The 230,686-nt window shown below is 43.1% G+C and carries 218 protein-coding genes, 6 pseudogenes and 2 riboswitches (1 of these 226 cut by a window edge); of the genes and pseudogenes, 48 read left to right on the plus strand and 176 right to left on the minus strand.

Annotation, left to right across the window (positions count from 1 at the left end; all coding sequences use genetic code 11):
• Window positions 1-195: 195 nt before the first annotated feature.
• The 4 genes from FJR71_RS05000 to FJR71_RS05015 form a co-directional block, all read right to left on the minus strand.
• On the minus strand, window positions 196-1,455 hold the full coding sequence (locus FJR71_RS05000; RefSeq protein ID WP_140814248.1) for a hypothetical protein: 1,260 nt from the start codon (window positions 1,453-1,455) through the stop codon (window positions 196-198).
• Window positions 1,456-1,568: 113 nt separating this feature from the next.
• The gene (locus tag FJR71_RS05005) at window positions 1,569-2,918 is read right to left on the minus strand and encodes a hemolysin family protein (RefSeq protein WP_048689757.1); all 1,350 of its coding nucleotides are present in this window, start codon (window positions 2,916-2,918) and stop codon (window positions 1,569-1,571) included.
• A 103-nt stretch (window positions 2,919-3,021) separates the two neighbouring features.
• Entirely contained in the window at window positions 3,022-4,503 is a 1,482-nt protein-coding gene (locus FJR71_RS05010; RefSeq protein ID WP_048689760.1) for an AcpB/EbpR/MafR family transcriptional regulator, read from the minus strand.
• Window positions 4,504-4,934: 431 nt separating this feature from the next.
• Window positions 4,935-6,062 (minus strand): AI-2E family transporter, encoded by a 1,128-nt coding sequence (locus FJR71_RS05015; RefSeq protein WP_048688254.1) that lies wholly within the window; start codon window positions 6,060-6,062, stop codon window positions 4,935-4,937.
• Window positions 6,063-6,118: 56 nt separating this feature from the next.
• Between FJR71_RS05015 and FJR71_RS05020 the strand changes: the two genes are divergently transcribed.
• Window positions 6,119-6,922: an ABC transporter ATP-binding protein gene (locus FJR71_RS05020; protein ID WP_061564238.1), complete on the plus strand. Its 804-nt coding sequence runs from the start codon at window positions 6,119-6,121 to the stop codon at window positions 6,920-6,922.
• Between the two features lie 83 nt (window positions 6,923-7,005).
• On the opposite strand, the gene FJR71_RS05025 is transcribed toward FJR71_RS05020, so the two are convergent.
• The 8 genes from FJR71_RS05025 to FJR71_RS05060 form a co-directional block, all read right to left on the minus strand.
• The gene (locus tag FJR71_RS05025) at window positions 7,006-9,060 is read right to left on the minus strand and encodes a cation:proton antiporter (RefSeq protein WP_048688260.1); all 2,055 of its coding nucleotides are present in this window, start codon (window positions 9,058-9,060) and stop codon (window positions 7,006-7,008) included.
• A 3-nt stretch (window positions 9,061-9,063) separates the two neighbouring features.
• Window positions 9,064-9,327, minus strand: coding sequence for a hypothetical protein (locus FJR71_RS05030; protein ID WP_006595800.1), 264 nt, complete (start codon window positions 9,325-9,327; stop codon window positions 9,064-9,066).
• Window positions 9,320-9,877 carry a tRNA 5-(aminomethyl)-2-thiouridylate-methyltransferase MnmM gene (mnmM, locus tag FJR71_RS05035; RefSeq protein WP_048688264.1) on the minus strand — a complete coding sequence of 186 codons (558 nt, stop codon included), beginning with the start codon at window positions 9,875-9,877 and terminating at the stop codon, window positions 9,320-9,322. Before mnmM ends, FJR71_RS05030 begins: the two co-directional genes overlap by 8 nt.
• A 10-nt stretch (window positions 9,878-9,887) precedes the next feature.
• Complete coding sequence (gene mnmL / locus FJR71_RS05040; protein ID WP_140814450.1) at window positions 9,888-10,820, minus strand: tRNA modification radical SAM protein MnmL/YtqA; 933 nt, start codon at window positions 10,818-10,820, stop codon at window positions 9,888-9,890.
• A 23-nt stretch (window positions 10,821-10,843) separates the two neighbouring features.
• Complete coding sequence (locus tag FJR71_RS05045; protein WP_048688271.1) at window positions 10,844-11,155, minus strand: MGMT family protein; 312 nt, start codon at window positions 11,153-11,155, stop codon at window positions 10,844-10,846.
• Between the two features lie 3 nt (window positions 11,156-11,158).
• Entirely contained in the window at window positions 11,159-11,809 is a 651-nt protein-coding gene (locus FJR71_RS05050) for a phosphatase PAP2 family protein (RefSeq protein ID WP_048688274.1), read from the minus strand.
• Entirely contained in the window at window positions 11,799-12,356 is a 558-nt protein-coding gene (locus FJR71_RS05055; protein ID WP_048688279.1) for an ECF transporter S component, read from the minus strand. The genes FJR71_RS05050 and FJR71_RS05055 overlap by 11 nt, the downstream gene beginning before the upstream one ends.
• A 216-nt stretch (window positions 12,357-12,572) precedes the next feature.
• Window positions 12,573-12,807: riboswitch (FMN riboswitch) on the minus strand.
• Window positions 12,808-12,892: 85 nt separating this feature from the next.
• Window positions 12,893-13,435, minus strand: a complete 543-nt coding sequence (locus FJR71_RS05060) for a tRNA (cytidine(34)-2'-O)-methyltransferase (protein WP_048688281.1) — start codon at window positions 13,433-13,435, stop codon at window positions 12,893-12,895.
• Between the two features lie 300 nt (window positions 13,436-13,735).
• Here FJR71_RS05060 and trkA point away from each other — a divergent pair, with 300 nt between their 5' ends.
• The gene (gene trkA / locus FJR71_RS05065) at window positions 13,736-15,091 is read left to right on the plus strand and encodes a Trk system potassium transporter TrkA (protein ID WP_048688284.1); all 1,356 of its coding nucleotides are present in this window, start codon (window positions 13,736-13,738) and stop codon (window positions 15,089-15,091) included.
• A 3-nt stretch (window positions 15,092-15,094) separates the two neighbouring features.
• Window positions 15,095-16,555: a TrkH family potassium uptake protein gene (locus FJR71_RS05070; RefSeq protein WP_048688288.1), complete on the plus strand. Its 1,461-nt coding sequence runs from the start codon at window positions 15,095-15,097 to the stop codon at window positions 16,553-16,555.
• A 77-nt stretch (window positions 16,556-16,632) separates the two neighbouring features.
• Here the strand turns inward: FJR71_RS05070 and yidD are convergent, their stop codons facing one another.
• From yidD to FJR71_RS05140, 14 genes are all read right to left on the minus strand, one after another.
• Window positions 16,633-16,887: a membrane protein insertion efficiency factor YidD gene (gene yidD, locus FJR71_RS05075; protein WP_048688293.1), complete on the minus strand. Its 255-nt coding sequence runs from the start codon at window positions 16,885-16,887 to the stop codon at window positions 16,633-16,635.
• Window positions 16,887-17,615 (minus strand): pseudouridine synthase, encoded by a 729-nt coding sequence (locus tag FJR71_RS05080; protein ID WP_023024093.1) that lies wholly within the window; start codon window positions 17,613-17,615, stop codon window positions 16,887-16,889. The genes yidD and FJR71_RS05080 overlap by 1 nt, the downstream gene beginning before the upstream one ends.
• Window positions 17,605-18,174: an SMC-Scp complex subunit ScpB gene (gene scpB, locus FJR71_RS05085; protein WP_023024095.1), complete on the minus strand. Its 570-nt coding sequence runs from the start codon at window positions 18,172-18,174 to the stop codon at window positions 17,605-17,607. Before scpB ends, FJR71_RS05080 begins: the two co-directional genes overlap by 11 nt.
• Window positions 18,167-18,877: a segregation/condensation protein A gene (locus FJR71_RS05090; RefSeq protein ID WP_048688298.1), complete on the minus strand. Its 711-nt coding sequence runs from the start codon at window positions 18,875-18,877 to the stop codon at window positions 18,167-18,169. The genes scpB and FJR71_RS05090 overlap by 8 nt, the downstream gene beginning before the upstream one ends.
• Window positions 18,877-19,608, minus strand: coding sequence for a site-specific tyrosine recombinase XerD (gene xerD / locus FJR71_RS05095; RefSeq protein ID WP_048688302.1), 732 nt, complete (start codon window positions 19,606-19,608; stop codon window positions 18,877-18,879). The genes FJR71_RS05090 and xerD overlap by 1 nt, the downstream gene beginning before the upstream one ends.
• Window positions 19,605-20,066, minus strand: a complete 462-nt coding sequence (cbpB, locus tag FJR71_RS05100; RefSeq protein ID WP_048688305.1) for a cyclic-di-AMP-binding protein CbpB — start codon at window positions 20,064-20,066, stop codon at window positions 19,605-19,607. Before cbpB ends, xerD begins: the two co-directional genes overlap by 4 nt.
• Complete coding sequence (locus FJR71_RS05105; RefSeq protein WP_140814249.1) at window positions 20,063-20,584, minus strand: metallophosphoesterase; 522 nt, start codon at window positions 20,582-20,584, stop codon at window positions 20,063-20,065. The genes cbpB and FJR71_RS05105 overlap by 4 nt, the downstream gene beginning before the upstream one ends.
• Complete coding sequence (locus FJR71_RS05110; protein ID WP_048688311.1) at window positions 20,569-21,537, minus strand: nucleoside-triphosphate diphosphatase; 969 nt, start codon at window positions 21,535-21,537, stop codon at window positions 20,569-20,571. Before FJR71_RS05110 ends, FJR71_RS05105 begins: the two co-directional genes overlap by 16 nt.
• Window positions 21,534-22,328, minus strand: coding sequence for a glutamate racemase (gene racE, locus FJR71_RS05115; protein ID WP_048688314.1), 795 nt, complete (start codon window positions 22,326-22,328; stop codon window positions 21,534-21,536). Before racE ends, FJR71_RS05110 begins: the two co-directional genes overlap by 4 nt.
• A 79-nt stretch (window positions 22,329-22,407) precedes the next feature.
• The gene (locus FJR71_RS05120; RefSeq protein ID WP_006595782.1) at window positions 22,408-22,650 is read right to left on the minus strand and encodes a YneF family protein; all 243 of its coding nucleotides are present in this window, start codon (window positions 22,648-22,650) and stop codon (window positions 22,408-22,410) included.
• Between the two features lie 56 nt (window positions 22,651-22,706).
• A complete protein-coding gene (locus FJR71_RS05125) occupies window positions 22,707-23,957 on the minus strand; it encodes a diaminopimelate decarboxylase (protein ID WP_140814250.1) in 1,251 nt (416 codons plus the stop codon).
• Between the two features lie 82 nt (window positions 23,958-24,039).
• Window positions 24,040-24,726, minus strand: a complete 687-nt coding sequence (locus FJR71_RS05130) for a Bax inhibitor-1/YccA family protein (protein WP_006595780.1) — start codon at window positions 24,724-24,726, stop codon at window positions 24,040-24,042.
• A gap of 29 nt (window positions 24,727-24,755) precedes the next feature.
• Window positions 24,756-25,244, minus strand: coding sequence for an HDIG domain-containing metalloprotein (locus FJR71_RS05135; protein WP_140814251.1), 489 nt, complete (start codon window positions 25,242-25,244; stop codon window positions 24,756-24,758).
• Between the two features lie 30 nt (window positions 25,245-25,274).
• On the minus strand, window positions 25,275-26,021 hold the full coding sequence (locus FJR71_RS05140) for a TrmH family RNA methyltransferase (protein WP_140814252.1): 747 nt from the start codon (window positions 26,019-26,021) through the stop codon (window positions 25,275-25,277).
• Between the two features lie 73 nt (window positions 26,022-26,094).
• Between FJR71_RS05140 and FJR71_RS05145 the strand changes: the two genes are divergently transcribed.
• Both FJR71_RS05145 and yidC read left to right on the plus strand, forming a co-directional pair.
• Window positions 26,095-26,373 carry an acylphosphatase gene (locus tag FJR71_RS05145; RefSeq protein ID WP_023024118.1) on the plus strand — a complete coding sequence of 93 codons (279 nt, stop codon included), beginning with the start codon at window positions 26,095-26,097 and terminating at the stop codon, window positions 26,371-26,373.
• A 78-nt stretch (window positions 26,374-26,451) separates the two neighbouring features.
• The gene (gene yidC / locus FJR71_RS05150; RefSeq protein ID WP_048688323.1) at window positions 26,452-27,390 is read left to right on the plus strand and encodes a membrane protein insertase YidC; all 939 of its coding nucleotides are present in this window, start codon (window positions 26,452-26,454) and stop codon (window positions 27,388-27,390) included.
• 235 nt (window positions 27,391-27,625) lie between these two features.
• On the opposite strand, the gene greA is transcribed toward yidC, so the two are convergent.
• The 18 genes from greA to FJR71_RS05245 all read right to left on the minus strand — a co-directional run bounded on the left by greA (window position 27,626) and on the right by FJR71_RS05245 (window position 47,858).
• Window positions 27,626-28,108 (minus strand): transcription elongation factor GreA, encoded by a 483-nt coding sequence (greA, locus tag FJR71_RS05160; RefSeq protein WP_048688326.1) that lies wholly within the window; start codon window positions 28,106-28,108, stop codon window positions 27,626-27,628.
• A gap of 60 nt (window positions 28,109-28,168) precedes the next feature.
• On the minus strand, window positions 28,169-29,779 hold the full coding sequence (gene mltG, locus FJR71_RS05165; RefSeq protein WP_462217799.1) for an endolytic transglycosylase MltG: 1,611 nt from the start codon (window positions 29,777-29,779) through the stop codon (window positions 28,169-28,171).
• Window positions 29,780-29,841: 62 nt separating this feature from the next.
• Window positions 29,842-30,342, minus strand: a complete 501-nt coding sequence (locus FJR71_RS05170; RefSeq protein WP_125329107.1) for a GNAT family N-acetyltransferase — start codon at window positions 30,340-30,342, stop codon at window positions 29,842-29,844.
• 12 nt (window positions 30,343-30,354) lie between these two features.
• On the minus strand, window positions 30,355-30,783 hold the full coding sequence (locus FJR71_RS05175; protein ID WP_125329108.1) for a GNAT family N-acetyltransferase: 429 nt from the start codon (window positions 30,781-30,783) through the stop codon (window positions 30,355-30,357).
• Between the two features lie 9 nt (window positions 30,784-30,792).
• Complete coding sequence (gene murC / locus FJR71_RS05180; RefSeq protein ID WP_048789526.1) at window positions 30,793-32,127, minus strand: UDP-N-acetylmuramate--L-alanine ligase; 1,335 nt, start codon at window positions 32,125-32,127, stop codon at window positions 30,793-30,795.
• Window positions 32,128-32,141: 14 nt separating this feature from the next.
• A complete protein-coding gene (zapJ, locus tag FJR71_RS05185; RefSeq protein WP_048789525.1) occupies window positions 32,142-32,810 on the minus strand; it encodes a divisome accessory protein ZapJ in 669 nt (222 codons plus the stop codon).
• A gap of 57 nt (window positions 32,811-32,867) precedes the next feature.
• Window positions 32,868-35,963: a pilus expression-regulating Snf2 family helicase gene (locus FJR71_RS05190; RefSeq protein ID WP_140814253.1), complete on the minus strand. Its 3,096-nt coding sequence runs from the start codon at window positions 35,961-35,963 to the stop codon at window positions 32,868-32,870.
• A 397-nt stretch (window positions 35,964-36,360) separates the two neighbouring features.
• The gene (locus FJR71_RS05195) at window positions 36,361-36,807 is read right to left on the minus strand and encodes a hypothetical protein (RefSeq protein WP_140814254.1); all 447 of its coding nucleotides are present in this window, start codon (window positions 36,805-36,807) and stop codon (window positions 36,361-36,363) included.
• 6 nt (window positions 36,808-36,813) lie between these two features.
• A complete protein-coding gene (gene der, locus FJR71_RS05200; protein WP_006595767.1) occupies window positions 36,814-38,124 on the minus strand; it encodes a ribosome biogenesis GTPase Der in 1,311 nt (436 codons plus the stop codon).
• Window positions 38,125-38,140: 16 nt separating this feature from the next.
• The gene (locus FJR71_RS05205; RefSeq protein ID WP_140814255.1) at window positions 38,141-38,857 is read right to left on the minus strand and encodes an NADPH-dependent oxidoreductase; all 717 of its coding nucleotides are present in this window, start codon (window positions 38,855-38,857) and stop codon (window positions 38,141-38,143) included.
• Window positions 38,854-39,753, minus strand: a complete 900-nt coding sequence (gene dnaI, locus FJR71_RS05210; RefSeq protein ID WP_048789522.1) for a primosomal protein DnaI — start codon at window positions 39,751-39,753, stop codon at window positions 38,854-38,856. Before dnaI ends, FJR71_RS05205 begins: the two co-directional genes overlap by 4 nt.
• The gene (locus FJR71_RS05215; protein ID WP_125329113.1) at window positions 39,754-40,926 is read right to left on the minus strand and encodes a replication initiation and membrane attachment family protein; all 1,173 of its coding nucleotides are present in this window, start codon (window positions 40,924-40,926) and stop codon (window positions 39,754-39,756) included. It abuts the gene before it with no gap.
• A complete protein-coding gene (nrdR, locus tag FJR71_RS05220; RefSeq protein ID WP_006595763.1) occupies window positions 40,927-41,400 on the minus strand; it encodes a transcriptional regulator NrdR in 474 nt (157 codons plus the stop codon).
• Window positions 41,401-41,513: 113 nt separating this feature from the next.
• A complete protein-coding gene (locus FJR71_RS05225; RefSeq protein ID WP_140814256.1) occupies window positions 41,514-42,329 on the minus strand; it encodes an endonuclease/exonuclease/phosphatase family protein in 816 nt (271 codons plus the stop codon).
• A gap of 63 nt (window positions 42,330-42,392) precedes the next feature.
• Complete coding sequence (locus FJR71_RS05230; RefSeq protein ID WP_140814257.1) at window positions 42,393-44,576, minus strand: PTS transporter subunit IIBC; 2,184 nt, start codon at window positions 44,574-44,576, stop codon at window positions 42,393-42,395.
• Between the two features lie 290 nt (window positions 44,577-44,866).
• Complete coding sequence (locus tag FJR71_RS05235; RefSeq protein ID WP_048688364.1) at window positions 44,867-45,556, minus strand: response regulator transcription factor; 690 nt, start codon at window positions 45,554-45,556, stop codon at window positions 44,867-44,869.
• A gap of 9 nt (window positions 45,557-45,565) precedes the next feature.
• Window positions 45,566-46,990 (minus strand): NADP-dependent phosphogluconate dehydrogenase, encoded by a 1,425-nt coding sequence (gndA, locus tag FJR71_RS05240; protein WP_140814258.1) that lies wholly within the window; start codon window positions 46,988-46,990, stop codon window positions 45,566-45,568.
• Between the two features lie 325 nt (window positions 46,991-47,315).
• Window positions 47,316-47,858, minus strand: coding sequence for a YceD family protein (locus FJR71_RS05245; protein ID WP_048688370.1), 543 nt, complete (start codon window positions 47,856-47,858; stop codon window positions 47,316-47,318).
• Between the two features lie 203 nt (window positions 47,859-48,061).
• Between FJR71_RS05245 and FJR71_RS05250 the strand changes: the two genes are divergently transcribed.
• The 3 genes from FJR71_RS05250 (at window position 48,062) to FJR71_RS05255 (ending at window position 50,423) form a co-directional block, all read left to right on the plus strand.
• Window positions 48,062-48,922, plus strand: coding sequence for a helix-turn-helix domain-containing protein (locus FJR71_RS05250; RefSeq protein ID WP_048688373.1), 861 nt, complete (start codon window positions 48,062-48,064; stop codon window positions 48,920-48,922).
• Between the two features lie 110 nt (window positions 48,923-49,032).
• Entirely contained in the window at window positions 49,033-49,209 is a 177-nt protein-coding gene (locus FJR71_RS09980; protein ID WP_172605101.1) for a hypothetical protein, read from the plus strand.
• The gene (locus FJR71_RS05255; RefSeq protein WP_048688376.1) at window positions 49,206-50,423 is read left to right on the plus strand and encodes an MFS transporter; all 1,218 of its coding nucleotides are present in this window, start codon (window positions 49,206-49,208) and stop codon (window positions 50,421-50,423) included. Before FJR71_RS09980 ends, FJR71_RS05255 begins: the two co-directional genes overlap by 4 nt.
• Before the next feature lie 297 nt (window positions 50,424-50,720).
• Here FJR71_RS05255 and htpX read toward each other — a convergent pair whose 3' ends face one another.
• Window positions 50,721-51,617 (minus strand): zinc metalloprotease HtpX, encoded by an 897-nt coding sequence (htpX, locus tag FJR71_RS05260; protein ID WP_048691643.1) that lies wholly within the window; start codon window positions 51,615-51,617, stop codon window positions 50,721-50,723.
• Window position 51,618: 1 nt separating this feature from the next.
• Entirely contained in the window at window positions 51,619-52,179 is a 561-nt protein-coding gene (locus tag FJR71_RS05265) for a LemA family protein (RefSeq protein WP_003004967.1), read from the minus strand.
• 71 nt (window positions 52,180-52,250) lie between these two features.
• Here FJR71_RS05265 and rsmG point away from each other — a divergent pair, with 71 nt between their 5' ends.
• On the plus strand, window positions 52,251-52,964 hold the full coding sequence (gene rsmG / locus FJR71_RS05270) for a 16S rRNA (guanine(527)-N(7))-methyltransferase RsmG (protein ID WP_048691646.1): 714 nt from the start codon (window positions 52,251-52,253) through the stop codon (window positions 52,962-52,964).
• 29 nt (window positions 52,965-52,993) lie between these two features.
• On the opposite strand, the gene FJR71_RS05275 is transcribed toward rsmG, so the two are convergent.
• From FJR71_RS05275 to FJR71_RS05295, 6 genes and pseudogenes are all read right to left on the minus strand, one after another.
• Entirely contained in the window at window positions 52,994-53,914 is a 921-nt protein-coding gene (locus tag FJR71_RS05275) for a carbohydrate kinase family protein (RefSeq protein ID WP_125329118.1), read from the minus strand.
• Between the two features lie 72 nt (window positions 53,915-53,986).
• On the minus strand, window positions 53,987-54,742 hold the full coding sequence (locus FJR71_RS05280; protein WP_048691652.1) for an SDR family oxidoreductase: 756 nt from the start codon (window positions 54,740-54,742) through the stop codon (window positions 53,987-53,989).
• Window positions 54,743-54,746: 4 nt separating this feature from the next.
• Entirely contained in the window at window positions 54,747-55,577 is an 831-nt protein-coding gene (locus tag FJR71_RS05285; RefSeq protein ID WP_140814259.1) for an energy-coupling factor transporter transmembrane component T family protein, read from the minus strand.
• Window positions 55,570-56,373: pseudogene (locus FJR71_RS10220) on the minus strand (energy-coupling factor ABC transporter ATP-binding protein); the annotation flags it as partial. The pseudogene FJR71_RS10220 and the gene FJR71_RS05285, both read right to left, overlap by 8 nt.
• 27 nt (window positions 56,374-56,400) lie before the next feature.
• Window positions 56,401-57,252: pseudogene (locus FJR71_RS10225) on the minus strand (ATP-binding cassette domain-containing protein); the annotation flags it as partial.
• On the minus strand, window positions 57,253-58,026 hold the full coding sequence (locus FJR71_RS05295; RefSeq protein ID WP_125329334.1) for a nucleoside phosphorylase: 774 nt from the start codon (window positions 58,024-58,026) through the stop codon (window positions 57,253-57,255).
• A gap of 617 nt (window positions 58,027-58,643) precedes the next feature.
• Between FJR71_RS05295 and FJR71_RS05300 the strand changes: the two genes are divergently transcribed.
• Window positions 58,644-59,924: a uracil-xanthine permease family protein gene (locus FJR71_RS05300; protein WP_172605102.1), complete on the plus strand. Its 1,281-nt coding sequence runs from the start codon at window positions 58,644-58,646 to the stop codon at window positions 59,922-59,924.
• Between the two features lie 34 nt (window positions 59,925-59,958).
• On the opposite strand, the gene FJR71_RS05305 is transcribed toward FJR71_RS05300, so the two are convergent.
• From FJR71_RS05305 to FJR71_RS05425, 25 genes are all read right to left on the minus strand, one after another.
• Window positions 59,959-60,855 carry a DUF4299 family protein gene (locus FJR71_RS05305; RefSeq protein WP_140814262.1) on the minus strand — a complete coding sequence of 299 codons (897 nt, stop codon included), beginning with the start codon at window positions 60,853-60,855 and terminating at the stop codon, window positions 59,959-59,961.
• 361 nt (window positions 60,856-61,216) lie between these two features.
• Entirely contained in the window at window positions 61,217-62,200 is a 984-nt protein-coding gene (trhO, locus tag FJR71_RS05310; RefSeq protein WP_140814263.1) for an oxygen-dependent tRNA uridine(34) hydroxylase TrhO, read from the minus strand.
• A gap of 437 nt (window positions 62,201-62,637) precedes the next feature.
• Window positions 62,638-63,114 carry a DUF6773 family protein gene (locus FJR71_RS05315; protein WP_140814264.1) on the minus strand — a complete coding sequence of 159 codons (477 nt, stop codon included), beginning with the start codon at window positions 63,112-63,114 and terminating at the stop codon, window positions 62,638-62,640.
• 28 nt (window positions 63,115-63,142) lie between these two features.
• On the minus strand, window positions 63,143-63,337 hold the full coding sequence (locus FJR71_RS05320; protein WP_003005328.1) for a helix-turn-helix transcriptional regulator: 195 nt from the start codon (window positions 63,335-63,337) through the stop codon (window positions 63,143-63,145).
• A 138-nt stretch (window positions 63,338-63,475) separates the two neighbouring features.
• Complete coding sequence (locus FJR71_RS05325; protein WP_140814265.1) at window positions 63,476-64,027, minus strand: ECF-type riboflavin transporter substrate-binding protein; 552 nt, start codon at window positions 64,025-64,027, stop codon at window positions 63,476-63,478.
• Window positions 64,028-64,040: 13 nt separating this feature from the next.
• A complete protein-coding gene (locus FJR71_RS05330) occupies window positions 64,041-64,889 on the minus strand; it encodes an SAM hydrolase/SAM-dependent halogenase family protein (RefSeq protein ID WP_061564274.1) in 849 nt (282 codons plus the stop codon).
• Between the two features lie 17 nt (window positions 64,890-64,906).
• On the minus strand, window positions 64,907-65,485 hold the full coding sequence (locus FJR71_RS05335) for an MptD family putative ECF transporter S component (RefSeq protein WP_140814266.1): 579 nt from the start codon (window positions 65,483-65,485) through the stop codon (window positions 64,907-64,909).
• Window positions 65,486-65,500: 15 nt separating this feature from the next.
• On the minus strand, window positions 65,501-66,193 hold the full coding sequence (locus FJR71_RS05340; RefSeq protein WP_006595735.1) for a methionine ABC transporter permease: 693 nt from the start codon (window positions 66,191-66,193) through the stop codon (window positions 65,501-65,503).
• The gene (locus FJR71_RS05345; RefSeq protein WP_140814267.1) at window positions 66,190-67,257 is read right to left on the minus strand and encodes a methionine ABC transporter ATP-binding protein; all 1,068 of its coding nucleotides are present in this window, start codon (window positions 67,255-67,257) and stop codon (window positions 66,190-66,192) included. The genes FJR71_RS05340 and FJR71_RS05345 overlap by 4 nt, the downstream gene beginning before the upstream one ends.
• Window positions 67,250-68,623 (minus strand): M20/M25/M40 family metallo-hydrolase, encoded by a 1,374-nt coding sequence (locus tag FJR71_RS05350; protein ID WP_140814268.1) that lies wholly within the window; start codon window positions 68,621-68,623, stop codon window positions 67,250-67,252. The genes FJR71_RS05345 and FJR71_RS05350 overlap by 8 nt, the downstream gene beginning before the upstream one ends.
• Before the next feature lie 68 nt (window positions 68,624-68,691).
• Window positions 68,692-69,564, minus strand: a complete 873-nt coding sequence (locus FJR71_RS05355; RefSeq protein WP_140814269.1) for a MetQ/NlpA family ABC transporter substrate-binding protein — start codon at window positions 69,562-69,564, stop codon at window positions 68,692-68,694.
• A gap of 33 nt (window positions 69,565-69,597) precedes the next feature.
• Window positions 69,598-70,425 (minus strand): amino acid ABC transporter substrate-binding protein, encoded by an 828-nt coding sequence (locus tag FJR71_RS05360; RefSeq protein WP_140814270.1) that lies wholly within the window; start codon window positions 70,423-70,425, stop codon window positions 69,598-69,600.
• 128 nt (window positions 70,426-70,553) lie between these two features.
• A complete protein-coding gene (locus FJR71_RS05365; protein WP_140814271.1) occupies window positions 70,554-71,696 on the minus strand; it encodes an amidohydrolase in 1,143 nt (380 codons plus the stop codon).
• A 187-nt stretch (window positions 71,697-71,883) separates the two neighbouring features.
• Window positions 71,884-72,600, minus strand: coding sequence for a YebC/PmpR family DNA-binding transcriptional regulator (locus FJR71_RS05370; RefSeq protein WP_006146163.1), 717 nt, complete (start codon window positions 72,598-72,600; stop codon window positions 71,884-71,886).
• Between the two features lie 174 nt (window positions 72,601-72,774).
• Complete coding sequence (locus FJR71_RS05375) at window positions 72,775-73,029, minus strand: Txe/YoeB family addiction module toxin (RefSeq protein WP_048691696.1); 255 nt, start codon at window positions 73,027-73,029, stop codon at window positions 72,775-72,777.
• Window positions 73,030-73,032: 3 nt separating this feature from the next.
• A complete protein-coding gene (locus FJR71_RS05380) occupies window positions 73,033-73,287 on the minus strand; it encodes a type II toxin-antitoxin system Phd/YefM family antitoxin (RefSeq protein ID WP_172605103.1) in 255 nt (84 codons plus the stop codon).
• A 237-nt stretch (window positions 73,288-73,524) separates the two neighbouring features.
• Window positions 73,525-74,619, minus strand: a complete 1,095-nt coding sequence (locus tag FJR71_RS05385) for a nucleotidyltransferase (RefSeq protein ID WP_048691699.1) — start codon at window positions 74,617-74,619, stop codon at window positions 73,525-73,527.
• A gap of 6 nt (window positions 74,620-74,625) precedes the next feature.
• On the minus strand, window positions 74,626-75,366 hold the full coding sequence (locus FJR71_RS05390) for a class I SAM-dependent DNA methyltransferase (protein ID WP_048691701.1): 741 nt from the start codon (window positions 75,364-75,366) through the stop codon (window positions 74,626-74,628).
• Window positions 75,367-75,536: 170 nt separating this feature from the next.
• Window positions 75,537-75,890 (minus strand): ribosome silencing factor, encoded by a 354-nt coding sequence (rsfS, locus tag FJR71_RS05395; protein ID WP_048691704.1) that lies wholly within the window; start codon window positions 75,888-75,890, stop codon window positions 75,537-75,539.
• Between the two features lie 14 nt (window positions 75,891-75,904).
• Window positions 75,905-76,405, minus strand: coding sequence for a cysteine hydrolase family protein (locus tag FJR71_RS05400; protein WP_048691706.1), 501 nt, complete (start codon window positions 76,403-76,405; stop codon window positions 75,905-75,907).
• Entirely contained in the window at window positions 76,406-77,002 is a 597-nt protein-coding gene (yqeK, locus tag FJR71_RS05405) for a bis(5'-nucleosyl)-tetraphosphatase (symmetrical) YqeK (RefSeq protein WP_140814272.1), read from the minus strand.
• Entirely contained in the window at window positions 76,999-77,631 is a 633-nt protein-coding gene (locus FJR71_RS05410; RefSeq protein ID WP_048691710.1) for a nicotinate-nucleotide adenylyltransferase, read from the minus strand. Before FJR71_RS05410 ends, yqeK begins: the two co-directional genes overlap by 4 nt.
• Window positions 77,632-77,652: 21 nt before the next feature.
• Window positions 77,653-77,964, minus strand: coding sequence for a ribosome assembly RNA-binding protein YhbY (yhbY, locus tag FJR71_RS05415; RefSeq protein ID WP_006595720.1), 312 nt, complete (start codon window positions 77,962-77,964; stop codon window positions 77,653-77,655).
• 224 nt (window positions 77,965-78,188) lie between these two features.
• Window positions 78,189-79,295: a ribosome biogenesis GTPase YqeH gene (gene yqeH, locus FJR71_RS05420; protein WP_048691712.1), complete on the minus strand. Its 1,107-nt coding sequence runs from the start codon at window positions 79,293-79,295 to the stop codon at window positions 78,189-78,191.
• Between the two features lie 2 nt (window positions 79,296-79,297).
• The gene (locus FJR71_RS05425) at window positions 79,298-79,825 is read right to left on the minus strand and encodes a YqeG family HAD IIIA-type phosphatase (RefSeq protein ID WP_125329136.1); all 528 of its coding nucleotides are present in this window, start codon (window positions 79,823-79,825) and stop codon (window positions 79,298-79,300) included.
• Between the two features lie 183 nt (window positions 79,826-80,008).
• Here FJR71_RS05425 and FJR71_RS05430 point away from each other — a divergent pair, with 183 nt between their 5' ends.
• The gene (locus tag FJR71_RS05430; protein WP_048691717.1) at window positions 80,009-80,629 is read left to right on the plus strand and encodes a TVP38/TMEM64 family protein; all 621 of its coding nucleotides are present in this window, start codon (window positions 80,009-80,011) and stop codon (window positions 80,627-80,629) included.
• Between the two features lie 32 nt (window positions 80,630-80,661).
• Here FJR71_RS05430 and FJR71_RS05435 read toward each other — a convergent pair whose 3' ends face one another.
• The 9 genes from FJR71_RS05435 to FJR71_RS05475 all read right to left on the minus strand — a co-directional run bounded on the left by FJR71_RS05435 (window position 80,662) and on the right by FJR71_RS05475 (window position 89,394).
• Complete coding sequence (locus tag FJR71_RS05435) at window positions 80,662-81,573, minus strand: DMT family transporter (protein ID WP_048691720.1); 912 nt, start codon at window positions 81,571-81,573, stop codon at window positions 80,662-80,664.
• Between the two features lie 86 nt (window positions 81,574-81,659).
• Window positions 81,660-82,700: a 2,3-butanediol dehydrogenase gene (locus FJR71_RS05440; RefSeq protein ID WP_048691722.1), complete on the minus strand. Its 1,041-nt coding sequence runs from the start codon at window positions 82,698-82,700 to the stop codon at window positions 81,660-81,662.
• A 108-nt stretch (window positions 82,701-82,808) separates the two neighbouring features.
• The gene (locus FJR71_RS05445) at window positions 82,809-83,189 is read right to left on the minus strand and encodes a hypothetical protein (RefSeq protein ID WP_140814273.1); all 381 of its coding nucleotides are present in this window, start codon (window positions 83,187-83,189) and stop codon (window positions 82,809-82,811) included.
• Window positions 83,190-83,289: 100 nt separating this feature from the next.
• Window positions 83,290-84,732, minus strand: a complete 1,443-nt coding sequence (gatB, locus tag FJR71_RS05450; protein WP_125329138.1) for an Asp-tRNA(Asn)/Glu-tRNA(Gln) amidotransferase subunit GatB — start codon at window positions 84,730-84,732, stop codon at window positions 83,290-83,292.
• On the minus strand, window positions 84,732-86,198 hold the full coding sequence (gatA, locus tag FJR71_RS05455) for an Asp-tRNA(Asn)/Glu-tRNA(Gln) amidotransferase subunit GatA (protein WP_125329139.1): 1,467 nt from the start codon (window positions 86,196-86,198) through the stop codon (window positions 84,732-84,734). Before gatA ends, gatB begins: the two co-directional genes overlap by 1 nt.
• Window positions 86,198-86,500, minus strand: a complete 303-nt coding sequence (gene gatC, locus FJR71_RS05460; RefSeq protein ID WP_002884769.1) for an Asp-tRNA(Asn)/Glu-tRNA(Gln) amidotransferase subunit GatC — start codon at window positions 86,498-86,500, stop codon at window positions 86,198-86,200. Before gatC ends, gatA begins: the two co-directional genes overlap by 1 nt.
• 136 nt (window positions 86,501-86,636) lie before the next feature.
• On the minus strand, window positions 86,637-87,206 hold the full coding sequence (locus FJR71_RS05465; protein ID WP_048691730.1) for a cysteine hydrolase family protein: 570 nt from the start codon (window positions 87,204-87,206) through the stop codon (window positions 86,637-86,639).
• Window positions 87,206-87,994, minus strand: coding sequence for a GTP-sensing pleiotropic transcriptional regulator CodY (gene codY / locus FJR71_RS05470; protein ID WP_048691732.1), 789 nt, complete (start codon window positions 87,992-87,994; stop codon window positions 87,206-87,208). Before codY ends, FJR71_RS05465 begins: the two co-directional genes overlap by 1 nt.
• 185 nt (window positions 87,995-88,179) lie before the next feature.
• Entirely contained in the window at window positions 88,180-89,394 is a 1,215-nt protein-coding gene (locus tag FJR71_RS05475; protein WP_140814274.1) for a pyridoxal phosphate-dependent aminotransferase, read from the minus strand.
• A gap of 212 nt (window positions 89,395-89,606) precedes the next feature.
• Here FJR71_RS05475 and FJR71_RS05480 point away from each other — a divergent pair, with 212 nt between their 5' ends.
• Window positions 89,607-90,059, plus strand: a complete 453-nt coding sequence (locus FJR71_RS05480; RefSeq protein ID WP_048789814.1) for a universal stress protein — start codon at window positions 89,607-89,609, stop codon at window positions 90,057-90,059.
• 41 nt (window positions 90,060-90,100) lie between these two features.
• On the opposite strand, the gene FJR71_RS05485 is transcribed toward FJR71_RS05480, so the two are convergent.
• Window positions 90,101-91,513, minus strand: coding sequence for a Cof-type HAD-IIB family hydrolase (locus tag FJR71_RS05485; RefSeq protein WP_140814275.1), 1,413 nt, complete (start codon window positions 91,511-91,513; stop codon window positions 90,101-90,103).
• 64 nt (window positions 91,514-91,577) lie between these two features.
• Here FJR71_RS05485 and FJR71_RS05490 point away from each other — a divergent pair, with 64 nt between their 5' ends.
• Window positions 91,578-92,540 carry an asparaginase gene (locus tag FJR71_RS05490; protein WP_048691740.1) on the plus strand — a complete coding sequence of 321 codons (963 nt, stop codon included), beginning with the start codon at window positions 91,578-91,580 and terminating at the stop codon, window positions 92,538-92,540.
• Window positions 92,541-92,898: 358 nt separating this feature from the next.
• Here FJR71_RS05490 and recG read toward each other — a convergent pair whose 3' ends face one another.
• From recG to manA, 8 genes are all read right to left on the minus strand, one after another.
• The gene (gene recG, locus FJR71_RS05500; RefSeq protein WP_048691097.1) at window positions 92,899-94,914 is read right to left on the minus strand and encodes an ATP-dependent DNA helicase RecG; all 2,016 of its coding nucleotides are present in this window, start codon (window positions 94,912-94,914) and stop codon (window positions 92,899-92,901) included.
• A gap of 97 nt (window positions 94,915-95,011) precedes the next feature.
• Window positions 95,012-96,139, minus strand: a complete 1,128-nt coding sequence (gene alr, locus FJR71_RS05505; RefSeq protein WP_140814276.1) for an alanine racemase — start codon at window positions 96,137-96,139, stop codon at window positions 95,012-95,014.
• Window positions 96,129-96,491 carry a holo-ACP synthase gene (gene acpS / locus FJR71_RS05510; protein ID WP_006595699.1) on the minus strand — a complete coding sequence of 121 codons (363 nt, stop codon included), beginning with the start codon at window positions 96,489-96,491 and terminating at the stop codon, window positions 96,129-96,131. The genes alr and acpS overlap by 11 nt, the downstream gene beginning before the upstream one ends.
• 83 nt (window positions 96,492-96,574) lie before the next feature.
• Entirely contained in the window at window positions 96,575-97,606 is a 1,032-nt protein-coding gene (locus tag FJR71_RS05515; RefSeq protein ID WP_048691103.1) for a 3-deoxy-7-phosphoheptulonate synthase, read from the minus strand.
• A 20-nt stretch (window positions 97,607-97,626) separates the two neighbouring features.
• Complete coding sequence (gene secA, locus FJR71_RS05520) at window positions 97,627-100,146, minus strand: preprotein translocase subunit SecA (RefSeq protein ID WP_048691105.1); 2,520 nt, start codon at window positions 100,144-100,146, stop codon at window positions 97,627-97,629.
• Window positions 100,147-100,447: 301 nt separating this feature from the next.
• Window positions 100,448-102,292 (minus strand): APC family permease, encoded by a 1,845-nt coding sequence (locus FJR71_RS05525; protein WP_140814277.1) that lies wholly within the window; start codon window positions 102,290-102,292, stop codon window positions 100,448-100,450.
• A gap of 374 nt (window positions 102,293-102,666) precedes the next feature.
• A complete protein-coding gene (locus FJR71_RS05535; RefSeq protein WP_048691111.1) occupies window positions 102,667-103,407 on the minus strand; it encodes a MerR family transcriptional regulator in 741 nt (246 codons plus the stop codon).
• A gap of 126 nt (window positions 103,408-103,533) precedes the next feature.
• Window positions 103,534-104,478 carry a mannose-6-phosphate isomerase, class I gene (gene manA / locus FJR71_RS05540; RefSeq protein ID WP_140814278.1) on the minus strand — a complete coding sequence of 315 codons (945 nt, stop codon included), beginning with the start codon at window positions 104,476-104,478 and terminating at the stop codon, window positions 103,534-103,536.
• 143 nt (window positions 104,479-104,621) lie between these two features.
• Here manA and queG point away from each other — a divergent pair, with 143 nt between their 5' ends.
• Window positions 104,622-105,755: a tRNA epoxyqueuosine(34) reductase QueG gene (queG, locus tag FJR71_RS05545; RefSeq protein WP_048789804.1), complete on the plus strand. Its 1,134-nt coding sequence runs from the start codon at window positions 104,622-104,624 to the stop codon at window positions 105,753-105,755.
• 61 nt (window positions 105,756-105,816) lie between these two features.
• On the opposite strand, the gene FJR71_RS05550 is transcribed toward queG, so the two are convergent.
• The 4 genes from FJR71_RS05550 to FJR71_RS05565 all read right to left on the minus strand — a co-directional run bounded on the left by FJR71_RS05550 (window position 105,817) and on the right by FJR71_RS05565 (window position 109,881).
• Window positions 105,817-106,332, minus strand: coding sequence for a phosphatase PAP2 family protein (locus tag FJR71_RS05550; RefSeq protein WP_140814279.1), 516 nt, complete (start codon window positions 106,330-106,332; stop codon window positions 105,817-105,819).
• A 45-nt stretch (window positions 106,333-106,377) separates the two neighbouring features.
• Window positions 106,378-106,788: a peptide deformylase gene (locus tag FJR71_RS05555; RefSeq protein WP_140814280.1), complete on the minus strand. Its 411-nt coding sequence runs from the start codon at window positions 106,786-106,788 to the stop codon at window positions 106,378-106,380.
• Between the two features lie 107 nt (window positions 106,789-106,895).
• On the minus strand, window positions 106,896-107,789 hold the full coding sequence (scrK, locus tag FJR71_RS05560) for a fructokinase ScrK (RefSeq protein ID WP_140814281.1): 894 nt from the start codon (window positions 107,787-107,789) through the stop codon (window positions 106,896-106,898).
• A 199-nt stretch (window positions 107,790-107,988) separates the two neighbouring features.
• A complete protein-coding gene (locus FJR71_RS05565; RefSeq protein ID WP_140814282.1) occupies window positions 107,989-109,881 on the minus strand; it encodes a sucrose-specific PTS transporter subunit IIBC in 1,893 nt (630 codons plus the stop codon).
• A gap of 380 nt (window positions 109,882-110,261) precedes the next feature.
• Between FJR71_RS05565 and FJR71_RS05570 the strand changes: the two genes are divergently transcribed.
• Together FJR71_RS05570 and FJR71_RS05575 are read left to right on the plus strand one after the other, a co-directional pair.
• The gene (locus tag FJR71_RS05570) at window positions 110,262-111,716 is read left to right on the plus strand and encodes a sucrose-6-phosphate hydrolase (RefSeq protein WP_140814283.1); all 1,455 of its coding nucleotides are present in this window, start codon (window positions 110,262-110,264) and stop codon (window positions 111,714-111,716) included.
• Complete coding sequence (locus FJR71_RS05575; protein ID WP_140814284.1) at window positions 111,697-112,662, plus strand: LacI family DNA-binding transcriptional regulator; 966 nt, start codon at window positions 111,697-111,699, stop codon at window positions 112,660-112,662. The genes FJR71_RS05570 and FJR71_RS05575 overlap by 20 nt, the downstream gene beginning before the upstream one ends.
• Before the next feature lie 248 nt (window positions 112,663-112,910).
• Here the strand turns inward: FJR71_RS05575 and nusB are convergent, their stop codons facing one another.
• The 5 genes from nusB to uvrA form a co-directional block, all read right to left on the minus strand.
• Entirely contained in the window at window positions 112,911-113,339 is a 429-nt protein-coding gene (gene nusB / locus FJR71_RS05585; protein WP_172605104.1) for a transcription antitermination factor NusB, read from the minus strand.
• Window positions 113,332-113,721, minus strand: coding sequence for an Asp23/Gls24 family envelope stress response protein (locus tag FJR71_RS05590; protein WP_006595687.1), 390 nt, complete (start codon window positions 113,719-113,721; stop codon window positions 113,332-113,334). The genes nusB and FJR71_RS05590 overlap by 8 nt, the downstream gene beginning before the upstream one ends.
• A gap of 36 nt (window positions 113,722-113,757) precedes the next feature.
• A complete protein-coding gene (gene efp / locus FJR71_RS05595; RefSeq protein ID WP_006595686.1) occupies window positions 113,758-114,318 on the minus strand; it encodes an elongation factor P in 561 nt (186 codons plus the stop codon).
• A gap of 85 nt (window positions 114,319-114,403) precedes the next feature.
• A complete protein-coding gene (locus FJR71_RS05600; protein ID WP_140814285.1) occupies window positions 114,404-115,471 on the minus strand; it encodes a M24 family metallopeptidase in 1,068 nt (355 codons plus the stop codon).
• Window positions 115,468-118,293: an excinuclease ABC subunit UvrA gene (gene uvrA / locus FJR71_RS05605; protein WP_125329150.1), complete on the minus strand. Its 2,826-nt coding sequence runs from the start codon at window positions 118,291-118,293 to the stop codon at window positions 115,468-115,470. Before uvrA ends, FJR71_RS05600 begins: the two co-directional genes overlap by 4 nt.
• 121 nt (window positions 118,294-118,414) lie before the next feature.
• Here uvrA and FJR71_RS05610 point away from each other — a divergent pair, with 121 nt between their 5' ends.
• Entirely contained in the window at window positions 118,415-119,359 is a 945-nt protein-coding gene (locus tag FJR71_RS05610) for a magnesium transporter CorA family protein (RefSeq protein ID WP_006597173.1), read from the plus strand.
• Window positions 119,360-119,387: 28 nt separating this feature from the next.
• On the plus strand, window positions 119,388-120,062 hold the full coding sequence (locus tag FJR71_RS05615; RefSeq protein ID WP_129270089.1) for a DUF1129 family protein: 675 nt from the start codon (window positions 119,388-119,390) through the stop codon (window positions 120,060-120,062).
• 34 nt (window positions 120,063-120,096) lie between these two features.
• On the opposite strand, the gene FJR71_RS05620 is transcribed toward FJR71_RS05615, so the two are convergent.
• The 4 genes from FJR71_RS05620 to rpsF form a co-directional block, all read right to left on the minus strand.
• Window positions 120,097-120,618, minus strand: a complete 522-nt coding sequence (locus FJR71_RS05620; RefSeq protein ID WP_140814286.1) for a GNAT family N-acetyltransferase — start codon at window positions 120,616-120,618, stop codon at window positions 120,097-120,099.
• Between the two features lie 151 nt (window positions 120,619-120,769).
• A complete protein-coding gene (gene rpsR / locus FJR71_RS05625; RefSeq protein ID WP_000068664.1) occupies window positions 120,770-121,009 on the minus strand; it encodes a 30S ribosomal protein S18 in 240 nt (79 codons plus the stop codon).
• A gap of 41 nt (window positions 121,010-121,050) precedes the next feature.
• The gene (locus tag FJR71_RS05630; RefSeq protein WP_006595680.1) at window positions 121,051-121,545 is read right to left on the minus strand and encodes a single-stranded DNA-binding protein; all 495 of its coding nucleotides are present in this window, start codon (window positions 121,543-121,545) and stop codon (window positions 121,051-121,053) included.
• 26 nt (window positions 121,546-121,571) lie between these two features.
• Window positions 121,572-121,862 carry a 30S ribosomal protein S6 gene (gene rpsF, locus FJR71_RS05635; protein WP_006595679.1) on the minus strand — a complete coding sequence of 97 codons (291 nt, stop codon included), beginning with the start codon at window positions 121,860-121,862 and terminating at the stop codon, window positions 121,572-121,574.
• Between the two features lie 277 nt (window positions 121,863-122,139).
• Here rpsF and FJR71_RS05640 point away from each other — a divergent pair, with 277 nt between their 5' ends.
• Genes FJR71_RS05640 through FJR71_RS05650 form a run of 3 tightly spaced genes read left to right on the plus strand, consistent with a single transcriptional unit; the run spans window position 122,140 to window position 124,478 of the window.
• Window positions 122,140-123,192: a bifunctional glycosyltransferase family 2/GtrA family protein gene (locus FJR71_RS05640; protein WP_140814287.1), complete on the plus strand. Its 1,053-nt coding sequence runs from the start codon at window positions 122,140-122,142 to the stop codon at window positions 123,190-123,192.
• Window positions 123,179-124,081, plus strand: a complete 903-nt coding sequence (locus FJR71_RS05645) for a phosphodiester glycosidase family protein (RefSeq protein ID WP_140814288.1) — start codon at window positions 123,179-123,181, stop codon at window positions 124,079-124,081. Before FJR71_RS05640 ends, FJR71_RS05645 begins: the two co-directional genes overlap by 14 nt.
• Window positions 124,062-124,478, plus strand: a complete 417-nt coding sequence (locus FJR71_RS05650) for a hypothetical protein (RefSeq protein ID WP_140814451.1) — start codon at window positions 124,062-124,064, stop codon at window positions 124,476-124,478. The genes FJR71_RS05645 and FJR71_RS05650 overlap by 20 nt, the downstream gene beginning before the upstream one ends.
• Window positions 124,479-124,586: 108 nt before the next feature.
• Here the strand turns inward: FJR71_RS05650 and FJR71_RS05655 are convergent, their stop codons facing one another.
• Entirely contained in the window at window positions 124,587-126,971 is a 2,385-nt protein-coding gene (locus FJR71_RS05655) for a phosphoketolase family protein (RefSeq protein WP_140814289.1), read from the minus strand.
• A gap of 360 nt (window positions 126,972-127,331) precedes the next feature.
• Between FJR71_RS05655 and FJR71_RS05660 the strand changes: the two genes are divergently transcribed.
• Window positions 127,332-128,303 (plus strand): hypothetical protein, encoded by a 972-nt coding sequence (locus FJR71_RS05660; protein WP_048691157.1) that lies wholly within the window; start codon window positions 127,332-127,334, stop codon window positions 128,301-128,303.
• Between the two features lie 365 nt (window positions 128,304-128,668).
• Here the strand turns inward: FJR71_RS05660 and metF are convergent, their stop codons facing one another.
• From metF to FJR71_RS05685, 4 genes are all read right to left on the minus strand, one after another.
• Window positions 128,669-129,544 (minus strand): methylenetetrahydrofolate reductase [NAD(P)H], encoded by an 876-nt coding sequence (gene metF / locus FJR71_RS05670; protein ID WP_140814290.1) that lies wholly within the window; start codon window positions 129,542-129,544, stop codon window positions 128,669-128,671.
• 62 nt (window positions 129,545-129,606) lie between these two features.
• Window positions 129,607-131,856, minus strand: a complete 2,250-nt coding sequence (metE, locus tag FJR71_RS05675) for a 5-methyltetrahydropteroyltriglutamate--homocysteine S-methyltransferase (RefSeq protein ID WP_140814291.1) — start codon at window positions 131,854-131,856, stop codon at window positions 129,607-129,609.
• 273 nt (window positions 131,857-132,129) lie between these two features.
• The gene (locus FJR71_RS05680) at window positions 132,130-133,737 is read right to left on the minus strand and encodes a glycoside hydrolase family 13 protein (protein ID WP_140814292.1); all 1,608 of its coding nucleotides are present in this window, start codon (window positions 133,735-133,737) and stop codon (window positions 132,130-132,132) included.
• A gap of 113 nt (window positions 133,738-133,850) precedes the next feature.
• Window positions 133,851-134,891, minus strand: a complete 1,041-nt coding sequence (locus FJR71_RS05685) for an acyltransferase family protein (protein WP_140814293.1) — start codon at window positions 134,889-134,891, stop codon at window positions 133,851-133,853.
• A 120-nt stretch (window positions 134,892-135,011) separates the two neighbouring features.
• Between FJR71_RS05685 and pabB the strand changes: the two genes are divergently transcribed.
• The 4 genes from pabB to FJR71_RS05710 all read left to right on the plus strand — a co-directional run bounded on the left by pabB (window position 135,012) and on the right by FJR71_RS05710 (window position 139,402).
• Entirely contained in the window at window positions 135,012-136,742 is a 1,731-nt protein-coding gene (pabB, locus tag FJR71_RS05690) for an aminodeoxychorismate synthase component I (RefSeq protein WP_140814294.1), read from the plus strand.
• Window positions 136,739-137,353, plus strand: a complete 615-nt coding sequence (locus FJR71_RS05695) for an alpha/beta fold hydrolase (RefSeq protein WP_140814295.1) — start codon at window positions 136,739-136,741, stop codon at window positions 137,351-137,353. The genes pabB and FJR71_RS05695 overlap by 4 nt, the downstream gene beginning before the upstream one ends.
• Before the next feature lie 333 nt (window positions 137,354-137,686).
• On the plus strand, window positions 137,687-138,595 hold the full coding sequence (locus FJR71_RS05705) for an ABC transporter ATP-binding protein (protein WP_140814296.1): 909 nt from the start codon (window positions 137,687-137,689) through the stop codon (window positions 138,593-138,595).
• Window positions 138,596-138,649: 54 nt separating this feature from the next.
• Window positions 138,650-139,402 (plus strand): ABC transporter permease, encoded by a 753-nt coding sequence (locus FJR71_RS05710; RefSeq protein WP_140814297.1) that lies wholly within the window; start codon window positions 138,650-138,652, stop codon window positions 139,400-139,402.
• A gap of 20 nt (window positions 139,403-139,422) precedes the next feature.
• Here FJR71_RS05710 and FJR71_RS05715 read toward each other — a convergent pair whose 3' ends face one another.
• Both FJR71_RS05715 and FJR71_RS05720 read right to left on the minus strand, forming a co-directional pair.
• Complete coding sequence (locus FJR71_RS05715; RefSeq protein WP_140814298.1) at window positions 139,423-140,310, minus strand: sensor histidine kinase; 888 nt, start codon at window positions 140,308-140,310, stop codon at window positions 139,423-139,425.
• On the minus strand, window positions 140,310-140,999 hold the full coding sequence (locus tag FJR71_RS05720; protein ID WP_172605117.1) for a response regulator transcription factor: 690 nt from the start codon (window positions 140,997-140,999) through the stop codon (window positions 140,310-140,312). Before FJR71_RS05720 ends, FJR71_RS05715 begins: the two co-directional genes overlap by 1 nt.
• Window positions 141,000-141,202: 203 nt before the next feature.
• On the opposite strand from FJR71_RS05720, the gene FJR71_RS05725 reads away from it, so the two are divergent.
• Complete coding sequence (locus tag FJR71_RS05725) at window positions 141,203-141,727, plus strand: hypothetical protein (protein ID WP_140814300.1); 525 nt, start codon at window positions 141,203-141,205, stop codon at window positions 141,725-141,727.
• Between the two features lie 114 nt (window positions 141,728-141,841).
• Here the strand turns inward: FJR71_RS05725 and FJR71_RS05730 are convergent.
• The 5 genes and pseudogenes from FJR71_RS05730 to FJR71_RS05750 form a co-directional block, all read right to left on the minus strand.
• Window positions 141,842-143,280 (minus strand): annotated as a pseudogene (locus FJR71_RS05730) (6-phospho-beta-glucosidase).
• Window positions 143,281-143,805: 525 nt separating this feature from the next.
• Entirely contained in the window at window positions 143,806-144,153 is a 348-nt protein-coding gene (locus tag FJR71_RS05735) for a VOC family protein (protein ID WP_061564324.1), read from the minus strand.
• A gap of 154 nt (window positions 144,154-144,307) precedes the next feature.
• Entirely contained in the window at window positions 144,308-146,083 is a 1,776-nt protein-coding gene (spxB, locus tag FJR71_RS05740) for a pyruvate oxidase (RefSeq protein ID WP_048688661.1), read from the minus strand.
• Between the two features lie 335 nt (window positions 146,084-146,418).
• Window positions 146,419-147,051, minus strand: a complete 633-nt coding sequence (locus FJR71_RS05745; protein WP_048688657.1) for an SGNH/GDSL hydrolase family protein — start codon at window positions 147,049-147,051, stop codon at window positions 146,419-146,421.
• A gap of 52 nt (window positions 147,052-147,103) precedes the next feature.
• Window positions 147,104-147,937, minus strand: a complete 834-nt coding sequence (locus FJR71_RS05750; RefSeq protein WP_140814301.1) for an HAD family hydrolase — start codon at window positions 147,935-147,937, stop codon at window positions 147,104-147,106.
• A gap of 249 nt (window positions 147,938-148,186) precedes the next feature.
• On the opposite strand from FJR71_RS05750, the gene FJR71_RS05755 reads away from it, so the two are divergent.
• Window positions 148,187-149,062 carry an AraC family transcriptional regulator gene (locus FJR71_RS05755; protein ID WP_048688652.1) on the plus strand — a complete coding sequence of 292 codons (876 nt, stop codon included), beginning with the start codon at window positions 148,187-148,189 and terminating at the stop codon, window positions 149,060-149,062.
• Window positions 149,063-149,154: 92 nt separating this feature from the next.
• Here FJR71_RS05755 and FJR71_RS05760 read toward each other — a convergent pair whose 3' ends face one another.
• The 5 genes from FJR71_RS05760 to FJR71_RS05780 all read right to left on the minus strand — a co-directional run bounded on the left by FJR71_RS05760 (window position 149,155) and on the right by FJR71_RS05780 (window position 155,018).
• Window positions 149,155-150,837 (minus strand): MutS-related protein, encoded by a 1,683-nt coding sequence (locus tag FJR71_RS05760; RefSeq protein ID WP_048688649.1) that lies wholly within the window; start codon window positions 150,835-150,837, stop codon window positions 149,155-149,157.
• Window positions 150,838-150,855: 18 nt separating this feature from the next.
• Window positions 150,856-152,133: a CapA family protein gene (locus tag FJR71_RS05765; RefSeq protein WP_246040126.1), complete on the minus strand. Its 1,278-nt coding sequence runs from the start codon at window positions 152,131-152,133 to the stop codon at window positions 150,856-150,858.
• 248 nt (window positions 152,134-152,381) lie between these two features.
• Window positions 152,382-153,317, minus strand: coding sequence for a peptide-methionine (R)-S-oxide reductase MsrB (msrB, locus tag FJR71_RS05770; protein WP_140814303.1), 936 nt, complete (start codon window positions 153,315-153,317; stop codon window positions 152,382-152,384).
• A 284-nt stretch (window positions 153,318-153,601) separates the two neighbouring features.
• Window positions 153,602-153,931, minus strand: coding sequence for a helicase BlpT (locus FJR71_RS05775; RefSeq protein ID WP_246040110.1), 330 nt, complete (start codon window positions 153,929-153,931; stop codon window positions 153,602-153,604).
• A gap of 151 nt (window positions 153,932-154,082) precedes the next feature.
• Window positions 154,083-155,018, minus strand: coding sequence for a dihydroorotate oxidase (locus FJR71_RS05780; protein ID WP_140814305.1), 936 nt, complete (start codon window positions 155,016-155,018; stop codon window positions 154,083-154,085).
• Window positions 155,019-155,392: 374 nt separating this feature from the next.
• On the opposite strand from FJR71_RS05780, the gene gdhA reads away from it, so the two are divergent.
• Window positions 155,393-156,739 (plus strand): NADP-specific glutamate dehydrogenase, encoded by a 1,347-nt coding sequence (gene gdhA, locus FJR71_RS05785; protein ID WP_140814306.1) that lies wholly within the window; start codon window positions 155,393-155,395, stop codon window positions 156,737-156,739.
• A gap of 245 nt (window positions 156,740-156,984) precedes the next feature.
• Here the strand turns inward: gdhA and dnaJ are convergent, their stop codons facing one another.
• The 13 genes from dnaJ to FJR71_RS05860 form a co-directional block, all read right to left on the minus strand.
• Window positions 156,985-158,130, minus strand: a complete 1,146-nt coding sequence (gene dnaJ, locus FJR71_RS05795) for a molecular chaperone DnaJ (RefSeq protein ID WP_140814307.1) — start codon at window positions 158,128-158,130, stop codon at window positions 156,985-156,987.
• Window positions 158,131-158,347: 217 nt separating this feature from the next.
• Entirely contained in the window at window positions 158,348-158,980 is a 633-nt protein-coding gene (locus FJR71_RS05800; RefSeq protein ID WP_140814308.1) for a DJ-1/PfpI family protein, read from the minus strand.
• A gap of 66 nt (window positions 158,981-159,046) precedes the next feature.
• Window positions 159,047-159,502 carry a hypothetical protein gene (locus FJR71_RS05805; protein ID WP_140814309.1) on the minus strand — a complete coding sequence of 152 codons (456 nt, stop codon included), beginning with the start codon at window positions 159,500-159,502 and terminating at the stop codon, window positions 159,047-159,049.
• 9 nt (window positions 159,503-159,511) lie between these two features.
• Complete coding sequence (gene dnaK, locus FJR71_RS05810) at window positions 159,512-161,335, minus strand: molecular chaperone DnaK (RefSeq protein ID WP_140814310.1); 1,824 nt, start codon at window positions 161,333-161,335, stop codon at window positions 159,512-159,514.
• Between the two features lie 124 nt (window positions 161,336-161,459).
• Window positions 161,460-161,984, minus strand: coding sequence for a nucleotide exchange factor GrpE (gene grpE / locus FJR71_RS05815; protein ID WP_342777603.1), 525 nt, complete (start codon window positions 161,982-161,984; stop codon window positions 161,460-161,462).
• Window positions 161,985-162,008: 24 nt separating this feature from the next.
• Window positions 162,009-163,043: a heat-inducible transcriptional repressor HrcA gene (hrcA, locus tag FJR71_RS05820; protein WP_140814312.1), complete on the minus strand. Its 1,035-nt coding sequence runs from the start codon at window positions 163,041-163,043 to the stop codon at window positions 162,009-162,011.
• A 166-nt stretch (window positions 163,044-163,209) separates the two neighbouring features.
• The gene (locus FJR71_RS05825) at window positions 163,210-163,983 is read right to left on the minus strand and encodes a M15 family metallopeptidase (protein WP_140814313.1); all 774 of its coding nucleotides are present in this window, start codon (window positions 163,981-163,983) and stop codon (window positions 163,210-163,212) included.
• Window positions 163,976-164,674, minus strand: a complete 699-nt coding sequence (locus tag FJR71_RS05830) for a histidine phosphatase family protein (protein WP_140814314.1) — start codon at window positions 164,672-164,674, stop codon at window positions 163,976-163,978. Before FJR71_RS05830 ends, FJR71_RS05825 begins: the two co-directional genes overlap by 8 nt.
• Before the next feature lie 41 nt (window positions 164,675-164,715).
• Window positions 164,716-165,432, minus strand: coding sequence for a histidine phosphatase family protein (locus FJR71_RS05835; RefSeq protein WP_140814315.1), 717 nt, complete (start codon window positions 165,430-165,432; stop codon window positions 164,716-164,718).
• 133 nt (window positions 165,433-165,565) lie between these two features.
• On the minus strand, window positions 165,566-166,903 hold the full coding sequence (locus FJR71_RS05840; RefSeq protein ID WP_140814316.1) for a PFL family protein: 1,338 nt from the start codon (window positions 166,901-166,903) through the stop codon (window positions 165,566-165,568).
• 18 nt (window positions 166,904-166,921) lie between these two features.
• Window positions 166,922-167,188, minus strand: coding sequence for an ACT domain-containing protein (locus FJR71_RS05845; RefSeq protein WP_003004214.1), 267 nt, complete (start codon window positions 167,186-167,188; stop codon window positions 166,922-166,924).
• Between the two features lie 282 nt (window positions 167,189-167,470).
• Window positions 167,471-168,592: a VanZ family protein gene (locus tag FJR71_RS05855; RefSeq protein ID WP_140814317.1), complete on the minus strand. Its 1,122-nt coding sequence runs from the start codon at window positions 168,590-168,592 to the stop codon at window positions 167,471-167,473.
• Between the two features lie 177 nt (window positions 168,593-168,769).
• Window positions 168,770-169,480 (minus strand): CPBP family intramembrane glutamic endopeptidase, encoded by a 711-nt coding sequence (locus FJR71_RS05860; RefSeq protein WP_140814318.1) that lies wholly within the window; start codon window positions 169,478-169,480, stop codon window positions 168,770-168,772.
• Between the two features lie 458 nt (window positions 169,481-169,938).
• Between FJR71_RS05860 and FJR71_RS05865 the strand changes: the two genes are divergently transcribed.
• Both FJR71_RS05865 and FJR71_RS05870 read left to right on the plus strand, forming a co-directional pair.
• Window positions 169,939-170,142, plus strand: a complete 204-nt coding sequence (locus FJR71_RS05865) for a CsbD family protein (protein WP_129822474.1) — start codon at window positions 169,939-169,941, stop codon at window positions 170,140-170,142.
• Window positions 170,143-171,081: 939 nt separating this feature from the next.
• Complete coding sequence (locus FJR71_RS05870) at window positions 171,082-171,780, plus strand: ADP-ribosyltransferase (RefSeq protein ID WP_140814319.1); 699 nt, start codon at window positions 171,082-171,084, stop codon at window positions 171,778-171,780.
• An 889-nt stretch (window positions 171,781-172,669) separates the two neighbouring features.
• Here the strand turns inward: FJR71_RS05870 and FJR71_RS05880 are convergent.
• The 9 genes and pseudogenes from FJR71_RS05880 to rlmB form a co-directional block, all read right to left on the minus strand.
• Window positions 172,670-173,719, minus strand: a pseudogene (locus FJR71_RS05880) (DUF389 domain-containing protein).
• Complete coding sequence (locus tag FJR71_RS05885; RefSeq protein ID WP_001253404.1) at window positions 173,716-174,039, minus strand: potassium channel family protein; 324 nt, start codon at window positions 174,037-174,039, stop codon at window positions 173,716-173,718. The pseudogene FJR71_RS05880 and the gene FJR71_RS05885 overlap by 4 nt, the downstream one beginning before the upstream one ends.
• Before the next feature lie 13 nt (window positions 174,040-174,052).
• Window positions 174,053-174,394 carry a hypothetical protein gene (locus tag FJR71_RS05890; RefSeq protein ID WP_000397556.1) on the minus strand — a complete coding sequence of 114 codons (342 nt, stop codon included), beginning with the start codon at window positions 174,392-174,394 and terminating at the stop codon, window positions 174,053-174,055.
• Entirely contained in the window at window positions 174,319-174,621 is a 303-nt protein-coding gene (locus FJR71_RS05895; protein WP_004240734.1) for a TMEM175 family protein, read from the minus strand. The genes FJR71_RS05890 and FJR71_RS05895 overlap by 76 nt, the downstream gene beginning before the upstream one ends.
• Window positions 174,622-174,974: 353 nt before the next feature.
• Entirely contained in the window at window positions 174,975-175,367 is a 393-nt protein-coding gene (rpsI, locus tag FJR71_RS05900) for a 30S ribosomal protein S9 (RefSeq protein ID WP_000075969.1), read from the minus strand.
• Window positions 175,368-175,385: 18 nt separating this feature from the next.
• Entirely contained in the window at window positions 175,386-175,832 is a 447-nt protein-coding gene (gene rplM, locus FJR71_RS05905; protein WP_002876943.1) for a 50S ribosomal protein L13, read from the minus strand.
• A 153-nt stretch (window positions 175,833-175,985) separates the two neighbouring features.
• Window positions 175,986-176,849 (minus strand): DegV family protein, encoded by an 864-nt coding sequence (locus FJR71_RS05910; protein ID WP_140814320.1) that lies wholly within the window; start codon window positions 176,847-176,849, stop codon window positions 175,986-175,988.
• On the minus strand, window positions 176,846-177,361 hold the full coding sequence (locus FJR71_RS05915) for an NYN domain-containing protein (protein WP_006595602.1): 516 nt from the start codon (window positions 177,359-177,361) through the stop codon (window positions 176,846-176,848). Before FJR71_RS05915 ends, FJR71_RS05910 begins: the two co-directional genes overlap by 4 nt.
• A 29-nt stretch (window positions 177,362-177,390) precedes the next feature.
• Window positions 177,391-178,119 (minus strand): 23S rRNA (guanosine(2251)-2'-O)-methyltransferase RlmB, encoded by a 729-nt coding sequence (gene rlmB / locus FJR71_RS05920; RefSeq protein WP_048688495.1) that lies wholly within the window; start codon window positions 178,117-178,119, stop codon window positions 177,391-177,393.
• Between the two features lie 104 nt (window positions 178,120-178,223).
• Here rlmB and FJR71_RS05925 point away from each other — a divergent pair, with 104 nt between their 5' ends.
• Entirely contained in the window at window positions 178,224-179,189 is a 966-nt protein-coding gene (locus FJR71_RS05925; protein WP_140814321.1) for an aromatic acid exporter family protein, read from the plus strand.
• Between the two features lie 170 nt (window positions 179,190-179,359).
• Window positions 179,360-182,599, plus strand: a complete 3,240-nt coding sequence (locus FJR71_RS05930; protein ID WP_140814322.1) for an LPXTG-anchored zinc carboxypeptidase — start codon at window positions 179,360-179,362, stop codon at window positions 182,597-182,599.
• 327 nt (window positions 182,600-182,926) lie between these two features.
• Here FJR71_RS05930 and FJR71_RS05935 read toward each other — a convergent pair whose 3' ends face one another.
• From FJR71_RS05935 to FJR71_RS05985, 11 genes and pseudogenes are all read right to left on the minus strand, one after another.
• Window positions 182,927-184,594: an alpha-glucosidase gene (locus tag FJR71_RS05935; RefSeq protein ID WP_140814323.1), complete on the minus strand. Its 1,668-nt coding sequence runs from the start codon at window positions 184,592-184,594 to the stop codon at window positions 182,927-182,929.
• Window positions 184,595-184,660: 66 nt separating this feature from the next.
• Window positions 184,661-185,791, minus strand: coding sequence for an ABC transporter ATP-binding protein (locus FJR71_RS05940; protein ID WP_140814324.1), 1,131 nt, complete (start codon window positions 185,789-185,791; stop codon window positions 184,661-184,663).
• Window positions 185,792-185,914: 123 nt separating this feature from the next.
• Window positions 185,915-186,775 carry a helix-turn-helix domain-containing protein gene (locus FJR71_RS05945; protein WP_129270009.1) on the minus strand — a complete coding sequence of 287 codons (861 nt, stop codon included), beginning with the start codon at window positions 186,773-186,775 and terminating at the stop codon, window positions 185,915-185,917.
• Window positions 186,775-187,170, minus strand: coding sequence for a Mini-ribonuclease 3 (locus FJR71_RS05950; RefSeq protein ID WP_129270007.1), 396 nt, complete (start codon window positions 187,168-187,170; stop codon window positions 186,775-186,777). The genes FJR71_RS05945 and FJR71_RS05950 overlap by 1 nt, the downstream gene beginning before the upstream one ends.
• Window positions 187,163-188,506 (minus strand): cysteine--tRNA ligase, encoded by a 1,344-nt coding sequence (cysS, locus tag FJR71_RS05955; protein WP_129270005.1) that lies wholly within the window; start codon window positions 188,504-188,506, stop codon window positions 187,163-187,165. The genes FJR71_RS05950 and cysS overlap by 8 nt, the downstream gene beginning before the upstream one ends.
• A 17-nt stretch (window positions 188,507-188,523) precedes the next feature.
• Window positions 188,524-189,045 carry a dihydrofolate reductase family protein gene (locus FJR71_RS05960; RefSeq protein WP_129270003.1) on the minus strand — a complete coding sequence of 174 codons (522 nt, stop codon included), beginning with the start codon at window positions 189,043-189,045 and terminating at the stop codon, window positions 188,524-188,526.
• An 8-nt stretch (window positions 189,046-189,053) separates the two neighbouring features.
• A pseudogene (locus FJR71_RS05965) lies at window positions 189,054-189,218 on the minus strand (nucleoside phosphorylase); the annotation flags it as partial.
• Window positions 189,196-189,291, minus strand: a pseudogene (locus FJR71_RS10190) (YdeI/OmpD-associated family protein); the annotation flags it as partial. The pseudogenes FJR71_RS05965 and FJR71_RS10190, both read right to left, overlap by 23 nt.
• Window positions 189,292-189,321: 30 nt before the next feature.
• On the minus strand, window positions 189,322-189,939 hold the full coding sequence (gene cysE / locus FJR71_RS05975; protein WP_129270001.1) for a serine O-acetyltransferase: 618 nt from the start codon (window positions 189,937-189,939) through the stop codon (window positions 189,322-189,324).
• 24 nt (window positions 189,940-189,963) lie between these two features.
• On the minus strand, window positions 189,964-192,180 hold the full coding sequence (gene pnp, locus FJR71_RS05980; protein ID WP_324250047.1) for a polyribonucleotide nucleotidyltransferase: 2,217 nt from the start codon (window positions 192,178-192,180) through the stop codon (window positions 189,964-189,966).
• Between the two features lie 363 nt (window positions 192,181-192,543).
• Window positions 192,544-194,040, minus strand: a complete 1,497-nt coding sequence (locus tag FJR71_RS05985; protein WP_048790004.1) for a hypothetical protein — start codon at window positions 194,038-194,040, stop codon at window positions 192,544-192,546.
• Between the two features lie 174 nt (window positions 194,041-194,214).
• Between FJR71_RS05985 and pepF the strand changes: the two genes are divergently transcribed.
• Window positions 194,215-196,011 (plus strand): oligoendopeptidase F, encoded by a 1,797-nt coding sequence (gene pepF / locus FJR71_RS05990; protein ID WP_140814326.1) that lies wholly within the window; start codon window positions 194,215-194,217, stop codon window positions 196,009-196,011.
• A gap of 53 nt (window positions 196,012-196,064) precedes the next feature.
• Window positions 196,065-196,856 carry a DUF2785 domain-containing protein gene (locus tag FJR71_RS05995; protein WP_140814327.1) on the plus strand — a complete coding sequence of 264 codons (792 nt, stop codon included), beginning with the start codon at window positions 196,065-196,067 and terminating at the stop codon, window positions 196,854-196,856.
• A gap of 72 nt (window positions 196,857-196,928) precedes the next feature.
• Here FJR71_RS05995 and trxA read toward each other — a convergent pair whose 3' ends face one another.
• From trxA to FJR71_RS06015, 4 genes are all read right to left on the minus strand, one after another.
• A complete protein-coding gene (gene trxA, locus FJR71_RS06000; RefSeq protein WP_006595584.1) occupies window positions 196,929-197,243 on the minus strand; it encodes a thioredoxin in 315 nt (104 codons plus the stop codon).
• Between the two features lie 12 nt (window positions 197,244-197,255).
• On the minus strand, window positions 197,256-197,480 hold the full coding sequence (locus FJR71_RS06005; protein ID WP_125329207.1) for a DUF4649 family protein: 225 nt from the start codon (window positions 197,478-197,480) through the stop codon (window positions 197,256-197,258).
• A gap of 515 nt (window positions 197,481-197,995) precedes the next feature.
• Window positions 197,996-198,265: a 30S ribosomal protein S15 gene (gene rpsO, locus FJR71_RS06010; protein WP_004193424.1), complete on the minus strand. Its 270-nt coding sequence runs from the start codon at window positions 198,263-198,265 to the stop codon at window positions 197,996-197,998.
• A gap of 175 nt (window positions 198,266-198,440) precedes the next feature.
• Entirely contained in the window at window positions 198,441-199,169 is a 729-nt protein-coding gene (locus FJR71_RS06015; protein WP_140814328.1) for a pseudouridine synthase, read from the minus strand.
• A 171-nt stretch (window positions 199,170-199,340) separates the two neighbouring features.
• On the opposite strand from FJR71_RS06015, the gene def reads away from it, so the two are divergent.
• A complete protein-coding gene (def, locus tag FJR71_RS06020) occupies window positions 199,341-199,955 on the plus strand; it encodes a peptide deformylase (protein ID WP_048688441.1) in 615 nt (204 codons plus the stop codon).
• A gap of 27 nt (window positions 199,956-199,982) precedes the next feature.
• On the opposite strand, the gene FJR71_RS06025 is transcribed toward def, so the two are convergent.
• Window positions 199,983-200,834, minus strand: coding sequence for a mechanosensitive ion channel family protein (locus tag FJR71_RS06025; protein WP_140814329.1), 852 nt, complete (start codon window positions 200,832-200,834; stop codon window positions 199,983-199,985).
• Window positions 200,835-200,983: 149 nt separating this feature from the next.
• Here FJR71_RS06025 and sstT point away from each other — a divergent pair, with 149 nt between their 5' ends.
• Window positions 200,984-202,201 (plus strand): serine/threonine transporter SstT, encoded by a 1,218-nt coding sequence (gene sstT, locus FJR71_RS06030; RefSeq protein ID WP_048688436.1) that lies wholly within the window; start codon window positions 200,984-200,986, stop codon window positions 202,199-202,201.
• Between the two features lie 29 nt (window positions 202,202-202,230).
• Here sstT and FJR71_RS06035 read toward each other — a convergent pair whose 3' ends face one another.
• The 5 genes from FJR71_RS06035 to FJR71_RS06055 all read right to left on the minus strand — a co-directional run bounded on the left by FJR71_RS06035 (window position 202,231) and on the right by FJR71_RS06055 (window position 208,742).
• A complete protein-coding gene (locus FJR71_RS06035) occupies window positions 202,231-203,571 on the minus strand; it encodes an alanine/glycine:cation symporter family protein (protein ID WP_125334946.1) in 1,341 nt (446 codons plus the stop codon).
• Between the two features lie 156 nt (window positions 203,572-203,727).
• A riboswitch (glycine riboswitch) is annotated at window positions 203,728-203,818 on the minus strand.
• A gap of 136 nt (window positions 203,819-203,954) precedes the next feature.
• Window positions 203,955-205,373, minus strand: a complete 1,419-nt coding sequence (locus FJR71_RS06040; protein ID WP_048688430.1) for a C69 family dipeptidase — start codon at window positions 205,371-205,373, stop codon at window positions 203,955-203,957.
• Between the two features lie 80 nt (window positions 205,374-205,453).
• A complete protein-coding gene (locus FJR71_RS06045; RefSeq protein ID WP_140814330.1) occupies window positions 205,454-207,790 on the minus strand; it encodes an endonuclease MutS2 in 2,337 nt (778 codons plus the stop codon).
• Window positions 207,791-207,886: 96 nt separating this feature from the next.
• Window positions 207,887-208,441: a CvpA family protein gene (locus FJR71_RS06050; protein WP_048688423.1), complete on the minus strand. Its 555-nt coding sequence runs from the start codon at window positions 208,439-208,441 to the stop codon at window positions 207,887-207,889.
• A 10-nt stretch (window positions 208,442-208,451) separates the two neighbouring features.
• On the minus strand, window positions 208,452-208,742 hold the full coding sequence (locus tag FJR71_RS06055) for a cell division protein ZapA (protein ID WP_023024429.1): 291 nt from the start codon (window positions 208,740-208,742) through the stop codon (window positions 208,452-208,454).
• A gap of 152 nt (window positions 208,743-208,894) precedes the next feature.
• Between FJR71_RS06055 and FJR71_RS06060 the strand changes: the two genes are divergently transcribed.
• The 4 genes from FJR71_RS06060 (at window position 208,895) to recD2 (ending at window position 213,491) form a co-directional block, all read left to right on the plus strand.
• On the plus strand, window positions 208,895-209,374 hold the full coding sequence (locus tag FJR71_RS06060) for a glutathione peroxidase (RefSeq protein WP_048688419.1): 480 nt from the start codon (window positions 208,895-208,897) through the stop codon (window positions 209,372-209,374).
• A gap of 55 nt (window positions 209,375-209,429) precedes the next feature.
• Window positions 209,430-210,320 carry a ribonuclease HIII gene (gene rnhC / locus FJR71_RS06065; protein WP_048688416.1) on the plus strand — a complete coding sequence of 297 codons (891 nt, stop codon included), beginning with the start codon at window positions 209,430-209,432 and terminating at the stop codon, window positions 210,318-210,320.
• A 3-nt stretch (window positions 210,321-210,323) separates the two neighbouring features.
• On the plus strand, window positions 210,324-210,962 hold the full coding sequence (gene lepB / locus FJR71_RS06070; RefSeq protein ID WP_048688413.1) for a signal peptidase I: 639 nt from the start codon (window positions 210,324-210,326) through the stop codon (window positions 210,960-210,962).
• 93 nt (window positions 210,963-211,055) lie between these two features.
• Complete coding sequence (recD2, locus tag FJR71_RS06075) at window positions 211,056-213,491, plus strand: SF1B family DNA helicase RecD2 (protein WP_140814331.1); 2,436 nt, start codon at window positions 211,056-211,058, stop codon at window positions 213,489-213,491.
• Window positions 213,492-213,519: 28 nt separating this feature from the next.
• Here recD2 and dinB read toward each other — a convergent pair whose 3' ends face one another.
• Window positions 213,520-214,632 (minus strand): DNA polymerase IV, encoded by a 1,113-nt coding sequence (dinB, locus tag FJR71_RS06080; RefSeq protein ID WP_048688406.1) that lies wholly within the window; start codon window positions 214,630-214,632, stop codon window positions 213,520-213,522.
• Between the two features lie 225 nt (window positions 214,633-214,857).
• Here dinB and pflB point away from each other — a divergent pair, with 225 nt between their 5' ends.
• The 6 genes from pflB to FJR71_RS06115 all read left to right on the plus strand — a co-directional run bounded on the left by pflB (window position 214,858) and on the right by FJR71_RS06115 (window position 221,665).
• Window positions 214,858-217,173: a formate C-acetyltransferase gene (gene pflB, locus FJR71_RS06085; protein WP_048688403.1), complete on the plus strand. Its 2,316-nt coding sequence runs from the start codon at window positions 214,858-214,860 to the stop codon at window positions 217,171-217,173.
• A 140-nt stretch (window positions 217,174-217,313) separates the two neighbouring features.
• Complete coding sequence (locus FJR71_RS06090) at window positions 217,314-218,072, plus strand: threonine/serine exporter family protein (protein WP_125329214.1); 759 nt, start codon at window positions 217,314-217,316, stop codon at window positions 218,070-218,072.
• Between the two features lie 4 nt (window positions 218,073-218,076).
• A complete protein-coding gene (locus FJR71_RS06095) occupies window positions 218,077-218,544 on the plus strand; it encodes a threonine/serine exporter family protein (RefSeq protein ID WP_048688397.1) in 468 nt (155 codons plus the stop codon).
• 106 nt (window positions 218,545-218,650) lie between these two features.
• Complete coding sequence (locus tag FJR71_RS06100; RefSeq protein ID WP_048688394.1) at window positions 218,651-218,881, plus strand: hypothetical protein; 231 nt, start codon at window positions 218,651-218,653, stop codon at window positions 218,879-218,881.
• A gap of 344 nt (window positions 218,882-219,225) precedes the next feature.
• Entirely contained in the window at window positions 219,226-220,404 is a 1,179-nt protein-coding gene (locus FJR71_RS06110) for a hydroxymethylglutaryl-CoA synthase (RefSeq protein ID WP_140814332.1), read from the plus strand.
• On the plus strand, window positions 220,397-221,665 hold the full coding sequence (locus tag FJR71_RS06115; protein WP_140814333.1) for a hydroxymethylglutaryl-CoA reductase, degradative: 1,269 nt from the start codon (window positions 220,397-220,399) through the stop codon (window positions 221,663-221,665). Before FJR71_RS06110 ends, FJR71_RS06115 begins: the two co-directional genes overlap by 8 nt.
• A gap of 46 nt (window positions 221,666-221,711) precedes the next feature.
• Here FJR71_RS06115 and fni read toward each other — a convergent pair whose 3' ends face one another.
• The 7 genes from fni to FJR71_RS06150 form a co-directional block, all read right to left on the minus strand.
• Window positions 221,712-222,728 carry a type 2 isopentenyl-diphosphate Delta-isomerase gene (fni, locus tag FJR71_RS06120; protein ID WP_140814334.1) on the minus strand — a complete coding sequence of 339 codons (1,017 nt, stop codon included), beginning with the start codon at window positions 222,726-222,728 and terminating at the stop codon, window positions 221,712-221,714.
• Complete coding sequence (locus FJR71_RS06125) at window positions 222,706-223,731, minus strand: phosphomevalonate kinase (protein ID WP_140814335.1); 1,026 nt, start codon at window positions 223,729-223,731, stop codon at window positions 222,706-222,708. Before FJR71_RS06125 ends, fni begins: the two co-directional genes overlap by 23 nt.
• Window positions 223,721-224,671, minus strand: a complete 951-nt coding sequence (gene mvaD / locus FJR71_RS06130; RefSeq protein ID WP_140814336.1) for a diphosphomevalonate decarboxylase — start codon at window positions 224,669-224,671, stop codon at window positions 223,721-223,723. Before mvaD ends, FJR71_RS06125 begins: the two co-directional genes overlap by 11 nt.
• Window positions 224,653-225,531: a mevalonate kinase gene (gene mvk, locus FJR71_RS06135; protein ID WP_125334968.1), complete on the minus strand. Its 879-nt coding sequence runs from the start codon at window positions 225,529-225,531 to the stop codon at window positions 224,653-224,655. The genes mvaD and mvk overlap by 19 nt, the downstream gene beginning before the upstream one ends.
• Window positions 225,532-225,651: 120 nt before the next feature.
• Window positions 225,652-226,605, minus strand: coding sequence for a serine hydrolase domain-containing protein (locus FJR71_RS06140; protein WP_140814337.1), 954 nt, complete (start codon window positions 226,603-226,605; stop codon window positions 225,652-225,654).
• A gap of 35 nt (window positions 226,606-226,640) precedes the next feature.
• Window positions 226,641-227,375 carry a CppA N-terminal domain-containing protein gene (locus FJR71_RS06145; protein WP_140814338.1) on the minus strand — a complete coding sequence of 245 codons (735 nt, stop codon included), beginning with the start codon at window positions 227,373-227,375 and terminating at the stop codon, window positions 226,641-226,643.
• Between the two features lie 105 nt (window positions 227,376-227,480).
• Window positions 227,481-228,761, minus strand: a complete 1,281-nt coding sequence (locus FJR71_RS06150; RefSeq protein WP_140814339.1) for a DUF308 domain-containing protein — start codon at window positions 228,759-228,761, stop codon at window positions 227,481-227,483.
• 101 nt (window positions 228,762-228,862) lie between these two features.
• Between FJR71_RS06150 and FJR71_RS06155 the strand changes: the two genes are divergently transcribed.
• Window positions 228,863-230,686: the 5' portion of a Xaa-Pro dipeptidyl-peptidase gene (locus tag FJR71_RS06155; protein ID WP_140814340.1), read on the plus strand. The gene runs 456 nt beyond the window's last position; 1,824 of the gene's 2,280 nt are visible here — the first part of the coding sequence; it begins with the start codon at window positions 228,863-228,865; its stop codon lies off the right edge, out of view.

Below are 230,686 nucleotides of genomic sequence, written 5' to 3' on the forward strand. Positions count from 1 at the left end.
GTAAAAGTTTTGATTCAACAATGTGGAGTTCGTGTTTTTCATAAGTTTCTGCTTTCGTTTTTTTTATGTTGACTATCTTACCGAAAATTTTTCAAGCTGTCAAGCCTAAATTCAGAATTTTTTTAATTATCTTATTTTTTTCTACGTGTATCAACAAAAAAAGCGCCCGATTAGGGCACTAAATAAGCGAATATCTTATTTTTTAAAGGAGTATTCAATTCCATAATCATTTCCATCCACGGAAACTTTCAGCGTTCCATTTTCAATTTTATACTTGAGATCGTATTGAAGGAAATGACTCGCATCTTCATCCTGAATGAATCGGTGATCTTTTTCATCCACCTCACCTTCAAAGGCTACCATTTTAAGAGTGCCTTTTTTCACATCGATTTCGAGTCCCATATCCTCTAAATAGGAATTCTCACTGTTTTCCTGGATATAGTCTAAGGCATCCTCAACAGAGTAAAAATCATTGTCCCCATCATCATAGAGTTCCTTTGCAGCTCCCTTGAAATCAATCTTACCAATCACACTGATGGTTACTTTTTTCCCCTTTACCTCTACGATCATATCCACATCTTTTACAAATTCACTAGAAATATCTGATGTAGTAGAGAAAGTACCTGAAAAAGCAGACTTCATTGTCTTTTTCATCTCAGGAGTAGCTGACCATTTCCCTTGAATACTATTAGGATTTTTAGCAAATAAGAAAAATGCAAGCACAGATAAAACTGCAACGGCGACAAGACTAAATAATCCAATAATCAGCCCTTTCTTAGACTTCTTACCGGGTATTGGGGCTTGTCCCATATATGGGGAATTAGTCTGGTAATTCAGTTGCCCATTGTTTGGATAACCTCCCTGCATCTGAGCATTGTTATAGGATGTGAAGGGCGCTCCTGCTTGAGCCGACTCCTGAACAGGAGCTTGTGGCTGAGTTCCACCTTGCCCAAAAGCTTGTCCTTGATGTTGAAACGGACTTGTTCCACCTTGGTATTGATTTGGAGCTGGGCTTGCACCTCCAACTGGGGCTTGGGCCGGATCTGAACCTCCGAACTGTGCTTGTTCTGGTGATGGCGTCGCACCTCCAAATAGTGTTTGCTTTGGGGCTGGCGCTGCTCCTCCAAATGGTGTTTGCTCTAGAGTTGGCGCTGCTCCTCCAGACTGTGTTTGTTCTGGGGCTGGTGTTGCACCTCCAAATGGCATTTTCTCTGGTACTGGCGCTGCTCCTCCAAATTTGGCTTGTTCTGGAAACGGTAAGTGACCTCCAAATTGTCCTTGATTGGAAACAGGTGCTACACCTTCAAATGGAGATTGAATTGGGTTTACGGGCGTATTCGGTGTCACTTGTGTTTCAGGACTTCCAAACGTACCAAAAACCTGTTGGATCTCCTCTTGATTAGCTGGTCGACCATGGGCTCTCTCAAACTCTGCTAACCATTCTTCTTGTTTCATTGCTATCTCCTTATAACCACTAATTATTTTATTATAAATTAATTTGGTTAAAGATGCAAACTCAACTAAAATGAATATAAAAAAATCAGGGAAACTCCCTGATTTAATGTTCTTTATTCTTGAACTTTTGTCGCTTGCTCGTCTTCATCGACTAGATCACTGACCTCAACCTTCACCTTGGTGACACGACCATTTTTCACCTTATCGTTTGTAAGGATCAAATGCTTCTTCATGCTGTCTACTTCAAAACTCAATCGTTCCTTGTGACCTGGAATCCGTCCGACACCGGTCAGGTAGTAACCTGCAATGGTATCCACATCATCACTTTCCAGCTTCACATCAAAATACTCATTGAAGTCATTTAAGGTCACAATCCCCTGCACAATATAGAGATTTGGTTCAATTTCAAATACGTCGTTTTCAGCCTTATCGGTCTCATCATCAATTTCACCGACGATTTCCTCCAGAAGGTCCTCCAAGGTTACCAGACCAGCCATTCCTCCATACTCATCGAGCAAAATGGCCATCTGATTTTGTGTATTCCGGAGCTCCTTTAAAAGATCATCCACAAAGATTGTTTCCGGTACAAAGAGCGGTTCCTGAAGAATCTTGCGAAGAGCGATGTTATCAAATCCATTCACAAAACCTTCATTAAGCAAACGTTTGGTATGAATCAGACCAATGACATTGTCCTTGTCATCATCATAGACAGGAATACGAGAAAAATTCTGTTTTAAGATACTTTCGATGATTTCTCTGGTATCATCTTGGATATCCACCATAAAGGCATCCGTACGAGGAACCATTAGCTCACGCGCCATCAGCTCATCTAGTGAAAAGACTCCTTGCAACATTTCAATCTCGTCAGCATCCAGACTCGTTTCACTCTTAGCCAGCATATAGGCAATCTCATCCCGTGACATCTCTTCGTCTGCATCATCGAATTGCATAGGGGTCAGACGACTGACCAGATTGGTTGATGCCGATAAGAGCCAGACAAAGGGGCTAACGATTTTTCCTAGTAAAATAACAATTGGAGCCGTTCGAATAGCCAAGCTATCTTTCAGATTCATGGCAATACGCTTCGGATATAACTCACCAAATACAATCGAAATATAGGTCAAAAAAGCCAGTGAGAGGAAGCTAGCTATCGCACGTGCTGTCTCCGTATTTCCCATCCAAGAAGCGATTACTTTCCCAAGATTATCTGCTAGGCTTGCCCCAGACAAGATGGTAATCAAGGTAATACCAACCTGAATCGTAGATAAAAAGTGGTTGGGATTTTCCAATACCTTTAAGAGACGAATATATTTCTTATCACCTTCCTCAGCCTTTTGCTCTACGCGAGAACGGTTCAGCGATACCATCGACATCTCCGTTGCAGAGAAAAATGCATTTAATAAGGTCAATACAAATAGTAAAACAAATTGCAGTATTAAATCCTGACTGCCAGGGTCTTCCATGGATATTCTCCTCAATGTATAGTAATAATGCCCATTATATCATATTTTTTAAAATGGTGCATAGTCGCAAAAATTTCCCTCCTAAAAGAGGAGGGAAGGCCAGTTATACTCCATAACGTGTAAAATCATAAAAGAGTACATTCAGTTTTTCTACAAGTTCCAAAAGGGTCAAACTACTTGTACAAATAAATTTTTTCCCTTTTATATCCGGAATCATAAAGTTGGCAACAATGACATCATACTCAGTGTGCTCTAATTCATGAAGTTTAAAGTCATGCTTGATGACCTGTGAAAACTCAAAGTTATCCGTACAATAAAATTTTAAGAAATCAATCATGGACTTAGCATGGTGGTCATCGTATCGGCTAATGATTAAGACCTTGACAGCTGTCCGTCTCCTTAATAGTTGAGGCAATAGATTTTCCCAATGTGAAAATACGGTATAAATCTGATGCTTGAGGTTTTCAGGATTTTCATGAAAGCCCATCTCTTTGAGATAGTGATACAAACCAGTTTCAACATCCTGATAAAATTTAGGGAAGAGGGTTCGATAATCCTCATTGGTATAGCTCTTAGTATCATAGAGAAGAAATTCACCAAAGATTTCACGTCGCTCCAAATAGGCAGTGTTGTGAATATGCATGATCATCTCTTCATAATTCTCAAGTTCTAAACCATAAGATTCACTCAGGTGATCAAGAAATTGAGAGGCTAAAATATAGGATTTTTTTGTAACAGCGTCTTCCTCTGTAGCGTCAATCAGACCCTGTGGAGTAAAATAGAAGCGTTTCTGCAAGAAGATAATAAAGAGTTGTTCAATGGTTTCTTCATTAAATTCTACCCCCAGCTGCAAACCAAAATAACGAAGCATCTCATTGATTTTTGGGAGCTCTTGATAGAGATAGGCGTATTGTTCAAAATTATTGGCCCCTTCAATTCGATAACCTTGCTTAATCCGGTATAGGTAGACCGTCAGCATAATTTTATAGGAATGGAAGATCGAATAAGTCAGTGGTATTTCTGTCAATTTATAGAAGAAGGTGATGAAATCAATAATGACTTGCTCTCTGATATCTGGAAATGGCCACTCTAAATAATAATACCGCTCTGCAAAATACTGGGAATAGAAAAATCGAATATCGACCTCGTCCCCCACAACATTCAGAGGATTCAAGGTGATTCGGATATTGTACTTTTCCTGAATAATTTGGTTGATATTTCGAATCAAGCGATAAAATGATTGCTGGCTGAGATTATACCGTCTACAAATTAAGTCACTGGAAACATCCTTATGGAAGAACAAGTATTCCAAGAGGGAGAAAGCTGTAGATTCTTTAAAGAAGTGATGGTACACCACCTCAATCCCAATCGAATCGTCATAGCTAATCTTAATACCATTTGTCGAAGATTCAATCAAAAATTCATTAAAGACCGTCCGTAAATTTGAAAGATCCTCCTTTAATGACCGCTCTGTACAATCTAACATTTCAGCGAGTTCCTTCAAATGAAACCAGCGCTTTTCACGAATTAATGTTTCTAGCAAACGCATTTGGCGTCGCTGCTTTTTGGCAAGCAATTCTATCATCTTATAGAAACTCCTTGATTTTGTATCATTACTAATTCATTATAACATATTTTCTTAAAGGAAAGCTAAAACTTTAAGATTCAAGTACTTAGCCTATCCTTTCTAAGTCCATACTCAAAAAGGAATGGTCACCCATTCCTTTTTTAATGTAGACATACTATTGTTTTACATAAAACAGCTAGATAATTTTCAAAAAATGACTCTTATTTTTTGAGTCATTCAAGTAGAGCTAAAACTTTCCGCTGTGAGAAAAGTGCCTGAAACAATTATGTTTCAGGCACTCGGAATTATTGAGACCTTAGGCTCAATAATTAGTCATGGAACTTCGACGAAGTTCGCTGACGTCCCTACTCACCTAAGGAAAGTTTTTTTAGAAGACTTTATCTTCAATTTGAAAGGAATGGTCACCCATTCCCTTCTAATTTATTCTGTTAGGATTTATTGATGATTCCAAACTCTTCTTGCTTGCGCTGTTCCTTTGTCTTTTTATGATTTTCATACAAGGCCGCGAGGAATTTCACGATCTCTTTACCGATCGAATAAACCGGAATCGCCACAACCATCCCAATCACACCATAGATGTTACTGGATAAGAGCAAGAGGACCATGATGGTAATGGGATGCACCTTCATCACTCCTCCCACAATCCGAGGGTAGAGGATATTTCCGTCAATCTGTTGGACGATGAGCATGAAGATAACCGCTTTGATCATCATATTGAAATCCGTGAAGGCATAGGTAACCACCATAGGAATCAAGCCAATCGTCGGTCCAATATAGGGAATGAGGTTGGCCAAGGCTGAGAAAATGGCAAAGACCAAGGCATACTTCAAACCGATAAAACTGTAGCCAATAAAGGCTAAAGTCCCGATGATTAAAGCATCGATAGAAATCCCACTAATATAGCGAGAAACTGTTTGGTTGAGACTCACTAAGAGAGAGGTAATATTACGCCGGTCATTTTTTAGGATAGTCCGCTCTAACATCGGTAGCAGTTTTTTCCCATCAATCAAGAAGTATACCAAGAATATCGGTGTCATCACCAAAATGAAGAGTGTATTGACAATCGTTGACACCACACTACCTAAACTATTGGTCACACTGTTTAAGATATTTTGTAGAATATCCACATAAGACAGGTTTAACTGCTGAATGGTTGATTGAATATTGATACTCTGAAAGGCCGGATTTTTCGATAACTTCGTCACAAAACTTTGCACTTCCCAATACAAACCTTGGGTTGAATTAATCAAGCTTGTCAACTGGTTGATCAAAATAGGCAGGATATAAACAATCCCATAAATAATCAATCCAAAAAGGGTTACCAGAGTTAATAGAATGCCCCAAATTCGATTCAGATGAAATTTCTTTTCCAAAAACTCTACGATTGGATTGGTGATATAGTACAAGAAACCAGCAATCAAAAATGGAAGAATAATGGTATTCAGAACGGATACAAAGGGAGAGATCAGACTTCCCATACTTCCCCAAATATAGAATATAATCGTTAATAATAGGACTTCACACGTCCAGAAAAATAATTTACTTTTATGAAACATCCCTTTCCTCCTATCTGCTATTTTATCATATTTATGGTAAAATAGAGAATATTTTTATGAAGGTTAAAAAGATGAAAGAAAGCTTAATTGAACTGAAAGACGTCACTCTCAGAAAAGAAGGAAAAAATCTCCTTTCCCGTTTGAATTGGACCGTCAATAAGGAGGAAACCTGGGCCATCCTTGGACTGAATGGTGCTGGCAAATCGACCCTACTCCGTCTCCTAATGGCGGAATATTGGAAAACGGAAGGGGAGGTTTCTGTCCTTGGAACACAATTTGGACAAGGGGGCATTCCGGAGCTCCGCAAGCGAATCGGGGTGGTCAGTTCCTTTATTTCTGAGCGCATCCCTGAATCTCTATCCCCAGAAGAAATCGTCCTCACAGGGAAATACAAGAGTAGCATTCTCTATACAGCTTATGGAGAAAAAGAACTCGAGGAAGCACGATCCATGCTGCGTCGCATCGGTGCTGCTTCTTTGATTGGGCGAAAATACCGGACCCTCTCTCAAGGGGAAAAACAGACGATTCTTATTGCCCGAAGTCTCATGGAAGAACCCGATCTTCTCATCTTTGACGAAGCCTCCAGTGGGCTTGACTTATTTGCTCGGGAAGCGATCTTTCAGCTGATCCAACAGATCAAGCAGATGGAAAAGGCGCCGACCATTCTCTTTGTCACCCACCATGCAGAGGAAATCACCAAGTCCTTTAGCCATGTCCTTCTCCTCAAGGAGGGACAAAGTTTTGCCCAAGGGCCTAAGGAGGAAATTCTCACTCAAGAAACGCTATCAGCTTTCTATGGAGGAAAGGTCCAGCTGATTCCAATCGGGGAAGAACGCTATTATATCCAGCCAGAGCATTAAAAAGAACCTACTAAGATACAAAACAAAGAGATTGGGACAAGCGTCGCCAATCTCTTTTCTTTTATTAAGGCGGAAACTCACTTTTACCGATTCCGAGCATAATTGATCATGTCATAAGGAAGAGTATTGGCACTTTCTCTTAAGGAATAGTTTTCCAATTCGTTGACATTTTGGCGCATGCGACGCGCATACTTGGCCGAAATCAAGTGCTGCTCCTCATATTCGAAAATCAATTTTCTTTCTAAGTAATAGCCTCTTAGCATCTCGTCAATATTATTAGGCTTGATGCGATTGATAACCCGCTCTACAAAAGCACCACTGGTAATCAACGATGTTTCTCGCAGACGAGATTCTTGAAGGAAGGAAATCAAGGTACTCCGATAAATCCCTTTTAGGTTTTCCAAACTCTCGATAATGATTTCCGTATTGGCCAGATACAAGGCAGCAATCTGGTCATAGTCGATGGCTTCAAGCTTGTAATTCTCTCCATTTTTCCATGCCCGAATACCGGAACCAAAGGTCACAAGCTCGTGCAACAGCAGGCGGAGCAGGCGGAAGAGCACCAAGAAATAATAGGTCAGGCGCGATGATAGATTGCGGTTGACCTTCTGCTCCATGGCCCGAAGATAACGTTGATAGACATGGTAACTTCTATCTCGAATCTTTCCTTCTTCATAAGCCTGTTCCAAACCATCATTCTCAATACTGAGTATAAGGAGTTTTAGTTGTTCCCAGTCTCTTTGGGTCGCTTTATCCTCCTGACTGAGAATCATATTTTCTATCCGCCCATGATAATTATCAATCGCAGCATAGAGAGGTCCCTTCTGCTTGGTCACCGTCAAGTCTTTCTCCAATAGCATGACGACATCATTCAAGATAGCAATATGCATCAAATGATCATTGGATTCCTCTTTGTCCTCGGATAGTTTTGGTAGGACGAGAAGTCCGATTAAGAAACTACACAAGGTGACCCCTGCTACTAAAAACAAGAGAACTGGATATTCTGCTTCTAGATGCGTCGGTATCAAGAGAATGGTCGCGATGGACACTGTTCCTTTGACCCCTGAAAAGGTCAACAAGAGGGCATCTTTTAGATACTTATCAATGGATTTTTTCAATCGGAAACCCCTATACCAGTAAAATCCATACACCATCAAAAAGCGAATCAGGAACAAGAGCCCCGTCAATAAGAGAACAGTCACAATCAAGAGCAGATTGTTGTAAAAGGGAGTCCTCAAAATTGGCTCAGAAATCATCTCCAGCTCCATCCCCAAGAGGACAAAGACAGACCCATTGAGGACAAAATTGACTGTATTCCATACCGTATGCGTGACCGTATCCACCTTGGCTTCTAGTAGGGTAATTTTCTTAAAACGACTAGCCTTTAGGATCCCAGCCACGACAACCGCAATAATCCCTGATACATGGATCTCTTCTGCGATAAAGAAGGTCAGTAAGGGGAGACTCAATTCTAAAATGAGTTCACTGGCAATATCCGTTGCCCGAACACTGAGCAGTAATTTTTGAAGCCCACGGTTGACAGCAGCTGTCACAATCCCGACCGCAAACCCTCCTAAAATAGAGATGACCAAGTCCCAACTAGCTTGGCCCAAGGAAAAGACTCCAGTGGTCCATGCAGCTAGGGCCACACGAAAGGCCACCAAGCCTGAAGCATCGTTGAGCAAGCCCTCTCCTTTTAGAATATTGGAGATTCGTTTTGGAAAGGTAAAGCGTTCCGAAAGGGAGGCAAAAGCCACCAAATCAGTCGGCCCGAGCGCTGCCCCTACTGCCATACAGGCTGCTAGTGGAATTCCTAACCACAAGAGATGGGCCAACCACCCCAAGCTAAGGGTCGAAATAAAAATAACCGGGAAGATTAAAAAGGCGATAATGCGCCAGTGCTTCAGAATCGAGGTAATGTCTGCTTCTTCTGCTTCTCGAAAGAGCAATGGTCCAATAACCAAGGCCAAAAATAGCTCGGTATCTAAGTGGTACTCCGAATTGGGTAAGAGAAAGCCAATCCCAATCCCCAATAATATCTGGATCAAAGGGAGGGGTAAAGTCGGAATCAACTTATTGGTCGCATTGGAGACAATCAGGATCAAGGAAAAGACAATGGCGTATACAAGAATCTCCATCCCTTATCCTCCTGATCGTTGGTTACAACAGTCCTCAAAGAGTTGCTTTTGTTCTTGGATCTTTTGATCAATCTTTGTCAGATCCTTGTGCTCAATTTTCTTCTGGCAACGTTCCATTTCAAGAGAAACCAGCTTCTTCTTGATTTTGATCATCTTTTTGCTCATCCGTGCTTCATCTAAAAAACCAACGGCACGTTCATGAGAGGTGGACTCCACAAAATCGTGGCGAAGAGCATCAATTTTATTTTTTAAAAATTCTTTATCCATGACGGTAACTTTCTAATTTTTCGATCATGACCAAAAATGGGGGATGGTTGATCTGGTTCAGGGTCCGGTAAGTAGTGACCGTAAATTCTTGTTGAGGAAGTTGGGAGACAAACTCCAAGACAGCATCTTTTTCTAGGTCCCCACCCTCATGACCATAATAGATCATAATGGCTATTCGCCCTCCCTTGATCAAGCGGTGACAGAGTTTATCAATGGCTTGAATCGTTGTTTTAGGCTGGGTAATAATCGACTTGTCTGCTGAAGGAAGATAGCCTAAGTTGAAGATAGCCGCCTTGACCTGGTTTACATAGTGATCTACTTCTTCATGCCCCTTTAAAAGAAGATGGGCATTGGAAAGTCCTGCTTCTTCCAAGCGCTTTTGCGTATGGACCAAGGCCTGTTCTTGAATATCAAATGCATAGACTTCTTTGGCTAATTTCGCCAAGAAAAGGGTATCATGCCCATTTCCCATGGTCGCATCAACCACAGTATCTTGATCTGTAATGATCTCCCTAAGAAAATCATGGGCCATCTCTAATGGTCGCAACATGCTACTCCTCCTATTTTCCTACTTTACAGCCTTGAACACTTCCACGACGACGCATCTCAGCTTCAATGGCATTCAGTACTTCCCACTTATTGAGACTCCACATCGGTCCTATCAACATTTCGCGTGGAGCATCTCCTGTAATCCGGTGGATGACGATCTCCTTGGGAATGATCTCTAGTTGGTCACAGATGACCGACACGTATTCTTCCTGACTCATCAATTGCAATCGCCCTTCATGGTAGTCTCGTTGCATCCGGGTATTGGTCATGAGATGGAGCAGATGCAATTTAATGCCCTGGATATCGTTGTCTGTTACACAACGGCGGACATTCTCCACCATCATCTCATGCGTCTCCCCAGGAAGACCGTTGATTAAGTGTAAAACAATCTCTGCCTTAGGGACCTGTTGGCGAATCCGCTTCACCGTTTCCACATAGAGTTCATAGCTATGGGCTCGGTTGATCAATTCAGATGTCGTTTCATAGGTCGTCTGCAAACCCAGCTCAATAGTCACATGCATGCGCTCTGTCAATTCTGCTAGATAGGCCAACGTTTCATCCGGCAAGCAGTCTGGTCGTGTCCCGATGTTAATCCCTACGACACCCGGTTCATTGATGGCTTGCTCATAGCGCTCCCGAATGACATCGACGGATTCATGCGTATTAGTGAAATTTTGAAAATAGACCAAATACTTTTTGACATCGGGCCATTTGCGGTGCATAAAATCAATTTCTTTGTAAAACTGATCCCGAATAGGGGCGTCTGGTGCTACGATGGCGTCCCCAGAGCCAGAAACTGTACAAAAAGTACAGCCCCCACGAGCAACAGTTCCATCACGATTGGGACAGTCAAAGCCCGCATCGATTGGGACTTTAAAGGTCTTTTCTCCAAATAAGGTTCGGTAATAATCATTTAAGGTCGTATAGGATTTCATACCCCTCATTATAGCAAAAAAGCAGAGTGAACTCAAAGTTGAGTCTCCTCTGCTTTCCATTTGTATTTCTTAAGATCCACACAACCGTTGGATTTGCATTCCACCCCTTCTGCCCAGAGAAGCGTGCCTTGCTCTTCCCAATCAGGAGCCAGGCGACCAGTAGAGGTCACGACCCGATGACAGGGATAGGTCACAGCTTTAGTAGAAGTGGCCAAGACCTTGCCGACCTGGCGAGCATGGCGAGGATAGCCAATGAGTTGGGCAATTTGACCATAGGTGGCCACACATCCCAGGGGAATCTGAGCAACGACTTTTAGGACCTTTTCTTCAAATAAATCGTTCATGCTTTACTTCTGCTTACTCTTAAAGCGCCATTCAAAACGCAAACGGTCGTAATAAGGAAAGACCATTTGCAAAAGACCAAATCCCAAAAGCATACTTCCTGTGACGTCTGTCGGGTAATGAACCCCAACATAGACACGAGATACAACGATGGTCGCCATACAAAGGAAGAGGGCAAGCTGAGCTAGGACTTTCCCAACTTGAGAGGTCATCCGTTGCCCTACCACAATGATCAAACTACCGAAGACCAGGGTGGCTGCCAAGGAGTGGCCACTTGGAAAAGAATAGCCCCCTTCTTGGACCAAATGTTGAAGTGCTGGTCGTGGGCGTAAATAGATGTGTTTCAGGATTACCACGAGTAATCCAGTTGTAACCAAACTCCCGGTGAGGAGGAGGGCCTCCGTATACCATTTCTTCCAGACAAAGAAGAGGACAATGACGCCAACCCAGGATGCAACAACGGGTGTGTTCATCAGCACTGTTACACGGGTAAAGAAGGCTGTCAAATAGGCTGGTAAATCCCCGCGAATAGCCGATTGAATCGGTTGATCGATTCCGACTAAATTTTCCGGATAAAATTTGACTACATAGCCCAGAATCATAAATAACAAAAGGGCAAAAGAGCCCTTTAAAAAATGAGATTGTTTATTTTTCATAGATTTTAAGTAGGGGCTGTACGACGGTATATACCATCCAGAAGGTTACAGCCCAAATCAGTCCTTCTATTAGATTAAAGGGAACAACCATACTGAGAAGATACTTTTCAACTCCGACCATCTTTGCGATGTCAAAACCAACAAATTTGGCATAGAGAGGGATGGCATAATAGTAATTGACCAGCAGCATGGAAATGGTTAAACCAATGGTCCCAACTAGACTAGCAATTACAAACCGAACCTGGCTTTTCTTCTTATTCCAAATGACTGCAAATGCTAAGACAAAGACTAAGACACCAATGATATTAATCGGTAAGCCAACCAAGGTCTCAGCTCCTCGACCATTCAAAACCAACTTGAGAACAGATCGAATCAAAACCACCACAACTGAGCTCTTCAAATCTAATAGAACTAAGGCGAGTAAGATTGGGATCGTACTAAAGTCAACCTTTAAAAAATCAATCCCTATTGATAGTTGATAAAACATCAATAGAAAAGAAAGTGCAGATAAAACAGCCACTAGGGTCAGTTTACGAGTATTTGTCATCACAGGTTCCTCCAATTTTTACTAAAATTAGAAGAAGTTGGAAAGATTCCCTTAACCTTATTCTATTTCAATCGTTTTAAAGAAAACTTAAACAGTTCCTTGGTACTTGATTAAAAAAGCCCTGATGCTACAAGAAAAAAGCACAAAGACTGATTTCTTATAAAATCAACAAAATTTCCATCAAGTCCATCGTCAAAAAGAACAGGTTTGTTCCTCTCTCGTCTTCTCCCATCCAGACTATACTGTCGGTTGTGGAATCACACCACATCAGCTTGCGCTCGCGGACTTCTTTTAGAGTATGGAAATGGATATTTTTCTTTTAGACGAGGCGACAAGCTCTAGGCATAACTTCTAGTTAGGCAAAGCTTGGCAACAAAGTAGAAAAGGAAAAGAACGTTTCCTAGTAAAAGTCACCGCCGGTCGGGAATTACACCCTGCCCTGAAGACTCCTTAATCATAACAAAAAACACCTGCTATTGCAAGTGTTTTGTAATATCAAAAGTTACAACGAAACTCCTTTTGCAAAGAGCCTCTTCCTACTTCAACTTATCTCCCTCATACTGATGGACCAGCTCTAAGCCTGCAAACTCCTGTTGTCTGAGGGCTTCGTAGACAATCATACAAACTGTATTGGAGACATTCAAGCTTCGAACATGCTCATCATTCATCGGAATCCGAATCGCCTTTTCAGCATGAAGCCGCATAAAATCCTCCGGTAAGCCTTTGTCCTCACGACCAAAAATGAAATAATGTTCTGCATCATCATTGTAATCTACATCTGAATAGGTCTGGTCAGCAAATTTTGAAACCAGGTGGACCTTTCCTCCAGCTGCAGCCTCCATAAATTCATCCAAGCTGTCGTAAAAGCGAACATCTAACTTATCCCAATAATCCAGTCCCGCACGTTTCATCTTCCGATCATCGATAGGAAAAGCCATGGGCCGAATGATGTGAAGGGGAGCATTGGTAGCTGCACAAGTACGAGCGATGTTCCCTGTGTTTTGGGGAATTTGAGGTTGATAGAGAACTACATGGTTTTTCGATTTGGTTTCTGTATAAGCTAATTCTTCAATATTCATCACGATCTCATTTCTGGCAAAAAAATAGCCACACTGCCCGGAGTCAAGCTCAGCAAACAGCGTGGTTACGACTTCATTAACTTAACTCACAACAGGTTTGAGGTAAATCAATGAGGTTACTGTATCAGTATACCACTTTCATGCCTCCTGTCAACTATTTCGACAAAAAAATTTCACTTTTTTACATTCTCTTTCATGTAGTTTAGAGAATCTGGCTCTTTATGCCCTATTTCCACCATTAAGAGGTGATTTTTTTTTGAAAATAGAGTAAGATAGAATCATACTTTGGAGGAAATATTCATGAAAATTATTGTAGTTGGAGGCGGTAAAGTCGGAACAGCGCTCTGTCGTTCCCTCGTCGCAGAAAATCACGATGTCATCTTGATTGAACAAGATGAAGCCGTCGTTAATCATATTACCAAACGCTACGATATCATTGGTATTGTTGGAAATGGTGCCAACTTTAAGATTCTCGAACAAGCAGATGTAGCCGACTGTGACATCTTTGTCGCCCTAACAGAGCAAGACGAAGTCAATATGGTATCTGCCGTCTTAGCCAAAAAAATGGGAGCCAAAGAAACCATTGTCCGGGTCCGCAATCCGGAATACTCAAATTCCTATTTTAAAGAGAAAAATATTCTCGGCTTCTCTCTAGTTGTCAATCCTGAGCTTCTTGCTGCCCGCTACATTGCTAATAGCATTGACTTCCCAAATGCCTTATCTGTTGAGCACTTCGCTGGTGGGCGAGTGGCCTTCATGGAGTTCAAAATCAAGGAGGAAAGCCCGCTCTGCCAGATGACTCTTTCTCAATTCAGAAAGAAATACGGAAACATCATTATCTGTGCTATCGAACGGCAAGGTCAGTTAACGATTCCAGATGGCGACTTCACTTTACAAGCCTTTGATAAGATTTTTATGACTGGAAATCGAGTGGAGATCGTAGACTTCCACAATAGCATTCGACCGCAAGTTGTTAAAAGCCTGCTTCTGATCGGAGCTGGCAAGATTTCCTACTATCTCCTAAATATTTTGGAAAATAGCAAACGGAAGATCGACTTAAAAGTCATTGAAATCGATCAAAAACGGGCAGAATGGTTTAGTCAAGAATTCCCTGATCTATATGTTATCCAGGGAGATGGGACATCAAAAGATATTCTAATGGAAGAGCGCGCCGGTAACTTTGATGCTGTGGCGACTCTAACAGGGGTCGATGAAGAAAACATTATCGCTTCTATGTTCCTAAATAGTGTAGGTGTTCAAAAGAATATTACCAAGGTCAACCGAACCAGCCTACTGGAAATTATTGATCGGCAAGATTTTTCAAGTATTGTGACACCCAAAGGAATTGCGGTGGATACCATCATGCACTTCATTCGTGGTCGCTATAATGCCCGCTATTCAAATCTTGAAGCCTTGCACCACGTCGCCAACGGTCAAATCGAGACCCTTCAATTCCAGATTCGCGAAGAAAACAAAATGACGGGCAAACCTTTGGCACAACTGAAATTGAAAAAAGGTGTTCTCATCGCAGCCATTATTCGAAACGGGAAAGCTATTTTCCCAACTGGGGATGACCATCTTTTGATAGGGGATCGCATTATCGTTACTACCCTAATCAGCAACATCACTAAAATCTATGATTTGTTAGAGGGGTAAGCCATGAACAAAAGTATGATTCGCTACCTTTTAGCAAAACTCCTTTTGATTGAAGCCATGTTGCTCTGTGTGCCGATTGTGGTTGCACTTCTCAATCTAAAGAACGATTTTGTTGTCAAGGATAGCCCGACTGTCTTTATCTCCCTATTTGCAACCATTGCCATCCTCCTTGTATTGGGAGGGATTGGTTCCTTTTTCAAACCCAAAGATTTTCACATCTATGCCAAGGAAGGCGTTCTGATTGTGGCTTTGTGTTGGATCCTCTGGTCCTTCTTTGGTGCTCTTCCTTTTGTCTTTTCAGGACAAATCCCAAACATCATTGATGCATTTTTCGAAGTTAGCTCTGGTTTTACGACTACAGGGGCAACCATTTTAAATGACGTCTCCGTCCTCAGTCCTTCCCTTCTTTTCTGGCGTAGTTTCACTCACTTAATCGGAGGGATGGGGGTGCTGGTCTTTGCCCTAGCTATTATGGACAATAACAAGAACAGCCACCTCGAAGTGATGAAAGCAGAAGTGCCTGGTCCCGTATTTGGTAAAATTGTATCCAAATTGAAGAACACAGCTCAAATCCTTTATTACCTCTATTTGGCCCTCTTCTTCCTCTTCGTCGTGATCTACTTCTGTGCTGGCATGCCTCTTTATGATAGCTTTATCATTGCTATGGGGACTGCTGGTACTGGTGGGTTCACCGTCTTCAATGACGGGATTGCTCACTACCATTCGACCCTCATCACCTATTTGGTCAGCTTTGGAGTCTTGGTCTTTGGGGTCAATTTTAACCTTTATTACTACATCATGCTTCGCAAGTTCAAAGCCTTCTTCGGTGATGAAGAACTTCGCACCTACCTGATGATTGTCGGGGTTTCTTCCCTTCTGATTGCCTGCAACATTTTCCATCTCTATCATAATTTTGCAGATAGTTTTGAAATGTCCTTTTTCCAAGTCTCCAATGTCATTACCACGACTGGATTTGGTTTTGGCAATACTGTTGATTGGCCGCTCTTTTCTCAGTTCCTCCTTCTCATGCTCATGGTGGTTGGTGGATCCGCAGGATCAACGGCCGGTGGACTAAAAGTGATTCGCTGCTTAATTCTAGCTCGGATCGGGAAGAATCAAATTCGTTCGACTCTCTCACCCAACCGGGTGATGACCCTACATGTGAATGGCACTGCCTTGGATAAGGACACCCAGCACAAAATCTTAAAATATTTCGTAGTCTATACCTTGATTACGATCGCCCTCATTGCGGTTGTCAGCTTTGACAGCAACAATTTTATGACGGTTGTCAGTGCAGTCTTTAGTTGCTTTAACAATATCGGACCGATGATTGGGACAACGGATACCTTCGCTATCTTTAGCCCCATCTCTAAATTCTTACTATCAATTGCCATGATTGCAGGACGGTTAGAGATCTACCCGATGTTACTACTCTTTATGCCTCGCACCTGGTCAGATCGCTAAAAACAAAAAGTTTTGGAGAATTTCCAAAACTTTTTTCTTTGCTCTGAGTATGACTTCTTATAGAAGTTTGCTCTAACTTAATTTTCGCTTTTCTCTTCTTCTAGGTGGCTTCTCAGACTGAAATGATCTGGAACTGGATCTACTCCAGTCTTGCTCCAGGGATGGCAACGAAGAATCCGGGCAAGCCCCATCAGAATCCCTTTTAAACCATGCCGTTCAATTGCCTGGATCATATAGTTGGAACAGGTAGGACTATAGCGACAGGAAGGTGGAAAGAGGGGAGAAAGAAGGCGTTGATAGAGACGAACAAGGCCAATCGCACATTTCTTCATTATTTTTTCGTCTTTGTCACTGCAAGGGTATGCAATTGGCTAATTTCTTTTTTATTGAGACGGCGGTATTCACCAGGACGAAGTCCAGAAACGTCTAGATTTCCAAATTGGGTCCGGGACAATTTATCCACCAAGAGGCCAACGGCTTCAAACATCTTTTTGACTTGGTGATTGCGTCCTTCATGGATGGTCAATTGGACAACTGAGCGATTCTTTTCTGGGTCAACTTTAAGAATCTCATAGGTTGCTGGCTTGGTCTTTTTGCCATCGATGGTCACACCACGAGTCAAGGGACGCAAGTTTTCTTTGTTCGCCAATCCCTTCACGCGCGCAACATAAACCTTATCAATCTCATTACGCGGGTGGATCATTTCATCCGTAAAATCACCATCATTGGTCAAAATCAGGACACCAGAAGTATCCCAGTCCAAACGACCGACAGGATAAATCCGTTCCTTGACTTGCGGTAACAAATCAATAACAGTTGGTCTCCCTTTATCGTCTGATACACTGGAGATGACCCCTCTTGGTTTATTTAAGAGGTAGTATACCTTCTCCTCGTTGTATATTGGTTGACCTTCTACTTCTACCTTGTCTCCAGACTTGATCGTCGTCGCCAATTCACGGACCACTTGGCCATTTACAGTGACAAGGCCTTGCTTAATCAATTCCTCTGCTTTGCGGCGGCTTGCGACACCAGCATGAGCAATATATTTGTTAATTCTCATCAATTTCCTCAGTTCTTTCTGTAAATAATTGGCTTTCTTGACCGATTAACTCAGTCTCTTCAACAATTGGTAGCTCGTCTAGATGGTTTATCCCCATGTAATCCAAAAAGTAATCTGTCGTCACATAGAGATTGGGTCTCCCAATGACTTCTTTCTTCCCATCTTCTCGAATCAACTCAAAAGAAAGTAATTTTGAAATAGCCCCACTAGAGTTCACCCCTCGAATATCATCGACTTCAATCCGAGTAATCGGCTGTTTATAGGCAATGATGGAGAGAGTTTCCAAGGCGGCACGAGAGAGGCTTTGATTCATTGGTGACTTTGAATACTCACGTAACAGCTCTGCATATTGGGACTTGGTCACTAATTTATAGGTTGACGCTGTCTCTAATAAGGCCATACTAGAATCTTGATCCTGCTCATATTTCTGGGCCAATTTTTCTAAACTTTGAATCACCCCTGTGGGAGGAAGGGATAAGAGATCGGCAATCTGTCTCACCGTCAAACCATCTTCTCCTGCAACAAACAAGAGGGCCTCCATCTCTGCAATTTTACTCATTCTTTAATCCTACTAAAATAATATCTCCAAATGGTTCTTCCTGAAGAGCCTCAACTTCTTGTACTTTAATTAATTCCAATGTCGCCAAAAAGACTGTAATTAGTTCATTCACATCCTTGGCTTCCTCAAAAATATCTTGTAGCAAGATTCTCTTACCAGGTTGACACAACTGACGAACAACATTCATCAAGTCTTCAATTTTATACTCGTCTCGAACAATGGTCGTATGATTTTGTCGAAATTCTTCCTTCTTTTTCGTTAGCAATTTTGAAAAGGCCAAGAAAAGATCTATCGTGGTCTTGTCATGGACCAATTCAGCATCATCATAGACTAATTCCGTTTTGGGTTTTGAAAAGTACTGGGCTCTCTCCTCGTGTTGAAGGGCCATCTTTTCACCCAATAGTTTAAACTTCCGGTACTCTTCGATTTGAGATAGGAGATCCTGCTCCAAATCTTCTTCATCCGTTGCTTGCTCCGCAATTTTTGGAAGGAGACGCCGACTCTTAATTAAGGTCAACTGACTGGCCATCAGCATGTATTCACCAGCAACCTCAAGCCGCATGGCTTGAAGGGTCGTTAGATAGGCCAAGTACTGCTCGATCACCTCAATCAGAGGAACCTCATAAATATCCATTTGGTATTTTGAAACGAGGTGTAAGAGAAGATCCAAGGGACCTTCAAAATCCTTTATTTTAATATCCATTACTTATACTTTTCTAAGGTAACAAGAGTTTTTAAACCGAGCTCGCGGGCGATGCTAAACAGATCCATCCCCTGTTCTCTTTGTTTTAAAATGTATTGTTCCCGTAAGGATTGTGCCGAAAGATTCTCAAACCCTTTTTCCAATAGGAAGGACTCTAATTGACGGAAGCCCCACTGACGCGAGTAGGCCTTGCCCTTGTTATCAAATAAATAAGTCCCCGTCATCAAATCCGTCAACTCTCCTAGAAGAGCATCCGGAATACGCAAGACCCGTTTTTGTCCTTCTTTTCCTACGCGTAAAACCTGAAAATCGAGCTCGATATCAACGATTTTCAACTGAAGAATTTCACTAGGCAACAAGCCCATCTCGACAATCAATAGAGCAATCAAGCGACCTTGGGATAGCTCTGACCCTTCCCACAAGAGGGATAAGTCCAATAGTTCTTGATCGTGGCTTTTCGGCACAGAGACTTTTGGAAGAACTAAGCGATGGTAATCCTCAATAACTTGATGTTGATAAAGATAAAACAAAAATTGGTTGACGGCTGAAAGCTTCCGTTTTTGAACAGCTGGTTTAAAATCTTTAATCGAAGCTTGATAAATTCGAAGATTGGTATCTGAGACATGGTTATGAACAGTATCCACGAACTGATCCAAATCATAAGAATAAGCCGTCTGTGAATTTTCACTTAAGTCTTTTTCTTTGATAAAACTAGCTATGTATTCTTTCATTTTTTCCTCATCTCATATTCGTGTGAGAAATTGTGCATGAGGGAGTTGATGGCTTTTAAAATGGATTTTCGAGTGATGATTCCTTCAAAGACTCCATCCTCTGAAACAACCGGTAGAAAGGATTCCTCTACCAATTTATGCAAGACTTCCGTCACAGTATAGTCTTTTCCAAGGCTCTCCCCATCCGTTTTTGTCATATGAACGATGTCCATGGATGAAAAGACTTCATCAGAATAATCATGTTTCATTTGGTAAGAAAGAATATCTGTTAAAGAAATCGTCCCTACGTATTTCATTTGATCGGTCACAACAGGAACGCGAGTGTAGCTAATTTGACTCAGCACCAAGATGGCATGATCCACATTATGCGTATCAATCAAGACAGCCAAATTGCGCGCTGGAGTCAAAAAAGTCTTTTCTTCTCGGAGAATAAACTCCTCAAATTCCTTGGCGATCATCGATCAAACTCCTTTGTAAGAGGTTCATAGACCTCATGTTTCCGATTTAAAAATTCAACTCGATAGGAATCTGCATCAATTTCCACTTTAGCATAGAGGCACTCTTGAATGGGCCCCCTCGGTAAACTGACTGACCCAGGGTTCAGAAAAAGGGTACTCCCTTCCTTCCAAGCATCCGGAATATGCAGATGGCCATAGAGGCAGATATCTGCATCTTCTTCCTGGGCCCACAAATCTAACTTTTGAAAACTAAAATTAATTTGGAAAAGATGACCATGGGTTTGAATAATCCGAGTAGGACCCAATTGCGTCACCAGACGTTCAGGGTACTCCCCATAAAAGTCCATGTTCCCTTTGACAACATGAATGCCTTCCCATACAGGGTCGGTACTTTCTAACTCAGAATCCCCGTTGTGAAAAATGGCATCGACCTTTCCTTTATAGTGGTTTTTGATCTCTTCTACGATCTGACGATCTCCATGAGAATCGCTCATGACGATAATTACTTGTTCTGCCATGCTGGGAATACCTCCACTAATTTCTTCACGGCTAAAGCACGATGCGATTGTTGATTTTTCTCCTCTAGAGTTAGTTGAGCAGATGTCTTACCTGTTTCTCCTACTAAAAAGAGGGGATCATAGCCAAACCCGTTCTCACCTTTTGGTTCAAAATTGATATATCCTGGCCAATCTGCCTCCACAACAAGGCTCTCCTTACCAGGACTGGCAACCACTAAGGTTGTATGAAATTTTGCTGACCGATCCTTCAATTCAAAGACCATCGCCAACTCATGTAAGAGCTTGGCATTGTTCTCTAAGTCGGTCGCTCCCACACCTGCAAAGCGAGCAGACCAGACACCTGGTAAGCCCCCAAGGATATCGACCATGAGTCCTGAATCATCTGCCAACACCATTTTCCCTGTTAGCTGTGAAATTGTCTCAGCTTTTAGGCGAGCATTTTCTTCGAAAGTCATTCCTGTTTCAGCGACTTCTGGAAGATCTGGATAGTCATTGAGATTCTCGACTTCAAAACCCATTTGTTCAAAGATCTGACGAAACTCTTTGGTTTTTCCTTCATTCCGAGTAGCGATTAGCAAGCGATCCTTAAGACCTTCCTGGCCCAAAAAATCTGCAAGTGGAAGACCATTTTTTGGTAGATAAACAGAGAGCAATTGCTCTCCTTCTACAATGAGAAGAGCTCCTTGACGCTGCACGATTTCAATTTTGCGACCTAGTGTTTCCTCAACGATTTGAAAGAGGAAGGTCAAAAACTGCAAACTAGAGGCGTAACGAACAACCGTTACATTTAGGGGAAAGCCCAAGTCTGTGTCTCCAACTAGTGATTCTACTAAGTCAACAAGCTCAGAAGCTTCTGAAGAGACTTCACTATATTCGTTATAGTCACTCCGATCTCCCCATTCAGCTAGAAACCAATTTAAGGCATCTTTGTATTCATATATCTTTTGGTTCATAATTCTACATGCTCCACATGAACAACTTGATGCAACCAAGTCTTGGCAATCGCTGCAAAACTGGCTGCATTGGCCGTTGTATAAAACTGATGGTGGCAGTCCTCCAGTTGACGACTGCGATTAATCTCAAAGTAGTTGAGCAAGACCGAGATATCCCGGACACACTCAGCACCGCTATCAATTAATTGAACCTCTGGTCCCATGACATTTTGAATAATGGGGCGAAGGAGAGGATAATGGGTACATCCCAATACCAGTGTATCCACTTTTCCAGCCAAAGGTTTCAATGTTTCATAGACAACTTTTTTTGTAACACTGGACTGCAACTCGTTGGATTCAACCAGAGGGACAAATTTCGGACATGCTAAACTCTCTACTGCCATTTCTGGTGACAGGCTTTGAATTTTTTTCCGATAAATATCTGAGGCGACCGTCATTGGGGTCCCAATGACTCCAATTCGTTTGCTTTTTGTCGCCTTGATCGCTGCGGAAGCTCCTGGCAAAATCACTCCTAAAACAGGGATATCCAAGGTTTCTTTCACCTCTTCCCATACAACAGCTGTCGCCGTATTACAGGCCAAAACAATCATCTTCACATTTTTCGTTAGGAGAAAACGAACCATCTCCCAAGTATAGTCACGAATTTGATCTGCTGGTCTCGGGCCATAAGGTGCTCTAGCGGAATCACCAATATAGACCACCTCTTCATGGGGAAGTTGCCGCATCAATTCGCGAACAACGGTTAACCCTCCGACACCCGAATCCAAAAAACCAATTGGTCGATTGTCCATCTGCCTTCCTTTCAAAACAAGGGACCAAGAAAAATCTTAAAGTCCCCCTACTTATTTTATTGTGTCATCTGTTTTGCTTTTATTTCTTCTTCGTATTCAAAGATGCTTTTTGTTGATTCAGAATTTGACGGTAAACTTGTTGCACCTTCGCTTCACTTGGACGTTGACCACTAGCTCCCAATAATGTACGAACCGCTTCAACATTCAAACGTGGGTTTGATGCAAATTCTTTTTCAAACTGCTTGCGAAGTAGGTACATACCAGCCAACATTCCACCAAAGAAAGCAAGGATAATCAATAAAATTGTCAAAAATGTAGACATAAGTGTTTTTCTCCTAAATTCAATATTTACACATTTTCTATTATACCAAAAAGGCCCTATTTTTCAAAGTCAAAGCCATACAATGTTGCAAAGTAATCCTCTGGTTTTTCGGCCCGTCGAATGAGACGAGTTTGGCCCGATTCTTCTAATAAAATCTCCGCAGAGCGGAGCTTGGCATTGTACTGATAGCCCATGGAATAACCATGCGCTCCCGTATCATGGATGACCAAAAGATCCCCAATCTCAGAAACAGGAAATTCCCGGTTCTTGGCAAACTTGTCATTATTTTCACACAAACTACCAACAATATCTACTACTTCTGTCTCTCCATCTGGACGATCGAGATTAGTAATATGGTGGTAGGCCCCGTACATAGCGGGACGGAGGAGGTTGACAGCCGAAGCATCTACTCCTAGATAGGTCCGATAAGTCTGTTTCTTATGGGTGACATGGGTGATCAATAGGCCATGTGGTGCTAGCATAAAGCGGCCTAATTCTGTATAGATTTTCACTTGATCCAAGCCTGCTGGAACTAAAATGTCCTCGTAAGCCTTACGAACACCCTCCCCAATCACGGCAATATCATTTGGTTGGTCTTCTGGTTTGTAGTTCACTCCAACCCCACCAGAGAGATTGACAAAGTCCAAGGTAACCCCTGTCTTTTCAACCACTTCTACTGCCAACTGGAATAATTGCTTAGCCAATTCTGGATAGTAATCATTGGAGACGGTATTCGAAGCTAAGAGGGCATGGATCCCAAATCGTTTGACTCCTAAATCTTTCAACTCCGTAAATGCTTGGATTAATTGCTCCTTGGTCATGCCGAACTTAGCCTCTTCAGGATGGTCCATGATATCCGTTCCCAGTTCAAACACCCCTCCTGGATTATAGCGGCAAGAGATGACCTCCGGTAGTGTCGCAACAGATTGTAGAAAGGCTACATCTTCGTAAGCATCCAAGTTGATAGTCGCTCCTAGCTGACGGGCAAAGACCATCTCTTCAGCCGGTGTATTGTTGGAAGAAAACATAATTTCTTGGCCTGTAAACCCTAATTTTTGTGCCATCAGCAATTCTACATAACTGGCACAGTCCACGCCACAGCCTTCCTCTTTGAGGATTTTTAGGATGGCTGGATTAGGGGTCGCTTTGATAGCAAAATACTCCTTAAAGCCTGGATTCCAAGAAAAGGCTTGATGGAGAGCACGAGCTGTCTGCCGGATCCCAGCTTCATCATATAGGTGAAAGGGAGTTGGATAGGTTTCCATAATTTGTTTTAATTTTTCTCTACTAATAAATGGACGTTTCATGTGAAGATTCTCTTTTCTATCAATTTTCTTTAGTATATCACAAGTTTTCCAACAAAAAAAGCCGGTTTCCCAGCTCTTTCTATTAATCGTTGCGTCCAAAAATACGTAAGATATTGATGAATAAGTTGATGAAATCAAGATAGAGTTCCAAAGCCAAAGCAACAACCCAACCATTGGTTGGCTGACCATTGGATTGTTCATAGACATAACGAATCTTTTGGTTATCCCAAGCAGTCAAACCTGCAAAGATGATAACACAAAGAATGCTAAGGACATAATCCATACCAGAGCTTTGTAAGAAGATGTTTGCAATCGAAGCAATGATAATACCAATCAAGGCCCCCATAAATGCTCGTCCCATTCCAGACAAGTCTTTTTTGGTCACACGACCAATGGCAGACATGATGAAGAACATCAAGGCACTAACGACGAAGGCTTTATAAACTGTCGCTTGAGCATAGCGTGCAATGATAAAACTCAAGGTAAAGCCATTCAGAGCTGAATAAGTTAAAAAGAGAGGCAAGGCCATGGGATTGTTTTTCACAGATTGTCTCGAAGCGACCAGGACCAAAATCAATTCAACAGCAATGGCAATATAGTAGACCCATGGAGCCTGAGTTAGAATATATATGAAGGTTTCTTGGAAAAGTGTCATCATCAAAGCTGATACAACAGCTGAGATTCCAACTCCAACTCCAACTAGAGAATAAATTTTGCTATAAAAGCTATTAAGACCACTTTGTTCGTGGATAACGGTTTGTTGATTCATCATCAATTATTCCTTTCAAACTTAAATTATTATGATTTTAACATTTTTCGATGGAAAAGTCTCCTCTTTGACCACTTTTTTCTCATTGGTTCTGAGACTTCTTTGATCGCCCAGTATTTATCGACCATGGTCACGAGGAAAGATTCTTTGTAGCGAGGTAGAGCAAGCGTCAAGCCCCACATATGTTTGAGGATGATGTCCTCTTCTTTTTTATTGAGGCTTGTTATCTTTTTGGCATTTCGGACAGCTATCCGAGGATGTACCCAGGCATGGCTCTTGTTAAATTTGACCTGCCGCCAGTCGTAGTAAAAAAGATCGTGTAAGAGAGCTCCCCTTGCTGTACTTTTGGTATCCCAGCCCATCTTCTTAGAAATGCGGTAGCTAGTGTAGCTAACGTGAATAGAATGCTCCAAACGGTTGGAATGAATATGGTGGGGAATTTCCTTTAATTTTTGAAGTTTGGGATGCTGGATCAAATGTCCGACTTCAGCCATATATTCTTTGTCTTGTCGATACATGCGTATCACCTCCTCTATCTGACTAACGCACTATTCTTCGATCATAGAAAAAATCAAAATCCCTGCAGCAACAGCGACATTCAGACTCTCTGCCTGACCTGGCATGGTGATATGAACCAGCTGATCTGCCTTCTCAGCCATCTGATCACTAATACCTTGTCCTTCATTTCCCATGACCAGCACAAAAGCAGGGACTTTCTCCACTTGCTTATAGTCGATAGAATCCTGAGACAAGGTGGTCGCATAGATGGGTAGCTGACTTTCTTCAATGGCTGTTAAAAGTTGCTCTTTTGGCAGACGGATAACAGGAAGATGAAAATGACTCCCCTGCATAGAGCGCAAGGTTTTCATATTATACAAATCTGCTGATTGATCGGTTAGAAGCACCCCGTCAAAGTTTGCTGCGTCAGCAGTCCGAATCATGGTTCCGACATTTCCTGGATCTTGAACATCCTCTAACAATAAATACCGTCCTTGAGCCAGCTGAAGATGCTGGATTGGCTGTATCTTAATTTCAGCCACGATTCCTTGAGGGCTTTTGGAATCAGCAATTTCCGCTAAAACCTCAGGACTTACGATGGTCACCTTCGTATCTTTTTTGATCTTATCTACAAACTCTTCTAAAACAAAGACTTGTTCAATCGGAGCCTGATGATTGATAGCTTCTTCATAAAGATGCCAGCCTTCGATCAGGTAGGAGTCGATTCGGTATTTTTTTTGATGAAGTTTTTTAACTTTTTTGATCCCATTATTGGACTTAGAGGTTATAATATTCATAAGACTATTATACCACATTCACAGGAGGAGCTTCTCCGTCCTGAGTAGGAATTCAAGCACAAGGAGAACAAGCATGCAAAAAGTTGAAATGACGGCCCAAGGTCGAGTTCAAGGTGTTGGCTTCCGTTGGGGAGTTTATAGCTTAGCACTAGAAATTGGAGGCATTACAGGTCGGGTCTGGAACAATGATGATGGAACGGTCACTATCCTTGCCGCCTGTGAAGACAATGCCCTCATGGCCAAATTTATCCAAGAAATACGAAAAGGTCCTACTCCTTTTTCAAAGGTTTCTTATCTGGACGTCCATCTGGCAAACTTCGAACCCTACAAAGATTTTAAAATTTCAAATTAAGTCCAGAGAACTATTGTTAATTTGATAAAAAAACAGTAGAATAGAAAGGTATTATTTAAAATTAAAGGATTATAACTCGTGAAAAAATATAAACGTTATCTACTTGCTGCTCTCAGCTTGTCTGCCCTCCTCCTCTTAACAGGATGTGTCAGCATCGACAAGACAACCAAACAACCAACTGGTTTCGTCTGGAACCTCATTGGAAAACCGATGGGGGAAGCCATCAATTTCTTTGCGACAGATCTTGGCCTTGGCTTTGGACTGGGGATTATCTTAGTAACCGTAATCGTTCGAATCATCATCTTCCCTCTAGGTATTTATCAATCTTGGAAAGCAACCTACCAGTCTGAGAAGATGAACTACCTCAAACCAATCTTTGCGCCGATCCAAGAACGCATCAAAAATGCGGAGACTCAAGAAGAGAAATTATTGGCCAACTCTGAATTGATGGATGCTCAAAAAGCAAATGGTGTCAGCCCATTCGGCGGCATTGGCTGTTTGCCTTTGTTAATTCAAATGCCTTTCTTCTCTGCCCTTTATTTTGCAGCTCAATACACTCCTGGTATTAGCAAGGACTCTTTTCTTGGCATTGGTCTCGGTTCAAAAAGTCTTGCTTTAACCTTAGTTGTTGCTGTTCTTTACTACATTCAAAGTATGCTCTCTCTCCATGGTATCGAAGATGAAAACCAAAGAGAAACTATGAAGAAAACAGCTCTCGTAAGTCCTATTATGATTGCAGTCTTCTCTTTGATGGCACCAGCTGGTGTCACTCTCTACTGGGTAGTCGGTGGTTTCGTACAGATTATTCAACAATTTGTCATCAACTACCTCATCCGTCCAAGATTGCGCAAACAAGTTGCTGAGGAATATAAAAACAATCCTCCAAAAGCTCCAGCATCCAATGGACGTCGTGTAAAAAAAGATATCACACCTACTAATCCAACCAACGCTAAACGTTCCCTTCCAACTAACGGAAACAAAAAACGAAACGCTGGAAAACAACGCAACCGTAACTAACACTAGCAAAAAGGCCGAGATATCATCTCGGCTTTTCCATTACTATAAAAAAAATGAGAGTGGGACAGAAATCGGTAATTCGTTAGAATTCGATTTCGTCGTCCCACCTCCGCACAGTTGAGTAGGGCTGTAAAAGCTGATGAAATCAGCGTAGTATAGCCCACTCAACCACTGCGTCTTGCTCGACAATCCGAAGACAATTGAGAGGCTAGGACTTTTGTCCCAGCCTCATTTTTTATTCTGTTTTTTCAACGTTTAAGATTTTCACTTGGTAGCTTCCTGCTGGAGTTTCAATCGTCACAGTGTCCCCTGTTTTGTTACCAATTAAGGCATGACCGATTGGACTTTCATTTGAGATCTTACCAGCAAAAGCATCCGCTCCAGCTGAACCAACAATAATGTAAACATCTTCTTCGTCTTCGCCAATTTCTTGCACGGTAACTGTTTTTCCGATCGCTACTTCATCAACAGCGACAGCATCGCTGTCGACAATTTCAGCATAACGAATCTTTGTTTCTAGGCTGGAGATTTGCCCTTCAACAAAAGCCTGTTCGTCTTTAGCTGCTTCGTATTCACTGTTTTCCGAAAGGTCTCCGTAAGAACGAGCAATTTTAATCCGCTCTACAACTTCTGGACGACGAACTAATTTCAATTCTTCTAATTCTAGTTCTAACTTTTGCTTTTCAGCTAGGGTCATTGGATAGGTTTTTTCTGCCATATTTCATTCTCTTTTCTATTATTTTTTCGAACTAAAAAGGTGTGGCATGCCACATCCTCCTTAGTTTGAGCTGCTTTCTGTTAATTTGCTATTCACGTGTTCTTCCACGTTTTTAGTGTGTTCCTCATAAGTTTTTGCAAAATAGACTTCCCCAGTCTCTACATTTGCTACAAAGTAGAGGTAGTCTGTCTTGCTTGGGTTAACGGCTGCTTCAATTGCAGATACTCCTGGACTATCTACAGGACCAGGCATCAAACCAGTATTCTTGTAGATATTATAAGGTGAATCGATATTGGTGTCAATCGTTGCGTCTTCTTTTAGTGTCGTCTTCTTGCCTAATTGGCCTTGTGCGTACAAGATGGCAATATTACTTTGAAGAGGCATATCTTGATTCAAACGGTTATAAAAGACGCTTGCAATATCCTTGCGGTCTTTATCTGTAGCACCTTCTTTTTCAATCAAAGAAGCCAGCGTCAATGCCTCATTGACATCAATATTTTTAGCTTCCATAGTGTCATAGTAGGCTGAAAGATTTTGGTCCATTGCAGCTAACATCTGGTCTACAAGATCTTCCATTTTACTATCTTTTCCATAGCCATAAGTAGCTGGGAAGAGATATCCCTCCAAGCGGTAGCGTACGCCACTTTCTTTGGACGGCAAGGTTGCTAGTAACTTAGGATATTTGGCTACCATCTTTTCAATAAAAGCATCATCTTGGATGACTTTTAAGAATTCTTCTTGCGTATATGGAGTCTTGGCACCAGATTTGGAGCTTGCATCCACAGAGACAACTTTCGCGATTTGATCAATCGTGTAACCCTCAGGAATCGTAATTTTTCCTAAAACTGGTGGTTCTGGGGTTTTAGTCCCTTGCTCTTGCAATTTTTGAATAATGGTATCGAGATCCATACTCTTTTGTAGATTGAAATAACCGGATTGGAAGTTCCCATAATTCTTGAACTTGGTGTAATAGTTGAAGAACTGACCATTCTTAATCAAGCCTTTTTTCTCCAAAATAGTTCCAATTTCACGATTGCTAGAACCAGCAGGTATTTCAACGGTTACAAACTCTGTAGCCTTGGCATCCATGGCATTTAAGTTAGATTGAACATAGGTCACTGCAAAAATTCCAGTTGCAATTATTAAAACTAAAAGAATTCCTAAAACCGTCAAGACAATCCGCTTCGCAATAGTATTCTGTTTTTTCTTTTTCTGAACGCGTTGGTCACGATCCTTGCGCGAAACACTAGATACCGGTTTTTCTTTTCTCGAAACAGCTACAGGCTGACTTGAACTTTCTGCTTCTCGAGTTGGCTCTTCGATTGGTAGAAGGGTTTCTTCTTGGTTCTCTTCGGCTACTTCCTGAATTGCAGGGACCTCTGTAACCTCTGGCACTTCTACTCTTTCTACTTCCACTGGAATCTCTACGGTTTCCTGAACCTCAGACTCTTCTGACACAAGCTCTGGAAGCGTTCCTTCCATCTCGCCTTCTTTTTTTTCTGGAATAGAGATTTCTTGAACAGGTAAGTCATATTCTTTTTCAACCTGTAAAATCTGCTTATTGGCTTCTTCAAGATCACGGAGAATTCGCTCTTTAAAGCTTAATAATTTTTCATTCTCTTGTTGGTTATCAGTCAAATACTTGACCTCCCTTGTCATAATCCTTAATATTATATCTTAAAAGGGATAGAAAAGCAATAGGAACGAGGCTTGAGCGCCTCAAATCCTATTGATCAGTTACTTGATGGGACCTCCAATACTAAATCGTACCAAACTTCTCCAGCATAGTTAGAGTCCGAGCGTCCTTCGTTTACAAAGCCGTTCCTTTCATAATACTCAATCAAGTAATCATGACAGGTCAAACTAACCCCTTCCCGTCCTTCTTCTAAGGCAAGATTCTTCATGGCTTCAAGTAGGGCTTTCCCGACCCCTAAGCCTTGGGCAGACGGGGAAATCGAAAGACTCGTAAGGGTAATATAACCTCCTGGTAGATGGGACTCGTCTTTTACGTCCGCTGTAAAAGAGCGGTCCTCGACATATCTAGTTTGTGTCACTGGGCCTTCTAAATAGCCTAGGAGTTGGCCATCCTTGTCAGCGACTAAAAAGCTATTATTAAACGTTTCAATATGTTTTGCAAGCACCGTCTTATCTATTGCCTCTTCTGGACTAAAATTTTCCAGTTCTATGGCAACGATGGCTTCTAAATCCTTCATAGTTGCACGACGAATGTTCATTTTTCTTCCTTTCTATAGGGATAGGTGCCACATTAGGTGATAGCCCTCCACTCCTTCTTCCTTATCCACTATCTCTAGTTGGAAATCATTCATTTCAAAATACGGAATCAACTCCTCCTGGCAGGTCACATGAATCTCTAACAAGGATTCTTGAGCTACAAGAGACTTGAGTGTGGCGAGTAGCAAGGTGCCAAACCCTTGTTTTCTAAAGTCTGGAAGAATTTCCAACCACAATAATTTTAAAGAGGGATTTTCGAACTGCTCCTCCATCTGAATCAGGCAACTTCCAATCACTTGCCCTTCAAATTCCAAGACCAGAGTTCTAAATCCATTCAGTTCTTGCTGATTCGCTCTTTGAAAAGAAAAATTTTGGGACGTGATCTGTTCGATCTCATCCCAATCATTTTCTTTAGCAAACCGAATCCTAACGCTTGGTTGCATGGTATCTCCTTATTGAACGTTATTGGTCAAGTTCCCAAGCAAACGTTCAAATGAATATTCATAGGTCTGGATATCTCCTGCTCCCATGAAGACATAAACGGCATTGTCATGATCCAATAGTGGAGAAACATTTTCAGCTGTAATCACACCGGATTTCTTAATAATTTTCGCTTCTAGATCTTCTACTTTGACATCCCCATGATCCACTTCACGAGCTGATCCATAAATCTGTGCCAAGTACACCGCATCTGCCTGATTCAAGGCATCCGCAAACTCATCCAAGAGGGCAATCGTCCGAGTAAAGGTATGAGGTTGGAAGACCGCTACGATTTCCTTACTTGGATATTTTTGACGGGCCGCATCCAAAGTGGCAATAATCTCAGTTGGATGGTGGGCAAAGTCATCAATGATGACGGTATCGTTGACAATCTTTTCTGTAAAGCGACGTTTGACCCCGCCAAATGTTTTTAAGTGTTCCCGAACCAAACCAAGATCGAATCCAGCGATATAAAGCAAACCAACGACCGCTGTTGCATTCATGATATTGTGACGTCCAAAGGATGGGATTTGGAATTGTCCCAAATCTTCTCCACGGAAGTGAACACTAAAGATTGATCCCGTAGTAGAACGCAAGAGATCACTGGCTACAAAATCATTACCTTCTTTTTCAAATCCATAGTAGTAAATCGGAGCCTTGGCTGTGATCCGACGAAGTTCAGGATCTTCACCATAGATGAACAAGGCTTTGGAAATTTGTTTGGCATAATCATTGAAGGCATTAAAGACATCTTCTAAGCCAGTAAAGTAATCAGGATGGTCAAAGTCAATATTGGTGATAATCGAATACTCTGGGTGGTAAGGCATAAAGTGACGTTCGTACTCGTCTGATTCAAAGACAAAGTACTTAGCACCTTTCGAACCACGACCAGTTCCATCCCCAATCAAATAGCTAGTATCTGTGATATTAGACAGAACATGAGACAAAATTCCTGTAGTAGAGGTTTTCCCATGAGCTCCTGCTACTCCCATGCTGACAAAATCACGCATAAATTCACCCAAGAATTCATGGTAGCGTTGATAGGTATAGCCTTGAGCATCTGCATAAGCAATCTCTACGTTGTTCTCAGGTTTAAAGGCATTCCCAGCGATTAAGATTTGATCTCCAGTAAGATTTTCTTCGCTGAATGGTAGGATAGTAATCCCTGCTTGCTCCAGACCTCTTTGGGTAAAGTAATATTTCTCTACATCAGATCCTTGTACAGTGTGTCCCATCTGATGGAGCATGAGTGCCAAGGCACTCATACCAGCTCCTTTTATTCCGATAAAATGAAATGTTTTTGACATAGTTTCTCCTCTCGCTAGTCCAGATTGGTCACATTGAGTTCTTGTTTAATAAGTCTCGTTGGAATGTTTTGTTGATCCTTGTTATAGATTTGACTCTTTTTCAAGAAATCATAATTATTTTTTTGGGGTTTCTCTTTTTGGTGGGATTCTTGAACTGGATGTTCCTCAGCACCTTCTAAAAGGATTAATTGCTCTTGTTTCAGTCTCTCGCCGTATTTGATCAATTCACCTGGGGTTTCTTTTCGAAATGGAGCTGTTGGCTTCCCTTTTGGCATGAAAGAAGCGGTGAATTTCTTACGATTAGACTTAGATGCAATATCCGCCGTCAAATACGGAGCCGTCCGCTTCTTTTTCAAATCCGCACGCGCTGCTTCACGAGCTTCTTCTGCGTAGCGATTCGCCGGGCTCTTTTTATCAACAGGCTCCTTGAAATCAGGAGTCATTGGCTGCCTTCTTGACTTAGGCACTTCAAATGGTTTTTGAAGGGATTTTTGTAGATTTTTTTGATAAGGTTGCTCTGCTACCTTTTTAGTTGCAATTGGCTCCCATTCTAAATAGTTTTTATCTGTATACTCCCCAAGAATATTACTAATGAAGTCCCCATCATCATATAAATTCATATGGGGCATTTGAGTTAGCATCAATTCATCATCTGCTACTTGAGGAAAATGCTTATCCGTCATCCTATTTCTTCCTTTCGACACTCCATTAATTATAAACTATTCATTTTATTTTTCAAGTTATTCTACCGAAATACCCAAAATTTCCCGAATTTCTTCAATAGAAAGGCTGGAGCGCGTTTCGGTGCCATCTAATATGGTAGAAACTAAATGACGTTTGCTAGTCTGGAGCTCTTGAATTTTTTCTTCGATGGTCCCTCGAGTAATCATCCGGTAGACCTCAACATTCTTATCTTGTCCCATTCGATGGGCACGGCCAATGGCTTGATCTTCTACCGCAGGGTTCCACCATAGGTCAACCAAAATAACCGTGTCAGCACCTGTCAAATTCAAGCCAACTCCACCTGCTTTCAAGGAAATGAGAAAAGCATCTCCTTGACCGGAGTTAAAGGCGTTGGTCATATCTTGGCGCTCATTAGCTGGCGTAGATCCTGTGATTTTAAACGAAGTCATCTTCAGAGCATCCAACTCTTTTTCAATGATATCCAGCATGCCCCTAAATTGTGAGAAGATCAACACTCGTTGGTTTCCATCTTTGATCTGCTCTAGCAATTCTCGAAGGCTATCTAACTTCCCACTATCTCCAGTATAGTCCTCTAAAAAGAGGGATGGAGTATCACAAATCTGACGAAGACGCATCAAACCAGATAAGATTTCCATCTTACTGCGATTGAGTTCCTCTTCAGAAGAGCTTAGAATGCGGTCTTGCATTTGTTTCAACTGGGCTAAATAGATCGTTTTTTGATCGTCAGCCAATTCATTCTTATAGGTCATCTCAATCAAATCTGGAAGTTCCTGCAAGACTTCACTTTTTTTCCGTCTCATGATAAAGGGCTTGACGTATTGAGAAATAGTCGCTGGACTCAATTGTTTAAATTCTTTTTTACCCGGAAACAAACCAGGAAGAACAATTTGGAAAATCGACCAGAGTTCCTCTACATGGTTTTCTATTGGCGTTCCCGACAAAGCAAAGGTATGAGGAACATCGAATTTCCGTAAGTATTGAGCAATCTTGGTTTGGGAATTTTTCATGACCTGGGCTTCATCCAAGATTAAGTATTGGTACTGATTTTTTTCGTATTGCTCTACGTCCTGGCGGAAAGAAGCGTAACTGGTAATCGCTACCTGAGGGTTGCTTGCAATCACCTCGTCGCGACTTGCTTTGAGGCCATAGATAACCTCCACTTTCATTTGTGGAGCAAACTTTTCGAACTCCTCTTTCCAATTATAGATTAGACTAGATGGGGCTAAAATCAAAATCTTAGAATCCGACGTCGCAACACTTGAGAGAAAGGCAATGGTCTGGAGGGTCTTTCCAAGCCCCATATCATCTGCCAAAATCCCCCCAAAACCATAGTGATTGAGCATGGATAGCCAGCGGACTCCGACTTCCTGATAATCTCGAAGTTTAGCATTTACTTGTAGCTTACCTAATGGAAATTGCTCTGGATGAATCAAATCATGAGCCAAGTGACGAAACTCTTCAGAAAATTGGACATTGTCAGCTGACTCAAATAACTCGGAGAGCTGGAAGGCTGCAATGCGATTGGTTTGTAACTGACCTGTTTTTGTCTTCTTTGCACGAAGATTCAATAAAGTCTGACTGATCCGCTTGGTTTCTTCATCAAAGATTAGAACCTTTCCTGATTGACTGATATAATAGTCATTCTTCTCAACCAAGGCACTCATCACTTGCTCAACCTCAGAGGGATCAATGGAGTCAAATTCAAAACCAATCTCAAGGAGACGACCACTGGTTTGAATGGCAATCTTTGGCTTTTCAACCTGATACAGATCTAACAACTTATCCGAAACTTCGACCTCTCCCAGTTCTTCAAACAAGGGAAGGGTCTGCTGAAAGAAGGGATAGATCTGCTTGGGAAGGAGAGGAGCTCGTTTTGTTTGAAATTGATTGGTAAAGCCAGCTGTCAAGATGGTTTCAAAAACCAAACGTTCCTTATCAAAATTACTGGAATAAGGCAGATCCTTAAGTTCTTTCTCAGAGCGAACGATACGGTCCTCGTAGACAAAAACTAGATCCAGCAGCACTTCTCCTTTCTCCGATAAATCAAAAGCAAAGTGAGGTTGAAAATCGTGAATATAGAAATTACTTGGTGCTTTCACCTCACCAATTTTCCTAAATTGCTCTAAGCTATAAGTTAATTTGGTCTGATCAGACAAATCAAATTGAACATGTCTTTTCTGATCACTGGAGAGGGGTAAACTCTGCACAGCCTCAATCAAAATCTTTTGAAGCGGTGATATTTGATAAAAATGGCCATTTGCCAAAAGAAAGCGACCTTCCACCAATTTATAGGAAGCCACTTGGACCTGTAGTTCGATAAACTCCTTCATTTCCACTACTTGGAAAGAAAACAAGCCTGAATCTTCCTGGAGTTCTTGAAAGAATACTTCCTGATAGGTATCCAGTCCAACTTCAAGGGTAAAGGACGGTAGGTCCATCAATAATTGCACAGCTTCTTCAAAGAAGCTCATTGGAAAGTAAAGATGACGTCCACCATTTGGAAAGAAGAGGGCATCATGCACCGTATCTCCCGATAACAAGCCTTCTAAGAATCGAATCAAGGAACGACTTTCAGGATCAAAGGCTGCGTAGGAAATCGGCTCGTAATAACTTTTTCCAATCGCAAAATGGGACTGTTTTCTGATGGCTTGCAAAAAAGCTACAACATCCCGCACCACATAAGTTCTCTCATCCGGTCTGCGATAGATACGAAGGGTCCACAAAAACTGACCGGAATAGTCGTCTACATGACCGGTTGCTGAGAGACCAAAACGGACTTCTTTGCTTTCAATTTTTGGTAGGACTTGATCTAAAAACAAACTTCCAAAAGATACTTTTTCCTTTGTTTCTTGACTTTCTGTTGCATCTTGCTCCAAACCAAGCAAGAGTTCCTTCCCTTCTTCATCATTTTTTAAAAAGGCTTCTCCTGCGGCTAAATGCACACAGAATTTTTTCTTCTGGAAAAACTCACAACTACAAAAAATTGCTTGATCATCTAGACTATAGCGGAGGGACTCATTGTCAATTCTGAAATAGAGGTACTGATTCTTCATTTCCTGTAGGGATACTTTCCCGTTTTCATAGAGAAGGATTCCTTCTGAACGGATTTTCCCAGGAATTAATTTTGCCATATTTACCACCTTATGTTTATCCCTTTATTATATCATATCCCCTCTAAAATAGAAAAAAAGACAAAGAATTGTAAAGAATTCAATGCCTGATTTTACTATCACCTACTCTGCTTTTTTTCCATTCAAATTAAAGAAGAGGTATTCTTAGAAACTTCCCGTAGGTGAGTACGGACGTCAGCGAACTTCTATGAAGTTCCATGACTTAGTTTTGGACCCAAGGTTCCAAAACTCCCGAGTGCTAGAAACAATCTTGTTTCTAGCACTTTTCTCACGGCGGAAAGTTTCAGATCTACTTGAATGACTCCAAAAATAAAAGTCATTATTTGAAATATAGCTAGCTATTTTATGTTTAAAATGGTTTGTTTACATTCTAAAAGGAACACCAAGTGTGTTCCTTTTATTTTATTCTCTTATAGCCTTCTTTTTTGAAATTTTTGATATGTTCTGAATAGTTGGCCAGTTCTCCAAACGTTTTTTTCTCATCGTTGGCTTTATTTAAGGCTTCAACATCTAAGTCTTGGTAGACAATCTTGGTATGAATCATCAGTCCACCCTCTTTCGTCCGACTCACATCTGTTGTATAGCCCGAAATTCCTTTTTTAGGTTCAACAATTTCTTTTTTAATATATTCGAATTCAGAATCATCTTCAATATTTAAATTAAAATTATCAGCCCAAAACTCTTCAGAGATCATTTGATTGGATCTATGTCGAATCGTCACTCGAACAAGACTATCTGTATATTTTTTCTCGTAGGTCTCTTCTCTTTCAACACTACAAGCTGTTAGTCCCAGAAATACAAAGAATGAGACAAGCAGCATGAGTCCTTGTTTCAAAATTTTCATAAACACCTACTTCCGTTTCCGAGCGATCAAATGGATTGGGGTCCCTTCAAAGACAAAGGCTTTCCGAATTTGATTTTCCAAGAAACGTAGGTAAGAGAAATGCATGAGCTCTTCTTCATTGACAAAGACCACAAAGGTTGGTGGCTTGGTAGCAACCTGAGTCGCATAGAAGATTTTTAGACGTTTTCCTTTATCTGTCGGGGTCGGATTAATGGCGATGGCATCCATAATAACATCGTTTAAGACAGCTGAAGGAATCCGTGTATTTTGGCTTTCACTGATCTGCTTGATCATATCTGGTAACTTGTGCAAGCGTTGTTTGGTCAAAGCAGAGACAAAGATAATAGGTGCATAAGATAAGTATTGGAATTGATCTCGAATATCATCTTCCCATTGCTTCATGGTGTGGTTATCCTTTTCAAGGGTATCCCACTTATTGACCACGATGATCATCCCTTTCCCAGCTTCATGGGCAAATCCGGCAATCCGCTTATCGTACTCGCGGATTCCTTCTTCTGCGTTCAAGACCATCAAGACCACATCCGAGCGATCGATAGCCCGCATAGCCCTCATCACAGAATATTTCTCTGTATTTTCATATACTTTACCAGATTTTCGCATTCCGGCTGTATCAATCATGGTGTACTCTTGGCCTTCTGCATCGGTGAAATGGGTGTCAATCGCATCCCGCGTAGTCCCTGCTACAGGACTGGCAATGACGCGGTCTTCCCCAAGGATGGCATTGATCAGACTAGATTTTCCGACATTTGGGCGGCCAATCAAGCTGAACTTAATGACATCTGGATTTTCTGGCTCCCGATCCGTCGGAAGGTTTTCAACAATAGCATCCAAGACATCCCCTGTACCAATCCCGTGCACAGATGACACTGGCAAGGGTTCTCCCAAGCCAAGAGCATAGAAATCATAGATGTCAGTTCGCATCTCTGGATTATCGACTTTATTGACTGCTAAAATGACTGGTTTATGGGTCTTGTAGAGCATCCGAGCCACATACTCATCTGCATCGGTAATCCCTTCTTTTCCAGATACGACAAAGACAATGACGTCTGCTTCATCCATGGCAATCTCCGCTTGGTGCTTGATTTGCTCCATGAAAGGTGCGTCCACGTCATCAATCCCGCCAGTATCAATAATACTAAATTGATGGTTGAGCCACTCAGCCGTTGCATAAATACGGTCCCGAGTAACCCCTTCGACATCCTCGACAATGGAAATCCGCTCACCGGCAATCCGGTTAAAGAGCGTTGACTTCCCGACATTTGGACGTCCTACAATGGCAACAGTAGGTAAAGCCATGGTGTCCTCTTTTCTCTTATTTTTCTAGTTGGTGTTTCTTTAATAATTCTGCCGTAGCAGCTGGTTCTTCCTGTCCAAATTGGGCAGCCAAACGTTGGCTCCAAGTATCCGTTGCCCGTGCCCCAGCATAGGCGGTCTGTACTCGATCAAAGGCTTCAATCACTTCAGGAGTCTGCTCCTGGTAACTTTCTTCGAAGACAACAGCTTCCAAAGGAAGGCGGGGCTTCACAGGATGGTTCTGATTTGGCACTCCTAAAGCCATCCCAAAGACAGGATAGGTGTAGTCTGGTAAGTTAAATAGTTTCGCCACTTCAGCTGCTTCATACCGAACCAAACCAATAACGACTCCTCCGTAGCCTAGACTTTCAGCAGCCAGCAAGGTATTCTGACCTGCCAAGGCAGCATCTACAGAAGTAATCAATAAATTATCTGGTCCTTCTGGATGGAATTGATCCGTATGCATCCGAACCCCTTTTTCAGCTCGGTTGAGATCTCCTACAAACAGTAAGAAAACAGAGCATTGACGAATCGCCTCCTGAGGGACGAATTGGTAAAGCGCCTCTTTCTTTTCCTGGCTTCTCACTAAGATAATGGAATAAGACTGGAAGTTCTTCCAAGAGGAAGCCATCTGTCCTGCTGTTAGGATCGCTTGAAGGTCATCCTCTTTGATGTCCTCCTCCTTAAAGCGACGGACAGAAGAATGAGATTTCATCAAATCAATTATAGTATTCATCGGCGATTTTCTCCCTCTAGGCGGACTTCTTTAGCAAGGAACTTAATTCGCTCCATGACACGTTTGGCTTGCCAAGTCTCATCTCCATTCCGTGATGTAGCAAAATGACGTTCTAAATCTTCAAAATTGAAATTCGAAGTAAAGAAGGTTGGAAGAATCTCCTGCATCCGGTGTTGCAAAATCACTTGCAAGACTTCATCCCGGACCCAAGGCGACATCTGCTCCGCCCCAATATCGTCTAGAATCAAGATTTCAGCCTTCTTGACCTGATCCAACATCTCTTTAACTTGCCCTGTGTTGATGGCATTTTTGACATCGATGACAAAGCTTGGAAAATGCAAGAGGGTTGAAGAAGCCTGCCGTTTTTCAGACAAGTCATGAGCAAGAGCTGCCATCATATAGCTTTTCCCAACTCCGAAATCTCCGTATAGAAAAATTCCTTTACGAGCTTGAGGATAGGAAGCAACAAAATTGGCCAACTCTTCAAAGGCTCCAAAACGTCCCCGATCATCCAAGTCGACTTTCGCTAAGGAAGCTTCCTTCAAGGTACTTGGCAAGTTAATCAACTGCAAGCGTTTATTGATAGCAGCTTGTTTTTGTGCCTCAATCAACTCAGGTGTCTCTTCATAGGAAACATCCGCATAGCCCTCATTCATGACCAATACAGGCTTATACCCTCTTGCAATATAATCTTCATCCCCTAGGACAAAACGATTCCGTTCACTGATGTATTGGTTAAATTTGGAAATGCTGCGACGGATTTCTGCTTCCGACAAGGCTTCCTTTTGAATAAAGTTTGCAATCTCAGGTTCGGCGAGAATTTGAGCTACCAATTCTTCATAATTGAACTGCTGTGATCGATTCATCTGGGATATGGTTTTCCCTACGCTCTCCATTTACTCCCCTCCTTGATTTAATTTCTCGAGCAAGGCCCGTTTTTGTTGTTCCAAATCAGCCTGTTCTTCCTGGCTGGTCTGATTGGTATAGTTAGGCTGACTCCACTTAGGAACATTGGTTTTTCCAGTCGCTTGTCCACTCTTAGTTGCTTTCTCTTTTGCTTTTTGTGTATGAGAGTCTTGGCGCTGGCGGATCTTCAGGACAGCCTCCTCGGCCGTTTTAATCCCCTCATACGCAAAATCATTCCCAACCTTTAAAGCATATTTTTCATTGAGATTGGCAGAAGCAACCTTATTAAAGGTCAACAACAAGATTACGTTTATGACTTCATCTAATAGGCCTAACTGGGCCAAATCAGAAATCACTTGACGCTCAGATTGGGTAACGACAGCCTTACGCGCTTTTTTAATTCCTGCTAAAAATTGGAGACTGGACTTATTTTTAGCTTCCCGGATAATGGCTCTTTCCTGTGGAGTGAACTCATCCTTACCTTTTTCCTGTGGTTGTTGGGTTAGTTTCTGTCTCATCCGCTTGGTCGAAATGATCAAATTAGCCGCTGTCTCCTTGGCCAAGAGATAGGTCTCATACCAAGTCCAATTCTTCTCTTCTGTGATGGCATAGAGAACCAAGAGGTCTTCTTGTTCGTTCTCAAAACGGAGACCATCTCGCGCCATTAATTGTTTAAAGTGCTCCAAACTGAAGGAAGATGTTTTCTTCTGATGGGTCGAAACTCCATCAATCCCAAAGACAGAGGCAAAGTTCACCTTCCGTTTTTCGCCCTCTGGTTTTTCAGGAAGCAAGTCACGAACTGCCGCTTCTCCTATTTTTTTCTCCAGCAATTTCTGATAAGCAACATTGGCAAAAAATTGATTTGCTTCTAGCGGAGGCACAAATCGGAACTGAAGTCCTTCTTCTGTTTCATAAACCTCTAATAAATTCATGGCAATCAAGCGGTCTAGACTTTCGAGAAAATGAGCGAAACCTAGATCCAGATGATTTAAAATGACAGCAATCAGCCGTTTTTCTTTCCCCTGATCATAGAGACTCAGCAGAAAAGTATATAATTGACTTGCTTGAACACCTAATATTGGTCCATACAGATGCGTAAAGGAGGCTCCTGTAGGCGCCAAATAATTATTCTTCAAGAAAGAAAATGAAGTATTGGGCTTCATCTATTTTTCCTTTTTCTTCTTCGTTCCTTTGGTAATCTGTTTTAAGAGACTTTCCAATTCACCAACATCCTTAAAACTACGATAGACACTCGCAAAGCGGACATAGGTAATTTCGTCCAACTCTGCTAACTCGTCCATGACCAGTGATCCAATATAGTCACTCTGGATCTCATTTTCACTCTGGCTTCGAATCTTTTGTTCGATGCGACCCACAATTTCCTCAATTTCGTCACTCGATACGGGACGTTTCTGAGCTGATCGAATAATCCCATTAAATATTTTATCTCTAGAAAACTGTTCTCGGGTGCCATCTTTTTTCACCACAACAAGAGTCCGCTCTTCTACTCGTTCATAAGTGGTGAAGCGATGATGACATTCATCACATTCTCTTCTTCTACGAATCGTTTTCCCATCTTCTGCCTGGCGACTATCTACAACACTAGACTTGTTTCCGCCACATTTTGGACACCGCATGTACACCCTCCTTATCGTTTCTTAATACTTTATTCTATCATATTTAGGGCTAAAGTGAAAGCAAGCGAAACAAAGAAAATCCCTAGCCTCCTAAAGGCGTAGGGATTTGAATCTTATGGTAAATACAAGTCAGCTGACAAACCATAATGGTCGCTGACGAGAGGTTGGTTGGAACCATCAAATACAACTTCTAGTCGTTCGATAACCCATTCTTTTGAAGTGAAAACATAATCAATCCGCAAAGGTACCTGATTATCATCCCATCCATCAATTCCAGGACCTACTGTGTAAGTCCCCTTGGTCTGACGGGCTTCAATAAAGCTATCTTGAAGAGCTAGCGGACTCGCTAAAATGGCCTCATAGCCTTCTTGCCCAGCAGGATTATTAAAGTCTCCAGCTAAAATCAAGGGTTTTTGCAATTGGCTAAAGCGCTCTTCTAAACGTGTCCACTCTTGTTGGAAACCTTTATTCCACCAAGAGAAGTGGACACTGGCAACAGCAATTTCTTTCCCATCAACTTGGGTTTCTGCAATGGCAATCCGTCGTGTATGATAATCTGTTGGATCATTCACATCTGAAACCAAGAGTTCGCTTGCCTGGATTGGGGTACGTGATAGAACCGCCACGCCTTCATGATAACGGTCATAGCCGATATGGTTGTAAGCCCAGGTCCAGTGATAGCTCAATCCTTCTTCTTCTAATTTTTCAACTAAACAACGAACATAGTGATCCTGATGGATCGGCTCCGCAGAAGGAGTTGGATGATATAAGTCATTAACTGGAACAACTGGACTTTCGATGGCCTGATTGATTTCTTGGAAACAAATCAGATCGTATTGCTTTTCAATAATGTCTGTTAATAAGTCCTCAAATTTTTGTTGGGGATTTTCTTCCATCCAACTATGAGTGTTCAAAGTCAAAAATTTCATGATCCTACTCTCCTAATAGAGAATTCCCTGTATCCGATGGATACAAGGAATGACTCTCATAGATTATAATTCAACCTTGGCAACCACAGCATCTGCTGGAAGTTGACCAGTTTGTGTAAGAGTGACAGATTGAATAGCTGCAGCATTTGTGAAGACTACAACTGTTGACGTTGCACGTCCAGCTTCACGAATAGCATCCAAATCTGCTTCTACTAATAAATCTCCCGCTGCCACTGTTTGGCCTTCTTCTACCTTCACTGTGAAAGGTTTTCCTTCCAAACTTACAGTATCAAGACCGATATGAACGAGAACTTCAAGACCAGATTCTGTTACCAAACCAAGTGCGTGTTTGGTAGGGAAGACGCTTGTCACCTTACCAGCTACTGGTGAAACAATCTGACCATTTGCTGGTTCAACTGCAAATCCGTCACCCATCATTTTTTGTGAGAAGACTGGATCTTGAACTTTTTCTAATTCAATGACTTGTCCTTCAGCAACTGAGTGAACTTCTTCTGTCACTCCTTTAAAGCTGACTTCTGCTTGTTGAGAAGATGCTTTTTGACTTGGGAGAGTTTCAGGAATCACTTCACCTGAGTCTAACAAATCTTGGATATCTGATTTCAATACGTCCGCTTTTGGACCGTAAATCGCTTGAACCCCTTGTCCTTTCATGACAAGTCCCATCGCACCTTCAGCCTTCCACTGTTCTTCTGTTCCAACTTTAGTTTCGTCTTTAACAGTCACACGAAGGCGAGTCATACATGCATCCACATCTACGATGTTGGCACGTCCACCAAGAAGGTTGATAACGTTAACTGCTTGTGAAGCAGCGGCTACTTTACCTGAAGTTTCAGATGCTTCTGAATCTCCTTCAGCTTGTTCGTAGTTTCCGTTACGTCCAGGAGTTGCGTAGTTAAATTTCTGGATCATGAAGTTTGCAATGAAGTACATGATCACTGCAAAGAGAACAGTTACCCAGATGAAGTTAATGATATCCATACCAATACCCGCTTTAATGGTCATTGGTGTACGAGTTAAGAACTCAATTGATCCAAATGAATGGACACGTAGATTGACGATATCTGCCATCGCGAAGGCTGCACCTTGTACCACTGCATATACGAGGTAAAGAGGCATAGCTACAAACATAAACATGTACTCGATTGGTTCTGTAACCCCTGTAAGGAAGGTTGCAAGAGCAGTCGCTATCATCATCCCTTTGTATTTGTGTTTCTTATCAGGGTCTACATTACGATAGATGGCAAGGGCAACCCCCATCAAGATACCAAATGAACCGATCATTTGTCCCACTTTGAAACGAGCAGGTGTGAAGGTATCTAACAAGTGTTGGTAAGTAGCAGGATCAGAAACTTTTGTATTTCCTAAGTCAGTCACCCAAGCTAACCAAAGTGGGTCTTGACCGAATACAGTCGAACCTTTTGAGATACCAGAAAGCACTTCATAAGTACCACCCAATTGTGTATAGTTGATTGGGATGGTCAACATGTGGTGAAGACCAAATGGAAGCAAAAGACGTTCTAGAGTACCAAAGGCAAATGGTGCAATAATTGGTGCTGACTCTTTTGAGTTAGCGATCCAGATACCAAAGTTGTTAATTCCTGTTTGGACTACTGGCCATAAGAATGACAAGACAAGAGCCACAATTACAGAACGAAGGATAACGACAAATGGAACAAACCGTTTCCCATTAAAGAATGATAGGGCATCTGGTAACTTGCGGTAGTTGTAGTATTTATTAAAGGCTGTTGCTCCTACAAAACCGGCAATAATACCAACGAAAACTCCCATATTCAAGGCAGGTGATTCTAAAACACTCGTAAAGTAATCAGCAACCTTGATAGATCCACCAAGAAGAGTATGAACTTGTGCTTTTGGATCTTTAAGCATATCTCCTGTTACACCGAACATCACACCAGTGATACGGTTAATCAGGATAAAGGATAGACCTGCTGCAAAGGCACCACCAGCACGTTCTTTTGCCCAGCTACCACCGATAGCCAATGCAAAGAGAATGTGAAGGTTAACGATAACTCCCCAACCGATTTGTTCAAGAACACCACCGGTAGTTACCAAGAAACCAAGTTCTGGATTAATCATTGCAATCGTTTTACCAAGACTGATCATCAGACCTGCCGCCGGCATAACTGCAACGACCACCATCAACGCTTTACCGAATTTTTGCCAAAATTCAAAGCTAAATAGACTTTTGAATGATTGTTTATTCATCATTCGACCTCCTTATAAAATTGAAATGCCCGAATATAAGAAAACGTTTGCATATCACGATTACTATTATACCACTTTTTTTTCATTTGTAAAGCCCTTACATCTATATTTTTAATTCACAATCTTTATAGATAAAGGCCTTGAAAAGCCTATAATATAAGCAAACGTTTGCTTCTTTCACAATTTTTTAAAAATTTTTTTAAAAAAATTTTTAAAAATTTCTTCTTCCTTCCTTTTCCTTTTTGACAAACAAAAAATCCCTTTGAGATTTCTCATCAAAGGGAATGTTGTTATTCTTGCATTTGGTAGCCGACACCTCGGACAGTTTTGATATAGCTCTTTTGTCCTGGGAGATCTATTTTTCCACGAAGATAGCGAATATAGACATCAACGATATTGGTTTCTGCTGTACTCTCATACTTCCAGACACGCTCCAGCAATTGCTCCCGACTAAGGACATGCTTACTTCCCATCAAAGTCGCTAACAAATCATACTCACGACGTGTCAAGTCAATTACTTCCTCTCCCCGATACACCATATGATTCTCGAAATCAATTCGTAAATTCCGATAAGAAGTAGGAACTTTCATCTGATTACAATGTTGGTCAATAAAATCACGGCCTCTAAAAATAGCGATGATTTTCTCAACTAAATCACTGATCACGAATGGTTTGATAACATAAGACACTGCAAATCGTTGGATACTCTCCATATGCTCAGAAATTTTCTCACGACTATCTAAGACAATCAAGACTGCTGCAGGACGAATCTTACTCAGGCGTTGAGCAAAATCTTCCCCACTCATATCTTCTAGTTCGTAATTGAGAAGAATTAAATCATATTCTGTAGCCTGCAGGAGTTTCAAGGCGATTTCCCCTTGTTCTACCAAATCAACTACATATCCTGCTTTTTGAAGTTCTAAATCAATAAAGCGCGCTAAATTCTTTTCATTTTCTACTAGTAATATCCGCTTTGTCATAACCTACAATTATTTTTCGTCGTACCAAGAATAGTGGAAGGTACCTTCTTTGTCCTTACGTTGGTATGTGTGAGCACCAAAGTAGTCACGTTGCGCTTGGATCAAGTTCGCTGGAAGATCCGCTGAACGGTAGCTATCAAAGTAAGTGATGGCTGCTGAGAAGGTTGGTACTGGTACACCTGCTTGTACAGCAAGAGCTACAATGTCACGAACAGACTGTTGGTACTTAGCTGTTACATCCAAGAAGTACTCGTCCAAAAGAAGGTTAGCAAGATCTGCATCACGGTTGTATGCATCTGTGATCTTTTGCAAGAAACGAGAACGGATGATACAGCCATCGCGCCAGATAGATGCGATGTCTGCAAATGGCAAGTTCCAGTTGTTTTCTTTAGAAGCGACACGCAACTGCGCAAAACCTTGTGCGTATGAGATGATTTTTGAGAAGTAAAGGGCTTGGCGGATCTTTTCGATCAACTCAGCCTTGTCTCCTTCAAATTTGAAAGCAGCTGGTTTTGGAAGCACCTTGCTAGCGTGTACACGTTCTTCTTTGTAAGTGGAGATGTAACGTGCAAATACTGACTCAGTAATGAGTGACAATGGCACACCAAGATCAAGCGCTGATTGGCTAGTCCATTTACCAGTTCCTTTATTTCCTGCAACATCCAAGATGTAGTCAACGATTGGGCCATCTTGACCTTCGTCGTCTTTGCGTCCAAGGATATCCGCAGTGATTTCGATCAAGTAGCTGTCCAATTCACCCTTGTTCCACTCAGTGAAGATTTCAGCCATGTCTTGAGCTGAAAGGCCAAGCAAGTGTTGCATCAAATCATAGCTTTCTGCGATCAATTGCATGTCCCCATACTCGATACCGTTGTGGACCATTTTCACGTAGTGACCAGCTCCATCAGGACCGATGTAAGTCACACATGGTTTACCATCTTCTGGTGCTTTTGCAGAGATTTCTTCAAGAACATCTGCTACCAATTCATAAGCTTCTTTTTGTCCACCAGGCATGATAGAAGGACCTTCAAGGGCACCTTTTTCACCACCAGAAACACCTGTACCGATAAAGTTGATACCTGAGTTCGCCAACTCTTCATTACGACGGATTGTATCTTTGTAGAACGTATTTCCTCCGTCGATCAAGATATCGCCTTTGTCCAAATGTGGAAGAAGGGCTTGGATAGTTGCGTCAGTACCAGGTCCTGCTTGAACCATGAGCATGATCCGACGTGGTTTTTCGATTGAGTTTACGAAACTCTCGATATCATAGCTTGGCACGAAGTTCTTTTCAGGATGGCAAGCAACAACATCTTCTGTTTTTTCTTTACTACGGTTATAGATAGCAACTGTGTATCCACGAGATTCAATATTAAGGGCAAGGTTACGACCCATTACGGCCATACCAACAACACCAAAGTTTGCTTTTGTCATGTGACACTCCTCTTTATAGTTTGCCTATATTCTACCATTTTTTGACATCAAATGAAAGTAGAAAATCATCTCCTGCCCCTTCATGTAGAAAGATAGCTCCTATCTACTTTGAAGCAAAAAACAAAAAGTGCCTGAGTTACAATCCTCAGACACTTTCCAATCGATTCTACTCATCTGCTTTAGAAGTTCATTCATTGGCTTCAAGAATTTTCACTACTTGTTGATCTGCATCATTTCTACCTTTGACTTACTGCCAGAAAAGGACATTCAATTTCTGTTCCAGAACCCTATCTTCACCTTCCTTCAGCGAGCCTCTTGTCAAAGATTACTTTTCTTCATCAAATAAACCTTGGAGACCAGCAAAGGGACTGTTTTCTTCTTTCTTGATCGCTTGAGCTTCTTGGTACTCTTCCTCTGTCATGATTTTCCAATCATTGCCCTCGATAAAGCCTTTACCAGCCTCTTCTTCTGGAGTGAGAACCTTGAGAGGAATATTGAGCAGGATATTGTCTGCCACACTCTCACTTAGGTCAATCTTGCCCCCTTCAATGGGAAGAATCAGATCTTCCTCAAGAGCTTCGATATCTGCATCAGACTGTACATCCTCAGCGAACACCTCTGTCACAGGGTAGCTTTCTTGGAGTTCAACAGGTTCCATGCTTCGACTAGATGCCAAAACGATGGTGTAGTTCAACTGGTAATCCAAGACATAAAGACCTGTATCATGAGCTACTCGACCTGTCGCTGTCACATGTTTCAAATCAAGAATTTCTGGATTACGCTTTTGCAATTCTTTTAACAAATCCAACTCTTGATCAAATGCAAGTCCTTCAGGATTTTTACGGATTTCTTGTGTAAATAAGTTCATTCTGTTGTCCTCAAATCTTCTAGATATTACTAGTATATCATGAAGCTGTCCCTTCAACCAAGATGTCTCCTCAAAAATTTGTTATAATCATAAAAAAATACAGAGACTAGGCAAATTGGTGTTGTACACAATGGTCCCACATCTCTTGAACAAAAGATGGTCACTTGCTAGTGCATTGATCAATGTTAGATAGAGGAGAATTCATGAAAGAAATCGGAACAGTTTTTCGGCAAATACGTGAAAGTCGCCACATCTCTTTAGAGGAGGCTACGGGTGGCGAATTTTCGCGCTCCATGCTATCTCGATTTGAAAGAGGGGAAAATGACCTGACGACGCAACGGTTTTTTCAGGCCCTTCAACAAATCAAAACCAGCCTCAGTGAGTTTTCCCATCTAGCTGGAATCGATCAGCACTCTTTTATTCCCAAATTGTTGAAAGAGCACTATGAAAACATGAGCTTGGAACATGATCAAGCCTTGTACCAAAGCTACCAGCTAGCCTATCAGAAAGATCACAAAAAAGAAGACTTATTAGCCAGCATTATTCTCAAGGCCCAAATGCTTGGCAACTATCCTGAGGTAGAGTTTGCTGCTAGCCAAGAGGAACTAGAATTCCTCTATGACTACCTCTTCTCTGTCATGGTCTGGGGAAATTTTGAGTTAAGCCTATTTTCACTGACCTCTCCTCTTTTCTCTAGTCAGCTCTATCGACAATACACAGAGGAGTTGGTCCAACGGGAGGACTTCAAGCTTCTCCTAGATTCCTCTCGTCCTGCCATCAATTCTATTTTCCTTAATGGCTTTTTTCTCGCCATTAGTTCAAATGAATTTGAAGATGCAACCTATTTTGATCACCTGATTAACAACCACTTTTACTCTGAGAACGAAGCCTACCTTCGGACGGTTTATCTCTACGCCAAAGGAGAATTTCTCTATCGAAAGGGAGAAAAAGAAATCGGTCTTGAAAAGATGGAACAGGCCATCCAGGTTCTCTCTATTCTGGATTGTAAGGACAGTGCCAACTACTACAAACAGGGCCTGCAAGAACTGATCAATAAATCCTAAAAACTCACAGATCTACTCCGTGAGTTTTTGTTGAAAATATGCAACATTAATTTTTTCTTGCTTTTTAGGTTTACAATAGGATCATCAAGCAAAGAAAGAAGGTTCTTCCCATGATGACCAAACTAAAAAACTACTTCCTCCGCTTTCTTCTCTCACATACCAGCGTTTATCTGAAGGATCAGGAACTTCTTCTCTCTGATGATGAGAAACTAGACCTCTTCAAACAGATCGTTCGATCTATCAAACAAGTCCTAGCAACTGATCACGTGAAGGAGGAAGGCTTATGAAACTCTTAGCTCGTAATAAAATTTTTGCCTTACTCAGTCTTTCTCGCTTTTTGAATACCCTTGGTGCCGCCATCTACAATCTGGTCTTTGTGGTCTTTGCTGCCAGCATGCCTCAGCCTAGTCTGGCTGTTGGCATTGCCAATCTCATTGTATTTATTCCCAGCCTCTTTACCATTTTTGTCGGCATGAAGGCTGACCACACGAAGAAAAAAGCTAACTGGTTGATTCGCATCGGCTATCTCCAAGCGATGCTCTTCATCCTTATTGCTCTCATGACCAAGATTCCGGGTTACCTAGCCTTTTCGATTGTTTGCTTCTTAAACATTGTTTCAGATTGTTTGAGCGATTATCGCGGGGGCCTACAACTCCCCATCATGAAAAAGAACATCCCCGACGAGGATTTGATGGAGGCCTATTCCTTCAACCAACTACTTAGTATGGTCTGTTCGATTTCTGGACAAGCCCTAGGAGTTTGGTTACTAGCCATCAGCCATCAACATTTTGCTCTGGTCGCTTCGATCAATGCCGTGACTTTTCTCCTGTCTTCTACCTGTCTCCTGATGAGAAACAAACAGCTGACACATGATCCCGTTATTGAGCCCAAAAGTAAGAATTCTTTGGTACACGAATGCCAAGAGATGTACCAGAACGCCAAAAGTATTTTTGCAGATGAGGAGGTCCACCACTTTGGCAAGTTGCTCTTCTCATTGGTTCTCATCAATGCTTTAGGGGGATCCATCTCTGGTATCTACAATTTGCAACTGCTTCACTCCCCCTTCTTTCAGTTGAGCTTTAGCCAGTCGCTCTTGATCTTAGAGGCTGTGACTATTTTAAGCATGGTCTGGGCTAGCCTGACACCCCATGATTATTTTTCCAAGCAATCACTCCACCATATCCTCCTGTGGATAGCAGGTGGGCTGACCATGCTTGGGCTCACAAATATTCTGGTGCACTGGGATTTCCTTTCCCTTCTACTCATCACTTTCCTTGGTTATCTTGTTGCAAAAATCAACCCAAAAGTTTCCAGTCTCTTAATGAGTAAATTACCCGCTGAAAAATTAGCGTCTACCTCTAGCTTTTTGGGACTGATGGTCAGCTTTGCCATGCCCATTGGAACAGCTCTCTTTTCTAGTCTAGCTATCTGGAGCCTTCCCCTAGCTTGGGGGATCTATGCCATCCTTGGTTTCACTACCCTCCTCTTAACAACTAAATAAAAAAACCACCATTGGGTGGATTGAGCGTAAAGACAAAGTTATCTTTTATACAATTCTATTAACTTCTATAAAGATAAATACTTTTTTATCTTTATAGTTATTCAATCATCTACTGAAACTTTCCGCCGTGAGAAAAGTGCTAGAAACAAGGTTGTTTCTAGCACTCGGGAGTTTTGGAACCTTAGGTCCAAAACTAAGTCATGGAACTTCTTCGAAGTTCGCTGACGTCCGTACTCACCTAAGGAAAGGTTCTAGATGATTGTGTCTTCAATCTGAATCCACTATTTGGTGGATTTTTTACATGTTTCTTAATCTTTCAACCCGCTCAGCAATGGGTGGGTGGGTATAAAAGAGCTTTTGAAAGCCGGATTCTTTTTTGGGATCGTTGATAAAGAGAGCACTACTTGCACTATCAACTTCTCGCTGCATGGGTGCACTATGATCCAGTTTCAAAAGAGCATTGATCATTCCTTGAGGATTCCGTGTCAATTCAACACTTGAGGCATCCGCTAGGAACTCTCGTTGACGAGAAATGGCTAACTGAACCAAAGTCGCCGCTAATGGAGCTAAAACGATGGCAATCAAGGAAAGGATCAGAATAATAATTTCTAAACCACTGCCTCCTTCTCGATCATCATCTCGTCTACGACCACCGCCCCACCACATCATCCGTCCTCCAATACTAGAGAGCATGGTGATGGCACTGGCAAGGGCAACCGCAATCGTGGAGATGCGGATATCGTAATTTCGAATATGGCTGACTTCGTGTCCGATGACTCCCTCCAATTCCTCACGGTTCATCACAGCCAGAAGACCTGTTGTCGCTGCAACGGCTGCATTTTGAGGATTGGATCCTGTCGCAAATGCATTCATCGAAGGATCATCTACAATATAAACTCGAGGCATAGGGATTTGAGCTACCATAGCCATATCTTGTACAATATGGTAGAGTTGAGGGGCTTGCTCTTCCGTTACCTCACGAGCCCCGTTCATCCGCATGACGACCTCGGTTGATTGGAAAATCATGCTAAAGGCATAAATCCCACCAATAATCAAAGCTAGGATGACGCCACCAAGTGAGGAGCCTAACCAGAGGTAGCCAACGGCCGCTCCGATGAGAGCCAAGAGTATGAAAAAAGCAATAAGGAGAATCCAGGTTCTCCTTTTATTGCTTGCAATTTGGTCAAAGAGCATATTAGTCTCCTAATCCGCTAAAGTCCACCTTTGGTACTGCTTTTTCTTCTTCAGGTACTTGAAGGAATTCGGCTTGTTTGAAGCCAAACATTCCAGCAATCACATTTGTTGGGAAAGTTTCCAACTTGACATTGTAGTTGCTAGTTACACTATTGTACAATTGACGAGCATAAGAAATTTTGTTTTCTGTGTTAGTCAATTCTTCTTGCAATTGCATGAAGTTGGTGTTAGCCTTCAAGTCTGGGTAGTTTTCAGCCACCGCAAAGATACCTGCCACTTGACGTGAAAGAGCATCACTGGCTGCCATTGCTTCTGCAGGTGAAGATGCTTGAGCTACTTGTTGGCGAAGTTGAGTTACTTTTGCTAGTGTATCTCCTTCGTACTTAGCATACCCTTTAACGGTTTCGATCAAGTTTGGAATCAAGTCATTCCGACGTTTCAATTGCACATCGATTTGACTCCAAGCTTCGCGAGTCTGCATCCGACTTTTTACCAAGCCGTTGTATACTCCAACAACTAATAATGCGAGGACCACTAGGACCCCAAGAATAATCCAAATCATTTTATTGAATTCCTTTCATTTCTTTAGTACCAGTATATCAAATTTCCCTTATTTTGTGGTAAAATTATCTTATGAAACCAGAAGAATTTTATGACCGTTTAGCCGACCTCGGCTTCCCACTAACTGATCGACAAAAAGAGCAATACGAACGCTATTTCGAGCTCCTCGTGGAATGGAATGAGAAAATTAATCTCACCGCTATCACCGATAAAGATGAAGTCTATCTCAAGCATTTTTATGATTCTATCGCACCCATTTTACAAGGTTTGATTGAAAACCAACCCATCCGTCTCTTGGATATCGGCGCTGGTGCTGGCTTTCCGAGTCTACCAATGAAGATCCTATTCCCTGAGCTAGATGTGACCATTATTGATTCCCTCAATAAGCGAATCAATTTCCTTCACTTGCTAGCTGAAGAGTTAGGCTTGAGCGGAGTTCATTTCTACCATGGACGAGCTGAGGACTTTGCACAAGACAAGGCCTTTCGTGCCCAATTTGATATCGTAACTGCCCGCGCCGTTGCCCGCATGCAAGTCTTGTCTGAACTGACCATTCCCTATCTGAAAGTAGGGGGACAGCTTCTTGCTCTCAAGGCTAGCAATGCTCCAGAAGAGTTGGATGAAGCCAAAAACGCCCTCAATCTGCTCTTTAGCAAGGTTGAAGACAATCTACAGTATGAATTGCCAAATGGGGATCCACGCTATATCACTCTTGTAGAAAAGAAAAAAGAAACCCCAAATAAATATCCAAGAAAAGCAGGCATGCCAAATAAGCGTCCGTTATAAGATGATACTAAAAAGAAGCTGACAGTTTGTCAGCTTCTTTTTGAATAAACTAATTTTTTTAACTCTTGCTCTAGGGTATGGTAGTAATGGCGCTCTAAATGAACTCCCTTGGTCGCCACAACCATACTTGCTAGATGGTTAGCAAAGGTTAGCGCTTCTTTCACATCTAGCCCTTGCAAAGATGCCACTAAAAAAGCCCCCAGATGACTGTCTCCTGCTCCTACGGTATCACGAACTTCTGTCGGAAATCCGACCACCTCGTAGAACCTACCATCGTATGCGATCGCTCCTTTTTCTCCCAAGGTGACGATGACTAACTGTCCCGTTCTTTGGTAGAGCTTCTTAGCTGCGTCAGCAATCTCTTCACAAGCTGAAAAAGCCTTGGCTTCTGCCTCATTGACATGAAGGATTGGATGCAAATCATAGATAGCTTCCAAACGCTCCTTAGGAATCAAGAGACCTCGAGGTCCTGGCGCAAAAATGACTTGGCCTTTGACTTTTGACACAGATTGAATCAGTTCCAATCCAGTCGGCTCTTCTACTTCAAGGCCACAGAGATAAATAAATTCGTAGCTTTCCTGCTCCAGAGACTGGAGCCATTCCTTCTGAAAACTATATTCTACTCCATGATCTGATAAAAAGGTTCGTTCACCATCCGACTCGATAAAGCAATAACAACAACCATTTGCCCCGGTTACTGAGATTGGAGTATGTATACCCAGCCTCTCGAGTTCTGCCTTGACAAAGTCCCCGTAGACACCCGTCCCCACTGGCGAGATGAAGTCAACATTTTGATCCAAAGCATGAAGTACGGAGACCACATTAAAGGCACACCCTCCAAGAGACCAAGTCTGCTCATGGATATGGGCGTCTCCTTCCCGACTCGGTAGTCGATCCAGATAGACCATAACATCACAAACAGTAGATCCAATCACTAAAGCTTTTGACATGGGTTTCCCCCTCCTATTCTCTATTCTCAACATGGAAAAATAACCAGCACCGGATCGTGCTGGTTAGTAAAACTAATCACCCCGATAGATCGGTTGCGGACCAAAGGTTTGGGAAACCGGCATGATTTCAATCCGGTTGACATTGAAATGCTTGGGTTGTTGGATGAGCCAAGCTACAGTGTTGGCAATGTCTTCAGACTGAATGGCTTGGGCGTCTCGATAGAGAGCCTCTACCCGTTTTTCATCCCCTTTAAAGCGAACCATCGAAAACTCGGTCCCTTCACAGAGACCTGGCTCAATGTTGGTCACCCGAATCTGTTTTCCAGCCAAGTCCGCACGCAGATTTAATGAAAACTGTTTAACGAAGGCCTTGGAAGCACCATAAACATTGGCCCCTGGATAAGGCACTGTCCCAGCAGTTGACCCCATATTGATGACATAACCATCATTTCGTTCCACCATCTGAGGCAAGATTTTCCTTGTCAGATAGGTCAAGCCGATAATATTGGTCTGAATCATGGTCAACCAATCTGCAACCTCTGCTTCATGAGCTGGAGCGAGGCCTAGGGCCAAGCCAGCATTATTGACCAAAACATCCACTCTCTCCCAAGCTTTTGGCAAACTAGCAAGTGCAAGATCCACCTGAGAAAGATCCGTCACATCCATTTGAAGGGGATAAAAAGCTTCTCCCAGCTCTTCTTGAAGAGCCTGTAATTTTTCAATGCGTCTAGCAGCACCAATCACGCGATGCCCATCGGTAACTAAGCGGCGGCAAATCGCTTGACCAAAGCCAGCAGATGCTCCCGTTACTAAAATTGTTTCTGCCATTTTCTTACCTCCAAGGATTATAGAAGCGACCTTTGTTTACCCAAATCAGGACGATACTCAAGACTACCATGAAGATTGACCCCAGGATAATCAAGCGATCACGAGTGGTCATCTCCTGATAGGTGTACCAAGTTCGTTTTTTATTTTTACCAAAGCGGCGCAGTTCCATGGCCGTAGAGATCGTTTCAATCCGCTCCAAAGAACTAAAAATCAAGGGAGAAATCATCTGAAGATTTCCCTTCACCCGTTGGACAAAGTTGGCCTTTTTGGACAACTCCAAGCCTCTTGCTTCTTGCGAGAGCTTGATAATCTGGTATTCCTCCTGCACATCTGGAATATAGCGCAAGGTTAAGCTCACTGAGTAAGCAATCTTGTAGGACACCCCAATCTGGTTGAGACTCGAAGCAAACTGACTGGGATGGGTGGTCATCAAGAAAATGAGAGCTAAGGGAATGGTACACACATACTTCAAAGCTAGGTTGAAGAGATAAAATAACTCTTGGGCTGTAATACTATATGCCCCTAAACCATCTAGAAGAACTGTCTTTGCTCCATAGATTTCTACCCCATATTGAGGGGCAAAAAGATAGACCATCAAGACATTTAGCAGGGCAAAAGCTAAGGCAAAACTCAGAACAAAGGAGATGTCTTTCAAACGAATGCCTGAGGTTGCAAATAAGGAGAGGGCACCTAGACCAATGACCAACAATAAGCGAGTATCGTAACTCAACATGGCAGCTAATGATACCAACAATAAGAAAAGAAGCTTGCTAGCGCCTGATAGGCGATGCAGAAAACTGGTTCCGGCATGGTAGCCGACTAAGCGATTATTCATGACCTTCCCCCTTCTGATTCATATAAAACTGGGTCAAGGCAAGAGGATCGACACCAAGTCGATTTGCCAAGGCGAAAATAGATGTTTCTTTCAAATTAGCCCGTCTCAAAATTTCTGGTTGGGTCAAGAGCTCTGCCGGTGTCAAATCAGCCAAAACCTGCCCATCCATGACCACGACTGCCCGGTCCGAATAATCCAGCATGAGCTGCATATCATGGGTAATCATGACAATGGTATGGCCTTTTTGATGGAGTTCATCAAGGAAATCCATAATTTCCGTATAGTTTCGTTGGTCCTGACCAGCCGTCGGCTCATCGAGGACCAGAACATCTGGTCCCAAGACAAGGATAGAGGCAATGGTCACCCGCTTTTTCTGGCCATAAGACAGAGCAGAGATCGGCCACTTACGAAATTCGTAGAGACCACAGGTTTTCAAGGCTTGATGGACACGACTTTCGATCTGGTCCTCTGGAACATTTCTCAAGCGAAGACCCAGGGCCACCTCATCAAAAATCATGTTGGTCGAGATCATCTGGTTAGGGTTTTGCAGGACATAGCCCACGCGCTCTGCCCGCTCCTTGACACTATCCCCCTTGATATCCTCTCCCTTTGAGAAATAGGTTCCTTCCGTCTGGATGAAGCCACAAATCGCCTTAGCAAGGGTTGATTTTCCAGCCCCATTTTTACCAACAATAGCCAACCGTTGGCCTTTTGGAATGGTTAGAGAAAGATCTTTTAGAATGGGCTGGCTTTCTCGATAGGCAAAGTTCAAATGACCAAGTTCTAGGATTGTCTCTGCCTCTGCTCCTTTTTCAAAATGAGGAGTTGGGATATCCACTGATAAATCCCCAAGTGGTAATTTTTCTACCTTGTCCAAATGCGGTAGCTTGCTGATATCCTGGCCTAACTGGCGAAGAGTCGTTAAATAGAGGGGTTCACGAATCCCATTTTCAGCCAGCAGTGTGGTCCTCAACAACTCATCTGGGCTCCCATTAAAGAGAACTTGCCCTTGATTGATCAAGATGACCCGATCAATGGGACGGTAGAGTACATCCTCCAAACGGTGTTCGATAATAATGGTTGTCGTTCCCTGCTCTTCATGAATCTGATCAATCAGATCTATGATATCCTGACCCGATTTGGGATCTAGATTAGCCAGTGGCTCATCAAAAAGCAGGATCGGACTTTCGTCAATCAGGACACCCGCCAAGCTGACCCGTTGTTTTTGCCCACCGGATAAATCTTGAGGCCGATGGTCCAAGAGCTTGCTCAAATCTAAGCGCTCAGCCCAGGTATGAACCCGAGTTTTCATCCTTTCCAGCTCCACCATATCGTTTTCAAGGGAAAAAGCTAAGTCTTCTGCAACACTGAGACCAATAAACTGACCATCTGTATCCTGCAAGACCGTACTGACCAAGTGAGATTTCTCATAAATACTGAGATCAAAGGCTTCTTTCCCCTGAATGAGGAATTGCCCACTACTGGTTCCCTTATAAATATTAGGGATAATCCCATTTAAGCACTGGCCAATGGTTGACTTCCCAGAGCCAGATGGCCCGGCAATCAGGACCTTTTCCCCCTTATAAATGGTTAAGTTGAGATTTTTTAAAGTTGGCTCAGACTGTGCCTTGTATTGGAAGGAAAAATCCTTCAATTCAATCATTGCTTCTTTCATTTAGTTCGCCTTTTCCCATAAGAGCGCAAATTGGATGGCTAAATCCGCGATTCGATCCTTGCTATCTAAATCCTCATGACTAGATAAGGTTCGGATATCCCATTTTTCTTCCGAGAGGTGGTCTGCTGCGTAGAAGAAATGGCAGAGCTCAAAGTCCCGAAAAGCTGCTAAGGCAGCTACTGCAGAACACTCCATATCTACACAGATGGCTCCTGCTTCCATTCGTCGCTTCATCTTGTCGATAGTTTCCCGGTAGGGAGCATCTGTCGTCCACACTTTTCCTTTCTGATAGGAAACCTTGTGACTATCCAGAAAAGCTTGGAAGAGAGGAAGAGTTTCCTTATTTACTTCCACTTCATCACTAGCCGGAAGATAGTGGTAGCTGGTCCCTTCGTCTCGAAGAGCTGCTGTTGGAATGATGATGGAGGTCGCCTCAATATCTTGGTCCAAAACCCCACAGGTCCCAAAGAGCACCAGTTTTTCCATCCCAAATTGAATCAAATCCTCTATAATCCCTACACAGGAAGCAGCCCCAACTGGTGCATTAAAGACAGCAATCTGTTGGTCTTCAATCGAAATCCCATAGACAATGACTTCAAAGTTGGCCATGGAAGTTCTTGTAATGACCTCATGTTCATAATTTTCAAGGAGGCGCGCAAAAGTTACTCTTGAAAAGCAAGAGATGACTACTTTGGGAAATCCTTCAATGGGACCATGTAGGTCTTGTGGGTTGATAATCGCCTGTCGATTGGCATCAAATTCTTCTAACAGCATCTCTGACTTCTCTTTCATTCATTCTACTTCTAGTCCTCTATTATACCACAAAATCGGCCTCTTTCCTTCTAACAAAGGGAAAAGCAGGCTCACTTGTTCGCCTTTTGTAGTAGAAAATGATACCGAATCTCTCAAAAAGTAAAAGAAAATGGACCACTCAACCACTGCGTCTACCGTTGACCTCTTTCCTAATACAAAAATGAAAACTTTAATGATTTCCTCCTCGCTCTCTTGTTTCTTAGCTCGGGAAAAGGGAGAGGGACAGAAATCGATTACCATTTAAAACGACGGTTTCGTCGTCCCTCCCCCGCAAAGTTGAGTAGGCCCGTCCAAGCGAGAATTAGAGCGTGGGAGGGGCCACTCAACCACTGCGTCGATCGTTAACCTCTTTCCTGATACAAAAATGAGAACTTCAACGATTCCCTCCTCGCTCTCTCGTTACTTGGCTTGGGAAAAATTCGTTTACAAAACGAATTTTTTCTGCTATACTTCTTAGAAGCAAAGGTTTTTAATGTCATCCTGTGAGGTGACAAAGACACAGAATATGAATAATCTGAGGGCCCTTGCTATGCAAAAAAATCATGGGCTCTTTTTTGGTGCCCAAAAGTGAGGTTATTATGAAAGAAGAATCAAGTGTTGATTTGCTCCTGGATGTCGACCAAAGTCCGGCACCCCTGAAAGGAATCTTATTAAGTTTCCAACACGTTTTCGCCATGTTTGGGGCTACCATTTTGGTACCACTCATCTTGGGCATGCCCGTATCCGTTGCCCTCTTTGCATCAGGTGTTGGGACACTGATCTATATGACTTGTACCGGCTTTAAAGTCCCTGTCTACCTCGGATCTTCCTTCGCCTTCATCACAGCCATGGCTTTGGCGATGAAGGAAATGGGAGGAAAAGTCGATGCAGCCCAAACAGGGGTTATCCTGACCGGTCTGATCTACGTGCTAGTCGCTGCAGGGGTTAAAGTAGCAGGCACTCGCTGGATTGACAAATTGCTTCCTGCCGTTGTTATTGGACCTATGATCATCGTCATTGGTCTAGGACTTGCAGGATCCGCTGTTAAAAACGCTGGTTTTGTCGAAGGGGGAGATTGGAAAAATGCCCTTGTCGCTGTCGTAACCTTCCTGATTGCCGCCTTCATCAACACCAAAGGAAAAGGTTTCTTCAAAATTATTCCTTTCCTCTTTGCCATTATCGGTGGTTATGTCTTCGCAGTTTGCTTGGGCTTGGTGAACTTTGATCCGGTCCTCAAGGCTAACTGGTTTGAAATCCCTGGTTTCTATCTTCCTTTCAATACGGGTGGGGCCTTCAAACAATACAACTTATATTTCGGTCCTGAAACCATCGCCATCTTGCCAATCGCTATCGTAACTATTTCAGAACATATCGGTGACCATACCGTGCTTAGTCAAATCTGTGGCCGTCAATTCTTGAAACAACCGGGACTTCATCGTACCCTTCTTGGTGACGGGATTGCAACATCTGTATCAGCCTTCCTTGGTGGTCCAGCCAATACCACTTACGGTGAAAATACAGGCGTTATTGGGATGACTCGCATCGCTTCTGTTTCCGTTATCCGAAATGCAGCCTTGATTGCTATTTCCTTGAGCTTCCTTGGTAAATTTACTGCTCTCATTTCTACCATTCCAAACTCTGTTCTCGGTGGGATGTCCATCTTGCTCTATGGGGTAATCGCAAGTAATGGTTTGAAAGTCTTGATCAAAGAACGCGTTGACTTCAGCTTGATGCGCAACTTGATTATTGCAAGTGCCATGTTGGTTCTTGGACTTGGTGGAGCAATTCTGAAACTCGGTCCAGTGACCCTTTCAGGAACAGCCCTCTCAGCTATGACAGGAATCATACTTAACTTGATCTTGCCACATGAATCAAACTAAAAGAAAAAGTTCTCAACACTGAGAACTTTTTCTATTAGAGTTGGGCTAATTGCAACAAGCGTTCTTTGGACAATTTTTTAATTTCAATTTGATTAGCATCCAACAATTCAAATTCACTCGAGTCCAAAGCATCCAGTAGGGCTTCTAAATTCACAGCAGCCACCGGCTTATAACTCTCTGGCATATCAGGATTTCCAGTGATTTCCACTAGGTTCACTTTCCAGTCGATGACCTCATCCATATTGACCTTCTCTACAAACTCAGCAGGTACAAAAGGCACACGTGGCAAGACAGTATCCGTATCTTCTGTTAGACTGTAACTGCCAATAATGCCTCCCGTTTCGTTCTGACAGTAGAAACGAACTTGACTAAAGAAGGCGGAGCTGTATTGAACCTTTTTAACCACTTGACTGAACTCCTCTAAAGGTTGAGCGGAGTCTAAAATTTTACGAAGGAGCTCACGATCCAAGATCACAGAATGAGCAAATCCCTGAAGTTGATATTGATGAAGGTCTGGATCTTTTTCTAGATTCTGTAGATTCTTCAGCAAATAGTTCTCATAGTCAAAAGAGAAAATAGAATCTGCGTCATAGCTGGTTCCTAAATTATCGTGAATCTCATTCCCCAACTGACGAGCTAGGGCACTGAGCCATTCCAAGATGAGTCGCCAATCTTCAAGGGTGGCAAAATCTGCAAGGATGAACTGATAAGCATGCTCTTGATCCAGATAACGAAGGATGATCGGCAAGCAGCTCTTGCCATAGCGGATACACATCATGGCTGGAAAATCTTTGAGAGAGCGACCAAGCATGGCTTCCTCAAAACTGTAGGTAAGAACTCCCTCTACCAAATTCAATACATCTTTAGCTGGCATCACTTTTTGATAGCCAAACATACTCTTTTTATTTCGAATTGAAAACACAACTGACATTTGTTTTCTCCTTTTTGTAATCGCTTACCAAATTATAGCACAAATTTTCACGACTTTCCATAGAAAAAACAGCCGAAAGTCTGTTTTTGAATGTAGACAAACTATTGTGCTACATTAAACAGCTAGATGACTTTCAAAACATGACTTATATTTTTTTGTCATTAAAGAAGATGAAAAACTTTCCGCTGTGAGAAAAAGTGCTTGAACCACAGTGGTTCAAGCACTCGGGAGTTTTGAAACCTTAGGTTCAAAACTAAGTCATGGAACTTCGTAGAAGTTCGCTGACGTCCGTACTCACCTAAGGGAAGTTTTTCAAAAGACTTTGTCTTCAATCTGAAACAGCCAAAAGGCTGCTTTTAACTTATGCAAGAGTTCCATCAAGCGTCTCACCGATAACGGCCAAACGTTCAGCAACTTCTGTCTGTGACAAGTTGTGTTCTTCTACATAGCGATTGCGTGGATGAACACGACACTCATGGGAGCAGCCACGGAGGTACTTGTCTTCGTTTTCTTCTGAAGTCAAGATGCGACGGTTACAGAAAGGATTTCCACAGTTGACATAGCGTTCACATGGTGTTCCATCAAACCAGTCTTTTCCAACAACGCTTGGATCGACATGGTTGACATCGACAGCAATTCGCTCGTCAAAGACGTACATTTTCCCATCCCATAGTTCTCCTTGAACTTCTGGATCTTTTCCGTAGGTTGCAATTCCGCCGTGCAATTGACCGACATCTTTGTAGCCTTCACGCACCATCCAGCCTGAGAATTTCTCACAACGGACTCCACCTGTACAGTAAACTACGACACGTTTGTCCATGAATTTTTCTTTATTATCACGGACCCATTGTGGCAACTCACGGAAATTGCGGATATCTGGACGAATAGCACCACGGAAGTGTCCAAGGTCGTACTCATAGTCGTTACGAGTATCAAGGACAACTGTATCTTCATCTAGGAGGGCTTCTTTAAATTCTTTTGGAGACAAGTAAGCACCTGTCGTTTCAAGGGGATTGATGTCGTTATCGAAGTTATCATCCTCTAATCCAAGGTGGACAATCTCTTTCTTATAACGTACAAACATCTTCTTGAAAGCTTGCTCTTCTTCCTCATCAATCTTGAACCAGAGGTCTTCCATACCTGGAAGGCTGTGAACATAGTCCATGTATTTTTGCGTCGTTTCGTAATCACCAGAAACGGTTCCGTTGATTCCTTCATCAGCAACTAGGATACGTCCTTTGAGGCCAATTGATTTACAAAAAGCCAAGTGATCAGCCGCAAATTGTTCTGCGTTTTCGATGGGAACATATTTATAGTAAAGTAAAACACGAATAGGTTTTGCCATAAGATTCTCTTTTCTAAGATTAAATTATCAGAATTTTTCATTCAACTATACCAGTATACTCTCCCGAGAAAACGAATGCAATTTATTTGACTGAAAAATAAAAGCCTGGGGGCCAGACTTTAGAATATAGACAAACTATTTTAAAGTAAGATAAGTTAAGCGATTCTGCAAAGAAATAAAAATGAGTTCCAATTTTTAAATCGATTCAAAAAAATACCAAAACTTTCCGCTGTGAGAAAAGTGCCTGAAACAATAACGTTTCAGACACTCGGAATTATTGAGACCTTAGGCTCAATAATTAGTCTTGGAACTTTGAAGAAGTTCGCTGACGTCCGTACTCACCTAAGGAAAGTTTTTAATATGACTTTGTCTTCAATCTGAAGCCTGGAATTCCAGTCTTTTATACAAATTCTTAAATAACTTTTTAAGCTCTCCCCTTAGTCCTCTAACTCTGCCTCGATCTTCTTTTGTTTTTTCCGATTGATAAGAGCAAGTGGTTTCTCTAACAGATAAGTCAAAAGGGCAAAGACTAAAATGGCAAGAACGATTTTGAGCAGATACTTGGGGCTGAACATAAAGCTCATCGTTTCGCGCTTCCCAATCACATCTGTTGCGATCACAAATAAGGCAAATAAGACGCCTGCCCCGATGCGGCTGAACCAGCTATCTTTTTCTAACATATCTCGAATGTCGATCCCTGAGCTGATCCTTCTCACAAAGGCATAAACTCCCATGACAATCAAGAGAATAAGTTCGGGCATGTAGGCTACTAGGGCTAAGTCCAAGATACTAGCTTTCACAAAGGCTGATAAGGCGATAAAGCAGGTCATTCCTAGAACAAGTTCCCCTGCAATTTTTCCATCAAGCAACATGGTCCGTTCATCTTTTACAATTGATTCTTTCTTTTGTTTCATATGTTTCCTCTTTCTATTGTTAAAACTGTTACTCCCAGAACAGTTGATCCAGTGTCTTATCCAAGGTCTTACAAATAGCAAGGCAGAGGCTGAGGGTCGGGTTGTACTTCCCCGCCTCAATCAGGCCAATGGTCTGGCGTGTCACCCCGATGGCATCTGCAAGATCCCCCTGGGTCATATCATGCTCGACCCGGGCCATTTTTAATTTGAGATTTTTCGCCACATGCTTTTCCTTTCTTGTTTTTATAACTCTATTATACACTATATTTTCTATTTTGCAACATATATCTTACATTTTGTAAAAAATATTTTTTCTCACAAAAAAAGCCTGGTTTCCCAGGCTTTATCTTCTTAGTTATGATTAATCTTTAGACAAACTTCCGTCTTTTGTTTGGGTACGAGCATAGGCAATCAAGAGGAGTGAACCTGCAATAGCTACCACTAAAGCATTGACAGAACCTGCTACAACACCTTGTAGGAAGACCTTGTTGGCACTTTCTTTGTAGATCATCACATCTCCAACCGGTGCAATCAGTCCCCAGATGACAAGATTAGCTACGATTTGAACGACGTTAAAGACGAGCAATTCTTTCTTGGTCACTTCTCCTTTTAGGTTACCGATTTGTTTGCGGAAGATACCAACAAAGAGTCCAAACAAGCCACTAGAAATAATCCAAGTCCACCAGAGGCCATAAGTCATCGCATCTTTAATGGCATGACCGATAAAGCCCATTAAGAAACCAACAATCGGACCAAAGATCACACTAAAGAGGGCTTGAAGAGCGTATTGCAACTGAATGTTGGTATTTGGAGCTGGCGCTGGAATTGGGATCATCGCAATGACCACAAAGAGGGCCGCTCCAACCCCGATGGCTACAACATCCTTAATTGTAAAAGCTTGTTTTTGTTTCATATTTTATCTCCTATTAAATTTCCATTTTTCTAATTTCGATATGCCAAGAAGCCCCAACTCCTACATTATAGGCCTTGGCAAAGGATCCCTGGTTGATAGCAAGACCAACACGGTAGAGGGAATTGATATACAAAATCGGCTGTCCAATCCGCACATCGGCGAAAGACTTGCCGTAGGTTACTTGGTTTTGGTAAACCAGCATGTCATTGTTGTAGATGGTCACTTCAAAGCGTTCCCCAAATTCAGGTTCCAAATGATTGAACTCTTCTCGGGTAATCGAAGTCCAGAGAGAACCAAAGCGTACATCCAAGATGTCAACGGCTCCTTTGACAAGATTGTCCTCCATAACAGTTTCAACCACAGGGATTTCTACAATGTGTTCGACACTGAGTTCTGGTCCCACTTCCTCAAAGCTGATATGGCCACTGGCTAACTTAGCTCCTGTATAGGCATAGACATCACGCCCATGGAAGGTATAAGAAAACTCTGTATTGGCCCGGCGGTTCTTCACCTCTGAAATCTCACGGATAGCAACAATCCCTACATGTTTTTTGATGAAAGAGAGGGTTCCATTATCTGGAGTAACAATGTATTGATTCTTCGCCGTTTTAGCTACGACGCTCTTTCGTTTGGAGCCGACACCCGGATCGACCACCGAAACAAAGGTTGTCCCTTCTGGCCAGTAGTCTACCGTCTGAAAGAGGCGGTAACTTCCTTCAAAGATATTGTAAGGGGTAATGTCATGGGTCAAGTGGTGAATCTTAAGGGTGGGTGATTCCTCTAAAGCAACCCCGATCATAGCAGAGACAGCCCCATCTACCAGACCGAAGTCTGACTGAAGGACTAGTAAATTATTGTGCATATTTCTTCTCCATCATATCATTTTCTATCTAGCTTTTGATAGACCAATTGTCCCAGAAGATAACCTAGTAGAGCTCCAAGAAGAAGGGTCAGTAAAAACCAGCTCACCGTCTCCATATTTGACGGTACCATAACGCGTTCAATATAATCCATCGATTTCCCACGGGCTAGTAAAGAAGCACGGTAACTAGCTGGTTGGAACCACATCATAAGGATAGGCCCTGTCGTCGTAAAGGAAAAGAGGAGGAAAGACACCGCATTGCCTAACTTCGACTGGTAGTGGCCACGGCCTGCGACCAATTCGGCCAAAAGCCCCCCAACAAGAGCAGGAAGAAAGGCTCCAGCTCCATGACGAGTGAAAAGGAAAAAAGCACCAATCACAAGAGCAACTATTAGAATAGCTCCTGTCCGTTGAATTTTCCCAACATAGACGCGATAGATCCCTCCACCAACTAGGGCAGAGAAGGCTGGAGCATAAAACATATTCCCTCGATGGTCAACCAGACTTCCAAGTAGGACACCTAATCCAATGGCAAGAAAATACAAGCCTGCAAAGGCTGCAACCTGCTTAAATTGATGTTTCTGTATCATGTTCATATACTTCACCCATCCTTACCGGTGACTAATTTTCTTGGTCAAGAAATCACCGATAAACTGAATAAAGAAGATCAAAAGCAGAATCAAGAAGGTTGCTAGCAAGGTGACATCATTATTAAAGCGTTGGTAACCATAGGAAATAGCCACGTTTCCGAGACCACCGGCTCCAATCGCACCCGCCATGGCTGTTTCACCAACCAAGGAAATAAGAGTAACAGTTGTGACACGAATCAAATCTGGAAGACCTTCACGAAGATAGACACCTACAATATCCCAGAAGGTCGCTCCACTTGCCTGTGCTGCTTCAATCACACCTCGGTCAAGCTCAGATAAAACGACTTGAACTTGGCGGGCAAAGAAAGGAAAGACGGCTAAGGATAGGGGAACTAAGGCTGCTGTAGGACCGATCCCAGTTCCGACAATCATACGAGTGAAGGGATTGATCAAGGCTAGCAAGATGATAAATGGAATCGCACGGAAGATGGAAGTGATTTTATCCAAGATATGGAAAACCAATTTATTCTCGATAATCCCGCCTGGTGCTGTCAAGACTAATAATAATCCTGCAATGAGTCCCAACAAACCACCAATCACAAAAGAGATAAAGGTCATGTAAAGGGTCAGATAAATTGCTGTTCCCCATCCAGCTTGGCCACTCCAGCCCATCCGGTAAACATTTGGTAGATAGGTTTGAATAAAGTCAATCATGCATTACTCCCTTCTTTTAAGACACGAACAGAAACACCTGCCGCTTGTAAATCCCGTTGGGCAGCAGATAGATTCGCTGCTTCTCCAGTCAGGATAACAACCAACTCTCCAACAGGGGTATGATCCAAAATTTCAATATTCCCGTGTAGAATATTTGCAGACACTTGGTACTGTTTATAAATATCGTTGATAATCGCCGTGTCTGTCACCGAACCAGAATATTTCAAATGAGCTAAAACAGAATCCGCTGGCAATTTCTGAACAATTTGTTGCTGGTTGATTTTCACCATAGCTTCATCGATTCCTGTTGCTGTTGTGATGAAGTCTTGCGTCAATTCATTCTTAGGATTAGAGAAGATATCTAAAACAGAACCTTCTTCAATCAATTCACCATTTTGCATGACCGCAACCCGATTGGCAATGTCTTTGACAATTTGCATTTCGTGGGTAATCAAGACTACTGTCAAGCCCAACTTCTGATTCAGCTCTTGTAGAAGAGCAAGGATTTGTTTGGTCGTTTTTGGATCTAGGGCAGATGTTGATTCGTCAGAAATCAAAATCTTTGGATCGTTGGCGAGCGCACGCGCAATCGCCACTCGTTGTTTTTGTCCACCTGACAATTGAGCAGGATAGTTGTCCGCCCGATCTGATAGTCCCACTAGTTCCAACAACTTGGCTACTTTTTCAGCCTTTTGCTCTTTAGACAAATTTGAATGTTTGAGGGCGAAAGCCACATTTTCAGCTGCAGTCATTTGGGCCATTAGATTGAAGTGTTGGGAAATCATACCAATGTCTCGGCGTTTTTGACGTAAAGCCGCAGCATTCAAGGTCACCCGATCTTGATAGATGACATCACCATCTACGGTGATAGTACCTGCTGACGGTACTTGCAAGAGATTGATGACCCGTACAAGAGTTGATTTCCCTGCACCAGAATATCCAACAATCCCGTAAATATCCCCTTCATTGATATGAATGGTCACATCCTTCACGGCTGCAATTTCACGTTTTTTCTGATGAAAGGTAACATCGATATGGTCAAGTTTGATAATTTCTTTACTCATAACTTGTGATTAACTCCTTAATTAATTCAATATGGGTATAGTAGTCTGCAATTTTCACATTCTCATCCCCACCATGATCTCGACTATTGGCATTTCCGATACCAAAGGCAGCCATTGGAGCTTGCAAGGCCTCAAAGACCGTATGCATGGGACCAGTACCTGCAGTTGTCGGAAGGACACAGACTCCTTCTGGATAAAAGCGTTTGGCCAGATCAATCACATTGAGAATAGACAGCGCACTCATATCACTCCGATAGCTCATTTCCCCTAGTGTGAAAACAAGTTCAATCTTCTCATAGCCATTCTGATCCAATTGTTTACGGATCAACTCCAAGACTTGTTCAGGCTCCAAGCCTGGCACCAATCGAACTTCCATCTTGGCTCGAGCTTCCGCAGGGAGAATCGTCTTGACTCCTTGTCCCTGATACCCCGTTACCAAGCCTTCAATGTTCATAGCTGGCTCAAAATAAAAACGTTTTAAGAACTCACTTCGTTCCTCTTTTAAGATAGGCAATTGGAGATTGTAGATTTCTGTCACATCGTCCGCCGTTTTATTGGCATACCGATCAATCAGGGCCAGTTCCCGCTCGTTAGGTTCCTCAATCAAATCATAGAGGCCATCCACCAGGATGCGACCGTCTTTATCTCGAAGACTGGACAAACCATTGAGCAGATACCAAGATGCTGATTCCACCACTCCACCATAGCTAGAATGGATATCTACATCTGCACTTTTGACCACCATGTCAAAGGTCACAATCCCCTTGTTTCCACCTGAGATTTCCAGTTCTCCTTGTTGGTTGCGGGTCCCTTGTTCCCAAACTAAGAGATCTGCTCCACGCAAGTGTTTTTTGTGCTTGGCTAGATACTTGTCCAGATCCGTTGAGGCAGATTCTTCTGCCCCTTCGATAATGAAGGTAATGTTAACCGGAAGGTCGCCATTTTCACGGATATATTTTCGAATAGCCGTTAACCGTGCAGTAATATGACCCTTGTCGTCATCTACCCCTCGGCCATACATGGTCCCGTAATGGACCGAAAGGGTAAAGGGATCACTCGTCCAAGGTTGGTCACCATCTGCTGGAACTGTATCGTAATGGTTGTAGAAAATGATGGTCTTCGCATCCGGATTAGGTGAAACAAATTTAGCAATGACAAATGGTGCTGTGTAGCTGTCATCCACAGCTACCTTAGCCCCCGCAGCTGTGAAGATTTCTCCCAGGTAGGTTGCTACTTCTTTTAAACCAATCTGCTGGGCAAAGATAGACCGCTTGGAGATGAGGGTCCTCAGGACTTCAAAATAATGCTGAGCCACCTCATCATTTTCAAATTTGCGTATTTGTTCTGTCTCTCTTGGATTGGACATCATTTCCTCCTACTATACACGATAAGAGGTAGAGAAAACCTTCTCCACCTCTCTATTCATCCTCTTGATTACCAAACTGGTTGGTCCATACCGTCTGAAGATTCTTCAATGACTTTCTTCACGTTGTCAGTATGGTAGGCTTTAATAATGGCTTCGATTGCTTTTGCTTTATCAGATGATTTCCAATCTTTCTTAGCTGCAATCAAGTTGTACCATTGTTTAGAGTTGCTGTTTGCTTTTTCTACAAAGAGAGCTTTCTTGTAATCAATACCTGCTTCACGAACAAAGGTGTTATTGATGATTGCTGCATCAACTGATGGAAGTGAAGAAGCTGTTTGAGAAGCGTCCAACTCAGAAATTGTCAAGTTCTTTGGATTGTCTTTGATGTTGCTGATGGTAGCCAATTCCCCATCTTTTGTATCCAACTTGATCAAACCAGCTGATTCCAATACATACAAAGCACGGCTTTCGTTTGTTGGGTCGTTTGGTACTGCAATGGTACCTTTTTCAGGAATGTCTTTCACATCTGTGTATTTGTTCTTTCCATCTTTTGTACCAGAGTAAAGACGGATTGGCGCAATATAAGTATCTGCTACAGAAACTAGGTCTGCACTGTTTTCTTTGTTCCAGTTTTCAAGGTAGTTGTAATGTTGGAAAGCGTTGATATCCACATCCCCATCACGAACAGCTTGGTTTGGTTGAGAATAGTCTGTAAACTCAGTGAATTCCAATTTGATGTTTGCTTTTGCATCATCTAAGTTCTTTTGCACTTCTTTCCAACGTGCTTCTTCGGTATCGCTTAAGCTTATCACTCCAACTTTAACAGTTGTCACACCATCTTTATCAGATGATTTTGATGAGTTTGAAGAACCGCATGCTGCTAAGGCAAAGGTTGCAACGGTAGCAAGAGCTGCTACACCAAAAAGTTTTGTTAATTTCATATTCTTTTCTCCTTATGATGTTTTTAAATAACCTTATTTAATATCAGAAGCTTCTGGAAGGTAAGTTCCACCGAAGTACTTCTTAGACAATTTTTCCAGTGTCCCATCTTCGTACAACTCTTTGATCCGTTTGTTGACGAAGGTTTCCAATTCTTTCTCACCTTTGGCAAGGATTGGGTATACGTATGGTTGTTGATCACTTGGAAGTTCAATCACTTCCAAATTGTCCAAGCCTTGGTCCTTGATCAAGGCCTCAACTGTCAAACGTTCAAAAATCTTATAATCTGAACGGCCATCGCTCAAATTAGCCAGAATGGATTGGATGGTCCCATCTGTATATTTGAGCTCTGTTGGATTATCCTTATGTTCTTCATTATAGGCTTCCAATTGTTTCGCTGTAGAAGTTCCTTGGATGACTTCTGTAGACTTGCCACCGATATCGTCTAGTGATTTGATGCCTGAATCTTTACGGACTACTAAGACCACTGGGTTCTTAGCGTAAGGATTTGGGTACAAGTATTTCTCCGCACGTTTTTTATCGTAGCTAAGGTTGCTGACACCGATTTGGTAACGATCTCCGTCTAAACCAGCAAAGATAGAAGACCACTCTGTCTTATTAAAGTTGACTTCATACTTATCTGATCCTTTGAAGATTTCACGCATGACTTCGATTTCGTAACCAGTCAATTCCCCATCCTTATCATAGGTGAAGGGTTTGGTTGTCCCAACTGTTGCGACTTCAATGGTCCGTTTTCCGCTTGATTTACTTGATGACTTGGATGAGCAGGCAACCAAAGTCCCAACTGCAGCTAAGCCCACAAGGCTCAAAGCAACATATTTGATGAATTTATTCAATTTCATTTGTTCTCCTTTTTCACTAAAATTGTTTATTCCTCTGTAAAAAAACAGCTTTTTCCATCATATCAAAATTCCTAACTCTTGGGTATTATATTTTCTTTATAGAGGTGATAGGTTTTATCTATCACCTCTCATTTGGTTGAGAATTTTTCCAGCAAAGCGAGGGCATTTTCAACGTAATATGGAACCGATACCGCAAAAGCCGCGTCATCTATGACCATGCTATCATGGTGAAGATCCGGTGCATCCGCTGCACCATTGGATCCTATAAAAGCAAAGACTCCCGGGATCTTCTCTTGATAGAAGGCAAAATCTTCACCCGCTGTCGACGGCTGAGCCTCCACAACTTCTGCGAAAGACTTGGACCAGCGAAAGACTTTTTTAGCCAAGACCTTATCATTATAGGTAACCGGTGGTGTCTTGCCCCAATCAAATTGGACCATGACTCCGGTACTGTTAGAGATCTGTTCGATCACGCGAATGAAATCCGCCTTGAGACGTTTCTGGAGATCCGGATTAAAGGTTCGAATGGTTCCTTCAAAGTAACCCGACTTGGGAAGAACATTCCAGGTTGAACCAGCTTCGATATGGGTCACCGATAGGACAGCTGTCTCAAATGGCGAAACCGTACGAGAGACCAAGGTCTGCAACTGCTGGACCATACTAGTAATCGCTACAACAGTATCCAAACCGAGATCCGGTCGAGCCGCATGACTGCTCACTCCAGTGACAGTCACCTTAAACTTTTCAACTCCTGCCATCATGGCGCCTGGACGCAGGGCCAACTGACCCGCAGGCAATGACGGCATGTTGTGAAATCCAAGGATGGCTCGGACATCTTCGAGGAGTCCGGTTGCTAATACCGCAGATGCTCCCTCAGAAGTCTCTTCAGCCGGCTGAAAGATCAACCGAACCGTTCCCTTTAAATCAGCCTCCATACCCTTTAGGACTTCTGCAGCCCCTAAGAGGCTGACCTGGTGGAAATCATGGCCACAGGCATGCATGACACCAGGGTTTTGGCTTTGGTAATCGAGATCCGTGTTCTCCTGAATCGGGAGGGCATCAATATCTGCGCGCAGGGCAATAACCGGTTTGCCGCTTCCGATTTCAGCAATCAGACCAGTTTTTAATCCACTGTTTAAAATGCGTACACCTAGCTTTTCCAAATAGGCTTTGAGATAAGCTGTGGTTTGGTATTCTTGTCCAGACAACTCTGGATGCTGATGCACATAATGCCGAACGGGCACTAGATGTTCATAGGAAAATGATACCATTTCTCGTCCCCTTTCTAGCATAGTTCTATTCTATCACTGCCTCCCCTATTCGTCTAATTCCTATTTTTTTCTCTCAGTTATAGCCAGGAACTATATCATTATTTTTTGGACCTCTGCCTTCCTTCCTAAAAATGCAAACCTAAAGAAAAAAACCTTTGAAGAAATTATCTTCAAAGGTCTATTTCTATTAGAATCCATCTACGTTAGTGTAGATCTTTTGCACGTCCTCATCATCTTCAAGAACGCTGTAAAGTTTTTCAAATGTTTCCAAATCTTCACCTGACAACTCAACTTCTGATTGAGGAATCATTTCCAATTCGGTTACTTGGAATTCTTCGATACCAGATTCACGCAAAGCAACGATCGCCTTGTGAAGGTCAGTTGGAGCAGTGTAAACAGTGATTGTTCCTTCTTCTGCTTCAACATCATCTACATCCACATCTGCTTCCAACAAAAGCTCAAAGATGGCATCCGCATCATCACCTGCAAAGACGATGACCCCCTTGTTGTCAAAGAGGTAAGATACAGAACCAGAAGCTCCCATGTTCCCGCCGTTTTTACCAAAGGCAGCACGCACATTGGCCGCTGTACGGTTAACATTTGAAGTCAAGGTATCAACGATCAACATGGAACCATTTGGCCCAAATCCTTCGTAACGTCCTTCTGTAAAGGTTTCGTCTGTGTTTCCTTTTGCCTTATCGATCGCTTTATCAATTACGTGTTTTGGCACTTGCGCTTGTTTGGCACGGTCGATAACGAATTTCAAAGCAGTATTCAATTCTGGATCTGGCTCACCTTTTTTAGCGGCTACATAGATTTCTACTCCGAATTTCGCATATACTTTTGAGTTAGCGCCATCTTTGGCAGTTTTCTTGGCTACAATATTGGCCCATTTACGTCCCATGAGGATTCTCCTTGTGTTTGATTCATATTATTTTCAATCTTTAACATTATATCACAAATCGTCCACATTAGACTAGATTTTTCTATTTTTAACGGGGGAATTCATGCGAATTTTCTATGAGTTGGAAACTTTAAATAGCTAGTCTAACTATAAAAAAGACTCTCTTTTAGAAACTTAGTAATGGTCTTTAAAAGAGAGAAAAGCGACACCTGACTCATCTAGCATATAAATCAGGCGATTCTCTGCATCAATCCGTCTTGACCATGCTCCTTGAAAGTCATATTTCAAGGGCTCAGGCTTACCAATCCCAGTAAATAGATCCCTTTGGATCTCTTTAATAAGGCTATTAATCCGCTTCAGTGTTTTTTTGTCCTGACTTTGCCAGTAACAATAATCCTTCCAGGCCTCTTCTGTAAATTTGAGTAACATCCGTTACCCCTCAATCTCATGGAGTTGAACCTGACCAGCTCGGACTTCTGCCATACCCCGCAAGACCTTATCTGACAAGTCCTTGTTATGAGCTAGTCTCAGGGTTTCTTGTAGGCTGTCCCACTCGCTCTTAGAGATGACCACAATATCTTCATCAGGATTCTTATTCACGACTGTCAAAGGCTCAAACTCATCGTTCACCTTCTTCATATAATCCTTCAAATGATTGCGGAATGTTGAATAAACGACTGCTTTCATGACCATACCTCATTCTACCTCTTTTCTATTATTATACATGAAAAAGAAAAACTTGTCAGGAACTTGTACAAGTTTTTCCCTCTCTACCTAATTATTCGAAAAAAATTTTAAATTTGGCAAAAACAAAAAAATCCATTGTCTAAAAAAATTTTTAGTCAATGGATAAACACTATTTTCGTGCATCATAACGTTCTTGCCTTACGTGAATGTGGGCAGAAAAAATTTACGTGAAACTTTCTATTCTTCCACTCTCACTGGCACCCGGCCCCAGATTTGTTCAGGCAATTGGGGGTGACCTAGCTGATACACCTGATCCGCTTGCTGGCTCAAAGCATCCCAAGGTTCCTTACCGATTCGGGTCACGATTTCTACTGATTTTTTCAAGCCTTTGAGGTGGGCTTGTCCCTTTGCGGAAAATCCTAAGACATGAATGGCATCGGGAAGAGCTTGATCCATCACCCCTACCAAGATGTAGGTCAAAATGCGGCGCACGCGCGCCTTGGTATAGCGCTTGGTTGCGACTTTCTCCACCAGGTCTTCCACAGAACTAGCACTTCGAACCGCATCTTTTATCCGATTGGCCAGTTCTTCATTGACTTGAAAAATCTGTGTCAAATCCGGATGGGTTAGGATTTGATAACGGAGCAGTTGGTCATAATCCTCCCAAGACACCTGCGGAGCCGACTGAAAGAGCTGGCTATTGGGCATGAATTTAGCGACAAAGTCCTGATCTTCCTTGTGCAGGCGTAGACTAGTCGCAGAAGCATAGTCCCCTTCTTTTTCTTCTGAATGGTAGCCTGCTCCCTGGCGTTGAATAGGCTTGAGCGCAATCCCCTTCCCAGCACAGGCCTTGGCATAGGCCAAGCCCAGAATATGGTTAGGAGTATCTCCTGTGAACTCCACTCCGGCAAAGGTTTCCCACATTTTTTGGGTCTTTTGTGGATAGGATAAATCATCAGGAAGGCTTCGCAGGAAAGCTTCCATTTCCGATGATTTCTCCGAGTAAACTGTCGCAATTGCTTGGTAATCCAAGACTTCTTCTGTCCCAAAGGTCAAATGGTCGATTCCCAGACGGGACAAAATCTCTACCGCTCCCTTGGCAAAATGATCAGCAGACTGAACAGCCACGAGAAAGGGGAGCTCGACCACCAGATCCGCTCCATTTTCCAAAGCCATCTGAGCCCGTGTCCACTTGTCTACAATGGCAGGCTCGCCACGTTGAACAAAATTTCCAGACATGGCGACGATTTTCACCCCTTCTGCCTGTTCCAGCAGGTACTTGTGTCCATTGTGAAAGGGATTAAATTCAGCAATAATACCTGTAACTATCATGCCGTCCTACTTCTGCGCTACGAAGAACCAACGTTTGCTGGTCTTTGTTGGCTCCTTATCTTCAAAGTCTGCGTACAATTTGAAAGATTTAAAGCCAGCCTGCTCCAATAAGATGTCATAGGTTAAAACTTCATAGGTGCGTTCCTCATGAACTTCATCGAGCCGACTAAAGGAGCCATCTTCTTCTTGGACAAAAAAGGTCAGCTCATGGACGATGGAGTGGGGGGCTTCATCCTCATAGGTATCCCAGAGCATTGCAAAATCTTCCGCATTTTCGTGGTAAGAATAGCCTGGGAAGACCTCATCTGTCTGGTAGGTCGAATGGACATCAAAGATAAAGACTCCGTCCTCATTGAGGGCATTATAGACTTCTCTGAAGACATCCCCTACTTCTACCTCGTCCTGCATATAGCAGATAGAATCCGAGTAGCAGGTCACGAAATCATAAGTGCCTGCTTGCGACAGGTCCAGCATATTTCCCTCGATAAAATCAATCTTCTGTTTGGCTGAAGCAGCTCTTTTTTCAGCAATTTTCAGCATGTCAGCACTCAGGTCTAATCCTGTCACATCAAACCCAGCTTGAGAAAAGCGAACAGATTGAATCCCTGTCCCACAAGCCAATTCCAGTAATTTTTTCCGATCCTTGCTTTTAGGAAGGTGCCGGAGAGAAAAATCCGTCCACAAATCATACAGACTGTCATCCATGACCGCATCATAGACCGCCGCAAACGTTTCATAAGTCGCCATAAATCAAGATACAAAGAGCGTTAAAAGCAAAGAGAAAATTTTTCTCTTTCTTAAAGCTTTTAGCTCGTGTTCAGTTAGAAACCTAACCAAGCACAAGGCTCCATCCTTTCTTTCCATAGAATTTCAATTTAACCAACAAAACTCAGTTGATACCAACTGAGTTTACCTGCTTATGCTAGGGCTGCTGAAAGATCGACAACACTTGCTTCGTGCCATAGCTTTTCTAGGTTATAGTGGGTACGCATTTCTTCTGAGAAGACATGGACTACTACACCACCTAAGTCAAGAAGGACCCAACCTCCAGCTGAGTCACCTTCGACGTGACTGGCATTGCCACCAGCTTCAACGACTTTCTCACGAATATTCTCTGCGATAGCTTCCAACTGACGGCTATTCATAGAGCTTGCGATGACAAAGTAATCTGTCACGCTGGTCAAGCTTTGAACATCCAAAGCCACAATGTCTTCCGCGCGCTTTTCATCGGCAGCTTTAACAACAAGTTCAAGTAGTTCTTTTTCTTTCATATAATCCTCTTTCCTTAAAAAATTGATTTGTAATCTAAGACATCCGCAAAACGTCCTGCCCAAATATTTTCATAAAATTCATTAAGCGTTTCTGCCGGAATATCCTCTCCATCAAAGGTTGTGACAGCTCCTTCTGGAACAACCAACTTATAGCCGTATTCAAACCCCACTTTGACGGATGTATCGACACAATATTCTGTCTGCATGCCACACAGGACCAGTTGTTGAATTCCTTGTTGATCCAAGTATTCTTTTAATCCTGTCTCCTTAAACATGCTATTGTATCGCTTCTGAAATACCTTTTCATTCTCCTGTCTTTTCAACAGAGGAGACAATTGCCAATCTTCCGAAGTTAAAGCCTCTGGCGTTTCAATATGCTGAATGTAGATGATTTCAATCTGCTGTTTTCTAGCCTGATCTTGCAAATAAGCAATCTTCTCTAGGAGCTTTTCTGTCTCAAAACCTGATTCCACTAAGATATTTTGTACATCAATAATGATAAAAGCTGTCTTCACTTACTGCTCCTCTTTCAAATACTTCACAAATGCGTTATAGGTTTCAAGGGTTTGGGGATAAATGGGCAATCCTTGGTGGGCCAGGTGTTCGACTGTGCGAGCCGTCTCATAGGCCACGGCACGATCCAAGGAGACTTGGGCGATGTCACGTGCTTGCTCTACCCCCGGAAAGGCCCGGTTGTGTTCAATATAATCTGCCACATAGACAATCTTATCTAAGGTTGACATCTGTCCACTCCCCACGGTGTGAATCTCAATACTACGAAGAATGGCTGGATCTATCAGTCCGAGATCTTCCTGAATCTTATAAATGCCGACCATTCCATGCCAGACGTTATTGCCCCAGTTTTTTAATTCTGGATCAAGACTATAGCGATCAATCAAGTCTAGAAATTCCTGATCCGATAATTTCTTGGCATAGTCATGCAAGAGACCTGCTAGTCCAGCCTGTTCTTCATCTGCTTCATAGCGTTTGGCCAAGTCACTCGCAGCTTTCTCAACCCCTAAACAGTGGGTTAGGCGTTTTTCTGGCAAGATTTGACCCATTTTTTCAAGCAAGACTTCACGAGAAAAGCCGAGATAGTTTTCATAGGTCATTGATACAAACCTTCTTTCTTGATGTAGTCCAAGACTGGCTTTGGCAACATAAAATTCGGCGTCCGACCTTGGGCGATAAACTCTCGCACCATGCTAGAAGAGATGTCCATAAGAGGAACATCAACCCAAATCACAGGATAGGAGGTTCCTGCCTTGTAACGGGGACGTTGAACACCGACAAACTGCACCATCTCCACTAATTCGTCAATCCGATACCATTTTGGCAGGTAGTCTACCATATCCGCTCCAATGATGAAGTAATAGTCTGTATCTGGGTCTCGCTCATTGAGCAACTTCATCGTATCGTAGGTATAGGAAATCCCTTTACGCTCTAGCTCAATCGTCTCGATTTCCAGACCTTCAATGCCCTCAATGGCTAGTTCCAGCATTTTCAAGCGATGGCCTTCATCAATGGTTTCTTTTTTATCCACATGCGGAGGCTCATATTCTGGCATGAGAAGGACCTTATCCAAGCCTAGTTGCTGGCGGACTTGATCTGCAACTACAAGATGGGCATTATGGACGGGATTAAAATTCCCTCCGAGGATTCCCACTTGTTTGCGTTTCTTATCTTTGATCTCTGGCTCTAACTCCACCTTGGTAAAGGGGGTTAATAGTTCAATGGCCATATACCTGCTCTCCTGTGTCTCTTAGATTTCTTTTACTTTGACTGAAATCTTCCGGTTTTCTTTTTTGCTTGATTGTTTGTATAAGATGAGGATGCGTCCAATTTTTTGAACTGTATCCACACCGATTTCTTCTTCTAAGATTTCCGCTACTTCATGGATATTCTCATCCGTATTTTGAAGAAGGGTCACCTTGATCAGTTCGCGTGCATCTAGCGCTTGGCGCACACTGGTTTTGATTTGGTCATTGAGCCCGTTTTTCCCGATTTGGATAATGGGTTTGAGGCTGTGGGCTTGGCTGTTGAGGAAAGCCCGTTGTTTAGATGTTAATGTCATATTTTTACTTCCTTTTTTTTGATCGTTATTTTAAGTGGTGGGGACGGCCGGAACTAATTTTTCAAAGATCTCATCTTTGAAAAATGGATTTCCTCACCTCAAAATGGAGCCTTGGTCTCCATTTTGCCCTTGCCAATCTCACGATTGGCAACTACACCACGGCAATAACGATCTCTTTATGAGCTCACTTTGTTCGCTCTTTAGATATATTTTTTCCTGTTTTTTTAAATAATAGCTTTGCGGGTGACGACGGCAACGCCTTCTGGTGCCCAGACGGCTACTTTGGCTTCCCCATTGACGCGGATCCAGCCGAGTCCAGAGATGACGAGGTCTGTCTTGTCCTTGATGGTAAACTCATGAGAAACCAAGGGTGGGAACTCTTCTTTTTCTTTGCTATTAGGTGGAGTTAGCAAGCCACCAACATGCTTGTCATAAAAAGCGGTCGCTCCTTCTAGCTTGGTTCGATGAAGCTTGAGTTCGTTATCAAAGAAGGCAGTAAAACCTTGCTTTTCCCCCTTGATAAAGTCAAAGCGTCCCAAGCCACCCAAGAAGAGAGTCTGCTCTGGATTGAGCTGATAAGTCTTGGGTTTGATTTCCTTTTTAGGGCTGACATACTTGAGGTTTTTCGCAGTCAAGTAGTGAGCCATCTGGTGGCGATGAATAATCCCCGGTGTATCGTAGATGTAGGATCCATCGTCCAATGGGATTTCAATCTTGTCCAGTGTCGTTCCTGGGAAGCGAGAGGTCGTGATGATATCCTTGTCACCAGTGATTTCCTGGATAATCGCATTGATGAGGGTCGATTTCCCTACATTGGTTACCCCCACCACATAGACATCACGACCCTTACGGTACTGTTCAATCTTTTCCATCAAATCCTTGATGGCACTCTTGTTTTGGGCAGAGGTGAGGACCACATCGACAGGACGCATGCCTTCTTCGTGGGCCCGCTCCATCAACCAATGCGTCACTTTGCTATCCTTGACAGACTTGGGCAAGATGTCTTTTTTATTTCCGACCAAGAGGACATCATTACCTGCTACAAAGCGCGGTAAGCCAGGAATGACAGAGCCATTAAAGTCAAAAATATCGACTACATTGACCACGAGAGCATCACTATCTCCTACTTCGTGAAGGAGTTTTAGGAAATCATCATCTGTCAGATGCACATCTGTGATTTCATTGTAGTGACGTAGACGGAAACAGCGTTGGCAATAGACTTCGCCTATTTCCAAGCCCTTTTCAAGAGCTGATTGGGGAGTATAGCCTATCCCCTCTTTGGTTTCTGTCTGAATGGGCGCTCCACAGCCAATACAGAATAATTCTTCCATTCTTAAATTCCTTTTTTGTATACAATCGGACCATATTTTTCGGCCATTTGCTTCATGACACGGCGTTCACGCGCCCGGTTGATCTTGGTCTTGATGGAGTCATGCTCAACCAAAGGCTTGACCAAAATCGAGCGAATGCCTGCACGATGGGCAGCCCGGATATCCGTCATCAGTTGATCCCCGACCATGACCACTTCATTTTTCTCATAGTGGAAACGTTTAAGGGCCCGATCAATCCCAAAAGTAAAGGGCTTGAGCGACCAAGCTTCATAGTCAATATCAAATTTCTCAACAGCGCGCTTGACCCGTTTGGGGCTATTATTGGACACCACGATAACCCGAATTCCGCCATCACGAAGGTCGTGCAACCACTGGCGCATCTCAGGAGTACCATCCGGATTATTCCAAGCAATCAAGGTGTTATCCAAATCCACAAGGACCGCCTTAATGCCTTGTTTTTTCAAGTCTGCAACGGTGAGATCATAGGCTGCTTCCACCGCAAAATCTGGTTTGTAATTTTCGATTGACACGTTTTTCTCCATTTTTTATATTCTCTTCATTGTAGCATAAATAGACGCATTTTGCACTTGCTTCGTTGTCTCCCCTTTGTAAGAGGATCCATTCTATCTCTTTGATATTCCCTAAAATAGACAAAAACGTTACAAAGTTCCAAAAACGTGGTATAGTAGAAGAAAAAAATACGCGGAAGAGTTATGATAACAAAAGAAAAAAAATTGAGGGAGGTCTCCCCTCTCCTCCAAAAAATCATTAATTGGTCCTCCATCATTGGGGCCCTGGCAACCCTTGCTTTCTGTATCTGGGCCTACTTTGCTGGCATCCTCCAATCCAAGGAAACCTTGTCGGCTTTTATTCTCCAAGCAGGTATCTTCGGTCCACCTCTCTTTATCTTTCTTCAGATCCTTCAAACAGTGGTGCCTATTATTCCTGGCGCTCTTACGTCTGTCGCTGGTGTCTTTATCTATGGCCACATCATTGGGACCATCTACAACTACATCGGCATCGTCATTGGCTGTGCCATCATCTTCCACCTCGCAAGAATGTACGGGCCTAAATTTGTCCAGTCTATGGTTAGCCAGAAGACTTACGACAAGTATATTAACTGGCTCAACGAAGGTAAGCGGTTTGATCGTTTCTTTATCTTCATGATGATCTGGCCCATCAGTCCAGCGGACTTTCTCTGCATGCTAGCTGGATTAACCAATATGACCTTTAAGCGCTATATGACCATTATTATTCTCTGTAAACCGATTACTCTGGTCATCTACACTTATGGTCTCACCTATATCATCGACTATTTCTGGCAAATGATGTAAAAAAGATGTTGGGAAAACACCCAGCATCTTTTTTATAGAATTCCTTTTTCTTTTTGAATAATGAAGTCCTTTAGAGTGATCAGGAGGACCGCTAACAGAATCATGCCCATACCCAAGAAGTCAATCATAAAGAAATGCTCCTTCATAATGATAAAGGCAAAGAAAACTGCCGAAATTGGCTCAATAGAGGCTAATAAGCTTCCCTTTACAGCTCCGACCAAAGAGGTCCCTTTAAGAAAGGCTGTGTAGGCAAAAATCGTTCCAATAACAACCAAACCAAAAAAAGCCATCAAGGTATCCAGTCTGTAGTTTCCAGAAAAAGAAAGAAGACCACTAAAAGGAATCATCAGAATTCCTGGAATGACCATCCCAACTCCAATCACCAGCATACTTCCCCATTTTTTAATTAAATTAAGAGGAAGGACAATATACAGAGCATAAGCAAAGGCTGAAACCACTCCCCAAGCCAGACCTTTTGGATTAATGGCCAGTTGGTTGACTTGACCGTGTGTTGCAATTAAGAATGTGCCACCAATCGCTAACAGCATGGAAGCTACTTCCGCAAGAGTAGGAGCTACTCTATCCTTGATACAGGTATAGGATAAAATCCCCACTGGACAGAGATACTGCAAAACGGTGGCAGTCCCAGCATTGGTTTCTGCAATCGCCTCTAAATAGGTCAATTGAGTTAGTAACAATCCTAAAAATGAAAAAACGAGAAGGGGAAGGTAGGAAGATTTATCTTTAGCAAAGGCTAATACCTTCTCTTTATCCGCTACGTAAGATAATATAATAAGGACAATGCCTGAAAAAAGTAGACGAAAATTAGTTAACCCTATAGCTGAAAAACCATGTGCCATCAAATATTGCCCGCTAACACCAGAAAGCCCCCAAGCAATTCCAGCAATCACAGTCATCAAGGTTCCTTTGAAAGATGTAGACATGTTGCCTCCACAAATATTATTTACATCCTAATTGTAACATAAAAACCAGTCCAAATGGACTGGTTTTATTCATAAAATATACTAATTTACGGCTCAACCAAAATCTTGATTTGAGATTTATCTTGCGTTAATTCGATAAAGCCATCTTGAACAATGTTTTCCAATTTGATTTTCTTGGTAACCAATTTTTCAGCAGAGAAGTAGCCTTGTTCCATCAATTCCAATACTTTAGGGAAGATGTGGCGATAAGCGATAATCCCTTTAAGGGTCTTTTCTTGAATGGCGAATTCATTTGGATTGATGCTCGCTTCGCGTTCCCAAATAGAAACAACCATACATTCACCAGCCTTATGGACAGCTGCCAAAGCTTGTCCAAGAACAACAGGAACCCCTGTTACTTCATAAGACACATCCGCTCCACCATCCGTCAAACGATGAATGGCTTCAACGATTGATTCACCTTCTTCTGGACGAACAACAATGGCACCCAACTCTTCTGCTTTGGCTTGACGTTCTGCAGACAATTCAACCGCATAGATTTTTGAAGCACCAGCCGCACGAAGGGCTTCCACGATCAAGAGACCAATAGGCCCCAAACCAAAGATAACAGCTGTATCTCCTGCCTTAATAGCAGATTGACGAACTGCATAAACGGCTACAGCAGCAGGTTCTGTAAGCGCTGCTTGCTCATAGCTCAAGCTATCTGGAATCACATGGACTAAATCTCCATCTAGGACACAGTATTTAGCAAACCCACCATCTGCCGCAAGGCCGACGAAGTTCAAGTTTGGATCAAGGTTATAGTCACCAATTAAGTTGTGTTTTGCCAAAATTGGCTCAATTGTCACACGATCACCGACTTTGACCCGAGTCACATCGCTTCCAACCTCAACAATTTCTCCAGCAAACTCGTGACCGAGGGTAACGGGTGCTTTTTGACCAGAATAAACATGCTCTTCTGTTGGAATGAAAATTGGTCCATCCAAGTATTCATGCAAGTCTGTCCCACAGATTCCTGTGAATTTGACCGCAACCTTTACTTGATGAGGTTGTACTTTAGGGACTTCTACTTCTTCGATACGAACGTCCTTCTTACCATGCCAGCGGGCAGCTTTCATTGTTTCCATATGATTCTCCTATTTTTCCATGAATTGCAATTCCCTTTCAGGAAACCCGATAACCATATTGTAAACCCTTTCACAAACTTTGTCAAGAAGAAACAGACGGTTAATATCTTAATCATCGGCCCGAGATGACTCTAGTTTCCAACCGACAATCCAGCCCAGAACAAGAAGATAATTTTCAAAAGCTCCAATAGCATTTACTGGCAAATGATAGTTGAGATAAGCAAATAAATGATTAGTCCCAATTCCGATGCCACCAACAATCAAGGCCAATAAAACCGTACGAAGATAAAACCAATCATATTTGAAATTAACAGCAATGAGAATCACAAGAACTGCCACATTCCAAATCCCAATTTCCCGTTGCCAACCGATAGAAATACCATATCTCGAATGACTTCCCATATAAGATGGAAAGAACAGCTGGAAGACAATCGCTCCAGACATGGCGATGATAACCAGGATAAATAAGACTCTTAAAAATTTGTTCATGTAACTCCTCCTAATGCCAGTTGATATGTAATGATCTTTCCTATTCTAACACAATTTTATGGATAGTAAAAACCAACCTCTCGGCTGGTTTTTTTCTCTATTACTCTTCTTTCAACTTCGCCAATTCTTGGGCAAGTAACTTGAGGGCTACTTGTGGGTTGGCTTGGCCTTTAGTTGCTTTCATGAGGAAGCCAGTGAAGGCCTTGTCCGCATTCCGCTTCCCTGACTTGAAGTCGGCTACTGCTGCTTCGTTGTCTGCAAAGACTTGGTGGATGATAGGGATTAAGACTTCAGGATCTGAAATCTGTACCAATCCAGCTTTTTCGACGTATTCACGCGCGCCGCCACCGTTTTTCGCCAAGTGAACGAAGACTTTCTTGGCAATCTTAGATGAAATCGTTCCATCTTCGATGATGGCAATCATTTCCACCAAGTTTTCTGGTGTCAATTGGATTTCTTCCAGCGTCTTACCTTCTGCATTCAAGAATTGTGCGACTTCTCCTTGGAGCCAGTTAGAGACTTGTTTGGCATCACCACCAAGGGCCACAGCTGCTTCAAAGAAGTCAGAAGTGACTTTCGTCGCTGTCAATTGGTTGGCATCATAGTCAGACAAGCCAAGCTCTGCCACGTAGCGAGCACGACGGACTTTTGGAAACTCTGGCAACTCTGTGCGCATTTCCTCGATCCACTCATCTGAGATTTCAAACAAGGGAAGGTCTGGTTCTGGGAAGTAACGGTAATCCGCTGCTCCTTCTTTGACACGCATAAGAATGGTGCTCTTATTCGCTTCATCATAACGGCGTGTTTCTTGACGAATGACCCCACCTGATCGCAAGATTTTCGCTTGGCGCTGTACTTCGTATTCAAGACCTTTACGGACGTTTGAGAAGGAGTTCAAGTTTTTCAACTCCGTCTTGGTACCGAATTCCTCTTGGCCGTATGGGCGAAGGGAAATGTTGGCATCCACCCGCATCGATCCTTCTTCCATCTTGACGTCTGAAATACCAGTGTACTGGATGACTTCTTTCAAAGCTGTCAAATAAGCGTAGGCTTCTTCTGGAGAACGCATATCTGCTTCAGATACGATTTCGATCAATGGGACCCCTTGACGGTTGAGGTCTACATAAGAGAAACCGTCTGTTCCGTGGGTGTTCTTACCGGCATCTTCTTCCAAGTGAGCCCGTTCAATCCCGATTTTCTTAGTTGAGCCGTCTTCCAATTGCACTTCAATCCAACCGTTATATCCGATTGGCTCGTCAAATTGCGAAATTTGATAGGCCTTTGGATTATCAGGGTAAAAATAGTTCTTACGGTCAAAGTGCATGTGCTGATGGATATCCATATTCAGCGCCAAAGCAGCCTTGATGCCAGCATCCACAACACCCTTGTTCAAGACAGGAAGCACCCCTGGGAAAGACCAGTCGATCACATTGGTATTGGCATTTTGCTCGTTCCCAAAGTGAGCAGAGGTTGGTGAGAAAATTTTTGAGTTTGTATTCAATTCAACGTGGACTTCAAGTCCGATGACTGTTTCAAAGTTCATTAATTGTCACCTCCGAAAATAAGGGGTTGTTGCTTGTGGTAATCCGTCGTTGCTTCAAAGGCCGCTGCAGCTTGGTAGATGGTTTCTTCAGAATACTTGGGACCAATCAACTGCAAACCAACTGGAAGACCTTGCGCAAAACCTGCAGGAATCGAAATCCCTGGAAGACCTGCCAAGTTGACTGGGATTGTCAAGAGGTCAGCCAAGTACATGGCAACCGGGTCGTGGTTGAGCGAATCCAAATCAAAGGCTACACTTGGAGCGGTTGGACCAAGGATAAGGTCATAATCTGCAAAAACTTTTTCAAAGTCTTCGATAATGAGCGTGCGGACTTGGCCAGCTTTCTTGTAGTAGGCATCGTAGTAACCAGATGACAAACTAAAGGTACCCAGCATGATCCGACGTTTAACCTCATCACCAAAGCCTTGGCTACGAGTGTTCACATAGATATCATCCAAGTTCTTGGCATCTTCCGCACGGAAACCATAGCGAATACCGTCGAAACGTTGCAAGTTTGAAGAAGCTTCAGATGAAGCGATGATGTAGTAAACGGCAACCCCGTATTTAGAATGAGGCAGGCTGACTTCTTCGACAGTTGCTCCCAATTTTTCAAAGTGTTTAGCCGCATTGAGGATGGTTTCTTTGACTTCTGGGTCAATCCCTTCACCGAGGTATTCCTTAGGAAGGGCAATCTTCATGCCTTTAATGTCTTGACCAATCTTAGAAGTAAAGTCTGCTACACGAACAGGCGCAGATGTTGAATCTTTGACATCTTCACTGGCAATGACATTGAGCAAGAGGGCATTTTCCTTGACCGTTGGTGCAAATGGTCCAATTTGGTCTAGTGAGCTACCAAAGGCAATGAGACCAAAACGTGAAACTGTTCCATAAGTTGGTTTGAGACCAACAATCCCGTTGAAGGCAGCTGGTTGGCGGATAGAACCACCAGTATCTGAACCAAGGGACAAACGGACTTGACCTGAAGCTACAGCAGCTGCTGAACCACTAGAAGATCCACCAGGCACCTTACTGTGGTCCCATGCATTCTTGGTTGGTCCATAATATGAAGTTTCACCAGATCCACCCATGGCAAATTCATCCATGTTGGTCTTCCCGATGACAATCATATCTTTAGCTTTGGCATTGGCAACAGCTGTCGCATCAAAGATTGGCTCGTAGTTATAGAGCATTTTTGATGCCGCAGTCGTCAAGATACCATCTGTTGAGATATTGTCTTTGACCGCGAGCGGAATCCCTGATAGGAGGTTGTCTGCATCGATTCCTTTTTCATCAATAGCTTTGGCTTGTGCAAGGGCAGCTTCTTCGGCCACCGTTACAAAGGCATTGATTGCTTCTTCACGCGCCTTGATATCATCAAGCGTCGCTTGGGTCAATTCGGTTGCTGAAATTTCCTTAGAGACAAGGAGGTCGTGCAACTCTTCAATGGTTTTATGGTTGAATGACATTAGGCATCTCCTCCATCTTCTAGGATAGCTGGTACCTTGATGTAGTAATTATCTTTTTCAGGTACATTTTTAAACAAACGGTCACGGTCCGTCCCTTTTTCAGCAACATCCGGACGCAATACGGTCTTACGATCCGCCATGGTCGTTGTTGGAGCCACACCGGTTGTGTCCACTTCTTCCAACAATTCCACCATGTCGACAATTTTCGATAAGGTTGTCGCAAACTCAGCTGTCTCTTCTGGAGAGAATTTCAATTTTGAAAGATTGGCAACGTGGGTTACCTCTTCTTGCGTAATTTTCATCTTGCTTCCTTTCGTGAAATGATGATTTTTCAATACCTTCTATTTTACCATATTTTTAGTATTTATGCGGTAGTTTGGCAAGAAAATAGAGTCCAAGGAAGGCTAGGCATTAGGCCATTCTCCTCGAACTCTAATCTTACAATTCTTCTAATTGTTCATTCACCACTTTTGCTCCCAAAACATGTTTGAAATGATTTAAAGCAAACTGGTGATTTTCAGGAGTGAGCGATGCCACTGCAGGCGCGACCACTTCGATCTGATAGCCCAGATTATAGGCATCTACTGCTGTATGGAGGACACAAATGTCCGTTAAGACTCCCGTCAAAATAACCGTATCTACGCCACGTTCCCGGAGGCGGATATCCAGATCAGTTCCTGAAAAAGCAGAATAATGACGCTTGTCCATCCAAAAGACACGTGGATCCGCTTTGTGCTCCCGATAAAAATCAGCTAAGGGACCATACAAATCCCGTCCACTAGTCCCAATGATATTATGAGGTGGGAAGAGCTTGCTTTCTGGATGAAATGGATCGTCTACATCATGAGCATCAATCGCAAAAAAGACATAGGCCCCTTGGTCAAAGGCTAGCCGGGTCACCTGAGCAATGCTCTCAGAAATAGCTTGTGCAGGAGCTCCTGCCGTTAGCTTACCTTCATCCGCTACAAAATCAACGGTGTAGTCAATCGAAATTAACGCTTTAGTCATTAGTAGTCTCTTTTCTTTATTTCTTCAAAAATATCTGGGATCAAGACTTTGAGGTAGGTTCCCTTCATCCCAAGAGAGCGGCTTTCAATAATACCGGCTGACTCCAGTTTCCGAAGTGCATTGACAATCACAGAGCGGGTAATACCAATCCGATCCGCAATCACGGAAGCAGTTAACTGCCCTTCATTTCCCTTCAATTCACTAAGGATAGCGGAAACTGCCCGCAATTCTGAATAGGACAAGGTATTGACAGCCATATTGACCGCAGTCCGGCGACGAATATTTTTCTCATCTTCCTCTCGTTGGAAGTTCAACATTTGAATTCCAACTACGGTACTAGCAATCTCAACCAAAATCAAATCATCATCCGCAAATTCCTTATCATTGCGCCAAATAATCAATGACCCCAAACGAATCCCAGATACATGAATAGGAGCAATCGTTGTCAACCCATCAGGAAAATCAGACTTTGTCTCTACTGGAAAGATACTTAAATCGTGATCTACATCTAAATTCGCCTCTGTATCATAGACTAAACTGGCCGCTTTAGCATAATCTTCAGGTAATTTTTTATTGTCAAAAAAAGCCTCAACCCGATCATTATTGGTTTTGTAGCGCATGAAATAACCTAGAAGAGTTCCCTTGCTATTAATAATACAAGCGTTACAATGAATGATGTCAGCCAGTTGACGGGCAATTGCATTATAAGGCATTTCATCTTGCAACTGTTCTTCAGAACGTTTCAAGATAGATGTAATTTTTCTCGTTTTTTCTAATAATTTAGCCATAATAAACCTCGCATATAGTCAGCTAAAGTATATCATATAAGTGGGGGAATTTCAATCAAATTATCTGAAAATTATTTATTTTTTCTACAATTCTATTCAATTCAGAAAAATTAGCCTTATGTAACAAAATATTCGCTGGATTCATTCAAAAAAAAGAAACCGCCTATTAGCGATTTCTCTTACACTTATCGTTTGTATTGTTTTAAGAAACGGGTCATCTTCTCTTGAATTTGAGCCAATTCTTCTACTCGAGGAAGGTAAACAATCCGGAAATGATCTGGCTCTTTCCAGTTAAATCCACGTCCGTGAACCAAGAGAACCTTTTCTTGTTTTAAGAAATTCAAGACAAACTGCTCATCATCATCTACCCGGTACATTTCACGATCAATCTTAGGGAAGATATAGAGACCAGCTTTTGGTTTGACAGCTGAGAGTCCTGGAATATCATTGATAGCCTTGTAGATAAAGTTCCGTTGTTCGTAGATTCGACCGCCTGGAAGCAAGAGTTCGTCCACTGACTGGTAGCCTCCCAAAGAAGTCTGGACCACTTGTTGGGCCAAGACGTTTGAACACAGACGCATATTGGAGAGCATATTCAAACCTTCGATATAGCCCTTCACGTGGTGTTTTGGTCCAGATAAGACCATCCAGCCCACACGGAAGCCCGCTATGCGGTGTGATTTGAACAAACCGTTCATGCTGACGCAGAACAAATCTGGCGCGAGACTAGCAATGGCTGTGTGTTTGGCGCCATCCATGACCAAGCGATCATAAATTTCATCTGCAAAGATAATTAAGCCATGTTGACGAGCAATTTCGACAATTTCCAACAAAATCTCATCTGGATAGAGAGCTCCGGTCGGGTTATTTGGGTTAATCACGACGATAGCCTTGGTGTTTGAAGTGATTTTCGACTTGATATCATCAATATCAGGATACCACTCAGCCTCTTCATCACAGACATAGTGTACTGCATTTCCACCTGCTAGGCTGACTGCTGCTGTCCAAAGTGGATAGTCTGGCATTGGCACAAGTACTTCATCGCCATTATCGAGCAAGCCTTGCATGGACATCACAATCAACTCACTGACACCATTTCCGATATAGATATCATCAATCTCAACATTCGGAATCTTTTTCAATTGGCTATACTGCATAATAGCCTTACGGGCAGAAAAAATTCCTTTTGAATCTGAATACCCTTCACTATCCCGAGCATTCATAATCAAATCATGAATGACTTCGTCGGGAGCTGTGAACCCAAATTCAGCCGGATTTCCTGTATTTAAGCGAAGGATTTTCTCCCCGTTTGCCCGCATGCGCATCGCTTCTTCTAAGACTGGACCACGAATATCGTAAGCAACGTGCTCTAGCTTGACGGACTTATTGTATTCTTTCATGATTTTTTCCTCACTTTATCAAACTGCTTCCATTATACCACTAGTTAATCTGGAGTACAACTGAGCAACCTCGTTCATTCTCGATGAAATCCTATAGATATCTGATTTGACCTTTACTTTCTATGGTAAAAGGTTTAAAATATAATTATAGGTAACATAAATGGGTTCTTCCATTTCTTTTCACGTTTTCAAGCAGTAAAGGAGGACGGAACATGTCTCAAAAATACGAAAACATCATGGTCGCAGTTGATGGATCTCGCGAAGCTGAACTCGCTTTTGAGAAAGGGGTCAATGTTGCGTTGCGAAACGGATCTAAACTTACCCTTGCTCATGTCGTTGATACACGTGCCTTACAAAGTGTCTCTAGTTTTGATGCTGAGGTGTATGAAGGATTCCAAACAGAAGCTAATGAACTATTAGAAGGGTATATCAAGCGTGCTAAAGAAGCCGGTGTCCAAAACATTGCTTCGGTGATTGAAATGGGGAATCCAAAAGTCCTCTTAGCGACTGATATCCCTGATGCAGAGGGAGTTGATCTCATCATGGTTGGGGCAACTGGTCTCAATGCTTTTGAACGTTTACTAGTCGGCTCTTCCTCTGAATACATTCTCCGCCATGCCAAAGTCGATTTGTTAGTGGTTCGTGAGACAGAAAAGACCTTATAAACTTTATAAAAACCAAAAGGTGTGAAGGAAAACGAATTTCCTCACACCTTTTTATTTTCTTCAGATTCTGCTGTTTTTTCAGAGCAGTGTTTTTGATAAGCTTTGATTTGCCTTTCCAACTCTTTTTGAATGGCTGGCTCAGGTGCATACTTTTCTTCCCAGTCGTCCGGTTTTAAAATTTTATGCGTGACTTCATCAAAGTGCGCCTGACCATCTGGGAAAATCTTTCCCATATTGGCGCGGTGAACAATCTCAAAGACCTCTTCAGGATCGACCCCCATTAGAACAAAACTACCATAAGTCAGATAGAGCGTATCAATCAAGGCATCGACCTGCCCCACCATGGAGATCTCAGCTGGATGCTTGCTACGAACCTTATTGGCTGCTTCATCTAAGGCTTGATGCAAGCTTTCGATTGAACGATCAAAGGTTGATTCATCCTTGCTCGCTGCCCGAATAAATTCTACCAATTCCTCCTGCTTAAACATGGTTCGGTAAAGAGCCTCTTGATTATCCCAGGCCTTTGGTTCTTCCTGAGTTTGACCATCCATGAGTTGATGGAAGGCTTTGACCTTATTAAAGTGATCGTCACGACTAACAAAAAGTGACTGATCCGTGATAATGCCAAAATGTTCAAGCGCTTTTTGGATCCCGTCTTTGGTATTACTGGTCGTCGTATGCTGAGCTACTTCTTTGACCCTGCTAGTTCCATTGCCCATCGCAATCGATAAGCCAACACCCGAGAGCATCTCTAAGTCATTATCCGAATCTCCAAAGGCCATCACCTGGTCCATCGAAAATCCAAATTCTTCTCCTACGATCCGAATCCCTTCCAATTTTGAGTTGTCTGGATTAATGACATCCGCCGCAAAGGGGCTAGAACGCGTAAATTTTAATTCAGGAAAAGCTTGCTCAACTTTCTGCGTGTCCTTAGGACTAGCTAATAAGAGAACCTGATAAACTGGTCCCTGGGCAATTTGTTGCAGTTCCTTTTGATCCTGAGGGACAGCCTTGCTAACCACCTTGTTGAAGCCCTGACTCACTGCCTTCGAAAAGCCTTTTGGTACAAACCGTGCAGACCATAGAGAAATCGGACTCAGACCAAAACTCATAATGCGAGAGCCTTCAACTCCATCTTCTGTTCCTAAGGCGATCTCAATCCGATGTTTTTTTGCGTAGTCAATCAAGTCATGCAGATTCTTCTTATCAATTGGAGAAGCAGATAAGACCTTGTCCTTGGTAAAAATATACTGACCATTATAGGTGACCGCAAAATCAAAGTCATAGCGCTCGATAAAAGGACGGACAAAGAAGGGTCCTCGCCCTGTTGCCAAACCAACAAAAATTCCTTGTTCCTTTAAGGCGCGAATGGCTTTTTCAGTTGACTTCAAGACCATTCGACTATCATTGACCAAGGTTCCGTCAATGTCAAAAAAGACCGCTTTTATTTCCATGATGACTGCTTTCTTTCCGTTTTATGATACAATAAATTATAACACACATTCCAAGGAGACACACATGATTAAGAAAATTTTGGCCCTTCATACAGGAGGGACCATCTCCATGCAGGCAGATGCCTCTGGAGCTGTCGTGACCAATTCATCCAACCCCATGAACCATATTGATCTGTCACTGGCAGGGATTGAGCTTACTTCAGAAGATTTTTTAAATTTACCCAGCCCTCATGTAACTCCTCAGCACATGTTGCAACTCTATCATAAGATTCAGAAAGAGGCTTCCCAGTATGATGGGATTGTCATTACCCATGGTACCGATACTCTTGAAGAAACAGCCTACTTCTTAGATACCATGGACTTGCCAACCATTTCGGTAGTCCTAACAGGAGCTATGAGAAGCTCCAATGAATTAGGAAGCGACGGCGTCTATAACTATCTGACTGCCATCCGAGTAGCAGCAGATCCCAAATCACAAGACAAGGGTGTCTTGGTCGTGATGAATGATGAAGTCCATGCAGCCAAGTACGTGACCAAAACACATACCACCAATGTCAGCACCTTCCAGACCCCCACACATGGCCCTCTAGGCTTGGTCATGAAAAAAGAAGTTCTTTTCTTCAAAACAGCTGAACCCCGTGTGCGTTTTGATTTGCAAGAAATCAAGGGAGTTGTCCCCATCATTTCAGCCTATGCTGGCATGAAAACAGAAGTCCTTGACCTACTAGATGTCCAACAAATGGATGGTTTGATCATTGAAGCCTTTGGTGCAGGAAATCTTCCTAAGGAAGTAGCTGAGAAACTCTTTGAATTTCAAGAGGCTGGCCTTCCTATTGCCTTGGTGTCCCGTTGCTTCAATGGAATTGCGGAACCTGTCTATGCTTACGATGGAGGCGGAGTCAAACTTCACGAGCACGGCATCTTCTTTGTCAAAGAGCTCAATGCAGCTAAGGCCCGGCTGAAGCTCCTGATTGCTCTCAATGCCGGATTAAAAGGCGATGAATTAAGAGGCTATATAGAAGGGTAGAATGACAATAGAAGGTGTGATGGTGGATACATCCGCCTTTTGTATTTAAAAATAGCTCTGATGGACTGAGATAATGATTGACAAGATGAATTTCAACATGGTTCGCATAGCTAGGACCTCTTTTCTATTTTTTACGATTATAGGTCCATAAACTTAAAATAAGATAAAAAGAGAGTGGGACAGAAATCGGTAATTCGTTAGAATTCGATTTCGTCGTCCCACCTCCGCACAGTTGAGTAGGGCTGTAAAAGCTGATAAAATCAGCGTAGTAGAGCCCACTCAACCACTGCGTCTTGTTCGACAATCCAAAGATAATTGAGAGGCCGGACTTTTGTCTCAGTCTCTTTCTTATCACTTCTTAATCTAAGTGTTCTTTCTGTTCCAAATGTAGAGACAGACAGTGCCAATCTGGATGCTCTCGCCAATTAGGAGTTGCGACCACCTGAACAGCTACCTTTCGTGCCTCCTCTAAGATTGGATAATCTTCAATGAGGTTGGCCACTTGAAATTCTGGTATACCTGATTGACGTGTTCCAAAGATTTCCCCAGAGCCTCGTAGCTTGAGGTCTTCTTCTGCCAAGACAAACCCATTGGTGGTTTCGGTCATGATTTTCATCCGACGCTTACCAGATTCTGTTTTGGGATTGGCAACTAATACTGCGTAAGACTGCTTATCACCACGCCCTACCCGACCTCTCAACTGGTGCAATTGGCTCAAACCAAAGCGGTCTGCATCCATGATAATCATGACGGTAGCATTGGGAACATTGACGCCGACCTCGATTACAGTTGTAGAAACTAGTAAGTCAATTTCTCCCTGCTTAAATGCCTGCATAATGGCCTCTTTTTCTTCCCCCTTCATCTTACCATGAAGGAGAGCAATACGGGCTCGGTCTCCAAAATAAGCAATCAATTCTTCCTCTAGAGCAATAGCATTTTTGAGGTCCAAGGCTTCCGATTCTTCAATCAAGGGAGAAATGACATAGGCTTGGGAACCTTTTTGGATTTCTTTGACCAGCCAATCCAAGACTAAATTTAACTGTTGATGCTTAACCCAGCGGGTGATAATCTCTTTTCGACCTGCTGGCATTTGGTCTATTATCGAAACATCCATATCTCCAAAAGCAGTGATTGCCAGAGTCCGGGGAATTGGGGTCGCTGTCATCATCAAGACATCCGGATTTTGGCCTTTTTCACGCAGGATCCGTCTTTGGGCTACACCGAAACGGTGCTGCTCATCAATAATGACCAATCCGAGATCATGAAAATGAACCCCCTCCTGAATCAAGGCATGGGTTCCCACAATAAGGTCCACTTGCCCTGTCTGAATCAATTCCAAGCGTTCTCTTCTCTCCGCAGCTTTTAGACTGCCTGTTAAAAGAAGAATTCTAAGACTAGGAAAGAGAGAGGTCAAACTTTGTAAATGTTGCTCAGCTAAGATTTCAGTTGGGACCATCAAGGCCGCTCGCTTGCCAGCTGTCACAGCAGCATACATGGCCAACCCAGCAACGACCGTTTTCCCGCTTCCGACATCCCCTTGCAAGAGACGATTCATGTGGTAAGGAGAACGCATATCTGCTAGAATTTCGTTCAGACTTCGCTCCTGAGCTTCTGTCAACGTAAAAGGAAGCTTAGCTTGAAGTGCTTTTAGCTTCTTCTTATCCCAATCCAAGACGATTCCCTGTCCGACGGAACGATTTTCTTCCTTCAAGACCTGCAGTTGCAATTGGAAAAAGAGCAATTCTTCAAATTTCACTCGTCTCAAGGCCTGCTTATATTCTTCAAGATCCTTGGGAAAATGCATGGCCCTGACTGCTTGTCTGCGAGAAAGCAAGTGGTACTTGTCCATTAAGATTTGAGGGAGATTTTCTTCCAATAGCTGATCCAAGCCTACTTCAAAAGCCGTCTTGATAACCTTTACTAAAGCTGACTGGCTCACCCCTTGAGATAAGCGGTAGACCGGTTGAAGGTCATCTTCGACTTGGGCTAACAGCTTCATCCCTGTCAAAGCTCCCTTGGCCTTATCCCATTTACCAAATACAGCTACTGTTTGCCCTAGTTCAATCTTGTCCGCTAGATAGGGCTGGTTAAAGAAACTAACTGCTAGGACCAGCTCCCTTTGTTTAATGGTAAAGCGAAGACGGTTACGCTTGTAACCATAATACTGGACATTGGCTGGGGTGGAAACAATTCCAGAAACAACTGCTTTTTCTCCATCTTCCAGATCTAAAACATTTTTTGATTTAAAATCTTCATACCGAAATGGGAAGTAGAGCAAGAGGTCCTCAACCGTTTCGATTCCCAATTTCTTGTATTTTTCTGCTGATTTCGGTCCAATTCCTGGCAGGACAGAAAGTGGTTGGTGTAAGTTCATTCTTTCCTCCTAGATAAGAAAGGAGGCTGGGACCACCGTCATCAACCTCTTTCATCTCGAACTTTTTATAAAAGGAAGCTGGGAAAAGACAAACAACTTACTTCCCACTGTCTTCCTTTGTTGGACGATAAACTCTTGGTACGCGATCACTCAAGACACAAACAACCTCATAGTTGATCGTGCCTCGATAGACTGCTACATCCGTTGTCGTTATAGCTAAATCACCATCCCTTCCGATCAATACTACCTTAGTCCCAATCGGGTAGGCCTTCGGTAGGCGAATGGTGATTTGGTCCATGGATACGCGACCGACAATCGGGCAGCATTGCCCATCAACAAGGACATGAAAACCTTGCATATCTCTGGTCCAGCCATCTGCATAGCCAATTGGAATGGTCCCAATCCACTCTTCCTCACTAGTCTGATAGGTCGCTCCATAGCCAACTGTCTGCCCCACTTCTAGTGGTTTGATATGGACCAATTCTGTTTCCAGACTCAGAGCAGGACGGATGCTATAGGGAAGCTCTAACTCTCTTCCACTTGGATTGAGACCATACATGACATCGCCCAGTCGGACAGCATTAAAAATGGTATCAGCATGCCATAAAGTTGTTGCTGAATTGCTGGCATGAACGATTTTAGGAGTATAGGGCAAGAGCTCCAATAAGTTCTTAAATCGTTGCAATTGGCCTTGGAAATGCCGGTCATCTTTCTCATCAGCTGTAGCAAAATGAGTAAAGATCCCTTCCACTTCTGCTCCATGGTCTCTTAATAGGATCATGGCTTCCTGCAAGTCTTCTGCCGAACGAAAACCAATTCGTCCCATTCCTGAATCCACTTTAATATGAACCTTCAACCCAGTCAAATCAGACTTTTCAGCCAACAATGCTTTCAACAACTCGAGACTAGCTACTGTATAACGAATTTCCTCTTTGATGGCAATCGCAACGTGTTCTACTGGTGCAACGCCCAAAATTAAGATCGGTTTTTCACCTGCTACTTGGCGAACTTCCAAGGCTTCATCTAGGTTGGAGACACAAAAAGCATCTACTAGTGGCAATAAACGTTCTACCACTGGCTCAACTCCATGGCCGTATGCATTTGCCTTGACAACTGCAAAGGTCAAGGTCTCTTTCGGAATATGGGCTTGTATTTGCTGAACATTATAGGCAATAGCCTCTACATCCACATATGCTCGCGTTGGTCTATGTATACTAGCTTTCATTTCTTTCCTCCAAAATGACACTGGTCGAAACTAAATCGCCTGAGTGACTAATCGATACCCAAATCTTTCCACTAAAAGGAGCTTTTGAAAAATAGGGAGCTCCTTTTTGATTGGTCAGAATTTCCAGATCCTGAAATCCTACTGGACCAATTCCTGTTCCCCAAGCCTTGGAAAAGGCTTCTTTGGCAGACCATCGACCTGCCAGGTATTCCATTTTTCTTTTTCCAGATAATTGGTCGAACCGTTCTCGTTCCGTCTCTGTCAATACCTTGGAAGCAAATCTCGGATGCCTCTGGTAGGCTTGTTCAATGGATTGGATCGATTCGATATCTATCCCATGTCCAACAATCATATCTTTTCCTCTTTAATGATTTTCTATCAGCAACTCTATTTAAGAAGGAAAGGGCTGAGAATATTTTCTCCAGCCCTCTCCTCTTATTCAGCTACATACTGATAAATTTCTCGTACTAAGCTTTCTGTCTTTTCCCAACCCAAGCATGGGTCTGTGATCGATTGACCAAATACTTCTGGTTGATCTTGACGACCGTCCTCTAGATAAGATTCAATCATAAATCCACGGACTACATCATAGATAATTGGATTCCAGCTACGATTTGTAAGGGTTTCTCTGACAATGCGAATCTGCTCAGCAAATTTCTTCCCAGAATTATCATGATTGGTATCAACCAGGATAAATGGATGTTGCAAGCCCAAGGCCTGGTAACGATGCGCAGCTTCTAGCAGATCTTCATAGTGGTAGTTTGGAATGTTTTTCCCATTCGCGTCTAAAGCTCCACGCAGAATAGCATGTCCGAATGGATTTCCACTTGTCTCCACAGAACGACCATTATAGAAGAAATGGTGCCCATGTTGTGCAGCATAAATTGCATTAAACATAACCGACAGATTTCCAGACGTTGGATTTTTCAATCCAGTTGGGACTGAGATGCCACTCGCCACAAATCGATGGCCTTGATCTTCTACAGAACGTGCCCCAATGGCAACATAAGAAAGGAGATCCTCAACAAATGGGTAAGTCTCTGGATACAACAGTTCATCTGCTGTTGTCAAACCAGTTTCGGTGATCACTCGATGATGCAGGCGACGAACCGCCTTTAAGCCAGCTACAAAACTAGGTTCTGAAGCAGTATCCGGCTGATGCATCAAGCCTTTATAGCCATCTCCATTGGTCCGAGGTTTAGCAGTGTAGACCCGCATCACAATGAAGACCCGATCTTGAACTTCTTCTTGAAGGGCTGCAAGGCGACGAGCATATTCCATCACTGCTTCCTCATTATCTGATGAACATGGTCCCATCACAAGCAAAATCCGCTTGTCTTCCCCCTTCAAAATAGAGGCTAGTTCACGGTCACGCGCTTCTTTGCGAGCTAAATGTTTACCTTCTAAGCAATAAAGAGAGGTTACTGCTGTTTCATCAATGATTGGGCTAGTAACTGTAAAAGACATAGGCTGATCCTTTCATCCGATTAGAGTTTTTTACCGTGGCAGTTTTTAAATTTCTTACCAGATCCACATGGACAGATGTCATTGCGTTTAATTTGACTCAAATCAAGATCTTCTGGTAAATCAGTTTTTTGAGCGGCAATATTACGAGTCGCTGTCGTTGAAATACTGTGTTCTGTACGTGGACGCTCTTGTTCATGGATTTGAGCTTTCATCATCAAACGAGTCACATCAAATTCGATGGAGCCAATCATATCGTTGAACATACGGAATCCTTCTGATTGGTATTCAACCACAGGATTGTTTTGTGCATAACCACGGAGACCGACAGCATTACGCAATTGATCCAAGGCATCGATGTGATCGGTCCATTTGCTATCCACAACACGAAGGATCAAGACTTTTTGGAATTCTCTGACTGCTTCTTCATCGCGTAATTTCGCTACTTGGTTTTCATAAACCTCTTCAGCACGTTTGTACAAGTAATCAATCACATCTTTATCAGATTTGCCTTCAATATCGCTCTCAGAAATAGTATCTTCAGGGACCAAATTGTATTTGGCAAAGTTCAGAATAGCTTCGATCCGCTCTTCCTTGCTTGAGTGGCTAGCTCCTTCAACGATCCGTTTAATGGTCCGTTTGATCATGGCCTTGATTTCTGGCGCCAAATCACGATCCGCTGTAATGACATCATAGCGTTGAGAGTAGATAATCTCGCGTTGTTCCCGCATAACATCATCATACTGAAGGACTTGCTTACGAGTGTCATAGTTGTTCCCTTCCACTCGTTTTTGAGCTGCTTCAACTTGGCGTGTAAACATGTTAGATCTGATAACAGATTCTTCTTCGCTTAGTTTGAAGCGGTCTAGCAAGGCTTTGATGCGCTCTGAACCGAAACGACGCATCAACTCATCTTCAAGAGAAAGGTAGAATTGAGATTCACCTGGATCCCCTTGACGTCCAGAACGTCCACGCAACTGGTTATCAATACGACGGCTTTCATGACGCTCTGTACCAATCACACAAAGTCCACCGAGTTCACGAACCCCTTCACCGAGCTTGATATCGGTACCACGTCCGGCCATGTTGGTCGCGATGGTAACGGCACCACGTTGACCAGCGTTCATGATGATTTGCGCTTCTTTGTAGTGGTTTTTCGCATTCAAGACTTCGTGAGGAACGCCTGCTTCAACCAAGAGGCGGGATAGGTAGTCACTGGTTTCAACGGCAACGGTACCCACCAAGACTGGTTGTCCTTTTTCATAGCGAGCTTTTACATCTTCTACTACAGCTTTAAACTTCGATTTCAAGCTTGGGTAGAGAAGGTCCGGATGGTCAATACGAGCAATCGGACGATTAGTTGGAATTGGAATAACGCGAATGTTGTAGATTTCACGGAATTCTTCTTCTTCTGTTTTACCAGTACCTGTCATCCCTGAAAGTTTCTTATACATCCGGAACAAGTTTTGGTAAGTAATAGAAGCTGATGTTTTGGTTTCTTCTTGGACTGGTACACCTTCTTTAGCCTCAATCGCTTGGTGCAAGCCGTCAGAATAACGACGACCTTCCATGGTACGACCTGTAAATTGGTCGACGATCAAGATTTCTTGATCTTCACTGACTACATAGTCGATATCCAAAATCATGATGTAGTTAGCACGGAGGGCATTGTCGATGTAGTGTGTTAAGGCAACATTTTCAATGTCGTACAAGTTTTCAAGATTAAAGTAACTTTCAGCCTTATCAATCCCAGAATCTGACAAACCAATCGTTTTTGAAGGGACATCAATAATATAGTCTTCTTTTTCCAAAGATTTTACATAGGTATCCGCCATGTGATAGAGTTGACTAGTTTCTGTAGAAGTCTGACCTGAAACAATCAATGGCGTACGGGCTTCATCAATTAAGATGGAGTCTACCTCATCAACCAAGGCATAATTCAAAGGACGTTGTACCATATTTTCGGCACGAACAACCATGTTGTCACGCAAGTAGTCAAAACCTATTTCCGCGTTGGTTGAATAAGTGATGTCACAAGCATAAGCTTCTTGTTTTTCAGACGGTGATTTTGCAGCCAAGTTGATCCCAACTGAAAGACCTAGCCATGAGTACAACTCACCCATCTCAGTCGCATCACGTTCTGTCAGGTATTCATTGACAGTGACAACGTGAACTCCTTGGCCAGATAGGGCATTCAAATATACCGGCATGGTCGCAGTCAAGGTTTTTCCTTCCCCTGTACGCATTTCTGGAACGTCACCATGGTGAAGAACAATACCCCCCATGACCTGTACTTTATAAGGGAACAAGCCCAAGACACGCTTGGCACCTTCGCGAACTACCGCAAAAGCTTCATACAGAAGGTCATCCAATGATTCACCATCTTGGTAGCGTTGCTTGAACTCTTCTGTTTTCGCTTTCAGTTCATCATCTGACAAGGCAGCCATTTGATCTTCGTATGAGAAGACCTTGTCTGCCATCTTTTCCAATCGTCTTAATTCACCTTTATCATTTTCGATAATTGTTTTTAATAAATTAGCCATTAGTTTCCTTACTTTTCAAATTTCTTAAATTTTAAACGTTCTCTTTATTGTAGCATTTTTTAAACATTTTTTCAAGATTAAGGCTGTATCTTACAAGACTTTCGAGTGGTTTTTTCGTGTGAGAAAATCCAAAAAGATGGCTGCTCAAGCAGACATCTGAAAGTGAAGACAAACTGTTCATTGATACAAATCTAATAAATTCTATAAAAATTATACTCGTTAGAATTATTCAATCATCTACTAAAACTTTGTTTTTAATCCGAATCACCTCTATAGTAGACATCTCTTCTTTATGCGATAGTTATTCAGACAAATGGTAAGAATAGCTTGCCACAACCACTTCTTCATGCCAACGAAGCGCATACTTCAATTTCAAACTCATTTGGTTGTGGAGAATATTTTGCCAATGTTTTTTAGGGATGAATTGAGGAACTAAGACTGTGACGGTGTTCCCTTTTTCCTTGGCCTCCTCAGCTACTTTTGAGACAAATTCAACTGTTGGTTGGATAATATCCCGGTAACTTGTCATAACATTTTCAAAGCGAATATGAGGGAAATAATGTTTGAATTCTTTTGCTACCTCTGCATCCTTGACCTTGGTTTCTTCCGTTGAGACGTGCATGGCTATGACATCGTTTCCTAGGCTATTTGCATAACTCATAGCTCCCACACTTACCTGAGTGACATTCCCAACAAGGACAATGACAGTATTGCCCGCGTAATTTGTCTTTTCGATCTTCCTTCCCAAACGCAATTGAGCCGCAACTTTATCATAGTGATTGCGAATACTTAAGAACATCCAAAGTAAAAGACCGATTATAGGGAAGAAAGGCCAAATCTCACTCAGACGGAACAACAAGAGGATCAAGACAATCCCATAACAGATAGCAGCCCCGAGGATATTAGCCAGCGAATACTTGAGAAATCCTTTTTGATATTGGCGTTTCCAATGAATGACCATCCCTGTTTGAGAAAGGGCAAAAGGAATGAAGACCCCAATGGTATAAAGCGGAATCAAGCTTTCTGTTTGTCCATCAAAGATCAAGAGCAAGACGATGGCACCAATCGCCAAGGTCAAAATCCCATTGGAATAGCCCAGACGATCTCCTTTTTCCATATACATGTGTGGCATGTATTTGTTTTTAGCCATGTTAAAGGCCAACATTGGAAAGGCTGAGAAACCAGTATTCGCCGCTACTGCCAGGATCAAGGCTGTTGATAATTGAAAGACGTAAAAGAAGGCTTGACCGACTGGGGAATTCCCTAAGATGGCTTGGGCCATTTGGGCTAGAGTTGTTACCCCTTTTGCCGGAACAACACCCACCCAGTAATTAAGGAAGGTAATCCCTGCAAACATGATCCCCAAAATCAAAGCCATAATGGTCAAAGTAGAGGCAGCATTCTTTGCTTTTGGTTTCTTAAAGAAGGGAACCGAATTGGAGATGGCTTCAACCCCTGTTAGGGAAGCCGATCCACTCGTAAAGGCCCGCAACAAGAGAATAATGCTAACCCCTGAAATAGTTTGGCCAACATGCGCAGTCGCGTTATAGGCCAAATGCCCTGTCAAAATTTGGATCACGCCATAGCCGATTAAGGCAATGGTACTGACAATAAACAGATAGACCGGAATCATCAAGGATGTCGCTGATTCGCGTAGCCCCCGAAGGTTCATCAGCATCAAAATCAAGACCAACAAAATGGAAATGTGAAGATTATAAGGATGAAGAGATGGAATCGCTGACGTGATGGCATCTGCACCGGAAGAAACAGATACCGCTACCGTCAGCATATAGTCAACCAAAAGACTTCCACCAGCGATCAACCCCGCTTTGGGAGACAGGTTCTCCGAAGTCACCATATAGGCTCCTCCCCCTTGAGGGTAGGCATGAATGACCTGACGATAAGAAATCGTTAAACTGGCTAGGAGAACCAGGACCACAATCCCAATTGGAATTGACCACCAAATGGCTCCTGCTGATACGGTCATCAAGACCAGGATAACTTGTTCTGGACCATAGGCAATAGAAGAAAGTGCGTCACTAGAGAGCATGGCCAAGGCCTGCATTTTCCCTAGCAATCCTCCTTCACCTTCTGCACCAGATTTCAACGGACGGCCAATAAACCATTTTTTCAATGTTGAAAACATAAAAAACTCCTTGAAAAAAGATCATGAGGCCGGGAATTCCCTGCCTCTTTTCATAAAACAGGGGTTATTCTACTCCTTTTTTTCAAGACTGTCAACTTAAATTGTGAAATTTTCATAAAGTTTTCATTGTCTTCATTCATTCGAGCTCTCTTAGATCTGCCAGCTTCTTTTCAAATTGATCCAAGCAAAAAACGAGGCTGGGACAAAAATCCTAGCCTCTCAATTATTTTTGGATTGTCGAGCAAGACGCAGTGGTTGAGTGGGCTCTACTACGCTGATTTCATCAGCTTTTACAGCCCTACTCAACTGTGCGGAGGTGGAACGACGAAATCGAATTCTAACGAATTACCGATTTCTGTCCCACTCTCACTTTTTTATTTTGCTTGATTTTCGACATAAAAGGCAATGACATCCGAAGTGTACTGGGCTGTACCAGCGCCAAACTTGTCGATGTTTTCCTTGAATTCTGGATTATAGGCATAGCCTTTGCCGATATGGCCAAAAACCTCTATAGAGCAGTCAAATCCATACGTTCGAATCGTATCTAAAAGTTTGGTTGCTTCTTCTTGATTTTCCGATGCTGTTACTGGCAAACCAGCCTGGAAGTTTTTCGCCAAGACTTGGAAGACTTGATTAAAGGCTCTTGTCGCCTCCTCTTCTCGACCTTTTTGGCGTTCAAGCGCTTGGTCCATGACTTCTTGACCGTACTTGTCTACCGCCTCTTGATGGTATTTTTTAGTATCTTGGTAACTAAATCCAGTAAATTTTTCCTCAATGGTCATTTTTCTTTCTCCTTTTTGTTCCTGAATGGTTTTTTGCAAGGTGGAAATCAAGGTATCCAGGCGTTGCCTTTCTTGAGTCAAATAGTCCAACTGTTTGGTCAAATGGGGCAATAAGTTAGATTTTTCTTCGGCTAAGAGTTCTGCTATTTGGTCTAAGGAAAACCCTAGATACTTGTAGTAGAGAATCACCTGTAATCGTTCTAAATCTTCTTGATTGTATGTCCGATAGCCATTTTCAGATTTCACAGGGACGAGAAGTCCTATCTTGTCATAGTGGTGCAAGGTCTTGACAGAGACACCTGACAGCTCTGCAGCTTCTTTGATATGGTACATGATTTCCTCCTTACAAAGATAGTATAATCCCTCCCCTTAGGTCAGAGTCAAGACTTAACATAAAAATAGTTTTCAGATAAAAAAGGGTTGAGTTGTCCACAGCTTTTAACTCAAACCCTTTCTTTTTTATGGATGACTCACGATCAATTCTAAATCTTGCCCTTCCAAAGTCCAAGATTCAACATCACTCGTTAAGACAAAGTGATCTCCTTTTCCAATCGGATAATCTACCCCATCCACCTGAAGGCTTCCTTGCCCTGAGAGAACGCTCAACAAGCTATAATCATGGGTCTTTTCAAATCGAACTTCCCCATTGACTACCCACTTGTGAACCCCAAAGAAGTCATTGGCCACTAACAAAGTAGACGACAAGTGATCGACTTTTTCCTCAACCGGTCGGCTATTCGCTGGAGCCCCTAAGTTCAGCACATCAATGGACTGTTCAATGTGCAACTCACGTAAATTTCCTTGATCATCTTTGCGATCAAAGTCGTAAACTCGATACGTCGTGTCGCTTGATTGCTGGGTTTCCAAGATTAAAATACCCGAACCGATGGCATGCATGGTTCCACTTGGCACATAGAAGAAATCTCCCGCTTTCACAGGAACCCGCGCTAACAGATCATCCCATTCTTTGGCTTCGATCATTTGGCGCAATTCTTCCTTAGACTGGGCGTGGTGACCATAGATAATTTCTGCCCCTTCATCAGCGGCAATAATATACCAGCATTCAGTTTTCCCAAGTTCTCCTTCATGCTCCATTCCATAGGCATCATCTGGGTGAACCTGAACACTAAGCCAGTCATTAGCATCTAGAATCTTTGTCAACAAAGGAAAGACCGGTTCCGGTCGATTCCCAAACAATTCGCGATGCTCTGCATATAGTTGGTCTAAGCCCATTCCAGCATAAGATCCATTCTTAACAACAGAAACACCATGTGGATGGGCCGAAATAGCCCAGTATTCACCAACATGATCGCTCAGGATTTCATAGCCAAACTCATCTCGTAATCTAGTTCCACCCCAAATTTTTTCCTGCATAACTGATTGTAAAAATAGCGGTTGTGACATACCTGCCTCCATATATCCTTGTATTCAATACCTTATTATACCAAATTCTACTTGTTTTTGAAAGCCCTGCCAAGCTCTTTAGCCCCTTTTAAATTTTTTGCACGTTTTTCGCATTTTTACCGGCTTTTCGCTATAATAGGAATATGAACCTCAAAGAATCCATTATTGAATTGGCTCACTCCATTGGTATTTCAAAAATTGGCTTTACCACTGCGGATGATTTTTCCTATTTAGAAAAATCCCTCCGCCTTGCCGTGGAAGAAGGCCGAAATTCTGGTTTTGAGCACAAAAATATTGAAGAACGAATCCAACCACGTTTAAGTTTGGCTTCTGCTAAGACGATTATCTCCATTGCCGTTGCCTATCCCCACAAGTTAAAGCAACAACCTCAGAAGACGGCCTATAAACGCGGAAAATTCACCCCCAATAGCTGGGGCCTTGATTATCACTATGTCTTGCAGGATAAATTAGACCGCCTAGCACGAGGGATTGAAGAATTAACCGCCGACTTTGAATACAAGGGCATGGTGGATACCGGTGCCTTAGTGGATACCGCGGTTGCTCAACGAGCTGGGATTGGCTTTATCGGAAAGAACGGCCTCGTCATCTCAAAAGAATACGGTTCTTATATGTTTTTAGGGGAACTCATCACCAACCTAGAGATCGAACCCGATCAAGCCGTTGACTATGGTTGCGGAGATTGTAACCGCTGTGTAGAAGCCTGCCCGACTTCTTGTTTAATCGGAGATGGCTCTATGAATGCCCGACGTTGCCTGTCCTTTCAGACCCAAGACAAGGGGATGATGGATCTGGAATTCCGTAAAAAGATTAAAACGGTCATCTACGGTTGTGATATCTGTCAAATCTGCTGTCCCTACAACCGTGGTCTGGACAATCCGCTAGCCACTGATATCGATCCTGAACTAGCTCACCCGGAATTAATCCCCTTTATCGAGTTATCCAATGGACAATTCAAGGAAAAATTTGGAATGGTCGCTGGTAGTTGGCGGGGAAAGAATATTCTCCAGCGCAATGCTATCATTGCTTTGGCCAATGCTAATGACCGGTCTGCTATTCCTAAACTGTTAGAAATCATCGAAACCTCGCAAAACCAGATTCATATTGCAACAGCCATTTGGTCACTGGGAGAGCTTATTCGAGAAGTCACACCTGACTTGGTTGATTTGTTAACTTCCCTCAAAAACCCAACTCCAGCTATTATAGAAGAACGTGAACGGTTCTTCCAAAAATTCCAATACCAAAACTCACATAATTAAAAACTGCCTAACAAACTTAGGCAGTTTTTAATCATTTCTTTCTTCTCTCATACAGCCTCTCTCAGAAAATTCCTAATAGAGAAAAACTGACAATTCCCCATAGGAGTGCAACGACAAATCCGACTACGACATCACGGACAAAATGGAGTCCTGCCAGAACACGAACTCCTGCCAATAGCAGAGCCAAGAAGAGACCTATGCTCGATAGAAGAGGATTCACTCCCCAGGCTACTGTCGAAATGATTACCGCCGAAAAGACATGCCGACTTGGCATGGAACTCCCCTTGCCTTCTCTCTCTAAAAGAGGCGGAAACGCGCCAAGCTCATAAGGACGGGGCCAATTGATTGCTTTTCGAATGACACTCAGTAACATAAAGCCAGACGCCGGAACCAACAGATAGCCAAGAACAACCCAAATCTCGGAAGCTTTCAGATAAGCTGCCCAAAGAACATAAAAATAAAGGAGTGGCATCAGCAGGGTGACAAGGCGGTTGACCCACTTTAATAAAGAAAGATAATAGGGATGGGACACCAAAAATGGTCTAACCCGTTCATAGAACAAATATTCTTTATTCATCAACAATTTCTCTTCGATCGATTCCTTAACAAGTAGCAACTGGACCTAGATCAAAATCCCTTCCAGGTGATCTAGCTCATGCTGGCAAATTTGGGCCGCAAAACCTTCTAAGCTTATGAGCTGAGGCTTCCAATTCATGTCGCGGTAGGAGACTTGAATCTTTTCAAAGCGGCTCGTTTTTCGGCTCCCTGCCAAAGAAAGGCACCGCTCTTCTGTCTCATAAACTCCTTCTTTCTTGACTAGAACAGGGTTAAAGAGAACCAAGGGCATCAAACCAAATTGGATAATGATCACTCGCTTGCGTACCCCAATCATATTAGCCGCCATACCAACACAGGAATCCTGGTGAGCTCGTAAGGTATCTTGTAAATCCTGCGCCAAATACAAATCTTCTTTTGTCGCTTCTTCAGACACTTGACTCAAAAAGAAGGGATCCTTCATAATGGCTTTTTCCATCTTTTCTCCTCTCTTGCTTAAAAAAGAGAAGGTCATTCATCCATCTTCCCGACGAAGAACTCCCTCCCCTAGCATTTCATGCTTTTTGTTGTTTCAGCCTTACCTGATTAGTCTTTTTTGCTGACTTGTTTTGCTAAGACAAAGTTACCCAAGGTTGCTGAACCATTTCCAGCTACCGCAGGAGTCACGATGTAGTCACGAACATCTGGAACTGGTAAGTAGCCGTTCAATAATACTGTGAATTTTTCACGAACGCGATCCAACATGTGCTGTTGTGCCATCACTCCTCCACCAAATACAATCACATCTGGGCGGAAGGTTACAGTCGCATTAACAGCAGCTTGAGCAATATAGTAGGCTTGGATATCCCATACAGAGCTATTGAGCTCGATATTTTCCCCACGAATACCAGTACGAGCTTCCAGGCTTGGACCAGCCGCAAGACCTTCTAAACAGCCTCTGTGGAATGGACACACACCGTTAAATTCTTTTTCAACATCCATTGGGTGTTTGGCAACATAGTAATGGCCCATCTCAGGATGTCCTACTCCACCAATGAATTCACCACGCTGGATGACACCTGCACCAATTCCTGTACCGATTGTGTAGTAGACTAAGTTTTCAATCCGTGCACCCGCGTTATTACGAGCGACAACTTCACCATATGCTGAGCTATTTACGTCCGTTGTAAAGTAAATCGGTACATTTAATGCACGACGGAAAGCACCTACTACATCAACATTCGCCCAATGGGGTTTGGGAGTTGTTGTAATAAAACCATATGTTTTTGAATTTTTATCAATGTCAATCGGTCCAAATGAGCCAATCGCTAAACCAGCAAGAGTTTCAAATTTAGAGAAAAATTCAATACATTTATCAAGGGTTTCAATAGGAGTTGTTGTTGGAAACTGTGTCTTTTCAATGACGTTATTATTTTCGTCACCTACAGCACAAACAAACTTTGTTCCACCAGCTTCAAGACTTCCATATAATTTAGTCATATCAATCCTCTTCTTCAATTCTCTTTTTTTCTATTATATCATAAAGGAAAACGGTTCACTTCTATTCCTTAAAGAAAAAACTACTCTTATTTATGTTTCAACATTAGGTGAGCAACTTTTTCATTCCAAACCTCATCTCCAAACAAAATTCAAGGACTGGAGGATACCCTAACCAGTCCTTGAGCAATCATATTTTAGATTATGCTTTTACTTCAATAATCGCATCGCCTTTAGCAACTGCACCAGTAGCTACTGGAGTTACTGAAGCATAGTCAGCTGTGTTTGTGACGATGACCATTGTTGTATCATCAAGACCAGCTGCTGCAATTTTAGCAGAATCAAATGTTCCAAGAACATCTCCAGCTTTGACCTTGTCACCTTGAGCAACTTTTTTCTCAAAACCGTCACCATTCATTGAAACAGTGTCGATCCCAACGTGGATCAAGATTTCAGCACCATTCGCTGTCTTCAAACCGAAGGCATGTCCAGTTGCAAAAGCAATCGTTACTTCAGCATCTGCAGGAGCATAAACGACACCTTCAGATGGCTTCACTGCAATCCCTTGACCCATAGCACCGCTTGAGAATACAGGGTCATTCACATTTTCTAAAGCAACAGCTTGCCCAACGATTGGAGAGATGATGGTTTCATCTTGAAGAGATGCTGGAACAGTTCCAGTCACAGCTTCCTCAACAAAACGATCTGTTGTAGCACTTTCAGTTACAGTTGCAGGTTCTTCATCTTCAAAACCGAACATGTAAGTAAGAGCAAAACCAAGTGCAAATGATACTGCAACCATAAGCAAGTATTGGAAGAGTTGACCATTACCAATGTAAAGCATTGTACCTGGGATAATAGTGATACCATTACCAGTACCAGCAAGACCAAGAAGTGAAGCCAATCCACCACCGATGGCACCAGCGATTAATGAAAGGAAGAATGGTTTACGGAAACGCAAGTTCACCCCGAAGATCGCAGGCTCAGTAATACCTAAGAAGGCAGAAAGAGCAGCCGGGAAAGCCAAAGCTTTCAATTTAGGATTTTTAGTTTTCACACCAACCGCTACAGTAGCAGCACCTTGAGCAGTCATGGCAGCTGTGATAATAGCATTAAATGGATTTGCGTGATCAGCAGCAAGCAACTGCACTTCAAGCAAGTTAAAGATATGGTGAACACCAGATACGACGATCAATTGGTGAACGCCACCGATGAGCAATCCGCCAAGACCTAATGGTAAGCTAAGGATTGCTTTTGTACCAATTAAGATATAAGTTTCAACTACGTGAAAGACTGGACCAATAACAAAGAGTCCAAGAATAGACATTACAAAGAGGGTTACGAATGGTGTTACCAAAAGATCAAGAACATCTGGAACAACTTTTCGAAGTGATTTCTCAAATTTCGCACCAAGGACCCCGATAATAAAGGCTGGAAGAACAGATCCTTGCAACCCTACGACTGGAATAAAGCCGAAGAATTTCATAGCAGTCACTTCACCACCGGATGCAACCGCCCAGGCATTTGGAAGCGAACCAGACACAAGCATCATACCAAGAACGATACCAACTGCTGGATTCCCACCGAAGACACGGAAGGTTGACCAAACGACAAGACCTGGCAAGATGATGAAGGCCGTATCCGTCAAAATTTGAGTATAAGTCGTAACATCTTCTGGAAGAGTCACACCAAGGGCATTCAAGAGTCCACGGACACCCATGAAGAGACCTGTCGCGACAATAACTGGGATGATTGGTACAAAGACATCACCAAATGTACGGATAGCCCGTTGGAACCAATTTCCTTGTTTAGCGGCTTCAGCTTTCATTTCATCTTTTGATGAAGTTGGCAAACCTAGAGCCACTACTTCATCATAAATCTTATTTACAGTACCGGTACCAAAGATGATTTGGTATTGACCTGAGTTAAAGAAAGCCCCTTGAACTTTTTCAATATTTTCGACAGCATTTTTGTCGACTTTTGCTTCATCTTTGACCATCACACGAAGACGAGTCGCACAGTGAGCAACACTGCTAACGTTCTCAACTCCACCGATCGCATCGATGACTTTTTTTGCAATTTCTGTATTTGACATTTGCAAAAATCTCCTTATTTTTTATTGTTTTGAAAACGGTTCACCCGTCTCTACGCATTTAATTGTACCACTTATTAAGAATATGTCAACCGTTTTGCAGAAAGTTTTTGGCATTTATTTGCAATTTTTGATAGTTTGAAAGAAGCTCTTTTTATTTTCATTTAGCTAAACACCCTTCCGCTATGTGCTATAGCTATTATCCAGTTTTTGGATTTTCAAAAACTTTCATTCTTTCATTTGTTTTCATAAACTACATCTAGCCTTCGCTCCGATATTTTATGATAAACGTTTGACATTTTTTCTCAATTCTTTGGTCAAAGTCTTGCTTTTTTTTATAGAAATCGGTACTATGGAAGTAAGAAAAATTTTGGAGGAGTCAAATGGAATGGACAACAGAACTTCGGTACAAACAGTATGAAGACTGGACCGAAGAAGAAAAGAAACAAATAAAAGAAAACATGGCTAATTCTCCTTGGCATACTCATTACCATGTCGAACCCAAAACTGGCCTTTTAAATGACCCGAATGGTTTCTCCTATTTTAATGGTAAATGGATTCTCTTTTACCAGAACTTTCCCTTTGGAGCCGCTCACGGATTGAAGTCTTGGGTACAACTGGAAAGTGATGATTTAGTTCATTTTAAAGAAACTGGTCTTAAGGTTTTACCAGACACACCTTTGGATAGCCATGGAGCCTATTCTGGTTCGGCTATGCAATTCGATGACAAACTTTTCTTATTCTATACAGGAAATGTACGAGACGAGAACTGGATCCGTCATCCCTACCAAATCGGAGCCCTCTTAGACCAGGATGGAAACCTCGAAAAAATCGACCAAATCCTCATTGATCAACCAGAGGATGCTACCGATCATTTCCGCGACCCACAAATTTTTAAATTCAAAGATCAATACTATGCCATCGTCGGTGGTCAAGACCTTGAGAAAAAAGGATTCGTTCGCCTTTACAAAGCGGTGAATAACGATTATACCAACTGGGTTGAAGTAGGCGATCTTGATTTCAACAATGATCGTACAGCTTATATGATGGAGTGTCCTAACTTGGTCTTCGTCGGCGAGCAACCTATCCTTCTTTATTGCCCTCAAGGTTTGGACAAAGCAGTCCTCGACTACGACAATATCTACCCAAATATGTATAAGATTGGGGCTTCTTTTGATCCTGAACAAGCTCGTCTCGTTGACGTATCTGAATTGCACAACTTGGACTACGGCTTCGAAGCCTATGCAACTCAAGGCTTCAATACTCCTGATGGAAGAGCCTTAACGGTTAGCTGGTTAGGTTTACCAGATGTCGCTTACCCATCCGATCGCTTTGACCACCAAGGAGCCTTCTCTTTGGTCAAAGAGCTAACTATTCAGGATGGTAAACTTTATCAATATCCGGTCGAAGCTGTAAAAGAGCTTCGCTCCACCTCTTACGAATTTACAAACAAGGAAACAACCAATAATTGCTACGAGTTAGAATTAGCCTTTGAAGCCAATAGCAAAAGTGAGATTGTTCTCCTAGCCGATAAAGAAGGCAAAGGACTTTCTATTACCTTTGATATTGCAAATGGTCAAGTCATTGTCGACCGTAGCCAAGCTGGCGAACAGTATGCCCAAGAGTTTGGAACTACTCGTACTTGCCCGATTGAAAACCAAGCTACAACTGCTACAATTTTCATCGATAACTCGATTTTTGAAATCTTTATCAACAAAGGAGAAAAGGTATTCTCTGGTCGCGTCTTCCCGCATGCTGATCAAACTGGTATCTTGATCAAATCCGGAACACCTACTGGAACATACTACGAACTAGACTATGGTCGCAAAGCTCACTGATGTCGCCAAATTAGCTGGCGTCAGCCCAACGACAGTTTCACGAGTCATTAACAAAAAGGGCTATTTATCTGAAAAAACTGTCTCAAAAGTTAAAGAGGCCATGAGAGAATTGGGCTACAAGCCGAATACGATCGCTCGGAGCCTACAAGGAAAATCAGCCAAGTTAATCGGCTTAATCTTCCCAAAAATCAGCCATGTCTTCTATGCAGAATTAATCGATAAACTGGAAGAAGAACTGTTTAAACATGGGTATAAAACCATTATTTGTAATAGCGAGCATGATTCGGAAAAAGAACGTGAATACATCGAAATGCTAGAAGCCAATCAAGTGGATGGGATTATTTCTGGTAGTCATAATCTAGGGATTGAAGATTATAACCGGGTCACAGCTCCTATCATCGCCTTTGACCGGAACCTCTCCCCTGAGATTCCAGTCGTCTCTTCAGATAACTACGCTGGGGGCGTCCTTGCTGCAGAAACCCTTGCCAAGACTGGGGCAAAAAAGATTATCATGATTACAGGGAATGACAATTCGAATTCCCCAACTGGTCTTCGCCATGCTGGCTTTGCTTCCGTCCTACCAGAAGCACAAATCATCAATGTTTCCAGTGATTATTCACCTATTCGCAAAGAAATGGAAATCAAGTCCATCTTGACCCAGCAGAAACCGGATGCTATCTTTGCGTCTGACGATCTAACGGCTATTTTGGTAATGAAAATCGCTGACGAACTCGGCATTGCTATTCCGGAGGACCTGAAGATCATTGGCTACGACGGGACCTACTTTATTGAAAATTATTTCCCCCGTCTCACCACCATCAAGCAACCCTTACAAGAGATTGCTCGCCTGACGGTCGACCTTCTTCTTCAAAAAATCGAAGGAAAAGATGTAAAAACAACAGGCTATTTTCTCCCTGTTAGTGTTTTACCCGGCAAAAGTGTTTAAAAGAGAGTAGAACAGAAATCGGTAATTCGTTAGAATTCGATTTCGTCGTCCCACCTCCGCACAGTTGAGTAGGGCTGTAAAAGCTGATAAAATCAGCGCAGTAGAGCCCACTCAACCACTGTGTCTTGTTAGACAATCCAAAGTCAATTGAGAGGCCGGACTTTTGTACCAGTCTTTTTCCTTATCATGATCAAGCGAAGCTCTATACTCAAAAAGAAACCACCCTCAAAGGTGGTTTCTTTTCTATCTTATTCTGCTTCCGTTACGAATTGACTTAAGACACCATTCACAAACCGAGCAGATTTTTCATCTGAAAATGTTTTAGCTAATTCAATTGCTTCATTCACTGCAACCAACTGAGGGGTATCAAAGGAAGTGATTTCAAACACACCCAAACGAAGAATGTTTTTCTCCACTAAAGTCAAGCGTTCGACGGTCCATCCAGTTTTCAAGTGTTGGGCAATCTGTTGATCCAATTCATCCTTTGATTGACGAACACCAGATACCAAATTGAGTAGAAAAGCTGGAATTTCCACTTCCTGGTCAGTCTCCTCTTTGTCATGAGTAAAAGCAAATCGACACGCTTCTACAACATCCCCTTCATACTCTAAACTCATTAGAGTTTGAAAGGCACGCTCCCGTAGATCACGACGTGATTCAAATAAAATATCAGTCATTGAGGAAATCCTCATTAAACAAATCTTTCAAATCAGGTTTCGCTGCTTTTTCAGTCACGATTCCAACCACATGGATATTGACATCATCCAAGGTCACATCTGCCATATTGTAGACAGCTGTTTTTACTGCCTTTTGGATCGCAACCGCTACTTTAGGGACTGCTACACCATACTCTAGATAGAGGTAAATATCAACAGAAATTTGACCATCTTCTTGTGTACGAAGGTAAACCCCACGTCCAAGAGCACGTTTTGAAAGGCTATCCGATACACTCTTATTTTCAAGAGAATGAACACCATCTACTTTTGCAGTCGCAATCGCAATAATTTTTTCTAGCACACGAGGTGCAATGACGATTTCACCGTATTGTTCAGTTGCCATAGAAGTTCCTTTCTATCAGACCTATTTTAGAGCTGATTAGGCACGAGAAACGTAAGTTCCTTCAGCTGTATTGATAATCAATTTTTGTCCTGCTTCGATGAAGTCTGGAACGTTTACCACAAGACCTGTTTCCATTGTAGCTGGTTTACCAGAACCTGTCACTGTAGCACCTTTAATAGATGGTTGAGTTTCAGCAACTGTCAATTCAACAGTTGTAGGAACAGTCACCCCAATCACTTCGCTTCCGTAGAATTGAATTTTCACTTCTGAGTTTTCAAGGATGTAAAGCAATTCGTTCTCAACATTGACAACAGGAATTTCATATTGGTCGTATGTTTCAGTATTCATGAAGTAAGCTGTGTCATCCATTTTATACAAGTATTGAGCTGGTACAGTTTCAATAATAGCTTGCTCAAATTTTTCTTCTGGACGGTAGCTTGTATCAAAAGTTGAACCAGTACGAACATCACGCAATTTCATACGCATGATCGTGTTTCCTTTACCTGGTTTGTGGTGGCTAGCTTCCAAAACGCGGATCAATTTTCCATCAGCTGTTTCAAAGGTCATACCAGCTTTCAACTTACTTGCTTCAATCATGTTTTCATACCTCTTTTTAAAAATATATTACTCTTTATTTTATCACAAATGCTCAGATTTCTCAAATCTGTCTCTGCAAATTTCCTTAGATCACAATCAATTCTTTTGGTGCCAAGGTCAAGACTTCACAACCGGTTTCCGTAATCAGGAGATCATCTTCAATCCGGACACCAGATAGGCCTTCAATGTAGATCCCTGGCTCATCTGTCAAGACCATGCCGGCCTTGATAACTTCTTTGGAAGTTTGACTGAAATAAGGCTCTTCATGGATGTCCAAGCCAATTCCGTGGCCAATTCCATGAGTAAAGTACTGACCGTATCCTACAGCCTCAATAATATCTCGAGGAATTTTATCAAAATCACGGAAACCGAGTCCATCCTTGGCTTCAGCAATAAGGGCTTGGTTGGCTTTCAAGACCGTTTCGTAAATTTCTCTTTCCTTGTCGCTGACATGACCTGCATAAATGGTCCGGGTCATATCACTGACGTAATGGTTATAGAGACAGCCAAAGTCCAAGGTCAAGGCATCCCCAGCAGAGATGATGCGATCACTTGGAGTCGCATGGGGCATAGCAGAGCGCTCTCCCGCAGCGGAGATGATATCAAAGGATACACCTGAAGCCCCCAATTCCCGCATTCTGAAATCTAGGAAGGTCGCCGCTTCTAACTCTGTTGTTTGGCCAACCTTGATAAATTCCAGCACATCTAGAAAGGCTTGATCTGAAATACTGCAGGCCTTGCGGATCGTTGCTACTTCTGTCTCATCTTTAATCAAACGAAACTCCATCACAAAATCAGACAAGGCTCTTAGAGCGACTCCTGAGAAAGCGGTCGCTAGACGGGTATGGTAGGCAACTGTGATCTCATCCTCAAAGCCAAGTTCTTGGATCGCTGCGTCTTTGACAATTTTTGCTGCTTCTTCCAATTCATTGCGGGTTTCAACAATCTCAACAAAGGGGAAACAAGTCGCATGGGCATGAATGGTATAGCGCGAATCGGTGAAGAGGACCACGCGCTCTTCTGTCACCAAAACAGTCCCATTTGATCCCCAGAAACCTGTCAAATAGTAGACATTTTTCAAGTTGTTAATGAGGACAGCTTTTAGATCCTGTGCCTTCATTTTAGTTCGTAGATTTGTAATTCGTTGGTTCATTGTAATTTCCCTTTCAAATACTGTCCTGTAAAGCTAGCTGGGTTGCTGGCTACTTCTTCTGGTGTTCCTGTCGCAATAATGGTACCACCACCGACACCACCTTCTGGTCCCAAATCAATGATATGATCCGCTGTCTTAATGACATCCAAGTTGTGCTCAATGACCAAAACGGTATTGCCATCATCTACAAAGCGTTCCAAGACCTTGAGCAGACGAGAGATATCCTCTGTATGTAGACCTGTTGTCGGCTCATCCAAGATATAGAAGGACTTACCAGTTGAGCGCTTATGAAGTTCTGAAGCCAGCTTCATCCGCTGGGCTTCTCCACCAGAAAGCGTCGTTGCCGGCTGTCCCAGGGTCACATAGCCCAAACCGACATCCTTGATAGTTTGTAATTTGCGATTAATCTTTGGAATATGTTTAAAGAAATCCACCGCATCATTGACGGTCATGTCCAAAATCTGGGAGATATTCTTTTCTTTATAGTGAACTTCTAGGGTTTCACTGTTGTAGCGTCGCCCATGGCAGACTTCACACGGTACATAGACATCCGGTAGGAAATGCATCTCAATCTTGATGATCCCATCTCCCGAACAAGCCTCACACCGACCTCCTTTGACGTTGAAACTAAAGCGGCCTTTTTTATAGCCTCTAATCTTGGCTTCATTGGTTTGGGCAAAGAGGTCACGAATGTCGTCAAATACACCTGTATAGGTAGCCGGATTGGAGCGTGGAGTGCGGCCAATCGGGCTTTGATCAATATCGATCAGTCGATCAATGTGCTCAACTCCTGAAATAGTCTTGTATTTCCCTGGTTTCTCTGAATTGCGATTCAATTTTTGGGCCAGTGTTTTTTTCAAAATACTGTTGACCAAGGTGGACTTGCCTGAGCCAGAAACACCTGTTACAGCAATGAACTTGCCCAGTGGGAAGCGTGCTGTCACCTCTTTTAAGTTGTTTTCAGCTGCCCCTGTCAGTTCGATAAAGCGTCCGTTGCCTACCCGCCGTTCCGTTGGTACGGGGATAGCCCGTTTGCCAGAAAGATACTGACCAGTGATGGATTTGCTATTGCGGGCTACCTGCTTAGGTGTTCCAGCCGCAACAATCTCGCCTCCAAAGACTCCGGCTCCTGGACCGACGTCGATCAGGTAATCAGCCTCTCTCATGGTATCCTCATCGTGTTCGACAACGATCAAGGTATTGCCCAAATCACGCATCTTCTTGAGGCTAGCAATCAAGCGATCATTGTCCCGCTGATGAAGACCGATCGAAGGCTCATCCAGGATATAGAGGACACCTGAGAGGTTGGACCCAATCTGGGTCGCCAAGCGAATCCGCTGACTCTCTCCCCCAGATAGAGTCCCGGCCGAGCGAGACAGGGTCAGATAGCTCAAGCCAACATTGTTCAAGAAGGTCAAACGATCCTTGACTTCCTTTAGAATCGGTCGCGCAATGGTCTCCTCATTCTTGGTTAATTTTAGATCAGCTACCACCTTAAGATGGTCCTCAATGGACAAGTCAGAGATTTGCCCAATATGTAGCCCCTTCTCTCCTCCTACTCGGACAGACAAGGCCTGGTCATTCAATCGATAACCATGGCAGGTGACACAAGTCAATTCATTCATGTAGGACAACATCTGATTGCGAGTAAAGTCACTAGACGTTTCGTGGTAACGGCGATTAATATTGGTAACGACCCCTTCAAAAGGAATGTCAATATCGCGAACCCCACCAAATTCATTCTCATAATGGAAATGGAATTCCTTGCCCTCAGAACCATAGAAAACCAAATGCCGCTCTTCTGGAGATAAGTCTTCAAATGGCTTGTCCATATCAATCCCAAACTGGATCATTGCCTGCTCCAACATCTGAGGATAGTAGTTAGAAGAGATTGGATTCCAGGGTGCAAGTGCTCCTTCACGGAGAGTCTTGCTAGCATCTGGAACAACCAAATCCAAGTCCACCTCTAGCTTGATCCCCAGTCCATCACAATCTGGACAAGAGCCAAAGGGGGCATTAAATGAAAAGAGACGAGGTTCCAACTCAGGGACGGTAAAGCCACAAACCGGGCAAGCGTAGTGTTCTGAAAAAAGTAGTTCATTTTCATCCATGGTATCGACGACCACATAGCCATCCGCGATCCGAAGGGCCGCTTCGACCGAATCAAAGAGACGAGAACGAATGCCATCTTTGATGACAATCCGGTCTACAACAACCTCAATTGTGTGCTTCTGGCTTTTGGATAATTCTGGGACCTCTGTCACATCAAAAATATCGCCATCCACACGCACCCGGACATAGCCGTCTTTTTGCACCTTTTCGATGATGTTCTTATGCTGGCCTTTTTTCTTACGAACGATCGGTGCTAGAATTTGTAGGCGTTGGCGCTCCGGAAGTTCCAAAACTTGGTCTACAATTTGCTCGACCGAAGAAGCGGTAATCGCCCCATGGCCATTGATACAGTAAGGAGTCCCCACACGAGCATATAGAAGACGTAAGTAATCGTTGATTTCTGTAGTCGTTCCAACCGTTGACCGCGGATTTTTGCTGGTTGTTTTTTGGTCAATGGAAATGGCTGGACTTAAGCCATCAATCGAGTCCACATCGGGCTTTTCCATATTTCCTAAAAACTGACGAGCATAGGCTGACAGACTCTCTACATAACGTCTTTGTCCTTCCGCATAGAGAGTGTCAAAGGCTAAGCTCGATTTCCCAGAACCTGATAGACCAGTGACCACGACCAGCTTATCTCGAGGGATTTCAACATCAATATTTTTTAAATTATGAGCACGCGCTCCATGAATGACAATTTTATCGAGCATTTCTTCCACTTTTCATCAATTTATTTATCCTTCATTATATCAAATTTTTCAGCATTCTTTTATCCAAAAGCGTGCTTTTTCTGTTATAATGTTAAGGTGTAAAAAAACAAGGGGAGGCACCATGAAACAGGTCTTTTTATCGACAACGACTGAATTTAAAGAAATAGAGACACTGGAACCCGGTAGCTGGATCAACCTTGTCAATCCTTCCCAAAGTGAATCGATGGAAATCGCCTCTGCTTTTAACATCGATATTGCCGACTTACGGGCACCGCTCGATGCGGAAGAAATGTCCCGTATGACCATCGAAGATGAATATACCTTGATCATCGTAGACGTTCCCATCAAGGAAGAGCGGAACAATCAGACCTACTATGTCACCATCCCTTTGGGAATTATCCTAACAGAGGAGGCTATCATCACCACTTGCTTGGAAGAGTTGCCTCTCCTAGACACCTTTATCAATCGTCGCTTGCGGAATTTCTATACCTTCATGCGATCCCGCTTCATCTTCCAGATCCTTTATCGCAATGCTGAGCTCTACTTGACCGCACTTCGTACCCTGGATCGTAAGAGTGAACAGATTGAAAGTCAACTGCACAAATCAACTCGTAATGAAGAGCTGATTGAGCTGATGGAATTAGAAAAAACCATCGTCTACTTTAAGGCCTCTCTGAAAACCAATGAGCGCGTAATCAAGAAATTGACCAGTGCCACCAGCAACATTAAGAAATACCTGGAAGACGAGGATCTGTTGGAAGATACCTTGATCGAGACTCAACAGGCCATTGAGATGGCGGATATTTATGGAAACATTCTCCACTCTATGACCGATACCTTCGCATCGATCATCTCCAACAACCAGAACAATATCATGAAAACTTTGGCCATGGTGACCATCGTCATGTCCATCCCAACCATGATCTTCTCAGCCTATGGCATGAACTTTAAAAACAATGATCTCCCCCTCAACGGAGAACCTAATGCTTTCTGGCTCATTATCTTTATTGCCTTTGCCATGACCGGATCGCTCGTTGTCTACCTCATCCATAAAAAATGGTTCTAACACCTACTAATAACACTAAGGAGTATTTATGTCTCAATTTGATTTGACCCAATTAAGTAAAAAGAATCAAGAATTCGTTCGCATCGCTAAACACCAATTGATTGAAAACGGCAAAACAGAAGAAGAGGCTACTAGCCTGATTGAAGAAATTCTTCCAGCTATCTTTGAAAACCAACCAAAAGGAGTAACGGCGCGAACTCTCTTTGGAGCGCCAACTGTTTGGGCCAATGCTTTTAGTGATCAGGAACGCTACGAAAAAGAGCATCCAAAAGAGAATGATGCTCCTCATCTCATGATCACAGATTCTTTCCTTCTCGTCTTTGGTCTCTTTGCTGCCATTTCAGCCTTCATGAACTTATTTGCTCCTCAGGGAACCACTTATGGACTCCTCACATTGACTCTTGGTAGCTTGGCTGGTGGGGTTGTGCTCTATTTGATGTATTACTACTTCTACCAATACTACGAAGTTTCTAAACGTGGAATGAAACGACCTGCTTTAACCAAGTCACTTCCTATCCTAATGTTGGCGATGATCCTTTGGGTTGTGATTCTCATGGTCACTGCTTTACTCCCACAATTCCTCAACCCGCGTGTACCAAACTGGTTCATGCTCTTACTCGGTGGTGGGGCTCTTCTCCTCCGCTACTATTTGAAGAAAAAATACAATATCAAGAGCGCCAATACAGCACCTCAACGACGCTAAAAATAAACGGATGAAGTTTTCATCCGTTTTTGTTTTACTGCATGTTCTTGTTCAATCTTTTTGAAAAATAGAGGACTAAGTCATCATTGTTTTCACAAGAACTGTAAGGGGCCAAGGGCTGATCCCTAAACCAAACTCCAGATCCATCTGGGATATAGTCCCGTTTGACATACAGTCTTTGAGCTGGACCATAACCCGAGTGTAAACCAACCCCTAAAGTAACAATCTCTGATAGTAGCCGGACTCTTTTTTCCGCCTCTTCTAAGAGTTGATTCCCAATTCCTCGATTTCTAAATGGCTCAAAAACATTAAAATCAGATAGTTCAGGATAGACTCCCACGAAAGGGCCGTGCTTGGCAGCAGGCAATATAGTGATATAACCTGCCACAAATCCATCCGACTCAGCTACTAATACGTCTCTCTTTCCGTTCTCCTGATCCTGAAAATAGCTGGCCAAGATATCCTCTCTACCCGGCCACCCTTGATGGATAAAGGCTTGAGAGATCCCTTCAATATCATACTCCATCATGCTTCTGATGATTATGCATTCCTTCATGTTGCGCTCCTTGATACCTTTCCTCTCATTATAGCATAATTAGATCTTGGGAAAGGGCAAAGAGGGCCACCCGGACCTGAAAAAACCGTAAGGGTCTTACTCGCTCTCTTGTTTTCAAGCTCATGAAAAAGAGGTCCACTGGACCTCTTTTTTAATCTTCGTTTACGAAAGGCATCAAAGCCATTACGCGAGCGCGTTTGATAGCTGTTGTTACTTTACGTTGGTTCTTCGCTGAAGTTCCAGTTACACGACGAGGAAGGATTTTCCCACGTTCTGAAACGAAACGGCTAAGAAGCTCAGTATCTTTGTAATCAACATATTCAATTTTGTTTGCTGCGATGTAATCAACTTTTTTACGGCGTTTGAATCCGCCACGACGTTGTTGAGCCATGTTTATTTCTCCTTTATAGTTTTAATTCGTTAAACCCATTCTTAGAATGGTAGATCGTCATCCGAGATGTCCATTGGATTAGCTCCGAATGGATTGTCATCACGTCCAAAGTTTGGTGTTGCGTTTGATGGTTCAGATCCTCCAAAGCTTGGAGCTGCATTTCCTGCAAATCCTCCAGCTGAAGCATAACCACCACCTGCTTGTCCTTCACGATTCGCGCGGCTTTCCAACAATTGGAAGCTGTCCGCTACGACTTCAGTGACATAAACACGTTGACCTTGCTGATTCTCATAATTACGAGTCTGGATACGACCTGTAATCCCAACTAAGGCACCCTTTTTAGCCCAATTCGCTAAATTTTCAGCTTGTTGACGCCAAATCACACAGTTGATAAAGTCCGCATCTCGTTCACCATTTTGGTTTTTAAAATTACGGTTAACCGCGAGTGAGAATGTCGCAACAGCCTGATTTTGAGGGGTATAACGAAGTTCAGCATCTCGAGTCATACGACCTACAAGTACAACATTGTTAATCATTAGTCACCTTCTTTATTCGTTAGGGCTTACGCGTCAACTTTTACGATCATGTGACGAAGAATGTCACCGTTGATTTTTGAAAGACGGTCGAACTCGTTAAGAGCTGCATCGTCGTTCGCTTCAACGTTTACGATGTGGTAAAGTCCTTCACGGAAATCTTGGATTTCGTATGCAAGACGACGTTTTTCCCAATCTTTTGATTCAACAACAGTTGCACCGTTGTCAGTCAAGATAGAGTCAAAGCGTGCTACCAAAGCGTTTTTAGCTTCTTCTTCAATGTTTGGACGAATAATATAAAGAATTTCGTATTTAGCCATTGATATGTTCCTCCTTTTGGTCTAATGACCCCAAGTCTTTGCAAGGGGTAAGTGAGGTTTGCTCACAAGAAACTATTATACCAGACTTTGGGATAGAAGGCAAGTGAAAATACCTTCTCTACATTCTTTTCGAAAAGTTTTATTTTTCTTCTATTATTTTCTCTCCTTTTTTACAACAAGGAAATCTCTCCCTTTCCTTAAAGAAAACTGATATCAGTTAGCTTTAAGAAAGGGCCGTTATACTACCTTCATCACAAACAAGAAACGAGGAACGCTTATGAATTATTTAGTCACCCCCGCTTATCAACCCGATCAAAAACTTCTCAAACTGGTAAAAAAACTGAGAGAAAAATGTGACTTCTCCATTATCGTTGTGGACGATGGTAGTTCTGAGGACTGCCAAGCGATTTTTGAAAAATTAGACGGGCTAGCTACAGTCCTTCACCACGAAACCAACCTTGGAAAAGGAGGGGCTCTCAAAATAGCCTACACTTACATTCAAGAGCAAGGGCAATACGGAACAGTCATCACTGCTGATGCTGATGGTCAACATAAGGTTTGGGATATCTTCCGCGTAGCCAGTCAATCGCAAGAAAATCCGAACCAATTGGTTCTAGGGGCACGCGCCTTTTCAGGCAAGGTTCCTTTGCGTTCTGCTTTTGGAAATAAATTGACCCGCTTCTTGTTCAAGCAACAAACAGGGGTCGCTGTGACAGATACGCAGACTGGCCTTCGAGCCTTTACAACCAACATGATCCCCTTTATGTTAGATATCGAGGGACAACGGTATGAGTACGAAATGAATGTGCTCCTCGCAGCTAGCAAGGCCTTTCCCATCTTGGAAGTTCCGATTGAAACAGTCTATATCAATGACAATGAAGGGTCCCATTTCCGTCCTATTCGCGACGGTCTCATGATCTACAAGGACATGTTCAAGTTTGCCCTCTCTTCCCTGAGTAGCTTTATCGTTGACTACCTGGTCTATGCCTTCTTCCTTTTCGTGATGATGGCTGTGCCGATTAGTCTTCGGATCCTCCTTGCAAACGGGATCGCTCGTGTGGCCAGCTCCATCTTTAACTACTCGACCAACAAACGGCTAGTCTTTAAGAACAAAGACAGCCTGGCTCGAACCGGAAGTGGTTACTTGGGACTTGCGATTGGACTCTTTATTCTCGATACCCTCTTGATTCGACTCTTCTATGCAAGCTTTGGTCTCCATTTGCTCCTCAGCAAAGTGATCGTCGGACTCTTGCTCTTCGTCGTCTCATGGTTGATTCAGAAAAAAATCATTTTCAAGGAAAGGACTACACCTACTCATGAAATTCTTTAAAAAATCTTATACCTATGCTGCTTGTTTCGGCATCCTGCTAACAAGCTCCTTCAGCTATTCTATGCTCAAAACCTTTGTCTTATCCGATGCTATCCAAACAGTCAAAGCTACGACTACTGATACCAAGGCGGCTAAGGAGGCAGCAGCCTCTGCTACTACAACAGATACCAGTTACTCCGATGACAATATCCAGGTGAGCCTGACAGAAAAAACAGTTGAAAACACTCAAGTTTACATTGCAGATATTACGGTTAGCTCTTCTGACTATCTAAAAACTGCTTTTGCTCAAAATACCTACGGGACAAACGTGACAGCTAAAACTTCCGTCACTGCAACTGAGAACAATGCCATTCTAGCCGTCAATGGAGACTACTACGGAGCTAATAGCACCGGCTATGTCATCCGAAACGGAGTGGTCTACCGTGATACGGTTCGCGAAGACTCTAGCAATGGCGACTTAGCGATTTATAAAGATGGTTCCTTCAAGGTTATCTACGAAGATGAAATCTCTGCGGATCAGTTGGTCAAAGACGGGGTTGTTAATCTCCTTGCCTTCGGACCTTCCTTGGTTGAAGATGGAGAAATTACAGTCGATACTAACTCAGAGGTGGGACAATCCATGGCGTCTAATCCACGTACTGCCATTGGGATCATCGACGAAAACCACTACATCATTGTCGTCTCGGACGGCCGGACTTCAGAGAGTGAAGGCCTATCTCTCTACCAATTAGCGGAAGTGATGAAATCGTATGGCGTCAAAACAGCCTACAACCTAGACGGGGGTGGATCTTCTACCCTCTACTTCAATGGCCAAGTTATTAACAAACCAACTACAAATGGTACTATCTCAGAAAGGGCGGTGAGTGACATTGTCTACATCGGTTACTAATCCTATCAAACAACGGTTGAAAAAGACCATTCTCTGGTACACTCTGATTTCAGCTTTCTTTTTCGTCGGAAGTCGCATCTACGAACACTTTAGTTTTGGCGAAACCTCTGCCTTCATGCACTACCTCTTCTTGATTCCTTTGATTGGTGGGTCCTTGCTCGTAGCTCTGCAACTAGTGGTAAAAGGCCTTTCTCGAATCACTCTTAATCTTTGGAACTCAGCTCTTGCCACGGCAACTGCTGGAGCCCTCTACCGAGGCATTGTTAACCTCTCTGGTCGTTCTACAACTCTCGACCAGCCCTACTATTATGTTGCAGGGATCTTCCTAGCCCTTGCTCTCATCAGTATCTTCTTTGTCCGCAGTGTCTGGGTGGAAAAAACAAAGTTAAGTACTTAATATTGAAAGCTCTTATCCAATTATTATGGATAAGAGCTTTTAGATTTTTTACAATACTATCTATCAAAAAAGAAACCAGAATAACTTCTGATTTCTTTTGGAATAAACTTATTTATTTACGTTTTCCCATTTCCAGTTGTGTACTTCTGGAATATCATCACCATGTTCACGGATGTAAGCATTGTGGAAGGCAATTGTTTCGTCCATTTGAGCTGCGAATTCAGCTGCTTCTGCTCCAAGAGCTGCATTGGCTGCATCTTGTGCCAAGTGGAAGCGATCCAATTCAGACATCACACGCATATCGAATGGTGTTGTGATATCTCCGTTTTCACGGTAACCATGCACACGCAAGTTGTGATTGTGACGGTTAAAGAAGATGTCACGGATCATGCCTTCGTAACCATGGAAGGCAAAGATTACTGGTTTATCAGTTGTGAAGACTTTATCGAACTCTTCATCTGAAAGTCCACGCGCATCAACGGATGGGTGACGCAATTTCAAGATATCTACCACATTGACAAAGCGGATCTTCAATTCTGGGAAGGCCTTGTGCAAGATTGTGATGGCAGCAAGAGCTTCAAGGTTTGGCTCTGTACCTGCAGCTGCAATGACAAGATCTGGATCTTCATCTGCTGACACAGTTGATGCCCAATCGATCACCTTGTATCCTTCACGAACCAATTCCTCTGCTTCATCAGCTGAGTAGAATTGAGGACGTGGGTGTTTAGAAGAAACGATCAAGTTAATCATATCTTCTGCCTTGAAGGCTTGGTCCATCACCGCAAGCAACGTATTCGTATCTGCTGGCAAGTACTCACGGATGTATTCTGGAGTTTTTTCTGCCAAGTGAGTCAAGATACCTGGATCTTGGTGAGTGTAGCCATTGTGGTCTTGTTGGAAAACAGTTGAAGTCGCAATCAAGTTTAAGGCAGGGTAGTTTTTACGCCATGTCGTGTGAGTCTTAGATTTACGCAACCATTTAAAGTGTTGAGTAATCATAGAGTCTACGACACGAAGGAATGATTCGTAAGAAGCGAAGAAGCCATGACGACCTGTCAAGACATATCCTTCCAGCATACCTTCTGCTTGGTGCTCTGACAATTGAGAGTCAATGACACGTCCAGCAGGGCTCAAAGCTTCATCGTAGTCTGGTTTCGTACGTCCTAACCATTGACGGCTTGTACGAGTGAAGACTTCTTGAAGACGGTTTGATTTAGTTTCATCTGGTCCAAAGATACGGAAGTTATGTGGGTTCGCATCCACAAGATCTGCCGCATACTTACCAAACTCGATCATATCTTGGGCCATGATAGCACCTGGTGTTTCGATCTTGAAGGCATGTTTCTTCCAATCAGCAGTGTCCATTGGTTTAATGACACCTGCGTTTGTGATTGGGTTCATAGCCATGCGACGGTCACCTTTTGGTGCAATTTCAGCAATTTCAGGAAGCAATTTACCAGTTTCGTCGAACAATTCAGCTGGACGATATGATTCCAACCATGAAAGAAGAGCATCCACATGCTCCATATGGTGAGCATCTACTGGGATTGGAACTTGGTGCGCACGGAATCCACCCTCGATTGGTGTACCTTCCCAAGCTTTTGGTCCAGTCCAACCTTTAGGAATACGAGCAATCAAGACAGGGTATACTGGTTGAGTTGCTTCTTCTGCAGAACCTTTACGAGCTTCTGCTTGGACTTTCTTGATTTCTTCAATCGCTTCGTCTAATTTTTCTGCAAACAAAGCATGAGCTGCTTCGTGGTCGTCAGAAATAGCGGTTACGTCTGCAAAGATTGGTTTCCATCCAAGACCTTCAAAGAAAAGGGCCAATTCTTCGTCTGTTTTGCGTTCGAAGATTGTTGGGTTGTGGATTTTCCCACCGTTGAGGTAGAAGATTGGAAGAACAGCACCATCGTTAACTGGGTTCAAGAAGGTATTAGCCAACCAACCAGCCATCAATGGACCAGTTTCCCCTTCACCATCACCGATTACGGTTGCAGCAATCACATCTGGATTGTCCAAAACAGCTCCAGCTGCGTGAGAAAGAGCATAACCAAGCTCTCCACCTTCGTGGATAGATCCTGGAGTTTCAGGTGCCGCGTGAGAGGCAATCCCTCCTGGGAATGAGAAGATTTTACATAGGTGTTTAAATCCTTCTTCATTTTGTGGGATATTTGGATTCAATTCTGTGTAAGAACAATCTAAGTAAGAGTTGGACACCATAACTTGTCCACCATGACCTGGTCCTTCAATGTAGAACATATCCAAGTCGTATTTGTTGATGGCACGGTTCAAGTGAGCATAGATAAAGTTTTGTCCTGGTACAGTTCCCCAGTGTCCGATTGGGTGAGCCTTCAAGTCGTTTTCAACCACTTCACGTTTCAACAATGGGTTGTCTTTCAAGTACATTTGAGCAGCCGAAATGTAGTTGGCTGCACGCCACCACGCATCCACTTTATCCAAGTAAGCTTTGCTGTTAAAATCAACAGTCATATTGTCTCCTCTCAAATTCTAGCTATGATTCTGATGAATTAGAATCCAGTGCAAGTATTTAGGTTATAAACATTCTGTTTCATTCATATTAAGACAGAACGAACGCGAACCAAATTTAATTCAATTCTTTTCTATTCTATCAATAATTTAGCTTTTTGTATATAGAAAAAATTAAAAAAAATATAGTTTTTTATAAAAAGTTGCAAATCTCTTTTAAAATCAAAGCATTTTTCAATCATTTTACAAACAAGTTTTTGCTTAAACCTCTCAAAAAGCCTTTGAAATCAGCTATCTATAAATTCCCTTGTCACATAAAACCTTTCATGATATACTTTAGATATCAAACTAAAGGAGATCGTTATGATGAAGGAAAAACCTAACAAAGGATTTGTTTCAGGTCTGGTGCTTGCCCTTGTCTTTCTTGCATTCGCAGGATTAGTATTTTCATTATGGATGGGACGCCAGAACCCTTCTACTAGCTTTGCGAAGGCAGAAAAGTCTGGGGATCCTGTAACGATGCAAGTCTATGATATTACACAAGAACCTGTCGGAACTGTGGACAACGGCCACGTCCTCTATATCGTCCAATATGATAACCAAAATGATGGTAAATTTGCAGGGATCGAAGCCAAAAAAGACGATGCGACGATTAAAGAAATCGTTGATAAGGCAAAAAATGGGGAACTGCTGACCAAACCTTATCAACTAAAGGGAACGCAATTGGCCCCTTTGGCAAAGGATAGCAAAAATACGTCTCGTAACGGTCGCCTTGTCGGCTATAGCGACTACATCCATTCCCTTCTCGACCCGACTTCTGTCGTGTCCCTTAATATGACGACCAGCTATTACTTAAGCCTTACAGAGTACAACAAAGACTCCTTATTCCTCTTGATTGGTTCAGCTGCTCTTGCTGGACTTTCTATCATAATGGTCGTAGCCAGCTTCTCCGTTCGGAAACGGACCATTGCTTCCTATCAGGAACTCCACCAAAACTATCCCGAACTCCAAGGAGATCTGTCCCGCCTGTCTGATGGAGCCAGCTACTACAATCAAGACTTAAAAGTTATCTTGTACAAGAATCATTTGATCACCTATTTCAAAGGAACGCAAACGATTGATTTACGAGAGGTTCAACAACTATACTTACATGTCACTCGAGTTCGTCAATCAGGGATTGCTCGCTCGATCTTCCAATTGTGCTACATCCGCAAGGACAAACCAAAGAAACAGCACCGCCTATCCATTAAGAATAGGAAGAACGCTGAAGAACAACTCTACACTCTTTTTGCACAGGTGTCTGAGAGATTCCCAGATGTCAAAGTTGGCATTTAAAGATTTTCCAACTCCCTTTGGAAATACTGTTCTAAGCACTAAAATCCCCTCATCAGAATCAGTTGATGAGGGGATTTTTACTATTTAGGTCACGTTTGAAACGAGAGGATCAAATCACTTTTTTACCATTTTTATAGACATCTGTCACTAGGTTGGTCGCGAAGAAATAGAAGAGATAATCTAGATTTGGTGCATCGTAAATCGTGATGTCAGCCTGTCAAACAAGATCTAAGCTTCCGATTTTTAGGATTACTATAAAAAAGTGTATCTTCGCATGTATTTTTCTTAAACAAAAAAATCAAAAGGGAGAGGAGCAAGAGGGTACTTTTGAATTCCCTCTGTTCTTCTCCCTATTTTTTGATTTCTCAACTCACTTCAAATTTGGTTTTGTGGTGGAAGAGAGCTTCCGTAGCCTTATACACTTGATGAGCTACTTCTGCATTATTCATCGTGTATAGATGAATTCCTGCTACATCTTGAGTAACCAAATCCACGATTTGGTCTACAGTATAGGCAAGTCCTGCTGCTCTGAGAGATTCAGGGTCATTCTCATACTTGTCCAAGATAGCCTTAAACTTACGTGGGAGATGAATGTTCTCACAAGTCTTCAGTAGACGAAGAGCTTGGTTACGGTTAAGAATCGGCATGATTCCCGCATGAATTGGAACATCAATACCTGCCAAGGTACACTTGTCTTGGAAATCATAGAAACGCTCATTGTCAAAGAAAAGTTGCGTTACGAGACTGGAGCAGCCTGCGTCCACTTTCTTCTTGAGATTTTGAATATCCGAGATCTGATTTGGAGAGTCAGGGTGCCCTTCTGGGTAGCAAGCGCCAACAATATCAAAGTGAGGAGCTTGCTCCTTGATGAACTCAATCAAGTCTGTGGCGTAACGAAAATCCTTTTGAGGCTCAACACCCGGAATGATATCTCCACGAAGAGCCAAGATTTTCTGAACCCCAACCTTATCCAAATCTGCAATAGTCTCAGCCACCTTATCCTTAGTTAGGTAGATAGCTGGCAAGTGAGCAATGGTCGGAATCTCCAAGTCATTTTGGATATAGTCTGCCAAACGAACCGTCGTCTCTTTGATATTAAATTTATTATTGCTGGCAGTCACACTGATGAAGTGGGGAGCCAAGCCCTGCATATCTTTTAGGGCTGCAATAATTTTGTCATTGCCTACTGCTGGGTTTGGAGGGAAAACTTCAAATGAGAGTGACGGTGTTTGACGCGACATATGTAATAACCTTTTTCTAGTTGATTTCTTACTGATCAACCAAGTATGGAGAACTGCTTTTCTTACAATTTCTCACGTGCAACTTTCGCAGCTTCTACAAGGCGGATCAAGCTTTCTTTCGTTTCTTTAATTCCACGTGTTTTCAAACCACAGTCAGGGTTGATCCAAACTTTTCTGCTTGGTACTTTCGCAAGGATTGCTTCGATTGTGTGGTCGATTTCGCCTTCGTTAGGCACACGAGGTGAGTGGATATCGTAAACCCCAGGTCCAACTTCTGTTTGGAAGTTTTTCGCTTTGAGTTCGTCCAAGATTTCAAGGTTTGAACGACTCGCTTCAAATGAGATGACGTCTGCATCCATGTTGTCGATGGCTGGGATGATATCTGTAAATTCTGAGTAACACATGTGAGTGTGGATTTGTGTGTCTGGTGCTACTGTTGAGTGTACCAAACGGAAGGCTGGAATAGCCCAGTCAAGGTAGTCTTCATACCAGTCACTACGACGGAGTGGCAATTTTTCACGAAGAGCAGCCTCGTCGATTTGGATGATTTTCACACCTGCAGCTTCAAGATCAAGAACTTCATCCTTGATTGCAAGAGCGATTTGAAGAGTTGAATCCTTGATAGAGATGTCTTCACGTGGGAATGACCAGTTAAGAATTGTAACAGGTCCAGTCAACATCCCTTTAACAGGTTTGTTAGTACGGCTTTGTGCGTAGCTAGACCATTTCACAGTAATAGGGTTGAGACGAGTCACATCACCCCAGATGATTGGTGGTTTCACCCCACGCATACCGTATGATTGTACCCAACCATTTTTAGAGAAGAGGTAACCTGACAAGTTTTGACCGAAGTACTCAACCATGTCATTACGCTCGAATTCACCGTGTACAAGTACATCAAATCCAACTTCTTCTTGCCATTTGATCCATTCGTCAATGGTTTCAGCAAGGAAGGCATCGTATTCTTCTTGTGACAATTCACCCTTACGGAAGGCCAAACGTTTCGCACGAACTTCTTTCGTTTGAGGGAAGGATCCGATGGTTGTTGTTGGAAGAGCTGGAAGTTTGAAGGCATCTTCTTGGATTGCTTCACGTTCAGCAAAAGCTGGCAAACGAGTGTAGTCTGCGTCTGTCAATCCAGCGATACGCGCACGAAGTTCTGCATTTGCTCCGACACGTTCAGTCGCAAAGAGTTCTTTGTTTGCTGCAAGAGCTTCTGCTCCTTGACCGTTGCGGATAGCATCCAAATCACGGATTTCATCCAATTTTTCAACTGCAAAAGCAAAGTGGTTCAAGATAGCTGGTTCAAAGTCTTCATTAGCAGTTGTAAATGGCACATGAAGAAGTGAGCATGAGCTAGTCAAAACGATGTTTTCAGCTGGGATTTGCTCAAGAATAGCCAAGCTCTTTTCATAGTTGTTGCGCCAGATGTTCTTACCATTGACGATACCTGCATAAAGCGTCTTGTCAGCTGGGAAGCCACCTTTAACGAGTTCAAGAGTTTTCTTCCCTTCAACGAAGTCCAAACCAATCGCATCTACTGGCAAATTCACAAGGGCAGAGTAGATGTCACGAACATCACCAAAGTAAGTTTGGATCAAGACCTCAAGACCTTTCTTGTCAGCCAAGAGCTTGTTGTAGAGGTTCAAGAAGAGCGCTTTTTCTTCAGCTGATAAATCTTTAACAAGAGCTGCTTCATCCAGTTGGATACGAGTCGCACCAAGCTCAGCCAATTTAGCAAAAACATCTTGGTAAGCAGCTACTAAGCTATCAACGAAGTCTTCTGCTTTTACGCCTTCTTCAAAGTCTGATAATTGAAGGAAAGTGAATGGTCCAACCACAACTGGACGAGTGTCAAGACCCAATTCTTTCGCTTCTTGGTACTCATCAAAAATCTTGTGACCAGCCAATTTGACTTCTGTTGTTTTTTCAAATTTTGGAACGATGTAGTGGTAGTTGGTGTTGAACCATTTCTTCATTGGAAGAGCACGCACATCCCCTTTTTCTCCTTGGTAACCACGCGCCAAGGCAAAGTAGCGTTCAAGGTCAGACAAGTCCAAGTTTTGAACAGATGTAGGAACCACGTTGAAAAGGAAGGCTGCATCTAGGAAGTTGTCATAGTGAGAAAAGTCATTTGATGGGATTTCAGTGATACCTTTTTCTTTGACAATATTCCAGTGTTTGGCACGCAATTCTTTTGCAGCATCCAACAAATCTTCAGCTGTAATTTCGTTTCTAAAATATTTCTCAGTTGTAAATTTTAGTTCGCGGAATTCACCCAAACGAGGGAATCCGATAATTGTAGTTGACATGTTTTGTCCTCCAAAAATTCAAGTTGAGTCTATCTTATCAGAAGAAGCGCCTTCTGTATAATTGCTTTTCAATGGTTTATGGTATAGCCAGAAGCTATAACCTTATAGATCAAGGGTTTCCGCCACTTGTCATTGAACAGAACTAATAGACCTTATAAAAAATAACTATAAGGCTTCTACCAGACAGACTGAGACCCCTCCCATAGGACAGTCCTCATTCCCTCTAAAACAAAAAAAGAAGCTATCCGCTTCTTTTTTTGTAGAAACTTATGCTCAAGTTAGTTGCACACAAAAAGCATCCCAAGGTTCCAATACTTTTGTCTGTTTGACCTGCTCTACATTGGTATTGCTAATGAGGACCTCCTGATAGTCTTGCTTCAGTTCAAAGCTCTGAACTTGACTAGACAAATTGACCACAATCAAATAGCGTTGATTCCCATCTACTCGTTGGTAGGCAAAGACCTGATCTGCTGTATCCAGTAGTTCAAAGTCGGCAGATAACAACCAATCTTGCTCCTTACGGAGGGCAACCAATTGTTGGTAGGTATAGAAAACGGATGAGGAATCAGCCAAAGCCGCTTCTACATTTATTTCCTGATAGTTTGGATTGACAGCTAGCCATGGGCGACCGGTTGTAAAACCAGCCTGTGGCAGATTGGACCACTGCATAGGGGTTCGAGCATTGTCCCGGCCAATATGTCGGATCTGGTCCATAATGGTGTCGAGATCCACTCCCTTTTCGAGGCTTTCCTTGGCGTAGTTAATAGACTCAATATCTTCGATTTCGTCTAGGCTCTTAAAAGGATAGTTGGTCATGCCAATCTCTTCCCCCTGGTAGATATAAGGCGTTCCTCTCATCAAATGAAGAAGAATGGCTAGGGCCTTAGCGGACTTCACCCGATAGGCTTGGTCATCTCCCCAGGCAGAAATAATCCGAGGGAGGTCATGGTTGTTCCAAAAGAGAGAGTTCCAGCCTTCGTCCATGCCCAGCTCCGTCTGCCACTTGTTAAAGATTTCTTTCAACTTAGGAACATTGAGTTTCTTCGCATAGTGCCATTTGGGCTGACCCTCTTGGAAGAGAAGCCCGATGTGTTCAAATTGAAAGACCATTGACAATTCCTCGTTGTCAGGACCAGAGTATTGCTTGGCAATCTCAGGTGTCGCTCCCCAGGTCTCCCCGACCGTTAACAAATCCTTATCCCCGAAAGTCGCTCGATTCATTTCTTTCAGATAAGGGTGGAGCATGGGACCATTGGCTACGATCTTCTGATCAGGAATTTTCCCAATCATGTCGATGACATCCATTCGAAAACCACCAATCCCCTTGTCGATCCAAAAGTTCATCATGTCATAAATCTTCTGCCGAAGTGTCTCATTTTCCCAATTCAGGTCCGGTTGCTTCTTACTAAAGAAGTGCAAATAATACTGCTGGGAAGCCGGATCAAATTCCCAAGCTGACCCACTGAAGGTAGAGAGAAGATCATTGGGTTGGTCCCTCCAAATATAGTAGTCTCGCTCTGGACTGTTTGGATTTTCCTTGGCCTCGATGAACCAGGCATGCTCATCAGACGTATGGTTGACCACCAAATCCATGATCATCTTAATACCGCGCTTTTGCCCCTCCGCAATCAATGTTTCCATATCTTCCATGGTACCAAAGATGGAAGCAATATCCTCATAATCAGATATATCGTAGCCATTATCATCCATAGGGCTTTGGTAGATAGGAGACAGCCAAATGGCTGTAATACCTAACTTCTCCAAATAATCCAGCTTACTGATGATCCCCTTGAGGTCACCGATTCCATCTCCATTGCTATCTAAAAAACTCTTGGGATAGATCTGATAAATCACGGCATCATGCCACCATTTTTTCTTCATGTGCTTCTCCTTTTTGGTTTCACTTGTAATCCCTTACATCATAACCAAACTGGAAAAGAATTGCAACCCTCAGCTGACCTATCTGTCTCCCTTAAAATAAAAAAGAAGTCTCTCTAGAGAACTTCCTTTTCAAGACTTCTGTTTTTCTCTTCTTTTTGCCAAGAGTGATAAGAGAGCATGGCCAATCCAAAGAGATGACTTCCCAACAAGGCCGTCACAAAAATCAACTTGCCCCTGTCTGGATAAGAAAGCGGAACATTGCTAAAGCCATAGCGAGCCCATTCGATAAAGATCGGATGCGAAAAATATAACGCCATGCTCATCTGCTTTAAGTACTGCAAATCATAGCTTTTCAAAAAGGACGATCTCAGGCAAGCATTAACCAAATAGACCGTCACAAAGGGAAGGAGCAAGAAAAAGTTCTTATCGATTCCTTCATGTTGAAAAATGATGAGGCCTTCTAAACAGAACAGTCCAAAGGCAAGGGCTACTTTTTGCCAACGGTGAACCCTAAAGGTTTGTGCATGAAAATGGTCATAGAGATAGTAACCCATAAAGATAAAAATAGGCGTGTAAAAGAGACCATTTCGCGCTGTGAAAAATAAGTTGCTGTAGAGTTGGTAACCCTTGAGAAGACTCGTGGTGTCCAGATAAGCTGAATAGGTCTCGATCAAACCCCAGCAGTATAGAAGAAAGGTGATCAACCCCGTCCAAACCATACCTAGGCGTTTGACCAATTGATTGACCAAAAACAAGCCCAGCAAAAAGGCTGGGATATACCAGAGTTGGTAGCACATTCCCAGATAGAGAAGAGCAATCAGAACGCCTGCTGGAAAGAGATAGACAGGGAGATGAAGACTAGAAAAAAAGACCCAGGCATAGGGAAGATAGACACAACTCCAAAATAAATAGGTTTTTACGATTTTGACCAGATAGGTCTTCATTTTCCTTGCATCTCTTAGTGATGGCTTGAGGAAAAAGCTGGCACAGACGATAAAAAATGGCACCGCTAGCCGGCCGAGCATACTCTTGAGACCAAAATGTACTGGCTCATAAGAGGTCAAGCGACCACTATGCACCAATATCACTGCAATCGCAAAGAGGTATTGAAAAAGACTAATATTGGAAGTGTTATAGAGGGAATTCTTTTTCATGGTCCTACTCCTTCGCCAAATGCAGATTCTATGGTTATTTTAGCATGAAAGAGAGGACCAAGCAAGGAATCCTTGCCTCCTTATCTACCTTTTTTCCTCTATTTTTGATATACTCAAAGCATGCACAAACAAACGATTATTGATTTTAAAGAGCTTGGATTGCGACACATTTTCACCAAGCCGCTAAAGGAATTAAAAACAAGAGACCTCGACCAAGTAGAGACTCTTCTGAGAGAGGCGGAAGCCTATCAGGAGGCTGGTTATTATGCCGTAGGCTATGTCAGCTATGAAGCCGCTCCTGCTTTTGAGAAAAAATTAGCCGTCCACCCAGCACCACTCATGGGAGAATATCTCCTCTATTTCACCATCCACGAGAAAGTAGAAACCCTTCCTTTCCCAGAGGACTACGAGGCAGTGGATCTTCCAGCCAATTGGCAGGAAGAGGTAGAGGCGCCTGCTTATCGAAAAGCTATCGAGACCATCCAGCACCACATCCGTCAAGGGGATACCTATCAGGTCAACTACACCGTCCAGCTTTCTCAAGAGCTAAAAGCTGACCCTTTGGCCATCTACAATCGCTTGGTGGTAGAACAGAAGGCCCATTACAATGCCTTTATCCAGCACGATGATGTGTCCATCCTCTCTATTAGTCCTGAGCTCTTTTTTGAACAAGATGACCGGCTACTGACCACCCGCCCTATGAAGGGGACGACTCGTCGTGGGCTTACCAACCAAACAGATCTTCAAGAGGCTGCTTGGCTAGAAGCTGATCCCAAAAATCGAGCAGAAAACATGATGATTGTGGATCTCCTGCGTAATGATATGAATCGCATTTCGGAGATCGGAAGTGAGCAGGTGACCCATCTCTGCCAGGTGGAGCAATACTCTACTGTTTGGCAGATGACCTCGACCATTGAAAGTCGCATACGCCCCGAAGTCGACCTAGTCCAAACCTTCCAGGCTCTCTTTCCTTGCGGTTCCATCACAGGGGCACCGAAGATTTCCACTATGGAAATTATTCAACGGACAGAGGTTGCTCCTCGTGGCGTCTACTGTGGAACAATCGGTATCCTTCTTCCAAAAGGGAAACGGATTTTTAATGTGGCCATTCGAACCCTTCAAATGCAAGGGCATCAAGCCGTCTATGGCGTAGGTGGAGGCATCACTTGGGACAGCAAATGGGAAAGTGAATACCAGGAGACCAAGCAAAAGTCTGCTGTCCTCTACCGACAAGAACCTCGCTTTGACCTCTTGACAACTGGTCGTATCCACCAAGGAGAGTTGACCTTCCTGGAGCAACACCTGACCCGTTTAAGAGAGGCCAGTCGCTACTTTGCCTATCCTTTTGATGAGCCAAAACTCCTGAAAGAACTTCAAGAAGAGCTTGCTCGTTTGGACTCCAACCTTGACTATCGTTGTCGGATTGCCTTACAAAAAAACGGGGCCTTCCAGCTGGCTATCACCGAGCTGAAGGACTTGCCCGCTAGCTATCTGCAGGCTCAACTGACCGAGCAAAAGCTTGATTTAGCGAAGCCATTTACTTATTTTAAGACTAGCCAGCGAGCCCATCTAGTAGCTAAAGATCACGAGCAGATCTTCTATTTAGAAGACGGGACCTTGCTAGAGACGACCATCGGAAATCTCATCCTAGAGATTGACGGCCAGCGCTACACACCTCCAGCCCACCTCCCTATCCTCGACGGGATTTACCGCCGCTATCTCTTAGAAACTGGACAAGTAGAAGAAAAACTGTTAACGCTGAAGGATTTAGAAGTCGCTGACCAAGTCTATGCCTGCAATGCCCTGCGTGGCCTCTATCCACTCGATTTCACTAGAGAGGAATCAGAATGAAACTTATTTTTTTACATGGCCTAGGCCAGGATGCCCACTCTTGGCAAGGGGTCCAAGATGCACTTTCCCCCTTGCAATCTGAATCTTTCGCTATTTTCTCCCGTCCAAGCGAAAGTTATCAGGAGGCCAAAGAAAGATTGACGGAGTACCTCCAACAAGAAAGCGAACCCTTTATTCTGGTTGGACTCTCACTGGGAGGCGTTCTCGCTCTCGATCTCTCCAGCCGAGACTTGCAACAACTCAAGGGCTTGGTGCTTTCAGGGACGCAATACAAACTCAACACCAATCTCCTCTATAGGCTCCAAATTCTCCTTTTTCGTCTGATTCCCAAGCGTGTCTTTGAAAAGCAGGGGGCCAATAAACAGCACATGTTGCAAATCTTTACCGAATTAAAAAGTCTCAATCTAACCGATACCGCTAAAACCTGCCCTCTTCCTAGCCTAGTGATTTGTGGCAGCAAAGATGGGGCCAATCAGGCTTCTTCTAAAAAGTTGGCAAATCTCCTGCCTAAAGGTCACTATCTAGAAATCGCAGACGGAGGCCATCTACTCAATACTCAGAAACCCCATGAACTGGCACAAGCTATCAAAGAGTTTGTTGGTGATTTTTAATAGGAACAGAGGCTGGGCATAAAGTGTCCAGTCTCTTATATATGATAGTTATAACTGCAAGGCGCAGTAGCTGATTGCTCAAAGCACTGCTTTGAGGTGGTGAATAGAACTTGCGAGCAAGTTTCCTAAGTCTTTGTTCGCCTTTTAAGCTCCAAAGATGACCTAATCAGCCTTGCGGGGGTGGGGCAACGAACGATTTTTAGTCAAAATTCGTTCTGTCCCACTCCCGTTTTTTTAGAAATATTTTAGAATTGCTTGATAGTTATTTGAAAAGCAAGCTGTATACTAAGAGTGTAAAGAAAATAACTAGTCATTTGGACGAAGGAGAAAACCATGGAAAAAGTATTAGAAATTTCCCATTTGAGTAAAAAGTTCGGTCAACAATACGCCTTAAATGATGTGAATCTGAGCATTCGCAAAGGCGACGTCTACGGCCTGATCGGTAAGAACGGGGCAGGGAAAACCACCCTCATCAAGGTCATCACCCAGCTGATTCAAGAAACTGACGGAAGCGTCTCCCTCTTCGCTTCCACGAATCGCTCTCAGTGGACACAAGCCCTGAAACGGGTTGGTTCCGTCATTGAGAGTCCTGTGGCTCACAAGCATATGACCGCCTACCAAAACTTAGTCTACTATTGCAAGGCTCGCCATATTCCCAATCCCGACCAGGTCATCAAAGAAACCTTGAATTATGTTGGCCTGAATAATACGGGTAAGAAGAAATTCCGCGATTTTTCACTCGGGATGAAACAACGGTTGGGAATTGCGATTGCGCTCATTGCCAAGCCCGACTTCCTCATTTTGGACGAACCCATCAATGGTCTCGATCCCGTCGGAATCAAGGAATTCCGTCAGATGATCAAGCGCCTCAACGATGAACTCGGTATGACCATCCTCATTTCCAGTCATATCCTTTCCGAGCTTTATCTGGTTGCCAATCGTTTTGGCATTGTCGACCAAGGACGCCTGATCAAAGAAATTAGTAAGGCTGAATTCGAAGAACAAGGAGAAGATTACATCATCCTCAAGACCAGCCAGCTAGCCCTTGCGAGTCAACTGATCCAGGATCAACTCCATCACCGTATCAAGGTCATCGATAAAGATGGAGAAATCCATATCTTCGGACAGACTCACGATATTAAAGTCATTGTCAAAGCCCTCGTTCAAGCGGATATTGACGTGGACGAAATCTACTATGCCCGCCAAGATCTGGAAAAATTCTTTACGGACTTGGTAGACTAGTCAAATCACCGCCTTGTTTTACTTATCCCACATATTTCATTTAGGAGATCTATCATGTTGCATACCATTCAAGCAGATTTTTACAGACTTTTTCGCTCCAAAGGCTTTTGGATTACAGAAGCCATTCTCGTTCTCAACATCCTGTCTGGAGTCATCTTTGGAGCTACCGGCCACGTCGGCGTCAATACGGAATCCAAATTACCCCAAGCAACCGAAGTTTGGACGGGCTTTAAAGCCTTGACCAACTACTCTTCCAGCATCAGTGTGACTATCCTCTTTACCATTATTGTCATCACCTTGGTTCTAGGAACAGACTTAACGCAAAACTTATACAAGAATAGTCTGGCCTATGGGGTTTCGCGCACCAGCTACTACTTTGCCAAAAGCGCCGTTGTCCTGACCATTGCCCTCTTCCAATTTCTCGTTTCTTATGGTCTCGTCTTCTTGATCGCGACCCTCTACAATGGACTTGGAACCATGCCAGAGCACTTCCTTGCTCATTTTGGTCTGACCGTGCTGATTCAGTTCCTTTCCACCCTGGCTTGGGTCAGCATCATTTCCTTCCTCCTTTATGCTAGCCAATCCATCACCCTAGCCTTCGTTGGCTACTTCGTTGGAAATATCCTCTTAAGTCTTCCTGCGCTTTTCTTTAAAGATATTGATATCCTCCACTATCTAAACTTGGAATTCCAATATTCCATGGTCCAAAGCACCACAGCAACGAACAACACCCTCTCGATTGCTCTTGGATTCATCCTTGTTTTTGGCTTCCTAGGACTCGCTACTTTCAAACACAAAGATTTATGACAAAAAGGCTTGAGCGGTGCTCAAGCCTTTTTTCTCAGTGTAATGGTCAAGATAAACCAATCTGCCTCTGTTGCCAGTTGCAAGTCGCCCCCTAAGATCTCTACAAAATTTTGAATGATATAGAGACCCAAGCCAGATGATTCTTCTGTATCCGATAGATTTTCTGAGTAGAAGCGACTAGCCAACTGGTCTAAGTGCTGGATCGGTTGTTGCACAATATTGCGTAGCTCGACCCGAATCGTGTCCTCATCCGACATCAAGGTCAAGCGGGCCTGATCCTTCCCATGCTTGAGGACATTGCTGAGCATATTTTGCAAGAGGCGCTCCCAGAGCTCCGGATCCGTAGCATAATGAAGATGCTCCTCCATCTCCACTTCTAAGGCAATCCCCGCCTCAGACAAGCTATCATAATACTGGAACAACTGCTGGGTCAGGACTTGGCTGAGATTAACGTCTGTAAGCCGAGGCTGAATAGCTCCCTCCATCAAGCGTCTGTATTCCAAGAGAGATTCCAGGCGTTTTGAGACGACTTGAAGATTGAAAGCAATTTTCTTCAGCTTTTCCTCTTCCTGCGTCCCACCCTTGATGATTTGTTGGGTATAGCCCGATGCAATGGTCAAAGGCGTCCGGATATCATGAGCAATATTACTGATGGCCATATCCAAGGTCTTTTTCTCTTGAAAGGCAATCCGATTGGTCCGCTCGATTTGATCAAAGAGATCACTGACCTGCTTGGTCAAGGCGACCATTTCTTTTTTTGAAACACGTGACGTTAACCGTACCCCACTCCCATTTTGGAGCTTCTGTTGAATCTGCTCCTGCAAATCTGTGAGAGCAGAGAGTAGGCGAAGGTAACCCAGTCCCAAGAGAAAGACAAGGACGACTAGAATTAGAACCAATCCCCACATTACTTGTCTCCTTTCAAGCGAACGCCCAAGCCCCAGACGGTTTCAATGTAATCCTCATCTGGGTCTAGTTGGGCAATTTTCTTCCGGAGATTACTCAACTGGGCATTAAGGGTATTGTCTCCAGGCAGATAGACCTCTTCCCAGACCGCCTCATACAATTCTTCCTTGGTGAAAATCTTCTTTGGATGAACCAGCAAGGTCTCAAAAATTTGAAATTCTTTTTTGCCCAAGCGAAGCGTCTGTTCGCCAGACTCCAGTTCAAAGGTTTCTGGATTTAAGACCAAATTCTTAAAGGATAGCTTTTGCGGCGCTTGAGCTTCCTGTGCTACCGTCGTTTGATTTCGCAGCTGCACCGTCACACGAGCTGCCACCTCATCCAGATTAAAGGGCTTGACAATATAATCATTGGCACCGGCAAGGAGGTACTGGCTAATGAGGTGTTTGTCTCCAAGAGCCGTCATCATGATAACCGGCACCTGACTCTGCAAACGGATCTCCTCCAGGACCTGGTCCCCATTTTTCCCTGGAAGCATGATGTCCAGGAGGACCAAATCAACGGCTTCTTGCTGGAAGAGTCGCAACCCTTCTGTACCTGAAAAAGCCTGAAGGACCTCATAGTCTTCACTTAAGAGACTGTATAAAATTTCTTGGATATCATTATTATCCTCGATTAATAAAATCCGTGCCACTTGCCTCGCTCCTTTTTCCTTTGAACTCCAAATCATTTCTATTCCCCTAGCCTATCAAATAAAAGCTCCTTCGTCAATGAAAATATGAGAAAATTCTATAGTACCCAGGTAGATCTGCATGTTAGGTTATCACAGGATGAACTTGACTATCCTTTCTTTCAAAGGGTATAATAGGACCAATGACAGAATAGGGAGAATCATCTATGAAAAAAAATGCCAAAACGAAAATCAGCCTTGTATCCATTCTCGTTATCCTGGGCGTTGCTGGAAGAATGATGCGAGTCATCCACCGACACCAAATTAGAGAGCAAAACAGACAAACGACTAAAAAGGTTGCAGAGTTTCAGAAAACACTAGACGAGGAAGAAACGAAGAAACGCAACGAAACCTTCAACAAGGTTTTTAATGAATCCCTAGTTCAGAAAAATTTTGAAAATTGGCAAAAAGTCGATGAATTTCATGGTTTGGGACAGAGAACTGGACAATTTTATATCTATAACTTTGAAAAAAAGGAAGAGATTCTCCTAGAGAATACAGATCAAGCATTTGTTCTACCCATTCGAGACAAGAGTGATAACGTCACATTTCAGGCTATTTTTGCCCACAAGGACGGCCAGTGGCACATCATGAAGCCAGACGGAAGTTCGCAGTTGCAACTAGGAGAAGCCAACATTTCCGCTGAATCTAAGTTTGTCATCGAGAACAATGTCTTAGACTACGACCAGTAAATCCATAATGACTTGGTTTAACTACATACAAAAAGCTTAGGACCCCAGCTTGTGGTTGGGATTCTAAGCTTTTTAGTTTATAGGGGAGAGTCGGCCAGCAAGGACCGAAAACTTTTATTCAACAGAAGCCCCATTGGTCGCAATGACGTCTTTGTACCAATAGAAGGATTTCTTACGTGAGCGGGCCAAGCTTCCCTTGCCTTCATTGTCCCGATCGACATAGATAAAACCGTAGCGCTTCTTCATTTCTCCAGTCCCGGCAGAGACCAGGTCAATACAGCCCCAAGTCGTATAGCCCCAGAGGACAACACCATCTTCATGAATGGCATCCCGCATGGCCTTGATGTGGGCTGCCAGGTAGTTAATCCGGTAGTCATCCTCAATCTCCCCGGCTTCATTTGGAGTATCAACGGCGCCTAGTCCATTTTCTACGATAAACAGAGGCTTTTGATAACGATCCCAGATGGTGTTGAGGGTAATGCGGAGACCAAGAGGGTCAATCTGCCAACCCCATTCTGAGCTTTCTAGGTAGGGGTTCTTCAGAGAGGCAAAGATATTGCCTGCTGTTTTCTCCCTTTCAGCTGGATCCCCTGAAGCGACCCGACTGGCATAGTAGGAGAAGGAAATAAAGTCCACTGTATGGTCTTTCAACAATTGAAGGTCCTGCTCGGTCATCTCAACCGTGATTCCCTGACGCTCCCACTCTTTCTTAGCATAGTTTGGGTATTCCCCACGCGCCTGCACATCGATGAAGAAATAGTTCTTGCGGTCTTCTTCTAGACCAGCCCAGACATCTCGCGGAGCACAGGTATGCGGATAGTTTTGCCCAGCTGCCAACATACAGCCAACCTTATTGTTAGGATCAATCTCATGGGCTAGCTTGGTAGCAATGGCTGAAGCGACCAACTCATGGTGAGCCGCCTGGTATTTGACTTGCTCCTCATTCTCCCCTTCTTCAAAGCAGAGACCCGCTCCCATAAAAGGCGCATGAAGGATCATATTGATTTCATTGAAGGTCAGCCAGTAGTTGACCAAGCCCTTGTAGCGAGTGAAGAGGGTCCGGCAGAGACGTTCATAACATTCCAACATCTTGCGACTGCGCCAACCTCCATACTCAGTAATCAAATGCATGGGACAGTCAAAGTGGGTAATGGTCACCAAGGGTTCAATGCCATACTTGTGACATTCCTTAAAGAGATCTTCATAGAACTGTAGACCTACTTCGTTTGCTCTAGTTCATCTCCTTTGGGGAAAATCCGAGACCAGGCAATGGACAAACGATAGGTTTTAAAGCCCATTTCCCCAAAGAGGGCAATGTCTTCCTTGTAGCGATGATACATATCAATGCCATCCTTAGCCGGATAAAAATAGCTCTCTTCAAAGTCGAACATCTTTTTCTGACCCGTGATAATGGTGTGACGGTCAGGCCCAATCGGTACCACATCCACATTGGCCAAGCCACGGCCGTCTTCATTATAAGCTCCTTCACATTGGTTGGCAGCCGTCGCCCCACCCCAAAGGAAACCATCTGGAAATTGAAGTCTATCGGACATCTCTCTACCTCACTTGATTTGATAGTTCTATTATACCCTTCTCTAACCCAAAAATCTTACAGCATCCTAGGAAAAACTGATACTATTCTAAGGTATCTACCACACTCATACAAGAAAACAGATCGGACGAATCCGATCTGTTAAAATGCATACTCTTTTGCCAAATATAATATTTGGCTTTCTTAAATCTAATAAATTCTGTTAAATATAGAAAAATTTTATTCGTTAGAATTATTCAATCATCTACTGAAACTTTCCGCCGTGAGAAAAGTGCTTGAAACACGATTGTTTCTAGCACTCGGGAGTTTTGAAACTTTAGGTTCAAAACTAAGTCATGGAACTTCCTGGATTGCTGAAATCATCCACTGGATAATTTCACCTAACGTCTGTACTCACCTAAGGAAAGTTTCAAAGAAGATTTTGTCTTTAATAAAAAAGACCGGATGGCTCCAATCTTTTCTATAGTTCATTTTCTCAAATTCTATTTTAAGAATAGCTAAGGTTGGCGTTAAATGACCACGCCTCCTATTTCATACGATAAAAATCAATCACTAGACCTGCTGGACCACTTACTAGCAGGGATTCGGTTCCCCAATCAGTTACAGCTGGACCATTTAAAACCTGGATACCAAGATCTTTCAACCGTTGGTAGTTCTGCTCTACATCCTCAACTTCAACGTGAAGAATGATTCCTGACTGGAAATTTTCCAAAGGTATCAAATGGTTTTGGGATAACATGAGACAGTGACTGCCAATCGTGAACTGAGCAAAACTTTGGTCAACATAGTCCGCCTTTTTGTCCAAGATACGCTCCAAGCTAGCACATACTTGGGGAACATTTGAAACGATAATATCTAATTGATTTAAATTCATTTACTATCCTCCAGAAAAAGACCGGATAGCTCCGATCTTTTCAAGTTCTGCTCTAAGAAAATCAAAGTATAAACAAGGCATCGAACCGCAGACAGTACTGGAGTACGGCAAGGTGAAGATAACGCAGTTTACATTTGATTTTCGACGAGCAGGATTATTTGATTGCGCGTGATTGCAACCCTTCTTCTTCCAAGAAGAGGCGGAATGGTACAAGCTCTTCAGCTTCGTATTTTTCTTTGAAGGCTTTAATAGCTTCTTCTGAGTGTTGTTTTGGATCCAACTCAAGTACTTCTACTGGAAGTGGACGATGTGGAGTGATGTGAGCATCGATAACAACAGTTTTACCTTCTTTGTTCAATTTAACAGCTTCAGCAACGACTGCGTCGATGTCTTCGATACGGTCAACTGTAAATCCAATAGCTCCTTGAGCTTCAGCGATTTTCGCATAGTCAGCATTAGGGAAGTCACAACCAAACAAGTGTTTGTTTGTGTCTTCGTATTTGTCCTTGATGAAGGCATATTTACCATTTGAGAAGACAACGTTGATAACTGGAAGGTCGTATTGAACGTTTGTGATAACGTCTGGGTAGCACATGTTGAATGCACCGTCACCCATGATGTTCCATACTTGGCGATCTGGATTGTCTTTCTTAGCAGCGATACCACCAGGAAGGGCAATACCCATTGTCGCAAAGAGTGGAGATGTACGCCACATGTTCTTAGGTGTCATGTGAAGGTGACGAGTTGATGTTTGAGTAGTGTCACCTACGTCGATTGAATAGATAGCGTCTTGATCAGCATGTTTGTTGATTGCATTGTAAACTTGATACAATTGCAATTCACCCTCAGTTTTACCTTCGAGTTTGTTCATGTAATCACGCCAGTTTTGGTTATTCTTAACGTTTGCACGCCACCATGGAGTAGATTCAACTGGATTCACTTTATCAAGGATTGCTTTCGCTGCTTGACCTGCATCACCAAGGATTGAAGCGTCTAGGGCATGACGTTTACCAAGTTTGTAAGGGTCGATATCGACTTGGATGAATTTTTCAGTGTTCTTGAATGCTTCGTATACTTCAGCAAATGGGAAGTTTGAACCAAGGAAAAGAACTGTGTCTGCTTCAAAGACAACTTCGTTGGCTGGTTTCCAACCAACACGGTAAGCAGAACCTGTCAAACCTTCGTAGTTCCATTCGAACGCTTCAAAGTTTTTACCAGTTGTGATGATTGGTGCTTTGATTTTACGTGACAATTCAGTGATCACTTCACCAGCTTTAACACCACCGTAACCAGCATAGATCACTGGACGTTCAGCATTGTTCAAAATTTCAACAGCCTTGTCAATTTCAACTTCGTTCAAAGCAGGAGCGATGAATGAACGCTCGTAAGAACCTGATCCGTAGTATGAGTTTTCGTCGATTTCTTGGAAACCAAAGTTTACTGGAATTTCAACGACAGCTGGACCTTTTTTAGAAACGGCAGCACGGCAAGCTTCGTCAATCACTTTTGGCAATTGCTCAGCGTAAGCTACACGTTTGTTGTAAACAGCGATACCGTTGTACATTGGGTTTTGGTTCAATTCTTGGAAGGCATCCATGTTCAATTCGTTAACTGGACGTGATCCAAGGATAGCAAGGAATGGAGTGTTATCCATAGCTGCATCGTAAACACCGTTGATCAAGTGAGTTGCACCTGGTCCACCTGAACCAACTGCAACACCGATAGATCCGCCAAATTTAGCTTGCATAACCGCTGCAAGAGCACCTGTTTCTTCGTGACGAACTTGCAAGAAACGGATATCTTTGTCTTCAGCCAAAGCGTCCATAAGTGAGCTAAGTGTTCCTGATGGGATACCGTAGATAGTGTCTACGCCCCATGTTTTCAATACGTTGAGCATTGCTGCAGATGCAGTAATTTTTCCTTGAGTCATAAATATAACTCTCCTTCAATAAAAATAATTGTCAGTCTTTGAACTGAATTCGACAAAGAGTGAAAACGTTTCAAATAACTTTACTATATCAATTTATCACGTTTTATTGTCCTTGTATAAGAATATGCTCACTGAATGCCTGGAACTATTACATAACACAAAGCAAATATCTGTTCTGTTTCTGCCAACTATTTTATAACAGAAGTCACAAACCGCATAAGGGCAAGGTTTTTGCTTGTTGTAGAATTAGTACAAAATAGAGTGTTTCCCCAAACTGTTTTATAGAAGACATTAAAAAATCCTAGCTAGAAAATCATTTTCCTAGCTAGGATGGGTTATATTTCTCTTTGAAGAGCCTTACTCAAGACCCTGTATCCTTCAATTGTTAAATGAAGTCCATCTGTTGTATAAGCCGGTTTGAGCTGACCATCTTCTCCAAGCAAATGATCAAAAACATTGATAAATTCAACATTTATCATCCCTTGGGCCAATTCGTGGTAGGCCTGGTTCAAGGTCTGAATCTTCTGATTGGTCCGGATATAGACTGTCCCCTTGTAGGGCTCTCCCTCATTCACAGGAAGAACCGAAACGAGTTTGATTTGCGCTAAGGGCAAGAGTCGCACCATCTCCTGCAAGATGATGCTCATGTTTTCAATGGTTTCCGACAGGGGCATTTCCTTACCAATGTCATTAGTTCCAATCAGCAAAAAAACCTTATCCACTGCTTGACCGAAAATATGGGCATCTAGATGCTCTCTTAAGAGGTCTGTCTTGTAGCCTCTAATCCCCCGGTTCACCATATATTGATCCGTCAACAGCAACTCTTGAAGGGGATAGTATTCGACGATAGAGTCTCCTATAAAAAGAATATCGGGTTCCTTCAAAGGATTTTGATTCAGTTCTCGGTAATTCTTCTGTATTTTTGCCTGTTCTTTCAACAGCCAGGTTTCTAATAATTGTACAGCCATAAAGGCTCCTTTCGATTCGTATAGTAGAAACTGTGCAAGGTAGGATAAGATCCTAGTCGAAGCTGAGCCTTCCATCCAAATAAGCTTCGATGACTTCGTAGACTCCATGATTCTGATGAGAAGGTGCCGTATAGCGGGCTGCTTGTCGCGCATGGGGATCCGCATTTTCCATTGCATAGGAATAGGTCGCTAACTCAAGCATCTCGACATCGTTTTGGCTATCCCCAAATGCCATCAAGTGTCCACCATCCACGCCCCAGCGTTCTTCTAAGAATTGAATGGCCGTAGCCTTATTGACACCCGGTTGCAGAATATCAATGGCCCCATAGCCACTAGCTGCAGGAAGCAGGCGCTCTCCAAACTTTTCTCTCAACTCTTGTACAAAGGCTTCGACTTTTTCAGTCTCCGTGACGACACTTAGTTTCAAAACTTGCTCTCCATGTTCATGGGCCAAATAATCCACAAAGCGCATCCGTTTGTAAAAAGCAGCCGCTAACTCAGGCGTCATCAATTGCTCTAAAAGAGGAAACTCTGTTCCTTTCTTAGCATAGCCTCCCGATAAGCTACTAACGACCAGATGGAGTTCTTCTTCTCGGCCTTCTAGATACTGCAAGACCTCCTGCACCAGCTCTTCCGGCCAGCTACACTCTCGGATGAGCTTTCCCTTCTCTAATATCCGTGCCCCATTGGCCAGCACCAAGGTGACGCGATCTTTCAAGTCTCCCAATACATGAGCCATACGGCTATAGCCGTTCCCTGTCGCAATGACAAAGGGAATCCCTCTTTGGTCTAGCTGATCCAAAATACGGCTCAAGCGCTCATGGTCTACTTCTCCTTGCTCGTCCATCAGAGTGCCATCCATATCTGTCGCAATCATTTGTAGCATACTGCCACCTCTTTCCATCTTTCCCCTATTATACACCATTCCCTCATCATTTTGGAGACTTCTCTCCCTTAAATCGCCCCTCTCCTCCTTCCTTAAAATTTAAGAAATTCCATCGAATCCTCTTTAATTTTTGGTCCAATTTTATTATAATATAGATAGTAGATTTTCCCTGTATGAAGTAACTAGCAGACCCTTTCACACACCTGGTAAAAACGTCTGCTACTCCCGAAAAAGATCTAAGAGGTAGGCATGAACACAAAGACTTTATACCGCCAAACATCCTTTACCAATAGCGATTTCCCTTTTTCAATCAAACAGATTAGCACCCAAAATGGACAGCCAGATATCTTATTTCACTGGCACACCGATATTGAGATTATTTATGTCAATGAAGGGACTGCTCAGTTCCATATCGACTATGAATATTTTAATAGTCAGCCTGGTGATATTATTTTGATCCGCCCCAATGCCCTCCACTCCATCCACCCCATCCAGAGTTCTTCTCATACTATGGATGTCCTGCATTTTAATCTGGACCTGATTGGGATTACCCATAAAAATATCGCCACTCTAAAATATTTACAACCCCTCTACAATGGGGATTTTGAATTCGTCCGACGCATTCAAGCCCAATCACCCGGTTACGAAGAAATCAAACAGAGCCTCTTAACCTGTATGGCAAACGGAAGAGAACAAGGCCCCTTCTATGAACTCCGACTTAAATCCCAGCTCAATGAACTCCTCTATCTCCTCTTCTCCCATAACTATATCGTCGAGAAGAAGTTCTCAACGGACGCTTACCGGAGAGAAGAAAAAATCCGTTTGGTCCTCGACCATATTTCAAACCATTACCAAGAGGAGCTCATGATCGAGCATTTGGCAGAGCTGTGCCATTTTAGCCCGACCCACTTCATGAATTTCTTTAAGAAACAATTAGGGCTCTCTTGCATGGAGTATATCATTCAATATCGACTGAAAAAAGCAGCCCATCTCCTCCAGCATTCCGATCAGGCAATCATTGATATCGCGAGCCAATCCGGCTTCAACAACCTCTCAAACTTTAATCGCCAGTTCAAGAAATACTATCAGGTTACTCCAAGCCAATACCGAAAAGCTTGTCTTTAACCAATAGAACAAATAATAAAAGCACATGAAACACAAGTGAAGTTTGCGTTTTATGTGCTTTTAATGTTTTTCAACAGAAGATCTGATACAACCTAGCAACCTTCCTCTTTATCACTCAACATTCTATTTAAAGACCATTTCCCTGTTTTTTCATATTGTACAATTAATTCTTGGGAAGTTCGAGTGATTTCCGAAGGAAAATAGAGGCTTTTTAATGTATTGACCGCATTCTTCGTTACTGCTGCTCCCTGCTTTATCTGATAATCAAAGACGATTTTCCCGTCAACATAGCGACTGTCAAAATGATAATTATCATTTACTGCACCAGATGCTGCAACTAGCTCAATATCATGACTCGAAATCATATACAAGCAATCGTGTCTCGATAGCCAGCGGACAATCCCTAAGCCAGACCCAATTCGCTCAATGGTATTGGTTCCCTTAAAGAGTTCATCAATAAAGAAATAATGAAAACCTGACTTTTCCAGACTCTCAATCATTCGGAGAATTGTTTTACTCTCTGTAATAAAATAACTATCTCCAACCTCGATATCATCGCTGACATCCATAGAGGTCATGACATGTCCATAAGAAAGCTCCAAACTGTCACCATAAGCGAAGCCCAAGCCCTGCGCTAAAATACAGTTAATGGCTACCATTTTCAAATAAGTGGATTTTCCGGAGGCATTATCTCCACTGATCACCATATTTTTTTCAAAAGTGACGTCATTAGCAACCGGATCCGCTAGTAAAGGATGGTAGATCCCCTTTCCTTTAATCCCAGCTTCTTCCTTAAAATTGGGATGACAAACCAAATTACCATCACGCTTATGGCGTAGAAGGCTGATGGCTACTTCCAATTCCCCCAAAAGATTGATTGTTCCCTGAGCTTCTTTCTGATGAGTCCTCACTTGCTGGTAGATATAGATTTGGGCAATCTGCGGAATTAAGAAAAGAAAATTAAGATAAATCAGGATAATTTCCATCTCGGAGCTTCCTGTTGGACTTTGTAAGATGCTGGAAATGACTTTCGTCTTCTTAAATGGTTGGACAGCCTGTTTGAAGGCTTCTTGTTTTGGTAGCGCTAGACGGCTCAGCTTTTCCGCTGAAGCAAAGATGCGAACCAGGTAACTAACTTGATCCAAGCGCATTTTATTCGACCAATTCCGAATGCTCGAAAAAATGATATTAAACGTCACACTCGCTATCAAGACTGACATGGCTTGAATTTGAAAAAACGGAAGAAAGAAAAGAGAGAGGACTGGCAAACACGCTAAAAAAAGATAGAGAGAAAGATAGATCCTCGAATCTTGCTTCCCTGGATTCGCCACAATACTTCTAGCCATATTGTGGTTCTTTTTTCCTAACTGGTTCATAACAACCTGAACCTTCAGACGAAGATCCGGGTGATGTTCAAAGAAATCTTCTAACTCCTGCAAAGATGCATCTGGTTGAAAGTTTATCAAACGCATCTTCTGATACAAGGCCTCAGCCCCTATACTAGACTGTGTATAGTTTAGCTGATCAAATACTCTATGCATGTCTAAATCATGCCAAGTTTGACCATCTACTTGACTATCCGTTGGCTGGAGTGTAGATGCCAAAAGCATCGTTTCCACTAAACTCTCTTCACTATCATTTTTTATAAAAAAAGGTTTTCCCTCCCAAGCCTTGGCTAATTTTTTTCTCAGACGAATCGTTGATATCCAATTTGTTAGAACCATAATGATGATCAGTCCAACAAATCCAATTGGTAACCATCCAAGTTTATCCATTCCTACATTCGCCCCTTCCTACTGCCAATTCAGATTCACACGTTCCTTCACTTCTTGATAGGCTGTATCAACACGCGCCTTTGTTTCATCATCCAATTGGTCCCGATACTTGCCTCCTTCAATCCAGTCCTCCAAGATATAGGTCTGGAAATGATAGAGTTCATAGCCTTCAGGAGAATAACTGTCCTTTGGAGTCCGGCTGACCCAAGTAGGATGAGCTGTAGCCGTTTTAATCCGTGTCTTGCGCCCTACCTTCTCAATGGTTATATCCATCAGGACACCCCGTTCGGTCCATTGCGCATTGTCTATCCCTTCCATGGTTTCCATGCGCTGGTTGGAAAGGAAATTCCCCATAGAATAAACAATCAATTTCTGTTGCCCATCCTTATCCACAATCTCAGCAGGTTGGACGACATGAGGATGGCCACCCAAGACAATATCAGCTCCCCAAGAAACCATCTTATGGTATAGCTCCTTTTGTTCCTCTGTTGGCTCTAAATCATATTCAATCCCCATCTGAGGCATGACAATGGTAATGTCCGCTTCCATCTCAGCTTTTTGGATTTCTTGACGAATCCGCTCCTCATTGAGGTCCGATAGACGATTGTCATAATCCTCTTGTTCCAGATTATACTCCATCCCATTAAAGCCATAGGAATAAGCCAAAATCGCAATCTTGATTCCATTTACTTCCTTGATCAGAATAGGGGCTTGATCTCGTGTCTCATGCGGATAGACACCAACCGTTTGGATCCCTGCGTCTTCAAAGGCTTTCGCAGTCGAAAACAGCCCTTCCAAGCCAGAATCGAGGATATGGTTATGTCCCAAGTCCATCACCTGATAGCCTGCATCCTTGATCGAAGCTACGACCTCTCCAGGGGCATTGAAAAGTGGATAACCCGAAAGTCCATAATCCGAATTGATAGTCCCTTCAAAATCCCCCAAGACTAGATCCCCTTGCTTCAACCATTCCTGAGCATAGTGATAATTCTCAGAAAAATCATAGCTTCCATCTTCCTTGGCTGCACTCATATAAATCAAGTCATGGTAGAGTTGGTCTCCATTTGCCATGATCCGAGCCGTATGTGGCAACTGATCCGGATGGATTTCTTCTTGTTTTTCAACAACTTCCGGCATTTCTAGTGCTGTTATGGGAAAACCATTCCATTTTTGAATCCATAAAACCAGATTCGCGGCCGCAAATACTGTAATCAGCAAACCATAGACAAACTGTTCGTTGGTCAAGCGGAAAGCTGTCACCTTCCCCAATCCAATATCAAACCATTCATTGAGCATCGTGAGGATATCTTTCCCGACCTCACTCCATCTCTTTAGGAGATCCTTCCAATTTTTCATCTTCTTCTCTTCCTATCCATTTCTCTTTCTCTTGTCAAAGGCCTCTCCGTCATCTGTCAGGCCTTTTTTTCATTGTAACACAATTTTGACAAAAGAAAACAGACCGACCTAAACTTCCACGAATAGATAAATGAAGTCAGACGTAGAAATAAAAAAGAGGGCTCAAAACCCTCTTCTCCATCATTCTTTTAGTGCATCTGCCTGAGTAAGTCCCCGTATCCCTCTGCCTCCATCTCCTCTTTAGGAATAAAGCGCAGAGAGGCCGAATTGATACAGTAGCGAAGGCCACCTTGCTCTCTTGGCCCATCGGTAAAGACATGGCCGAGATGGGAATTGCCTGAGCGGGAACGAACTTCAATCCGCTCCATCCCGTGGCTATGATCCTTGTAATAATGAACGACATCTTTGGCAATAGGGCGAGAGAAGCTTGGCCAACCACAGCCAGACGCAAACTTATCCTTGGCAAAGAAAAGAGGCTCTCCAGTCGTAATGTCCACATAGATTCCCTCTTCAAAGGTCTGGTCATAGGCATTGTGGAAAGGTCGCTCTGTTGCACTCTCCTGAGTGACTTGGTACTGCTCCTCTGTCAATCGTACCTTTAATTCCTCTTGACTGGGCTTGGGATAGGTTGCCGGATCAATCATGGGTTGGTCAGCATCCGTCACATCGATATGGCAATAGCCCCCAGGATTCTTCTTGAGGTAGTCTTGATGGTAGTCCTCCGCCAAAATATAGTGGCGCAAGGGTTCCAACTCAACTACGATCTTACTTCCAAGTTGCTTTTCTTGCTCCACAAACACTTGGGCGATCACCTCACGGTCCGCATTGTCCAGGTAATAGACACCCGTCCGGTATTGGCGACCTCGATCATTCCCCTGTTTGTTCATGGACAAGGGATCAATCACCCGGAAATAGTAGAGCAGAATCGCTCGTAAGGAAATCTTATCTGGATCATAGATGACTTGTACGGTCTCTGCATGATCCGTTTCCTTAATCAGTTGGTAATTGGTCGTTTCTACCTGGCCATTGGCATAACCCACTGTTGTCTTTTCTACACCAGGAATCCGTGAAAAATACTCCTCTAAGCCCCAAAAACAGCCACCTGCTAGATAAATCTCTGCCATCTTTTTTCCTCACTTCCTGCATTCCCTACAGGGAACGCTTGACATCTATTAACTCCATCATAATCCAAGAGCCTCAGATTTTCAAGGATTCTGCATCAAAAATCCCTTCTACTAGATGCTAGTAAAAGGGATCAGACTACTTTTATTTTTCAAGGAAGAAAAACAAGGAATAATAAAGGTTCCATAGAGATAAACTTAACTGATGAAAAAAATCATGCATGAGAGACATGTCACACACCTCCTCTAAAGAAATCAACTCTTTTCTTAAGCAAACACTCAGTGGCTTACAAGATCATGCTTGGTCCATATACCTGTAACCGAGACTTCACAGCTTCGTAGTGCCAGCGATCATAAGCCCGCCAGGCTTGAAAGGACTCTTCCTTCAAGCGCAGGGCACTTAAACCGATCAAGAAGCTCGCTCTTTGATAGAACTTCTCTAGCTCCATTAAGACACGATTGTCCACACGCTCTGCCTTTTTTAAATAACGAAGGATATAGTCCAGATTTTCCTGAAATCGGACTGCGTCTGGACTGGGGGTGAAGTCCCTAGAAAAGTTTATTTGAAGAGTTTTGATCATCGTTCTTGCTTCTTGAATCACATCCCTTTCTTCCATATAAATCACCTTCCTTCTCACCTCCATTGTACTCCTTTTTCTCTCTATATAAATGGAGAATTCCTAAAACTAGGAACAGAATACACTCTCTGGATAAGAAATCTAAAAAAACTTCCCCAAGAATCTACTTGAGGAAGTTCTTTTAGAAAGATTAGTCAATGTAGTGCAATTTCCCACGGAAATCCTCTAGGCTTTGGTAGCCTTTTTCTTCCATGATGGCTTTGAGCTCCGAAGTGATGCGGTCAAAAGCTCCTACTCCTTCTTTATGAAGCGTTGTTCCGATTTGCACCATACTAGCGCCACAAAGGATATGCTCAAAGGCATCGTTACCAGTCAAGACCCCACCGGTTCCCACAATCTGAATCTCTGGATTCAGACGTTGGTAAAAGGCATGGACATTAGCCAGAGCAGTTGGTTTGATATATTCTCCACCAATTCCACCAAAACCGTTTTTAGGACGAATCACAACAGATTCATCCTCGATGTAGAGACCATTTCCGATCGAGTTGACACAGTTGACAAACTTGAGCGGGTATTTGTTAAAAATGGTTGCTGCTTGATCGAAGTGGACAATATCAAAGTAAGGTGGCAACTTGATGCCAAGAGGCTTAGTGAAATAGGCAAAGACCTCTGACAAGATCCGATCGGTCGTATCAAAATCATAGGCAATCTGAGGTTTCCCAGGGACATTGGGACAGGATAGGTTTAACTCTGTCAAACCTCTAAAATCACTGTCTTGCACTTTTTTCAGGATGGTATGGGTCTCTTCGGGAGACATGCCGACAAGAGATAGAAAGAAGGTCCGATCTGGATCGCTTTCTTGCAACTCTAACAAGTAATCCAAATAATAGTCCAAGCCTTGGTTGGGAAGACCCATCGAATTGATCGAGCCAAGTGGCACGTCTTGGTAGCGTGGCTCTGGATTTCCAGCACGGAACTCCAAGGTTGCTGTCTTGGTCACAAAAGTCCCAGCAGCTGAATTCTTCACTTCCTCTAATTCCTCAGTAGTCATACAGGCTACCCCTGCCGCATTCATCAGGCAGTTGTCAAATTCAAAACCAGCAATTTGCGTCTTTGTCGATACCATCTTCTACTCCTTGAAATAAATTCTTACAGTCATTATAGCATGAAAACGACCCCTAGAGTTCAGAAAACTAGAAATTAAGATAGAACGTCCGGAAATAGAAAAATTGTCCTCTATTTCTCTCTCTTTCTAGAGATTATTGAAAAGAAAAACCGTACATCTTCAGGTGATTGTTACCTATATGAAGCTATTTAAGCCGGCTCAAATTCAAGTCGTGAAAATTTTCAGAAAATTCAACTTTTTTCTTTACAAGTCAAAAAAAGTCTGCTATAATTGTCCACGTAATAAAACATGACATTGCTTCTAGCAGTGCCTTCATACTCCAGTAAGACAGAAACCTTGCTGGCATTCGTTTCAATAAAAAAAGGAGAAACAAGATGACAACTGCAAAAGAATATATCCAAAGCACTTTCGAAACCGTAAAAGCTCGCAACGGCCATGAAGCAGAATTCCTTCAAGCTGTTGAAGAGTTCCTTAGCACTTTGGAACCTGTATTTGAAAAACATCCAGAATACATTGAAGAAAACATCTTGGCCCGTATCACTGAGCCAGAACGCGTGATTTCTTTCCGTGTTCCTTGGGTAGACCGTGATGGAAAGGTTCAAGTGAACCGTGGTTACCGTGTCCAATTTAACTCAGCTGTAGGTCCATATAAAGGCGGACTTCGTTTCCACCCAACTGTAAACCAAGGGATCTTGAAATTCCTCGGCTTCGAACAAATCTTTAAAAACGTCTTGACTGGCCTTCCTATCGGTGGAGGTAAAGGTGGATCTGACTTCGATCCTAAAGGCAAAACTGATGCTGAAGTGATGCGTTTCTGCCAAAGCTTCATGACAGAATTGCAAAAATATATCGGACCATCTCTTGATGTCCCAGCTGGTGATATCGGGGTTGGTGGACGTGAGATCGGTTACCTTTACGGCCAATACAAACGCCTTAACCAATTCGATGCCGGTGTCTTGACAGGTAAACCTCTTGGTTTCGGTGGTAGCTTGATCCGTCCAGAAGCAACTGGTTACGGCTTGGTTTACTATACTGAAGAAATGCTTAAAGCTAACGGCGACAGCTTTTCTGGTAAGAAAGTCGTAATCTCAGGTTCTGGTAACGTAGCCCAATACGCTCTTCAAAAAGCAACTGAACTTGGTGCAACTGTCATCTCAGTCTCTGACTCAAACGGCTATGTCATCGACGAAAACGGTATTGATTTTGACCTTCTTACAGACGTCAAAGAAAAACGCCGTGCTCGTTTGACAGAATACGCTGCAGAAAAACCAACTGCTACTTACTACGAAGGTTCTGTATGGACTTACGCTGGTAACTATGACATCGCCCTTCCATGTGCGACTCAAAACGAGATTAACGGTGAAGCTGCTAAACGTTTGGTTGCTCAAGGTGTTAAAGTTGTTTCTGAAGGAGCCAACATGCCTAGCGACCTTGATGCTATCAAAGTATACAAAGAAAATGGTATCCTTTACGGACCTGCTAAAGCTGCCAATGCTGGTGGGGTTGCTGTATCTGCTCTTGAAATGAGCCAAAACAGCCTCCGTCTTTCATGGACACGTGAAGAAGTGGATGGTCGTTTGAAAGATATCATGACCAACATCTTCAACACTGCTAAAACAACTGCAGAAACCTACGGTCTTGGTAAAGATTACCTTGCTGGTGCCAACATCGCAGCCTTTGAAAATGTTGCAAACGCGATGATTGCCCAAGGTATTGTTTAATTTGATTCTTTTGCCACACCTCTGAATCCTTTGATTTCGGAGGTGTTTTTCTTGATAAAAAAAGAGAGTGGGACAGAAATCAGTAATTCGTTAGAATTCGATTTCATCGTCCCACCTCCGCACAGTTGAGTAGGGCTGTAAAAGCTGATGAAATCAGCGTAGTAGAGCCCACTCAACCACTGCGTCTTGCTCGACTATCCAAAGACAATTGAGAGGCTAGGACTTTTGTCCCAGCCTCCTTATTTTTATAAATCATCCAAGGCATCTTTCACCTTATCAAAGAAGCCTTTTTTCTTTGGACTTACCTTGATATCACCAGCTTCCGCAAATGCACGAAGGGCTTCTTTTTGCTTGTCATTTAGACCTGTTGGTGTCACTACATTAACAGTTACATATTGATCTCCCACAGATCCACCACGCAAGCTTGGTGCTCCTTTGCCACGGAGGCGGAATTTCTTACCAGTCTGGGTTCCTTCAGGGATGACTAAGTCGACATCGCCGTGAACCGTTGGTACATGAACCGTATCTCCAAGAGCAGCTTGAACAACGTTCAAGTTCAATTTATAGTAGATGGTTGATCCATCCCGTTCGAATTTGTCGCTTGGCTCAACATTGACCACCACATAAAGATCTCCGTATGGACCTCCGTTAAAGCCAGCTTCTCCTTGACCAGAAAGGCGAATTTGTTGCCCTGTTTCGACCCCAGCTGGGATTTTCACGCTAACACTGTGGGCTTGTTTCTCGTGACCAGTCCCATGACAGGTAGTACAAGGTTCTTTGATTTCTTGACCACGTCCGTGACAGACATCACAGGTGATTTGACGACGCATCATCCCAAGTGGGGTTTGGGTATCCACATTGATAACTCCAGAACCATGACAGCGTCCACAAGTTACTGGACTTGTTCCTGGCTTAGCACCACTTCCATCACATGTCCGACAGCTGGCTTCTCGATGGTACTTCACTTCCTTCTCAGTTCCAAAGATGGCTTCTTCAAACTTGAGATTTACGCGGTACTGAAGATCATCCCCCTGACGTGGAGCATTGGGATTGCGACTCCCACCTCCACCACCAAAGAAGCTTGAGAAAATGTCCTCAAAGCCACCAAAGCCAGTGCCATCAAAACCACCGAAACCACCAGCTCCGCCACCGAAGCCACCAAAACCACCGTTGGCTCCTGCAGCACCGTATTGGTCATAAGCTGCCCGCTTTTGTTCGTCACTTAAAGTCTCATAAGCTTCTTGAACTTCCTTGTACTTTTCCTCAGCACCAGGCTCCTTATTGATATCTGGGTGATATTTTTTAGATAATTTCCGATAGGCTTTCTTGATCTCATCTTGAGGTGCATTCTTTGAAACGCCCAAACGGTCATAAAATTCAGTATTGTTCATACAAGATACTAAGAGCGAACAGAAAGCGACTGAAATTTAGGAAACCGACAAGAAATCCTGATTTCTTAGGAGGTTTATCTAATTTCCAAGCTTTCCGCTCGAGTTCAATTCCCCGAATGCTCTTTGTTCCTTTCTTTTAAATTGAATTAGAAATTTGGAACCCGTGTTCAATTCCCTGAACACTATTTGTTCCTTTCTATAATTTTTATGTAAATCTTTAGAGGGTGCTTTCTATACTTCGCTTCACTTGATCAAACTCTTCATCTGATAGAGTAAATATTAAATCCTCTTCAGCATACTCGTTCTGTTCTTTAAAATAGTTGTCCGTATTCTCTGCCAGTCCTAAGCTTAGAATCACTTTTCTTGCAAACTCTTGATGTGCAAAACCGATAGCCGTAATGATTTGTTTATCTTGCACAACCAGTTTGGGTTGGAAATTTTCACGTGGAAGAAATTCAAAATAATCAAAGAAGTTTTGCCAAATTCCACCTGTAAATTTCGTGTCCTTCAACAAACCTGCTTTCGCTAATAAAAGAGGCGCTGAAGAAATGGCTGCAATTAGGATATCTTGCTCACCAAGGTCCCTCAAAAACGAAATCAATTTCTCATCCTGTAGCGCAGGCCCTATATTTACCATTCCTGGTAAAATCACACAAGAATAATCTTCTATACGGATTTGATCCAATGTTTTCGTCGGTCGACAAGGCAAGCCATCCTCAGAGACCACCATTGAATGATCAGAAGCTACATAATCAATCGTGACGCCAAAAGACAGAGTTAAAGTACTTGTTAAAGCAGTTATCTCATAAAGAGAAAAATTTGGATAAATGATACAAAGCACTTTTTTCATACGCAACATCCTCTATTTTACCGAAAAACAGAGGCTGGGTTGCAACCTCTGAATTTCTTTAAACTATTAATCAATTTCATAATTTTCTAAAAATACTATAGCTCTATTCAAAGAAATACTTTTTAATCTCTTGTTGATGTCTTTATTATACCTATACAAAGCAATAATTGCGGCATAAATTACTACAGCTGATAAAATTACTTGAATGACGGAAGTAATAATAGGTTCAGAACTTATTTTTTTACCAAAACCGTTAAGAAGAATTGCTGTTGCGTATGTTACAATAGCAGGAAGAAAAATACCAAAGAGTAAATTATTAATAATACTTATATCATTTTCTTTATACGCATGCTCTGCTAGGATATTTACCTTATATTCTAATAGTTCTTCTTTTTGACCAGATTGAAATTTATTTTTTATCTGATTCTTGAGCTCAGTATAGTCCTCATTTGCCAAAGCAGTAAATTTTTCGTACTGTTCCTTAGAATCAACTACTTCAAAAAGATTAATATTACTACTCATCACTTTTCCTTACTTCTCCGTAAACTCTCCGTCTACGACGTCATCGCCTGCATTTCCTGTTGCTTGTGCGCCTTCTGCTCCTGCTTGAGCTTGTTGAGCTGCTGCAGCTTGTTCGTAGAGTTTAACTGCAAGTCCTTGAGCTTTTTCGTTCAAGGCTTCAAGTTTTGCTTTCATTTCTTCCAAGTTGTTGTCTTCTTGGGCTTTCTTAAGATCATCAAGGGCAGCTTGAGCAGCATCACGTTCTGCATCGAAACCTTTGCCTTCAGTTTCTTTGATTGTCTTTTCAGTCGCAAAGATAGCTTGATCTACTTCGTTACGAAGGTCTACTTCTTCTTTACGTTTCTTATCTGCTTCAGCGTTTGCTTCTGCATCTTTCATCATGCGGTCGATTTCTTCGTCTGTCAAACCTGAGTTTGATTGGATAACAATGGTTTGTTCTTTTTGAGTTCCAAGATCTTTGGCTTTAACAGATACGATACCGTTCTTATCGATGTCAAATGTAACTTCGATTTGTGGGATACCACGAGGTGCAGCTGGGATGTCAGTCAATTGGAAACGTCCAAGAGTCTTGTTATCTGCTGCCATTGGGCGTTCACCTTGAAGAACGTGGATATCAACGGCTGGTTGGTTGTCTGCTGCAGTTGAGAAGACTTGTGATTTAGATGTTGGAATTGTTGTGTTGCGGTCGATGAGTTTTGTGAAGACACCACCCATTGTTTCGATACCAAGTGACAATGGTGTTACGTCAAGAAGGACAACGTCTTTCACATCACCAGTGATCACACCACCTTGGATAGCAGCACCCATAGCAACAACTTCATCAGGGTTCACTGATTTGTTTGGTTCTTTACCAGTTTCAGCCTTAACAGCTTCAACAACGGCAGGGATACGAGTTGAACCACCAACAAGGATAACTTCGTCGATTTCTGACAAGCTCAAACCTGCATCTGAAAGGGCTTGGCGAACTGGAACTTTTGTACGTTCTACGAGGTCACGAGTCAAATCGTCAAATTTCGCACGAGTTAAAGTCATTTCCAAGTGAAGAGGTCCTGCTTCACCCGCAGTGATAAATGGCAAGCTAATTTGAGTTGAAGTCACACCAGAAAGGTCTTTCTTAGCTTTTTCTGCTGCGTCTTTCAAACGTTGAAGGGCCATCTTGTCTGTTGACAAGTCGATACCATTTTCTTTCTTGAATTCTGCAACCATGTGGTCGATGATTTTTTGGTCAAAGTCGTCACCACCGAGTTTGTTGTCCCCTGCAGTTGCCAATACGTCAAAGACACCATCTCCCAATTCAAGGATAGATACGTCGAATGTACCACCACCAAGGTCGAATACCAAGATTTTTTCTTCTTTGTCAGTCTTGTCCAAACCGTAAGCAAGAGCTGCTGCTGTTGGTTCGTTGACGATACGTTCTACTTCAAGACCAGCGATTTTACCAGCATCTTTAGTTGCTTGACGTTGAGCATCGTTAAAGTAAGCTGGAACTGTAATAACAGCCTTCGTTACTTTTTCACCAAGGTATTCTTCAGCGTAACCTTTCAAGTATTGAAGGATCATTGCTGAGATTTCTTGTGGAGTGTATTCTTTCCCGTTAGCAGAAACCTTTTCAGAAGTCCCCATCTTAGATTTGATAGAGATGACTGTATCTGGGTTTGTGACTGCTTGACGTTTTGCAGCGTCACCAACAATAATTTCACCGTTTTTGAATGACACTACAGATGGAGTTGTGCGGTTTCCTTCTGGGTTTGCGATGATTTTTGATTCAGTTCCTTCAAGAACTGCTACTGCTGAGTTTGTTGTACCTAAGTCAATACCGATAATTTTAGACATATGTTTTTCTCCTTAAATTTATCTTCTTTTTTTTTGATATTTTCCTTGCAAGCCTCCGGCTTGCGTTTTATCTTTCTTTCATAGTTTAGTGTCGTTTCGGACAAGATTTTTTAAGTTTTCTATCCTAGTTATAAACTACTACCATCGCTGGTCTTAGGATGCGGTCATGGAGTTTGTAGCCTTTTTGGAAGACTTGTGCGATGGTGTCTGCTGGATGTTCGTCATCTGCAGGCAAGGTTTGGATGGCCATGTGGTAGTTATGGTCAAATTCTCCGTCCGCTGGAATTTCTTCGATTCCTTCTTCTTTCAGAGCATGTACCAAACTTTCTTGGACCATTTCCAAGCCCTTCTTCACATCATCTGTCAACCCTTCAACGGCAAGGGCACGTTCGAGGTTGTCCAGTGATGGTAAGATCGCTTTTGCCAAATCTTGGCTACGGTATTTTTGTAATTGTTGACGTTCTTCATTGGCACGGCGCTGAATGTTTTGCATTTCTGCATGAGCACGAAGGTACTTGTTTTCAAATTCTTCGGCACGCGCTTGTGCTTCTTCTAACTCAGAAGGTTGGTTGCTTTCCTCTACAACTTCTTCAGTTGTCTCGGCAACTTCCTCTTCTTTCACGTCTTCTTTTTTGATATCTTCTGTCAAGGCATACACCCCTTTCATTTGGTCTTAATTTACTTCATAATGGTTGCTGTTGAGGTAACGGTAGTAATCCGTCAACTTCATGACCAACACTCGGCCGATAACATTGACCAGACTAATCACCCGCCTGTAATCCATCTCTACGGGACCAATCACATGCATGAGGGCCACCCCACGATAAGGAACCAAGAATTTGTGGCTAATGACCGTCACATTTTTCAAGGCCTTCTCTTGGGATTCCGCAACCAGGATCTGAGTCATTTGGTCTTCTGGCATTCCCCCTCGTAACTCCAAGGCTACGTGTTGGGGATTATCTAAGAACTGATAGGTCTGAAGATCGGCATAACTCAAAGATGAAACCTTTCCTTCTACAAAGACCAGTTCTTGAAACAGTTGCGAGAAGACGTAATCGAATAGATCCAAGACATTGTCTGTCGTTTTGAAGTAGCGCTGTACAATCTGTGGAATCTCCGTCCGCAAGCGGTAGTGGATATCCAAGACCGTATTTCCAATGAAGCGTTCTTGAACCAGCTGATGGAAGATTTCCAAGTCACTGGTTAAGAAATTCTTTGGAATGGCAAATTGTACGGTGACAGGCTTTGATTCATCCAAGGTCAACACCGCTAAGGCATCGTGGTTGGATAATGGAACAATCTCAAAACCCGTCAAGCGCTGCCGTGTCGGCTCCACATCCTGAATCACTGCGGTGTAGCCCGTCATCTGGGCTAATAACTTGGCCGTAGCATCCAAGATATCATCTAACTTAAAGGCTTCGAAATCAAAGGCTTTCACCACCTGGTAGACATCTTGTTCATCAATCAACTCTAGATCGAGCGAGTTCTGAACGAAATATTGGAAACCAGCTCGGCTAGGCATTCGGCCACTCGAAGTATGGGCTTTCTCTAGCAACCCTTGCTTTTCGAGGGCAGCCATATCGTTTCGGATGGTCGCACTACTGGATTGAATGACATCTTGTAGCGCTTTTGAGCCGACCGGTTCGTGGGTCTTGGTAAAGATATCGACGACAAGATTGAGAATCTCATTTTGACGTTCTGTAACCATGACCTCACCTCTCTTTCGTATTTAGCACTCTAAACACTCAAGTGCTAAACCATGATTCTATTATACACTCTCTCAAAAGAAAGTCAAGAAAAAAATCCAAAAAATTAGCACTCTTTTTTAAAGAGTGCTAAAAATCATTCTTAAGACCGATACTAGGCCAAAAAAACTATAAACCTGCTTCTTTCAGCTTTTGAATGTATTCTTCTAAGACCAGTTGGTGCTTGACCATATACTGGGCATTTTCTACACCGACGTAGCGGAAGTGCCAGTTTTCATAGTCTACACCCGTGATCGCGTTTTTCCCTTCTGGATAACGGAGAACAAACCCATATTGTGGCGCCAAGGCAATAATTTGTTGTACTACCTCTTCGGACAGCCCATTTGGGGCACTCATATCAATTGCAAGACCCGTCTGGTGCTCACTAGCTCCTGGAACCTGTACCTGAGCTTGTGCCTGACGTTCTGCTTCTTCATGAGAAAGACCAGTAGCTTCCAACTGTGCTACCTGCTCATTGTAAAGCTCTGTTTGCTCCTCCACACTTCGATAACCGGAAATCAAGGACTCCTCAGGAGCAACTGCCCTTGCCGCCGCTAAAAATTGTTTGGTTTGTTCTGCAATCCGACTATCCACCTTGATTTCTTCAACGTCGACTAACTGAGGATTCAGCTCGGCTAACTTGTTGTCTCGGTTGACCAGGACTAGGTTCCAATCCTTACTAGAAACTTGGGGAAGATCTGTTTTAGGTTTTTCTTCCTTTTTCTCAACCTTTTTTGGAATGCTTGTTTCTACTTTTTTATCTTCAACAGAGCCCATATGAAGCCATTGAGGTTTCAAATAGAAAATACCCACTCCTGCTCCAATTAGACAGATGCCTAAACAGCAGAGTACGATCCAGCTAACTTTCTTTTCTCTTTTCTTGGCAAGTTTATATTTAGTCATGATTTCCCTCTAACCATTTTGCTCCAACCTGGCGGTATGACAGATCTCCAACTGCTTCTAGTTTAAATTGGCCATCTTCATACTCAATAACAGTCACACTACCATTGTCCAAGACCAATTCTTTAAAGGCTTTTGGATCAATCAGGTAAATCAAGGTACTGATGGTCATCCCATGACTGACCACGATGGCATTCCCGCCACCCTTAGACTCGACATCCTTAGCAATTGCCGTAAAGCCATCCAAGATGCGGTCACGAAGGGTTTCCCAGGACTCTGCCCAGCCGGCTGTGTCCACTTCGACAATCCCTTCTGCCAACTCCATCAAGCTCAAATGATGGAAGTCATCAACCCGAAAGACACGTGGCAAAACGCCCAAAAAGAGTTCCCCGTCATAGGCTCCATCAAAACTTCCAAAGCACCATTCGCGGATGCGCTTATCATAACGGTAAGGAATCTTACCCGTTAACCCTAATTCTTCTAGCACAATCCCCATGGTTTGAATGGTTCGACCGGAGTCGCTGGACACGGCTTGTTGGAAATGAATCCCGGCTTCACGTAGACCAATCCCCAATTCGTGAATCCCTCGTTCGCCGGCTTCTGTCAAGGGACTATCAGACCAACCTTGGGCGCGACCAATGGTATTAAACATGGTTTTTCCATGACGGGCAATATACAATTTTGTCTTTGCCATTTTTATCCTCCTGCAATTGTTTTCTTCTTATGTAAGGTTTCTTATTTTTTTACATCAAGTTCTTCTGAGTGGGCTGCTAACCAGTTAGCACCCAGCTTGCGATAAGACTCATCTCCGATAGTCTGGATCAAGAAGTGTCCATTTTCGTATTCTACTAAGGTGACACTACCATTTTCAACCCTTGGATCCAACTCAATCTCTGGATTCAAAATACAAACAAAGGAACCGATGGTCATGCTGTGACTAACAACCAAGGCATTTCCACCACCCTTGGCTTCAACTTCCTTGGCAATCTCCTCAAAGCCATCTACAATCCGTTTTTTCAACACATCCCATGGTTCAGCCCAACCGGCTGTATCTACTTGGTAGATTCCATTCGCCAGTTCTTCCAGGGTAAGTTTCTTATAGTCTTCAATATCTAGAACCCGAGGAACGACTCCACGGAAAAGTTCCCCTCCGTAGGCACCATCAAAACTTCCAAAACACCATTCCCGGATCTTTTTGTTGAAAGTATAAGGAATCTGATCTGTGAGCCCAAGCTCGTCTAAAACAATTCCCATGGTTCGAATAGCACGACCTGAATCGCTGGAAACAGCACGGACAAAGTCCAAACCAGATTCTCTCAAACCAACCCCCAATTCACGGATACCTTCTTCTCCTTGAGCAGTTAAAGGTGTATCCGACCAACCTTGGGCACGACCTATCGTATTAAACATGGTTTTTCCATGCCGAATAATAAATAATCTTGTTTTCGCCATGTGATCTCCTTTTACGCCCTTCTATTATATCATTTTTTATAAGGAAACTGGCAGCGATGACCTCTCGATTCACTTTCACTTCCTCGACCAACATTAAAAGCCCTGAGCAAAAATCCTGCTCCAGGGCCATTTTTTAATTTTTAAAACTATGAACTGGGGCCGGAATTTGACCACCACGGGCAATAAAGTCAGCTGACGAAGCCTTGTTGACCTTCATCACTGGAGCAGACCCAAGAAGTCCTCCGAGCTCTAACATATCGCCTTCTTTTCCATAAGGAATGATCCGAACGGCTGTTGTCTTTTGGTTGATGACCCCGATTGCTGCTTCATCCGCGATCATGGCCGCAATGGTTGTAGCTGGTGTATCTGCTGGGATGGCAATCATATCCAGACCGACGGAACAGATAGCTGTCATGGCTTCCAATTTTTCCAGGTTGATATGACCTGATTGGACCGCCGCAATCATCCCTTCATCTTCTGAGACCGGAATGAAGGCACCCGACAACCCACCGACTTGGTTACAAGCCATGATGCCGCCTTTTTTCACTTGGTCATTGAGCAGAGCCAGCGCTGCTGTTGTCCCGTGGGTTCCTACTACTTCAAGCCCCATGGCTTCAAGGACACGGGCTACAGAGTCTCCAACAGCTGGTGTTGGTGCGAGAGACAAGTCTACAATCCCAAACTCAACACCGAGACGTTCACTAGCCATTTGACCCACTAATTGTCCGACACGGGTAATCTTGAAGGCTGTCTTCTTGACGGTTTCCGCCAATACATCAAAGCTAGCTCCTGGAACTTTTTCAATGGCCCGTTGGACAACACCAGGCCCTGAAACCCCAACGTTGATTACGACATCCGCTTCACCGACACCGTGGAAGGCTCCCGCCATAAAGGGATTATCTTCTACCGCATTGGCAAAAACTACGAGCTTACCAGGCCCCATTGGATCTGCTTGGGAAGCTTTTTTAATGATGCGCCCCATGTCTCTGACAGCGGTCATATTGATCCCCGTCTTGGTCGATCCGATATTGACTGAAGAGCAGACAAAATCTGTCTCCGCAAGAGCACGAGGAATGGAATTAATGAGGATCTCATCCCCTTTTTGGTAGCCTTTTTGAACCAGAGCTGAGAAACCACCGATAAAGTTGACCCCAACTTCTTTCGCCGCACGATCCAACGCCTTGGCAAAGGGTACATAGTCTGTCGCATTAGTGGCTGCCCCGATAATGGAAATCGGAGTGACCGAAACCCGTTTATTTACAATAGGGATCCCAAGTTCTGCCGCGATCTCATCCCCAACAGCCACTAAGTCCTTGGCCTTTGTCACAATCTTCTGGTAGACTTTTTCTGCCGCCTTATCGATATCCGGATCAATACAATCTAGAAGGGAGATCCCCATGGTGATGGTCCGAACATCGAAGTTCTGCTCGTCAATCATGGCAATGGTTTCTGTTACCTGTCTAATGTCCATAAATTCTCAACCCCTATCTTACAAATTGTGCATGGCATCAAAAATCGCTGCGCTTTGGATATTGATTTTCACATGAAGAGACTGACCGAATTCTTCCAACTCTGAACGGAGCTGTGTGAAATCTTTTTTCTCATCGGACGATACGACCGCCATCATGGTAAAGTATTCATCCAATACAGTTTGAGAGATATCATCGATATTGAGTCCTAATTCTGCCACTTTCGTTGCAACACCCGCTACGATTCCTTTTTGGTCTTTACCAACGACTGTAATAATTGCTTTCATTTCACTGCTCCATTCTATCTATTTGCTTCCATTGTAGCACATTCCCCTTAAAATCGCCCTTCTCAACTGGGAACGTTAGGATATTTTTACGTGTATAAACAATAAAGAGGCTGGGACAAAAGTCCTAGCCTCTTTATTGTTTTTGGATTGTCGAGCAAGACGCAGTGGTTGAGTGGGCTCTACTACGCTGATTTCATCAGCTTTTACAGCCCTACTCAACTGTGCGGAGGTGAGACGACGAAATCGAATTCTAACGAATTACCGATTTCTGTCCCACTCTCTCTATTTTGACGATTCGGTTTCATCCTTTAGGATACCTTCCTTCACGCGCACGGTACTCTCATACTCGGCTCCAGCTAGACGGTCAAAGGGAAAGCGACGACTGAGCAAGATGATGGCAAGGGTGAGGATCAGGTACAATAAGAGCACAAAGAAGAGCAATAAAATCATAGATAGAGTCAAAAGGGAATTGTCCGTCAAATCCTGATTCAAAAGCGAGATCAAATAGAACAAACCTTGGGGAATCCAGTAGAAATAGCCAACCACTAGGATTCCTCGCCAGATGGTGCGAAGCCCTTTTTGCTTGTCAAAACGCAAGCGGAATTTCAGTAAAGCCATTCCCAAGGTTTTGCCCCGCCACAAGGGAAGCAAGCTAAAGTATAGCACCAAAACCGCTACATAAGGAATCATCTCTAAACGCTCGATTACCGCATAAAGCAAGGATAGCATCACAAAGTCGATCAAGAAGGCAAGACCCATCCGGAAACCAGATACTTTCGTCCCTACTCGGAAAGAATGCTCGTCAATTTCGTCTCTTGTTGGCAATAACCAAACCAGGAACCAACCGAGCAGATAGCCCACTCCACCACCGGTGGTATTTTGAATAATGTCATCGACATCTGCTAGACGGTAAGGACCCGGATACATAAAATAGAGACCTGATAACTGGGTCAGCTCCAAAAAGAGACTAAAGAGGGCTGTTAGGAGAATCGTTTTCTTAAAACCACACTTGAAATAATAGCGCAGATACATCCCAAAAGGAATCAACATTAGGACATTAAAGGCAGGCACATAAAAAGTTGGATGCTTGATAGCCTGAAGCCAAGTGCTTGTCTGCGCTATATCAAAAGGACTCTCCTTGAAAAAATCTACCACAAAAGCAAAGGGATAAAGATTGATCATTTCCGAGTAGCTAGTATGGATCTTACTCGGATCTGGCAGAGGCAAGACCACCAAGAGATAGACCGTCATCAAGTAAAGCATAAAAGAATAGAAAATCAGCACCCGCAATTTATTGACCGAACCATATTTTCGATAATTCAAAATCATGTAGGGCAAGGTCAGCAAAAAGGCCAGGAAAGGAAAGATCTGAACAGCTGTTTTGATTGTAGAAATGTATCCCATTGTGTCTCCCATTTACCGTTATAAAATCACCTTTTGCACAATGACAAAAGGTGATTTCTTCATTGATATAGAATATTATACGGCCTAGTAGAGGAAGAGTCAAGGAAGTATGATGAAAACCTCGCTCAATAGTTGGCTCCTCTAACTCCCATTTCACGCCCGGCCACAGAGACAAGGTTATTTAACAAGAAAATGCCAGTAGATATAATTGAAGATGAAAATCCAGATCGGTTTCCAAAAAGTGAGAAAATTGCTAAAGGCATGCAAGAAGATGGGCAACCGGATATCTTTAGTTTTCTTATAGACAGCTGCGAAGAAGAGTCCTGAACAGAAATAAAGAGAAAAGGTTACAGGATCCCGATATTGATGGATCAGATGAAAGGCCGCAAAGAGAAAACCCGAAAGCAAAACATCTAAATGAAACTTACTTTCTTTAAAGAAGACATTCATCAGATAGACTCTAAAAATAAATTCTTCTATCATAGGAGATGTAACAGTTGCTAGGACAAAAAACAAAGTACCCGAAATACCCGGGCCATTTAGATAAATGGAGGATGGCAATTTGGTTTGATGAACGACAGGAACCAGCAAATCCTGAAAAGTTTGCAACACCCATCTTTCAACAAAGAACCACAAGAGCACCAGAGCAAAATACCCCAGATAGTGCCACTTCCATTTCTGTATATTTGAACGGACGACTATCTTCTGTCTTTTGAACCAAAATAGAATGCCGATGAGAAGCAAAGAGTAGAGAATCAAATAGATGAAATAAAGAAAACTTACATCACCATTGAAAACTCCAGTTAGGTAGATACCAAGGCCTTCAATCCCAAAAACAAATAGATATAACAGGAACAGTAAAGCGACTCCATGTTTGGCATATTTCATATCATCTTTTCTCCAATATCATTCTTCCATTCAATTATGTACAAGTATAGCACATAGAAAAACTTGTAAGCAAGGAAGCCCTTAATTGTACCTTCTTGAACAGAAAGTGTCATCTTCTTTTGTTATTTACTCCGCTTTGATAGGAGAAAACAACCGTTTAGATTTTCTAGCCTGACGATTCTACAATGTATTATCCCTTAATCATCTGGAGGATTTTGTTTTGAAATAGCTGAAGACCGATGTTTCTTCAAATAGAAAACAAAGCGGCGACCTATTCATCCCTCTTTTTCACGATATCGTAAGGACTCACTCCAACTTTCAGAATACCGTAGCGAATATTTGACTTTCCATTTCAGAGGGTATATACTTATATTAATCTGAACTAAATAGTTTTAATTTTTTAAATGAACTGTCTTGAACTCAGATTAAAAAACTATTTACTTAACGGAGGTGGCGCTATGTCATTAGAAGATAAATTAAACCAAGTTAAAGGTTCTGTTAAGGAAGGTCTCGGTAAAATAACCGGCGACACAAAAACAGAAGCTGAAGGCGTTGCTGAAAAAGTTGCTTCAAAAGCAAAAGAAGTTGCTGAAGACGCAAAAGAAGCTGTTGAAGGAGCTATCAACGGTGTGAAAAACATCCTTCACAAAGACGAAAACTAATCGTTAACGTGCTAAAACCACCCTATTTTCTGCAGTCCTATTTGACTGAGGGAGATGGGGTGGTTTTTGTTTATCTTTGATTTAGTTTGGGCATAAGAAAAAGAACACCCCGAAAGGTGCTCTTTGTATGTATTGTAATTCTGTTGAATGAACGTTTAGAGTGCAGTGGTTGCCATCCAATCAAACATCGCTACGCTTGTTTTCTTGGGGCAACTGTGCATAGCATATCTCTACGCGACTAAAGTCGCTAGAGCTATCCTAATTGCGCACCGCCAGTTCTGATACAAAAAACACCTTGCAAGATGCAAAGTGTTTTCGTTTGTATTCTGTATTCCAGTAACGAATTAACGTTTAGAGAACTGGCTAGCTTTACGAGCTTTCTTAAGACCTGGTTGGGGCACCACTTATTTCATCTAATTTCAAAGTGCTTTAAAATCAACGTTTTCATAACTTTTCAAAAAATAAAATTTTAACTAATTTCAATCAGTTTCATTAAAATAAGGTAAACTTTCATAAAAAATAAGCGAAAATCGAACCAGAATATCAAAAATTTACCTTATTTAGTTTTTACAGAAGTGAAATAGGGATTCAACACGAATCAATACATTAGAAAAACGCTGATTTAAAGCGTTTTTTCTTTATTTAAATTCCAAAGTAGTGCAATAAAAATCAACCTAATGACTACATTTTGTGAATAAATTAGATGTTCGGATATATAGAAAATGCTCTAGTCATATTGTCCAGAGCATTTTAGGATAGGAAATTAAGCGATTCTGTGGTAAACTGAGCCATAGGAATAAATCTCTTTCTAGAAATGTTTAACAACTCTATTATAACGGCTCTATTTCTTTTTTTATTGACACAACTTATTTTACGCTACCGTGAAATGATTATTAATATAATTATATAAAATTTAAAAATATTGTGAGGTATTATTGCATGAAAAAATATTTTAATAAAATTTGGAATTATTTTTGGATTCACTACATCTTAAATAAACCGATACAATACTCTGGTCTAAAAGGCAATAAGATGGATTATGAGTCATGGGATGAAATTGCACCATATAAGGGCAAAATTTCTAAAACCTCTTATGAAAATATGAGTGACAAAGAACGTGAGAAATATACTGAGAGAGTTAAAGAATTCGCTCATAGATATATAAATGTATCTCCAAAGAAGTATGTTCCAAATAGTAACAACAAATATACTCCAGAGTATTCAATCTGTCATTTCTCAGAAGCATTAAATAAAGATTTAAGAAAAGATTTACAAAATGAAGAAGCTTGTGAATATAGTAATGCAATTAAAAAATATAGTTTAATGAATGATATAGTTGTGTACAGAGGTATAGATGATTCAGTTCTGAATCAAACTAAAGAAGCGGCTCTGTTTATTAATGACATTGATATGTATGAAAAGGGGTTTTTGCATACATCGCTCACAAAAGCAACCATTCAAAAAACAGAACGTATTTTGAGAATTTTATTGCCAAAGGGCACATGTGCCTTCTATGCTGGAAATGTGAATGGAGAGATTGAGTCTTTCCAGGAAGTAGTGGTTCAACGTGGAGCAAAGTTAAGAATTCTTGGAGAAGATGGGATCTATATTAATTGCCTTTTAATTGATACAGAATGATTATTTTAATTTGAGCTAAAGAGATTTCAATAGTAGATTATTTTCACACTTACCGTTAGAAGCAATTCACCCCTTTTTATGATGTCATCCGATTTTTTAGAGTTTTTAAGTTTAGGAAGTGTGTTTAGAGCTGTTTTAGTACAATTTAAAGACTTGCTAATATATTTATATTTCAAACTAAGTAATAAGAAAGATTGTAAAGGTTTATAGTCAGTTAAAATTTAAAAATAATTTCTGTACTAATAAATTTTAAGTAAATCCTGAGTCTCTACCTATTTTTCAATAACAGGAAAGAATGCTGATATAATAAGGTTTATAAAGGGATTATTTAATTTTTACAGAGGTGAAATAGGGGTTCACTACACGTCAATAGATGTTAGAAACCTTGATTTTAAGCGATTCTTGAAATTCTAAATTTCACTACATTGCAATATAAATCAACCGAATCACTACCTTTTTCACTACCTTTTTTGAAATAAGAATAATGATTCGGATATATAAAAGAAGAGGAACTTTATTGTGAAGCTCCTCTTTTTGTTATGTGTTCTTTTTCTCACAGATCGTATGACCTGGTTTGGAAAGTATGAATTTCAGTTGGACTAAAAACAGCGTAATATCAAGACTTTTCTCCGCTTTTATAAAAGCGTTTTTCCAATCAAATTCAACTAATTTTATCTAAATGGTGTGGATTTTACCCCCAAAATTACAGAGAATGGAGCTGATAAACACTAAACGTTCACACCATTAGTTAAATGATTTTTTTCATCATTTTTCTTAGATGATAGAACTTCTAATTTATTTCTTATTCAAGCAAAAACAACCTGCTATAAGTAAGAAAGAGGAAGATACAAGAAAAACACGGCGTAAAAACCGATTCAGTTCATTGTCCTCAATCCTTGTCTGCTTCATTTTCTTTTACGAGATCGTTTTGTGAATCTTTTTCAGAGAGTTTTTGATCAATATACTTGTCAATGTTTTCATAAAATTCCTTGGTCGCTTCACTATCTAATGTTGGCGAGTTCTGAACTTGATTCACTTTCAATTGAACAGATTGAATACCGTAAGAGGCTTGTTTTTGGTGGAGTGTTTCTAATTCTTCTTCTGAAATCGGATCTCCAACAACCGTCAAGACCAATTCATTGTTACTTGACTTGTAGACTTGATTAATAACCGTATAATTGGCGAACTCTTTTCCTACAAACTGTTTGATCCCTTCTTTGCGCGCTTGTTCTATTGTCAGAGTAACTGCCGAATAGCTAGCTGGAAGAATCAACAATACAATCAAAGAAATCAAGCCAATTCTCATTTTAATGCTCAGCTCTTTAAATGAAGTTAAAGGAGATTTTCTCATCAAAATTCTTGTTCCAACAATGTTGGCTAGCATGATAAAGACACAGTTGATCAAGAAAAGATAGAGAGCCCCCAATAAAAATCGTACATTCCCATTAGCTAAACCATAGCCAGCAGTACAGATAGGCGGCATCAAAGCTGTAGCAATGGCTACTCCTGGCACGATATTGTTTGCTTCTTTTTTCCTTGAACCGATCACACCAGCAATCCCACCAGCAATAGCAATGAGAACATCCTAAATGGTTGGAGAGGTTCGTGCGATCAACTCGCTACTTGCATAAGACAAGGGAGAAATCCAGAAATACAGAGTCGAGACAAGCAAACTGACCAACACTTGAGTCAATAAAACCTCTAGAGATTGCTTGATTAAACGCGTATCAAAAATAGCTAAACCGAATCCCAGTCCAACAATCGGTGTCATGAGAGGTGAAATTAACATGGCTCCAATAATAACAGCTGTTGAATTCATATTTAGACCGATAGAGGCAATAAAAATTGCACACATCAAAATCGCTGTATCTCTCAATCGAACATGAAGGTCATCGTATAATTTCTCACGGTATTCCCGTGTTGAATAATTGGCAGTCATTTGTCCTCTCCTCTTTCCTTATTTAAATCGGTATAATAATTAATAATAACAGCTGATAAACAGCCAAAAAATATGAGCCCATAAATCGTCAAGAAGACACTGGTAATCCTTCCAATCAAGGTCACAGCTAGGAGATCCCCGTAGCCGACAGTCGTCGAAGTCACAAAAGCATACCAAAGACCGTCTCCGTAATTTGTGATAGCAGGTTCAACTAGGAAAAGCACGCCTCCTGACCCAAAAACAAAGGTCACAAAACTCAGAGCAAACCGAGTAAAACCCGTAACCTGTATAATATGCCATAACATTTTTAAACGTCTCATTTGTTCTCCTTATTCATACTAGCTCCTGACCGAGCCGTTTTTTCCAATAATCAAAGTGAAGATAGGACATGATCTCCATCAGAGAAAGATAGACAAACTGATAGATCTGATTTAAGCTGATTATCAACTGATATTGTTTGAAAAATGACTGGAAGAAAGACCAGATATGACTGTCTTGAATCAGTCCCTTCTTAACATCAGACAGGATATTAGCTAAAGCTCCCAAGGACTGAAACGGTAAATCCTTGACATTTATATAGATCCGGTCCACCACATCATTCAGACTGGTATCTTGGATGGCATGAAATTCTCCAAAGAGAACTCCTGCCGCTCCAAGAGTAGAAACAAATTCCACCAAATAATTTCTGAGGAAATTTTCTCAACCTTTTCCCATAATGTGTTTAGTGCCATCCATAACGATCCCAACCAGAAAAAGGAAAGAAAACAAGCAAAGAAATTTTGCCGTAAATCCCAAAAAGCTTCAAGACTTGGTGTTGTTGGTTTTTCTAACTCTAAAATCAAGATGGTCATAATAATTGCTAGAACAGCATCTGTCAATACAATTAATCTGTCTTTCTTCATCGGATTGCATCCCCTTTCTTTTTTGTAACATTCTATCTTATCGCATAATATTGGATATTCTTTCATAATCCGACTACAAACAAAAATAAACCAAAAAGTCTGTCCCTATTATGCTATATTTAACTCTAGAAGTATTCATCCATCTAATTAATAAATATATCATATTTCACAATAAATGAATACTATCAAAGATTCATCCCCTTTCACTTCATCATTTAGTGTTGCTTAGATTTATCAAAAACAACCAAATTTGTATTAATTTCAAGTATCACCTAGTTACAAAAATTTGGGGTGAACAGAAAAAGCATCCCGTATTTTTGATACGAAATGCTTTCAATAAGTGTAAATAAGTTTTAACGTTTACTAAATTGTGATGCTTTACGGGCCTTTTTCAAGCCTGGTTTCTTACGCTCAACTTTACGTGAGTCACGTGTAAGAAGTCCTGCGCGTTTCAATGAATCGCGGAAGTCTGGGTCTACTTGAAGAAGGGCACGAGCGATACCGTGACGGATTGCTCCTGCTTGACCAGCGTATCCACCACCTACAACGTTAACGAAAACGTCGTATGAACCTACAGTTGAAGTAACTGCGAATGGTTGGTTGATTACAAGACGAAGGTCAGCGTGTGGGATGTACTCTTCAACATCTTTTTTGTTAACAGTGATTTTACCAGTTCCTGGAACAAGGCGAACGCGTGCAACAGCGTTTTTACGACGTCCAGTACCTGCATATTGTGCTTGTGACATACTTTATTGTTCCTTTCCTTAGATAAGTCCTGAAATATCAAGAACTTCTGGTTGTTGTGCAGCGTGAGTGTGCTCAGCTCCAACGAATACTTTCAATTTCATACCTTGAGCGCGGCCAAGAGTATTGTGTGGAAGCATACCTTTAACTGATTTCTCGATCAAACGTACTGCATTTTTAGAACGAAGTTCACCAGCAGAGATTGATTTCAATCCACCTGGGTGGTTTGAGTGAGTGTAGTAGATCTTATCAGTTGCTTTTTTACCAGTCAATTTAACTTTTTCAGCATTGATAACGATTACGAAGTCACCTGTATCAGTGTGTGGTGTGAATGTTGGTTTGTTTTTTCCGCGAAGTACGCTAGCAACAACTGCTGAAAGGCGTCCAAGAGGTACATCAGTTGCGTCAACAACGTACCATTTGCGTTCTACTTGGCCTGGTTTAGCCATGAATGTAGTTTTGTTCATGATTTCTCCTATTATGAATATCGTTTTTGTTTACAGGGCGGATGTTCCGGTCCGCAAGTTATTTGAAAGGTTCCGGGGCCTTACAAATGGGGTAAACAATACCGCCTACTATTGTATCAAAATTCTCAGATAAAAGTCAACCGATTTGAAAAATTATTTGCGATTTTCTTTTCCTATGACAAAGCCAATCAAGGAATTAGGGCCGACGTGGGCTGCAATGACGGGCCCCAAAGGCATGATCAAAACTTGGGAGATGGCTGGATTCTCCAACAATTGAGCCTTGAGCTCTTCCGCTCCTGCTAGATCATCAGTATAAGAAACCAAAGCTGTGCTGTGGCCGATATCCTCTTGGATGAGTGAAACCATTTCCCGCACGGCTTTTTTACGTCCACGAACTTTGGCTATAGGGGCTAACTTGCCTTCTGCATCAATCCAAAGAAGGGGTTTAATGTTGACCAAACTTCCGACGATAGCTGAACTCTTAGAGAGACGTCCTCCGCGCATAAGGTGGTAGAGATCATCCACCAAGAAATAGGTCCGCAACTTAGGAGCGACTTCCATTAGTTCCTCTTTTACCTGATCCAAACTCTTGCCGGCATCACGCGCCTCAACCGCTAGCATGGACAAGTAGCCCTCTCCAATCCCTGCAGCTTTTGGATCGATGATTTCAATCACAGCTTCTGGGTAGTCTTCAAGGATTAAGTCTCTTGCCATGACCGCACTCTGGTAGGTCCCTGACAAGACTGAAGAGAAGGCGATATAAAGGAGGTCTTCCTTGCGCTGAGCATAACCCTTGAAAATCTCTTGGAATTGCCCAACATTGACCTGGCTGGTCGTTGGTTTAGCACCCTTTTGCATTTCTGCTAATAATTGGGGGCTAGTAAGTTTGTCTGGACCTACTGTCTCATAATGAGTCCCATCGACTTGGATCGACAAACCGACGATCTCTACATCATGCTCCTTTGCCCATGTTTCATCTAAATCTGCAGTTGAATCTGTTAAAATTTTAAAGGTCATTTACTTGCTCCCATCTCTTTTTGTAGTTGACGTAGGCCCTCTTGGTCAAAAGGCCGTATCGGTGGTTTTTGATCGTTGACGGCTCCTCGCGCTTGGTTCAAGTCGGCTTTAACAACAGCGACCCGTTTCTCCAACTCCCGCGCTGAAACACGGAGCGCTCCTTGAGCAAAGACTGTCCATTGCTCATTCAAGTCACTTGTCGCGACTGATACTTGGTGGAGGGGGGTATTGAGCTCTGCTGCCAAGCGTTCAATGTAGTCATCGGCGGTCTCCTCCTCCGCTGTGAAAACCACTTGGACCTGAAATTCTTCGTAGGTCTGGCGAATCCCTGGCATGTATTGGGCATCAAAGACACAAATCACGCGAATGCCTTCAAAGCTGGCATAGTGGCTAAGCTTCTCTAGGAGGATCGTTCGTGCAGCATCTAACTCACTCTTCTTAAAGAGCTGGCGGGTTTCCTGCCAGAAGGCAATCATGTTGTAGCCGTCCACTAACAAAATTTTTTCTTTCATGGATTGCCCCCTTCCTTTGATTTCTTCTATTATAATTTATTGCGAAAGACCTCATACATAAGGATCGCTGCTGCGACACTGGCATTTAGACTTTGGACATGCCCCTGCATAGGAATAGTAATCATTTCATCCACTTGTTTTTTTATATTGGCTGAAATCCCCTTGCCTTCGTTGCCAATAATGAGGGCTAGCTTCCCACTGGTATTCCATTTGTGAGATGGCGTTCCATTCATATCAGTTCCAAAGATCCAAAAACCTGCTTCTTTGAGCTTGTCCAAGGTTTGGCTAAGGTTGGTTACTCGAGCAATAGGGACATGCTCCACTGCCCCAGTTGAGGTCTTGGCAACAACAGGGGTCACCCCAACAGCACGGTGCTTAGGAATGATGACTCCCGCTACCTGGGTCGCATCTGCTGTTCGCAGGATGGATCCCAAGTTATGCGGATCGGTCAAGCCATCCAAAATCAAGAGCAAGGGATTGTCTTGATTAGCTACTTGGGTCAAGATCTCAGTCAAGTCCGTATAGGCAAATTCCGAAACCCGCAAGACAAAACCTTGGTGGACAGCTCCTTCTGTCATTTCTTGCAAGGTCTTCTTAGGGGTCCAAGAAATGGAGACCTTTTTTTCCGCTGCTAGATCTTTGATTTTTTCTACATTTTTTCCACGCAAATCATCCTGGATATACAATTTATTTCCTGTATTTGCGACTAGTGCTTCTGTAACGGCATGAACGCCATAAACAATATCGTTTTTTTCCATGAAACTAGTATAACACAATTGCCATATCTGGTGAAACATTTGGAGTAGGGCACTTTGCTTGTGGTATAATGAAACTAGTTTAGAAAAAGGAAAGAATCAGCATTATGCCACTTATTCACCGAACCATCAAGATGGTTCTCGCCACCTGTTTGGCCATCTTGCTTGCAGAGTTTTTGGGTCTGTCCTACGCCACCTCTGCGGGGATCATTGCCATTCTCAGCATTAGCGATACCCGTAGAAGTACCGCCAAACTAGCCTATAATCGCTTCATGTCCATGCTTCTTGCCCTCCTCCTTGGAAGCTTAGCCTTTCAGATTCTCAGCTTCAATCTCTGGGCCCTTGGTCTTTATCTGGCCACCTATGTCCCCCTTGCTTTCCTACAAGGCTGGGAAATTGGTATCACGCCCAGCTCTGTCCTGGTTACCCATCTCCTGCTAGAAAAATCCACTTCCCTTTCTTTATTGGGAAATGAAGTAGCTATTTTCCTAATCGGAACCAGCTTTGCCCTCCTAGCCAATCTCTATATGCCTTCTCGACAGGAAGAAATTGATCGCTATCATGAAATTGTCGAGGAGCAACTCAAGAAGATTCTCTATCGCTTTGCAGAGTTTCTAGGAAAAGGAGATGGGAGCAACGATGCTAGCTTGATTCGTGAGCTAGATACCATCTTAAAAGAAGCTCTCGATTTAGTCTATTTAGACCACTCCAATCACCTCTTCCATCAGACCAACTACCATATCCATTATTTTGAGATGCGCAAGCACCAAAATAATATCCTGCGGGACATGGCCAACAACGTAAACAACTGTCAATTAGCCGCGAGCGAGAGTCTTATTTTGGCCCAACTCTTTGCTAAAACAGCCAGCCAGCTCAGTCAGGAAAATCCAGCCCAATTCCTACTTGACGAAATCAACCGCTATCTAGCAGTCTTTCGTGAGCGACCTCTCCCTCGATCTCGTCAAGAATTTGAAACCCGAGCGACCCTTCTGCAACTCCTCCGTGATCTTGAAACCTTCATCTCCATCAAGGTGGAATTCTATCAAAATTACCAGGAGGAACTGCAAGCATGAGTTCTGCTCATATACAGAAAGAGGCCAAATGTTTCGGCTTCTTTTTATCTTTTTCTTGATCCTACTCTACTCCTTTCCTCAGAAAATTATTCTAAAACCCCTATTGAAAGCGCTGTCATAAAATGATATGATAAGTGTATATGTATACAAAGAACAAAGGAGGTCTCTTTATGCATTCTTCTTATAAGAAGCGTTTGTACACAAACGCACTCAGTCTCTCTACCGCTGTCCTTTTAGCCTTCCTCGCACAAGGCCAAGTTGCTGCGGACACTGTTGAGACAGCTAGTCCTGCCGCACCTGTCGAAAACGTCCTCAAGCCAGAGGAAACAAACGCTAGCCCGGCAACAAGCACAGAGGCTAACAGTCCTGCTCCTGCAACAGAAGCGACTGCAAGTCCTGCAGAGACTGCTCCAACTAATCCTTCTAGCCCAGTTGACGCCTCTCCTACCGCTTCAGACACTACTAGCCCTAGTGCTAAGCCAGAAAACACAGGAACAGAGCGAGCAGCAAACGCAGAGCCAGCTATCAGCCTTAGTGATAGTCCTGTTTACATGTCTGAAAAAGGAACGCTGACGGATACCGTTAAGGATCAAGCTCAGGCTGCTGGCAAGATTAGCTGGACTTTGGACGACAAACCACTGGAAGAGTGGAAAACTTGGGACATGGAGACAGGAACTCTGTCCAAAGATCCCTTCATCACAGTTGAAGAGAACAAAAACGGAAACGATTTGGATCTGACCTTTACGGTCAAGGAACTCTTTGGCGAAGATTTAAGCCTTCGGAGCCCTAATAATATCCGTCGGACCTATCGGAACTATATTGGCGAGCATACTTTAGTCGGAACTAGTTCAGATCTTGGGCTGACTATTCGCAAGAATCTAACCTTCCGTCCATATAAAGATTTCCATACCCACGAGGAAATGCTAGCGTCCATTGAGCAGACAAGGGCAGAAGCCAAAACGGACCGTCTAGTTCAGCTTGAAACTCTTGGTAAGAGCGCACAAGGACGTGATATGAAGATGGGAATCGTGAGTAAGGACCAAGCCAGCATCGATCACTACCTCTCATCTACCAATCCAAAAGCCCTCACCAAACCAAGTGAGATGTTGGCTGCTTTGAAAGACCACAAACTCGATTATAAACTACCTGTCCTTGTTCACAATACCCACGCCGATGAACAACCTGGAATTGATATTATCACGGGACTCTTCCGTACCTTCGCAACTGAAAATCAAGTCACCTTTAAGACTACGGATGAAGCCGGTAACGTCAAGAATGTGACTCTGGACATCCCAACCTTGCTCAATAAATTCATCTTCTTGTTTGACTTCACGGAAAACCCTGACGGGGACGCTCTCAACCTACGTGCTTTGGCCAATGGACTGGATCCAAACCGGGATGCCAGCTACCAAACCAACCCAGAAGTGCGTACCGTCATCCAAATGATCAACAAGTGGAATCCGATCGCTCTCTATGATATCCATGGATTTGTCAAAGAATTCTTGATCGAGCCTGCAACACCTCCACATGATCCGAACTTTGAATACGACCTCATGTCCAATCTCATGCTGGAAAATGCCCGTCATATGGGTCGCGCAGGGGTTGCCAATTCCAAATACGACAGCTACATCATTCCAAAACTGGATTGGGGAGATGGCTGGGATGATTCCTTCTCTGGTTATACAGGTGTCTATGCTGTCTATCACGGCATCTTGGGCCACACCATTGAAATACCAGAATCCAACCAGGAATCTTATTATGCTGGTCGTAATGCTGTCCTCGGCGGTATTGACTTCCTCAACCAAGATCCAGACAAACTCCTTGAGATGCGGCTCAACTTCTACCTACGTGGTCTCAACAAGATTGAAGATCCAAAAGCAGAAAATGAATTAGTAGGACCAACTGGTAAAGTTGTCGGTCGTGTAAAGAATGGTCGTCCGAAATTCTTCCCTGACTATTATGTTATCCCAATGGGACTCGACAAGGACAATGACGCCCAAGAAGCCTTCAATATGATCGACTACTTCAAACGAAACGGTGTCCTCGTTAAAGAACTCAAAGAAGATACAGGCAACTACAAAAAAGGGGACTTAGTCATTGATATGGCCCAAGCTAAACGGGGCTACGCCAACCATATCCTCTACAAAGGTTCCAATGAATCAGCATGGGCTGCTATGTATGCGGAACTTCTCGTTAACTTCCCTGATATGAAAGGCTTCAAGGCAGAACCTGTGTTCAATGACGGCCTCTTTGCTGGAAAACTTGGAGAAGTCACCACCACTCGCGCGACTAGAACCTCTGAGATTGATCCGAAAGCGCCTTACTACGTCATTGCCAATACCTCGGCTAGCGCTGTTCAAGCCGTGAACAAGGCGATTTCCCAAGGTAAATCTGTCTACCTAACAGATGATGGCTACATCGTTGATCGCGATACCTTTGCATCACTACTTCCAAACTACGCTATCTATGGCGAAGCCCTCTACAAGGTACCAAACGGTCCAACCTTGAAACCATTGAAGATCTTTTCTCCAAACTATCACTACGATTGGACCGGCGTAGATGCGCCTGCTCATACTAGTTTGGTCCTTGAAAAATTAGGTTTCCAAATCGTCGATACTCCTGACGAAGCAGATGTCATTGTGCTTGAAAACAACCGCTTTGATGCTTCCATCTTCGGCAAGAAACCAACTCTCGTCATCGGAGGGGAAGCCATGCAGAAACTGGAAAAATTGGGAGTTCTTACAGGTTTTGATGCTGAAAAACTTAAAGGTGGCAGTGACTACGAGGGCTTGATGAAGGCCATCATTGATGACCAAGATCCACTGACCAGCGGTTACAAGAAGAACGCCCTCTTCTACTCCAACTCAGGAAACTGGATTGAAAAAGTTCCAAGCAACTTCAAGACCTTGATGAGCATCGCTTCAAGCGACTACTACATTGCTGGCTGGTGGCCAAAAAATGAAGTCCTAGCCAACAAAGTCATGGCCATCTCTGGAGAACTGATGGGACAACCTCTCTTTGTCTATGCAGGAAATCCAACCAACCGTCAACACCCTGTCCACTTCTTCCGCTGGGTAACCAATGCGATCTTTGGCAGCAAGTTGGCAAGCTTGATGGATTACGTACCAGCCAAAGAACCAGATCGGGTGGTAGTCCCAATCTACAATCAAGCAGAGCAGAAAAAAGTAGAGCAGTCTCAGACTACTTTACCAGCTTCTCCTAAAGTTGAAAAAGAATCTGGTGTCGTTCATCCACTTAGCTACCAAGTAGGACAAAGCTTCCAAGAAAGTCCAGCCAAGGCACAATTGCCACAAACTGGAGAAGACTCAACTGCACACTTCGTTCTTTCAGGCTTCTTGTTAGCCGTTAGCGGCGGCTTCCTCCTCTTGAAAAAGAAAGAAGTTGAGTAAGTTCCAGGTTTAGACTTGGATGACACGAAAAGAACCTTCGCAGACGCGAAGGTTCTTTTTGGAGATAAAATATCTTTCAAAACTTTCCTTAGGTGAGTACGGACGTCAGCGAACTTCTTCGAAGTTCCATGACTTAGTTTTGGACCTAATGTTCCAAAACTCCCGAGTGCTTGAAACATTAATGTTTCAAGTACTTTTCTCACGGCGGAAAGTTTCAGTTTATCCTTGACTGATTCTAAAGTATAGAAAACTTTTATAAATTTCCCCAGAATATTTAATGAAAATACTATTCTACATTAATTTCTAACACTGATGCAAAGTTTCTCCTTATTCCACCAATTCCAACACAACCGTTTGGTAAGGGGTCAATTCTAATACTTGATCTCCTTCTTGGAATAGTCCAGCGACATTGTTTAAAATAACCGTTTTAATCGGAGCTGGCAACTCCAAGGTGGCCTGGCGATTTTGGAAATTGCTGATCACCCAGAGACGCTTGTCCCCACGGCGTTCAAAGGCGATGATGTTCTCACGGTCACGATAAGCTGGAATCATATCTCCAAACCGGATGGTATTTCTATAGAGGGGATGGCGATACAAGGCCGTCAGCTGGCGATAATAATTCAAGATGGAGTTTGGATCCTTTTCCTGGTCTTCCACATTAATAGAATAGTCTGGTTTGGGACTAATCAACCAGGCTGTTCCATCGCTGAAGCCTAATCCTGGCTCTGCTGACCATTGCATAGGCGTCCGCGCATTGTCCCGGCTGTATTTGGCAATCGCTACTAAGGCTTCTTCCTCGCTCAAACCAGCTTCTTTAGCCACATGGTAGCCATTGATGGTCGCGATATCATCAAAGTCCTCCACCGATTCAAAGACTTGGTTTTCCATCCCAATTTCTTGGCCTTGGTAGATAAAAGGAATTCCCTTACGCAAAACCTGAATGGTTCCTAGGGCTTTTTTACTGGTATCGTTTACTGGACCTTCTGCAATATAATGGGACACGCCACGAGGTTCGTCGTGATTCTCGATAATGGTCGAGAGGACCCCAATACTATCCGCGCGCTCATGGGCTTGGAAAATACTTTCCTTGAGTTCATCTGCTGTTGGAAGACTATGGTCAAACCAGCCCTTTCCTTCCTGACCTAGCATGGTTTGTTTGAAGTCAAAGATGGAAGAGAAGACACCATCTTTTCCGATGAAGAAATGTAGTTCATCATCGGTTTCATTGAAAACTTCCCCTACAGTGAAGGCATTGTACTTGGCAAAAGTCCGTTCCTTTAACTCTTGCAAGAAAGGTTCAATCGGTTGGGCATTGACCAGCGATTCCGGCACCGGGACTAGCCCATTGTAACGATCGGACGGAAGCGAACGCCATTCTAAATCCTTTTTAATATTGATGATGGCGTCAATCCGGAAGCCTGCAATTCCCTTGTCCAACCACCAATTGATCATCTTGTAAATCTCTTCACGCAAGATAGGATTTTGCCAATTGAGGTCTGGCTGATCCTTGTGGAAAGAATGGAGATAGTATTTGTTGGTGCCAGGAACCGGTTCCCAGACACTGCCTCCAAAATAACTTTCCCAGTTGTTGGGTTCCTTGTCGCTTTCGATGAAGTAAAAGTAGTCTGCATAAGGGCCATCTGGATCCGCTAGAGCCTTTTGGAACCATTCGTGATGACTGGAGCAATGGTTGACCACCAGGTCCATAATGATGGAAATGCCTCGCTTCTTTCCTTCCGCAATCAGCTCTTCCATATCTTCCATGGTCCCAAAAAGGGGATCAATGGCATAATAGTCAGAAATATCATAACCCTGGTCAATAAAAGGACTCTTGTAAACAGGAGATAGCCAGAGAATATCAATCCCTAAGTCTTGAAGGTAATCGAGTTTCTCCGTGATGCCTTTCAAATCCCCAACACCATCTCCATTGCTGTCTTTGAAGCTTTTTGGGTAGATCTGATAAGCGACCTTCCCCTTCCACCAGTCTTTTTCCATGTTTTGTCTCCTTAAAATGGAAGAGACCGAGACACATTGTCTCAGTCTCTATAGCGCCAGTAGGTATTAGTATACTGTCTTTTCAGTTTCTTTGTCGAAGAAGTGAGCTTTGTTCAAGTCAAATCCAAGTTCGATGGTTGCACCTGTTTCAAGGTAGTCACGCGCATCCACTTTCGCGATAAATTCGTTGTCACCAACTTGGCAGTACAAGTGTGATTCAGAACCAAGCAACTCAGATACAGAGATGGTTGCTTTCACGACTGATTCTGGGAAAGTTTCAAGGAAAGCAGCTTCTGTATTCACGTCTTCTGGACGGATACCAAAGATCAATTCTTTACCATCATAGCCTTTTTCTTTCAAGACTTTCAAAGCACCTTCTGGAACTTTCAAATTCAATCCGTTAGTAACGATGTGTCCACCTTCCAACTTGACGTTAATGAAGTTCATGGCAGGGCTTCCGATGAATCCAGCTACGAATTTGTTAACAGGGTTCTTGTACACTTCTTGCGGAGAACCAATTTGTTCCACACGTCCAATTGTACCAGTACCAGCTGGGTTTTTAGTCGCAGACATGATAACGATACGGTCAGCAAGAGTCATCGCTTCTGTTTGGTCGTGAGTTACGTAGATAGTTGTAGCTCCGATACGGCGGTGGATTTTCGCGATTTCAGCACGCATGGATACACGAAGTTTCGCATCCAAGTTTGACAAAGGTTCGTCCATCAAGAACACTTTTGCATCACGGACAATGGCACGACCCATAGCCACACGTTGACGTTGACCACCAGAAAGGTCAGCTGGTTTACGATCCAAGAATTCTTTCAAGCCAAGGATTTCAGCTGCTTCTTGTACACGTTTGTCGATATCTTCCTTGCTGTATTTACGCAATTTCAAACCAAAGGCCATGTTATCGTACACAGTCATGTGTGGGTAAAGAGCGTAGTTTTGGAATACCATGGCGATGTCACGGTCTTTAGGTGCCACGTTATTTACAACAGTACCATCGATGGAACATTCACCTTCTGTGATATCTTCAAGACCAGCGATCATACGAAGAGTTGTTGATTTACCACATCCTGAAGGACCTACGAAAACGATAAACTCTTTGTCTTTGATGTCCAAGTTGAAATCTTCAACTGAATAGTGTTCACTGTTTGGATATTTTTTGTAAATATTTTTAAGATTTAATTCTACCATGATGGTACTCCTTTGATTTTTATAATTCTATTATAAATGAAAACGCTTTACAAAACTATGGCAAGTCTCACAAAAAAGAAAAAGAGTTTTGTGCAAGTTGCACAAAACTCTCAATTCATTCCGTTAAATCACATCCTGTAGAACCAAATGGTAACAAAGGGCTAGATCAGTCAGATTTTTTAACTGGAGACCCGTTAGCTCTTCCCACTTATCAATCTTGTATTGGAGTGAATTGCGATGGAGATAGAGTTGCTGGGCCGCCTTGGTCACAACTGCCCCATTGTCCCAGAGGGCAACAATGATATCCTGCAACTGGTCTTGACTCCCAATCAACTGATGCAAGCGTTCTTTGATAGGATGGAGATCCAAATCTGCCTGCTCGATTCCCCATAGGTAGAGTTGAGAAAAGCGGTAAACACCTTGATGGCCTTCTCGGATCCAGGCTCGAAAGGCTGCCCGTTCTGCTCGGATGACAGGAGATACTTTCCCAGCTTTTGACTCGGTCCATACCTGCCCGACCATGATGGATAAACGAATGTTAAAATCATACTCCATGGCAGAGACGGTATCTTTTAAGATATCAGCCACAGCCAGCGACTGCTCTTGATCTAGAATGAGTACATAGTCCTGTCCACTCAGTTGCAAGACTGCCCGAAAGTTGGGCAAAAGCGTCTGCATCATCTCTAACCAGGAAGCCGTTCCTTCCGCTGTCGAGTGCGAGAGGTGGCAATAGACAAGTTGCATTTTTTGGATAACTTGAGGGGCTTCTCCCTTTCCATCGATCAGGTATTGGTACCAAGGATTGGGAACAAGATCTTCCTCACTAGCCAACCAGGCAATCAATTGTTTTTCTCGCTCGGTTAGCTCTTCTTCCCTCAGTAGCAACCATTGCTGGGCCTGCAGGGGAATGGCTACATAACCAACTGGTGGATTGGGGTGATCCGTCACCTCTGCCTGAGGGAACCACTCTCTGATATTTTTCACTATTTTGTTCCTTCTTCCACTTTTTGGATACACCAAGCTACCAATTCCTCTAAGCGATTGATTTCATCTGTCAGATGCAGGTAACCCATGACCGCTTCAAAACCCGTCGACATGCGATAGGTCACGACATCCGCATTTTTGGCCTTGGTATGGCTATTGGTATTGCGACCGCGCTTATAGATCTCGACTTCTTTCTCTGTCAAAAGCTCTTCTTCCAACATCATCGCAATCAGACTAGCCTGAGCCTTGGCAGAGACGTAGCGGGTAGCTGCCTGATGAAGTTTATTGGGCTTGGTCATCCCTTGCAAAATCAGGTGCTTGCGAATATACATAGAATAGACCGCATCTCCCTCAAAGGCCAGGGCAATCCCATTGATTAGATTGACATCAATCACGAGTCCACCTTACACCTTCTTTTGTATCCAAGAGCTTGATTCCTTGCGCAGCCAATTCATCGCGAATGGCATCTGCTCTCGCAAAATCTTTCTTAGCCCGCGCTTCCTGGCGTTCAGCGATCAAGGCTTCAATATCTGCATCCAAGACTTCTTCGACAAAGACCACTCCAAAGACTTCTAACATCTTGGTCAAGGCATCCTTGACGTCTTGATTGTAGTGACCTGAATTGATCCATTTAGCCAATTCAAAGACGACAGTAATTCCGTTCGCTGCATTGATATCTTCATCCATCGCCGCGATAAACTTGTCCACAAAGCCTTGCAAGTCTGCTGGATCCACTTCTCCTGTGAACGGTTGCTCATAGGTATTTTTCAAATACTTGAGGTTGGTCTCCGCATCGCGTACCGCTTTTTCTGTGAAGTTAATGGGCTTGCGGTAGTGCTGGGTCGCAAAGAAGAAGCGAAGGACTTGGCCGTCGATGGTCTTCAATGCATCATGCACAGTAATGAAGTTACCTAAGGACTTGGACATCTTGACATTGTCGATATTGACAAAGCCATTGTGCATCCAGTAGTTGGCAAAAGTTTTGCCTGTTTTGGCTTCAGACTGGGCAATTTCATTGGTATGGTGTGGAAACTCAAGATCGGCTCCACCACCGTGGATATCAATGGTATCGCCTAAAATCCCCGTTGACATGACCGAACACTCGATGTGCCAACCAGGACGACCAGGACCCCAAGGACTGTCCCAAGAAACTTCACCCGGCTTCGCAGCTTTCCAAAGGGCAAAGTCGACTGGATTTTCCTTGCGGGCAGTCTCTTCATCTGTCCGACCAGAAGCACCTAACTCCAAGTCTTCTAGAGTTTTGTTGGCTAACTTAGCATAGTTGTGGGATTTTTCCACACGGAAATAAACATCCCCTTGGCTCTCGTAGGCATAGCCTTTTTCGATCAAATCAGCGACAAAACGAATGATGTCGTCCATAAACTCGACCACACGAGGGTGGCGGGTTGCAGGTTTGACCCCGAGAGCCGTCACATCCTCACGAAAAGCCGCAATGTACTTGTCTGCCACTTCCTGAGGAGTAATGCTTTCTTCCTTGGCACGGTTGATAATCTTATCATCCACATCTGTAAAGTTGGAAATGTAGTTAACCTCGTAGCCACGATACTCAAAGTAGCGACGAATCGTGTCAAAGGCTACTGTCGAACGGGCATTCCCCACGTGGATATAGTTGTAAACTGTTGGCCCACAAACATACATGCGGACCTTTCCTTCTTCGATTGGGACAAATTCTCGCAAATCACGAGACATGGTGTCATAAATTTTAATCATGCGGTCCACTCCCTTCTTTATTTCTGACTTTTTCGGCTGAAAACCAGCTCTGCAAAAGGGCCAAATTGTCTGAGGCTATCCAGTTGATAAAAGCGCTGCCCTTCCTCTTGGGTAAAGAGGGGAACCCCCTTTCCTAGGATAAGGGGCGCTATCTGAATAATGAGGTGGTCGAAAAGATCCGCATCCAAGAGCGGTCCTACCAAGGAATTACCACCAATCACAAAGACATTTTTGCCTTTGTCAATCTGGCGAACAAAGTCCACCACATCCCCAGCTACTGGCTGGTAATTGCTGACAGGCAGGTGCCTATCATGCGTAAAGACATAGTTTTCCGTAGCTTGATAAAAACTTTCTACATCTTGCAAATCTTGGATTTCCTCAAAGGTCCGCTTACCCATGATGGTGATATCCATTTGCCTGTAAAAGTCATCATAGCCTGTATCCTCTATAGAAGCAAGCTGATGCAGCCAGTCTATCCTGTGCTGGCTGTCTGCCAAGTAGCCATCCATGGTGATACAGCCGTAAAAATAAACTGCCATTCTTGTAGTTACCTTTCTAGTTCCTTTGCTATTGTCAAAGCGATAGTGAAAAAAGTCATGGCATCAGCTGTCCGCTCTTCATGGCGGGCACCCCAGGTTCGGTTATGATGATCTACATAGTCAGCTGTGTAGAAGAACTGATAGACTTTACTCTTGCGAAATTGACTCCAAGCCTTCTTTCAGTTCAAGGACTACCTGGTTCAAAATAGCATCTGGTAAATCTGACAGGTCGGTTCCTCCTGTCATATTTCACTTCGATAACTTTTCCAACCTTTTCTAAAGACTTGATGAATGGTGACTGGCTTCCTTGGCGTGCTCCATCTTATTCACGTAGTATTCACGCTTTTCTTCTTCCTGGTGAATGATTGGCTCATCCTTCTTACCGTGAACACGAACAATCTTGGCAGGAACACCGACAACGGTCACATCACTCGGTACATCAGAGACTACCACTGCCCCTGCTCCTACTTTGGCCTTGGCCCCAATCTCAATCGGGCCGATGACTTGAGCATGAGCGGAGATCAAAGCTCCTTCACGAACCGTTGGATGACGCTTCCCTGTATCCTTTCCAGTTCCACCGAGCGTCACCCCATGGTAGAGCATGACGCCTTTTTCAACAATAGCTGTTTCCCCAATAACGAGGCCCGCTCCATGGTCGATAAAGACACCCGAAGCAATTGTCGCACCTGGATGGATTTCGATCTGGGTCCAAAAGCGCCAGAACTGACTGTGCATCCGAGCTAGAAGCTTAAAGCCATGATTCCACAAAAAGTGAGAAACACGGTGAGCAGCTAACGCTTTAACGCCTGGATAGGTCAAGAGGACCTCCAGCGAGGTACGTGCTGCTGGGTCATTTTCTTTTACAATATCAATGGTTTCACGCCACCATCCCATACCGTGCTCCTTTCTTTTAAATGCTTATTCTTTCGTTGCTTCGCCTGAATCTTTGGCAAAATCTTTTCTAGGTTTGTGGTGACGAGGACGGTCGCCATGACGATGACCCTTCTCACCTTTTTCTTCCGAATGTTCTGTTTTTGGCGGACGTGGCAAGAGTGCTTTCATAGAAGCATCGACACGACCTTTTTCATCAATCTTGATAATCTTGACATCCACTTCATCACCAATAGCTACCAGGTCTTCGACACGGTTGGTGCGAGTCCAAGCCATTTCAGAGATGTGAACGAGGGCATCCGTCTTGTCAAATAGGTTGACAAAGGCACCGAATTTCTCGATACGCACAACTTTAGCATGGTAGACTTCGTCCACTTTAGCTTCACGAACCAAACCAGCAATGATTTCTTTAGCGCGGTTAATAGCAGCTTGGTCGCTCGAGTAGATAGACACGTTTCCTTCTTCATCGATATCAATCTTAACGCCTGTTTCAGCGATGATTTTATCGATGGTTTCTCCACCTTTACCGATGACAATCTTAATCTTGTCCACATCAATCTTGATGGTATCAATTTTCGGAGCAGTTGGAGCCAATTCTGGACGAACTTCTGGAATCGTTGCTTCAATCACGTCAAGGATTTCAAAACGAGCTTTCTTGGCTTGGGCAAGAGCTTCAGTCAAGATTTCCGCAGTAATCCCTTGGATCTTGATATCCATTTGAAGGGCTGTAATCCCGTCACGCGTACCTGCAACCTTAAAGTCCATGTCTCCAAAGTGGTCTTCCAAACCTTGGATATCTGTCAATACGGTGTAGTTGTTTCCATCTGAAATGAGACCCATAGCAATACCTGCTACTGGCGCCTTAATTGGCACACCACCAGCCATGAGGGCAAGAGTTCCCGCACAGATAGATGCTTGAGATGAAGAACCATTTGATTCCAATACTTCTGCTACCAAACGGATGGCATATGGGAATTCTTCCAAGCTTGGCAAGACTTGAGCAAGGGCACGCTCACCGAGAGCACCGTGACCAATTTCACGACGACCAGGTGCACCGTAACGTCCAGTTTCCCCTACAGAATATTGTGGGAAGTTGTAGTGGTGCATGAAGCGTTTCTTGTACTCAGGGTCTAAACCATCGATGATTTGCGTTTCACCCATTGGTGCCAAGGTCAAAACAGAAAGGGCTTGCGTTTGTCCACGCGTAAAGAGACCTGAACCGTGAACGCGAGGAAGGTAGTCCACTTGTGCATCCAACGGACGAATTTCATCGACCTTACGACCATCTGGACGAACCTTGTCTTCTGTAATCAAACGGCGCACTTCTGCGTGTTCCATTTGTTCCAAGATTTCAGCCACGTCCCGCATGATACGGTCAAATTCTTCGTGGTCTGCATATTTTTCTTCGTAAACTGCTGTGACTTGGTCTTTGACTGCTTGAGTTGCAGCTTCACGCGCCAATTTTTCTTCAACTTGAACAGCTTTTTGAAGGTCGCTGTTGTAGGCTGCAATGATTTCAGTTTGCAATTCAGCATCCACATGAAGCAATTCAACTTCTGCTTTTTCCTTCCCAACTGCCGCAACGATTTCTTCTTGGAAGGTAATCAATTCTTTGACAGCTTCGTGTCCTTTAAGAAGGGCTTCCAACATGATTTCTTCTGACAATTCTTTGGCACCAGACTCTACCATGTTGATAGCGTGCTTAGTACCAGCTACTGTCAATTCAAGAAGCGATTGCTCTGCTTGCTCTTGAGTAGGGTTGATGATGATTTGGCCATCAACATAACCTACTTGTACCCCAGCGATTGGTCCGTCAAATGGAATATCTGAGATAGAAAGTGCCAAGGATGAACCAAACATCGCTGCCATTGGGGCAGATGCATTTTCATCGTAAGAAAGGACTGTGTTGATGACTTGCACTTCATTACGGAAACCTTCCGCAAACATTGGACGGATTGGACGGTCAATCAAACGTGCTGTCAAGGTCGCATCTGTTGAAGGACGTCCTTCACGTTTCATAAATCCACCAGGAAATTTCCCAGCCGCATACATTTTTTCTTCGTAGTTGACTTGAAGTGGGAAGAAATCCCCAGTTGCCATCTTCTTAGACATAACGGCAGCAGTCAAGACAGTTGACTCACCATAACGCACGACAACAGAGCCATTGGCTTGCTTAGCAACCTGACCAGTCTCTACGATCAACTCACGACCCGCAAAAGTCGTTTGAAACACTTGTTTTGTCATTGTAATCCCCTTTGGATTGATAAAATTATACGACTTGCCTACAAAAATCAGGATACAAAGGGCGTGAAGAATCCCGTATGAAAATAGGAGATTGACGCAGTGTGCCACGCACACCAGGAAATCTATCTTTTTCACTAGGGATTTAGCCCGTGTTCAACTATCAAGATACTAAGGCCACCCAACTCAACGAGATCGGGATTTCAACAGCCTTTCTGTATGTTATATCCTCATCTTTGTATCCAAGCACGTATAACCTTTATTTTACCATATTCAAGCCCAAAAGAAAAAGGCTTTAAAAGCCTTTTTCGAGGAATATTTGATTTCCACTTATTTTAAAATTCTAGAGCTAGATATAGCTACCGTCTATTTTCCATTCCACACATTTTCTTTACTAACGACATAGAATCGCGTTTTGTGTTCTCCACCTGAATAGTCTTTCTTGCTCCGCTTCAACACATAGCGCTCAAAAGGTTGAGAAGAGGTCTTAACTCTAGTTGTTACTGTAACTGTATCATTCTCAACGACCCACTCATCTGCTGAAGGAATAACAACCTCTGGGCCAGCACCTCCACGTCCACCTGGAACGAATTCAAAAAACTTCTTATCTTTCGAAGAGTATATCCATCCTTGTTTTCTTTCTTTCGCAAGTTGAATTAATTGATCTGTAGTCATAGATTGAATGGATTCTGATGTTTCTTGAGCTTCCAATTTTTTAATGACATCTGCAAGTTGATAGGTACCTGGAGTATAAGTATTGAAATAATCTAAAAACATGCCTTCTGTATAAGAATAGATACCGCTATGATCATTTGATAAATCTAATATAAAGGTTGGTTTGACCAATCTAGAATACATTAAAGAATAGCCATTCTCTACTACCGAGTGGATATCCTCTTGATCTTCCGCACTCAATCCTTTAACAGTAGATGCATTTCCCCCTTCCACTCTCGTCGTAAACTCAAGCGCGATCCAGCCTTGGCCAGATTGGAGCTTGCCCCAGGTATATCCATCAGCTGTAACCGTCTCAGTTATCGTGTAAACACCTTGCGGGATCATCCCGACTTCTTCCCCCTTGATCGATGCTTCTTTACGAATTCGAAGATCTGAAACTGCTACACGGACTTGGTAACTATTTGTTTGCTGCTCTGAGGTACTTGCTTGGCTGATCGCCTTCTTCCCAGTCTCTAGTTCTTTCCATCCAAATTTTGCTTGATCCAATTCTTTTGCTGTAATCCCTAAGGCTTTTTCTGGCTTCTGACCGTCCCCATTTTTAATTTGGATCTTATTGACAGTCTCCAGCTTTCCTTTTTGGAACTTGTAATGGATTAAATCTACTTCTGGTTGAAGAGACGAAAAGCTAGCATAAATGACCGAGCCATCCTCAAAAATTTGAAAACTTGAACGAGAGCCACCAGAGGAAGCCACAAAAGCTGTATGCAACAATTCTGGTTGCTGGCCTTTCAGATAGTAGATTGCTGAGACTGTTTGGCCATTCCCAATCAAGAGTTCGTCCCGCCCATCCTTATCCAAATCTGTATAAAAATAGGAAAGGTTAGGTTTACTACCCAGAGTTTGAAGATATATGGCATAGACATACTCATCCGATTGAGGATCTATTTCTTTTAGTTTGGTCTCTAGACCTGCACTATCACCTGCTTCGATCGCCCTAGAGTAGGCCTGGTAACGCTCAAGCACTGTTTGATAGTACTCATGCCCAGACGATGCTTTTTTGGAATTTTTTCCATCTGTTACTTCACTTTGAGCTGTAGAGGGTTGCGTCCGAGGACGTCGCTTAGGCCCACATGCCACCAAGGTTAGCAAGGTCATCGCTACCAAGCTAACTTTATAGAATTTCTTCATCGTATACTCCCTAAAACTTTCTCCACTTTATTATACCAAAAGAAGGTAAAAAAGCTAGAAAATCCTTGGCTTCTTATTGGATCCAGCTAGCTTTGATAAGTTCTCCTTTCACCTATCATTCTCCCCTATTTTCTGCTATACTGAGTATAGTTATTTGATCAAAAGGAGAACACTATGGAATTAAAAAAACGTTCTGAATTTCCTGAGAACGAACTCTGGGACCTCACAGCCCTCTACCAAGATCAGGAAGACTTCTTGCGCGCCATTGAAAAAACACGCGAAGAAATCAATGAATTTGTCCGCAACTACAAGGGCAAGCTCCACACTTTTGAAGACTTTGAAGCTGCCTTTGCGGTCTTTGAACAAATTCAGATCCAACTCAGTCACATTGGCAACTACAGCTTTATGCCACAAACGACTGACTTTGGCGATGAAGCTTTTGCGGAAATTGCCCAAGCGGGGATGGATTTCGAAACTTGGGCGAGCGTCGAACTTTCCTTCTTTGATGATGCTTTGGTAGAAGCGGATGAAGAAGTCCTCGAACGCCTCGGGCAACTCCCTCACCTCACTTATGCCATTCGTCAGGCTAAAATTAAAAAAGCCCACTACTTGGGAGCTGATGTGGAAAAAACTTTGACCAACCTGGGTGAAGTCTTCTACGGACCACAAGACATCTATACCAAGATGCGGGCTGGCGACTTTGAAATGGCTGATTTTGAAGTGGATGGAAAAGTCTACAAGAATAGCTTTGTCACCTATGAAAACTTCTACCAAAACCATGAGAATGCGGAAGTCCGTGAAAAAGCCTTTCGTTCCTTCTCAGAAGGTCTCCGCAAGCACCAAAACACGGCTGCTGCTACCTATCTAGCTCAAGTTAAGTCTGAAAAACTGATCGCAGATATGCGAGGCTACGACTCTGTCTTTGACTATCTCTTGGCTGAGCAGGAAGTGGATCGTTCTATGTTTGACCGTCAGATTGACCTGATCATGAAGGATTTCGCTCCGGTCGCTCAAAAATTCCTCAAACACGTAGCCAAGGTCAACGGTCTTGAGAAAATGACCTTTGCTGATTGGAAGTTGGACTTGGACAGCGCGCTCAACCCTGATGTTACCATTGATGATGCCTATGACTTGGTCATGAAATCTGTGGCACCTCTTGGAGAAGAATACTCCCGCGAAATCGCCCGCTACCAAACCGAACGTTGGGTCGACTTTGCGGCCAATGAAGGCAAGGATTCCGGTGGTTATGCCGCTGACCCATACCGTGTCCACCCATATGTCCTCATGAGCTGGACAGGACGCATGAGCGATGTCTACACCCTGATCCACGAGATCGGACACTCTGGTCAATTCATCTTCTCAGACAACAACCAAAGCTACTTCAACGCCCACATGTCGACCTACTATGTGGAAGCTCCTTCTACCTTTAACGAGCTCCTCCTCAGCGACTATTTGGAACACCAGTTTGACGACCCTCGTCAAAAACGCTTTGCCCTAGCACACCGCTTGACAGACACCTACTTCCACAACTTCATCACCCACTTGTTGGAAGCAGCCTTCCAACGCAAGGTCTACACCTTGATCGAAGAAGGTGGCACCTTCGGCGCTAGCAAGCTCAACAGCATCATGAAGGAAGTCTTGACCGAATTCTGGGGAGATGCCGTTGAAATCGATGACGATGCAGCGTTGACCTGGATGCGCCAAAGCCACTACTACATGGGGCTATACAGCTACACCTACTCAGCTGGCTTGGTTATCTCAACAGCGGGATACTTGCATTTGAAGAACTCCGAAAATGGAGATAAAGATTGGCTAGACCTCCTCAAATCAGGTGGCAGCAAGACCCCACTTGAGTCAGCCATGATTATCGGAGCAGATATCTCGACTGACAAACCACTCCGCGACACCATCCAATTCCTTTCAGACACAGTGGATCAAATTATTGCTTACAGTGCAGAATTGGGAGAATAAACTCCTCTACAGCCAACTCTAAAATAAGCTAGTAGAAATTCAGAGGTGTAGGGATGTATCAAGAATTACAAAGTAAAGTGACAGAAGAAAAACCAAGCTATAACCGAGAAGAAATCCAGTGGTTGCTGGAACATTTAGGAGATCCCTCACCAGAAATTCGCGATGATCTCGTTTTTACAAGCTTGGCTAGAGGGATTCAAGAAGAACTCTTTACACAGGAACAGTTTCATTTCATTTCTGAGACGATTATATCCGATGAAGGAGTAGAAAAAGAGATTGACAAGATTGGACTATCGACACTTGATCGTTCTTTTAGAGCACTGATTTATGCCAATCTCTTGTCTGCAGATGCCAACCAACAATCGATTTTTTATCAAAGATTAAAAGCTGATATAAGATATATTTTACTGGATCAAGGCTTACACTATCTTTTAAAAGAAAAGGATACAACAGGTTTTTCCAGCCAGTATGGTTGGGTTCACGCTTTTGCGCATGGAGCTGATCTTTTAACAGAAGTAGTTTGTCATCCAGACCTTCCTAATAACAAAGTTCATGAAGGATTGAACATACTTGGCCAAGTCTTTAAAAGAATTTCAATTCGTTTTACCGATGATGAGGATTGGCGTTTAGCTAGAGTGCTCTATGAACCTATTTTGCAAGGGAAAATCGAGCAAGAACAAGTAGCTTCTTGGATAAAAACGCTTGACTTTCCAATAGAGGAGAGGGGAGATTTTTATAAATTTTCCAACCTTAGATCCTGTCTGTTAGAAGTCTATATTCAACTTGATCAGAGAGACTTTTTACAAGATGAGTTGAAAGAGGCCATTCAATCTTTTCAATACTAACTATTGCACTTATTCTTGCAATTTATCATATAAAAAAGCACTCCCATTTTATTAATGGGAGTGCTTATGCTTTTAACTCAACTCAGCCACAATGGCCTTGATTTGTTCTGCTGTGTGAACACCAGCAACTTGTTTAACCACTTGTCCATCTTTTTTGAAAAGAAGAGTAGGGATAGACATAATGCCGAAAGCACGCGCTGTATTTGGATTTTCATCAACGTCCATTTTAACGATTTTCAAGACATCTTCTGAAAGTTCTTCAGACAATTTATCCAAGATTGGACCTTGCATACGACATGGACCACACCAGGTCGCCCAGAAGTCTACCAAGACCAATCCTTCTTTCGTTTCTGCTTCAAATGTTGCGTCTGTAATTGCTTTTGCCATTGTTTTTCTCCTTTAGTTTTTGTATTGATCGAGGTCTTGCTTCATCAAATAGAAGAAGACATCTCCGTAAGTTCCATGGTAATCGAGTTCGTGCCCATTATAGGTCAATTTTTGTACAGAATAGTAATCCGCTACACCGATCAAGCAGGTCTGTTGGGAGCGTTCAAACTCTTCATAGGAATCAAAATGCATGACTCTTTCTTGTTTTGCACCATCTAGATATGTAATATCAATCATATCGATAACCTCTATTTCTTAAGATGCGTCTATTGTAACTCTTTTAATTACATCTGTCAAACAAAACGACTTACTCAGAATCATGAATCTTGTCCGAAAAAAGATAACAAAAAAGCCCTCTGAATTCAGAGGGCTCCATTCTTGCTGTATAAAACGTTTCTAGACAAGGCGACGAACCGAAGATTGTACTAGATTTCTTCTGAAAACAAAAAATCTCCCCGAAGGGAGATAAATCTGGTCTATTTTACCTTACGATGCTAGGAACCGTAGCCGAAGATTATACTATAATTCTAGTGAAAAAGAAAAGCTACTCTACAAATAGAGTAACTTAACTTTTTTGTATTCAATTGAACACGGCCTAAGCACTTGGCAAAAAATAACAGCCCTCTGAATTCAGAGAGCTGTTTTGAGCTCGGGCTAAAATCCTAGTGAAAAAGATGAAACTCCTTGTGTTCATCGAACACTGTGTCGTTTCCCTATTTTCATACGGATTTTTGGCGCCCTTAGCATCATGATTAACGACGAAGTCCAAGAGAGTTGATCAACTCACGGTAACGGTTAACGTCGTTCTTACGAAGGTAAGCCAACAAGTTACGACGGCGACCGATTTTCTTCATCAAACCACGGTAAGTAGCGTGGTCTTTTTTGTGTTGTTTGATGTGGTCGTTCAAGTGGTTGATTTCCCAAGTAAGGACAGCAACTTGTACTTCTACTGAACCAGTGTCACCTTCGTGACGTGCGTATTGTGCAATAATTTCATTTTTTTTCTCTTTTGAGATTGCCATGATAAGCTCCTTTTCTTTATGCTCTATCCGAGTGGCAGGTTTGGCATAGCCTGCTACCAAGAAAGAGTTAGTTGTCTATTCGACCTATTCATTCTACCAAGATTTCATCTTTCTGTCAAACACTTCTGCTTTTTCCAACAGAGTTCTTCAAACCCAAGACTACAATGACTTCTCATTATATGTTGACCCGAAAGTCAGTTAAGAGCTTTATTTCTTCTGCTGTCAATCTACGCCACTCCCCCAATTCGAGACTAGGATCCAAGCTCAAGGGCCCCATGGAAATCCGCTCGAGATCGGTGACTTCTTTGCCACAAGCTGCGACCATGCGCTTGACCTGATGGAATTTTCCTTCAGCGATGCGGATCTGAACCAAGCAACTATTAGCTTCTTGATCGACCTCCAATATTTCCAACTCCGCTGGCAGGGTGGTGAAATCCTTCAATTCTATTCCTTCTTTGAAGCGGTCGATATCTTCCTGGGTCATGATTCCAGCTACTTGAGCACGGTAGACCTTGTCCACATGCTTCTTAGGCGATAGCATGGCATGAGCCAGCTTACCATTATTGGTCAAGAGGAGTAAACCATGGGTATCAATATCCAATCGTCCAACTGGAAAGACTTCCTTGTGTCTGGCCGTGTCATCTAGCAAATCTAAGACTGTTTGATGGCGGTCATCTTCCGTTGCTGAAATGACCCCTTTGGGTTTATTGAGCAGATAGTAAACAAACTCTTCATGGAATAAACTTTCTCCCAGATAGGTCACTTGATCCTTATCTGGATCAATATGAACCTTGGCAGAGGTTTCCACCTTTCCATTGACCTGAATCTTTTTTTGCTTGAGGACTTGCTTGACTTCTGTTCGGCTTCCCACTCCACAGTCCACTAAATATTTATCTAGACGCATGCTTGTCTCCTTCATTCTTCTTATCATTATACCATGAACCGGACTAGGATTCTTTCCTTTTCTAATTTACGGTCCGTCTGGTCCATTAGCACCCATCAATCAATTGGCAAACTTTCATTCTAAAAGGATTTATGATATGATGGTTTCTAGAAAAAAGGAGTGAATGAGAACATGTCTGCAATCGAAACCATTACAAAAGCTGCCCATCTAATTGATATGAATGATATTATCCGCGAAGGCCACCCAACTTTACGTGCTATCGCTGAAGAGGTCACTTTCCCACTGTCAGATCAAGACATCATCCTAGGGGAAAAAATGATGCAGTTCTTGCACCATTCGCAGGATCCTGTCATGGCGGAAAAATTGGGTCTCCGAGGTGGAGTTGGACTCGCTGCCCCTCAGTTGGACATTTCTAAGCGCATCATTGCCGTTCTCGTCCCAAATCCAGAGGACGAAGAAGGAAATCCTCCAAAAGAAGCCTACTCCATCCAAGAAGTCATGTACAATCCTAAAATTGTCTCCCACTCAGTCCAAGATGCGGCTCTAGGAGATGGGGAAGGGTGTCTCTCTGTAGACCGCAACGTTCCTGGTTATGTGGTTCGTCACGCACGTGTAACGGTAGACTACTATGACAAAACCGGAGAAAAGCACCGTATCAAACTCAAAGGCTACAACTCCATTGTGGTCCAACACGAAATCGATCACATCAATGGCGTTATGTTCTACGATCGGATCAATCCGAAAGATCCTTTCGCTGTCAAAGATGGCATGCTTATTTTAGAATAAGAAAAAAGACCAATAGGTCTTTTTTTGTTAGGGTGTGACAGAGAAAGTGGTTGGAATCTCGATGCCATTTTGTAAGAGGGCATCATGATAGAGTTTGTAATAAAGATGGTAAATGGCCACTTGGCTTCCCGACTGGACCATCATGGCGACGCGGAAGGAATAACGGCCTGTCCCCTTTTCGATTTGAGGGCCTAAAATCGTCGGACCATCTAAGATTTCTGGATGCTTTTGGGCTTGTTCATCGTTGACTTGCTGGAAGATTTGATAAATCTTGTCTAGGTCAGTTTGAGCTGAAATTGGCATATCGATGAGGACGCGCTGGTTCCCCCGAGAGAGATTGCTGACAACCATAATATTGCGATTGGGTACATAATGCAAGGTCCCATCTGCGTCTCGCACCTGAGTCGTCCGAATGCCCACACTAGAGACGGTTCCAGCGATGGTAATCGGACCATTGGTCAAACGAACGGTATCTCCGACGTCTATCTGACGTTCCAGAAGAATAAAGAACCCATTGACCAAGTCTGATAGGAAGCCCTGTGCTCCTAACCCAATGGCAACTCCGGCAATTCCTGCACCTGCTAAGAGACTGGAGACTGGTAAGCCCAAGATAGAAAGAATCCAGTAGATCAGGATAAAATAGAGGCAGTAATTCAACAGACTCTCTACCAGCCTTAAAATAGTATTCTTACGCGCTTCGTCTTGGCCTACATAATTCAGAGAAGGCTTCAAGATGCGTTTCACCAAACTATGGATTAGTTTTTTTGCAAGAAAAAATAAAACAAATAAAACAGCTAACGAAATCAATTTTGAAACCAATTCATCCATGATCTTGGTCCAATCAAACTGACTGACATAGCGGGAAAAAATATTCTTCATACCTTCTATCAATCTCCTTCTCTTTTTCTAATGGTTTGATTATATCAGATTTTAACCTTTAGAACCACTAACCTCCTCTTATGCTCACCTTGATTTTAAGACTTATCTATCGTATAATGGACGGTAAACTTTCAATAAAGGAGGTCCTTATGGTCAAACGACTCATTCAAACTTGGAACAAAACCAACCTGATGAAGCGGATTGCAATCGGAATCTTCGTTGGAGCCCTTTTAGCTCTGCTACTTCCTAAAGCATCTGCAATTGGTCTATTAGGGGAAATCTTTGTAGGAGGTTTGCGGGCTATTGCTCCTCTTCTAGTCTTCGCCCTTGTCGCTAACGCCCTCTCCCAGCACCAAAAGGGAACCCAAACCAATATGAAATCAGTCATTGTCCTCTACCTCCTGGGAACTTTTGCGGCAGCCTTGGTAGCGGTCCTGGTGAACTATCTCTTTCCTATTACCATTTCTTTAACAGGAACTAGTGCTGAAGGAACTTCTCCCGATGGACTAGGGGAAGTCATCAGCAACCTTCTCTTAAAAATCGTGGACAACCCGCTCAATGCCCTTATTCAGGCCAATTATATCGGGATTCTATCCTGGGCCGTCGTCTTTGGTGTTGCTATGAGAGAAGCGAGTGAGCACAGCAAGGACCTCCTTCAAACCCTGGCAGATATCACTTCCAAGATTGTCGAATGGATCATTAACCTTGCGCCATTTGGGATTCTTGGCTTGGTCTATACAACGATTGCAGGACAAGGATTTGATGGACTTAAGAGCTATGGCCTCCTCTTACTTCTCTTGGTTGGCACCATGTTCTTCGTCGCTCTAGTCATCAACCCGATTTTTGTCTACATCATGATTCGCAAAAATCCTTATCCGCTCGTCTTCAAATGTCTACGAGTCAGTGGACTGACTGCCTTCTTTACTAGAAGCTCTGCTGCTAACATCCCTGTCAATATGAAGCTCTGTAAGGAACTAGGTCTCAACCCTGATACTTACTCGGTCTCTATCCCTCTGGGATCTACTATTAATATGGCCGGAGCTGCCGTTACCATTAATACCTTGACCCTAGCTGCTGTCAACACCTTAGGCATTCAAGTCGATTTTGGGACTGCCCTGGTCCTCAGTATCGTTGCAGCTGTTTCAGCCTGTGGGGCTTCTGGAGTAGCTGGTGGTTCCCTCCTCTTGATTCCTGTCGCCTGCAGCCTCTTTGGTATCGACAATGATATCGCTATGCAAGTGGTTAGTGTAGGCTTCATTATCGGCGTTATCCAAGATTCTTGTGAAACAGCCCTCAACTCATCAACAGACGTCCTCTTTACAGCCATTTCTGAAATGAAAGATTGGCCCAAAGAAAAACGCTATTAAGACAGAAAGACCAGATCACACGATTTGGTCTATTTCTTTTTCTTAAAATATCGTTTGCTTTCCTTTAGAACAATAGGCGATAAGGCTAACAAGGCGATGAGATTCGGCAAGGCCATCAGTCCATTCACAATATCGGCAATGATCCAGACTAACTCCAACTGAAGAAAGCCTCCTACCCCCACCATCAGGATAAACAGAAGACGGTAATAGGGAATGAGTTTGACACCCGCCAAAAATTCGACACAGCGTTCACCATAATAAGACCAACCCAAAATGGTCGTCGTCGCAAACAGGACCAAACAAAGGGTCAGAATGATCCCACCGATGTGGCCAAAGGTCGAAATAAAGACCTGTTGGGTCAAATCACTCCCAACTTGCCCCACTGTTGTCCACTGGCCAGATACTAAAATAGCTAGACCAGTTAGGCTACAAATAATAATGGTATCGATGAAGGTCCCAGTCATAGAAATCAAACCTTGCTCCACTGGCTCTTCCGTCTTCGCTGCGGCTGCTGCAATCGGCGCAGATCCCAGTCCTGACTCATTGGAGAAAACTCCACGCGCCACCCCTTTTTGAACTGCCTCTTTCACCAAGGCTCCAGAAAAACCACCGATAGCCGCGGTTCTTGTAAAAGCACCTTGGAAAACTTGGGATAGAACGGTCGGCACTTGGTCCATATTCAAGACAATAATATAAACTGTCGCAAAGATATAGGCTGCAGCCATAAAAGGAACCACCTTTTCTGAAACCTTGGAAATCCAATGAATTCCCCCAAATATGACAGCCGATACAATTCCTGCAATGACCAGACTAGCGACTTGAGGAGAAAGTTGAAAACTAGTCTTCAAAGCGCCCGTAATGGCATTCACCTGGGTCATGGTTCCAATCCCAAAGAGAGCCACCAAGACACCTGCTAGGGCAAAGAAGATGGCAAGGGGACGCCACTTCTCTCCCATCCCGTGAAGAATGTAGTACATCGGACCACCAGAAATGTGACCATTGTCATCCTTGGTTCGGTAGCGAATGGCCAACAAACCTTCTGCATACTTGGTCGCCATTCCAAAGAAGGCTGCCATCCACATCCAAAAGAGGGCACCTGGGCCACCTGTCTGAATCGCTGTCGCTACTCCGACAATATTTCCTGTCCCAACTGTCGCCGCCAAGGCTGTTGCCAAGGCTCCGAAGCTAGAGATATCCCCTTCTCCTTGATCTTCTGTAAAAATGAGCCGAAAGGCTTGGGGTAAACGAAAAACTTGAAGCAAGCCCAAGCGTAAGCTCAGATAAATCCCAGTCCCCACCAAGAGGATCAAAAGGGGAGCCCCCCAGACCACATTATCTACTTGTTTAAAAAACGCCAACCAATTTGTCATCCTTATCTATTTCTCCTTTTATCATTTGTCTAGCTTTAGAAAGGGATAGCCATCCACTTCCTCCACATCATCCAAGCAATCATCCAAAGAGAAAAAGAAAGAGCACATGTCAAAACATGTACTCTGGTGCTCCAAATAAAAACCAAAAAGGCTTCTATCTTTTGCTCTGTCCTTTTACCTGAGAGTTTGAGTAGAATGCTCTACCTTGCCCCTTCGGTGCCTTTACGGTCTCTCCAGAGTTCCGTCCATTTCACAGTCATAGGAAGGCCCTACTTCTGAAAAACTTCATCCGGTATGATGTTCAATTTGTTCTATTTTAGCATAATTTGAAAAGAAAATCAATATTTTCAGAAACTATCATGAAATAGTACAACTTGGTCCAACTAGTCACTCAAAGAGAAATGGTTGGTCATCAGGTTACTAGCATCCAACAAGACCTTATCCAATAAGCAATCCGTCGCTTCTTGAATCTGATCACTCATTTCCTGATTTTCTCTTTCGAAATCAACGGTTTGTCCTGCTGCCAAGGCTTGATCCACTCGTCCAATCCGGGCATGCCCAAGGGCCATAGTGCTTTCTTGGTAATCTTCTAAATCTCCAACATGATGACTATAGTGGGCATCTGCCAGACCAGCAATGATTCGATTGGTCCAATAGAAGGAATCTGTCGTCACTTTTTCTGTCGTATTGGCAAAATAATCCGGTGTCGTATCGACCTGGGTAAAGAAAGGAACGGCCGTATTGAAAGGCATTGACCCATAGCAAAGCCATTGAATCCCGGTTGTCTCTTGAGGACGATTCGGCCGCAACTGGAGAATGGCCGTCTGGCTGGTCCGGTTAATGCCAATGGTACGGAAGGTCCGACGACTATGACTATCCCCTTCTAAAGCGTAAGGATCATAGGCTGAATCCTGGTAGTGACTGCTGAGGACATATTTGACATCTTCAATCGTAATCTTGCGGTAAGGTTTTTGACACCAAGGAAGGAAGAAGGAACGAGGATCTTGCTCCACTTCTGGGTTGAGGAATCGTTGAATATCCCAAGCCCGTGGCGTGTTGTAATGGCGGTCCTTATCTCGTTGGCTCCCAAAAGCATAACGAGGGTTAAAAGACGAACCGTCAAAATCCAAGGCCAGGTGATGGCGTTCCACAAAATCTTTCAAGTCTGGGTCACATAAAAACTCTTCCGGGCGATCAAACTCAAAGCGATCACTTCCCAATTGATTGGGATTGGTCACATAGGCATCGTCTGGCACACGGCGGGCCATCCAGTGATGACCACCGATGGTTTCCAACCACCAGATCTCATTGACATCGCTGATAGCTACTCCGTTAGACTCATAGGTTCCGTATTCTTCTAGGATTTTCCCCAAGCGAAGCACTCCTTCTCGGGCAGTCTGGACATAAGGAAGGACCAAGGTCAGCATGTCTTCCTCCCCAATTCCACTTTCCACCAGAGGGTCCGCCCCCAAGACTCGGCTATTGGTCGTAATGGTCTCTGTCTCACTCATAGCCACATTGTACCGATTGATCCCCGCTTCTCCCCAGATACCATCTTTTGGAATGGCATCTGGAACAGCTGTGTAACGAACAGGGTTATCTGGCAGGTCTATCTCAAAAGGAGATAGGACCGACCGATAATGACGGGGTTGATCCTCTGGCTGAACAACGATAAATTTCTTAGGAGTAAACACTCCGTTTTGAGAGTCTTCCGTGCGAGCTACAATGGTTGAACCATCATAACTGGCATCTTTTCCGACAAGTATGGTAGTACAAGAATCGGACGAACGATTAGGGGTCATATGCTTTCCTTCTTTCCGTTTAAACTGACTGTATTATAGCAAAAAGCGTGCCTGATTAAAAGGCACGACTGACTCTTTGCTTATTTAAAGGTCACAATTGTCGCTCCGCTTCCTCCTGCATTTTGAGGAGCGTACTCGAAGCTTTTGACATGCTTATTGCGACGGAGGTACTTGGTAACTCCTTCCCGGATGACCCCAGTTCCGATACCGTGGATGATATCGACTTGGGCCATATTATTGAGAAGGGCTTGGTCGATAAAGCTGTCCAATTCTTCCATGGCTTCCTCATACCGTTTGCCACGAAGGTCCAAGCGAGCCCGAGGTCCATTGGCATTGGAACGTTTGACTACGTGGACCTGGCGTTTTTTCGGTCGAGAAGCATCTTTTTCAGCTTTCAACAGATTAAATTCTTTTTCTTCCAAGGTCATCTTGATCAGTCCCACTTGGGCTTCCCAACGACCATCCTTGAGCTGCTTGGTAAGACTTCCTCTTTGTCCATAGCTGATGACCAAGATCTCGTCTCCGACTTTTGGAGCACGGGCTTTCTTAGCCTGTTTCAAGACCTTGTTTTTCGATAGATCGACTGTTTCTGGGGCCAATTTTTTCAACTGAGACTTGGCTTCAATAATTTCATGGGGCTTGAGTTGCGATTTGGCATGAAGACCTTGCAAAATCTGATCGCTTTCTGCTAGAGCAAGATCCACAATTTCTTGCGCTTCTTTACGCGCCTTGTTGAGCTCTGTTTCCCGCTCTCGGGTCAACTCATTGTACAATTTCTTGAGGACGCGGTTGAATTTCAGATTTTCCTGTTCAACATCTCGGATGGACTCGAGTCGTTTGCGACTTTCTAGGGTCTGAGCTTCCAACTTTTCAATGATGCGGTTGACATCCCGATCCTGATTGGTCAACCCCTGCGCTTGACGAACAATCACTTCTGACAAGCCTAGACGACGCGCGATTTCAAAGGCATTGGAACGTCCTGGTACCCCCTGCATAAACCGATAGGTCGGACGCAGGCTGTCCGTATCAAATTCCATGCTGGCATTTTGAACACCAAGTGTCTCAATCCCATAGGCCTTAAGTTCTGGATAGTGGGTGGTCGCCATGGTCTTGATCCCTCGTAAGCGGAGATCTTCTAGGATGGCGATCGCCAGTGAAGCCCCTTCCTGAGGATCCGTTCCAGCTCCCAACTCATCCAGCAAGACCAAGGATTCCTCATCGACCTGCTCCAAAATAGAGACAATATTGGTCATGTGACTGGAGAAGGTAGACAGGCTCTGCTCGATCGACTGCTCATCCCCGATATCAGAGAAGATTTGCGTGAAGACAGCTACCTTACTCCCAGCATCTGCTAGGATTGGCAAGCCCGACTGGGCCATTAATTGGGCTAGTCCCAGGGTCTTGAGCATGATGGTCTTCCCACCCGTATTCGGTCCGGTAATCACAATCTCTGTGAGGTCTTTGCCAAAGTGGATATCATTAGGAACAGCCTTCTCAATCAAGGGATGGCGAACCTGCAAGAGCTGAATCTCCCCTTGATCTGACAAGGTTGGAATAGTTCCTTTTCGGTCCTGTAAAAAGCGATGTTTGGCCCGAACGAGGTCAATATGACCGATCAGCCAAGCATTGTTTCGGATTTCCCCCGCATGAGGACGAAGGAGGTTTGAAATTTCTTCCAAGATCCGGAGCATCTCGAAGCGTTCATCTGCACGATGGTTGGCAATATCTTCATTAAGATTGACGACCGCTCGAGGTTCGATATAGACGGTATTTCCACTGGCTGAAATATCGTGCACCACACCGGCAATCCGATTGCGGTAGGTGTTTTTGACTGGCAAGACATTTCGTCCATTCCGACTCGCTACGACCTGATCAGCCAGCATTTCGGACTTGGTCTTCAACAATTCTTGTAAAATGTCTCGCACTTGGTGTTCATTCTCTTGAATCCGTCGACGAATTTTTGCCAAGGTTTCACTGGCAAAGTTTTCAATAAATCCTGCCTCATTAATGGCATGGAGACTTCCCTGCAACTGTGGAAGGTCGACTAGATTTTCAAATATCCGATCCAGTTTTTCCAAGCGGACATTTTCTAATTCATCATAAAAATTTCGCAATTCATGGGTCACGCGCAGGACTTTCTTGACCGCTAACAATTCATCGATATTGAGCGATGTTTCTAGTTCTAAACGCTTGGTCACTGGACGAATTTCTTGGATGGTGGGCACGCTAAAGTGCGGATGCTCCACAAATATCTGAGCCATATCCGCCATTTCAAGAAAGGCGGTTTCAATTGCTTCTTTTTTTGTAAGTGGGGCTAATTCCTGCAACTCCACTTCGCCCTGCTCCGTTTGCAAATAGGGCTCTACTAAGTTTTTGACTTTTTGAAACTCTAAGGTTTCGAGAATTTTTTGATTCATGTTTCTCCACAACAGAAAAGGAGGCTGATTTTGGTTTGAGCCTCCCCTTCCTTTCTATAATAACTCTCATGAACTGTTAGACATGATGAGAAGTGATTACGCACCTAAGATTTTTACAACCCAAAGTTGTTTCAAGAGGCCTGCTGTAAGGGGGCTATGCTGCACCATAAATCGAATGAGGAAACTTCCATGAAGTCGATCTTGAATGGCTGCCATGGGGATGGTTGACAAAATCGTGAATCCCATTTGCAGAACAAAGTAGGTTACTAGGACAGCTAGCACACCACTGGCAATCTGAAACGGATACTCCTCCCATTTTTCAGGCGTTGGAATCAAGGGAATAAAGAGTCCAATCACTCGACCTATCGCATAGACTAAAACAAACAAGATGAAGTAAGCCAAACCAGCGTAAAAAACTTTGTCTAAGTGAAAGAGTTGGTCTGCACCATAAAAATAGCTTTTTGAAGCTTGTGTTGCACTCGAAAATGGAATCCATAGACTAATGGTTTTTGCCAAGGACTGATAGCCTGATCCTGCGACCAACATGGCCACAATCATGGTTAAAAAATAATATCCTTGAAGCAAAATCCCTCGTGAATACCCAATATAAAAACTCCAAGCTAGGATGAATAAAATCAGGATTGAAAACATGCAACTCCCCTTAATTAGATGATCTACCGACTAGGCCATCTAGGGCCTTGCGACGAAAATCTTCCAATTCTTTTTCCTTATCGTCAAACTCAATCTCACGACTCAATTGTGTTGACAAACTATTGATTGCTAGTAAAATGGCCAGGGTCTCATCATCAGCAGCTGGCATTTGTTCTTTAATCGCTTCATATTTTTCTTTCGCGACCCGTTCAACCTCTTCCATAAAGAGATTATCATGATTAGTTGTAAGAGTCAGCGATTTATTACCGAAAGTAAATTTGTATCTATTTAAGCTGGACATAAAAATCACCTCACGATATTATATCAAAATCTAGCCCGCTTGTCAGTAGGAAAATCCCCTTCCCATAGGAAATACCGAAGCACTAGGACCACGGTTTAACTTTTTTCGACTCAAGCGTGATACAATAGAGAAAGTAGGAAAGGACGTGTAAAATGACTATCTATGATTTCACTGTAATGGCCCAAGATGGGAGCCCCTTCTCCCTCGAAGCATACCGAGGCCAAGTACTCCTCATCGTCAATACTGCAACAGGTTGCGGTCTGACTCCTCAATACCAGGGATTGCAAGAGCTCTATGAGCGCTACCATGATCAAGGATTTGAAATCCTTGACTTTCCATGCAATCAATTTATGGGCCAAGCACCGGGAAGTGCGGAGGAGATTAATCAATTTTGTAGCCTCCATTACCGAACCAGCTTCCCACGTTTCGCAAAAATAAAAGTCAATGGGAAAGAAGCCAGCCCCCTCTACCAATGGTTAAAAGAACAAGCTAGTGGTCCCTTGGGCTCCCGCATTGAATGGAATTTCGCCAAATTCTTGATCAATCGCCAAGGCCAAGTCATCCACCGCTTCTCTTCAAAAACTGATCCTCAAGCAATTGAAGCTAGCCTAAAAGAAGTTCTTTCAGACTAAATTTGACTGGTCTTTTTCTGGCCTTTCATCTAGCTTTTATGATACAATAAGGGTTATGGAAACAATTACATTGTCCCCTCAAAACGAGGACATCCAAGCATTTGTTGGTCAGCACCAAGACCACCTGCTACCTTCAAAAAATCCATATATCCGATATTTTTTTAAGGCTCCTGGTGCAACCATTTCGATTTACACATCAGGAAAGGTTGTCCTACAAGGTAATCAGGCCACGCGCTATGCTGCCTTCTTCGGTTACCAACAAGATCCGATAGACCAAGCACTTGCTGGACAAGACTTCCCCTTAATCGGAACGGATGAAGTTGGGAACGGTTCTTACTTTGGAGGGCTTGCCGTCGTGGCTTCACTGGTCAGCCCGGAGCAACATGCCCGCTTAAAAAGTCTAGGAGTTGGGGATTCTAAAACCTTAGATGATCGAAAAATTCGAGCTCTCGCACCGATCCTCAAACAAGAAATCCCGCATCAGGCCTTACTGCTGACACCTAAAAAATACAATCAGGTCATCGCCTCTGGCTACAATGCGGTATCTGTCAAGGTTGCTCTTCACAATCAAGCCATTTTTTTGCTCTTGCAACAAGGGGCAAAAGCTCAAAAGATTGTAGTCGATGCCTTTACGACCAAGAAAAACTATGATCGCTATGTTCAAGCAGAAGCGAATCAGGTCCCACAAGTCGTCACCCTAGAAGAGAAGGCCGAAGGAAAATACTTGGCAGTAGCTGTGAGTTCCATTATTGCCCGTGACCTCTTCCTCCAAAATCTGGAAGATTTGAGTCAAGAACTCGGCTACACCCTTCCTAGTGGGGCTGGTGCGCCCTCAGACAAGGTAGCTGCTCAACTATTAAAGGCCTATGGCATTCAAGCCCTTGACTACAGTGCCAAACTTCATTTTAAAAATACAGAAAAAGCAAAAAAATTGATAGAAAGATAAAGCATGAAACGTTCAAAAAAATCAAATAATCCAGTCCGTTCTTTCCTGAAAGAATGGGCGCTCTTCGGCCTCATTATTGGAGGCATTATTCTCTCTCGTATTTATCTGTGGACGCCTGTCCGTGTCGATGGCCATTCTATGGATCCGACCTTGGCAGATAGTGAATACCTTCTCGTTATCAATAAACTGCCTATCGACCGTTTTGATATCGTGGTCGCTAGTGAAACAGAAAATGGAAAAACCAAAGAAATCGTTAAACGGGTCATTGGACTCCCTGGTGAGACCATCGAGTACAAAAACGATGTCCTCTATATCAACGGCAAAGAAACTGACGAGCCTTACTTGAAAGACTACATTCAAAAATTTAAAGAAGATAAATTGCAATCAACCTATTCTGGAAAAGGGTTCGAAGAAAATGGAGAACTCTTCCGCCAAATGGCACAGATTGCCGAAGCTTTCACCGTTGATAGAGATGGAAGTGCGACCTTCACGAAAAAGCTCTTGGATGATGAGTATCTACTCCTTGGTGATGATCGAATCGTTTCAAAAGATAGCCGCCAGGTGGGGGCTTTCAAGAAGGAACAAATCAAAGGGGAAGCCGTCCTTCGCCTCTGGCCACTCCTTCCATTCCAGACTTATTAACCCATGATGAGGTTGGGACTCTTGTTCCAATCTCTTTCAATATCTTCATGAGAGATAAGCTCTCTCAGACCATTACTTAAAAGGAAACTCTGCATGGAATACTATTTCTCAGGAACCATTGAGCGGGTCATTTTTGAAAATCAAAGTAGTTTTTTCCGTATCTTATTGTTGGATATCAATGATACAGATGCAGAGGACTATGATGACTTTGACATTATCGTCACTGGAACGATGGCAGATATCGTCGAAGGAGAAGATTATACCTTCTGGGGAGAACTGGTCCATCATCCGAAATATGGCCAACAGTTGCAAATGAATCGCTATGAACGAGCCAAACCCACTAGCAAAGGCTTGGTGAAATACTTTTCTAGCGACCATTTTAAAGGGATCGGACTCAAAACGGCCCAAAAAATCGTGGATCTCTATGGCGAGGATACCATTGATAAAATTCTGCAAGCACCTGAAAAACTGGCCTCTATCTCCGGACTTTCTAAAAAGAATCGCGAGGCCTTTGTCGAAAAACTACAGCTCAACTATGGTACGGAACGGGTCCTCGCCCAACTTGCTAACTATGGCATCCCTAATAAACTAGCCTTCCAAATCCAGGATTTCTACAAGGAAGAAACCTTGCAAATCGTCGAATCAGCTCCTTATCAACTGGTCGAAGATATTCAAGGAATGGGCTTTAAAATTGCCGACCAATTAGCAGAAGAATTAGGGATTGCCAGTGATGCACCTGAACGCTTCCGAGCAGGACTGGTTCATAGTCTTTTAACCCTCTCCTTAGAAACAGGGGACACCTACGTTGAAGCCAAAGAATTGCTCCAAGCCACCATCCAACTCTTAGAAGCATCTCGTCCAGTCGAGCTCGATCCAGCCAGCGTCGCCCAAGAATTGGCCAGTCTCATCGAAGAAGACAAGGTGCAAAACATTGACACTAAGATTTTCAACAACAGCCTCTTCTTTGCAGAAGAAGGGATCCGAAGCCATATCGGTCGCCTGTTAGAAAAAGGAAAGCAAGAATCTTTCGAAGCAGAAAAAATCGAACAAACGATCGATGACATTGAAGAAGATCTCCATATCCACTACGATCCCATCCAACGGAAGGCTATCCGGGAAGCCATCCAGCAAAAGGTCTTCGTGCTAACAGGTGGACCAGGAACAGGGAAAACAACCGTTATCAATGGAATTATCGGAACCTATGCCCGCCTGCACCAATTGGATCTTCGGAAAAAATCTCAATTACCAATCCTCTTAGCTGCTCCAACCGGTCGAGCAGCCCGTCGAATGAGTGAACTGACAGGTCTTCCGAGCGCCACCATTCATCGTCACTTAGGAATGACGGGAGACGACGACACGAGCCACTTGGATGATTATCTCGATGCGGATTTTGTCATTGTCGATGAATTCTCTATGGTGGATACTTGGCTGGCCAATCAGCTTCTCAGCAATATCTCCTCCAATACCAAACTCTTAATCGTTGGAGATGCCGATCAGCTTCCTTCTGTGAGTCCTGGGCAAGTCTTGTCCGATCTCCTACAGATCCCCAGCATCCCTCAAGTCAAACTGGAACACATCTTCCGTCAAAGTGAAGATTCGACTATCGTCACTTTGGCCAGTCAGATTCGCAAAGGCCAACTGCCTCCTGATTTCACAGAGAAAAAACCTGATCGTTCCTACTTTGAAGCACCGAGTGAGCTCATCGCTCCCATGATTGAAAAAATTACCAGCGCTGCTCTTCGCAACGGCATTCCGGCTCGAGACATCCAGGTCCTCGCTCCGATGTATCGAGGTTCTGCAGGCATTGACCAGATTAACAGTCTCATGCAAGAGCTCCTCAATCCATTAGAAACGGGTGCTCTATTCTTTCAAACACTGGATTGCCAGTATCGAAATGGTGACAAGGTCATCCACCTGGTCAATGATGCCGAAAGCAATGTCTTTAACGGTGATATTGGCTACATCACCGACCTCTTGCCAGCTAAGTATACCGAATCCAAGCAAGATGAACTCACCATCCAATTTGATGGCAATGAATTGGTCTACCCCCGCAATGAATGGTACAAGATTCGCCTGGCTTATGCCATGAGCATCCACAAGTCACAGGGAAGCGAATTTCCTGTGGTCATCCTTCCTCTGACCAATCAGAGCCACCGCATGCTCCAACGCAATCTGATCTACACAGCCATTACCCGTTCGAAAAGCAAACTCATCCTCCTGGGAGAATACACTGCATTTGACTTTGCGACAAAGAATACCGGAACCGCTCGCAAAACCTATCTGATTGAGCGTTTTTCGGATGGGGTTCCTCAACGTAGAGACTCTGCCTCACAGAGCCCTGTCCACCTGGAAGAGCCCATAAAAAAAACAGAGCCCCAAAAGGAGCTCGTCTCTGTTGAAAACCACTCTGACTCATCTGCTTCCCAAGTTTCTCAACAAGGCTATCGATTAACAGAGGACAATTACTTAAGCATTGATCCCATGATTGGCCTCACAGAGGAAGAAATTCAACAGTTCTTCAAAAACTAGCTAAAAATTCCCCGTAGGTCAAGTATACCTACGGGGTTTCTTCTATTAGAGATCCTTCATGGGTTTCCCGAGACTCGGAAGAAAAATTAGTGAGGGTCACCCCTAAAAGGCGAATACCTAAGGAGTTACTTTCTAGGCTCTGGTAGAGCTCCTGGGCCAGTCTCTGAATGGCTTCAGGGTCTCTAGTTGCTTCCTCTAAACTTCGTCTCTTGGTCAAGGTCGTAAAATCGGCATAACGAATCTTTAGCACCAAGGTCTTACCAATTTTCTGATGCTTGGCCAAACTGCTCGCTACCTTTTCAGATAGGTTGGTTAATTCTTTTAGCACATCATCCTCGGCCACCAGCAATTTTCGATAGGTGCGTTCCTTCCCAATGGACTTGCGAATGCGATTGCTCTTAACCGGACTATTATGAATCCCCCGAGCCTTTCGATAGAGATCAAAACCAAAACGACCGAAGTGATCGATGAGAGTCATTTCCGGCACTTCTAAGAGATCTGCACCAGTATAAATTCCCAAATCATGAAGTCGCTCCACTGTCCGTTTCCCCACACCATGAAACTTAGCAACATCCAGCTGACTTAAAAAGTCTTGAGCTTGCTCGGGTAAAATGACGGTCAGTCCCTGAGGCTTCTGGTAATCACTGGCAATTTTTGCTAGAAACTTATTGTAGGAAACTCCGGCAGAAGCAGTTAGGTGCAATTCATTCCAAATAGCATGCTGAATCAAGCGAGCTACCTTGACAGCAGACTGAAGACCAAGCTTATTGTTGGTCACATCCAGATAGGCTTCATCAATGCTCATAGGCTCAATCAGATCGGTGTAGCGTTTAAATATTTCTCTGACTTGGAGACCGACTGCCTGGTACTTCTCGTAGTTTCCAGGGATGAAAACTGCCTGAGGACACCGTTCATAGGCCTCTTTGGAACTCATAGCCGAATGGACACCATATTTTCTGGCTTCGTAATTACAAGTCGACACCACTCCTCTTCCGCCAGACAAACGGGGATCATGGCCAATAATGACAGGCTTTCCCTTCAATTCAGGATGGTCACGCTCTTCAACGGACGCAAAAAAGGCATCCATATCGATATGAATGATTTTACGGCTCGTATCATTGACTAAAGGAAATATGAGCATGGGCAACCTCCTCTTTCATTATATCCCTATCAACGATTTTTTCCTACTAATTTTCACTTCTCCCAAGACAAAAATATAATACAGTTTATCCATATATCCCCTTCTGTATTATAAAAGAATCCAAAATCTTTTTGCTATTCCCTTTGTGAAACCGATTTCCATATGGTATACTACTATTGTAAGTGCAACAGATTTGTTGCTAGAAAGACAAAAGAGGATTTAAACATGGTTGTTAAAACAGTTGTTGAAGCACAAGACATTTTTGACAAAGCCTGGGAAGGCTTCCAAGGTGAAGACTGGAAAGAAAGAGCCAGTGTCTCACGCTTTGTACAAGCTAACTACACTCCATATGATGGAGACGAAAGCTTCCTAGCTGGCCCAACAGAACGTTCACTTCACATCAAGAAGATTGTTGAAGAAACAAAAGCACACTACGAAGAAACTCGTTTCCCATACGATACTCGTCCAACTTCTATCGCTGATATCGCAGCTGGATACATCGACAAAGAAAACGAAGTGATCTTCGGTATCCAAAACGATGAATTGTTCAAATTGAACTTCATGCCTCGTGGTGGTATCCGTATGGCGGAAACTACTTTGAAAGAAAATGGATATGAGCCAGATCCAGCTGTGCATGAAATCTTCACTAAATATGTAACAACAGTTAACGACGGTATCTTCCGTGCTTATACTACAAACATCCGTCGTGCACGTCACGCTCACACAGTAACTGGTCTTCCAGATGCATACTCACGTGGACGTATCATCGGGGTTTATGCTCGTTTGGCCCTTTACGGAGCTGACTACTTGATGGCTGAAAAAGCAAACGACTGGAACGCGATTACTGAAATCGATGAAGAATCAATCCGTCTTCGTGAAGAAGTAAACCTTCAATACCAAGCACTTCAAGAAGTTGTTAAATTGGGTGACCTTTATGGTGTAGACGTACGTCGTCCTGCCTTCGATACAAAAGAAGCAATCCAATGGACAAACATCGCCTTCATGGCTGTCTGCCGTGTGATCAACGGTGCTGCTACTTCTCTTGGACGTGTGCCAATCGTTTTGGATATCTACGCTGAACGTGACTTGGCTCGTGGTACTTACACTGAATCTGAAATCCAAGAATTCGTTGACGATTTCGTTATGAAATTGCGTACTGTTAAATTTGCTCGTACAAAAGCTTACGACCAATTGTACTCAGGTGACCCAACCTTCATCACAACTTCTATGGCTGGTATGGGTAACGACGGACGTCACCGTGTTACGAAGATGGACTTCCGTTTCTTGAACACGTTGGACAACATCGGTAACTCTCCAGAACCAAACTTGACAGTTCTTTGGACTGACAAATTACCATACAGCTTCCGTCGCTACTGTATGCACATGAGCCACAAACACTCTTCTATCCAATACGAAGGTGTAACTACTATGGCTAAAGACGGATACGGTGAAATGAGCTGTATCTCATGTTGTGTATCTCCACTTGACCCAGAAAACGAAGAACAACGCCACAACATCCAATACTTTGGTGCTCGTGTAAACGTTCTTAAAGCTCTTCTTACTGGTTTGAACGGTGGTTACGACGACGTTCATAAAGACTACAAAGTATTTGACATCGATCCTATCCGTGACGAAGTTCTTGAATTCGAATCTGTTAAAGCAAACTTCGAAAAATCACTTGACTGGTTGACTGACACTTACGTAGATGCTTTGAACATCATCCACTACATGACTGATAAGTACAACTACGAAGCTGTTCAAATGGCCTTCTTGCCAACTCACCAACGCGCTAACATGGGATTCGGTATCTGTGGATTCGCTAACACTGTTGATACTTTGTCAGCAATCAAATACGCTACTGTTAAACCAATCCGTGACGAAGATGGCTACATCTACGATTACGAAACAATCGGTGAATACCCACGTTGGGGTGAAGATGACCCACGTTCTAACGAATTGGCAGAATGGTTGATCGAAGCTTACACTACTCGTCTTCGCAGCCACAAACTTTACAAGAATGCAGAAGCTACAGTTTCACTTTTGACTATCACTTCTAACGTTGCTTACTCTAAACAAACTGGTAACTCACCAGTCCACAAAGGGGTATACCTCAACGAAGATGGTTCTGTGAACACAAGCAAATTGGAATTCTTCTCACCAGGTGCTAACCCATCTAACAAAGCTAAAGGTGGATGGTTGCAAAACTTGAACTCACTTGCTAGCCTTGACTTTGGTTACGCAGCTGACGGTATCTCACTCACTACTCAAGTGTCACCTCGTGCTCTTGGTAAAACTCGTGACGAACAAGTAGACAACTTGGTAACTATCCTTGATGGATACTTCGAAAACGGTGGACAACACGTTAACTTGAACGTTATGGACTTGTCAGACGTTTACGAAAAGATCATGAGCGGTGAAGACGTTATCGTTCGTATCTCTGGATACTGTGTAAACACTAAATACCTCACTCCAGAACAAAAAACTGAATTGACACAACGTGTCTTCCACGAAGTTCTTTCTATGGATGATGCATTGAGCTAAGATTCAAATAGATTTTTCAAACCAGTCGGAAACGGCTGGTTTTTTCTTGTCCTGTCTTGACTAAATCCGTGGTAACACTAGTACAAATCAGTGAAATTTTGATATAATGGAAGCAATCTATTAACAGAACAGGAAGAACAATGGAAGCGTCTAAAGATATGGACCGCGTGATTGATGTCCTCATGTTGGCAGGAACCCTCCTTTTAGAGAGTGGTTCTGAAATCCATCGGGTGGAGGATACCATGATCCGGATTGCTCATTCTCAAGGAATCGATGATTGCAATGCCTTAGCGATGCCAGTCGCTATTTTCTTTTCAATCGAAAATGCCAATATCACGCGGATGAAGCGGATCCTGCGGACCAATTACAATATCGAGAAGGTCTGTGATGTCAATCAGATTTCTCGCCAATTAGTCTCTGGGCACATCAATCTCGAAGAAGCCTACCAAGCCTTGATCCAATTGAAGCAGAAGGCAGTGCCTTATACCAATCCACAGTTAACCATTGCGGCTACTCTAAGTGCTCCTTTTTTCTCCATTATGTTTGGCGGGAATTTTTATGATGCGATAGGAGCAGGTATTGCGACCGTCTTTGCCTATGCTTTCTCTCTAGTCGTTGAGAAATACGTGCGCATCCCTTTTGCCACTGCTTTTGCGGCAGCCTTTGTCTTTGGATTTTTAGCCCATATTTGGGCCCGCTATAGTGGTTTTCCTTCCAATACCGATCTCATAATTGCTGGTTGTGTCATGCCTTTCGTTCCTGGGATTGCCATGACCAATGCCGTCAGGGATCTGATGAACAACCACCTCAACTCTGGGATGAGTAAACTCTTTGAGACCCTGCTCATTACTCTTGCCCTTGGTGCCGGAACGACCGTCGCTCTTGTCCTTATGAAATAGAATCATGAATCTAATCGAATTTTTAATCCAAGCCGTGGCGAGTTTGATTGCCATCATTACCTTTTTAATCGTCCTCAACGTGCAACGTTCCATGCTACTCCCTGGAGGAATTTTAGGGATGGCTATTTGGTTGCTCTACTATATCTTGAAAGGACCTACCAATGTTATCATTGCGACTTTTATCGCCGCCATTGTCGGTTCTTGTATCAGTCAAATTTTAAGTATCATCTACAAGACGCCTGTCGTTGTCTTTATGCTAGCTATTCTCGCTCCTTTGGTTCCTGGATATATTTCCTATCGGACCACCTCCTTCTTTGTTAGTGGCCAATATCAGCAAGCCGTGACCAGTGTGACCCTAGTTGTTATTCTGGCCTTGGTTATCTCTATCGGGATGGCTAGCGGGTCTGTCGTCTTGAAACTCTACCATTCTTACCAACGCCATCAAAAAAGAAAAATGACCAATGCCAACTAGCATTGGTTTTTCAAAACTTATCTATGTAATCGCTTGCATTTTTGTTTAAAAGGAGTACAATGATAGTGAAAAAACAAATCCTTTAAAGTATGTGAGGTACTGTATGATGGTAAACAAGTATATCAAGTATCTTCCTTGGGTGATTCTAGGAGCCTTCTCCTCCTATCTATCAGCGACTTACTATGCCCGCAGTTCATTTGACTTGTTCTATCTGACTTTGATCTTTCTGATTGCGGACATCGCTATACTCGTCTTCTACGAAAAAGTTCTAAGAGACAAATGCAAAGAACTCTTCATACGGGTTATGAGTAACCCTAAGAAAGATAAGCAAGCATAAGAGTTGAAAAGGCTGGGACAAAAGTCCTAGCCTCTCAATTGTTTTTGGATTGTCGAGCAAGATGCAGTGGTTGAGTGGGCTCTACTACGCTGATTTCATCAGCTTTTACAGCCCTACTCAACTGTGCGGAGGTGGGACGACGAAATCGAATTCTAACGAATTACCGATTTCTGTCCCACTCTCTTTTGTTTTTCGTCCTCTTTTTTTCAAAAAATCCCCTTGCCCAACTCGGTCCTAAGAATGATTTCCATTCTGTTCTGGCTTTTTCAAGGGAGTTTTGCTCTCAAATATGGTAAAATAGTAACGAAATATACTAGTAGATATCAAATTAAAAGAGGTTATTTATGACAATCGGTATTGATAAGATTGGATTTGCGACCAGCCAGTATGTCTTGCGCTTAAGTGACCTAGCGGCTGCTCGAAATACTGATCCAGAAAAACTCAGTAAAGGGCTCTTATTGAAAGAACTGAGTATTGCCCCTATTACAGAGGATATCGTCACACTTGGAGCAAGTGCCAGCCATAGTATTTTAACCGAAGAAGAAAAAGAAGAAATCGATATGGTCATCCTGGCGACCGAGTCAGGAATTGACCAGAGTAAGGCTGCTGCTGTTTTCGTTCACGGTCTCCTAGGAATCCAACCCTTTGCTCGGAGCTTTGAAATGAAGGAAGCCTGCTATGCTGCAACGGCCGCTTTGGACTATGCTAAACTTCATGTTGAAAAGTTCCCACAGAGCAAGGTCTTGGTCATTGCCAGCGATATTGCAAAATATGGGATCGACACTCCTGGAGAACCGACTCAAGGAGCTGGATCTGTCGCTATGCTAGTGACGCAGAACCCACGTATCCTAGCCTTTAATGATGATAATGTAGCTCAGACCCGTGACGTCATGGATTTCTGGCGTCCTAACTACTCCAGTACACCCTTTGTCAATGGGATTTATTCGACCCAACAGTACTTGGATTGCCTGAAAACAACTTGGACAGAGTATCAAAAACGGACTGGCTTAACCTTGGATGATTTTGCGGCGGTCTGCTTCCACTTACCTTATCCCAAACTCGCCCTCAAGGGCTTAAAAAAGATTCTTGACAAGAGTCTTTCTCCTGAGAAACAAGCCCAATTGCAATACAATTTTGAACAATCCATTCTCTACAGCCAAAAGGTTGGGAATATCTATACGGGTTCTCTCTTCCTAGGTTTGCTTTCTCTCTTAGAGAATCAGCCTCAATTAGTGGCTGACGACCGTATCGCCCTCTATGGATATGGAAGTGGCGCAGTCGCTGAGATTTTTAGTGCTCACTTGGTCAAAGGATTTGAGCAAATGCTCCATCCAAACCGTATGGCAGAATTGGATCAGCGAAAAGCTCTTACGATTGACGAATATGAGAAGATCTTCTTCGAAGAGGCACAATTAGATGCTGAAGGCAATCAAACCTTCCAAGGCTACCAAGATCAAACCTATGCCTTATCAGAAATCAACGAACACCAACGAACCTATGTAAAGGTAGAACACCATGGTTAAATTAACTGGTTTTTCAAAAGTAAGTCCAGCAGAGCGCATCGAGAAACTAGCTCAGGCCGGACTCCTTTCAGAAGAAGGTCTACAGACAGTAAGGGACAATGAAACATTGCCCCTTTCTCTTGCCAATGAAATGGTCGAAAACGTCCTTGGCACCTTGGCTTTACCCTTTGGACTAGCTCCTGGCTTCCAGGTAGATGGTCAGGAAACCCAGGTCCCAATGGTGACGGAAGAACCTTCTGTCATCGCTGCTGCTTCTTACGCTGCTGGACTAATCAAGCGCTCAGGTGGGTTTCAGACCCAGGTTCACAAGCGTCAAATGATCGGTCAAGTGGCTCTATATGAGGTTAGCCATAAAGAAGAGGCCAGTCAGGCGATTACAGAAGCTAAAGAAGAACTGCTCCAACTGGCCAATCAAGCCTATCCTTCCATCGTTAAACGGGGAGGTGGGGCACGAGATCTCTGGACAGAGGTGAAAGGTGACTTTCTCATTTGCTACCTATCTGTCGATCCAAAAGAGGCCATGGGGGCTAATATGCTCAACACCATGCTAGAAGCCCTGGTCAACCCTTTAGAAGATTTATCCGAGGGGCAGGGCTTAATGGCTATTCTGTCCAACCTAGCGACAGATGCCCTGGTCACGGCAAGCTGTCACATAGACTACCGCTTCCTCAGTTGCGATCCCAAGGAAGCGGCCGAAATCGCTCAGAAAATAGCTCTGGCCAGTCAATTGGCAGCTGTTGATCCTTATCGAGCAGCGACTCACAACAAGGGAATTTTCAATGGTATCGATGCTGTCGTCTTGGCAACTGGGAATGACTGGCGGGCGATTGAAGCAGGTGGCCATACCTATGCTAGTCGATCTGGACAAGCTCAAGGACTATCTAGTTGGATAGCTCATCCAGATCAGCAAGTCCTAGAAGGTCAGCTGACCCTTCCCATGCCTATCGCTACCAAGGGAGGCTCCATCGGACTCAATCCAAGTGTTCAAGTGGCTCATGACCTACTTGGAAATCCCGATGCCCAAACTCTTGCGCGGATTATTGTTTCCGTTGGCCTGGCTCAAAACTTTGCAGCGCTTAAGGCCTTGGTCAGCACCGGTATTCAGCATGGGCATATGAAACTCCAAGCTAAGTCACTTGCCCTACTTGCTGGCGCTAGTCCGTCAGAGGTAGCTCCGGTGGTCCAAGCCCTGCTAGAAGACAAACCCTTTAACCTGGAAAAAGCCCAAGCTATATTAGAGAACATTCGTCAAAGCAAGTAAAAAATCCTTCCGTGTACACGGAGGGATTTTTGTTAGTTTCTTCAAGTTAATCATGGATGGAGAGGATTTGTTCATATCCTTCTTTTACACGACCATAAAGAAGATAGGGAACCTTTCTCAAATCGGCAAGTGTCTGACAAGAAAGAGCACACATGATCAGGCGTAAATCCTCTTTCCAAGCATTGACTTGGGCGATGACCTCTTCAATCGGCTGTGTCTCTACCAATTCTAAAATGGTCCGAGAAAGACCGACCCCCTTGGCTCCTAGAACCAGTGCCTTGATCATATCCAAGGGATGACGAACGCCACCAGAGGCGAGAACCTCGACCTGATCCATCAGTGGTTGAGCCCCAAGCAGGGCTTGGACTGTTGTTTGTCCCCAGTCATTGAGATAGGAACGATTGCCTCCCCGACGGTTTTCGATATAGGCAAAACTGGTCCCGCCTCTACCAGAGATATCAACGGTCCTGACACCTAATTCGATGGCTCTTTGGATAGTTCCGGCATCCATACCAAAACCGACCTCTTTTAGCACCAACGGCACAGGTAGTTGCTTTGCATAGTCTGCTAAATGGTCTTGCCAGTTTCTAAAGCTTCGTTCCCCTTCGGGCATGAGAAGCTCCTGCATGAGATTGACATGGAGTTGGAGAAAGAGGGGCTGGGTCTCCTCAATCGTCTGCAAGCCCAGTTCAAGCGGTTTGTCAATCCCGATATTGGTCGCAAAGAGAAGATCCGGATAAAGGGCCTTGACTCGATAGGAGCTGTCCTGGGGATCTTTTAAAGCTGCACTATAGGAACCCGTCACAAAGAGAATGCCGCAGGCTTCTGCCACCTGGGCTAACTTCCGATTGATTTCTCCCCCCTTGGCACTACCACCTGTCATGGCATTGATATAAAAAGGGTAGTCCCAGTCACGACCCGCAAAATGGGTCTTCAAATCCACCTCATCTAAATCGATAGTTGGTAAAGAGGAATGAATCAACTCAACCTCATCAAAGCTATTGTAACCCGGAGTTTGCTCCAAGGCTAAGCGAATATGTTCATCCTTTCGGTTGGCCGTCATACTCTCCCATCCTTTCTGAATATAATAAATCAATCCCTACTTCTTGCCAGCGTCTGACGATTTCTTGGGCAGCAGCCTCCTCAAATGCGAGGGCAATCCCACAATCTCCTCCTCCAGCGCCACTGGATTTTGCAATAACCGCTAGTCCCTCTTCTGCCCTCTTTAATTGGGCCAGTTTTTTGGTATAAATCACCTCATTGAGAGATCGAAGTAAGTCACTGGCCCGACTGATAGAAGAGCAGGCTAAGTCTCGGTCTGCCTCTTGAAAGGCCACTAAGAGGTCTTGTACAGCCTGCTCCGTCCCCTCTAAGAAGACATGATCAATAGCTGAACGAACCTGGTTAATCAAGTCTCTTGAAATAGCGGGTTCCTGGGTCCAGCCTACTAAAAAAGTATAGGGCAACTGAGGGGAAAGAGGCTGGATTTCATATCCCCAATCCAGGGCTAAGACCTGGTTTAAATCCTGATCTTGTAATTGCTCAGCCAGCGCCCGTCGGTCAAAAGAGCGGTAGCTGACCAAGCTTTCATAGGCAATACAAGCCAGGTCTCCCATAGAGCCATTGTCTCCACGTCGAATCAAGACCAGACAGGCTAAACGAAAGAGCAAGTCTGCTGACAGGGGAAAATCATAAAGAGCCGCCATGGCTTTAAGGGTCAACAAGACCACACTACCACTAGAGCCAATTCCGAATTTCTTATCCTCTCGCTCAAATTTCCCCCCAATACTTAAATCAAAGGGAGCAAGTGCCACTCCTTGTGACTGGAGGTAGGCGTTCATCAGATTCACGGTTTCTTGGATCAGGGCATAGTCCGCCTGCGGAGTCAAATCAACCGCAAAGGAAAACATGTCCGACTGAATCCGATAAGTAGATGCTGGTTGGATATCTGCCTGCATGTAAATGGGAATAAACTGAATAATGGCTGTTTGTCCCGGTGTTAGGATAGAATATTCCCCAGCGATATACAGCTTCCCACCTGCTTGAACTGCTTTCTTATTCTTCATGGGATAGATCCTTGGTCTTGGAAACAATGATACGGTAGTCTTGTTCAAAAAGTGGAACCAATTGGTCCAGATCCTCTTCTAGACAGAGAACCTTCACATTCGGACCTGCATCCATGGTGAAGTAGCAACGTTTCCCTTCTTCACGAAGAGAGCGCACGAACTCCATGGCCTCGTAGCTCTTATCCGTCAAATAGGAAAAGGCTGGACTTGCAGTCTTGGTTGTAGAATGCATGAGAAGAGCATTCCGTTCGGTCAATTCCCCTACTTTTTCAAAATCATTGTCCTTCAGGTAACCCAGCATATCTTGGTAATCCCGGGCTGACTGGCGGATCCATTCTTGGAAATTGCTAGAGGTTTCCGTGCACCGTTTCATCCCTTCCCGACTAGAAAGAATTTTTTGTTGGTCGTTTAACACTAGCATGATCATAGCCAGTTTGAGGTCCGTTTCCACCTGGTAAATTTCCCCAGTATCCTTGTCCCAAGCAGCTAAGGGGCCAAAGAAGGAACGAGAAGACGAACCGGAGGCAAACTTAGCCGCTTGAGCTTGTTCTGCCTGCGTCATTCCCAGTTGGTAATAGCGATTGCAGGCTTTTACCAAGGCAGATAGACCACTAGAACTAGAAGAAAGTCCTGCAGCTGTCGGCATATTGTTGCTGGTATCAACCCGCACAAAGCCTGTCTCCCCTTCTGGTTTAAAACGGTCGATGACTGCTCCAATCTTGGCCTGCTCCGCTTCATTCTGGAAGACCCCATCAATAAAGAAGGCATGGGACTTGGCTTCAGGCCCCAAAGGACTAAGTCGAGTCTCCGTATACATATTTTCCAAGGTCAAGGAAATGGAACTAGTTGATGGCACCATTGCTTCACTGTTTTCCTTGCCCCAATACTTAATAATGGCGATATTGGCATACGATTTCACGCTTACAGGTTTTCGATCCATAACTCCTCCACTCCTTTATTTCTTAGTTCTTTTGCGATCATCTCTGCTTGTTCCTGGTCTGCAGCAAGGGCAATGATACAGCCACCGAGCCCACCACCACTCATCTTGGCTCCCAAGGCTCCACTCCCTAAGGCTAGTTCCACCAATTGATCCGCTTCTGGACAACTCACTCCCACTGCTTGCAAATGATGATGGCAGTCTGTTAAGATGCGTCCCAAGGTGAAAGCATCTTTTTGAGCAAGAGCTTTTTCTGCGTACTCAGTTAGAAGTCCAATTTCATGGAAACTAGCGAGGGCTGCTGTTCCCAACTCCTTGACCTTCTGAATGGCTTCTTTGGTATGGCCATGGATACCTGTATCTGCAATGACCAGCTTGGCACCCAAATTAACCTCTAATTCACTGAAGCCGACATTTCGAATGAATTTAATCGGCTGATCGCTGAGACAGGTCTTGGCATCCAGCCCACTTGGATTCACATGGGCAATCATTTCCGCTCGATTAACCAAGATTTCCAAAGTCTCTTGACTCAAATCTCGCCCAAAGTAATCAAAGACTGCTCGAATTGCCGCAATACTGACAGCAGCCGAGGACCCCATCCCCCGCTGGGACGGAATCATGGAGTCAATCCGGCAAGCGATAGCCGCCTCCTCAATCCCCAAATGCTCTAAAGAAGCGTAAACGGCCATAGATAAGCTATCATTCTCAAAAAGGACCCACGGACGCTCCGCAGGTACAATCTGACAAGTGACCTGAATGTTAAGGAGGGGCAAGGCAATGGCTGGATAGCCATAAACAACCGCATGCTCTCCTATTAAAATAATCTTGCTATGTGCTTGTCCGACACCTATCGATCTAGTCATATGTCTCTCAGTTATCTTCATTCTTTTCTGCTATAGATTGCTAGATACAATCTTCTCTCCTTCCATTTTAATATAAAAAAAGAAAAAAAGCGATGGCTAAACCACGCTTCTTTCTCCGTCTTAGGAAGGATTTTTTCCGGTTCCTTCCATTTCTCTTTTGATGAGCTCCATGAGTTGATTCCGATCTAGGATCCATTGGGCCCGCTCATCTTTTTCATAGGTCCGATTGGATAGGAAAATAGCTGCCAATTGGAGCTTGCGATTATAGAGAAGGAAGGTTCCTGTATAACCTGTATGGTCCAACCAGTCTCCTTCCAGATTCCAGGCCAGAGAGCGCATCTTCCCTTTTTCTAAAGCATAGTTCTGCGATAAAATCTCTGCAAAAGGATCCTGTAAGTAATGCTCCAGGAAAATTTCCATATCTTTAATGGTTGAAAACAGACCTGCACTTCCGGCATGGACTCCCAGTACACGCGCTTTCGGATCATGGACGACACCAGCTGGAACGCCACGAAGGGTTGGCACCGCTTGAGAAACCGGGCCAAAAGTAGTCTCCTTCATTTGCCAAGGTGCAAAGACTTGCTCCTGAAAAATCTGGGCCAAATCCTGACCATACCACTTCTCCAGAAGAAAGCCCAACAAAAGAAAATTGACATCTGTATAGTGGAACTGGCGATTGTCCTTGAGCTTCAAACGGTGCAGGGCTTCTTTTAAGCCCTCAGCATCCAAGTCATCTCGTCTAGGGATGAAAGGATCCAGCCCAGAAGTATGGGTTAAAAGCTGACGGATGGTCACCTCTGCTTGCTCCATATCCGGATAGTAGGAAGCTAAGGGACGATCGATATCAATTTGCCCTTGTCGGACCAGAAAAGCAAGAACCGTTCCAACTCCGACGACCTTACTCACACTGGCCAAATCATAGGTCAAGCCGGCAATAACTGGCTCTTGCTTGGCTGGATCAGCCAGTCCCAAGTAATACTCCTGCCAGCTTCCCTTCTGATAGAGCGCAAGAGAGGCACCTGGGTAGATGCCTGCTCCTATTTGCTCTTGAATTTTTTGGATGATTATTTCCATTTTTCTTCACTCATTTCAATCAGCCAAAGACTTGCTTAAGCTTCGAACCACCATTCAATCTTGCTTGGATCCTCAACCAAGACAAATTGTTGCCTTTTTGGTACAAAGGTCACCTGATCTCCAAAGCAGGAGGCCACTTCACTTGCTACAAATGGCTCCAGAATGACCTTGACCTGACAAAGGTCCCAAGTCTGTCCATTTGCTAGTGTGAGGTCCGGACCATCTGATGCTTCTAACTCTAAATACTCTTCCAAGCCAGGTAGTTGTTGATAGAAAGCTGTAGAAGTCTCTACATTAGGCACACGAAGCACCATCTTTTCTACGAAAAACTCCTTCAAGGTTGTAAACTCTTCATTCGCTTGAAAATCTGGAACTTCCTCAATTTCAGTTAAACTGTCCACTTGCTCTTCCGCATGGAGCAAGATACGATCTCCTTCTGGCGAAAGAGCTTCAAAGGCATAGCCATTTTCCCCTCTGAAGAGGCGATCAACTTGATGACCACGAGCCAGAAGCCACTCAATTTCTTGTGGGTTGGTCACGCGAATCTTTAAGCAAGCCAGGCGTTTTGGCCCCTCAACCTTACGGGTTCTCATACTAGGGGATTCCTCTAAATAGAGGCGATCTGTCTTCGATTGATCCCCAAGGGATAATAAAGCCCCATCTTCCAACAGGGTTTTCATTCCTAAGACCTTTTCAAAAAATTCTTGATTGACATTTCGATTGTTTGTTTTTAATACGGGTGAAATACTACTAATCTTATTTATGCACATAATTCCTCCAAGTCTTTTATATTTTAAAAGATTTTCTTTTTTTTTACAAGAAATCTTGTGCAAAAAAGACAGATTTCTCAAAATTTTGAATCTGTCTTTCTTTACTTAATATACTGTTCGTGTATGGACCCGCCCGTTTGGAGCTTCAAATTCGTATTCTAAGTAATCCTGATAGGTCCCTGGTGCAATCACTCCACGCACATCTAATACAGCCGTTCCCGCCTGTCCCACAATGGAATCTGCTAACAGGCAGCAATTCGTAGACAGAACAAAGTAAGATTTAAAACGCGAAGAAGTAAATTTATATAGCTCAGCCCCTAAATCATATTTCAATTTGTAAGCGTAGGTCGGCTGACCGTCTTCCAGTAACCTACTAGGTGGATCCCAAGGTTCTAACAACTGATCAATTTCAGCTAGACGCTTCTCTACTGCCTGATTCTCTTCTTCGGTAAGGGATAGGCTGTAGCCAAACAGCGTCTTTTGACTCTCTTTTTTACATAGTTCGATGTATGGTTCCTTATCCACTTTAAACAGTACGCCATCCCCAATCGTCCCAAATAGACGCTCTGAAAAGGGATCGTAACTTCCGTAAGAAATGACCTTCCCCTGATAACAAATATCTACATGCCCAATCGCTCCAAATAAGTTGCTGTCAGAAGTATGAACCAAAATTTCTAATTCCCTTGCCTCTTCTTCTTTTTTCACCAATCGATAAGGGCCTGTGTGTCCCGCCGAGCTCCCTTTTTGAAGAAACTGGTTAAACCGTTTTAACTCCTTAGCAGGGATAAAGGCTGCAAAGATAACCGGTAGGCTAATACGAAAGCGACGTTTTAACTCTTGGCCTTGTTGGTCTTTGTCAAATAAAATACCATCTCGAATATTAGAAATCCCCAACAAGACCAGATAAGCCCCCAAGAGGATAAATTGGAAGTGCCCATCTGAACCAGGTTCCAAGACAGTTGCTAGACCAATCCCACCGTTTAAAAGCGCATCCCATAAATAGAGCCAGCCTCCTTTTACCCGATTGGCCTTATAAAGCCAAAATGTGATCCCATAGGCAATGGCACTCCCCAACTGATATGCCCCTAAACAAATCACAACTAAGTTTACGGGCAGACTACTCAGTCGATTCAACCAGATCAACGCAAGTGAAAGAAAAATAAACCAAATAGAGTGGCTATAGGAAATAGACTTGCTACGTAACAAAAAGCGAAGAAGAAAGCTTCCTAGTCCATCAACTAAAAAGTAAATGGCTAATAGATCCAAGGAAAATTTTGTGAAACCAACACCGTTTCGAAAAATGAGGATCCCAAAAATGACGGCAAGAACCCCAAACAATAAAGTCCGTCTTCTTGCAACTTCTTCAACAGATAATTTTCTCACCATGACACCCTCCTTCAGAGATCAAAGGTCTTTAGACAAATACTATTTTATCACGTATAATATAAGAAGTAAAGAAACAGTGAAGCTGATAAAAGGAGCATCCTATGAAATTCAATCAATATAGCTATCTACCAGTCGACCAAGCAGACATTCTAAAGGAACTGAAAGAAATCGGGTTTGACCTTCCTACTCACCTCTCGGAAAAAGAACTGTTTGAAGGGTTTGTTCGCAAGGTTTACTTCACCTATAAAAACACAGACTATCCCCTCTCTAACCTCGTAGTGAATGCTGAAACAGATCTCCTGAGCTATTTCCAATCAGACCGCGAATGGTCGCCGGAGATTTTTTACACAGTAGCTCTCCAGTTGCTCGGTTTCCGCTATTTTATTGACTTTGAAGATACGGACAGTTTCTTGAAAGAAGTCCAATTTCCGATTGAGTATGGAAACTTGGTCGAAAACCTCTACCACCTCCTCAATACTCGAACAGTCAAAGGGAATTTACTAATTGAGCAGTTGGTCAGCGATGGCTTGATTCTTGAAGACAATCGCTACCACTTTTTCAACGGAAAAAGTCTAGCTACCTTTAACTGCCATAATGTGATTCGTGAGGTGGTCTATGTGGAAAGTCGGATTGATAGCGACCAAGATGGCCTTCCAGATTTGGTCAAGGTCAATATTATTCGCCCTCGCTATGAAGGAAAAATCCCAGCCGTCATGACTGCCAGCCCTTATCACCAAGGAACCAATGACAAGGCTAGTGACAAGGCACTCTATAATATGAATGTGGACCTCGAGGTCAAAGAACCTCATACCATTCAAGTAGAAGAACCTCAATTAGAATTGGTGGATCCTGTCGGTTCAGCTCAACTAGTCTCTGAGGCTGAAGAAACCCTCACTCATATCAACAGCAGTTATACTCTCAATGACTACCTGCTCGCTCGTGGCTTTGCCAATCTCTACGTCTCCGGTCTTGGAACCAAGGATTCCCAAGGCTTGATGACCAACGGGGATTACCGTCAAATCGAGGCCTATAAAAATGTCATCGACTGGCTCAACGGACGCTGTCGTGCCTTCACAGACCACAGTCGCCAACGCCAAATCAAGGCCGATTGGTCCAACGGCAAAGTTGCTACGACAGGCTTGTCCTACCTAGGGACCATGTCCAATGGACTGGCTACCACAGGTGTCGATGGCCTAGAAGTCATCATTGCTGAAGCCGGTATCTCCTCTTGGTACAACTACTATCGGGAAAACGGACTCGTGACGAGTCCTGGTGGCTATCCTGGAGAGGATTTTGATTCACTCGCTGAGTTGACCTATTCACGCGCCCTTCGGGCTGGAGACTATCTCCGCCACCATGCAGCCCATCTAGCGGATTTGGAACGGCTTAAAGAGCAAATAGATCGCAAAACAGGGGACTACAACCAATTCTGGCATGACCGCAACTATCTCCTTCAGGCAGACAAAGTCAAGGCAGAGGTCGTCTTCACCCATGGTTCCCAAGACTGGAACGTGAAGCCCCTCCATGTATACCAAATGTTCCAAGCCCTTCCAGCCAACATCAAGAAACACCTCTTCTACCACAATGGTGCCCATGTCTATCTCAACAACTGGCAGTCCATTGACTTCCGTGAGAGCATGAACGCCCTCCTTTCTAAAAAATTACTGGGCTATGATTCAAGTTATGAATTGCCAACCGTCATCTGGCAGGACAATACAGGAGAACAAAGTTGGACCTCCTTGGAAGACTTTGGCAATCAAACAGCCCAGCGCACCTTCTCGCTCGGAGATGGTGAGAAAGTTATCCAAAACCGCTATGCGACAGAAGACTATGAGCGCTATGGCAAGGCCTATCCAACTTTCCTAACGGACCTCTACCAGGATAAGGCGCAACAAGTGACCATCGATCTTCCGATTGCAGAAGAC

The organism is Streptococcus xiaochunlingii (genome assembly GCF_006385805.1).
In the GTDB taxonomy this organism is placed as follows: domain Bacteria; phylum Bacillota; class Bacilli; order Lactobacillales; family Streptococcaceae; genus Streptococcus; species Streptococcus xiaochunlingii.

Coding starts and splice junctions, on each gene's coding strand:
- FJR71_RS05000 (WP_140814248.1), bottom strand. CDS start 1,455: ATGAAACAAGAAGAATGGTTAGCAGAGTTTGAGAGAGCCCATGGTCGA.
- FJR71_RS05005 (WP_048689757.1), bottom strand. CDS start 2,918: ATGGAAGACCCTGGCAGTCAGGATTTAATACTGCAATTTGTTTTACTA.
- FJR71_RS05010 (WP_048689760.1), bottom strand. CDS start 4,503: ATGATAGAATTGCTTGCCAAAAAGCAGCGACGCCAAATGCGTTTGCTA.
- FJR71_RS05015 (WP_048688254.1), bottom strand. CDS start 6,062: ATGTTTCATAAAAGTAAATTATTTTTCTGGACGTGTGAAGTCCTATTA.
- FJR71_RS05020 (WP_061564238.1), top strand. CDS start 6,119: ATGAAGGTTAAAAAGATGAAAGAAAGCTTAATTGAACTGAAAGACGTC.
- FJR71_RS05025 (WP_048688260.1), bottom strand. CDS start 9,060: ATGGAGATTCTTGTATACGCCATTGTCTTTTCCTTGATCCTGATTGTC.
- FJR71_RS05030 (WP_006595800.1), bottom strand. CDS start 9,327: ATGGATAAAGAATTTTTAAAAAATAAAATTGATGCTCTTCGCCACGAT.
- mnmM (WP_048688264.1), bottom strand. CDS start 9,877: ATGTTGCGACCATTAGAGATGGCCCATGATTTTCTTAGGGAGATCATT.
- mnmL (WP_140814450.1), bottom strand. CDS start 10,820: ATGAGGGGTATGAAATCCTATACGACCTTAAATGATTATTACCGAACC.
- FJR71_RS05045 (WP_048688271.1), bottom strand. CDS start 11,155: ATGAACGATTTATTTGAAGAAAAGGTCCTAAAAGTCGTTGCTCAGATT.
- FJR71_RS05050 (WP_048688274.1), bottom strand. CDS start 11,809: ATGAAAAATAAACAATCTCATTTTTTAAAGGGCTCTTTTGCCCTTTTG.
- FJR71_RS05055 (WP_048688279.1), bottom strand. CDS start 12,356: ATGACAAATACTCGTAAACTGACCCTAGTGGCTGTTTTATCTGCACTT.
- FJR71_RS05060 (WP_048688281.1), bottom strand. CDS start 13,435: ATGAATATTGAAGAATTAGCTTATACAGAAACCAAATCGAAAAACCAT.
- trkA (WP_048688284.1), top strand. CDS start 13,736: ATGAAAATTATTGTAGTTGGAGGCGGTAAAGTCGGAACAGCGCTCTGT.
- FJR71_RS05070 (WP_048688288.1), top strand. CDS start 15,095: ATGAACAAAAGTATGATTCGCTACCTTTTAGCAAAACTCCTTTTGATT.
- yidD (WP_048688293.1), bottom strand. CDS start 16,887: ATGAAGAAATGTGCGATTGGCCTTGTTCGTCTCTATCAACGCCTTCTT.
- FJR71_RS05080 (WP_023024093.1), bottom strand. CDS start 17,615: ATGAGAATTAACAAATATATTGCTCATGCTGGTGTCGCAAGCCGCCGC.
- scpB (WP_023024095.1), bottom strand. CDS start 18,174: ATGAGTAAAATTGCAGAGATGGAGGCCCTCTTGTTTGTTGCAGGAGAA.
- FJR71_RS05090 (WP_048688298.1), bottom strand. CDS start 18,877: ATGGATATTAAAATAAAGGATTTTGAAGGTCCCTTGGATCTTCTCTTA.
- xerD (WP_048688302.1), bottom strand. CDS start 19,608: ATGAAAGAATACATAGCTAGTTTTATCAAAGAAAAAGACTTAAGTGAA.
- cbpB (WP_048688305.1), bottom strand. CDS start 20,066: ATGATCGCCAAGGAATTTGAGGAGTTTATTCTCCGAGAAGAAAAGACT.
- FJR71_RS05105 (WP_140814249.1), bottom strand. CDS start 20,584: ATGGCAGAACAAGTAATTATCGTCATGAGCGATTCTCATGGAGATCGT.
- FJR71_RS05110 (WP_048688311.1), bottom strand. CDS start 21,537: ATGAACCAAAAGATATATGAATACAAAGATGCCTTAAATTGGTTTCTA.
- racE (WP_048688314.1), bottom strand. CDS start 22,328: ATGGACAATCGACCAATTGGTTTTTTGGATTCGGGTGTCGGAGGGTTA.
- FJR71_RS05120 (WP_006595782.1), bottom strand. CDS start 22,650: ATGTCTACATTTTTGACAATTTTATTGATTATCCTTGCTTTCTTTGGT.
- FJR71_RS05125 (WP_140814250.1), bottom strand. CDS start 23,957: ATGAAACGTCCATTTATTAGTAGAGAAAAATTAAAACAAATTATGGAA.
- FJR71_RS05130 (WP_006595780.1), bottom strand. CDS start 24,726: ATGAATCAACAAACCGTTATCCACGAACAAAGTGGTCTTAATAGCTTT.
- FJR71_RS05135 (WP_140814251.1), bottom strand. CDS start 25,244: ATGTATCGACAAGACAAAGAATATATGGCTGAAGTCGGACATTTGATC.
- FJR71_RS05140 (WP_140814252.1), bottom strand. CDS start 26,021: ATGAATATTATAACCTCTAAGTCCAATAATGGGATCAAAAAAGTTAAA.
- FJR71_RS05145 (WP_023024118.1), top strand. CDS start 26,095: ATGCAAAAAGTTGAAATGACGGCCCAAGGTCGAGTTCAAGGTGTTGGC.
- greA (WP_048688326.1), bottom strand. CDS start 28,108: ATGGCAGAAAAAACCTATCCAATGACCCTAGCTGAAAAGCAAAAGTTA.
- FJR71_RS05170 (WP_125329107.1), bottom strand. CDS start 30,342: ATGAACATTCGTCGTGCAACTATGAAGGATTTAGAAGCCATCGTTGCC.
- FJR71_RS05175 (WP_125329108.1), bottom strand. CDS start 30,783: ATGCAACCAAGCGTTAGGATTCGGTTTGCTAAAGAAAATGATTGGGAT.
- murC (WP_048789526.1), bottom strand. CDS start 32,127: ATGTCAAAAACATTTCATTTTATCGGAATAAAAGGAGCTGGTATGAGT.
- zapJ (WP_048789525.1), bottom strand. CDS start 32,810: ATGACGGATAAGCATTTTCCTCAAGTAGCAGATGATGAATTGATGCTA.
- FJR71_RS05190 (WP_140814253.1), bottom strand. CDS start 35,963: ATGGCAAAATTAATTCCTGGGAAAATCCGTTCAGAAGGAATCCTTCTC.
- FJR71_RS05195 (WP_140814254.1), bottom strand. CDS start 36,807: ATGAAAATTTTGAAACAAGGACTCATGCTGCTTGTCTCATTCTTTGTA.
- der (WP_006595767.1), bottom strand. CDS start 38,124: ATGGCTTTACCTACTGTTGCCATTGTAGGACGTCCAAATGTCGGGAAG.
- FJR71_RS05205 (WP_140814255.1), bottom strand. CDS start 38,857: ATGAATACTATAATTGATTTGATGAAATCTCATTCTTCTGTCCGTCGC.
- dnaI (WP_048789522.1), bottom strand. CDS start 39,753: ATGGAGAGCGTAGGGAAAACCATATCCCAGATGAATCGATCACAGCAG.
- FJR71_RS05215 (WP_125329113.1), bottom strand. CDS start 40,926: ATGAAGCCCAATACTTCATTTTCTTTCTTGAAGAATAATTATTTGGCG.
- nrdR (WP_006595763.1), bottom strand. CDS start 41,400: ATGCGGTGTCCAAAATGTGGCGGAAACAAGTCTAGTGTTGTAGATAGT.
- FJR71_RS05225 (WP_140814256.1), bottom strand. CDS start 42,329: ATGAAATTTTTGACTTTGAACACTCATAGTTGGATGGAAGAAAATCCC.
- FJR71_RS05230 (WP_140814257.1), bottom strand. CDS start 44,576: ATGAATAAACAATCATTCAAAAGTCTATTTAGCTTTGAATTTTGGCAA.
- FJR71_RS05235 (WP_048688364.1), bottom strand. CDS start 45,556: ATGACAAAGCGGATATTACTAGTAGAAAATGAAAAGAATTTAGCGCGC.
- gndA (WP_140814258.1), bottom strand. CDS start 46,990: ATGACAAAAGCAAACTTTGGTGTTGTTGGTATGGCCGTAATGGGTCGT.
- FJR71_RS05245 (WP_048688370.1), bottom strand. CDS start 47,858: ATGAACTTATTTACACAAGAAATCCGTAAAAATCCTGAAGGACTTGCA.
- FJR71_RS05250 (WP_048688373.1), top strand. CDS start 48,062: ATGAAAGAAATCGGAACAGTTTTTCGGCAAATACGTGAAAGTCGCCAC.
- FJR71_RS09980 (WP_172605101.1), top strand. CDS start 49,033: ATGATGACCAAACTAAAAAACTACTTCCTCCGCTTTCTTCTCTCACAT.
- FJR71_RS05255 (WP_048688376.1), top strand. CDS start 49,206: ATGAAACTCTTAGCTCGTAATAAAATTTTTGCCTTACTCAGTCTTTCT.
- htpX (WP_048691643.1), bottom strand. CDS start 51,617: ATGCTCTTTGACCAAATTGCAAGCAATAAAAGGAGAACCTGGATTCTC.
- FJR71_RS05265 (WP_003004967.1), bottom strand. CDS start 52,179: ATGATTTGGATTATTCTTGGGGTCCTAGTGGTCCTCGCATTATTAGTT.
- rsmG (WP_048691646.1), top strand. CDS start 52,251: ATGAAACCAGAAGAATTTTATGACCGTTTAGCCGACCTCGGCTTCCCA.
- FJR71_RS05275 (WP_125329118.1), bottom strand. CDS start 53,914: ATGTCAAAAGCTTTAGTGATTGGATCTACTGTTTGTGATGTTATGGTC.
- FJR71_RS05280 (WP_048691652.1), bottom strand. CDS start 54,742: ATGGCAGAAACAATTTTAGTAACGGGAGCATCTGCTGGCTTTGGTCAA.
- FJR71_RS05285 (WP_140814259.1), bottom strand. CDS start 55,577: ATGAATAATCGCTTAGTCGGCTACCATGCCGGAACCAGTTTTCTGCAT.
- FJR71_RS05295 (WP_125329334.1), bottom strand. CDS start 58,026: ATGCTGTTAGAAGAATTTGATGCCAATCGACAGGCGATTATCAACCCA.
- FJR71_RS05300 (WP_172605102.1), top strand. CDS start 58,644: ATGAAAGAAGAATCAAGTGTTGATTTGCTCCTGGATGTCGACCAAAGT.
- FJR71_RS05305 (WP_140814262.1), bottom strand. CDS start 60,855: ATGTCAGTTGTGTTTTCAATTCGAAATAAAAAGAGTATGTTTGGCTAT.
- trhO (WP_140814263.1), bottom strand. CDS start 62,200: ATGGCAAAACCTATTCGTGTTTTACTTTACTATAAATATGTTCCCATC.
- FJR71_RS05315 (WP_140814264.1), bottom strand. CDS start 63,114: ATGAAACAAAAGAAAGAATCAATTGTAAAAGATGAACGGACCATGTTG.
- FJR71_RS05325 (WP_140814265.1), bottom strand. CDS start 64,027: ATGAAACAAAAACAAGCTTTTACAATTAAGGATGTTGTAGCCATCGGG.
- FJR71_RS05330 (WP_061564274.1), bottom strand. CDS start 64,889: ATGCACAATAATTTACTAGTCCTTCAGTCAGACTTCGGTCTGGTAGAT.
- FJR71_RS05335 (WP_140814266.1), bottom strand. CDS start 65,485: ATGAACATGATACAGAAACATCAATTTAAGCAGGTTGCAGCCTTTGCA.
- FJR71_RS05340 (WP_006595735.1), bottom strand. CDS start 66,193: ATGATTGACTTTATTCAAACCTATCTACCAAATGTTTACCGGATGGGC.
- FJR71_RS05345 (WP_140814267.1), bottom strand. CDS start 67,257: ATGAGTAAAGAAATTATCAAACTTGACCATATCGATGTTACCTTTCAT.
- FJR71_RS05350 (WP_140814268.1), bottom strand. CDS start 68,623: ATGTCCAATCCAAGAGAGACAGAACAAATACGCAAATTTGAAAATGAT.
- FJR71_RS05355 (WP_140814269.1), bottom strand. CDS start 69,564: ATGAAATTAACAAAACTTTTTGGTGTAGCAGCTCTTGCTACCGTTGCA.
- FJR71_RS05360 (WP_140814270.1), bottom strand. CDS start 70,425: ATGAAATTGAATAAATTCATCAAATATGTTGCTTTGAGCCTTGTGGGC.
- FJR71_RS05365 (WP_140814271.1), bottom strand. CDS start 71,696: ATGGTATCATTTTCCTATGAACATCTAGTGCCCGTTCGGCATTATGTG.
- FJR71_RS05370 (WP_006146163.1), bottom strand. CDS start 72,600: ATGGGACGTAAATGGGCCAATATTGTAGCCAAGAAAACTGCCAAAGAT.
- FJR71_RS05375 (WP_048691696.1), bottom strand. CDS start 73,029: ATGTTACTCAAATTTACAGAAGAGGCCTGGAAGGATTATTGTTACTGG.
- FJR71_RS05380 (WP_172605103.1), bottom strand. CDS start 73,287: ATGAAAGCAGTCGTTTATTCAACATTCCGCAATCATTTGAAGGATTAT.
- FJR71_RS05385 (WP_048691699.1), bottom strand. CDS start 74,619: ATGATAGTTACAGGTATTATTGCTGAATTTAATCCCTTTCACAATGGA.
- FJR71_RS05390 (WP_048691701.1), bottom strand. CDS start 75,366: ATGGCGACTTATGAAACGTTTGCGGCGGTCTATGATGCGGTCATGGAT.
- rsfS (WP_048691704.1), bottom strand. CDS start 75,890: ATGAAAGAAAAAGAACTACTTGAACTTGTTGTTAAAGCTGCCGATGAA.
- yqeK (WP_140814272.1), bottom strand. CDS start 77,002: ATGACCTATGAAAACTATCTCGGCTTTTCTCGTGAAGTCTTGCTTGAA.
- FJR71_RS05410 (WP_048691710.1), bottom strand. CDS start 77,631: ATGGCCATTGAACTATTAACCCCCTTTACCAAGGTGGAGTTAGAGCCA.
- yhbY (WP_006595720.1), bottom strand. CDS start 77,964: ATGACATTAACATCTAAACAACGGGCTTTCCTCAACAGCCAAGCCCAC.
- yqeH (WP_048691712.1), bottom strand. CDS start 79,295: ATGGAAGAATTATTCTGTATTGGCTGTGGAGCGCCCATTCAGACAGAA.
- FJR71_RS05430 (WP_048691717.1), top strand. CDS start 80,009: ATGATAACAAAAGAAAAAAAATTGAGGGAGGTCTCCCCTCTCCTCCAA.
- FJR71_RS05435 (WP_048691720.1), bottom strand. CDS start 81,573: ATGTCTACATCTTTCAAAGGAACCTTGATGACTGTGATTGCTGGAATT.
- FJR71_RS05440 (WP_048691722.1), bottom strand. CDS start 82,700: ATGGAAACAATGAAAGCTGCCCGCTGGCATGGTAAGAAGGACGTTCGT.
- FJR71_RS05445 (WP_140814273.1), bottom strand. CDS start 83,189: ATGAACAAATTTTTAAGAGTCTTATTTATCCTGGTTATCATCGCCATG.
- gatB (WP_125329138.1), bottom strand. CDS start 84,732: ATGAACTTTGAAACAGTCATCGGACTTGAAGTCCACGTTGAATTGAAT.
- gatA (WP_125329139.1), bottom strand. CDS start 86,198: ATGTCATTCAACCATAAAACCATTGAAGAGTTGCACGACCTCCTTGTC.
- gatC (WP_002884769.1), bottom strand. CDS start 86,500: ATGAAAATTACGCAAGAAGAGGTAACCCACGTTGCCAATCTTTCAAAA.
- FJR71_RS05465 (WP_048691730.1), bottom strand. CDS start 87,206: ATGACTAAAGCGTTAATTTCGATTGACTACACCGTTGATTTTGTAGCG.
- codY (WP_048691732.1), bottom strand. CDS start 87,994: ATGGCTAAATTATTAGAAAAAACGAGAAAAATTACATCTATCTTGAAA.
- FJR71_RS05475 (WP_140814274.1), bottom strand. CDS start 89,394: ATGAAAGAATACAATAAGTCCGTCAAGCTAGAGCACGTTGCTTACGAT.
- FJR71_RS05480 (WP_048789814.1), top strand. CDS start 89,607: ATGTCTCAAAAATACGAAAACATCATGGTCGCAGTTGATGGATCTCGC.
- FJR71_RS05485 (WP_140814275.1), bottom strand. CDS start 91,513: ATGGAAATAAAAGCGGTCTTTTTTGACATTGACGGAACCTTGGTCAAT.
- FJR71_RS05490 (WP_048691740.1), top strand. CDS start 91,578: ATGATTAAGAAAATTTTGGCCCTTCATACAGGAGGGACCATCTCCATG.
- recG (WP_048691097.1), bottom strand. CDS start 94,914: ATGAACTTACACCAACCACTTTCTGTCCTGCCAGGAATTGGACCGAAA.
- alr (WP_140814276.1), bottom strand. CDS start 96,139: ATGAAAGCTAGTATACATAGACCAACGCGAGCATATGTGGATGTAGAG.
- acpS (WP_006595699.1), bottom strand. CDS start 96,491: ATGATTGTTGGACATGGGATAGATATCGAATCGATCCAATCCATTGAA.
- FJR71_RS05515 (WP_048691103.1), bottom strand. CDS start 97,606: ATGTCTTTTACAGTTACTAGCCCAATCATTGATGAAACAGCAGTAACC.
- secA (WP_048691105.1), bottom strand. CDS start 100,146: ATGGCTAATTTATTAAAAACAATTATCGAAAATGATAAAGGTGAATTA.
- FJR71_RS05525 (WP_140814277.1), bottom strand. CDS start 102,292: ATGTTTTCAACATTGAAAAAATGGTTTATTGGCCGTCCGTTGAAATCT.
- FJR71_RS05535 (WP_048691111.1), bottom strand. CDS start 103,407: ATGTACCATATCAAAGAAGCTGCAGAGCTGTCAGGTGTCTCTGTCAAG.
- manA (WP_140814278.1), bottom strand. CDS start 104,478: ATGTCACAACCGCTATTTTTACAATCAGTTATGCAGGAAAAAATTTGG.
- queG (WP_048789804.1), top strand. CDS start 104,622: ATGAACCTCAAAGAATCCATTATTGAATTGGCTCACTCCATTGGTATT.
- FJR71_RS05550 (WP_140814279.1), bottom strand. CDS start 106,332: ATGAATAAAGAATATTTGTTCTATGAACGGGTTAGACCATTTTTGGTG.
- FJR71_RS05555 (WP_140814280.1), bottom strand. CDS start 106,788: ATGGAAAAAGCCATTATGAAGGATCCCTTCTTTTTGAGTCAAGTGTCT.
- scrK (WP_140814281.1), bottom strand. CDS start 107,789: ATGACTAAATTATATGGAAGTCTTGAAGCTGGTGGAACAAAGTTTGTT.
- FJR71_RS05565 (WP_140814282.1), bottom strand. CDS start 109,881: ATGTCAAATACAGAAATTGCAAAAAAAGTCATCGATGCGATCGGTGGA.
- FJR71_RS05570 (WP_140814283.1), top strand. CDS start 110,262: ATGGAATGGACAACAGAACTTCGGTACAAACAGTATGAAGACTGGACC.
- FJR71_RS05575 (WP_140814284.1), top strand. CDS start 111,697: ATGGTCGCAAAGCTCACTGATGTCGCCAAATTAGCTGGCGTCAGCCCA.
- nusB (WP_172605104.1), bottom strand. CDS start 113,339: ATGACTGATATTTTATTTGAATCACGTCGTGATCTACGGGAGCGTGCC.
- FJR71_RS05590 (WP_006595687.1), bottom strand. CDS start 113,721: ATGGCAACTGAACAATACGGTGAAATCGTCATTGCACCTCGTGTGCTA.
- efp (WP_006595686.1), bottom strand. CDS start 114,318: ATGATTGAAGCAAGTAAGTTGAAAGCTGGTATGACCTTTGAAACAGCT.
- FJR71_RS05600 (WP_140814285.1), bottom strand. CDS start 115,471: ATGAACCAACGAATTACAAATCTACGAACTAAAATGAAGGCACAGGAT.
- uvrA (WP_125329150.1), bottom strand. CDS start 118,293: ATGCTCGATAAAATTGTCATTCATGGAGCGCGTGCTCATAATTTAAAA.
- FJR71_RS05610 (WP_006597173.1), top strand. CDS start 118,415: ATGAAACAGGTCTTTTTATCGACAACGACTGAATTTAAAGAAATAGAG.
- FJR71_RS05615 (WP_129270089.1), top strand. CDS start 119,388: ATGTCTCAATTTGATTTGACCCAATTAAGTAAAAAGAATCAAGAATTC.
- FJR71_RS05620 (WP_140814286.1), bottom strand. CDS start 120,618: ATGAAGGAATGCATAATCATCAGAAGCATGATGGAGTATGATATTGAA.
- rpsR (WP_000068664.1), bottom strand. CDS start 121,009: ATGGCTCAACAACGTCGTGGCGGATTCAAACGCCGTAAAAAAGTTGAT.
- FJR71_RS05630 (WP_006595680.1), bottom strand. CDS start 121,545: ATGATTAACAATGTTGTACTTGTAGGTCGTATGACTCGAGATGCTGAA.
- rpsF (WP_006595679.1), bottom strand. CDS start 121,862: ATGGCTAAATACGAAATTCTTTATATTATTCGTCCAAACATTGAAGAA.
- FJR71_RS05640 (WP_140814287.1), top strand. CDS start 122,140: ATGAATTATTTAGTCACCCCCGCTTATCAACCCGATCAAAAACTTCTC.
- FJR71_RS05645 (WP_140814288.1), top strand. CDS start 123,179: ATGAAATTCTTTAAAAAATCTTATACCTATGCTGCTTGTTTCGGCATC.
- FJR71_RS05655 (WP_140814289.1), bottom strand. CDS start 126,971: ATGACTGTTGATTTTAACAGCAAAGCTTACTTGGATAAAGTGGATGCG.
- FJR71_RS05660 (WP_048691157.1), top strand. CDS start 127,332: ATGATGAAGGAAAAACCTAACAAAGGATTTGTTTCAGGTCTGGTGCTT.
- metF (WP_140814290.1), bottom strand. CDS start 129,544: ATGTCGCGTCAAACACCGTCACTCTCATTTGAAGTTTTCCCTCCAAAC.
- metE (WP_140814291.1), bottom strand. CDS start 131,856: ATGTCAACTACAATTATCGGATTCCCTCGTTTGGGTGAATTCCGCGAA.
- FJR71_RS05680 (WP_140814292.1), bottom strand. CDS start 133,737: ATGAAGAAAAAATGGTGGCATGATGCCGTGATTTATCAGATCTATCCC.
- FJR71_RS05685 (WP_140814293.1), bottom strand. CDS start 134,891: ATGAAAAAGAATTCCCTCTATAACACTTCCAATATTAGTCTTTTTCAA.
- pabB (WP_140814294.1), top strand. CDS start 135,012: ATGCACAAACAAACGATTATTGATTTTAAAGAGCTTGGATTGCGACAC.
- FJR71_RS05695 (WP_140814295.1), top strand. CDS start 136,739: ATGAAACTTATTTTTTTACATGGCCTAGGCCAGGATGCCCACTCTTGG.
- FJR71_RS05705 (WP_140814296.1), top strand. CDS start 137,687: ATGGAAAAAGTATTAGAAATTTCCCATTTGAGTAAAAAGTTCGGTCAA.
- FJR71_RS05710 (WP_140814297.1), top strand. CDS start 138,650: ATGTTGCATACCATTCAAGCAGATTTTTACAGACTTTTTCGCTCCAAA.
- FJR71_RS05715 (WP_140814298.1), bottom strand. CDS start 140,310: ATGTGGGGATTGGTTCTAATTCTAGTCGTCCTTGTCTTTCTCTTGGGA.
- FJR71_RS05725 (WP_140814300.1), top strand. CDS start 141,203: ATGAAAAAAAATGCCAAAACGAAAATCAGCCTTGTATCCATTCTCGTT.
- FJR71_RS05735 (WP_061564324.1), bottom strand. CDS start 144,153: ATGAATTTAAATCAATTAGATATTATCGTTTCAAATGTTCCCCAAGTA.
- spxB (WP_048688661.1), bottom strand. CDS start 146,083: ATGACTCAAGGAAAAATTACTGCATCTGCAGCAATGCTCAACGTATTG.
- FJR71_RS05745 (WP_048688657.1), bottom strand. CDS start 147,051: ATGGCTGTACAATTATTAGAAACCTGGCTGTTGAAAGAACAGGCAAAA.
- FJR71_RS05750 (WP_140814301.1), bottom strand. CDS start 147,937: ATGCTACAAATGATTGCGACAGATATGGATGGCACTCTGATGGACGAG.
- FJR71_RS05755 (WP_048688652.1), top strand. CDS start 148,187: ATGAACACAAAGACTTTATACCGCCAAACATCCTTTACCAATAGCGAT.
- FJR71_RS05760 (WP_048688649.1), bottom strand. CDS start 150,837: ATGGATAAACTTGGATGGTTACCAATTGGATTTGTTGGACTGATCATC.
- FJR71_RS05765 (WP_246040126.1), bottom strand. CDS start 152,133: ATGCTCAATGAATGGTTTGATATTGGATTGGGGAAGGTGACAGCTTTC.
- msrB (WP_140814303.1), bottom strand. CDS start 153,317: ATGGCAGAGATTTATCTAGCAGGTGGCTGTTTTTGGGGCTTAGAGGAG.
- FJR71_RS05775 (WP_246040110.1), bottom strand. CDS start 153,931: ATGGAAGAAAGGGATGTGATTCAAGAAGCAAGAACGATGATCAAAACT.
- FJR71_RS05780 (WP_140814305.1), bottom strand. CDS start 155,018: ATGGTATCGACAAAGACGCAAATTGCTGGTTTTGAATTTGACAACTGC.
- gdhA (WP_140814306.1), top strand. CDS start 155,393: ATGACAACTGCAAAAGAATATATCCAAAGCACTTTCGAAACCGTAAAA.
- dnaJ (WP_140814307.1), bottom strand. CDS start 158,130: ATGAACAATACTGAATTTTATGACCGTTTGGGCGTTTCAAAGAATGCA.
- FJR71_RS05800 (WP_140814308.1), bottom strand. CDS start 158,980: ATGAAAAAAGTGCTTTGTATCATTTATCCAAATTTTTCTCTTTATGAG.
- FJR71_RS05805 (WP_140814309.1), bottom strand. CDS start 159,502: ATGAGTAGTAATATTAATCTTTTTGAAGTAGTTGATTCTAAGGAACAG.
- dnaK (WP_140814310.1), bottom strand. CDS start 161,335: ATGTCTAAAATTATCGGTATTGACTTAGGTACAACAAACTCAGCAGTA.
- hrcA (WP_140814312.1), bottom strand. CDS start 163,043: ATGGTTACAGAACGTCAAAATGAGATTCTCAATCTTGTCGTCGATATC.
- FJR71_RS05825 (WP_140814313.1), bottom strand. CDS start 163,983: ATGACTAAATATAAACTTGCCAAGAAAAGAGAAAAGAAAGTTAGCTGG.
- FJR71_RS05830 (WP_140814314.1), bottom strand. CDS start 164,674: ATGGCAAAGACAAAATTGTATATTGCCCGTCATGGAAAAACCATGTTT.
- FJR71_RS05835 (WP_140814315.1), bottom strand. CDS start 165,432: ATGGCGAAAACAAGATTATTTATTATTCGGCATGGAAAAACCATGTTT.
- FJR71_RS05840 (WP_140814316.1), bottom strand. CDS start 166,903: ATGGACATTAGACAGGTAACAGAAACCATTGCCATGATTGACGAGCAG.
- FJR71_RS05845 (WP_003004214.1), bottom strand. CDS start 167,188: ATGAAAGCAATTATTACAGTCGTTGGTAAAGACCAAAAAGGAATCGTA.
- FJR71_RS05855 (WP_140814317.1), bottom strand. CDS start 168,592: ATGGGATACATTTCTACAATCAAAACAGCTGTTCAGATCTTTCCTTTC.
- FJR71_RS05860 (WP_140814318.1), bottom strand. CDS start 169,480: ATGAAATATGCCAAACATGGAGTCGCTTTACTGTTCCTGTTATATCTA.
- FJR71_RS05865 (WP_129822474.1), top strand. CDS start 169,939: ATGTCATTAGAAGATAAATTAAACCAAGTTAAAGGTTCTGTTAAGGAA.
- FJR71_RS05870 (WP_140814319.1), top strand. CDS start 171,082: ATGAAAAAATATTTTAATAAAATTTGGAATTATTTTTGGATTCACTAC.
- FJR71_RS05885 (WP_001253404.1), bottom strand. CDS start 174,039: ATGAGACGTTTAAAAATGTTATGGCATATTATACAGGTTACGGGTTTT.
- FJR71_RS05895 (WP_004240734.1), bottom strand. CDS start 174,621: ATGAAGAAAGACAGATTAATTGTATTGACAGATGCTGTTCTAGCAATT.
- rpsI (WP_000075969.1), bottom strand. CDS start 175,367: ATGTCACAAGCACAATATGCAGGTACTGGACGTCGTAAAAACGCTGTT.
- rplM (WP_002876943.1), bottom strand. CDS start 175,832: ATGAACAAAACTACATTCATGGCTAAACCAGGCCAAGTAGAACGCAAA.
- FJR71_RS05910 (WP_140814320.1), bottom strand. CDS start 176,849: ATGACCTTTAAAATTTTAACAGATTCAACTGCAGATTTAGATGAAACA.
- FJR71_RS05915 (WP_006595602.1), bottom strand. CDS start 177,361: ATGAAAGAAAAAATTTTGTTAGTGGACGGCTACAACATGATTGCCTTC.
- rlmB (WP_048688495.1), bottom strand. CDS start 178,119: ATGGAAAAAAACGATATTGTTTATGGCGTTCATGCCGTTACAGAAGCA.
- FJR71_RS05925 (WP_140814321.1), top strand. CDS start 178,224: ATGCCACTTATTCACCGAACCATCAAGATGGTTCTCGCCACCTGTTTG.
- FJR71_RS05930 (WP_140814322.1), top strand. CDS start 179,360: ATGCATTCTTCTTATAAGAAGCGTTTGTACACAAACGCACTCAGTCTC.
- FJR71_RS05935 (WP_140814323.1), bottom strand. CDS start 184,594: ATGGAAAAAGACTGGTGGAAGGGGAAGGTCGCTTATCAGATCTACCCA.
- FJR71_RS05940 (WP_140814324.1), bottom strand. CDS start 185,791: ATGGTAGAATTAAATCTTAAAAATATTTACAAAAAATATCCAAACAGT.
- cysS (WP_129270005.1), bottom strand. CDS start 188,506: ATGATTAAAATTTATGACACCATGTCTCGTGATTTGCGAGAATTTGTC.
- FJR71_RS05960 (WP_129270003.1), bottom strand. CDS start 189,045: ATGGCAGTTTATTTTTACGGCTGTATCACCATGGATGGCTACTTGGCA.
- cysE (WP_129270001.1), bottom strand. CDS start 189,939: ATGGGATGGTGGCGTGAAACCATTGATATTGTAAAAGAAAATGACCCA.
- pnp (WP_324250047.1), bottom strand. CDS start 192,180: ATGACAAAACAAGTGTTTCAAACGACTTTTGCGGGTCGTGAGTTGATC.
- FJR71_RS05985 (WP_048790004.1), bottom strand. CDS start 194,040: ATGAAGAAATTCTATAAAGTTAGCTTGGTAGCGATGACCTTGCTAACC.
- pepF (WP_140814326.1), top strand. CDS start 194,215: ATGGAATTAAAAAAACGTTCTGAATTTCCTGAGAACGAACTCTGGGAC.
- FJR71_RS05995 (WP_140814327.1), top strand. CDS start 196,065: ATGTATCAAGAATTACAAAGTAAAGTGACAGAAGAAAAACCAAGCTAT.
- trxA (WP_006595584.1), bottom strand. CDS start 197,243: ATGGCAAAAGCAATTACAGACGCAACATTTGAAGCAGAAACGAAAGAA.
- FJR71_RS06005 (WP_125329207.1), bottom strand. CDS start 197,480: ATGATTGATATTACATATCTAGATGGTGCAAAACAAGAAAGAGTCATG.
- rpsO (WP_004193424.1), bottom strand. CDS start 198,265: ATGGCAATCTCAAAAGAGAAAAAAAATGAAATTATTGCACAATACGCA.
- FJR71_RS06015 (WP_140814328.1), bottom strand. CDS start 199,169: ATGCGTCTAGATAAATATTTAGTGGACTGTGGAGTGGGAAGCCGAACA.
- def (WP_048688441.1), top strand. CDS start 199,341: ATGTCTGCAATCGAAACCATTACAAAAGCTGCCCATCTAATTGATATG.
- FJR71_RS06025 (WP_140814329.1), bottom strand. CDS start 200,834: ATGAAGAATATTTTTTCCCGCTATGTCAGTCAGTTTGATTGGACCAAG.
- sstT (WP_048688436.1), top strand. CDS start 200,984: ATGGTCAAACGACTCATTCAAACTTGGAACAAAACCAACCTGATGAAG.
- FJR71_RS06035 (WP_125334946.1), bottom strand. CDS start 203,571: ATGACAAATTGGTTGGCGTTTTTTAAACAAGTAGATAATGTGGTCTGG.
- FJR71_RS06040 (WP_048688430.1), bottom strand. CDS start 205,373: ATGACCCCTAATCGTTCGTCCGATTCTTGTACTACCATACTTGTCGGA.
- FJR71_RS06045 (WP_140814330.1), bottom strand. CDS start 207,790: ATGAATCAAAAAATTCTCGAAACCTTAGAGTTTCAAAAAGTCAAAAAC.
- FJR71_RS06050 (WP_048688423.1), bottom strand. CDS start 208,441: ATGTTTTCAATCCTGATTTTATTCATCCTAGCTTGGAGTTTTTATATT.
- FJR71_RS06055 (WP_023024429.1), bottom strand. CDS start 208,742: ATGTCCAGCTTAAATAGATACAAATTTACTTTCGGTAATAAATCGCTG.
- FJR71_RS06060 (WP_048688419.1), top strand. CDS start 208,895: ATGACTATCTATGATTTCACTGTAATGGCCCAAGATGGGAGCCCCTTC.
- rnhC (WP_048688416.1), top strand. CDS start 209,430: ATGGAAACAATTACATTGTCCCCTCAAAACGAGGACATCCAAGCATTT.
- lepB (WP_048688413.1), top strand. CDS start 210,324: ATGAAACGTTCAAAAAAATCAAATAATCCAGTCCGTTCTTTCCTGAAA.
- recD2 (WP_140814331.1), top strand. CDS start 211,056: ATGGAATACTATTTCTCAGGAACCATTGAGCGGGTCATTTTTGAAAAT.
- dinB (WP_048688406.1), bottom strand. CDS start 214,632: ATGCTCATATTTCCTTTAGTCAATGATACGAGCCGTAAAATCATTCAT.
- pflB (WP_048688403.1), top strand. CDS start 214,858: ATGGTTGTTAAAACAGTTGTTGAAGCACAAGACATTTTTGACAAAGCC.
- FJR71_RS06090 (WP_125329214.1), top strand. CDS start 217,314: ATGGAAGCGTCTAAAGATATGGACCGCGTGATTGATGTCCTCATGTTG.
- FJR71_RS06095 (WP_048688397.1), top strand. CDS start 218,077: ATGAATCTAATCGAATTTTTAATCCAAGCCGTGGCGAGTTTGATTGCC.
- FJR71_RS06100 (WP_048688394.1), top strand. CDS start 218,651: ATGGTAAACAAGTATATCAAGTATCTTCCTTGGGTGATTCTAGGAGCC.
- FJR71_RS06110 (WP_140814332.1), top strand. CDS start 219,226: ATGACAATCGGTATTGATAAGATTGGATTTGCGACCAGCCAGTATGTC.
- FJR71_RS06115 (WP_140814333.1), top strand. CDS start 220,397: ATGGTTAAATTAACTGGTTTTTCAAAAGTAAGTCCAGCAGAGCGCATC.
- fni (WP_140814334.1), bottom strand. CDS start 222,728: ATGACGGCCAACCGAAAGGATGAACATATTCGCTTAGCCTTGGAGCAA.
- FJR71_RS06125 (WP_140814335.1), bottom strand. CDS start 223,731: ATGAAGAATAAGAAAGCAGTTCAAGCAGGTGGGAAGCTGTATATCGCT.
- mvaD (WP_140814336.1), bottom strand. CDS start 224,671: ATGGATCGAAAACCTGTAAGCGTGAAATCGTATGCCAATATCGCCATT.
- mvk (WP_125334968.1), bottom strand. CDS start 225,531: ATGACTAGATCGATAGGTGTCGGACAAGCACATAGCAAGATTATTTTA.
- FJR71_RS06140 (WP_140814337.1), bottom strand. CDS start 226,605: ATGGAAATAATCATCCAAAAAATTCAAGAGCAAATAGGAGCAGGCATC.
- FJR71_RS06145 (WP_140814338.1), bottom strand. CDS start 227,375: ATGTGCATAAATAAGATTAGTAGTATTTCACCCGTATTAAAAACAAAC.
- FJR71_RS06150 (WP_140814339.1), bottom strand. CDS start 228,761: ATGGTGAGAAAATTATCTGTTGAAGAAGTTGCAAGAAGACGGACTTTA.